Source organism: Pseudomonas sp. PLMAX (assembly GCF_046042685.1).
GTDB lineage: Bacteria > Pseudomonadota > Gammaproteobacteria > Pseudomonadales > Pseudomonadaceae > Aquipseudomonas > Aquipseudomonas putida_AE.
On sequence record NZ_CP064949.1, the window covers coordinates 3,000,130 to 3,230,815 of the forward strand.

The following is a 230,686-nucleotide window of genomic DNA, read 5'->3' on the forward strand; positions in this document are numbered from 1 at the left end:
CGCCCATGCCGCCGAGCGCGGCGCCGCGCAGGCCGAACCCCGAGTCCAGGCCGATGCGACCGCGGGGGACCAGGGTTTCACCGTCGGCAAAGACGATCGGCAGGGTTCGGCCATTGAATTGATAGCGCACGAAGGGCAGGGCGCGCAGTGCCTCGATGGAGGTCGGGGTGCCCCATTCGCCGAGGAACGCCGGGGAGGCGACCAGGGCCATGTCGAGTTGGGCCAGGGTACGGCTTTTCAAGTCGCTGTCGAGGAGGCTGCCGACGCGAAAAATCACGTCGTAGGCTTCGCGAATCACGTCCACATGGTGATCGAGCAAGGTCAGGTCCAGCTCCACATCCGGGTGGTCGCAGAGAAACACCGAGTGGATCCTCGGCAGCAACAGGCGTCCCAGGTCGCTGGGCATGCTCACCCGCAGGTGACCGCGGGCGCCGCCGGTGTGACGCAGCGCATCGGCGCTGTCGTCGATGGCGCGCAACAGCGGCGCGACCCGCTCGAAAAATGCCTGGCCCTCGGGGGTCAGGCCGAGCATGCGCGTGGAGCGGCGAAACAGCTTGGCGTTGAGCTCCGTTTCCAGCCGGGCAATGCTTTTGGAGATGGCCGAGGGCGTGGTGCCGGCATTGCGCGCGGCGGCGCTGAACGAGCCGGCTTCTACCGCGCGGACGAAGGCGATCAGGCTGGCCGACTGGTTCAACAGGTTGGACATCTAGTGACTCCGCAGCACAACAGATGTGCCTGGTGCTGGACTGGTTGGCGGGGATGCGCGCGACATAATACTGCGCTCCTTCAACAAGTGGAGTCAGCAGATGCAACGTCTACAAGGTAAGGTCGCGGTGATCACCGGCGGCAACAGCGGCATTGGTCTGGCCGCCGCGTGTCTGTTCGCCAAAGAGGGGGCGCAGGTGATCATCACGGCGCGCCGCCAGGAGATACTCAATGAGGCGATCCACCAGATCGGCCATGGCGCCATCGGCATCAAGGGCGATGTCGCCAGCCTCGAACACCATGGCGAGGTGGCCGAACAGGTGCGGGCGCGCTTCGGTGCGCTGGATGTCTACGTGGCCAATGCCGGGGTCATCACCCTGACGCCATCGCAGCAGGTCACGCCGCAAGAATACGACGCGCAGTTCAACATCAACACCCGTGGCGTGTTCTTCGGGGTGCAGGCGATCACGCCGTTGCTGCGCGACGGTGGCAGCATCATTCTGACCAGCTCCCTGGCGGCGAGCAAAGTGCTCGACGGGCATGCGGTGTATGCCGGTTCCAAAGCGGCCATCGCGGCATTCGCGCGCAACTGGGCGCTGGAGCTGCGCGCGCGGCGCATCCGCGTCAACGTGTTGAGCCCAGGCCCGGTGGATACGGCGATCATTGGCAAACTGGGCGTCACCGAAGAACATCGCCCGGGGTTTGTGCAAATGATGGCGGACATGATTCCGGCAGGTCGCCTGGGCGAGGCCCATGAGCAGGCACAAGCGGCGCTGTACCTGGCGTCCAGCGACAGTGCATTCGTCAACGGCATCGAATTGCACGTGGACGGCGGCATGTCGCTGGTCTGACACAGGCCTCAGAATGTGCAGGAGGCATCGGAAAATACCACCCGGCCAAACTGTGCATTCGCATCCAGTGGCGTAATGGCCAGCAGGTGGTCCAGGCGAACCTCCTGCTGTCCATCAGCCGTTTCAAGGCGCAGAAACTCTTCCTTGTCGCTGGAGGTTCGCGTGGTCAACGCCGTGGCGACCAGGCGTGAGCCATCGTGCAACTCGATGTCCAGTCGATAACCGCGCAGGCAGGCGATCTCCAGATAGTCATGCAGATCGCAGTTCATGGGCCGGTAGGTGTTCATGTCGTTACTCCTGACAACCTTGCAGTTTGAGGATGAAGTAACCCTGTTTGTCGATTCACGCTCATTGTAGACATCACCTCGAAAATCACCCGATAAGAAAAACCGATACCCGCTTAAGGATTTCCCGGAGGCGGGGCAGGCCCGTGCGGCTTTAGAGTCACGCCCAGGGTTTGGCTGGCGGATGGCTGATGGGCCTGTCGCCGTTACCACGCCAGTCGGAATTTCTATAAAAACAAGAAGGTGATAAGCATGAGTCACGACACGGTCGATATCAAAGCGTGGATCGACAACCGACCGGTTGCCGGGTACCAGTGGCTGATCATGAGCCTGTGTTTCTTCGTTGTGCTGTTCGATGGTTTTGATGTCGCGGTCATGGGTTTCATCGCGCCTTCGCTGATCCAGGACTGGGGGCTTTCCAAGGCGGCCTTTGGCCCGGTGATGAGCGCCGGCATGGTCGGCCTGGCCATTGGCGCCTTGACCGCCGGCCCTTATGCCGACCGCCTGGGACGCAAGAAAGTGCTGTTGATTGCCGTGACGGGTTTCAGCGTGCTGAGCCTGGCCTGTGCCTTTGCGCGCAATCCCTATGAGCTGGCAGCCCTGCGGCTGTTGACCGGCGTGGCCCTGGGCGCCGCAATGCCCAATACCACCACGCTGCTTTCCGAATACCTGCCGGAGCGTAATCGCTCGCTGTTCATCACCCTCATGTTCACCGGTTTCAACATGGGCTCGGGGCTGGGCGGTTTTCTCGCGGCCTGGTTGATCCCGCACCACGGTTGGCAATCGGTGCTGCTGGCTGGCGGCATCCTGCCGCTGGTGCTGCTGCCGTTCCTCTGGCTGCTGTTGCCCGAGTCGCCGCGGTTCCTCGCGGCACGGAATGCCCCGGCCAGTCAGATCGCCAAGGTGTTGAACAAGTTGGGCGGGCGTTTCTCGGCGGCCACGACATTCACCATCAGCGAGCCCCAGGTCCAGCATAAGGCGCCGGTGCGCATGTTGTTCAGCGAGGGTTACCGCTTCGGCACGCTGGCACTGTGGATGACCTACTTCATGGGGCTGCTGGTGATCTACCTGACCATGGGCTGGATGCCGACGCTGTTGCGCGAAGGTGGCCTGTCCATCGAACGCGCAGCGACCATCACCGGCCTGTTCCAGATCGGCGGCACGGTCGGCGCGATTGTAGTCGGCTGGGCGATGGATCGACGTAATCCCAACGCCGTCATTGCGACCTCCTATGCATTGGGCGGCGGGTTCATCTTGCTGCTGGGGGCTTTCAGCCTGGAGTCGAGCCTTTTGGCATTCGGCGTCGTCGCGGCAGGCTTCTGCATGAGTGGTGCGCAGACCGGTCTCAACGCCTTTGCGCCCGGTTACTACCCAACGGATTTCCGCGCCACGGGGGTGAGCTGGATGCTGGGCATCGGTCGTTTCGGCGCTATCTTCGGCTCTCTCATTGGTGGTGCGGTGCTCAGCCTCGGGTTGGGCCTGCCGCTGCTGTTCACCCTGTTGAGCGTGCCGGCCTTCATCGCCGCGCTGGCGATCCTGGCCAATGGTCATGCACGGCGTCGGGTCAGCCAGGCTGTTCTGGCGCAATAATTATCTTCGAACACAGGAACTCGTCATGGCACGCATCATCGGTGGTCTCGCCGTCTCCCACACACCTACCATCGGCTTCGCAGTCGATCACGACAAACAGCATGAAGCGGCCTGGGCGCCGATCTTCGAAGGCTTCGAACCGATCAAGGTATGGTTGAAGGAGCAACGGCCGGACGTGTTGTTCTACATCTTCAACGACCACGTGACGTCGTTTTTCTTCGACCATTACGGCGCGTTCTCCCTGGGCGTCGATGAGCGTTACGAGGTTGCTGACGAAGGTGGCAACCCACGTTCGTTGCCGGCGGTTGGCGGGCATGCGGCGCTGTCGCGGCACATTGGCCAGAGCCTGATGGCCGATGAATTCGACATGAGTTTCTTCCGCGACAAACCGCTGGATCATGGCTTCTTTTCGCCGATGTCGGCGCTATTGCCCTGCGAACCTGAATGGCCGGTGGAAATCGTGCCGCTGCAGGTGGGCGTATTGCAATTCCCGATCCCCAGCGCGTTGCGTTGCTACAAGCTGGGGCAGGCGCTGCGCCGGGCGATCGAAAGCTATCCCGAAGACTTGAAGGTGGCGATTGTCGCCACCGGTGGCGTGTCCCACCAGGTGCATGGCGAGCGTTGTGGTTTCAACAATCCGCAGTGGGACGAGCAGTTCATCGATCTGCTGGTCAACGACCCGGTGCGCCTGACCGAAATGACCCACGCCGAGTACGCCACCCTGGGCGGCATTGAAGGCTCGGAGGTGATCACCTGGCTGATCATGCGCGGCGCCTTGTCGGCCACGGTGAAGAACCTGCATCAGGACTACTACCTGCCGTCGATGACCGGCATCGCCACCCTGTTGCTGGAAAACCAGGACCGGCCTGTGCCCGCCGAGGTCAACGCGCGTCACTTGCAGCACATGCAGCACCAGTTGGCCGGCATCGAAAAGCTCGAGGGCACCTATCCGTTCACCCTGGAGCGCAGCGCCAAGGGCTATCGGCTGAACAAGTTCCTGCACCGCATGATCGAGCCGCAATGGCGCCAGCGTTTTCTCGACACGCCCGAGGCGCTGTTCGAGGAAGGCGGCTTGAGCGAAGAGGAACGCGAGCTGCTGCGCCGCCGTGACTGGCGCGGGTTGATCCAGTACGGGGCGATCTTCTTCGTGCTGGAAAAACTCGCCGCGGTGCTCGGCATTCCCAACCTGCAGGTGTACGCCGCCATGCGCGGCCAGAGCCTGGACGAGTTCATGAAAACCCGCAATCAGCAGGTGCTGTACTCGGTGGCGGGCCAAGCGCCGCGATGATCTGTAGGAGCGAGCGTGCTCCCGTTGGCTGTGAGTCAGGCGACATCTCTATCAACGGGTCGGCCGTCTTCGCGAGCAAGCCCGCTTGTATGTTTAGACTTGTAGGGGTGGTGGGACTAAAAGCCAGCATCTGACTCTAGCCAGTACAGACCGTGGGAGACTTCGCCCCACCCCTTCACCAAAGCGCCGATAAGGAATGCATCGGCCATGACCGACGATAGAAGCAAGCCAGCGCAATGGTGAAGCCCCGACAAGCCTTTAAACCCTAACCCGGAGCTTTCTTTGTGGCAATGAGTGTCTCGCGTTCTGTAGTCGGAGTGGATGTCGCCAAGGCCGAAGTGGTGGTCTATCAGGCCGACACGGATCTGCTGTTGCCCGTGTCAAACGATAAACCGTCTCTTACAAAGTGGCTGAAAACGTTACCTGCAAACAGCGCCATCGCGATTGAAGCCACCAATATCTATCACCTGGATACGGTTGAGCTGGCTCATGCAATGGGACATGTCGTCTATGTCATCGACGGTTTCCGTTTGAGTAACTACCGCAAAGGAGTGGGTGGCCGCGCCAAAACAGATGCCAGCGACGCGCGTTTACTGGCGCGTTACTTGAAGAACGAAGAGGAAGAGCTACGTCCTTGGAGCCCGCCGCCGAAGGTCTATACCAAGCTTCAAAGCCTGCTTCGAAGACGAGCGACATTGGTCCAGGCGCGTGTCAGCCTGACTCAAAGCTGGAACGACGAGCCGCTGCTGAAAGCGGCATTCAAACAACAGATAGCTGCCATGGGTCGATTGGATTTACTCATCCAGAAGAAGCTGTTGGAAGTCGTCAAAGAGGCGGGTCTGTTGGATCAAGTCAAACGCTGCCAGGCCGTAGAGGGGGTCGGTTTTCTTACCGCCACCGCACTGACGATGGCATTTCAACGTGGCGACTTCGCCAGTGGTGACGCCTATATCGCGTTTCTTGAATGGATTTGAGAGTCTCTGATTCGGGGCAGATGAACGGACGTCGAAAGCTGACCAAGAAAGGTGACTCAGAAATACGGCGTCTGCTGCATAACGCCGCGATGGCTGCCAGTCGCTCGAAGACCTGGAAGCCATTTTACGAACGCTATCTGGAGCGAGGATTAAAGACGACTCAAGTGCTGGTCATCCTGGCTCGAAAGCTGGCACGAGTGGCGTTCGCCCTGATGAAGAACCAGAGCGAGTATCAGCCAAATCCAGTCTTGGGGGCTTCCCCCCAAACATAGAATCTCCCACATTTTGATTGGCGCCGAGCACAAGTGCCGGGTGCGCTGGAGATCCCCTGGGGAGCGGGCTTGCTCGCGAAAGCGGTGGGTCAGGCGACATCTCTGTCAACGGGTCGGCCGTCTTCGCGAGCAAGCCCGCTCCCACATTTTGATTGGCGCCGAGCACAAATGCCGGGTGCGCTGGAGACCCCTGTAGGAGCGAGCTTGCTCGCGAAAGCGGTAGGTCAGGCGATATCTCTGTCAACGGGTCGACCGTCTTCGCGAGCAAGCTCACTCCCACATTTTGATCGGTGTCATGCACAAGATCTGTGTGCACTGGAGATCCCTTGTAGGAGCAAGCTTGCTCGCGATGGCTGTGAGTCAGGCGACATCTCCATCAACGGGTCGGCCGTCATCGCGAGCAGGCTCACTCCCACATTTTGATCGGTGTCATGCACAAGATCTGTGTGCACTGGAGATCCTTTGTAGGAGCAAGCTTGCTCGCGATGGCTGTGAGTCAGGCGACATCTCCATCAACGGGTCGGCCGTCATCGCGAGCAGGCTCACTCCCACATTTTGATCGGTGTCATGCACAAGATCTGTGTGCACTGGAGATCCCTTGTAGGAGCAAGCTTGCTCGCGAAAGCGGTGGGTCAGGCGATATCTCTGTCAACGGGTCGGCCGTCTTCGCGAGCAAGCCCGCTCCCACATTTTGATTGGCGCCGAGCACAAGTGCCGGGTGCGCTGGAGATCCCCTGTGGGAGCGGGCTTGCTCGCGAAAGCGGTGGGTCAGGCGACATTTCTGTCAACGGGTCGGCCGTCTTCGCGAGCAAGCCCGCTCCCACATTTTGATTGGCGCCGAGCACAAGTGCCGGGTGCGCTGGAGATCCCCTGTAGGAGCGAGCTTGCTCGCGAAAGCGGTGGGTCAGGCGATATCTCTGTCAACGGGTCGACCGTCATCGCGAGCAGGCTCACTCCCACATTTGATCGGTGTCATGCACAAGATCTGTGTTCGCTGCAGATCCCCTGTGGGAGCCTGCTCGCGAAAGCGGTGTATGGTTCACACGGAAATCGCCGCCTGTTCGCGAATCACCCGGCGAATCATCTCCATCAGGGCTTGAGCCACTGGCGTGTGCAGGCATCCATGGCGATAAGTCAGGCCGATCGCCCGGGTGGTCTGTTTCAATTCCACTGGCAGAATGCACAGCTCGCCGGAGGCGATTTCCTGTTCCAGTTGATGCGCGGATACCGCCGCGAGCATGTCCGAGCGCAGCAATAGGCCGCGGATGATCGCCATGTCGGCGCTTTCCACCACCGGCCGGGGCGGCGCGATGCCGAAACGGGCGAAACACTCGTCGAGCATCTGCCGGGCCGGCGATCCGGCGCGGGGCAGCACCCATCGAGCTCTGCCCAGCTCGTGGTGCAGGGCGGTTTTCGCATAGAGCTGATGATCACGCCGGGCCAGCACCACCATGTCTTCGGTGAGCAACGCCTCGCCGGTCAGGTCGCTGGCATAGGCCTCTGAACGCAAGGCACCGAAAATGAAATCGACATCGCCGGCGCGCAGCTCCGTTGCCAGCAGATCAAACGGGCTTTCATTGGTGATCACCTGGATAGCCGGGTGCTCGGCCACCAGGCGCACGATGGCCTCGGGCAGGATGCGCGTGCGGCCAAGGGGCAGGGCGCCGACCTGCACCACCCCTTGCAGGGTACCGCGCAGGGCGGTGATGTCGGTCTCGATGTGGCGCAACTCGTTCAGTGCCCGGCGGATCGGAAAGAGGATTTCGTGGCTCGCGGGAGTGGGCTGCAAGCCCCGTGGCGTACGCTCGAAGAGCGTCTGGCCGCAGCCACTTTCCATGACCTTGATGGTCGAGCTGATCGCCGGCTGACTCAGGCCGAGCAGGCTGGCGACCGTCTGCATATGGCGCGTTTCACAGAGTTTGATGAACACCTGCAGGCGTCGGGCCTGGAGCAGGTAAAGCGGCTCGACCGCGCGTTTTTCTCCGCCACCCAACAGCCGCGGCACGCTTTCCAGCTCGGCGAGTACGCGTCGTGCACGGGGTAGCAGGCGTTCGCCATCATCGGTCAAACGCATACCGTTGGCGTGGCGTTCGAACAGCGGCACGGCGAGGCGGGTTTCCAGCTCGGCAATCGCCCGGGTCACTACCGATTGCGCCCGATACAGCGCCACAGAGGCCCTGGATACGCTGCCGTGATCGGCCACCCGGACGAAGGCGCGTACGTGCATGAGGCTGGGCAGTTCAGTGGATTCCATGGGGATGATGCTCGGAAGTAGCTGAGTGAAGCGGACTATGCCGCCGCCCTGTACCAGTGGCAATAAAAAAAACGCATACCTGTAACAGCGCAACGCATTATTCCGCTGGCAGCAGCCGATGCGATGCTCTTTCGACACGCAGAAGGAGTATCCGCAATGATCGATTCACCGAAAAACGCACCGAAAAACGCGCTGGTGGTCAGCGCTCACTCTGCCGATTTCGTCTGGCGCGCCGGCGGCGCCATCGCCCTGCACGCGCAACAGGGCTACAACGTGCACATCGTCTGCCTGTCATTCGGCGAGCGCGGCGAGTCCGCCAAGTTGTGGCGCAAGGGCGAGGTGAGCGAAGACAAAGTCAAAAGTGCGCGCCGTGAAGAAGCCCAGGCCGCCGCCGATATCCTCGGCGCCAGCGTCGAGTTCTTCGACATCGGCGACTACCCGATGCGCGCGGACAAGGACACCCTGTTCCGACTCGCCGATGTGTTTCGCCGGGTGCAACCGGAATTCGTCCTCAGTCACTCAAGCAAAGACCCCTACAACTACGATCACTCGCTGGCCATGAACCTGACCCAGGAGGCGCGCATCATCGCTCAGGCCGAAGGCTACAAACCGGGCGAGAAAATCGTCGGCGCGCCACCGGTCTACAGCTTCGAACCGCACCAGCCCGAGCAATGCGAATGGCGCCCCGACGTGTTGCTGGATATCACCCAGGTCTGGGACAAGAAATACGCCGCCATCCAGTGCATGGCCGGCCAGGAACACCTGTGGGAGTACTACACCCGCGTCGCCCTGCAGCGCGGCGTGCAAGCCAAGCGCAACGTCGGGATCACCTCCAGCCGCGACATCATCTATGGCGAAGGCTATCAAAGCATTTTCCCGCGCGTGACGGAGAACCTGGCATGAGCGAGTTGATCGGCAAAACCGGCATTGTCGTGCGCAATATCGACCGGGCCGAGCGCGCGCTGGTCGATGAGCTGCAACGCTACGGCGTCGCGACCATTCATGAAGCGCAGGGGCGCAAAGGCCTGCTGGCGTCTTCGATCAAGCCCATCCAGCGTGGCACCGTGATCAGCGGTTCGGCGGTGACGGTGCTGGTCGCGCCGGGCGATAACTGGATGTTCCATGTGGCGGTGGAGCAGTGCCGGCCAGGGGATATCCTGGTGGTGGCCCCCAGTTCGCCGTGCACCGACGGTTACTTCGGCGACCTGCTGGCGACCTCGCTCAAGGCACACGGCGTGCGTGCCCTGGTGATCGATGCCGGGGTGCGCGACACCCACACCTTGCGCGAGATGGGCTTTGCGGTCTGGTCCCGCGCCATCAATGCCCAGGGCACGATCAAGGAGACCCTCGGCTCGGTCAACCTGCCGCTGGTGTGTGGCGGTCAGCTGGTCAACCCGGGGGATGTGGTGGTGGCCGATGACGATGGCGTGGTCATCGTGCGTCGCGCCGAAGTCTCGCAAGTGGTCGAGGCCAGCCGTGCCCGCGCCGACCTGGAAGAGCACAAGGCCCAGCGCCTGGCCAATGGCGAGCTGGGGCTGGACATCTACAACATGCGCGCACGCCTGGCGGAGAAGGGCCTGCGCTACGTCGACAGCCTCGACGAACTCGGAGACTGAGCATGGGCCAGATACGCATTCCTTGCCTGTTGATGCGCGGGGGGACGTCCAAGGGGGCTTACTTCCTGGCGGGTGACTTGCCCGAGCAGTCGGCGCTACGCGACCGCGTGCTGTTGGCGGCCATGGGTTCGCCGGCTGCGCGGCAGATCGACGGCATCGGTGGCGGCGACTCGCTGACCAGCAAGGTGGCGATCATCCAGCCCTCGGCGCGCGATGATGCCGACGTGGATTACCTGTTCGCCCAGGTGCTGGTCGATGAGCCGCGCGTCGATTACGGGCAGAACTGCGGCAACATCCTCGCCGGAGTCGGGCCGTTCGCCATCGAGCGCGGGCTCGTGGCCGCCCGGGGCGATGTAACCGCGGTGCGCATTTTCATGGAAAACACCGGACAGATCGCGGTGGCCCATGTGCCCACACCCCAAGGTAGCGTCAACTATAGCGGTGAAGCGCGGATCGACGGGGTACCTGGTGGCGGCGCTCCGCTGATCGTCGAATTCGAGAATGTCGCCGGTTCCAGCTGCGGATCGTTATTGCCCACCGGCCAGGTGGTCGATGTGTTCGACGGCATTGAGGTCACCTGCGTCGACAACGGCATGCCGGTGGTGCTGATCCGCGCCGCCGACCTTGGCCTGCGCGGCGATGAAAGCCCCGGGCAACTCGATGCCGACAGCGCGTTGAAGGCCCGGCTCGAATCGATCCGCTTGCAGGTCGGCCCGCGGATGAACCTGGGCGAGGTGGCCCAGCGCAACGTGCCGAAGATGTGCCTGGTTGCGCCGCCACAGGCCGGCGGGGCGCTGAGCACCCGCACCTTTATTCCCCATCGCTGCCACACCAGCATCGGCGTGTTCGGCGCGGTCAGCGTGGCGGTTGCCTGCCTGATCGAGGGCAGTGTGGCGGCGGGTATCGCCCGGGTCGACGAGGGCGAGGTGAAGCGCCTGCAGGTCGAGCATCCCACGGGGGAATTCAGCGTTGAGCTGCGACTGCAGGACGGAGTGTTGGTCGGGTGTGGCTTGATGCGCACGGCTCGCCTGCTGTTTGACGGCGTCGTATGCGTGCCGGAGGCGCTGTCGTGGTCGTGATATAGACTCATCAGGAGGGCTATCTCGACAGGAGTGACAGGCGTGGCAGGATTGCAATGGATTCGATGATCACCGCCGCGGCGCAGGCGCTGGCGGCGGGGGATCCGCTGGGCGCGCTGGACCGGGTGGCGCTGCGCGACGATGCGCCGGCGCTGGCGCTGCGCGGCATCGCCATGGCGCAACTGGGCGATCTGGCGCGGGCCAAGGCGCTGGTACGCCGGGCGGCGCGGGCGTTCGGGCCGCATGAGGCGTTGGCGCGGGCGCGCTGTGTGGTCGCCGAGGCTGAGATCGCACTGGCATCACGGGACCTCGGCTGGCCGGTCAAGGCCCTCGAGGCGGCGCGGCTCACCCTGGAGGCTCACGATGATCGGGTGAACGCGGCCCATGCGCGCTATCTGCAGATCCGCCGCCTGTTGCTGATCGGCCAGCTGGATCAGGCCCAGGAGCAACTTGCGCAGCTTGCCCCGGCCACCTTGCCACCCCCTTTGCGGGCCACCCATGAACTGGTGGCGGCGGGGATCGCCATGCGCCATCTCCAGGCCCAGGCGGCGCGGGCTGCCTTGGCCAGGGCAGAACTGGCCGCACAACAGGCGGGCATTCCCGCGCTGTCGGCGGAAGTCGAAAGCGCGCAGCACCTGCTCGACAGTCCCGCTGCACGCCTGATCAGTCACGGCACGGGGCGACCGGTGTTGCTCGACGAAGTGGAAGCGTTGCTGGCCTCGACCGCACTGGTGGTGGATGCCTGTCGAAACGTGGTGCGTGGGTCGGGCATGTCGGTCGCTTTATCGAAGCGCCCGATCCTCTTCACCCTCGCACGAACACTGGCCGAAGCCTGGCCATCCGATGTGCCCAGGGAAGTCCTCATTGCCAAGGCGTTTCGCCTGAAACTCAGCGATGAATCCCATCGCGCCCGCTTGCGGGTCGAAATCGGCCGCTTGCGTGCCGCGCTCAAACCCCTGGCCGGTATCCATGCGACCCGTCGTGGTTTTATCCTGGTGGCGCAGGTTTCACCCGAGGTGGTGCTGCTCGCCCCACCGGTGGAAGACAAGTACGCCGCGGTGTTCGCCTTGCTCGGCGACGGCGAATCCTGGTCGAGTTCGGCCCTGGCCCTGGCGTTGGGCAGCAGCCAGCGCGCAGTGCAGCGCTCGCTCGAATCGCTGGCAGCCGAGGGCAAGGTGCAGTCGTTCGGACAGGGACGGGCCCGGCGCTGGCTGACCCCGCCGGTGCCCGGTTTCGCGACGACCTTGTTACTCCCGGTTCCGCTGCCCGGTGGCTAGGATGATTCCACCTACCCCTTTGGAGGAACACCGAAATGAAACAGTCAGCCGCCGAAATCCTGCGTGAATATGGCCCCTTTGCCGATGTCGATGCCGTGCACGGCGTTACCTGGGACGGTGAGCAGGTGTGGTTTGCAACCACCGACAAGCTCCACGCCCTGGACCCCGACAGTGGCCACCTGCTGCGCTCGCTCGATGTCGCCGGCCATGCCGGCACGGCATTCGATGGCACGCACCTGTTCCAGATCGCCGAGGACCGCATCCAGAAAGTCGACCCGAGCACTGGCGAAATCCTCTCCACCATTCCGGCCCCCGGCGGTGGCAACGACTCGGGCCTGACCTGGGCCGAAGGCTCGCTGTGGGTGGGCCAGTACCGCGAACGGAAAATTCATCAGATCGACCCCGAAACCGGGAAAGTCCTGCGCACCCTGCAATCCAACCGATTTGTCACGGGTGTGACCTGGGTCGAGGGCGCCCTGTGGCACGGCACCTGGGAAGGCGAAGAGGGCGAACTGCGCCGTGTCGACTCGAACACCGGCGAAGTGCTGGAAAGCCTCAGTCTGCCGGCCGGCATCGGCGTATCGGGGCTGGAGTCCGACGGAGGCGAGCGGTTTTTCTGTGGCGGTGGCAACAGCGGGCGGGTGAGGGTGGTGCGCCGGCCTTGATGATCTTTTGTGCGCGAACAGACCCGCTTGCTCCGGAGCTTCAACTGGCGTAAACAGAGCGCGCATCGATAGCCGTCGCGAGAGACGGTTATCAATGCGGCCATTCACATCTTGTTCAACACGACCAGGCGAGGCGAACGTTGGTAGAGCGACGTCAGTTCAGCGGTGCCATGAAGGGCAAGAACCTTCGTTACCTCAATGACCACGAAGGCCAGTCCGTTCGGGCCAGGGCCGGCTTCCTGCTGCTGGAACATTTTTCGCTGCCGGCCTTCACCCAGGCGCTCGACACCATCGTCACCGCCAACCTGCTGCGGCCCGAGCTGTTTTCGACGAAAACCTTCGGGCTGAGCGAAGGCGAAGTCATCAGCGACCTGGGCCTGGTGATTCGACCCGATGCGCGCCTTGACCCGGTCGAAATTCAATCGCTGGATCTGTTGGTTGTCTGCGGTGGCTACCGCACCGCGCTCAAGGCCGACGACGGGCTGACCGGCCTCTTGCAAGGCGCGGCCGAGCAGGGCGTGACGCTGGCCGGGATCTGGAATGGCGCCTGGTTTCTCGGCCAGGCCGGTTTGCTCGACGGCTATCGCTGCGCCATTCACCCGGAGCATCGTCCGGCGCTGGCGGAAATCGCCAGGCTCAGCCAGGTCACCAGCGAAGCCTACGTGGTGGATCGCGACCGCCTGACGGCGTCCAGCCCGACGGGTTCCTTCTACATGGCCCTGGAATGGATCAAGGGCCTGCATGACAAGGCGCTGACTGACGGTATCGAAGACATCCTGGCGTTTGAAGCGTCGCGATACCGGCGCATCAAGCCCACCTTGAATGTCTCCGTCAGTGGTCCGTTGAGGGAGGTGGTCAACCTGATGGACGCCAACCTGGAAGAGCCGCTGGAGATGGAGGCGCTTTGTCTGTACGCCGGTCGGTCGCGCCGACAGATCGAGCGTCTGTTCAAGGAGCAGTTGGGCACCACGCCCCAGCGCTACTACATGGATTTGCGCATCACTGAAGCGCGGCGATTGCTGCAGCACACCACGCTGACCATCGTGGAAGTCTCGGTGGCCTGTGGTTTCGTTTCACCCAGCCACTTCAGCAAGTGCTACAGCGCCTACTTCGGTTATCGGCCGTCCAGGGAAACCAGGCTGGTCAAATAACCGTTCGATGAAATGCCGCTCATTGCGCGCCAAACATCATCGTCCAGTAGACCCCCTGGTCACTGCGTGCATCCATCGCATAAGCCGCACCGACCTGAGTGAACATCGGGTTCATCAGGTTGGCGCAATGCCCGGGACTTGCCAGCCAACCGGCCATGGCCTTGTTCGGTGAGCCCTGGCCGGCTGCGATGTTTTCGCCGATCTGCCGCCCACGGAAACCGGCGGCTCGCGCGCGGTCGGCAGCGGTGTCGCCATCGGGGTCCCGGTGGGAGAAGTAATTACCGTAGGCCATGGCTTTGCTGTGCCCTTGCGCCGCCGCGCCGAGGCTGGCGTTCCAGGCCAATGGCCGCGCGGCGGCGAAGCGCTGGCGCCCGCACAGGCGCGGTTTGGCCCGGGCGGCATTGACCTGCGCGAGCAAGGTCTTGCCGACACTGCGCGGATCGCTCACCTGACTGTCCAGCACCGGCCGCGCCAGTACCACCTGCCATTCACCGCGACTGCGAGTGACGCCGATGTCGGCGTACTGGTTGTCCAGCAAGGCGGCGCAATGGTCACCCTGCAGCATCTCGAAGGCCTCTTCGGCATCCTGCGCACCCACCACACGGATGGATCGCACCGTCACGGCCTGGTACCCGGAAGCTTTCAAGCGGTCACGCAAACCGCCGCCGTAGCCGATCGGCAAGGCCAGGCTTGACTTCAGGGCCAGCGGCGACAGGCGTTGGGCGGGACGCCGTGCGCAGTCTTCGGGGTGGGCTCGATAATCGTTGATGGCTTCCACCAGCTGACGCTCCGCACCGGCTTGGGCAGGGGTGGTGATCAGGGGCAGCGAGGTCAACAGGCACAGCGAAGTGAAGCGCAAGGCGAGGGCGTATGGGCGCATGGTGCGGACAGCTCTGATGAGATGACGACGATTGGGGGAGGAAAAATGCCCGTTTAAGACTGGTGTCTTGGGACAAGGTTCAAGGGGGAGGGGTTTTAATATGGGGGACAGCCCTGAACATTGCGTGGACTTCCCTCTGTAGGAGCTGCCGAAGGCCGCGATCTTTGATCTTGAAAATCAAAAGATCGCAGCCTTCGGCAGCTCACAGGGGAATGCGTTCGCTTGAGACCGGGGCGTTTGTCAGGCCGTCTTAGTCGGCAGGTCAAGGCAGGCGTATACCACCAGCTCCACCAGCATCTCCTCCCGCGCCAACCCCGCCACGACGATGGCGGCGCGATTGGGGTAGGGCGCCTGGAAATACTCGGCGTAGATCCCGTTCACCGTCGCCAGGTAACTGCGATCCGTGACGTAGATCAGCACCTGCGTAACCGCATCGAGCGTGCTGCCGGCGGCCTGCAGGGTGTGGCGCAGATTGTCCAGGGTCTGCCGGGTTTGCGCCTCGATGCCCCCGCTGACCACCTGGCCCTCGCGGTCGATGGGGATTTGTGCGGTGTACAGCGTGCCGTTGCCGACCACCGCCCATTCCAGTGGTGCGCGCGAGGCGAAAAGGTCGGTCTTGATCGCGTGTTTCATTGATTGATTCCTGATGCGTTGCAAGGTTTTATTGGCCATCGCTGCTTTCGCCGGTACCGCGCCGACGGGATTCCTCGGTGCTTTCAACCAGCACCCGCTCGCCAAGTTTCTTCAGCTGGGCCCAGACCTCGTCGTCGACCATCAGCTCCCCGGCAGGCTGCGTGTGAACGGTAGGCACGGCATCCTCGGCACTCAGTCGCGGCAGCAGCATGAAGTGCCGGGAGATCAGCACATTGATGCTTTGCTCGTCGCTCTGCGCCGGTTGCGGCAGGTCATACACCCGCAAGATCGGGCAGGTTTGCCCGGCACTGAACGTGGCGACCAGCTCCTGGCGCGCATCGCGCCAGTACACGCAAAAATTCAGCGACTCGGCCGCGCAGCGCGACAGGTAACCGAGCAGCAGAATGCGGTTATGGCAATGGCGGATGCGGATCAGCGCACTGCCGCCGCGCAAGGCCTTGCCGACACCCAGTTCGACCGCCTGGGCGGCGCAGCGCAGGACACTCTGGCCGTGGGCATCGAGGGTCAGTTGCGCGGCGTCTTCGTAGCAGGTGTCGATGGGGCGATCGACTTCGTCATGCAGGTACGCCAGGGCCTTTTTCAACGCGCCGATGCCATCGAGGCCTTGCAGTTGCAGGCGGGCGATCATTTCGGCGGCGTCGTCGCAGTCACCGGCGGCGAAGCCGAGGCCCTCGAACGCCTTGCGGCAGATCACCTGGATTTCATTGAGCGAGACGCGCATATCAGTGTTCTCCGGCAACGGTGGCCAGTGTCGGCATCACCGCGAAATTCCAGTCATCGGCGAACGGCTGGCCAATCTCACTGACCAGCGGCGCCCCCTGGAACAAGGTGATGCGCACCCAGCGGCTGGACTTGGGGTCAAACTTGCCAGCGCCGAAGAACGCCAGCTTGCAACGCAGCAGGTGGATCGGCAGCATGTTGCGGTCCATCAGGTTGGCGCGAATTTCCCCGAAGGCGCAGCGGGCCATGCCCTGCAACCGGCACACGGTGCCCTTGAACGACGGCTGCGCGAGCAGGAAATGCGCGGTCAATTGCTGCGGATGCTGTTCGCGGTAAGCCAGCAAGGCGCGGTGACACCGCTGGATGTTGTGGGCGATGCCCAGCTGCATTTCCTTTTCCGCGCCAGGTTCCATGGCGCGTTCCCCCAGGCGCGGTTCTTCCTTTTCCGCCGAGCGATACCAGAAGAAGTGATTGGCCTCGGCCCCTTTCAGGTCATAGTCGAGGGCCCAGCGGTAGCGGGTTTCGATCAGGTTGCACAGGGCGTCCAGCGGCATCTCGGCGTTCAGGCGAAAGCCCTCGTTGACCGACATCTGTTCGGCCAGCGGGTCGACCTGTTCGGGGTACAGCTCCAGCAGCAGGCTGACCAGCAATTCCTGGCAACCCAAGCCGGCGTTCAGCTCGGCCCAATCCTGCAAGCGAGACCACAGGTCGGCGCTGACGGGTTGAGCGGCGAACCATGGGCTCAATTGATCGAGGTCGGCCAGGGTCTGCCGGTCGATGCCACTTTGCCGTTGGTCCTCGGTGCTGGTCTGTTGCAGGTGCTGGCGAGCCCGCTGCAACAGCGCCTGGAAACGCTGCACCCGGGGCAGGTCGGCCGGTTGTGCCAAAACCCGCGCCAGTGCGGTTTCCCGGGCACAGACCCATTTGTCGACCAGTTGCGGGTGATTGATCAGGAAGGGCGCCATGCCCAACCCCGTGGAGTTGCCGACCCCCAGGTAACGTTGCAGTTCGATGTCCAGCCCGACCGCTCGTTGCGGATTTCGCGCCAGGGCCATGTGCTCGATCTGCTCGATGCTGAAATGTCGCAGCAGGTACACGGTGAACATCTGCGCGCTGAACGGTTGGGTGAAGTCGGCATTGCCCTGCAGGCAGCTGAAGTCGGCGATGCCGAACTTGCCGTTACCGTACACGGCGGTGGTGCGATACAGGTAGCCGACTTCGGCCAGTTGCCGCGGATCTGGCTGGCAACCTTCGGCCAGCGCCCCGAGGAAGCGCTCGAAGTTGCGCAGGCTGCGGTTGGCCCGTGACAGCACCAGCACCCGTGCATCGAAACGCCCGGCTTCCTGCAACGGCACGTTGCGCCGCAAGTCGCTCAGCTGCTGATCATCGACATCGCCGGCCAGCAGTACGAAGCTGACGTCCCATTGATCGGCGATGACCCGGTCACTGCGCTTTTCCGGCGGCAGGTACATCGAGAAAATCACGCAGTGATAATGGGCACTGGCAGTGTCGATGCGGTAGATCGCGGTGCCGAAACCCTCGGCGTCGAGATCGAAGCGGGTGCGTTCGATGCGCCACTGCTCGTTCATCATTTTGCGCATGCTGCTGCGCACGAAACTCAGGCGGCTCTGGAAGTGACTGCCCAGCCGTTCCAGGTCCATGACCCGGGCGGCAGGGCGCAAGGCCGAAGAGGTGTCTGTGTCGGTGTGCGACATCATTGCGATTCCTGGACTGTTCATCATCAGACTGCCTGTTCGCGCGCCATCTGCCGGGCGATGCGCAGGGCATCCCAGAGCGACGGCAGGATCAGCAGCGAAACCGGTACGGCGGTAATTACGATAAAGGATTGCAGCGCCGTGACCCCGCCCGAGCCGATGGTGATCAGCACCACGGCGGCCAGGCCCATGCCGATCGCCCAGAAGGCGCGCAGCCATGCCTTGGGCTTGTCGTTTGCGGACATGGCCATCGCCACGGTAAAGGCCATGGCGTCGCCATTGGTCGCCACCGAAATGAAGCTCAGGAACAGGAACAGCGCCGAGATCAACCCACCCCATGGCAGGTTCTGGGTCACGCCCAACAGCAGGTCTTCCGGTTGCGCGCCGTGGGCGGTGACGATGCCCGGGGTTTGCAATTCCATGCCGATGCCGGCACCGCCGACAATGGTGAACCAGAACATGGTCACCAGCGGGGCGATGATCGACAGGGTCATGATCACTTCACGGATGGTCCGGCCCCGGGAAATTTTCGCCACATACAGCGCCACCATCGGCGCGTAACCGATGAACCAGCCCCAGTAGAACACTGTCCACCAGTCCAGCCATTTCGGATCGGCACGGAACAGGGTCATCGGGATGAACTGTTCGATGTGCAGGGCAAAGGCCGTGGGGAATCCGCCGAGGATGAACGCGGTGGGCCCGAGCAGCACCATGAACACGGCCAGGCCGATCATCAGCCAGACGTTGATCCCGCTGACGAAGCGGATGCCCTCGAGCCCGACCAGGCAGGAGATGGTGTACATCACCGTGACCAGCACGATGGTGATCGACTGCACCACCAGATCATTGGGAATGCCCCACACCGAGTGCAACGCGCTGCTGATCTGCAGGCCAAGGAAGCCGATCGGGCCGATGGTGCCGGCGACCACGGCGATGATCGAGGTGGCGTCGGCCAGGGTGCCGATCGGCCCCTTGATCGCGCGTTCGCCGAACAGTGGATAGAGCAGGGTGCGCGGTGCCAGGGGCAAACCCTTGTCGTAGTGCAGGTGCATCAACACGATGGCCAGCAGGCTGCCCAATACCGCCCAGGCCAAAAAGCCCCAGTGCACGAATGATTGCGCGAGCGCAGCGTGCCCGGCGGCCTCGGTGTGCGCTTGCACCCCGGCGAACAGCGGTGGCGGGCTGGCGAAGTGCATCATCGGTTCCGCCGCCGCCCAGAAGGCACCGCCACCGGCGAGCAGGGCGCACATGATCACCGCGATCCAGTTGAAGGTGCTGGTGTCGGGGCGCTGATCAACGCCGCCGAGCCTGACGCGCCCGCACTTGCTGAAGCAGATGAACAGGCTCATGGCAAAGGTCGCCAGCATCAGGACCTGCCAGTACAGGCCGAAGAATTTCGTCGACCAGGCGAACAGCGTGTTGACCAGCAGCGACACACCCTCGATGTCGACCAGCGCGGCGATCAGGAAGGCGCCAAGGAACCCGCCACTGATCAGGAACAGCGGCCAGTCGATGTCTTTTTTCGGCGTCGTGGCTGCCGGCGCCTGGCCGTCAGCTTGCAGTGCGGTTGTGGTTTTCATGATGCCTCCAAAATACGCGCCAAGGGCTGCGCATCGCCGGTCGGGGAGATGAACGGGAGGTTATTGTTGTTATTTTTCATGCTGTCCTCACGGTTTGGATCGGGGTCAGTTTTGCGCGGTGGTCGCGTTTTCCAGCAGGCGCAACCAGTTGAGTCCCATGATGTTGCGTACCTCGTCCTCGGCGAAGCCACGGTCGCGCAGGCCCTGGGCGATGACCGGAAAATCCCGGCTGTCGCGGAACCATTGCAGCGGTGACGGCCAGTGGGCGTTGTCCTTCGAGCCTTCGCCGTAGTCCTTGTCCTTGCTCCAGCGCCCGTTGCGCATCCATTCGAGCACTTGCAGGGGTTGTTGCTGGCACAGGTCGGTACCGATGCCGATGTGCTCCACGCCCATCAGTTCGGCCGTGCTGGCGACCATGTCGCAGAACGATTCCAGGCTGCAGCCCGACGCCCCCTTGAGGTGGAACGGGTAGGTGCTGAAACCGAGCAGGCCGCCGGATTCGGCAATCCCCCGCAGCACGGCGTTGGACTTGTTGCGCTTGGCGGCATGGAAGCTCGACGGGTTGGCGTGGGAGACGATCACCGGCCGGCTCGACAGTTCGATGGCTTCCAGGGTGCTGCGTTCGGCGCTGTGGGACATGTCGATGAGCATGCCGACGCGGTTCATCTCGCGGATGACCTGGCGGCCGAAGCGGCTGATGCCGTTGTCTTCGGTTTCATAACAGCCGCTGGCCAGCAGGCTCTGGTTGTTATAGGTCAGCTGCATGATCAACACGCCGAGCTGACGGAAGACCTCGACCAGGCTGATGTCGTCTTCGATGGGCGAGCAGTTCTGGAAGCCGAAGAAAATCCCGACGCGGCCTTCCTGATGCGCCAGGCGAATGTCCGAGGCCTCGCGCACCGGACGGATCAGCTCGGGCCAGGTTTCGAAACGGCGGTTCCATTCGCCGATGCGCGACAGGGTTTCCCGGGCGTTTTCGTGATAGGCGATGGTGGCGTGGACCGCGCTCAGGCCGCCGGCCTGCATCTGGCGGAAGATCTCTTCGTTCCAGTTGGAGTACTGCAGGCCATCGATCATCAATAAGTCGTGCATGGTGATCTCCCGTTCAAGGTCGCACGTAGGTGGTCTTGACCACGGTGTAGAACTCGCGGGCGTATTGCCCTTGCTCGCGCGGGCCGAAGCTGGAGGCTTTGCGGCCGCCGAACGGTACGTGGTAATCGGTGCCGGCGGTGGGCAGGTTGACCATCACGCACCCGGTACGGGCGCGGCGCTTGAAGTCACTGGCATGACGCAGGGACTGGGTGATGATCCCGGCGGTCAGGCCGTATTCGGTGTCGTTCAACACCGCCAGGGCTTGCTCGAAGTCGCTCACGCGGATCACGCAGGCAATCGGCCCGAACACTTCTTCGCGGTTGATGCGCATCTGGTTGGTGGTATTGATGAACAGCGCGGGGCGCATGTAGTGCCCGGCCGGTTCCAGGGCGAGCAACTCGCCGCCTTCGACCAGGGTCGCGCCGTCTTCCTTGGCCAGGTGCAGGTAATGAAGGTTCTGTTCCAGTTGCCGGGCCTCGGCGACCGGGCCGATCTGCACACCTTTTTCAAGGGCATGGCCGACCTTCAACTGGCGCATGCGCGCGACCAATGCCTCGACAAAAAGGTCATGGATGCCGTCGCAGACGATCAGGCGCGATGAGGCGGTGCATTTTTGCCCGGTACCGAAGAAAGCACCGTTCAGTGCGCATTCCACGGCGATGTCGAGGTCGGCATCGTCGAGCACCACCAGGGCATTCTTGCTGCCCATCTCCAGTTGGCAGCGCACCAGGTTGCCGGCGGTGGCGACCGCGACGCGGCGGCCGGTCTGCAGTGAGCCGGTGAACGTCAGCGCATCGATATCGGCCGACTGGATCAGGCTTTCGCCGACCACGCTGCCGCTGCCCATCACCAGGTTGAAGGTGCCCGGGGGCAGGGGCTGGCGGCTGATGATTTCGGTCAGCGCCCAGGCGCTGGCAGGCACCAGGTTGGCCGGCTTGAACACCACGGCGTTACCGAAGGCCAGGGCCGGGGCGATCTTCCACGCGGCGGTGGCCATGGGGAAGTTCCACGGGGTGATGATGCCGACCACGCCCACTGGTTCGCGATGGACTTCGATGTCGATTCCCGGGCGAACCGAGGCAGCCGTCTCGCCCATCTGGCGCAACACTTCGGCGGCGTAGTAGTGGAAGAATTGCGCGCTGCGATGGACTTCGCCAATGCCTTCGGCCAGTGGCTTGCCTTCTTCGCGTGAGAGCAGTTCGCCGAGTTCTTCCTTGCGCACCATCAGCTCGTTGCCGATGGCCATGAGGATTTGCTGGCGCTGTTCCAGGCCGCTGGCCGCCCATTGCGGCTGGGCGTCACGGGCGGCCGCGATGGCGTCCAGGGTCTGTTCGGCGCTGGCCTGATGGTAGTGCCCGATCAGGTCTTCGACGTCCGAAGGGCTGTGGTTGGCGACGAGATCCGGGCCTTCGCACCAATTGCCGCCAATGTAGTTTTTGCAGGGTTGCAGTGCCATGGGAACCTCCGATTGCGTTGGTCCCATCTTGAGAGTATTACTCTGCAAATAAAAATTAATAATAAATATGAAATGATAAGGAAAACTAACCGTGTTGCCCGAGCTGAAGATCACTCAACTGCGCTATTTCGTGCTGGTCGCCCAGCTGAAAAGCTTCCACGGCGCGGCCCGGCAGGCTTATCGCACGCAACCGGCGTTGTCGTTGGCGGTGCGCGAGCTGGAGCAGAAGCTCGGCCAGCCGCTGTTCGAAAAGGGCGGGAAAACCGAGCTGACGCCGTTTGGCGCCCACTGTTTGCCGCTGTTCCAGGATTTGCTCGCCCATCACGATCGCATCGCCCGGGAAGTCAGCCTGTTGGCGCGGCACGAAATCGGTCAGGTGAGCATCGCCACGGTGCCATCGGTGGCCAGCCGCTTGCTGCCGCACCTGCTCGCACGGTTTGTCAGCGAGCATCCGAAAATGCAGATCAGCATCCAGGACGGCAACGCCGACAGCGTGCAGCAGCTATTGGTCCAGGGGCAGGTGGACTTCGCCATCAGCAGCGTATGGGTGGCGGATGACAACATCGAGTTCGTGCCGATCCTCAGCGACCGCGTCGGGGTGGTCTGCCGGCATGATCATCCGCTGGTGGTCAACGGCGGGGCGCTGCACTGGTCCAGCCTGCAAGCCTATCCGCTGGTACGCAACGGCACCTCGCGCCTGCTGGCGGGCACGGAGGCGGAGGGCTTGCTCGACAGCAGCCTGCTGTTCGTCTCCAACATGATTTCCCTGATCGCGATGCTCGAGCAGGGCATCGGCATCACCACGCTGCCGTCCCTGGCGTTTCCCCAGGGCAACGAGCAGCTTGTATTTTTACCCTTGGCGGAGCCCAGGGTCGAACGCCAGATCGGCATCCTGTGCCGCAAGGGCCACAGCCTGTCGCCGGCTGCGGCCGAGTTGATGGGGTTTCTCAAGGCGCAGATGCAGATGAGCGAGCTGCAAGATCAGTGACCTTCCAGAAGGCGACCTTAAGTACTGCATTGACCGTTCGGGCCCCTTCGCTGGCAAGCCAGCTCCTACAATGGTTTGCGCAGGGCGTTGGTCCGTGGTCGCCGCGGACCTGTAGGAGCCGGCTTGCCGGCGAAGGCGTCCTTGAACATTGCGCTGGCCTTTCGGGACTCTTCGCTGGCAAGCCAGCTCCTACAATGTTTTGCGCAGGGGTTTGGTCCGTGGTCGCCGCGGACCTGTAGGAGCCGGCTTGCCGGCGAAGGCGTCCTTGAATATTGCGCTGGCCTTTCGGGCCTCATCGCTTGCAAGCCAGCGCCTACAAACCATCCTCCAGCGCCTCGAGGTATTCGGGGCTGTTGCTGATCGAATTGTGCCCGGTGCCCGCAATTACCTGCAGCGTTGCCACGCCCGCGGGGAAATGGCTGTAGAGGCGCCGGGTGCTTGCGCCTGGAATCACTTCGTCGTGTTCGGCGGCGATCAGGCGGGTCGGCACTGTGATGTGTTCGGCGTAACGCCAGGATTCGTATTTATCCTTCAATAGCCACTTCACCGGCAGCCAGCGGAACTGGCGCTCGGCCAGTTCCTCCAGGCTGTTGTACGGCGTGATCAGCAGCAGTTTCGCCGCCGGCCGAGAACTGGCCAGGCGCACCGCGACCCCCGAACCCAGGCTGCGTCCGACCACGGCAATCTGCGGGTGGTCGGCATAGACCTTGTCGAACAGGGCCATGGCATCGCGGGCAATCGCCTCTTCCGAAGGTGACCCGGAGCTGCCGCCGTAGCCACGGTAATGCAGCAGATACAGGGCATGGTCGGGGAAGGCCCGGGCGAAGTCCGGCAGGCTGCGCGAGACGTCCTCGGCATTGCCACCGAAGTAGATCAGTGCCTTGGGGCCGTCATGCGCGCGCACCGACACCAGCACCTGCGCCTCGTCCACGGGCAAGGTCAGCAGCGTGTCGGGTGAGTCGACGGCGCGGGGTTGCGGGTAGTAGATGAGCGCGCGCTGAAAGACGAACAGGGCCGCGCAGAGCGCCAGGTACAGCGCAGCGGCGATTACGACGAGGAACACCAGGGTACGGGACATTCGGCTAACGTTAGTGGGCGGCATTGACGGCTCCGGGTTGCTGTCAGAGTGTAGCTGGCGGTAAAGGAGGGCACCGATGCCCATCGCGCTCAAGTGGCTCAACGTAAAGCCTGCGGAAAGAGCGGCCCTGGCCCTGGGCTTCGCTTTCCATTTCTGCGTGCTGGCCAGCTATTACCTGGTACGGCCGTTGCGCGATGCCCTGGGCCTCGAAGGCGGCGTCGACCGGTTGCAGTGGTTGTTCACCGCCACGTTCGTGGTGATGCTGCTGATGGTGCCGGTGTTTGGCGCGCTGGCGTCGCGGCTGCCGGCCACGCGCTTCGTGCCGTTGATCTACCGCACGATTGCCGTGTCGATGCTGGTGTTTGGCCTGTTGATCGGCAACCGCGTCGCGCCGGTGACGGTCGGCCAGGTGTTTTTTGTCTGGATCAGCCTCTACAACCTGTTCATCGTCTCGATTTTCTGGAGCGTGCTGGTCGATCGCTTCTCCAGCGAGCAAGGCCGACGGCTGTTTGGCTGCATCGCGGCCGGCGGCACCCTTGGCACCTTCATCGGGCCCTTGCTGGCGGCGACCATGGCCACTCGTCTGGGCCCGCTGGCGTTGACCGTCGCCGCGGCGCTGCTGCTGGAGCTGGCGGTGCGTTGCTATCGGGGGCTGCTGGCAAGGACGCAAGCGCAGGCGGGTCATCACCTTTTGGACGAACGGCGCCTGGGCGGCAGCATGCTCGCCGGGATCACTCTCATCCTGCGTTCGCCGTATCTGTTGGGGCTGGTGGCCTTCATGCTGCTGCACACCAGCGCTGCGACTTTGTTGTATTTCGAGCAGGGACGGATCGTCACTGGCAGCTACGCTGATGTAGGCAGCAGGACGCAATTCTTCGCCCTGGTCGATTTGCTGGTGTCGGCGCTGACCCTGATCTGCCAGTTGCTGCTGACGGCGCCGTTGATTCGTCTGCTGGGCATCGGCGGCGCGCTGCTGGTCATGCCCCTGGCGACCGTCGTGGCGTTTAGCGTCATGGCCCTGGCGCCGGTGCCGGCCAGCGTGGCCCTGGCCCAGGGGCTGCGCCGCGCGGTGGAGTTCGGCATCGTGAGGCCGGCGCGTGAAGTGCTGTGGACGGTGGTCAGCCGGGAAGAGAAGTACAAGGCCAAGAACGTGATCGAAACCCTGGTCTATCGTGGAGGTGATGCCGCCAGTGGCTGGTTGTCGGCCGGGTTGACAGCCCTGGGCGCAGGCTTCGGCCTGGTCGCGCTGGCGGTCGTGCCGTTCGCGGGCGTATGGGGCGGGTTGTGCCTGTGGCTGGCCAGGCGCCAGGCGCGAATGGCCGACGCAGCACCACCGGGGAGGGAAACATCATGAGCCATGGGCAAGGTTTTACCCGCAGGCAAATACTCACGCTGGCTGCCGCCGCATCGGCGGTCTTCACGCTCGGCCCGAGCGGCGCGTCAACCTCGCCAGCGGCGGGAACAGGAGGCAAGACCATGATGACCCGCGTCATTCCTTCCAGCAAAGAGCCATTGCCCGCCGTCGGCCTGGGCACCTATCGTGGTTTCGACGTGGCGCCTTCGGACCCTGCCTACCGCAGCTTGCCCGCGGTGCTTGACGCGTTGTTCGAAAAGGGCGGCAAGGTCATCGACAGCTCGCCGATGTACGGCCGCGCCGAGCAGACCACCGGCGAACTGTTGTCGATTCACGAGCCACGCTCGCCGGCATTCCTGGCGACCAAGGTGTGGACCCGGGGCCGCGAAGAAGGCATCGCGCAGATGGAGCAATCCTTCAAGCTGCTGCAGACCGATCGTATCGACCTGATGCAGATCCACAACCTGCTGGATTGGCAAACCCATCTGCCGACCCTGCGCGAGTGGAAGGAGGCAGGTCGCATTCGCTACATCGGTATCAGCCATTACACCGCGTCGGCCTATGACGAAGTGGAGGCGCTGCTCAAGGCCGAGCCACTGGATTTTTTGCAGATCAACTATGCGCTGGATGATCGCGCGGTGGAGAAGCGCATCCTGCCGTTGTGCCGCGACCGCGGCGTCGCGGTGATCTGCAACCGGCCGTTCGGCGGCGGTGGCCTGATCGCGCGGTTGCAGGGCAAACCCTTGCCCGGGTGGGCCGCACAAGTCGGGGTCAAGACCTGGCCGCCTTTGGCACTCAAATTCCTCTTGTCACATTCCGCGGTGACCTGCGTCATCCCTGGCACCGGCAACCCGCGCTACATGGCGGAAAACGCCAGCGCCGGTTTCGGCCCGATGCTGACCGATGCACAACGTCATCAACTGATCGCCCTGGTGGGGTAACCATGCACGAAAACGCTCAACAGAAACGCGCCCGCGTACTCGATCCGGTCGACCGGGTCACCGAAGTGATTTTCGGCCTGCTCATGGCCATGACGTTCACTGGAACGATCAGTGTGGCCACCGCCAATCAGGAGGAAGAACGCACGATGATGATCGCCGCGCTGGGCTGCAACCTGGCGTGGGGCCTGGCGGACGCGGTGATGTATCTGCTGCGCACGGTCATCGAGCGCACGCGCAACCGCAACTTGTTCAGCGGTTTGCGCGAGGGTCGCGATGCCAGCGCTGGCCAGGCGCTGATCGCCGATGCGCTGCCGCCACGGATTGCCCTGGCCGCCGGCGCCGAAGGCCTGGAAGCGTTACGCCAGCGCCTGATCCAGGCACCCGCCACGCCGCTGCAGCCGGCGCTGGGCCTGGATGACTTCAAGGGCGCGCTGGGCGTGTTCCTGTTGGTAGTGGTGGCGACCTTCCCGTTGGTGGTGCCTTTCCTGCTCCTCGATCAGACGGCGCTGGCGGTGCGCTTGTCCAACGCCATCGGCATCCTGGTGCTGTTCCTGGCGGGCTGGATCCTCGCCCGCTACGCCGGTGCCAGGCCGTGGCAGGGCGGGGTTGCCCTGGCCGTCCTCGGCGCCGCGCTGATCGCCGCGATCATTGCGCTGGGCGGCTGATCGATCGGCAATCGTCTCCTATACTGAGTCGCGTCAACAGGCAAGGCACCCATTTTCAATGCCGTCGCTAACGCTCACCCGTGCTGCGACAGCGTCCCCTGACCATCACTGCAAGGAGATCGAACATGGCAATCCGCATAGGCGATGAAGCGCCGGATTTCACGGCACAAACCACCGAAGGCACGCTCAACTTCCACCAATGGATCGGTGATGGCTGGGCCATCCTGTTTTCGCATCCCAAGGATTTCACCCCGGTGTGCACCACCGAACTGGGTTACCTGGCCAAACTCAAGCCGGAGTTCGACAAGCGCAACACCAAGATCCTCGGCCTGAGCATCGACCCGGTCAGTGATCACGAGAAATGGGTGGGTGACATCGAAGAAACCCAGGGCAGTGCCGTCAACTACCCGCTGATCGGCGACGAAAACCTGGTCGTGGCCAAGCTCTACGACATGATCCACCCCAATGCCAGCGGCGGCACGCGCACCGCGGTGGACAATGCCACGGTTCGCTCGGTGTTCCTGGTCGGCCCGGACAAGAAGATCAAGGCGATGCTGATCTACCCGATGAGCGCCGGGCGTAATTTCGATGAAGTGCTGCGTTTGCTTGACTCGTTGCAGCTCAACGCCAAGCACACCGTTGCCACGCCGGTGAACTGGCGGCCGGGGGAAGACGTGATCATTCCGACGTCGGTGTCCGACGAGGATGCGAAGAAGAAATACCCGGACGGCTTCAAGACCCTGAAACCGTATCTGCGCACGGTGGCGCAACCGAAATAACCCCGGCCCTTGTGGGAGCTGGCCTGCCGGCGATGGCGTCCGTGAGATCGCCTTCGCCGGCAAGCCGGGCTCCTACAAGGGAGGGTGGCTCCGGCTTACCCCAGGTATTTGCGAAACCACCCCAACGTCCGCTCCCACGCCAGCTTCGCTGCCGCCTCGTCATAGCGCGGCGTGGAGTCGTTGTGAAAACCGTGATTGGCGCCGGGATAGATGTACGCTTCGTAGGTCTTGCCCCCGGCCTTCAACGCCTGTTCATAGGCGGGCCAGCCTTCGTTGATGCGCGTATCCAGCTCACCGTAGTGCAGCATCACCGGCGCCTTGATCCGCGGTACATCCTTGGCGTCCGCTTGCCGACCGTAGAACGACACCGCGGCGCCCAGTTCCGGGTAGGCCACGGCGGCCGCATTGGTGACTCCACCGCCATAACAGAAACCGGTGATGCCGACTTTGCCACTGGCGTCGGGGTGTTTCATCATCCACTCGACGGCGGCAAAGAAGTCATTCATGAGCTTTTGCGGGTCGACCTTCTCCTGCAGCGCACGGCCCTTGTCGTCGTTGCCGGGGTAGCCGCCCACCGAGCTCAGGCCATCCGGGGCGAGGGCGACGAAACCGGCCTTGGCCAGGCGTCGCGCGACGTCTTCGATGTAAGGGTTGAGCCCACGGTTTTCATGCACGACCACCACCGCAGGGGGCTTGCCGGCGGCTTTTGCCGGACGCACCAGATAGCCGCGAACCTGCCCGTGGCCCTTGGGTGAGGGATATTCGACGTACTCGGCAATGATGTCCGGGTCGGTGAATTCGACCTGTTCGGCCAGGGCGTAATCCGGGCTCAGGGACGCCAGCAGTGCACTGGCGGTCAAGCCACCCAGGGTGAACAACGCGGCGCGGTCGAGAAACTCGCGCCGGTTGATCAGGCCATGGGCGTAGTAATCGTAGAGTTCCAACAGCTGTGGGGAAAAGTCTTTTGCAGTGAGACGGGTCATATAGGCGCTTCCTCTTCATCCAATAGAACGCGAACCTTGTAGGAGCGAGCTTGCTCGCGAAAAACCTGAGAGCACCGCGGGCTGTCAGGCTCCCCGCGTCATCGTTGACCTCCATCGCGAGCAAGCTCGCTCCTACAGGGGGGCATGCCAAATTACAAACTCTGCGCCCCGGCCTTCGCCACCTGCGCATCCTGCTCGGCCTTGACCCCGGACACCCCGACCGCACCGACCACCTGGCCGTCGATCGTGATCGGCACCCCGCCTTCCAGTGAGGTCAGCAGCGGGGCCGAGAGAAAGGCCGTGCGCCCGCCATTGACCATCTCTTCATAGCCTTTGGATTCCCGCCGCCCCAGGGCCGAGGTGCGGGCTTTTTCGGTGGCGATGTAGGCACTGATGGGCGAGGCGCCATCGAGGCGTTCGAGGGCCAGGGGATGACCGCCGTCGTCGACCACCACAATGGTCACTGGCCATTGATTGTCCTGGGCTTCGGTGCGGGCGGCGGCGAGTATCCGGCTGACTTCGGCCTGGCTCAGGACGGCTTTGCTGTTCATGGGCATTCTCCACTGGGCGCTATTGGGACAGGGCGGCTTCGACCAGTTCGATCCAGTGCCGGACGGGGGTACGGCCCGCGCCGTCGAGGTGCGACTGACAGCCTATGTTGGCGGTGACGATGACTTCGGGGTAGCCGCTTTCCAGGGCATTCATCTTGTTGTCGCGCAGTTGGCGGGCCAGTTCCGGCTGGGTCAGCGAATAGGTGCCCGCCGAACCGCAGCACAAATGGCCGTCCGGTACTGTGGTGAGGTTGAAGCCCAGACGCATCAGTACCTTTTCGACCGCGCCACCGAGTTTTTGCGCGTGCTGCAAGGTGCACGGGCAATGGAAGGCAACGCGATGGGCGTTGTGGATGCCCAGCTGTTCCAGCGGTTCGGCGCGCAACACCTCCACCAGGTCCTTGGCCAGCGCGCTGACCTTCCTGGCCTTGTCGGCATAGACCGGGTCGCGTTCCAGCAGATGCCCGTAATCCTTGATGAACGCGCCGCAACCGCTGGCCGTTTGCACGATGGCCTCGGCGCCTTGTTCAATGCCCGGCCACCAGGCATCGATGTTGTGCCGGGCGCGATCGAGGCCGGCGGCCTGGGCGTCCAGGTGATAGTCCACGGCGCCGCAACAGCCGGCCTCGCGGGCCGGCATGACGCTGATGCCCAGGCGGTCCAGGACCCTGGCGGCGGCCACGTTGGTATTGGGCGACAGGCCGGGCTGCACGCAACCTTCGAGCATCAGCACCTGGCGGGCATGGCGCACGGCGGGGCGCTGCTTGGTCACCGGCAGGTTGCGCGGCAGTTTGCTTTGCAGCGCGCCGGGCAGTAGCGCGCGAAACACCTGGCCGCTGTTGACCAGGCGCTTGAACAGGTCCGGATGCGGCACCAGCGTGCGCAGCCCTTCGCGCAACAGACGCTGACCGAGCGGACGCGGTACCGCCGCATCGACCACGGCCCGGCCGATGTCCAGCAAGTTGTGGTAATCGACCCCCGAAGGGCAGGTGGTTTCGCAGTTGCGGCATGACAGGCAGCGATCCAGGTGCTGCTGGGTCTTCTGCGTCACCTCGTTGCCTTCCAGCACCTGCTTGATCAGGTAGATGCGCCCGCGCGGGCCATCCAGCTCATCGCCGAGTAACTGATAGGTCGGACAGGTGGCGTTGCAGAAACCGCAATGCACACAGGTGCGCAGGATGCTGTCGGCTTCCTCGGCGCGGGGTAATTGGCGGGCGCGTTCGCTCAAGGTGGTCTGCATGATTCATAACTCCGCGTACAGACGTCCGGGGTTGAAGATGCCCTGGGGGTCGAGTTGCTGCTTGAGGCTCTTGTGGTAGCGCATCAATGCGTCGGGCAGCGGCTGGAAGGGCGTGTCCGTGAGCCCGTGGCTGTAGCAGGTGACGTGCCCGCCAGCCTCTTCGACGACCTGGCGAATGAACTTTGCCTCGGCGTCGGACTTGAGCCAGCGCTGGGCGCCGCCCCAGTCGATCAATTGCCGGCCGGGCAGGGACAGCCGTGGCGTGTTGTTGGGCACGGACAGGCGCCACAGGGGCTGGTCTTCATCGAAGAAGGCCAGGCGTTGTTCGTTGAGATCGGCCCAATACGAAGCGTCGAGCAACTCGCCGCCCAGGCGGTCATGGGCCGCCGCCACCGAACCTTCGCCACCCTCCAACCGCAGATGCAGGCGTTCACCGTCATGACACGCAGCGCTGATCGGCAGCGGTTGCTGGCCCCATTCCGCCAGGCGCAGCAGGGCATGCTCGGCGTTCATTTGCAGGCTGATGCTCAGGGCCTGCCGAGGCTTGGGCAACACCTTGAGCGAGACCTCGGTGATCAGGCCGAGGATGCCGTAACTGCCGGCCATCAGGCGCGACAGGTCGTAACCGGCGACGTTTTTCATGACCTCGCCACCAAAATGCAGGTGCTTGCCCAGGCCTGTGATCACCCGCGTGCCCAGGACGAAATCCCTGACCGACCCCGACCACGGCCGACGCGGCCCCGACAGCCCGCAGGCGATCATGCCGCCGACGGTGGCATCGTCGCCAAAGGAGGGCGGTTCGCAGGGCAACATCTGCTGCGCGGCGTCCAGCACCTTCGCCAGTTCCGCCAGTGGCGTGCCGCAGCGCACAGTGATTACAAGCTCCGTCGGGTCGTAGCTGACAATGCCCCGGTGCGATCGAGTATCGAGTATTTCGCCTGCTGTGACGCGCCCGAGGAACGCCTTGGTATTGGCCCCCTGGATGCGCAGCGGCGTGGCGTTCGCCAACGCCTGGTTGACCTGCTCCTGCAGCGCGCTGCTGTCATCGAGATCGGCCGGTGCCTGCATCAGAAGCGCTCCAGGTCAGGGAAGGGCAGTTGGCCTGCGTGCACATGCATGGCGCCAAACTCGGCGCAGCGGTGCAGGGTCGGTATGTTCTTGCCAGGATTGAGCAGGCCGCCGGGGTCGAACGCCGCCTTGACCGCGTGGAACAGGGTCAGCTCATCGCTGTTGAACTGCGCGCACATCTGGTTGATCTTTTCCCGGCCGACGCCGTGCTCACCGGTAATGCTGCCGCCGACCTTCACGCACAGTTCGAGGATCTTGCCGCCCAGGGCTTCGGCGCGATCCAGTTCGCCAGGCGTATTGGCATCGAACAGGATCAGCGGGTGCATGTTGCCGTCGCCGGCATGGAACACGTTGGCCACCCGCAGGCCGTACTCGGCCGAAAGGCTGGCGATGGCCTTGAGCACACCGGGCAGCTCGCGGCGCGGGATGGTGCCGTCCATGCAGTAGTAATCCGGCGACAATCGGCCCACCGCCGGAAAGGCGTTCTTGCGCCCGGCCCAGAAGCGCACGCGCTCGGCCTCGTCCTTGGCCTGGCGCACTTCGGTGGCGCCGGCCTGTTGCAACACCTGGCGCACGCGGTCGCAATCGTCACGCACGTCGGCTTCGACGCCGTCGAGTTCGCACAAAAGGATGGCTTCGGCCTCCACCGGGTAACCGGCGTGGATGAAGTCCTCGGCGGCGCGGATGGCCAGGTTGTCCATCATCTCCAGGCCACCGGGAATGATGCCGGCGGCAATGATGTCGCCGACGGCGCGGCCGGCTTTTTCCACGGAGTCGAACGCCGCCAGCAGTACCTTGGCCGACTGCGGTTTGGGCAGCAGCTTGACCGTGACCTCGGTGATCACCCCGAGCATGCCTTCGGAGCCGGTGAACAAGGCCAGCAGGTCCAGACCGGGCGAGTCCAGGGCGTCGGAGCCCAGGGTCAGGTGTTCGCCGTCGACGGTGAGGATGTCCACCTTGAGCAGGTTATGCACGGTCAGGCCGTATTTCAGGCAATGCACGCCGCCGGCGTTTTCGGCGACGTTACCGCCGATGGAGCAGGCAATTTGCGAAGAAGGGTCGGGGGCGTAGTACAGGTCGAACGGTGCGGCGGCCTGGGAAATCGCCAGGTTGCGCACCCCAGGTTGAACCCTGGCGGTGCGGGCGGCGGGGTCGATCTGCAGGATCTGGTTGAAGCGGGCCATTACCAGCAGCACGCCTTTTTCCAGGGGCAACGCGCCGCCGGACAGCCCGGTGCCGGCGCCCCGGGCGACGACCGCTACCCGGCGCTCATGACATAAGCGCAACACGCCCTGGACCTGGGCAATGTCCCGCGGCAGCACCACCAGCATCGGTGTAGTGCGGTAGGCGCTGAGCCCGTCGCATTCGTACGGCTTGAGCTCTTCCTGCTGGTGCAGGATCTCCAGATCGGGCAACTGCGTGCGCAAGGCCTGCAACAGCGCGCTCTTGTCGACCTCTGGCAACGCGCCATCAACGCGTTCATCGTAAAGAATGTTCATAGTCGTTTTACGATACTCCGTTCATGAAAGCCCGGGCCAGTGCCCGTATTGCTGCTCACTGTAGGAGCGAGCTTGCTCGCGATGAACTCAAGAGCGCCGCGTTTAGCCCGCAAACACGCGTTATCGTTGACGACCATCGCGAGCAAGCTCGCTCCTACAGTGGACAGCATTAGGGCCAGTGCCCGGGATTTTCAACAGAGTTGCGCGAGCAACCCGGGCCTGTGCCGATCAGTGGCCGCCCACCACCATATGACTGAACGGCGCGACATAGGCCTGCAATGTCACCAGGCCACCGACCAGGATCGCCAGGACGATCGAGTGGAAAAACACATAACGCAGGATTTCCCCTTCATGGCCATACCAGCGGGTTGCGGTGGAGGCGACCACGATCGACTGGGCGTCGACCATCTTGCCCATCACCCCGCCGGAACTGTTGGCGGCGGCCATCAACACCGGGCTGAGCCCCAGTTGCTCGGCGGTCACCTTCTGCAAGCCGCCGAACAGCACGTTGGACGCGGTGTCCGAGCCGGTCAGGGCCACGCCGAGCCAGCCCAGCAGGGTGCCGAACATCGGATAGAAAATCCCGGTCGCGGCAAAGGCCAGGCCCATGGTCGCGTCCAGCCCCGAGTAGCGGGTGAGGAACCCCAGGGCCAGCATCGCGGTAATGGTGATCAACGAGTAGCGCACCACCCACAGTGTTCGCAGGTATTGGTGAATCAGTTGCGGGATGGAGTAGCCCATCAACAGCCCGCCGAGGATCGCCGACAGCAGGATGCCGGTGCCGGTACTGGTGAACCAGGTGAACTTGTAGATCGCTTCTTCGGTTTTCGGCGCAGGCACCACGGGCGGAACCTTTTCGATCTGCTGGTGAATCGTGGTGAAGGTCAGGGTCGGGGCGAAAATCGGGTTGGCCTCGCGCAGCGGTTTACCCTGGGGATCCAGTTTCGCCGTGCTGGTGGCCGGATCGATCGCGGGGCGGGTGTCGAACATGTTCTTGAAGCCCTGGGTGCCCCAGGCGAACACGAAGACGGTGAGGATGATCCACGGCATCCAGGCGCGCATCACCGCGGGCTTGGCGTCGCTGGCAAAGGCTGCGCTGGCGACCGGTTTTTCGTCGTGTTCCTCGGCGATCGCCGAGTTGTCGACGCGCCCGGACAGGGCGGCGGAGGTGTGCACCGTGGCCGGTTTCCACACTTTCAGGAATCCTGTCAGGCAGGCCATGGAAATCAGCGCGGCGATCACGTCCACCAGCATCGGCCCGTGATAGTTGGACACGACGAACTGCGGAACGGCAAAACTGATCCCGGTCACCAGGATCGCCGGCCAGATTTCCAGCATCTTGCGCCAGCCGGCAAAGGCCCAGATCAGCCAGAACGGCACGATCACCGAGAAGAATGGAAGTTGTCGACCTACCATCATCGACAGCTCCATTTCATCCAGCCCTGTGACCTTGGCCAGGGTGATGATAGGCGTGCCCAGGGCACCGAAGGCCACGGGGGCGGTGTTGGCGATCAGCGCCAGGCCCGAGGCGGCCAGCGGTGAGAAGCCCAGGCCAATGAGGATCGCCCCGGTCACCGCCACCGGTGTACCGAACCCCGCCGCGCCCTCGAAAAAGGCACCGAAGCAGAAGGCGATCAGCAGCAATTGCAGACGGCGGTCGTCGGTGATCCGCGCGAGGGAGTCCTGCAGCACTTTGAACGAGCCGTTCTCGGTCGTCAGCCGGTGCAGGAAAATGATGTTCAACACAATCCAGCCGATCGGCAGCAAACCGTTGGCGGCCCCGTACAGCGCGGCCGACCCGGCCATGCCAGCGGGCATGCCGAAGGCGAAAATCGCGATCACCAGGGCCGAGGCCAGGGCCATCAGTGCCGCCAGGTGTGCCTTGACATGGAAGAACGCCAGGGCTGCGAGCATCACCACCACCGGCACGGCGGCCATGAGGGTTGAAAGCACCGGGTTGTTGAACGGATCGTAGAGTTGCTGCCAGACCATGTTCCACCTCTGCTTTTTATTGTTGGACGTGCAGCCCCTTGGGGGGGAGGTGGCCTGTAGTATAGGTGGCATTGCGCCGCTGTCAGGGCGTGTTTACCGGCGCTGTGCAGGCGCCTGAGCTAGCATTGCCGATAGGTCCAAACTGCCACGGGAGGAAAACCGCAATGACTGAGCGCCATCTGGAGCACAAGGAGACGCTTTCGAACGGATGCAGCATCAAGGTCAAGGCCGAGATACTGAAGGACGGCTCCCTGGGCATGTTCATCGGAGTCTACCGACCGGATGGCACGGCCATCGACGAAAACCACGATCCCAAGCCGCATATGCTGGACATGGAAGCGGCGATGGACTGGGGGATCGACATTGCCAAGGGGATTGGCAATAGCCAGAGGACGCTTTAGCGCAAGGCTGGGGATTTGCGGTGATGCCATCGCCAGCAGGCTGGCTCCCACAGGGAAATGCATTCCAAATTGTGGGAGCCAGCCTGCTGGCGATGGTTTTAGTGCTTGAACATCACATGCCGCACAACGGTGTAGTCCTCCAGCCCATACATCGACATGTCCTTGCCATACCCGGACAGCTTCTGCCCGCCATGGGGCATTTCGCTGACCAGCATGAAGTGCGTATTCACCCAGGTGCAGCCGTACTGCAAGCGCGCCGACAGGCGATGCGCACGACCGACGTCGGCGGTCCATACCGATGACGCCAGGCCGTAGTCCGAGTCGTTGGCCCAGCCCAGCACCTGCGCCTCATCGGTGAATCTGGTCACCGACACCACCGGCCCGAACACTTCGCGCCGCACGATTTCGTCGTCCTGCTGAGCATCGGCCAACACCGTCGGTTCGAAGAAGAAACCGTTGCCGTCCACCGCTTTACCGCCGGTGATCAGGCGGATGTGCGGCTGCGCCACGGCGCGCTCGACGAAGCCGGCCACGCGGTCGCGGTGCTGCGCGGTGATCAGCGGGCCGAGCTCGGTCGCCGGATCGTCCTGCAAGCCGTACTTGATACTGCTGACCGCCGCGCCGAGTTTTTCCACGAATTTGTCGTAGATGCCTTCCTGGGCATAGATGCGGCAGGCGGCGGTGCAGTCCTGGCCGGCGTTGTAGAAACCGAAGGTGCGGATGCCTTCCACGGCGGCGTCGATGTCGGCGTCGTCGAAGATGATCACCGGGGCCTTGCCGCCCAGTTCCATGTGCATGCGCTTGACGCTGTCGGCGGTGCTGGAAATGATGTTCGAGCCGGTGGCGATCGAGCCGGTCAGCGACACCATGCGCACTTTCGGGTGGGTGACCAGCGGGCTGCCGACCGTGGGACCACGGCCAAACACCAGGTTGAGCACGCCAGCGGGGAAGATTTCCGACGCCAGTTGCGCCAGGCGCAGGGCGGTCAACGGCGTCTGTTCCGATGGCTTGAGCACCACCGTGTTGCCGGCGGCGAGGGCCGGGGCGATTTTCCAGGCGACCATCATCAGCGGGTAGTTCCACGGCGCGATGGAGGCGATCACCCCCACCGGGTCGCGGCGGATCATCGAGGTGTGGCCAGGCAGGTATTCGCCACCGGCCGAGCCGCTCATGCAGCGGCTGGCGCCGGCAAAAAAGCGGAACACGTCGGCAATCGCCGGGATCTCGTCGTTGAGCGCGGCGCTGTAGGGCTTGCCGCAGTTGTCCGATTCCAGCTTGGCCAGCTCTTCGCCGTGGGCCTCGATGGCGTCGGCGAGTTTGAGCAGCAGCAGCGAACGTTCCTTGGGCGGGGTCTGCGACCAGCCATCGAACGCGGCATCGGCGGCGCGCACGGCGGCATCGACCTGGGCTTCGCTGGCTTCGTTGATTTCCACCAGCACGCGCCCCAGCGCCGGGTTGAACACCGGTTGGGCGGGGCCTTCGCCGTTGATGAGTTGGCCGTTGATCAAGAGTTGGGTTTGCATGGTTCTGTCCTCTTTGAAGCTATTTTATTTTTATCTGTGGAATCCGGTCCAAATGTGGGAGCGGGCTTGCTCGCGAAGGGGCCATCACCTTCAACATTGATGTCGGCTGACACACCGCTTTCGCTGGCAAGCCAGCTCCTACAGGATCCGGTTCCCACAATGGGTATCGGGTTGTCAGATGGCTGGTTTGTTTATCGCAGCACCGGGAAGGTCAGCACCCTTGGCCCGCGGCTTGGAAAACTTCCACGCATCCCCCGCCGGCGCCGTGCCTTTGTCGTAGGGCTTGCCCAGCAGCATGTAGACCAGGCCCGCACCCATCACCACCAGCGTGGTGAGGATCATCGAATAGTTGATGTACCAGGCCGCGTCCGGCGAGCGCGGCCAGACCATGTTGACGATGGCGCACACGCCATAGATCAGTGCCGCCAGGTTCACCCACAAGCCCCAGGCGCCGAGGGTGAATTGACCGTTCGGGCGCCAGCCCTTGGCACGGGCGATCAGCGCGGCGACCACGATCAACTGGAAGGCCACGTAAATGCCGATCGCGGCGAAACCGACGATGGTGGCCACGGCATCGGCCATGAACATCCCCAGGCAGACAATCGCCGCCGGCACCAGGCCGCTGACCAGCAGCGCGAACGACGGCACCTGGTTGGCCGACAGGCGCTTGAACAGTGAGCTGCCGACGATCATCTCGTCCCGGGCATAGGCGAACAGCAGGCGGCTGGCCGCCGCTTGCAGGCTCAGCACGCAGGAGATGAACGAGACCATGACCACCGCCATCACCAGGCGCGAACCGACCGGGCCGAAGGCATTGGCCAGGATCGTGGCGACCGGGTCGGTGTCTTCACCGGCCAGTACCTTGGCCATGTCCGGCACCGAGAGAATCAACGCCAGGCACGCGAACATCGCTGCCGCGCCGCCGATGTAGATGGTCATGCGCATGGCCTTGGGAATGCGCTTGCCCGGGTTCGGGGTTTCTTCCGCGACATCGCCGCAGGCCTCGAACCCGTAGTACTGGAACAGGCCGGCCAGGGAGGCCGCGAGGAAGGCCGGCAGGTACGAGCCATTGACCTCAAGGTTGAAGGTGTCGAACAGCACGCCGATCGGTTGATGACGCTCGAAGATCAGCAGGTAGCCACCGACCAGGATCGCCCCGACCAGTTCGCAGAGGAAGCCGAACATCGCCACCCGTGCCAGCAGCTTGGTACCCACCAGGTTCAGCGCGGTGGACAGCAGGATGATCGCCAGGGCGATGACGATGTTGGCATCCGGGCCGGGATTGAAGCCCAGCATGATCGCCAGGTACGGCCCGGCACCCACAGCGACCCCGGCGATGGTGGCGCATAACGCCCAGGCATAGACCCAGCCGACCATCCACGCCCAGCGCTTGCCCACCAGGCGACGGGCCCAGGGGTAGACGCCACCGGAAATCGGGAACTGCGACACCACTTCGCCAAAAATCAGGCAGACCAGCATTTGCCCGGCGCCGATCAGCAGGTAGGACCAGAACATCGGCGGGCCGCCGGCGGCCAGGCACAGGCCGAACAGGGTATAGACCCCGACCACCGGCGACAGGTAGGTAAAGCCCAGGGAAAAGTTCTCCCACAGGCTCATGCTGCGATTGAAATCCGAGCTGTAGCCGAGGGCGCGCAGTTGTTCGGCGTCCTGATCGGCGCTGCTTGCACGCGTGTTGGATGAGCCACTCATGTTATTTCCTCATTATCAATGGCAGTGGATTGCGGTACTGGCGGGTTGGGCCGCCAATGCTCCTGTGGCGCTTGTTGTTATCAGGTTGCCGCCGACCATGTGGGAGCGGGCTTGCTCGCGAATGCGGTTCGACAGTCAACGTGTCTACCGGCTGACACACCGCTTTCGCGAGCAAGCCCGCTCCCACATGGCCAGTGTTCACATGTCTAAGCCTGTTTTTTCGTTTCGCTGTTACGTGCGTCGTCGTACTGCGACAGCCACTCGACCGCCGCATCGCGGTACCGGCTGAAGCCTTTGTAATCGACCAATTGCTGATTCAGGTCGCGCAGCACCCGGTGCATGCGACGCGCCCATGCCGGGTTGGTGGCGATGTCTTCGAGGCTGAGCAGGTAGGTGCGGATCGGAAAGACAATGGCGTTACTGCGCGGCAGGCGGTGCAGCGGTTGCAGCTCGATGCGCAGGTACACCAGCTTGCCGGCGTTTTCTGCGGTCACGAGGGTCCGGTCCGGCGCCCATTCGGGCAGGCTTTCGGCCGAGACCTCAAGACGCGGGTTGACCGTCAGCGACCAGTTCAGGCGGCGTACCGGGTGGCCGGTGCGCAGGCGCAGGAGGAACTTCAGGGCACGGTCGAGCATGCCGATTTCCTTCACCAGCGGCACCGGGCCGTGGAATTCCTCCCAGCTCATGCCGAGGTTGAAGCGCAGCGAATAGTCGGCGCGCTGGGTGGCGATCCCGGCGCCCCAATACAGCGTACCGTCGCGTTCTTCCTGCAAGACCCAGTCGCCCTGGGCCTGGCGGGTCACGTATTCCATCGGCTCATAGGGCAGGGTCGCCGGGTCGCCGAAGGTGAAGTGATCGTCGATGTCCAGCAGGCGGTTGACCCAGTGCCACTGGCGGCCTTCACGGGACAGGGTGAAGTACTGCGGATAGTCGCGGGCATAGGACTCCATGATCAGTTCGAGCAGGTCCCACTGCGCCTCCATCATGTGCGGCGCCGCGACGTAGTGCATGCCCGGATCTTTCTCCAGGGTGATGGCGCGGTCCCGGCATTCGCTGATGTAGTGCTCGTCGATATCGAACGCGGCCCGGAAGGCGCCGTCGCCGACCGAGACATGGGGCTCGAGGTTCATCGAGTACATGTAGTCGTCATCGGGGAACGGGAAGGGCGCGCGGGCGATGGTCTCCGGGCTGTTGGCGAAGGTGTAGTCGTCGCGGTAGGTTTCGTCTGGGTTGAACTTGATATTCATTGTCTTGATTTCCGTCGATCAGAGGTCGATGACCAGGCGATTGCATTTGGCGCGGGATACGCAGGGCATGATTTTCTTGTGGCTGCTCTTGTCGTCGTCCGACAGCCAGTCATCGCTGTGCAGCAGTTCGCCGTCGAGCTCCAGGACCGCGGTTTCGCAATGGCCACAGGCGCCACCACGGCACAGGTAAGGCATGCTGTAGCCCGCAGCCTCGACCGCTTCGAGCATGGTCTGGTCAGGCGAGACTTCGATGGTTGCGCCACTGCGCCCGAGGGTGAAGCTGAAGGCTTCGCCGCCGCTGCTTTGCTCGAGGAAGCGCTCGAAGTGCACGTGGCTGTCGGTCCAGCCCAGGTCGCGGGCACAGGCCAGGGTGGCGTCGATCATGCTGTCCGGTCCACAGGCATAAACGTGACTGCCCAGCGGACGATCGGCGAGGATCCGGCCGATGTCCATGCGCGTTTCGATGCCTTTGCGATACAGGTGGACCTGTTCGCCGTAGGTGGCCTGCAACTCCTTGCCTAGCTGTGCGTGTTCATCGCCGCGAACCGCGTAATGCAGTTCGAAGGGCACCTTGCTCAGGCGCAATTCCTCCAGCTGGGAGATCACCGGGGTGATACCGACGCCACCGGCAATGAACAGGTGCAGGCGGGCCTGCTTGATCAGAGGAAACAGATTGACTGGTGGCGTGACCTCGATCAGGTCGCCCTCGCGGACACGGTCATGCAGCGCCAGCGAACCACCGCGACCGCTTTCCACCCGGCGCACGGCAATCTGGTAGCTGCTGGTGTCATAGGGCGAACTCAGCAGCGAGTAGGGGTTGCGCAGCGTGTTGTTCGGGTTGGCGATGAGCACCACCACGTGGCTGCCGCCGGAGAACGCCGGCAGGTGCGCACCGGTCGGCGATACCAGGGTGAAGCGCTTGATCTCTGGGGTCACCGCTTCGATGCGGACCACCCGCAGATTCAAAGTCCCGTTGTTCTGGCTCATGTATCGAGCTCCTCGGCTGGGGGCAGTTCGCCCGGTACTTCGGCATCGGCCTTGACCGCCTGGAAGGCCGCCAGGCGCCGGGAATAGTGGTCGCGCACCACCAGCGTCAGGCTGCAACCGGGGCAGTCGTAGACGCGTTGGGTCACGTTCTCGGTGTAGGTATCGCAGTGCACGCACCAGACCCGGCGCACCAGGGTGCCGGAGTGCTCGCGAAGCACTTCGTCGCGATTGAGATCGAAGCGGGTGGCCACTTGCATGGCGCTGCCGAGGAAACTTTCGGAACCGGCGAGGTAGAGGCGGGTACCCATCCTGGCGTCGCCGAGCAGGTCGTCGAGGGCGTCGATCAATGCCTGGTTGCTGGCATACACCCGCAGTTGATGACCCGGGTGCTGCTGCAATTGCGCCAGGAAGTCCTGGCCGGAAAATGACTCCTGGGCGTACAGCAAGGTCACGGGGCGATCCAGCCCGGCCATCTCCTCCAGCAAACGCAACATGGCGCGACCGCCACTGCCTTGCCCGGCAATGATGTGCCGGACACCTCCCGGCAGAGGTTGCAACCGGTCGTAGACCGGCCGACTTTTGATCCCGGTGATCAACATTATTGTTATTCCTCCTGACTATCGGAGCCCAACGATGGTGGGTTGCAGATAGCAGGAGCACAGGGCGTGCCAAGTGTTTAAGTCGTTGTTTTTAAAGGCTTAGATATTTTTACAGAAGAAAAGTGTAAGCAGAAATAACTACGTTGTAGGCGTTTTCGCAGCGTTTTACGGGAGGGCACCGGAAAAAACCTGTAGGAGCTGGCTTGTCGGGTCGCCGCATCGCAGCGAAGGCGGCCTCACAGCCGACCAATCTCCTGCCGATGTACACCGATCAACCTGTAGGAGCCGGCTTGCTGGCGATGGCGGCCTGACAGCCGACCATTCTCTTTCAGGTGTACATGGATCAACAGCCAAGCGAGTACCTGTGGGAGCGAGCCTGCTCGCGAAAAACCTGAGAGCGCCTCGGGGTGCCAGGATCTCCGCGTCATCGTTGACGTCCATCGCTGCGATGCGGCGACCCGACAAGCCAGCTCCTACAGTTAAGAGGCAAACCGTAGATGGCACCGAAAGAATAGGGTCGCCAAGCCCGGTCCCGCAGTCAGTCGCGCTGCAACTTGCGAATCAGCGTCCCTATATCAATCCCCAGATGCTGCGCAGCCTTGCGCTTGCTCCCGCACAGGTGCACGGCGCGAAGGATGACCTGGCGCTCGAAATGCTGAACCTGAAGCTTGAGGTTCTGCTCCGACTCTTGCGGCGCTTGTTCCTGCGCGACCGAGGTGGCCCGGGAGCGCATCGGTTCGAGCAGTTCAGCCGGCAAATGATGCTCCTGCGCCTCATCGTCGGCGAGCACGGCCAGACGTTCGAAAATGTTCACCAGCTCGCGAATGTTGCCCGGGAAGTCATAGCTCATCAAACGCTTGCGAACGCCGGCGGACAGGCTCAGGGACGGTACGCGATCGCCATTGATGCGGCTGAGCAGGATGTCGATGAGAAACGGCAAGTCATCGCGGTGCTGGCGCAGCGGCGGGATCTCCACCGGCAGCACGGCGAGTCGATAATAGAGGTCGGCGCGAAACTCACCCAGGTCCACCAGATGACGCAGGTCCTTGTTGGTGGCGGCGATGACCTGTACCTGCACGGTTTTGCTCAGGGGCGAGCCGACCGACTGGATGGTGCTGTCTTCGAGAAATTTCAGCAGCTTGGCCTGTACGTGCAGAGGGATTTCACCGATCTCGTCGAGGAACAGGGTGCCGCCCGACGCCGCTTCGATATAGCCTTGCTTGCCGCCCTGCAACGCGCCGGTAAAGGCGCCGCGCTCGTAGCCGAACATCTCCGACTCGAACAGGCTTTCCGGGATGCTCCCGCAATTGACGTGGATGAACGGACGGTCGCCCCAGCCGGCCGCTCGATGGATGTGCCGGGCGATGGCGGTCTTGCCGACCCCCGGCTCACCCAGCAGCAACAGCCGTGCGCGCCGGCGGAACGCGCGCACGCCGGTGTCGGCGATGCTCGATAGCTGGGGCGAAAGGTGCAGGGCATTGTCCTGGGGGTCGTGCAGGCCCTGGGGCTCCAGCGGCCGGTTGTTGAGCGATGCCCGGCGCTGCGGCTGGCTGGCGTCGAAGTCTTTCTGGGTGAGCATCCGGAACGGTTTTTCGTAGGCACCGGTGGGGATCGCGTGGGTACTGCTGAGCAGCACCCGGCCTTCCCGTGAGCGGGTCAACGCACTGTTGCCACCGCGGTTCAGCGCGGCCAGCAAGTCGTCGTAGTTCAACGCCGAACGCTGGAAAAAATCACGCTCGGACAGCCCCACGGCCTGCTGTTTCGACAGGCGGTTGACGCGCTCGGCGGCCAGGTTGATGAAGCGCAGCCGGCCCTCACCGTCGCTGATGATCAGCGCTTCGCTGAAGCTGTCGAGCAAGGCATGCAAGGCAGGCGTTTCCAGCAGCGCGCCCAGCACTTCGCTGCTGACATTGACCGAAGAGCGCATGCCCATCTGCAAGGTGGGTGGCAGGTTGGAGTCTTTCATGGGTGCAACTCTTGGGGGGTGCGAACGCTCTGGCTTTCACGAAACACCGCCACGCGCCAAGCCACGCCTTCGCGAATCAGGATGCGCGAGCAATGCACATTGAAGTTCAGGTCGCGCCCGCTCAGGTCCGGCAGGGGCAGGCTGTGCCAGGTGCGTTCGGGCAAGGCATTGTCCAGCAGCAAACGGGCGATACCGGCGCCATGGGTGATGCCGAAGGTGTCCTCGAAGGCTGCGTTGCGCCATTGCGGTTGCAGGTGTTCATCGATTACCAGCACCGCGTCGGGCACGGCATCGAAGACCCGGCGCAAGGCATCGATGCGTTGCTCGGCATCGTGCTGCATGCGCAACTCCTGGCTGACGTCACGAATGCTGCCCCACATGCGCAACAGCTGGCCGTTGACGATGGTGGCCCTGACGTCGTTTTCCACGTAGGCCGGCGAGCCATCGTGGCGGCGATCCACCGAGAGCGCTCCGTCGACATGAAACCCGGCCTCGATCAGGCGCCGCACGAACTCTTCGTTGGCCGGGCTGCGTGGCCAGTACAGGCGCACCGGTTGCTGGTTGAAGTCGACATCCGACGGCATTTCGTACACCTCGGCCATGGCCCGGTTGCACAGGCGCCAGTGGGAGTCGTTTTCGAACACCTGGCGCACGATCTCATCCGGGGCATGGTTGATGTCCACCGCCTCGGCGAATTCGATGCACCAGTAGGCGACCTTGGCGCTTTGCAGCATCTGGTTCATCACTTCATTGGCGTTGTGCATTTCCCGCAGCCGGTGCCCCAGCGTACCAAGGGGAATCTTCAACAGGTGCAGGCGTGCCGGTTGCACATTGCGCCACTCCAGCACACCGCTGGCAATCACATGCAGCAGGCCACCGTTGTGGCGAATCAGGGTCAGCTCCAGGCTGTGGATCAGCTCGTCTGCGGGCGGGTTGGCAAACAGCGCCTGCACCGTGCGCAGCGACTCGACGCTCAATACCCGTTCGATCGGTTGATTGAGCAGCTCTTCGGGTGCATAGCCCAATTGATCACTCAGGCTCAGGGACAGGCCGAGCAGTAGTCCGTCGGCGCCGACGGTACTGGTCAGGGGCTGGGCTTTGTTTACCAGCAAATTCAGGATATCCATTGGTGGATCGGCTCGATTCGGCTAATGGGACCTGGGCACAGAATGCCAGGGCAGTCTGGTAAGGGCATATCGCATGCCAACTCAAAAGCCAGTGAACAGGAGGCCTTAAGCGTGGCCTTGACGACCGAGCGCTGCGTTATTGCAGCGTAACAGGCAGATCCGCAGCGCGTTAACGAGATTTATGGTGGTGCGCAGACCTTGTAATTGGATGGACTCGCCCCAGCCGAGGCGTCAATGCGCCACGGTGGCAGTCTAAACAGCCAACGACAGCGAGGGCGAGTCCATGAAAAAGCATAGTTCGATTGATCAATCCCTGTCTTCTACCGATTTGTCGGCCTGCACAACCTTGGCGGTCGATCTGGCCAAGCAGGTTTTTCAGGTCGCCGGTGAAGATGTTCTCGGCCAGGTGCGCTTCGAGCAACGGATCAAGTCGCGCGAGGCGTTCTATGAGTTTCTCCAAAAGTTGCCGCCTCATGTTGTGGTTTTGATGGAGACCGGTCCGGGTGCTCAAGCCTGGGCCCGGCAACTGCAAGACCAAGGTAATTCGGCGCGAATTCTTCCAGCCGGTTTGGTGGCCAAACATCGCAGCGGGCCAAAAAATGATCGCAACGATGCGTTGGCGATTCTGCGGGCTGGTCGCGATGAAAAAATCTGCGCAGTACCGGTCAAAAGCGTCGCGGCGCTGGCCATGCAGGCGTTGCATCGCGCCCGTCAGGGCTATGTGCGTCGGCGCACGGCCGTCAGTAATCAGATGCGCGGCCTGCTGCTCGAGCACGGTGTCGCCTTGGCGCAAGGCGATGTTGCGATCAGCCAGAAAATTCCGCGGGTGCTGGAAGATGCTACCCAGCCGGTGCCGGCCCTGCTGCGTGAACTGATCGACGAACTGCTGGCCGAGTGGCGCCATTTGGGCGAGCGCATCAGCGTACTGACGGGACGCCTGGAAGTGGCCGCCAACGCCGACATGACGGCGAAGCGACTGATGACTGTGCGCGGCATCGGACCAGTCACCGCCACGGCCCTGGTGGCCAAGGAAACCAAGCCTGAGCGATTTCCCAATGCCCGCAAGTTTGCCGCGTACTTTGGCATGGTGCCTGACCAGCACAGCAGCGGGGAAAAGATCCGGCTGGGGGACATGACCAAGCGAGGTGATGCTTATTTACGCAGCCTGATGATCCAAGGAGCCCACGCGGTGCTGCAACAACTACGACCTGATTCCCAGCAACCCGATGACCGCCGCTTGTTGCACTGGATGAGCCGGTTGGGTCGTAAGGAAGCTGCGATCAGGCTAGCCAACCGCAACCTGCGAATCGTCTGGGTGCTTCTACAGAATGACCAGACTTATCGTCGCCACGCCGGAGATGGCCAGCAGGCAACGATGAGCCACTGAGCGACAGAGTTCTGCCACCGAGGTACCAACTGTCCGACCCTTTGCTGAAAAAAATTGACCCCAGGTAAGACCGGCGTGGATTGATGCCTAAGCTCCTACTGGCCTTCGAGGCCTGAATGTAATCGGCATACCACGAGCTTTTCCAATTTTGGCCAGAAGCCGAAGACGGCTTCCACGAATAGGCCTTATACATAGATGCAACGGGGCGACGGTTTTTTAAAAGCGGGTAGACAGTGGGGGCGAGTCCATACATAGGAGCTGGCTTGTCGGGTCGCCGCATCGCAGCGAAGGCGCCCGTCAGATCACCTCGCCATCAAGCCAGCACCTACAGGACCAAATCGATCTAAAAATTCCAGTCCACGCCCTGAGCGTTTTGCTACTCTGAAGTTGTAGGTGAAAACGCAGACTGATGCGCAAGCGGATAGCGAGGACGCGTGGGGCGCGCTCCGAAGGGTACACGGTTAGAAAGATCTCCGCGCTGAGATCCAGCCCTTATGCCGTGTGAAGCAGGACAGCGCTTATTGCTGTTGCTGTGAGAGTCCTGATAAACCTCGTAAGCCAGAGACCAGCGCTGGCCACCTACTTGGCTCTTAGAAGCCTGCCTTGTGCAGCTGAACATATGCAGCTCGCCAAGATCAAATGCCCCGACTTTCGGGGCATTTGTTTGTCTGCTCGTAGCCAACGATCTCAGGCCTTCACCCAACGCTGGCGACTCCAGCTGCTCAGCGTATCGACGGCAAACACCAACACCAGCATCGCCAGGATCACCGTGCTGGCCTGGGCCTCCTGGAACAGGCTGAGGCTCATGTAAAGCATTTGTCCCAAACCGCCGGCACCGACAAAACCCAGCACGCTGGCCATGCGGATATTGTTCTCCCAGCGGTACAGGATGTAGGCCAGCAGCTGCGGGAACAGATTGGGCAGGGTGCCGTAGCAGAACGCCCCCACGGCATTGCCCCCCTGCAGGCGGATCGCGTCGGCCGGTTCCGGCGGAGTGTTTTCCAGCGCTTCGGCAAACAGCCGGCCGAGCACGCCGGTGGTGTGCAGCGCTAACGCCAGGGTGCCGGCATTGGGGCCGAGCCCGGCGGCCAGGACCATCAGCACCGCCCAAACAAGCTCCGGAATCGCGCGCAGGGCATTGAGCACCAGGCGCGACAAACCCTGCATCGGCCAGCCGAATCGACCGGCCGCCGGCAGCGCGAGCAACAAGCCGAACACCGTCGCCAACAGTGTGCCCACTGCCGACATGGCGATGGTTTCCAGCGCGCCGCGAGCAATGGCCTGCAAATGTCCGGTGCTCAGGTCCGGGCTGAGAAAACGCTGAATGTAGGCGAGCATCTGTTTCAGGTTGCCGCTGCCACCCAGTTCACCTAGGTCGATGCCCAGGTAGCGGAACGAAGCGAATACTGCGGCGCCGATGCACAGCACCAGCAACAGGTTGACCAGGCGACTCATGCCAGCCTCCAGCGCAGCAGGCGGCTCAGTTGATCGGCGAGCAGCACCAGGACGAGGAAGGTCAGCAACAGGCTGGCCACTTCACCGCCGGCGAACATGCGCATCGACAGGTCGATCTGCTGGCCCAGGCCGCCGGCCCCGACGAAGCCCATCACCACCGAGGCGCGAATCGCGCATTCCCAGCGGTACACCGTGTACGACAACAGCTCCGCCGCGACGTTGGGCAGGATCCCGTAGCAGAATGCCGCGAGCCGGCCACTGCCGGCTTGCAGCAACGCGTGGGCGGGGCGCTGGTCGACCGATTCGAAAATTTCCGCGTAGACCTTGCCCAGCATGCCGCTGTAGGTAATGGCGATGGCCAGGACCCCGGCGGTCGGACCGAGGCCAACGGCGCGTACGAACAGCAGGGCCCAGACGATTTCCGGCACGCTGCGCAGGAAGATCAGCACCCCGCGCACCGGCCAGCGCAGCAGTTGCCCCCACTGGCTCGGGCGCCCGGCGCGGGACGCTGCCGACAGGGACAACGCGCGGCTGGCCAGCAGGCTGGCGGGGATCGCCAGGAGCAGCGCCAGGGCCATGCCAGCCGTGGCGATGGCCAAGGTCTGCAAGGTGGCTTGCCACAACAGCTGAAGGAATTCTGCGCCATGGGCGGGCGGCCAAAAGGTCGCGACAAAGCGGCCCATTTCGCTCTGGCTGTCACTGGCCAGCAATACACTCAAGTCCAGTTCGCTGAAGCGGATACCCGGCCACAGCAGGGCGATCGCCAGCAGAGTGAGCAGCAGGCGTGGCCGGGCGGCGGGATCACGGGTGGCACGACTCAGCATCGGGGAATCTGCACGCTCAAGGAGGGAACCGGGGTTGGGGAGGGCTGCAACTGCTCGTTGGCGTAGAGGGCGTCGAGTTGCTCGCGGTCGACGGCGCTGGCCGGCAGGTCGAAGAGGATTTGTCCGTCACGCAAGCCGATGATCCGCGAGAAGTGCGCCAGCGCCAGATCCACCGCGTGCAGGCTGGCGACCAGGGTCACGGCGTGCTCCCGCGCATGCTGGCAGAGGACCTTGAGCGTGTGGCCGGCCAGCACCGGGTCCATGGCCGAAACCGGTTCGTCAGCCAGCAACACCTCGGGCGCCTGATACAGCACCCGGGCAATGCCCACCCGTTGCAGCTGGCCGCCGGACAATTGTTGGCACTGAGCGAAGAGCTTGTCGTGCAGGTCGAGCCGGGTCAATGCCGCGCGAGCCCCGGGAACATCCAGCGGGTGCAGCAGGTTGATCAGGCTCTTGGCCAACCCCCACTGACCGATTTTTCCCGCCAGCACCGCGGTGATCACCCGCTGGCGCGGAGGCAGCGGCGGCGCTTGATGCACCAGGCCGATGCGCGCTCGCAGGCGTTGGCGCTGACGGGCCGACAGGTGCCAGGGCTGTTCCCCCAACACCTGCAATTCGCCGTTGCCGGGGCGCAGGCCGGTGGCAAGTACGTTAAGCAGGCTCGACTTACCCGCGCCGGACGGGCCGATGATGGCGACCTGTTCACCGGCTTCGATGTGCAAGTCCAGGCTGCGCAGCGCCTGTACTCCGTTGGCATGGGTGAGACTGACCCGGGTCAAATGCAAGGTCATTTGAGCAGGTCGGCGGCGCGTGCGGCTTCCTCGATGCCCTTGTAGTTTTCCGGCTTGGTCTCGATGAAGCGGCTGGCGGCCTGCAAGTCGAGGATCGCTTTCTGCTCGGGTTTCGCCGGATCGAGCGCGAGGAAGGCGGCCTTGATCTTCGCCGCAAGGGCCGGGTCGAGGGTGCCGCGCACGGTCCAGTTGTAGTCGTAGTAGGCCGGCGTGGTGGCAAATACCTTGACCTTGTTGGTGTCGACCTTGCCAGCCTTGACCAGTTTTTCCCAAACGCTGGCGTTGAGCACACCGGCATCGACCTTGCCCGCCTGGACCCAGGCCACGGTGGCGTCATGGGCGCCGGAGTAACCGACGCGGCTGAAGAAGGTTTCCGGCTTGATGCCGTCCTGCAACATGAAATAGCGCGGCATCAGGCTGCCGGATGTCGAGGACACCGAGCCGAAGGCGAAGGTCTTGCCCTTGAGGTCGGCGAGGGATTTGACGTTCGGGTCGGCGGTGATGAATTTGCTGGTGAACTGGGCGTCCTGTTCGCGCTGCACCAACGGAATGGCATTGCCGGTTTTCAGCCGCGCCTGGACGAAGGTGAACCCCCCGAGCCAGGCCATGTCGATCCGGTCGGTGGCCAGCGCCTCGACCACGGCCGGATAGTCGCTGACCGGCACGAACTCGACCTTCATGCCCAATTGCTGTTCCAGATAAGTGCCCAGGGGCTGGAACTTGCGCAGCAGTTCGGTGGGGGCTTCATCGGGAATGGCACTGACCTTGAGGACGTCGGCGGCCTGTGCCAGCAGGGTGGAAAAGGACAGGGTCAAGCCGACAGCCAATGCCAGGGTGCGTTTGAGCATGAAAGTTCTCCGGTTCATTAGCGCAAGTATTTCGAAGCGCCTGACCTATATGGGATAACGGTCAGGCGCTTTTTGAGGGTAGACGAAGTGCGGCGATTATAGGGATTGCAGATGGCGTATCAACTAATCGCTGCTCGGCGAGGCGCAGAGGTTACCTGTAGGAGCGAGCCTGCTCGCGAAAAACCTCAGAGCACCGCGGGGTTTCAGGCTCCCCGCGCCATCGTTAACGTCCATCGCGAGCAGACTCGCTCCTACAGGTATCGCAACGTATCCACCGCTCACCCAGCTACGTTGGCATACAAAAACCGGGGTGGCGGGACACGCAGGCGATACACGACGAGCGCGTAATGCAACAGCCGGATAACGGCTTTTACCTTGCGCTCACTGGAGAATCACCATGTCCCGAACCCCCACCCGCTACGCGGCAGGCCTGCTCGGCGTTGCCCTGGTCACTGCGACACTCACCGCCTTCACGGGCCTCGCCCAAGCCCAGGAATCCGGCCAGCCACCGGCAAAAAACTGGCAGGCCGGCCTCAAGCGTACGGACCTGGTGCGCCGCGACCTTGACGTCGCCGGGCGCGAAGTGATCCAGGTGCTCGTTGAATTCGATCCGGGCGTGGCGTCGCCGAAACACTCGCACCCCGGGGTAGAAGTGGCCTACGTCACCGACGGCACCCTGGAATATCAACTCGAAGGGCAACCGACCGTGACGCTCAAGGCTGGTGAATCCCTGTACATTCCGGCCGGCACCGCCCATGTGGCGAAAAACATCGGCCAGGGCAAGGCATCGGAACTGGCGACCTACATCGTCAAGAAAGACACGCCGTTGGTGTCGCTGGAGCAGTAAGCGCCTCTACCGCGGTTCAGCCTGCCTGCGCCATGCGATCAGGCAGGCGACAACGATCAGCCCCAGCGCGACCAGAAAGGTCGTGCGCATGCCGCTGGCAATGGCCTGCGGCTGGGCGGTGCCGATGTCGACCGCCTTTGAGGCCAGGGCAAACACGGCGCCCATCGCCGAGGCCCCGGTGACCAGCCCCAGATTTCGTGACAGGTTGAGCAGGCCGGAGACCACGCCGCGTCGATCGGGCAACACGTCAAGCATCACGGCGGTGTTGTTGGCGGTCTGGAACAGCGCATACCCCAAAGTGATAACGACCATGGGCGCGATGTAGCCGCCGACGCCGAACGTTTCGGGCACCATCGACAACAGGCAGCAGCCGAGCGCCATGCCCAGCAGCCCGGCGAGGGTCATGGCCGGGGCCCCCCAACGGTCGACGATGCGCCCGGCGGGCACTCCGGACAGCGCGGCGACCAGCGGCCCGACCGCCAGCACCAGCCCGATCTCCATCGCCGTCAACCGCAAGGTCTGCGACAGGTAGAACGGCCCGACCAGCAGCGTCGTCATCATCACGGTGGTCACCAGCAGGCTCATGGCAAGGCAGCCACTGAGTCGGCTATCGCGCAACAGCGCCAGTAACAACGTACCCAGCGACCCCGCACGCCCGGTTTGCTTCGCTTGATCTTCGGGCAGGTAGCGTTGCGCGAGCAGCCAGGCCAGCAGACCCAGGGGTACGCTGATGAAGAAAATCCAGCGCCAGCCGAATCCGTCAATGAGCACGCCACCGAGCGCCGGTCCCATCGCCGTACCCATGGCGGACAGGGTCCCCAGCAGCCCCATGGCGCTACCGGTCTTGCCCTTGGCCACCGTGTCGCCGACAAAGGCCAGGGTCAGCGCCATCATGACCGCCGCGCCCAGGCCTTGCAGCGTCCTGGCAGCGATCAGCAGGCCAAGATTGGGCGCCAGGCCGCACAGCGCCGAAGCCAATGTGAACAGGGCAATACCGGACAACAGCAGGCGGCGCCGACCGACAAGGTCGCCGAGGCGGCCGACGCTGACGATCGAGGTGGTAATGGCCAGCAGATAGGCGATGACCACCCACTGCACCTGTTGAAAGGACGCGCTGAATGCCTGTGCCAGGGATGGCAGGCCGACGTTGGCGATGCTGGTGCCGAGGGACGACAACAACATCGCCAACGACAGGCTGGCCAGCGCCCCTTTCACCGAAGGTGTTTGTTGAGCCACTGCCGCGACTGCAGATCCGTCATTCATGGTGTTGCCCTTTTCTGGCCGCTCCCGACTGGAGCTACCAGAAATCTACGCCGGGGCCTAACATGGCGGAAGACGCACGGTTTGCACTGATTACGTGCATGCAGCGCCATACCTTCCGACCTGGGGCCACGCATGTCCACTCCCGATCTCAACCTGCTGATCACTCTCGATGTGCTGCTGGCAGAAGGCAGTGTCGCCCGCGCCGCCAAACGCCTGCGCCTGAGTCCATCGGCGATGAGCAGGGCGCTGGCGCGATTGCGCGAAACCACCGGCGATCCGCTGCTGGTCAGGGCCGGCCGCGGCCTGGTGCCGACGCCGCGCGCTCTGGAATTGCGTGAGCGGGTCGCCCAGCTTGTGCAGGAGGCCCAAGCGGTGCTGCGTCCGGCCGAGCAGCCCGACCTCCTGCAGGTGTCGCGCACCTTTACCTTGCGCACCAGCGAAGGATTTGTCGAAAACTTCGGCGCCGCACTGATCGCCCGCGTCGCCGAACAGGCGCCCGGCATACGCCTGCGCTTCATGCCCAAACCCGACAAGGACAGCACGGCGTTGCGCGACGGCACGGTCGATCTGGAAACGGGTGTGGTGGGCAGGACGGCGAGCCCGGAACTGCGTACCCAGGGGTTGTTCCGCGATCGATTGATCGGCGTGGTGCGCGCGGGGCATCCGCTGTGCAACGGCGAGATGTCGCCCGAGCGTTTTGTCGCCCGCGGTCACATCAGCGTGTCACGACGAGGGCTGGAAAAGGGGCCAATTGATGAAGCCCTGGAGGTGCTTGGTTTGCAGCGGCAGATCGTGACCATGGTCGGCGGTTTCTCGACTGCATTGGCGCTCGCCCAGGCGAGCGACCTGATCGCCACTGTGCCCGAGCGGCATACCGCCAATCTGCGAGCCGGCATGCACAGCTTTGTGCTGCCGGTGTCACTGCCGGAATTTACCTTGGCGATGATCTGGCATCCTCGACTGGATGCTGATCCCGTGCATCGATGGCTGCGTGGTTGCCTGAGGGATGTTTGCGCTTCTGCCTGATAATTAATCCGGGTGTTTCATGTGTCTACGTTGATATTAAAATAATGGCTGTATCATTGTTGTAACTATTCGTGCCTGCTTTTTGTTTTGTTATATAGTCTCACTGTGTTGATATAAAAAAGTTCGAACTCATAAGTTTGTATGCTCTATCGGAGGTCAAAATGGGATCCAGTTTAGTTAAGCTGGTAATTGGTAGGCGCTCTCAATTACTATCAAGTGGCCAAGGGCTATCAATGTTGGCCACCAATTATTAATGATAATTAACAAATTTTATTTTTGTATGATGCTCGTAAATATATGAATTTTAAGAATATTATTTAGTTAAAAAAATTGATTTCTATGGATTTCTCCAATATCAACTCAGCGTCAAGATTTGGCGACGAGTGGTGATGAATTTTTGACGCTGGCCGTGTCAAAAAATAACTTGATAATAATCCACATGTTTCGCAGATGTGTGTTCCTACCTCCAATTAACCCGCACTTGTCTGATTGTAGAGGACGTGCGTCATGCCGACTTCAAATCCTCGGGTTGCGATATTCGGTAATAGAGTTCCGAGCCTGAATCTTCCAGCGCTTGAACACTTTACCGACTTGGGCAGCCTGCTGGCTGCCGATGCATTTGATGTGATGCTGCTGGACATGCCAGGTGCGTATGCCGGCAAAGTCCTTCGCAAACTGCGCTCACTTCCCTCTTACCGCTACACGCTCATCTACTGCTGTCGTGATCAGGATGGCTGGTGCGAAGCCTTGGGCGATGGCGCGTGCCCTGTGGAAACCAGCGAAATCATAAGGCTCTGGGGCGTATGGCAGGATCGCTTCGGACTGTTCAATCATGGATCCGCACCGGAACGTTTCGAAAGCCGCGTGCTTTCCTGGCTGTGGTTGCGCGACGGCGCCCAGGTGCTGGCCCTGCGCGATCCGGAGGTGCCTCAGCACTATCGCTATCCATTGCTGGACGTGCTGGCCGATAGCGAGCAGGTCAACGCGTTTGTCTGGCTCAGCCTGATGGTGCAGCAGGACTGGCTGGAGGAGGGGGTCCTGATCGACCGCGTCCGCCTCTGTTCCGATTGTGGTTCGGGACGGCTCAATTACATCGATGTGTGTACCGAATGCCATAGCCTGGACATCGCACGGCAACCGTCACTGCACTGTTTTACCTGTGGTCATGTCGGGGCGCAGGAGTCATTTCTCAAAGATGGGGTGTTGCTGTGCCCCAACTGCCTGAATCGGCTGCGCCACATTGGCAGTGATTACGACCGCCCGATGGAGAATTATCGCTGTCGCTCGTGCCAGGCGTTTTTTGTCGATGCCGAGGTGCAGGCGCGTTGCCTGGATTGCGGCCTGTCGCACACGCCCGACAAGTTGCGCATACGCGAAGTCAGGGATTTCCGCCTGTCCGAGGCCGGGCGTTTCCGTTGCCGGCAGGAGTTCAGTGAAAGAGCGGTGCAGCACTTCGGTCAGCTCAATCTGTTGGGTGGCAAGAATTTTTATGATCTGCTGACCTGGCAAATGCAGATAGTGCGCCGCCATCCGGTGCCTGAGTTTTCCCTGATCGGCCTGCGCTTCGTCAACCTCGCCGGTACGTTGTCGCACCTGGGTGAACAGCGCGGGCATGCCTTCGTTGATAGCGTGGCCGATCGCTTGAAGGAGTCCGTCAGGGAAACGGACCGCTGTTCTCGCAGTACCGAAGAGTTCTTCTGGATCATGCTTCCCCATACCGACGAGAAAGGCCTGGAAATCGTCAAGCAGCGCCTGGGCCGGGTCGCCGAATTGTTTTCGGCGCCGGAGGTCAGCGACGTTACCTTGCGTGTCATCGGCATCACCGCCCCCCAGGATCTACTGGATCAGGAAGATGGCGAGCTGTTACTGGCGCGCCTGGCCGGTGAGATGGGTGATACCCCATGAGCCCTTTCCTCGAGCAACTGTTGAACGCACTCAGCGCGCTCGCGGGGCCGGATGGCATGAGCCGCCTATTCTACATGCTATTTCCGGCGTTCCTGATGTTCGAGTTGCCGATGATGATCATGGTGATGCTGGGCGTGTTGCGCTGGTTCACCCGTCGGCGCACCAGCGTGCCGAAGATCAGTGTTTATTGCCCGAAGGTCTCTTGCATCATTACCTGCTACAGCGAAGGCATGGACGTCCAGACCACGCTGTTGAGCCTGTGCGAACAAACCTATGGCGGCCACATCGAGATGATTCCGGTGGTGGACGGCGCCACGGTCAACCAGGCGACGCTCAGCGCCGTGCGCAGTTTCAATGTGGACCCGCAGTTGTACCCCAAGCGACATTTACGGCCGATCGCCAAATGGCAGCGGGGCGGAAGGGTGTCGTCCCTCAACGCCGGCCTGTCGCTGGCCGGCGGTGAAATCGTCATGGCGCTCGATGGTGATACATCCTTCGACAACAACATGGTCGCCTCCATCGTACGGCACTTCGAGGACCCCTCGGTACCTGCGGTCGCCGGTAGCCTGCGGGTGCGCAATGTCTGGGGCTCGTGGGTGACGGCGATGCAGGCGCTGGAGTACTTGCTGTCGATCCACATGTCGAAGATCGGCCTGGCGGAATGGAACCTGGTCAACAACGTCTCCGGCGCCTTTGGCGCATTTCGCCGCAGTTTCCTGGTGAAAATCGGTGGCTGGAACACCCACACCGCTGAAGACCTGGACCTGACATTGCGTATCAAGAGCTACTTCAAGCGGCATGACCTGAGGATTCCATTCGAGCCCGAAGCGGTAGGGCACACCGATGCCCCGGCGACGCTCAGCCAGTTCCTGATGCAGCGCCTGCGCTGGGATGGCGACCTGTTTTTCCTCTACATCCGAAAGCACAACCACAACATCAGCCCCACGTTACTGGGCTGGCGCACCTTCCTGATGATCCTGCTCACGGGCTTCTTCTTTCAGTTGGTTCTGCCGTTCATCATCTTCATCTACACCTTGCTGGCCCTGTTCATTCTGCCGGGCAAGACGCTGTTGTTTCTGTTTGCGCTGATCTACCTGCTGTACCTGACAATCACTCTGGTGATGTTCTTGGCCATGTTGGTGATGGTCTCCGACCGGCCTCGACAAGACATGGTGCTGGGCTTGCTGGTGCCTTTCTTCCCGCTGTTCATGCTGCTCCTGCGGTGCTGGAGCGTCGTGGCCATGCTTAACGAGATGTTCCGTCGCGGCCATGAAGAAAGCTCGATGGCACCCTGGTGGGTACTCAAGCGCGCCACGAGGTTCTGACATGCGATCGATACTTCTGGCGGTGACGCTATGGATGCCCTTTGTGATGCTGGCGGTACAGCCCATGACGCTTGAAGCGGCGCCAGCGCAAAAGTGGTCCCAGGCCAGCTATGTGTGGGACAGCGAGGCGTTGCTCGATCCAGGGCAGCGTGCTGCTGAACTGACGGCGCTGCGCAAGGCCGGGATGGAAAAGATCTACCTGGGCCTCAAGGGCGCACAGGTCAAGGACCTGGCTACCACGCGCGAACGCCTGGAGCAATTGCTGCAGGACGCGGCCAGGCAGGGTCTGCAAGTGGGTCTGCTGCTGGGCGATCCTGAATGGTTGAAACCGCAGGAACGCCATCAGCTCACCGATTTACTGGGCAAATTCCAAGGGCTTTCATTCAGCAGCCTGCACCTGGACCTGGAAGTCGAACAGCTGGGCGTACCGGTGCCCGACCAGCGTTTGCAGGACTTGCTCGACACCTTGCATGCGGCGTCCCGAGCGAGCCCCTGGCCGGTCGAGATTTCCAGCCATCATCGCTGGTTCGCCGAGCCCAAACCCGGACAAACCTGTGTGCCCTGCGGGCTACCCGATGCTGGCGTGCGCCAGGTCAGCCTGATGATTTATACCCGCAACCCGAAAAACAGCGCACGCACGGCAGAGCAGATCGCCCAGCGCTGGCCCGATCTGCAATTTCGCCTCGCCCAAAGCACGGAGCCACAACTGGATGCCACGGAGTCCTGGGCCGGCGCGTCGACCGAGCAGTTGCAACACCAGAGCAGTGCCTGGCGTGAACAACTGCAACCCCTAGGGATTGCCGGCATTGACTGGCAAGCCTGGCGAGACTTTCCAAAACGGTGAGCCGTCATGAAGATTCGTTTCGATAGTCGTAAAGAATTGAGTCCCACTCAGGAACAGGGTTTGACCGTGCTCTACGCGCCGGGCAAACGCATGGCCTTTCGCGTGCGCTGGTACCTGATCCTGCTGCTGGTCGCCAGCCCGTTGATCTGGCTGGGGGGCAAGCTGGCCTACGGCATGCTGATGATCGACGCGCCGGCGCAGTTGCGCCTGCCGATTCTCGAGGTGCGCGCGCGCGATACTGGTCGGGTCGAGCAATTGTTCGTCAAGGCCGGTGATCAGGTCCGGACCGACCAGCCTTTGGTCAATCTCGACAATCCGGAATGGCGAGCACGGTTATCGCAACTGGCGGCCATGCCGACCCAGACCAGCCCTGCGCGCAACAACAAATTGGGTGGCAACGAACGGCAGTTGCTCAAGACTCGCATCGGCAGGGCGCAGGAAAGGGTGGGCGTGCTTGAAAGTCTGGTTGCAAGAGGGGCGGTGTCGCCTGGCGAGGTACTGACGGCGAAGTCCGAGCTCGACAGTTTCAGGGCGGATCTGCTGGCGTTCGAGCGCCGTGAGCAACTGGCCAATCAGCCGACGTTGAGCGTTGAGCGCGATGTCGTGCAACAACAGGCTGAACAACAGTGGCTGAAAACCCGCCTGGCTGCGCTGCCGATCAACGCCGCGCAAAGCGGACGCATTGCCGAGGTACTGGTCAATCCTGGCGAAAACGTCGGTGCCGGCACCTTGCTGATGCGCATCGAGCGCCTGGAAGACCCCTTGCTGTGGATCTACCTGGAGCCGTTGAACATCAGCTACGCCGCGATTGGCCAGCCGCTGTGGGTGCGCATGCCGGACGGCGAGTGGTTGAGCGCCCACGTGGTCCAGGCGGTCGACAGCGCCGGCCGTACGCCGACGGTGTTGCGCGGGCCGTTCGCTGCCAGCGAAATGGGCTTGCAGGTCGCCGCCCGGTTCGACCGGCCGCTGCCACCGCGCTGGCGAATCGATCAACTGCCGTTGAACGTCCGTTTCCCCACTGACTGGCCACAACTGCTCAGTGACAGCCGTGAGTTCATCGATCAAATAGGGGAGTTCATCGCCATGGATCGAACTCCCGACACCAAAAACAGCGTATCGGAGGCTCAATAATGATGACTGCTGAGCGAATCCTGGTCACCGGTGGCGCCGGCTTCATCGGCTCGCACCTTGTCGAAGCCCTGCTCGAACATGGTTACAGCGTCCGAGTCCTGGACGATCTTTCCAGCGGTAAATTATCCAACCTGCCGATTGATCGATGCCATCTGACGTTGGTTGTGGGGGACGTCGCCGACGCGCCGACGGTCGCGCGGGCGATGAAAGACTGCACCGCGGTGGTCCATCTGGCGGCGGTGGCCTCGGTGCAGGCCTCGGTCGACGATCCGATCGCCACTCACCAAAGCAACTTCATCGGTACGTTGAATATTTGTGAAGCCATGCGCCAGGCGGGGGTAAGGCGAGTCGTTTATGCCTCCAGTGCGGCGATCTACGGCAACAACGGCGAAGGCACCGCGATCAGCGAAGACACGCCAAAAAATCCCCTGACGCCCTATGCCGCCGACAAGCTCGCCAGCGAACACTTCCTTGATTTCTATCGTCGCCAGCACGGACTGGAACCGGTCATCCTGCGCTTTTTCAATATCTACGGACCGCGCCAAGACCCTTCGTCGCCTTACTCCGGCGTCATCAGTATTTTCAGCGAGCGAGCACAAAAAAAACTCCCCATCACGGTTTACGGTGATGGAGAGCAAACAAGGGATTTTGTCTACGTCGATGACCTGGTCAAGATCCTGGTACAGGCGGTCGCTGAAGCCAAGCCGCGTATGGAACCGGTCAATGTCGGGTTCAACCGCTCCACCAGCGTCAACGATCTGGCGACGATGCTGAGCGAACTGCTGGGATGGCCGCTGGCGCTGACCTACGATGCGCCCCGATCCGGTGACATCCGGCATTCGCGTGCCGAGAACAGCCGTTTGCTGGCACATTTTTCGTTGGAGAAGCCGACCTGTTTTGCAGAGGGCCTGGGTCAGTTGCTCAGAAGTATTGATGCCGGCGGGCGCTAGAGACGGCTTCGGTCTCCAGCAAATGCTCAGCCAGTACATCGTTGAGAAAGCGGAACTGATCGTTGAGCCCGACCACTTCGTTGCTGAAGTGATGACCGGCTGCCGGAATCAGCAGCGCCTCGAATTTTTCGTCGAACATCAGGGTCAATACTTTACGAGACTCGAATTGTTGCGAGTAGTAGTTGGTGCCGAATACAGGGAAGCTCACGGCCAGGGTGACGGTGGTGATCATGACGTGCGCTCCTCGGAGAGTAAGAACCAGCCGAATACGCTCAACGTGAAGGCCGTCAGGGCCAGGCAGGTCAGGAGATGGATCAGCATGGTTCGACCCTCCGCTACAGGGTTTGGTCTTGGGTTGGAATTGATCCTACGCTGACGGTCGGTGGGCGGAAGGCAATCGTGGCGATGGTGAATATCGATGGGAGTGATGGTCGGAACTTGTGGGTGTTCCTGATGGCCCCTTCGCGAGCAAGCCCGCTCCCACAGTGGATCGGGTTGGACACAATTTTTGTGAACACCCATACCCCCTGTGGGAGCGGGCTTGCTCGCGAAGGCGGCCTCAAGAGCACTATCGATTCTGAGCGGACAACCACCGCCACCTATACTCAAACCAGGGGCCTCTGAGCGCCGAACCTCCCGTTCGGCTCACATTTTCAGGAAACCGCGATCTTGAACCTGCGTTCGCTGATCGTCGCCGTGCTGGTGGTGTTGGCGGGATGCGCCACGGCCCCGCCTGCCCCGGTGGAAGTGCCGCAGATCATGGTGTCTCCCAGCACCTGGCAGCAGGTGGACCGGGAGATTGTCGATGCGTCGCAATCGGCCACCGATCAGGCAAAAATCTACGCCCGCGGGGCCATGGATTACTGGCGCACGCGGGTCTATCAACTGACCGAAGAAAACTTCATTCCCTGGTTCAGCAGTTACTGGACCCAGGAATGGCTGTCGATGAAGGTCAGCTGGTACTCCATCAGTAGTTCCAGGGACGAGCAAAATGCCTCGGAAAAACGCCTGGCGGCCTACCTGCTGGAGAAGTACCAGGAAAAAGTGCTGGCCCCGGCGGCGCTCGAGGTCGACCCGGACGCGATCCTCACCCTGGCAGCAGCGTTCTACGTGGACATTCTCAAGGAAGAACTGCAAAAGATTTCCCAGCGCCATGGCGTGCCGATGGCCCAGCTCAATGGTCGCGTGCGGAAAATTCCGGCGATTGCCCTCGGACCGCCATCCGCCAGGGACGCCTCGCTGTTCCAGGTGGTGCACACTGAACAGCTGGCCACGTTGCCGGCGTACGCCGCGCTGGTCGACAAGGTGCACAAGGCCGGTGGCGACAAGGGCGTCGGCTCGACCGACACGGCCATGGCCCCGGTGGCCAAGCGCGCCAGTAAACGCATTGAAGCCGAGATGGCTCCGCGCGGGGCGGCCAGTGCGGTAGCGGCGGCCGCCGGGAAACTCGCCGGTGCGTTGATCTCCGTCGGCGTGGCGGGCGTGCGGGCGATCATCCAGGCCAACGACCGGCCGGACAGCGAAGCGTTGATTCGTAGCAGCCTGGGCAACACCTTCGACAAGGCCTGGACCAAGCTGCTGCAGAACCCGACCACCGGTGTCATGGCGAGCACCCTGTACATGGCCTCACAGATAGAAGGGAACCTGGCGCAGAGCGCCCAACCGTCGGTCGGTCCGGATGGGGGAGCTGTCGATTGGAGTCCGACCCAGTCGACTAACCAGCAGCTCAACCCATGATCCAAGGAGAACGCTCATGTCTTATGTTGATGGCTTTGTCATTGCCGTACCCACCGCCAACCGCGAAAAATTCAGGCAGCACGCCGACATGGCCGCTGCCATTTTCATCGAGAACGGCGCGCTCAGCCTCGCCGAGTGCTGGGGCGACGACGTCCCCGACGGCAAGGTGACCTCTTTTCCCATGGCGGTGAAACTCAAGGAGGATGAAACCGTGGTGTTTTCCTGGATCGTCTGGCCGGACAAGGCCACCCGTGACGCCGGGATGGCGAAACTGATGACCGATCCGCGGGTACAGCCCGACGTCAATCCCATGCCGTTCGATGGCCAAAGGATGATTTTCGGCGGGTTTGAAATGATCGTGAAGGCTTGAACCGGCACCGTCGGGTCACTCCGCCGCGGGGGTGATCCGGCAACTCTTGCGGTTGCGGATTTCGTGATCGCTCGGGCGCTCGCGGATGAACTCGAAACGCGGCTCGCCTTCGCTGTAATGCACCAGCCAGCCCCAATCCAGTTCCATTTCGTCCTGGCCGGGCTCTGGCGGCGCGGCCCACCAAGGTTCCTTGCTGAGGATCTGGCGCATACTTGCCTCCGGTTGATTTCGCTTGCATCAACTATAACTGGCATGCCGGCAGACGCCAGAAACGAGAGACCCCGCATGAATGACGACACCCACGAACCGTTCAAACGGCTGTTTTTCGCCCTGGACTGCGCACCCGCACTGCGCAAGGCCATCGGCCAATGGCGCAGTGCCTTGCAACTGCGCAGCGGGCGCCCGGTGCCGGCGGAGAATTTTCACCTGACCCTGAAGTTTCTCGGGGCGGTGGAGATCGCGCAGATTGCCGACATCTGCAGCGCAGCCGCGTCGGTGCGCACGCCGGGGGAACGCCTGACCGTGGAATTGGATCGCCTGGATGTCTGGCGCAGGGCAGGGGGCCTGGTGCTGGCACCCGAACAGGCATCGCCGGCGTTGTTACGGCTGGTGTATGACCTGGAGCAGGCCTTGTTGCCGTTTGGCCTGGAAGACGCACCCCGGGAATTTCGCCCGCATTTGACCCTGGCACGTGACTACCGGGCGCCGGTGCCGGAGTCCGCCACGCCACCCGAATTTTTCCTGCGTGCCGAGCGCTTCACCTTGTTCGAATCCCACAAGGGCCGCTATCGGCCATTGGCCCAGTGGCCGTTGAGCGGTGCCTGAGCCAAAACAAAAAAGGCGCCCGAGGGCGCCAAACTTCACCTTAACCGAGGAGCCAGGTGAGTGATGCAGCGGTGGTAAGGCGCTGCATGAATGCAAAAAGTAAGAGCGCCACCGATCAAAATGTGGGAGCGGGCTTGCTCGCGAAAGCGGTGTATCAGGCAACAATGATGTCGACTGACACTCCGTCTTCGCGAGCAAGCCCGCTCCCGCATTACCCGGTGGTGGTGCATAAATATCACTTACCCAACTTCACCTTGGTCCAGCCCCGGGTCATGATCCGCTGCACCGCAATCGGCTGGTCAGGAACGGCATACAAGGTCGCCATCACCGCTTCCGGCGGATACGAGCCCGGTTCGTTGCGAATCGCTTCATCCACCAACGGCGTCGCGGCCGAGTTGGCATTGCTGTAGCCGATGTTGTTGGTGATCTCGGCAATGATGTCCGGGCGCATCAGGAAGTTCATGAACTGGTAGGCGTTGTCGACGTTGGCGGCATCGCGCGGGATGGCGACCATGTCGTAGAAACTGCCGGCACCTTCCTTCGGGATGCTGTAGTCGATCGTCACCTTGTTCCCGGCTTCCTCGGCGCGGGCCTTGGCCTGCAGCACGTCGCCGGAATAACCGACGGCCACGCAGATGTTGCCGTTGGCCAGGTCCGAGATGTACTTCGAGGAATGGAAATACGCCACCGACGGGCGGATTTTCATGAACAGCGCTTCGGCTTCGGCGATGTGCGCCTTGTCCTGATCGTTCACCGGGTAGCCCAGGTAGTGCAGGGCGGCCGGGATCATCTCGGTGGGCGAATCGAGGAAACTGATGCCGCAGGCCTTGAGCTTTTCCGCGTTTTCCGGCTTGAACAGCAGGTCCCAGGAGTTGGTCGGGGCGTTGGCGCCGAGCACTTCCTTGACCTTCTGCGGGTTGAAGCCGATACCGATCGAGCCCCACATGTACGGGAACGCGTGGGCGTTATCCGGGTCGCTGGCGGAGGCGTTTTTCAGCAGCACCGGATTGAGGTTCTTCCAGTTCGGCAGCTTCGACTTGTCCAGTTCCTGGTAGACCCCGGCCTTGATCTGCTTGGCCAGGAAGCTGTTGGACGGCACGACCAGGTCGTAGCCGGACTTGCCCGCCAGCAGGCGGGCCTCCAGGGTTTCGTTGCTGTCGAACACATCGTAGGTCACTTGGATCCCGGTCTCGTCTTCGAACTTCCTGACGGTGTCCGGGGCAATGTAATCCGACCAGTTATAGACGCGCAGAACCTTGTCATTGGCCTGGGCGCCCGAGGCGATCGCGCCCAATAAGGACAGTGTCAGCAGAGTCCTGCCAAACATTTTCATCGGTACAACTCCATTCTTTTTATTCAAACGCAAAATCTGTGAAACGCGACGGCCTAGGCCGTCGCTTCTACCATTTGCTTTTTCGGTTGTTGCCAGGATTCGCTCGCCGTCTGGTCCATCGCTTCCTGGATCGCTCGCTTGCGGCTGGCTTCGGCACGGCGGCTGAAGTACCAGACCATGAAGGTCACGATCGACACGGCCAACAGGATCAGGCTGGCCACGGCGTTGATCTCCGGTTTCACGCCCAGCCGCACCGCCGAGAACACTTCCATCGGCAGGGTGGTGGAGCCCGGGCCCGAGACGAAGCTCGCCAGCACCAGGTCATCCAGCGACAGGGCGAACGACATCATGCCGCCGGCCGCCAGTGATGGCGCGATCATCGGGATGGTGATCAGGAAAAACACCTTGAACGGCTTGGCACCCAGGTCCATGGCCGCTTCTTCGATGGACAGGTCCAGCTCGCGAAGGCGGGCGGAGACTACCACCGCAACGTAGGCGGCACAAAACGTGGTGTGGGCGATCCAGATCGTGACGATGCCACGCTCCATCGGCCAGCCAATCATCTGCGCCATGGCCACGAACAGCAGCAACAGCGACAGACCGGTGATCACTTCCGGCATCACCAGCGGCGCGGTGACCAGGCCGCCGAACAGCGTGCGGCCCTTGAAGCGGGTGACGCGCGTCAGCACGAACGCGGCCAGCGTGCCCAGTGCGACGGCGGCAATCGCGGTGTAGCAGGCGATCTCCAGGGAACGCAGCACCGAGCCCATCAGTTGCGAGTTGTCGAGCAGGCCGGCGTACCACTTGAACGACCAGCCACCCCACACCGTCACCAGCTTCGAGGCGTTGAACGAGTAGATCACCAGGATCAGCATCGGCAGGTAGATAAACGACAGGCCGAAAATCAGCATGAACTTTGAAAATCCGAAGCGTTTCATCCCCGTGCCTCCATCTCTTTGGCTTGACTGCGGTTGAACAGCAGGATCGGCACAATCAGGATCAACAGCATCACCACCGCCAGGGCGGACGCCACCGGCCAGTCGCGGTTGTTGAAGAACTCCTGCCACAACACACGGCCGATCATCAGGGTCTCAGGCCCGCCCAACAGCTCCGGAATCACGAACTCACCCACGACCGGAATGAACACCAGCATGCAGCCGGCGATGATGCCGTTCTTGGCCAGCGGCACGGTGATTTTCCAGAAGTTGTTGAAGTTGCTCGAGCCCAGGTCGGACGCGGCTTCCAGCAGGCTGCCATCGTGCTTGACCAGGTTGGCGTACAGCGGCAGCACCATGAACGGCAGATACGCATACACCACGCCGATATAAACAGCGGTGTTGGTGTTGAGGATCTCGATCGGGTGCGAAGTCAGCCCGGTCCACATCAGGAAACCATTGAGCAAGCCGTTGTTGCTGAGGATGCCCATCCACGCGTAAACGCGGATCAGGATTGCGGTCCAGGTCGGCATCATGATCAACAGCAGCAGGACGTTTTGCGCTTCCTTGCTGGTCTTGGTGATGGCGTAGGCCATCGGAAAACCGATCACCAGGCACATCAGCGTGCTGAGCAATGCAACCTTCAACGAACCGAGGTAAGCCGACAGGTACAACTCGTCTTCGCCCAGCAAGGTGTAGTTGCCGATGTTGAGCAACAGGTTGAATTTCTGCTCGGCGTAGGTGTAGATCTCCGAGTAGGGCGGAATGGCCAGGGCCGCTTCCGAGAAGCTGATCTTCATCACCAGGAAGAACGGCAACAGGAAGAACAGGCACAGCCACAGGAACGGAATGCCGATGACCAGTTTTCGTCCGCTGGGCACCAGGCGCAGCAATTGCTGATTGAAGGTTCTCATGCGCGCAGTACCACGCCGCTATCGTCTTCCCACCACACGTAGACCTGATCGTCCCAGGTCGGACGCGCACCACGGCGCTCGGCGTTGGCCATGAACGATTGCACGACCTTGCCGCCCGGCAACTTGACGTAGAACACCGAGTGACCGCCGAGGTAGGCGATGTCATGCACCTTGCCGCTGGACCAGTTGTAGCGGGCGTCCGGCTGGGTGGTGCTGACCAGCAGTTTTTCCGGGCGGATGGCGTAGGTGATCGACTTGTCCTGCACTGACGTACTGACGCCATGGCCGACGTAGATCTTCTGCTCCAGGTCCGCGCTGTGAATGATCGCGTGGCCTTCCAGGTCTTCCACCACGGTGCCTTCGAAGGCGTTCACGTTGCCGATGAATTCGCAGACCATGCGGCTGACCGGCGCTTCATAGATGTCGACCGGGCTGCCGATCTGGGCGATCCAGCCCAGGTGCATGATCGCGATGCGCTGGGCCATGGTCATGGCTTCTTCCTGGTCGTGGGTCACCATGACGCAGGTCACGCCGACGCGCTCGATGATCTCGACCAGCTCCAGCTGCATCTGCGAGCGCAGCTTTTTATCCAGCGCGCCCATGGGTTCGTCGAGCAACAGCAGCTTCGGACGCTTGGCCAGGGAGCGGGCCAACGCCACGCGCTGACGCTGGCCGCCGGACAACTGATGGGGTTTGCGCTTGGCGTACTGGGTCATGTGCACCAGGCGCAGCATTTCTTCCACACGGGCGTCGATTTCAGCGGCGGGCAAACGATCCTGCTTGAGGCCGAAGGCGATGTTCTGCGCCACCGTCATGTGCGGGAACAGGGCGTAGGACTGGAACATCATGTTGATCGGCCGCTCATAGGGCGGCATGTCGGTGATGTCGACGCCGTCGAGCAGGATCCGGCCTTCGGTCGGGCGCTCGAAGCCGGCGAGCATGCGCAGCAGCGTCGATTTGCCGGAACCGGAACCACCGAGCAGGGCAAAGATCTCGCCCTGATGGATTTCCAGGGACACATCGTCCACGGCGGTGGTCTCGTCGAATTTCTTGGTGACGCGGTCGACTTTCACCAACACCTTTTTCGGTGCCTGGTGACCCTCAAGAGCCTTCCTGTAGATGCTGGAGGCGTTTGCCATGTGAAACTCCCAACAGGTTTCAGTCGTCGGGCCAACGCGGCCTGACTTAATAGTTGATTGCAAACCCTTGCAGTAAGGCGCCAATCAGGACGCGGTCTCTGTAGGAGCTGGCTTGCCAGCGAAGGCGGCCTTGCAGTCAACGATGATGTCGGCTGAAAGGGCCTCTTCGCTGGCAAGCCAGCTCCTACAAGGTATTGCGCATGCCTGACGGGCACTCCACTCGGGTTAATTCGGCGCCGCCGTCCTGGCTGCCTGGTAGTGCTTGTTGTTATTGCAGTGTGTTGTTTTCGCGGGCGAGAGGCGCGCAAAAGCCCGCCTACCCGCTCGCGTGGGCAGTAAGTGGTTTGATCGTTTATGGCGTCAGCGCGAGTTACGCAACGCCGCCCGTTGCCGGCACGCGTCGCCAAACGCCTGGAAAATCTTCAGGTAGGGCGGGTTGTCCAGCACCTGCCATTCCGGGTGCCATTGCACACCGAGGGCAAATGCCTTGCTGTTCTCCACCGAGACCGCTTCGATCAAGCCATCCGGCGCGAGTGCTTCGGCGCGCAGGCCGGGAGCGAGTCGGTCGATCCCTTGGCTGTGAATCGAATTGACCTGGAACACCGGCGGCAGATCCAGCGCCTGGAACACACCACCCGGTTGCACATCGACGGCATGGGCCGGTGCGTATTGCACCGCCAGGTCCGGATGGTTGGCCTCGCGATGATCGAGGAAGCCGGGAAGTTCATGGACCTTCTGATGCAGGCTGCCACCGAACGCCACGTTCATCTCCTGGAAGCCGCGGCAGATGCCGAGCACCGGAACGCCAGCGGCAATGGCTGCGCGAATCAGGGGAAGGGTGGTGCGATCCCGCTGGGGATCGTGTTCCGTGCCGGGAGCGCTGTCGGGGCCTTGATAGTGGAAGGGTTCCACATTCGATGGCGAGCCGGTCAGCAACAGACCATCGAGCTGCGGGAGCAGGTCCTCGATTTCGGTCAGTTCGCCCAGGGAAGGAATGACGACAGGCAGCCCCAGTGCCGCAACGCTGACAGCACGCAAGTACTTGTCGCCGCTGACATGGTAGGGGTGCAGGCCAATCTGTTTGACGCATGCAGTAACGCCGATCAATGGCTTGAATGCCATTTTTATCACCTCGAAGTTTCACACTTGAACGAGCTTTTCCGGAGCTTAGCCTTGTTGATTTTAATTAACAACTCTCATGTAAAAAATTCTAAACGCCGCACGTCCGAAGCTGAGGATTTACGCGTGTTCCAGGGATGATCTGGCACTCTCGTGCCTCTGAGAGGCCCGAAAATAAACGTTTAAAGGCAAGGTGTTCGCTATTGACTTCACTTTGCCTTTCGGATTGACTGGCTACGTGAAAGGGCGGTGAACATAATAATTAACAGTAAAAAATAGGTGCATCATGTCGGTCCCTCTGCGTACCGTTCAACTCAACGAAGCAAACGCATTCCTTAAGAAATATCCTGAGGTTTTGTACGTCGACCTTCTGATTGCGGATATGAACGGTGTGGTGCGCGGTAAGCGCATCGAACGCACCAGTCTTCATAAGGTTTACGAGAAAGGCATCAACCTGCCGGCGTCCCTGTTTGCCCTGGACATCAATGGCTCCACGGTGGAAAGCACCGGCCTGGGTCTGGACATCGGCGACTCCGACCGGATCTGCTACCCGATCCCCGGCACCCTGAGCATCGAGCCATGGCAGAAGCGCCCAACCGCGCAACTGCTGATGACCATGCACGAACTCGAAGGCCAGCCATTCTTCGCCGACCCGCGGGAAGTCCTGGCCAACGTGGTGCGCAAGTTCGACGACATGGGCCTGACCATCTGCGCCGCGTTCGAACTGGAGTTCTACCTGATCGACCAGGACAACGTGAACGGTCGTCCGCAATCGCCACGTTCGCCGGTGTCCGGCAAGCGTCCGATGTCGACCCAGGTGTACCTGATCGACGACCTCGACGAGTACGTCGACTGCCTGCAAGACATCCTCGAAGGCGCGAAAGAGCAGGGCATCCCGGCTGACGCCATCGTCAAGGAAAGCGCCCCGGCGCAGTTCGAAGTCAACCTGCACCACGTGGCCGACCCTATAAAGGCTTGCGACTACGCCGTCCTGCTCAAGCGTCTGGTGAAAAACATCGCCTACGACCACGAGATGGACACCACCTTCATGGCCAAGCCGTATCCGGGCCAGGCGGGTAACGGTCTGCACGTGCACATTTCGATTCTCGACAAGGAAGGCAACAACATCTTTGCCAGCGAGGATCCCGAGCAGAACGCCGCGCTGCGTCACGCGATCGGCGGTGTGCTCGAGACCCTGCCGGCGCAGATGGCGTTCCTCTGCCCGAACGTCAACTCCTACCGTCGCTTCGGCGCGCAGTTCTACGTGCCGAACTCGCCGAGCTGGGGCGTCGACAACCGTACCGTGGCGGTCCGCGTGCCAACCGGTTCACCGGATGCCGTGCGCATCGAACACCGCGTGGCCGGTGCCGATGCCAACCCGTACCTGTTGATGGCCTCGGTATTGGCCGGCGTGCACCACGGCCTGACCAACCAGATCGAGCCGGGCGCCCCGGTGGAAGGCAACAGCTACGAGCAGAACGAGCAGAGCCTGCCGAACAACCTGCGCGATGCCCTGCGCGAGCTGGACGACAGCGAAGTCATGGCCAAGTACATCGACCCGATGTACATCGACGTGTTCGTGGCGTGCAAGGAAAGCGAGCTGGCCGAGTTCGAGAACTCCATCTCCGACCTTGAGTACAACTGGTACTTGCATACCGTCTGATTAGTCGGTTCAACACAATCAAATGTGGGAGCGGGCTTGCTCGCGAAAGCGGAGTGTCAGGCGGCATCAATATTGGATGTGCCGGCGCCTTCGCGAGCAAGCCCGCTCCCACAGGGATCGCATTTCAAATTTGAATTGGCGGGCGTCGGCCTGACGATCACTCAATTCCCCTGCGTCGAGTCACAACCATGACAACTACTCGCAGCGACTGGGAGCAACGCTTCCAGTCCCTGACAATCGAAAGCCGTGCCTTCATTGACGGCCAATACTGCGCAGCCGCCAGCGGTGCGACGTTCGAATGCATCAGCCCGGTAGACGGCCGTTTCCTGGCCAACGTCGCCAGCACCGACGAAGCCGACGCCAACCTGGCCGTCGCCGTCGCCCGCCGCACCTTCGAATCCGGCGTCTGGTCCGGGCTGGCCCCTGCTGAGCGCAAGCGCATCCTGATCCGCTTCGCCGACCTGATCCTGGCCAACCAGGAAGAGCTGGCGCTGCTCGAAACCCTCGACATGGGCAAGCCGATCGGCGATTCGCTGGCCATCGACATTCCGGCCACCGCCAATGCGATCCGCTGGACCGCCGAAGCCATCGACAAGATCTACGACGAAGTGGCCGCCACCCCCCACGACCAACTGGGCCTGGTGACGCGCGAAGCGGCCGGCGTAGTCGCGGCCATCGTGCCGTGGAACTTCCCGCTGATCATGGCCAGCTGGAAATTCGCCCCGGCCCTGGCGATGGGCAATTCGTTCATCCTCAAGCCGTCGGAAAAGTCGCCGCTGACGGCCATTCGCATCGCGCAACTGGCGCTGGATGCGGGCATCCCCAAAGGCGTGTTCAACGTGCTGCCGGGTTTCGGCCACACCGTCGGCAAGGCGCTGGCGTTGCACATGGACGTCGACGTGCTGGCCTTCACCGGCTCCACGGCGATCGCCAAGCAACTGATGATCTATGCCGGGCAAAGCAACATGAAACGCGTCTGGGCTGAAGCCGGTGGCAAGAGCGCCAATGTGGTGTTCGCCGATGCGCCGGACCTGCGCGCCGCCGCGCAGGCCGCCGCTGGCGCCATTGCCTTCAACCAGGGCGAAGTCTGCACCGCCGGCTCGCGCCTGCTGGTGGAGCGCTCGATCCGCGAGCAGTTCATCCCGCTGCTGGTGGAGGCCCTGCAAGGCTGGAAACCGGGGCACGCGCTCGATCCGGCGACCACCGTCGGCGCGGTGGTGGACCAGCGTCAACTGGACAACGTGCTGCGCTACATCGACATCGGCAAGGAGCAGGGCGCCCGGTTGATCGCGGGCGGCAGCCGCACCCTCGAAGACACCGGCGGCCTCTACGTCGAGCCGGCGATTTTTGACGGCGTGACCAACGCCATGACCATCGCCCAGGAAGAAATTTTCGGCCCGGTGTTGTCGGTGATCACCTTCGACACCACAGAAGAAGCCCTGGCGATTGCCAACGACAGCATCTACGGCCTGGCCGCCGGCGTTTGGACCAGCAACCTGAGCAAGGCCCACACCTTCGCCCGTGGCCTGCGTGCCGGCAGCATCTGGGTCAACCAGTACGACGGCGGCGACATGACCGCGCCGTTCGGCGGGTTCAAGCAGTCGGGCAATGGCCGGGACAAATCGCTGCATGCGTTCGACAAGTACACCGAACTGAAAGCGACCTGGATCAAGCTCTAATAACAATAAAGCGGCGGTCGCCGGCTCTTTGCGGCGGCCATCGGAGAAACTTATGAAACAAGCACATGTAAACAGCTACTACGCCGCCACCCGCAACTTCACCGGCGATTTCCCGGTGCTGGAAGGCGCGGTGGACTGCGACGTCTGCGTGATCGGCGCCGGTTACACCGGCCTGTCCTCGGCACTGTTCCTCGCTGAAGCGGGCTACAGCGTCACCGTGCTCGAAGCCGCCAAAGTCGGCTTCGGCGCCAGCGGTCGCAACGGTGGCCAACTGGTCAACTCCTACAGCCGTGACGTCGACGTCATCGAAGAGCGCTACGGCGACAAGACCGCCGAAGTCCTCGGCAGCATGATTTTCGAAGGCGCCGACATCATCCGTCAGCGCATACAGCACTACGACATCCAGTGCGACTACCGTCCGGGCGGCATCTTTGCCGCGATGAACAAGAAGCAGCTCAAGGGCCTGGCCGAACAGAAGAAGGGCTGGGAACGCTACGGCAACAAGAACCTGACCATGCTCGGCAAGGATGACATCAAGCGCGAAGTCGGTTCCGACGCCTACGTCGGCGGCCTGCTGGACATGCAGGGCGGGCACATTCACCCGCTGAACCTGGCGCTGGGCGAGGCTTCGGCGATCATCGGCCTGGGCGGCAAGATCTACGAGCAATCGGCGGCGGTGGAAATCACCTACGGCGAGCCGATCACCGTACGCACCGCCAAAGGCGTGGTGAAGGCCAAGTACCTGCTGATCGCCGGTAACGCTTACCTGCCGCAGGGCCTGGACAACCGCGTGACCAGCAAGAGCATGCCGTGCGGTTCGCAGATCGTCGTCACCGAGCCGTTGTCGGAAAAGCAGGCCCGCAGCCTGATCAAGAACAACTACTGTGTCGAAGACTGCAACTACCTGCTCGATTACTACCGCCTGACCGCCGACAACCGCCTGCTCTACGGCGGTGGCGTGGTCTACGGCGCCCGTGAGCCGGACGACATCGAACAACTGATCCGCCCGAAAATCCTCAAGACCTTCCCGCAGTTGAAGGACGTGAAGATCGACTACCGCTGGACCGGCAATTTCCTGCTGACCATGTCGCGCATGCCGCAATTCGGCCGTATCGAGAAAAACGCCTACTACATGCAGGGCTACAGCGGCCACGGCGTCACCTGTTCGCACCTGGCGGGCAAGCTGATTTCGGAAATGATCCGCGGCGACGCCGAACGCTTCGACGCCTTCGCCTCGCTGCCGCACATGCCGATGATCGGCGGGCGCACCTTCTCGGCGCCTTTGACCGCCCTGGGTGCGGTGTACTACTCGCTGCGCGACCGTTTCGGGATCTAAGCTTTACCTCGCCGGTGGTCAACCCCAGGAAGGCCACCGGCTTTTTACCTGAAACACCACGTTCCCGTGTAGGAGCTGCCGAAGGCTGCGATCTTTGATCTTGCTTTTCAAGATCAAGATCAAAAGATCGCAGCCTTCGGCAGCTCCTACAGCAACACCCACAAACGTGATTTAATAGCCGCCTTTCACGTTTCCGGGACAGGAAAACGGCGCGATCCACGCCTGCTCTCCACCCCCATTACCCTTGCGTACCAAGCACATAAGGCTGTCATGGACACGGGCTCACGACTCAAATTAGTACGCGAAAGCTACAAACTGTCCCAGCGCGAGCTGGCCCGGCGTAGCGGCGTCACCAATGCCACCATTTCCCTGATCGAGCAGAATCGCGTCAGTCCTTCCGTCAGCTCGCTGAAAAAGCTGCTCGAAGGCATTCCCATGTCCCTGGCCGACTTCTTCACCTTCGATCAACCGCCGCGCGAGCACCAATACGTCTTCCGCGCCAACGAACAGCCCGACCTCGGCCGCCACGGCCTGCGCCTGCTGCTGATCGGCGCGTCCGTGCCAAGCCGGCAGATGCGTCTGCTGCGCGAACAGTACGCACCGGGTGCCAGTTCCGGGGAAGAGCCGATCGTGCATTCGGAAGGCGAGGAGTGCGGTCTGGTCACCCGTGGCACCGTCGAACTGACGGTGGATGGGCAGATCAGTGTGCTCAATGCCGGGGACGGGTATTACTTTCCGACGACCTTGCCGCACAAGTTTCGCAATATCGGCCAGGATGAGGCGGAAATCATCAGCGCCAACACGCCGGCAAACTTCTGATTACGGCGTGACGTGATCCGGCGGCGCATCATCCATGGCGCTTGATAAAAAACCGATGCCCGCTCAGGCATCGGTTTTTTCTATTTGGTCTTCCAGTGACCACCGCCCGACTCGCAATCAATCTTGGCTTGGGCGATGTGCTCGGCACCGTAGTAATACGTCGTGACCTGGGCATTGTCGGGAATGTTGACCGACTGACTGTTCTTGTCCTTGCTGGTGGAATGAGGGTTGGCCAGGGATTCCTGGGTCAAGGTGGCGATGCAGGTGGCCTGGTAATGATCGTCACAATGTTCGACTTTCTTCTTGGTACTGGTCAGCATCTCCTTGCTCTCGTTGCTGCATGACCAGTCGATGGAATTGACTGGCATGCCTTCGTACTCATAGCAGCTATGACTTTCCACCACGGGAATGGAAGCGCTTTGGGATCGGGTCAGCACGTCGCAACCTTCGGCGTACGCCAGGGCAGGGCACAGGCCAGCGAGCAAAAGCAGCAGTCTAGTGTTCATCGGGATTTCCTCTCCAATGGCGCTTTGTTTGATCCAGGATCAGCGCTGATAAAGTTTCGAAACCCCGATGTGGCCTGTGGTTCCATGCATTTCGCTCAGTCACGAAGCGTTAACGCATTTCCCCGGCCTTATTGTCGGGCCTGTGCTGGATCCGGGTGGTGAGCGATGTGCTTGGGCCCCGCCAGGGCCCACAGGATCAGCCCGATCAGCGGCACAAACACGATCACCACCATCCACACACCTTTGCTGCTCGCTTTGCCTGCGCTTTTGCGCACCCGATTGATGGCCCACAACTCGATCAACAGAAGAACGGCTGCCAATACAATCCACGTCGTTTCGATCTGCATGTAGTCACCTCCTGAATAGTCTTTCCGTTAGGTGGGCAGGTGCACGCAGGGTTCATTTAATTTGCGGTTGCGAAAATGGGAGACGGATAATCAGCGCAGTCAACGTGCTCCCGGGCGCTTAATTTCGGGGAATATTCCACCGCCTTTCCCGGCGGGGATCGGGCGCTGGAACTAAGTCAGGCTGCTCAGCGCTGCGTTGTGAAAAAGTGAACAAGCTCCTGCGCACTTCGACACTGTGGGTGCGATGCAGCTTGACGGATGCTGAAACCGAAGTGCTTGGTCATCTTTTTTGCGAATGCGGTTTTGTTGCCTGGCCCTTGCTTGCCCAGCGCGTTTGATAGTTCTTTCAAACGATCCCATGGCTTGTTGAGTGTCTGCTCAGGTTGCAATTCATTGAAGTCATCAATGCCTAGCCATTTGTTCATTGCGACCGAATCAGCTAGAAACCATCCCTCCAAAGCTTTGACTGCGACGAAAATAATGTTTATCCGTGGATTTGAGATGCGTTCTCGCACCAGATCAACTGACTCTTCGTCTTCGAGATCGGTCAGCACAACGATGACGTCTACCGCCTGCTGATCCAGACGGTTTAGATAAGCATCGATATTTTGCGGCAAGAGGTTACCGCCACCTTTGGCATTGACTACAGGGTTAACCAGCAAAAACTCGTTTTCTTGCAAGAACGCTTGGAAGTCCGCCGATTCGACAACGATTTTTTCGCTATCACCTTCAACGATGAATCCGACTCTCACCATGGCAGACCCCCATCAAAAAGATTGGTAAGCCACGCCGTATCAAGCGGAATGTCTTTTTTATTTACGGACGACTCTGAAGCACGTTTGACTTTGGTCTTGCCATCGTCTTTATTCACCAGCCATAGCTCTTCAAGATCAAGGTTGCGTACCACAGACTCGCTATGAGTGGTGATGAAAACCGGGTGATCAACTGATGCATTTTCACGCATCAACTGTACAAGTTCGCCAATAGCCTTCGGATGAATGCCCCGTTCTGGCTCCTCTATGATTGTTATGCCGGATTTCCCTGCTCGGCTAAGTACAGCAGTCATGATACAGAGAGCATAAATTGTCCCATCTGAAATCAGACGCGCCGGGAAGCGAGCTTTCGTTCCTTCTTCTTTGAAGGTGATGACTGTAGAACCATCCAGTCGCTGTTTCTCGGTGGATACGTTCTCCATCCCGGGAACGATCAATTCGATCCACTCGAGAACCTGTTCTCGAAAGTGCTCGTTCTTCTCCAGAATTGACAGCATGGTGGCCACGTTCCGACCATGACTATCAAGAGTCGTAGCATCTGCTGTCGAACTATCTGGCTCCTTGGCTTCTGTAGGGTTAATTCGAAATACCTGGATGTTGGTAAGCATTCGATATATCGGCGAATGGCCTAGCAACATCAGTGCACTCATGTCCTGTGCATATTTAGGGAAGTGCTGCAGGTTTTCACTGTCAGTCAAGGCGATACGTGTCTGATCGCTGCTCTTGCGGTCAATAACTTGAACACCATTAACCTTTAGGCTTTCAAGTACTCGAGGCTCTCGGTGTATTTCGGATATCGACAGGTTGTAGTCGAATGCCACTTCCTCAAGATTTATTCTGAGGGTGAAGGAAATGGTCGTGCGTTTTTCCTTTCGGTGCTTGAAGCAGTGAATTTGTTGAAATCCACCAAAATCCCGGATTGCCTGAGTGGCGCCGCGCTTTACTACCGCGCCTAAAAAATCGAGCGCATCAGTGATATTGTTCTTGCCAGCACCATTCGAGCCGGCCAGAACCGTAAAGGCTGGTACGTCATTCAGGACAATGTGTGCCGCGCTCTTGAAGCCCGTGATCTCGAGGTATTCAATTTTCATCGCTAATCCTCAGCTTTCCTCTGTCACAGTATTTCCGGCCCAGAAACTCTTGAGGTCAGGTGCCCGAAATCAGTGCTCATGCCGTGTTCTTCTCAATTGCGCCTGATTCTATAGACTATTTGCAGAGTTCGCTCCTTGCCGAATCAGTCAGCCGCTAGTGACAGGCATGTTTCCCGGAAACAAGTAGATTGGATGCCAATTTCCTGCTGCATGTCGTCAACGAATCAAGCCACAATCGCTGTGGGAATCAAGACCACGACAAGAGAAGAACCCGCATTGAAAGCGGGTTCTCGAGCTGAAAATTGATCACTGCACCTTAGGCACCTCAAACCCCCGTTGCTCAATCACCCCAAACACATCCCGCACATCCTGGAGCAGAATCCGGGCGATGTTGGTGACGGTGTTGATGTCGTTTTCGGCGTAGTCGGGCAGGCTGGTGCAGGCCATGAGGTTGATGTACTGGAGGACGGCGTTGAGGCGTTCGCTGACGCAGTTGTGGAGTTCGCGGATTGGGGCCTGGTTGTCGATGAGGAGGACGGGGTAGCTGGTGGCGAATTGCTTCATGGGGATGAAGCGGGGTGGCGGATTATTCATGGTCACAAGTAAATCTTCCTCGTATCTGTAAGAAGAGCTACTCGTATCGATAGGGCTGCGAAACCCTATTGCCCACTTCTGTCAGCGACGGGCCCGAATATAGGCAGTGGTTTTGGTGGCTGCAAATGAGGTGTAGGGCTGGTTTTGGAATTTTAAGGTCAAAAGATCGCAGCCTGCGGCAGCTCCTACAGGTGCGGGGTGGCACGGTTTTTTGTGGTGAAGGGTCCGGTTTTTTTGGTTGGCGCGGCTCTTCAGGTGTGGAGATAGGGTTTGTCCCAGGAAATGAGGGTGTCGGTACTACAGCCACTTCGCAACCCATCGGCGGACAATTCCCTTGTCAGAATGGGAAATGTCCTACAAGTTTTGCAGATCAAAATCTAACGTTCGTCGGATGTCAGCTGGCTATCAGCGCATTTGCCTGCCCATCTCATCACGGCTGCTAAGCTTCGTCGTTGCAGCACCCGAGCCTGTCCTGGGCTCACGTTGCGTGCGCAACCACGGAGTTCCACGTCTATTCCTGTCGGCAATCTGCACGGAGGCAGGCGATGGTGATCAAGCGCATGGTTGATTCGAGCGCGGCGGGGGTTCCCGTGCCGCTCGATCCTGAAGAGATGCAGCGCGTACTGGCGTTGCTGCTGGCCAGCCCGTTGTTCGCCAAATCCCGGCGCATGGGCAGTTTGTTGCGCTTTCTGGTCGAGCACGACCTGCAACCTTCAAATACCCCCCTTACCGAACACGCCATCGGCATCGCGGTGTTCCGTCGCGATCCGGCGGTGTACTGCACCGGCGACGATCCGGTGGTGCGGGTGCAGGTGGGGCGGTTGCGGCGCAAGCTCGCGGCGCATTATGCCAGCAACGGCCAGCAGGACCCGGTGCGGCTGAGCATACCGGCCGGGTGTTATCGCCTGGCTTATCAGCGGTTGCAAACCAAGGGCATCGCCACCCGCCATCCGGTTTTGCAGATCCAGCCGTTCACCTGCATCACCCCGGATGGCGATGACTTCGCCCGGGGCTTGTGCGAAGAGCTGAGCTGTCGCTTGTTCGAGTCGTTCGAGCAAACGCAAAGCGTGGCCAATCATGTGTTGATGAAGGTGCCGCGCAGCAGCGTAAAAGCAGCGGAGGGCGGACGCGGCGGGCGCTACAGCTATTGCCTGGAGGGCAGCGTGCGGGTCGAGCCGGCGCGGGTGCGGGCGTCGTTGCGCCTGGTGGATGTGGCGCAGGGGCGGATTCGCTGGTCGGCGCAGTTCGATCGCAACCAGCCTTATGGCATCGCCACCCAGGAGGACCTGGCGCAATCGATCTGCCTGTCCCTGACGGGCTACTTTGCCAAAGGCGCGATCGACGAATGAAAGGGGCAACCCTGGGGTTGCCCCGGTGCGCAGCAGTTACACGGTTTTCCATTGACCGCCTTCGTAAAGGCGACCGGCGGTGTTTTCGAACGTCAGGTCGATTTCGATCGCCTTGGAGCGTGAGGTACTGAACATGGTGCTGGTCTGTACGTTCTGTTCGAACCATACGAGGATGGTTTCAACGGGGGTCAGTACGGTTTTACCGGTGACGACCGGGTCCACCGCCACGTAGATCGGCGTGCTGACCTGATTGCCATCGATGCCGGTGGACAGCTGGTTGATCCCCGGATGGATCGGCGCGTACTCGTTCACAAAGGTCATGGACACGTCCGGGCCGCCCGTGATCGCCGGGCTCAGCAGGCCGTGTTCATCGAGTGTCGAGGTTTGCCCAAGACCGATATTGACGATGTTGGTCGAGACTTTGACCTGGACGTTTTCCTTGAACACGTTGGAGGCGAACAGCTGATACAACGGCGTCCAGCTGAATTCGTTATTGCTCAGGTACGCGACATAGGACTGCCAGACCACGTTGTAGTCGGCGGTGCCGACCTTCTTGGCAAAGCACAGCTTGTAGCCAGACTTCTTGAGCAGGGTCAGGTCGCCGGCGGCGATTTCGATGGTGACGGTTTTTTGCGCCGCCGCCAGGGCGGACTTCAAGACCCTGCCATAGTCCGACGCCTTCAGTTGCGTTGCACCCATGATCGACTTGACGGCTTCTTGCACATCATCGTGCAGCTGCTGGCGTTGTTGGCTGACAGCGTTTGATTGGCTCATGGTGTCCCTCTTCCTTGGTGGTGTGTTGGGCAATCGATGGGTGGAGGGCAGTCAACCCGGTCCATCCATCGAGGGCTTCACTCTAGGTTCAGGCCGCGCATGGGCTAAGTGTCTTGGCGTTACAGGCGGGTAACGGGGGGGTATCAATCAGGTTGAAGTGGCGGGGCGAACGACGGGCCGCCCCGCCAGGGCCTCAGGCTGCCTTCACATCGGCCCAGACGAAGTTCCAGCTGGTGCGCTTGCCCTTGGCAATCTCGATCAGCTTGTTCTCATACACCGTGTGATTGACCAGGCCGGCGTAGGTCAGGGTGCGAGCAGCGTTGTTGCCGCTGCACTCGCCCGGTACGCCGCCAGACTCGAACATGGCTTTTATCATGTCGGCTTCCGACGGGGCGCTGCTCTGGTTTTTTTCAACTTTGACGAAACTCATGATGTCACCTCTTCCGTGATGGGAAATCGGTGCGGTTGAGGGTCGACAGCGTTCGTGCCTGCCGCAACACACCGAAGGCCATACTGTATTGGCCTGCCGTGCGGCGCAGAAGTGACAAGTGGGGCGGTGAGGTAACAGCACGATCGGGGGGACGTATCAGCGAAGTATCAAGCGCGGGTCGATTCAGGTGGAGTTTGCTCGCGAAAGGCCTGACGATCCATGTCAGGGCTTTGTCGCGAGCAGGCTTGTGGATCTTGATTACAGGCTGGTAGCGAGTTTCCCACTCGACAACCGACGCTTGTAGGCACTGTCGCGATTGGCCAGCCACCAGTACAGCGGCGAGGTAATCACCAGGCCCACCAACCAGGACAGATCCGCGCCGTTGATGTGCTCGGAAATCGGTCCGACGTACAGCGGCGTGTTCATGAACGGAATCTGCACCAGGATGCCGATCGCGTAGGCCAGCAGCGCCTGCGGGTTGTAGCGCCCGTAGATGCCGCCATCGACGTGGAAGATCGAGTCGATGTCGTACTTGCCCTTGTGAATGGCGTAGAAGTCGATCAGGTTGATCGCCGTCCACGGCACCAGCACCACCAGCAACACCAGCACCATGTCGACGAAGTGGCCGATGAAGTCAGCGGAGGCACCGACGGCGGCGAAGCAGCAGGCGCCGAGCACGATCACCGAGAGCACGGCGCGGCTCTTGGCGGTGGGGATCCAGCGGTAGGCGAAGGTCTGCACCAGGGTGATCAGCGACAGTACCGCGCCGTAGAGGTTGAGGGCGTTGTGGCTGATGACGCTGAGCAAAAACAGCACCAGCATCAGCGGGCCGATGGAACCGGTGGCGAGCTTGACCGCGTCCATGGTGTCCATGCCGACGGGCGTGGCCAGTACGGCGACGGCGCCGAAGACGAACGACAGGCTGGAACCGAGCACGGTGCCCAGGTAGGTGGTCCAGAAGGTCGACGCCACGGGCACGTCAGCCGGCAGGTAGCGCGAGTAGTCGGACACGTAGGGGGCGAAGGCGATTTGCCAGAGTGCGGCCAGGGACACCGTCGCCAGCCAGCCGGAGATGTTGAAGCTGCCGCGGGTGAGGAAGTCGTCCGTCTGCACGTGGGTCAGGATGTAGGCGAAACCCAGCACGATGCCAATGCCCAGCACCCAGGTGCCGATACGATTGAGCACGTGGATGAAGCGATAGCCGATGATGCCGATGATGCCCGAACCCAGGGCGCCGATGACGATGCCCACGGGTACCGGGACACTGTCGACCACGCCGTGCAGGGATTTTCCCGCCAGCACGATGTTGGAGGCGAAGAAGCCGATGTACATGACGCCGGCGATCAGCACCACCAGCAGCGCGCCGAGGGAGCCGAACTGCGCGCGGCTCTGGATCATCTGCGGGATGCCCATCTGCGGGCCCTGGGCCGAGTGCAGCGCCATCAGCACGCCGCCGACCAGATGGCCGACGAGGATGGCGACGATGCCCCACACCAGGTTCAGGTGAAACAGCTGCACGCCGAGGGCGCCGGTGACGATGGGCAAGGGCGCGATGTTGCCACCGAACCACAGGGTGAACAGGTCGCGCGTCTTGCCATGACGGTCTTGCGGCGGCACGTAGCCGATCGTGTGTTTCTCGATGAGCGGGGCGCTCGTTGCTGCAGTGGTTACCATGACGAACTCCAAGGCAAAGTGAGTACGTGGACGTACTTCGGTGAGCGTCGCGCGAACGACGCTTTTCTTGTTGGAGCGATCATGTGCAATGGCTCGGGATAGATAAATTAGTAAGTTTGTTGCTTCAAACCTTAAAAAATATATGCCGCGCCGGCGGTCGCCTCCGGTATGTTCAGCCTTGACACAAAACCCTTGCGGGCACTGTCGATCCCTTGATCCTGATGTTCTGTTTTCCGGAGGTTCCCATGGCCGCCTACAACCTGCGCCAGCTCAGGTATTTCGTCACCACGGCCGACTGCGGCAGCGTGGCGGAGGCCTCGCGCAAGCTCTACATCGCGCAGCCATCGGTATCGACGGCGATCAAGCACCTGGAAGAAAGTTTTGGCGTGCAACTGTTCATCCGCCATCACGCCCAGGGGGTGTCGCTGACCCCGAGCGGCTCGCGGTTCTACCGCAAGGCCCAGGAGCTGCTGCGGGTCGCCCATGAGTTCGAGCAGAATGCCCTGGCGGACAACGACGTGGTGGCGGGACAGATCGACATCGGTTGTTTTGAAACCGTGGCACCGCTGTACCTGCCACGCCTGATCGCCGGTTTCAAGGAGCGCTGGCCCGGGGTGGAAATACGCATTCGCGATGGCGAGCAGCAGGAGCTGGTGCAGGCGTTGACCGCCGGCAGCATCGACATGGCCATGGTCTACGAACATGACCTGGACAGCACCATCGAGACCGTGGCACTGATGCCGGCCCAGCAACCCTATGCCTTGCTGCCCGCCGACCATCGCTTCGCCCAGCAGGCGAAAGTCTCGCTGCACGACCTGGTGCTGGAGCCGATGATTTTGCTGGACGTGGTGCCCAGCCGAACCTACTTCGTGAGCATATTCGAAGAGCGCGGGCTGACGCCGAACATCGTGTTCAGCTCGCCGTCGATCGAGATGGTGCGCGGGATGGTCGGGCGGGGTTTCGGCTTTTCGATCCTGGTGACCAAACCGTTTTCCGAATACACCTATGACGGGCAGAAAGTCGTGTGCGTGCCGCTGGCCGAAAACGTCACCGGCTCGGGGCTGTCTGCGGCGTGGTTGCGCCGGGCACAGCTGACCAAACCGGTGCAGCTGTTCGTCGATTACTGTCAGGAAGAACTGGCCCGACTCTATACCTGAGCGTCGGGCCAGGGATCAGTTGCTGATTGCCAACAACATCCGTTGCAGCATGGCATCGCAGCCGTGCAGTTGCTCCAGGCTGACGAACTCATCGGGTTTATGGCCTTGCTCCATGCTGCCCGGGCCGCACACCACCGTCGGGATGCCCGCCGCATCGAACAGACCGCCTTCGGTGCCGAACGCCACCGTGCCGAATTCCCGGGAGCCGGAAAACGCGGCGATCAATTCAGCGGCTTCGCTGCGGGCATCGGTGGCCAGGCCGGGGTACGCCGACAACTCACTGAAGCGGATCTCGCTGTGCTCGCTCACGGCGCGCATGCGCGGCAACAGCTGCTGCTCGGCATAAGCCTGCAGCTCCTCTGCCACCCGGCGCGGGTCGCGGGAGGGCAGGGCGCGAACTTCGAAGTCGAAGCGGCAGTCGGCCGGCACGATGTTCAAGGCCTTGCCGCCGCCAATCACCCCGGTCTGCACGGTGGAGAACGGCGGATCGAAGCGCGGGTCATGCAGCTCCGGAGCCTTGAGCCGTTGGCCGATGCGCCCCAGTTCACCGATCAGCTCGGCTGCGTATTCGATGGCATTGACCCCGAGCGGGGCGTAGGCCGAATGGCAGGCGTGACCGTGGATGTCGCAGCGCATCGCCAGCTTGCCCTTGTGGCCCAGCACCGGTTTGAGCTCGGTGGGTTCGCCAATGATGCACAGCATCGGTTTGACCGGACGTTGCTCGAGGGCCTTGAGCAGGGAGCGCACGCCCAGGCAGCCGACTTCCTCGTCGTAGGACAGGGCGATATGCACCGGCAGGCGCAACGAGGCCTGCACCAGCGCGGGCACCAGGGCGAGCACGCAAGCGATGTAGCCCTTCATGTCCGCCGTGCCGCGACCGTACAGCAGGCCATCGCGCTCGGTGAGCTGGAACGGCGCGACGGTCCACGGCTGGCCGTCGACCGGGACCACGTCGGTGTGCCCCGAGAGCACGATGCCCGGCCGGTCCGCCGGGCCGATCGTGGCGAACAGGTTGGCTTTGCTGCGTTCCTGGTTGTAGACCAGCTGGCACGGCACATCGAAGCCTGCGAGGTAGTCGCGGACAAACTCGATCAGCTGCAGGTTGGATTCGCGGCTGGTGGTGTCGAACTCCACCAGCGTTGCGAGCAGATCGCGGCTGGCGCTCATCGATCGTCTCCAGCGACGCCGTAGCCAGGGGACCGGTCGGGCGCCAGGGCGCGGTCGATGTAGTCCTGGACCTGCGGACGGTAGGCCTGCCAGAGCTTTTGCAGCTGGCCAATCGGATCTTCGTCGGCCCAGTCGACCCGCAGGTTGACGATCGGCCAGGTCAGCTCACCGACCACCATGACCGCCGCCGAATGCACCGGCCCGGCTTCGCCACCGGCCGCCACGCCACCTTGCATCGCCGCGATCAAGCGGTCGGCCAGTTGGCCTTCAGCCTGTTCGAAGGCGCGGACCATGGCCTCGATCACCGCCGGGCTTGCGAGCATGTTGCCGGCCGCCACGCATTGCTCGCCGGACACCGCGTTATGGTTGCCCAGGGTTTGCGCGCCGCTGAAGTGCGCGGTGCGGCCGAGGTGGTCGATGGCGGTGATCTGCCGGTACTGGCTGTAGCCGTTGCGGGTCAGCACCTTGTCCAGGGCCTCGGCGGGTGCCAGGCCTTGCTCCATCAGGGCCAGGGTTTCCGGGCCAAGGGAGGGCAGGGTGATGTTCTGCGTCGAGACGGCGCCCACACCGGGCAATAACCAGGGGCAGCGGGCGCCGACAGCGATACTCGAGGAGCTGATGGCGATGCCGAACTGACCGGTGTCGGGGCAGCGGGCGGCGATGGAAAAGGTCATGGGGCGGGTCCTTGTCTGGATTTTGTAGGAGCGAGCTCGCTCCTACAGAAGATCAATGGCGGGAGCGGGCGGCTGGAGTTTGTCGCGACGCGGTCTGCCCGTTATTCGGGGATCACCGCAATCACATCGATCTCCATCAGCCACTGCGGCTGACCCAATGCCGTCACCACCAGCCCAGTGGAAATCGGGAACACGCCTTTGAGCCACTTGCCCACTTCCTGGTACACCGGCTCGCGGTAGCGCGGATCGATCAGGTAGGTGGTGGTCTTGACGATGTGGCTCAGGTCGCTGCCAGCTTCTTCCAGCAGTTGCTTGACGTTGCGCATGGCCTGCTCGGTCTGTGCCCGCGGATCGCCCAGGCCAACCAGGTTGCCCTCGAAATCGGTGCCGACCTGGCCGCGCACATACACGGTGTTACCGGCGCGGACGGCCTGGCACAGGTCGTTGTCCAGGCTCTGGTTCGGGTAGGTTTCCTTGGTGTTGAACATGCGAATGCGGGTATGGGTTGGCGTGGTCATTTGAAACTCCTGAAATATTGGGGGCCGGCGCGGTTCACGCGCCGTGCGGGAATCAAGCGTTGGCAGTGGTCTTGTGTGCGGCCGGGCAGGCTTGGGCCTCGCGTTGGTCGGCATCGCGGTACTCGAGATAGGTCCGCTGGATGGCAATGTGATCGGCCACGTACTTGGCGTCATGCCACACGCCCCAGATGAAGGACGAACCGCGACGGGACTGCCAGGGCAGGCCGAGGAAATACACGCCAGCCTCGCTGGACACACCGCGCTGATGTTGCGGCTTGCCGTTGTCGTCGAAGGCGTCGACCTGCAGCCAGCTGTAGTCCACGGCAAAACCGGTGGCCCAGATGATCGACGTCACGCCGGCCTTGGCCAGGTCGAGTTCGAGGATCGGGTTGGAGACACAGTCCGGCTCCGGGAAGGTATGGCGCGCTTCGGGTTCTTCCGGCAGGTCCAGGCCATTGCGTTCGATGTAGGCATCGGCGGCGTCGAGCAGGGCCAGGTAGTTTTCATCGCCCCGGGCCAGGTTGTCCGCCAGGTTCGCCTGGAAGGTCGCCACGCTGCCGTTGAACGATTGGGTCAGGCCCACCAGCACCATGCCGGCATGGGCCAGGCCACGAAAATCCACGGTGCGGCCACCCTGGGCGCCGCTGACGGCGATGGTCACGTGTTCACGGCCGGGTTTCATCGCGGCCTGGTCCCACTCGCCCAGCACCCCCAGCCACCAGCAGAAATCACGGTTGCGATAGGCGCGGGGCGGGCGATCGTGGGCGCCCACCGACAGGTAGACCTGCTTGCCGGAGCGCTGCAATTCATCGGCGATCTGCACGCCCGAGGAACCGGCGCCCACCACCAGCACGGCACCCTCGGGCAATTGCCCGGGATTGCGGTAGTCGGCGGAGTGGATCTGCAGCAGTTGCGCATCCTTGGGGGCGATCGGCGGGATCACCGGACGCTGGAACGGGCCGGTGGCCGCCACCACGCGGCTGGCCTCGATCACGCCTTGGGAGGTCTCGATGGTGAAACCCGGGCGACCGACGTTGCGCTCGACCTTCTTCACTTCCACGCCGGTGCGGATCGGCGCCTTGAACTTGCGGGCATAGGCTTCGAAGTAATCGGCCACGCGCTCCTTGGGGGCAAAACCATCGGGGCTGATGTCGTCGAATTCCAGGCCGGGAAAACGGTCGTGCCAAGCCGGACCATTGGCCACCAGCGAATCCCAGCGGCCGGTGCGCCAGCGCTCGGCGATACGATTGCGCTCCAGCACCAGGTGCGGCACGCCGAGCTTGCTCAGGTGTTCACTCATGGCTACGCCGGCCTGGCCGGCGCCGACAATCAAGGTATCTATTATTGTTTTTTCAATGGTCATCTGCTTGCCCTTCGAAGTTGGTTAACGGTCGGTGTCGACCTGCCATTTCCTGGGCTCAAGACTAGGGATCAGCCTGATATCGGTAAAATATTATTAAGCTGGCATTTGAGTATAAATAATTGATGCAGAGGGTTTGCCCGGGCGGATTGGAGGGGGAGTGCGCAGCCCGTCGGAGAAGAAAAAAGTCGACTCGCGCCCAGTAAAAGGACGTTTTCAGTGGTTTCTTGTAGGGCATTTCTGGAAATAAGTAAGAAATTTCCCAAAGTTGCCGGGAGGGGTGGAATGTGCGAGTGGGATAGTTCATTGTCGTTGTAGGAGAACAGTCATAGTTCCCGTGCGTATATTGTTGCACTCATTTTGACATGGAATTCACAGGCTGTAGCAGGGAAACTTTCTATTCTGTTGGCTAGAGTTTCGAGTTCCTGTCTTGCAGGTTTTAGCGATTGCATTGGCTGTCGCAAAATAATCGGGAGGTGTTATGTCTTCAAGCAGTTTTCAAAACGAAGTGCCGAAGGCCCGGGTCAATATCAAGCTCGATCTGCATACCGGTGGTGCGCAGAAAAAAGTCGAATTGCCACTGAAGCTGATGGTGATGGGGGACTACAGCAATGGCAAGGAGCAGCGTCCCTTATCTGCCCGTAGCAAGGTTTCCATCAACAAAAACAACTTCGATAGCGTATTGGCGGAGTTTTCTCCGGTCTTGAAAGTGGCCGTGGAAAACACCCTGGTCGATGACGCTGGCGACACCTCGGTCGAGCTGAATTTCCAGCGCATGAAGGACTTCGAGCCGGAGCAGGTGGCGCGGCAAATCCCGCACCTTCGTGCGCTGCTGGCCATGCGCAATCTGTTGCGCGACCTTAAGTCGAACCTGCTGGACAATGCCACTTTCCGTCATGAGCTGGAACGCATCCTCAAGGATGATGCGCTAAGTGAGGAACTGCGCGCCGAGTTGGCCGCGCTGGCGCCGGAAGAAAATCGTTAATCCACTTCGGTTCGTTTAAAGGGAAGTTACCTGCATGTCCATCGAAAGTTCCAACGTGCATTCGCGCGGCACTACAGTGTTGTCCGAAGAAAATAAAGGCGTCTATGGCGCGCTGTTTGGCAAGATCAATCTGAGTCCGGTCGATACATTAAGTAGTATCGAAGTATTTCAAAATACCGAGGCACTGTCCGAAGTGTCGGCCGATGAGCGAGTGACGGCGGCCGTCAGTGTATTTTTGAAACTGCTCGGGCAGTCTTCGCAGAAAATCGAGCGCCTGGATAAAGTCCTGCTCGATGAACACATTGCTGCCCTGGATGGGCAAATCAGCCGGCAACTCGATGCCGTGATGCACCACCCGGATTTCCAGCGCGTCGAGTCAACCTGGCGCGGGGTCAAATCCCTGGTCGACCAGACCGATTTTCGCCAGAACGTGCGCATCGAATTGCTGGATATCAGCAAGGATCATCTGGTCCAGGACTTCGACGATGCACCGGAAATCGCTCAAAGCGGCCTGTACGTGCATACCTATACCCAGGAATACGACACCCCGGGTGGCGAGCCGATTGCCGCGGCTATTTCCAACTACGAATTCGATCGCAGTCCGCAGGACATCGCCCTGCTGCGCAATATTTCCAAAGTCGCGGCGGCTGCGCACATGCCATTCATCGGCACCGTCGGCCCGGCTTTCTTCGGCAAGCGCTCGATGGAGGAAGTGGCCGCCATCAAGGACATCGGCAACTATTTTGACCGTGCCGAATACCTGAAATGGAAGGCGTTCCGCGACAGCGACGACGCCCGCTACATCGGCTTAGTCATGCCCCGTGTCCTCGGGCGCCTGCCCTATGGCCCGGACACTGTCCCGGTGCGCAGCTTCAACTATATCGAGAGCGTCAAGGGCCCTGACCACGACAAATACCTGTGGACCAGCGCCTCGTTCGCCTTTGCCGCCAACATGGTCAAGAGCTTCATCGCCAACGGCTGGTGCGTGCAGATCCGCGGGCCGCAGTCGGGCGGCGCGGTCACGGAATTGCCTATCCACCTGTACGACCTGGGCACCGGCAACCAGGTGAAGATTCCTTCGGAAGTCATGATCCCGGAAACCCGCGAGTTCGAATTCGCCGACCTCGGTTTCATCCCGCTGTCGTATTACAAGAACCGTGACTACGCCTGTTTCTTCTCAGCCAACTCGACCCAGAAAGCGGCCCTGTACGACACCGCCGATGCGACCGCCAACAGTCGGATCAATTCGCGCCTGCCCTACATTTTCCTGCTGTCGCGCATTGCCCATTACCTCAAGCTGATCCAGCGCGAGAACATCGGCACCACCAAGGACCGGCGCTTGCTGGAACTGGAGCTGAACAAGTGGATTGGCGGGTTGGTGACCGAAATGACCGACCCGGGCGACGACCTGCAGGCCTCGCATCCGCTGCGTGACGCCAAGGTGACCGTGGAAGACATCGAAGACAATCCGGGCTTCTTCCGCGTCAAGCTGTATGCCGTGCCGCACTTCCAGGTCGAAGGCATGGACGTCAATCTTTCGCTGGTGTCGCAGATGCCCAAGCGCAAGCCCGATGCCGTTCGCGGGGAAGCCAGGTCTTGAAAATCGACCGTCCCGTATGGTCTGCGGGGGCACTCCTGTGCCCCCAGCAGTTCCAGCAACAGGCACGCTGGGAAGCCTGGACCAACGAACGCCTGGCTCACTTGTCACTGGTGCATCCCTGGGGTGTAGCGGCGGTGGCGTTTGACCAGGAGACCCTGCGACTGGGCAAGCTCAAGGCCACAAGGTTGTGCCTGCGCATGCCCGACGGCACCTTGATCGATACCGATCAGGTGGATCGTCTGCCCTCGGCCCTGGAATTGACCCAGCTGCTGTCCAGTGACGTGCAGGACGCCACGGTGTTATTGGCCTTGCCGCTGGAACAGGCCAATGGCAACAACTGCCTGCTCGATGACGGCAAGGTCGAGCGACCGACGCGTTATCGCCAGGACTGGCGCAAGGTGCAGGATTTGTACGAAGGCGAGGCGCAGCAGATCGGCGTGCTGGAACACGTGCTGAGCCTGCGTCTTGCCCACGACGACAACGCCGATTACCTGACCTGCCCGATCGTGCGCCTGGTGCGGGACGGGCAGGGCGCATGGGGGCTGGATGACACTTATGTGCCGCCACTGCTCGATTTTGCGGCTCACCCGGGATTGCTGGCGCAGCTGGATAATCTGTTGACCCAATTGGCCGCCAAGCGTCAACGGCTGATGGGCTTGCGTCGTGAAAGTAACCAGCGCATGGCCGATTTTGCCGTGGCCGATGTGTCGCTGTTCTGGCTGCTCAACGCCCTGAACACCTACCAGCCGATCCTGGCAGATCTCAAGGCGCACCCGGCACGGCATCCCGAATCGGTGTACCGGGAATTGGCAAAATTGGCCGGCGGCCTGCTGACCTTTTCCCTGGAACACGATATCGACCAGATCCCGACTTACCGGCATGAGCATCTGGAAAGTGTGTTCCCCCCATTGTTGCGTCTGATTTCCACGTTGCTGGAGGCCAGTCTGCCTTCGCGTGTGATCGCCCTGGCGCTGGAGGAGAACGGCGACAACCGCTGGAAGGTCAGCCTCAATGATCCACGCCTGCGCGAGCGTGAAGGCGCTGATTTTTATCTGTCGGTGCGTTGCCGCTTGCCGGCAGCACAGGTGCAGAGCCAGTTCCCGCGCCTGTGCAAGATTGGCACCCCGGATGAGGTCGATCAACTGATCAATGCCGCGCTCGACGGTGTGCCGTTGCAGTCGCTCAGCCATGTACCGGCAGCCATTCCGCTGCGACTGGAGAACCAGTATTTCGCCCTCGATCTCGACCATGCCAAGGGCCAGGCGGTGCTGGCTGCAGGGGTCTGCGCCTTCTACGTCCCGAGCACGCTGGCCGAGGTAAAACTTGAACTGTTCGCGGTGTTGCGCACATGAACCTGAAAGCCTCAAGAAAACCAGCCGCACTGGCGGTAGATATCGACGCGTTGTTGCAGGACAGCTACCTGCTGGTGGTGGAACTGTGCAAGGGCGCATCGGCGCACGATGGCATGGCGCTGAAGGACCTTTGCGTAAAGCAGGTCGAACATGTCCGCCAGATGCTCGAGCACGCCGGCCTGAGCCCGCGCAGCATTGATCACATCAGCCATGCCCAGTGCGCCTTGCTCGATGAAACCGTACTCCGTGTGGATAAGCAGGCTCGCGATGCCTGGACGAAAGAGCCCTTGCAAGCGAAGTTCTTCAGTCGCCACCAGGCGGGCGAGTTCCTGTATGAAGACATGCGCGAAGTCTTGCGCGAGCCCGCCCCTGATCCATTGGTGCTGACGGCGTTCCATCGGGTGCTGATGCTCGGCTTCCAGGGGCGTTATCGCGACGCCGACGACCCTGAGCGCGAACAGTTGCTCTGCGCGCTCCATGCACAGGTCGTACCCTTGGCACTCAGCCAGACGCTGGCGACAAAGTTGACGTTCGGACAGGGACTGCGTATTTGGCTGTGGCCGCGTTCGCCACTGGCTCATGGTCTGCTTGTGGGCCTGCTGTTTGTCGGTTGCTGGTGGGGGCTTGACCAGCTGTTGGCCAATCTCCTCAGCTCGGTTTTGCCCGGTGAGGCTTGAGGTGGGACCGATGACGCCGACACTGATGCGTGGTCTCTGGTTATGGGCGGGCGTGCTTTCACTGGCGTTGCTGGTTGTCGTTCCCTTGACCTGGAGCCTGCGCACCATCGCCGTCCTGGTCGTGGTGTGCGTCATGGTCCTGGCCTGGAGTCGGATCGGGCGCCGGACATGCGCGTCAGTGACCCTGGCCGAAAATACCTCGCTGCCTCCGGCCGCCTACCGTCAACCAGTGGTCCTGGTTTGTGGCGATGGCCTGACGGGATTGTTCGGCGCGACGCCGTTGGAACACCTGGCTTTGCGCACAACCCGCCACGGTTGTTATGTGCGGGTACCCGAGCTTGAGCAGTTGCCTGCGATCACCGCCAGCCTGATGACGCTGCGTCCCGAGTGGAGTGGGCAGCTCAGCGTCATGTTCATCGTCAACCCGACCGAACACGTCGACAGCGCCGTGTTGGCCGGACAGGCGCGCGCACTGCGCTATCAGGTCGGCATCGTTCGCAAGGGCGGCGTTGCGCTGCCGCTACTGTTGACCAGTTATGTGCAAGCCTCGGCGGCGGAAGGTCCCTGGTTCAGTTGGGAGGACGGTGAAGTCAGCCCCAGGGTGCGCGAGGCCGGAACCTGCACCAGCCTGGGCGACTGGCAACGGCAGCCTTCAGACAGCGCAACGCGCTCAGCCCGGATGCACACCAGCGTGAAGCTGAACAGTGTCGTGGCATGGCTGGATCACGCGGTTCTACCCCACCTGGCTCCCCGTGATGTGCGCGATCCCGACAGCCTGCCGAGTGTCTGTGCCATCACCTTCGTACCGGCGCTCGCGCAATCAGTCGCGGGCAACCTGTGGCAGCAATGGCTGCGCAACAAGGTTGCACTGCATGACGTCAGGCAGGCGCAGCCAGGGCAGGGCACGTCAATGCCTTTCCCCGATCCCTTGCTGGCGCTGCTGCCCTCGCAGAATCAACGCGCCCCATTGCGCCGCGCGAGCGTCATCGCGTTGTGGATGTTCGCCATTGCCGGGACAACGGCCCTGGCCAGCTCGGCCTGGCAGAACACTCTACTGGTCCGCCAGGTCAGTGACGACCTGCGTCGTTACCACGCCATACCCGTGACAGGACAACCCGATCGGCCTGAATTCATCCTGCGCGAGCAGGCACTTGCGGTGCTGCGCGAGGATGCCCTGCGCCTGGACGGCTACTACCGACACGGCGCTCCCCTGTCGCTGGGACTGGGCCTTTACCGGGGCGAGCGATTGCGCATCAGGCTGCAGTCGACGATTGCCGGTCACCGTCATCCGTCGCTGGCCCCAAGGCTTGCGGGTCATCCAAAGCCGGTGCGCCTGGACAGCCTGTCGCTGTTCAGTACCGGCAGTGCCCAGCTCAAGCCCGGATCGACCAAGGTCCTGATCAACGCCCTGGTCGACATCAAGGCCCAGCCTGGCTGGCTCATCGTGATCAGCGGCCATACCGATGGCACCGGCAGCGCCGAGCAAAACCTGCAGTTGTCCCGGGCCCGGGCGGCCGCCGTGCACGACTGGATGCAGCACATGGGCGGTATCCCCGCCAGTTGCTTTGCGGTGCAGGGCTTTGGTGCCAGCCAGCCCATCGCCAGCAATGACAACGAGGCCGGGCGCAGCGCCAATCGTCGAGTCGATATTCGTCTGGTGCCGGAGCCGGGAGCCTGCGTGTTCCCCGCTACGGGGCCGGATTTGCAACCCCCTGTCGCATAACGCGGCATTCATGTTCAGAGAGAAGGAGCTTCACATGGCAATTCCCGTTTACCTGTGGCTGAAAAATGACGGCGGCGCGGACATCAAGGGTTCGGTGGATGTTAAAGGGCGTGAGGGCAGCATCGAAGTGCTGGCCCAGGATCATGGCCTGACCATTCCCACTGACAATAACACCGGCAAGCTGACAGGCACACGGATTCACACTCCGTTCATGTTCACCAAGGAAATCGATGCCGCCAGCGTCTACCTGCTCAAAGGCGCGTCCCATGGGCAGACCTTCAACAGCGCCGAGTTCAAGTGGTATCGCATCAATGACGCAGGCCAGGAGGTCGTCTACTACACCGTTCTGCTCGAGAACGTGAAGGTCGTAAGCGTCGTGACGAAAATGCACGACATCAAGGACCCGACCAAGGAAAAACACAATCACCTGGAAGACGTCCAGCTGCGCTACGAAAAGATCACCTGGAAGTTCATCGAGGGCAACTACAGCCACTCCGATGCCTGGGACGAACGCCAGAGCGCTTAACCCATTGAACCCGTAGGCATGCCTGCCTGCGGGTCCAGTGTCCAGTGTCCCGTGTTGAGCGTCCGTCCGCGGGCGCTCAGCCAGCCCCGTCGAGCCGGGCTCTTTTTGATTACCAGCCTCACATTTAAGACAAGGACGTACCCATGGTACAGAACGCCTCCCGCTTGCTTCGTCGTCTCAATCCCTACTGTGCCCAGGCGCTGAGCGCGGCGGCGACGCTTTGCCAAAGTCGCGCCCATGGCTACATCAGTATCGAGCACTGGCTGCTCAAATTATTCGAACAGGGCGAGGGCGACCTGACGCTCATTGCCCGTCGCTACGAATGGGATCTGGACGCTCTCTGGGGCGGACTGCTTGAACACCTGGACACACTGCCGCGCAGCGTACACGCCAAGCCACAGCTGTGTGGCAAGTTACAGCAACTGATCAGCAACGCCTGGCTGCGTGCATCGCTTGACAGCCAGGATCACCTGCGCTCAGCCCACTTGCTTGGCGCGTTGCTGGAGTCTCCTGACCTGCTGGCTTGCGAAGCGGCCTGGCCTCTGTTCAGTGTAAGCGAAACCCAGTTGCAGCATCTGTTCGCACTGCTTGATCAACACTCCGAAGAGCGTCCCCAGGCGCAGCAAGCGGCTGCCATTGATCAGGCACAAGTATTGACTGGATCCGCTGCCGTCAACCACGAGGCCTTGCAGGCCGTGCTGGACAGGTTCACCCAGGACATCACCGCCAAGGCCCGGGAAGGGCGGATCGACCCGGTGTTCGGCCGTGACGATGAGATCCGCCAGGTCATCGACATCCTCAGCCGCCGGCGCAAGAACAACCCGTTGCTGGTCGGCGAGCCGGGAGTCGGCAAGACCGCACTGGTCGAAGGACTGGCGCTGCGCATTGCCGAGGGCAATGTTCCGGACAGCCTCAAGCCGGTCAGCGTGCGTACCCTCGACCTGGGGTTGCTGCAAGCGGGGGCCGGGGTCAAGGGCGAGTTCGAGCAACGCCTGAAAAACGTCATCGATGCCGTCCAGCAATCGGCATGTCCCGTGCTGTTGTTCATCGATGAAGCCCATACCCTGATCGGCGCCGGCAACCAGGCGGGCGGTGCCGACGCGGCGAACCTGCTCAAGCCCGCGCTCGCCCGTGGCGAACTGCGCACCATCGCCGCCACCACCTGGAGCGAATACAAGCAGTACTTCGAGCGCGATGCCGCCCTGGAACGACGCTTCCAGAAGGTCAAGGTCGACGAGCCGGATGACCACGATGCCTGTCTCATGCTGCGTGGCCTGAAGGCGCGTTACGCCAGCCATCATGGCGTGCACATTCAGGATGCGGCGGTACAGGCGGCGGTCACGCTTTCGCGGCGCTACCTGACCGGTCGCCAGCTGCCGGACAAGGCCGTCGACCTGCTCGACACCGCCAGTGCACGGGTGCGCATGAGCCTTGACTGCGAACCCCAGGCACTGGTCAGACTCAAGGCCGGGCAGGCGGCCCTGGGACTTGAACGACAAGCCCTGGAAGAAGATGCACAACTCGGTGGCAGTAGCCTTGACGAGCGCCTTGCCTCGATCGATGCGCAACTTGTCGACTTGCAAGACCAACACAGTGAGCTGGTGCGGCAATACCGCAACGAACTCGACCTGACCCGCCAACTGCTTGATGCACGTCAGGCTCACCCCCTGCAGATCACCCTTTGTATGTGGCTGCAACAGCAGCTCGCCGAAGTGCAGGGCGCCCAACCGTTGCTCTCTCTGGACGTCAACCCGCGCAGCGTAGCTGAAGTGATTGCCGACTGGACCGGCGTGCCGCTGGGCAGTCTGCTCAAGGACGAACAGGCCAGCCTGTTGGCGCTGGAGCAGCAGTTGAGTGAGCGTGTCGTCGGCCAGGATCATGCCCTCGCTGCATTGGCCCAGCGTCTGCGCGCGGCCAAAACCGGCCTGACCGAGGAACAGGCACCGTTGGGCGTGTTCCTGCTGGTCGGCACCAGCGGCGTCGGCAAGACGGAAACCGCCCTGGCGCTGGCCGACTGCCTGTTCGGTGGCGGGCAGTCGCTGATTACCCTCAACCTCTCCGAGTACCAGGAAGCCCATACCGTCAGCCAACTCAAAGGCTCGCCACCGGGCTATGTCGGTTACGGCCAGGGTGGTGTGCTCACCGAAGCGGTGCGCCGGCGCCCCTACAGCGTCGTATTGCTCGACGAAGTGGAAAAGGCTCACCGCGACGTACTCAATCTGTTCTACCAGGTCTTCGATCGCGGCTTCATGCGCGATGGCGAGGGACGCGAAATCGATTTTCGCAACACCGTCATTCTCATGACCTCGAACCTGGGCAGCGATGAACTGCAAACCTGCCTGCAACAACACCCTGACGTAACGGACAACACCTTGCAGGAGCTGCTGCGGCCACTGTTGCGCGAACACTTCCAGCCGGCCTTGCTCGCGCGCTTCCAGACCCTGATCTACCGCCCGCTGCAAGTCGACGCACTGCAGCGCATCGTCGCGCAAAAACTCGCCCGGGTCGCCTCGCGCCTGCAACGCCACTACGGCCTGACCTGCCAGATCGACAACGCACTCAACCAGGCCCTGGTTGCCGCCTGCCTGCTGCCCGATACCGGCGCGCGCAACATCGACAGCCTGCTCAACCAACAGATCCTGCCGGTGCTCAGCCAGCAACTTCTGCAGCGCCAGGCGACCCGTCAACAAACCCAGGGGGTGACCCTGGGTTACAGCGACGATGAAGGCATCACGCTGCAGTTCATCGACACACAGGAAGCGATGCCAAGCGTCGTCAAGGAGGCCTGACCATGAGCAACCAACAGCGTATTTTTTTCGACCACACTCGCCATAAATTCGCCATCCGCTGGTTCGACGCCGTCTTCGACGTCCTGGCCTTCGAAGGCCAGGAGCACCTCAGCCAGCCCTTCAGCTATCGCATCGAATTCACCTGCACCAATCAGGACCTCAGCGCCGAGCAGATGCTCAACAAGGACGCCCGTTTCAGCCTGTACCCCGCGCCGCCAAAGCCACCTTACCCAGGCTTTCCAGCGCCGGAGTACAAGCCGTTGCGCAGCCTGTACGGCATGGTCAACAACTTCCAGCGCCTGTCCAGCTCCCGCGACGAAGCCCGCTATGAAATCACCCTGCAACCGCGCCTGGCGCTGCTCGCACACGGCCGCCAGTACCGCCTGTACCAGCAGCAGTCGGTCCCGGAGATCGTCGAGCACATCCTGCGCAGTCGCCACGACTTTCTTGGCCAGCATTTCCTGTTCCAACTGGTGCGCGAATACCCCCGCCGCGAGCAGGTCATGCAGTACGGCGAAAGCGACCTGGCGTTCATCGAACGGCTGCTGGCCGAGGTCGGCATCTGGTACCGCTTCAGCCACGACGACCGCCTGCAGATCGACGTCGTCGAATTCCACGACGACCAGCGTCACTACCAGTTCGGCGTAAAGCTGCCGTTGCGTGCGCCTGCCGGTTTCGCCAGCGGCGAGGACGGCGTGTGGGGCCTGCAAACCCGTCACCAGGTGGTGGAGAAATCCATCAACTTCCGCGCCTATCACCACCGCGATGCCCGGGCCCGGCTCGATGGCGAAGTCGACCAGACCCGCGGCACCACGACCACCACCTACGGCGAGGCCTACCACTACGCCGAACCCTACCGCGTGCTCGGCGATCGCCTCGATCAGGACGAAGACCTGCAAAGCGAAAGCGGTTTTTTCTACGCACGCCTGCGCCACGAACGCTACCTCAACGGCCAGACCCACCTCAGCGGCGCCAGCAGCAGCGCCACCCTGGCGCCGGGCCAGGTGCTGAAAATCGCCGACGCGCCCCAGGCCTTTACCCCCGGCGCGGTGATCACCGGCCTGCACACCCGCGCCGCCCGCGACCGCAGCATCGAAGTAAATTTCGAGGCCATCCCCTACGCGGAAATGGTCTGCTTCCGCCCGCCGGTCCCGCCCAAACCGATCATCGCCGGCACCCTACCGGCCCGCGTCACCAGCGGCAAAGCCAACGATCCCTACGCCGAAATCGACCTCGAAGGCCGCTACAAGGTCAACTTCCTCTTCGATCGCGACCCCTGGAAGCTCGGCCAGGAAAGCATGTGGCTCCGCCAGGCACGCCCCTACGCCGGCGACACCCATGGCCTGCACCTGCCGCTGATCTGCGGCACCGAAGTGGCCATAGCCTTCGAACAGGGCGACCCCGACCGCCCCTACATCGCCCACGCCCTGCACGACAGCGACCACCCGGACCACGTGACCCTGCGCAAACGCGACTACACCCGCAACGTGCTGCGCACCCCGGCGAACAACAAGCTGCGCATGGAGGACAACCGCGGGGAAGAGCACGTCAAGCTCAGCACCGAGCACAGCGGCAAGAGCCAGTTGAACCTGGGGCATCTGGTGGATGCGCAGAAGAAAAAACGCGGGGAAGGGTTTGAACTGAGGACGGATGGGCATGGCGCCATTCGTGGCGGCAAGGGGTTGTTCATCAGTGCGGATGTGCAGGCCAAGGCTCAAGGTCAGGTGCTTGAGATGAGTGCCGCATTGGCGCAGCTCAACAGTGCCTTGCAACTGGTGAATGCCTTGGCTCAAAGCGCCGCCGTATCGGGCGCCCTGCCAGCAGACGTGCAGTCGCAACAAGGGCTGCAAGAGGCATTGGCGCATCTCAAGCAAGCTGGACTGATTGCGTCGGCACCTGCGGGTATTGCTCTCACGACACCGGCAAATATTCAGATCTCAGCGGGAAAAACCCTTACCGCGACGGCAGGGGAGACCGTTGATGTCAGCGTATTCAAGCGCTTTAGCGTGACCGCCGGCGAAGCAATCAGCCTGTTCGCGCAGAAACTTGGGCTCAAGCTGTTTGCCGCCCGGGGGCCGGTGGAGATCCAGGCGCAAAGCGATGCGATGACACTGCAAGCGGACAAGGCGCTGACGCTTAACAGTATCAACGGCGAAATCATGCTCAACGCCGAACAAGGCATCACCCTGGTCAGTCGAGGCGCCTACATCAAGATCAAGGATGGCTCCATCGAAATCGGTGCGCCAGGTGAATTGCGCATCAAGAACGACCTTATCGCCTGGGGCGGTGGTGCCTCCCTCGAACAGGCGTTGTCAGCCATGGTCCTGCAAGACCCCCTCTACAAAAATCCAACGCAGGGTGGATTCCAGGTCAAGGACAAAGAGACAGGCGCGCCAAAATCCGATGTGCGCTATCGCATCGAAACCGCTGACGGCAGCGTGGTGCGAGGAGTGACAGACGGCAACGGCTTCACCCAGCGCCATCATGGCCTTGATCCGCAAGGCATCAAGCTGTTCTTTGAATAATCGTGGAGTCTGAACGCATGACCCAAGCCAATGCCCCTGTCGCTGAAAACCGCACCAGCAAGCAAGACTCCATTGTGGTTGCGTATCACCAGTCGACCCAGTGCTACTTTCGCCCCGAGACGCAAGAGCTGGTCTTTATAGCGGACGCCGAGGCGGGAGAGTTCGAAAACCACTGGCAAGAAATGGCCCACCGGGTGAATGAGTTTCACCTGGCCAAGGAACGTTACTCCCGGGTGTTGGAAAATTATGCCACAAGGGCTTCAACTTCCTCCCTCTCTCCCCTGGAAGCCGAAGCGCATGCCAAGGAAGTGACTGCGGCGGAACATCGACTGGAAGCGGAAGGGGAGGCGCTGCGCGAAAAGCTCGGCAGATTCTCCCTGGAAAAAATGAGCTATGACGATGTCGTCGAATTGATTCCGATCGCGGGGACGGGGAAGAAAGGCAAGCACGGTAGCAAACCCACCCGTTATGCCTATGTCAAGAAAGGTTATTTCAGCAAGAGCCAGGAGGGCCGCAAGCTGCACAATGTCTCCCTGAAAGGCGACAAAAAAAAGGGCGCTGAGAAAAGTATTTACGGCAAGGACAAGCAGGGTAACCACCGCATCGATACGCAGAAGCTCAAGGAACAGCTGACCACTCTGGAGTGGCCGAAAATAAAGCTGGAGTTGAAAGACGTCGTCAAATGGACTGGACTGGATTTTGACCCTGAAGCCTTGAATCAGGACGTTACCTTGTTCGACTGGGCTGAAAGCTGGAACGAAAGCTTGTCGGGAAAGACCGAGTTGGGCAAGAACGTCGACGTGTCGGGGGCTGCGCAGTTCATGCGCTTTGTGTCCAATGTCGGGGCCAGCGCTGAGTTCGACCCGAAAAAGGGCAATGTCGCGGTCAAGGGCGAAGCCAAGGCCAGCCTGACTGTAGCCTCCGGCATGGTTAACCTCACCGCCTATGTGCCGGACCGCATGGGCTGGTCGTTGTCCTACACCAATGCCAAAGGCAATGACTTCGACATGGGCATGTTGCGCCTGTACCTGACGCCTGAGTTATGCGGTTTCATCGGTGCCTCGGTAACGCTCGAAGGGCAATTGCAGATTGTGACCAAAGGTGATCAGCAATTGCTCGCTGGTCAGCCCAACAGCCGGTTACCGCGCTTCAAGGAACGAAGAACCAAGGGTGCGGTTTTCTACAAACAAATGGGCGCTGAAGATGAAGGCCTGCAACTGACTGGCGAAGCCTTTGCCGGCGCCCGAGTCGAGGGCAGCCTCAAGGGTGGCTTGCAATGGCTCAAACCTACACCGCCCGCGGACGTCAATCCCGCACTCGCCGGCTTATTGAAGTCCAGCGGCGAATTCACCGACTTCTGCAGTATTAGCGGCAGCATTGCCGGTTTGGCCGGGGCTGGGGCCGGTGGCAAATTTCACTGCACCTTTATAAATGGGAAGTTCTGTTTTCATGTGGCCGCCAGTTTGTGTTGGGGATTGGGGGCTAAGGGCGGGCTTATTTGTGAGGTGGGTACGAGTACGATTGTAGAGTTTGGAGCATGGTTGGTCTATCAGTTATATCGGTTGAATTATAGTTATTTTGATTTGATCGATAGGGATGCATTTAGAACGTACAGTAGGTACTGCGTCATGCAAATGGATGATATGCAAAGCGACATTTATGCAGGATTTATGACGCTAGGGGAAAGTATCAAGTCTGTTGAGTATGAATTCAAAGATCGCATAAACTCTATTGTAGATGAAAGCAAAACGAATACAGATGCCTCGAAGCGACGCAATCAACTTGCTGCTAGTATTAATACCAATGCCACAAAGTTATTGAGCTACACCCCGGAGGCAAAAGGGATTTTGCTTTACCTTCTCACTCGTCATGGTATTTGGGACCATCTCGATCCGTACAATTATGGTAAGGGGTTGATACCCGATATCTACCAAGATCGTAAGGAAGCGGTGATCTGGTTACTCAGAAGCATCCAGACCCACGACGAGTGGCGCAAAGTATTTTGTCGCATGACGCCTCATGGCTCTAGCTTGGCAGGAGCCGAAGATGAACTCCTGATAACCCAGCAACAGGAACAGAAATTAGTGGATTTTCTGCGGGAGGGGCTCAATCGTGATCAGGATTTGCATAAGGCGAAACGTGAACTGTCCATTATTTATGAACGGATAAGGCCCGGTGCTGTTTGGGGGTATGCGCTGGCCATGAACGACACGCCCTATTATCAAAATAATTCTCTCGATCATCACCGTTTTCCCGAAGGTTGTACTTTTGGTCCGTGTGAAGCAGAGACGGGTCGATGGGCTTGATACAAGGAGTTTTTATGATAAGGCTGCAAATTACAATAATATTTCTTGTTTTTATAATGCTGGGTTGTGAGCAGGATGCCTTGTCCTTGAGTACGACAGAGAACAATGTATCTTCGCGTGAGCTGCAAAGTTTCATTAAAAAGATTAAAAGCAATCTCGTATTTGTTGAGGGCGGGGAATTCCTGATGGGCGATTATGGCGTGGAGTACGGTCCTGAAAGGCTACCCTACGACTCGGATAAGGATAGTAAACCGCTGCATAAAGTTGAGCTGAGTAATTTTTCAATCAATAAATTCAAAATTACCAATCAGGAATATCAGCTTTACCTAAGTTTCAACGGTCTGCTGCTCCGCCAGGATGCCGGAGATAAGTTTGCCGTTGTCAGTGGCGCCCCAAACACCCCGGCGCACTTGGATTGGTTTGAAGCGGAGAAATATTGCACTTGGCTGGCAAATATCAGCGAACAACCGTTCGGATTGCCAACCGAAGCCCAGTGGGAATATGCAGCACGAAGTCGTGGGCGATTTTTAATGGTGGCTACTGATGATGGTACTTATAAGGTGACTGATGACGTTATAACTGAAGAGTGGGGGAGTGGACCCAAAGGCATTAATATTTCAACCTCATGGGACCGTGAAATATTCGCCAAAGAGATGGGGTGGGAGACTAGTACTCTGACATCATTGCCCGTGGATAAATTTCCACCCAATCCACTGGGTATTTATTCGATGTCCGATAATGGATTTGAGTGGGTTAAGGACTGGTATGACCCAACCTATTACCAAAACTCTCCACTCAAGGACCCTCAAGGTCCGAGCGCCCCCGTGTATAAGGATCCTCCTTCAAATTACAAATATGCCAAGGTGCTCCGAGGCAAGGATTATGCAAATCCGCAGTGGGGAGGTGCAGTAAACGTACACAGAAGCTATAGAAGTCCAGATGCGACTATGGCTGCCCTGTCTAATAGGGGAGAGCGCTTGGTGCTTGGTGATAAAACAGCTCGCTGCATAGTCAATCATCCACATCCTATTAAATGACGACTTGAAAAAAACCAAATCAGGGCAGTGATTTAATGAGCAAGCTAAAATCAGTTGTATGCGTTTTTCTTTTGTTTGCAGTTGCGGGTTGCGAGCGAAGTCCTGAGTTGTCGAATACTTCCTTTGAAGAAAGATCTTCGCAGGATTTTCAGGCTTTTATTAAGGGAATAAAAAGCAACCTCGTATTCGTAGAGGGTAGTGAGTTCTTGATGGGGGATTACGGCGTGCAATACGGCCCGGAAAAGCTTTCGTATGACTCGGATAAAGACAGCAAGCCATTGCATAAAGTTGAGCTAAGTAGCTATTTGATCAATAAGTACAAGATTACCAATGAGGAGTTTCAATTTTATCTGAAGAGCAATGGTTTAGTGCTTCGTCAGGATGCTGGTAATGATTTTAAAATCATTAGTGCAGCGCCCACCACCCCTGCACATATGGACTGGTTTGAAGCTGAGCAATATTGCAGTTGGCTGGCAGATATCAGTGGATTGCCTTTTGGATTGCCGACTGAAGCCCAATGGGAGTATGCGGCGAGAAGCCGTGGGCAATTTTTAATGGTTGCAACTGATGACGGAACTTATAAGGCGACTGATGATGCAGTAACCGAAGATTGGAAAGATGGTCCCAAGGGAATCAATATTTCAAGTTCATGGGATCGCAAGATTTTCGCCAAAGAAATGGGTTGGAAGACCGGTACTTTCACACCACTCCCTGTCGATAAATTCCCTCCCAATCCGCTTGGTCTCTATGCAATGTCCGATAATGGATATGAATGGGTCAAGGATTGGTATGATCCAAATTATTATCAGTATTCACTGCTTAAAGACCCCCAAGGTCCGATAGGGCCGGTTTATAAAGACGATCGGTCGAATAATAAGTACGCCAAAGTACTGCGTGGTCAGGATTTCGCCGATCCGCAATGGGGGGAGGCGTAAACGTACACAGGAATTATAAAAATCCAGATGGTGCTGAGCCTGGTTTTTCAAATTTGGGGGATCTATTGATTTTTGTGAATAAAACCGCCCGCTGCGTAGTCAATCATCCGCAACCCATTAAGTGAGCGTGCAGGTATTTTATTCAACGGTGACATTGCTCCGTTGGCTACATATGGAGTGACACTATGCGTCACTGCATCGTAGGTGCTCGCTGGTAATTAGTTCAAGGAAAAAATATGAAAGTCTTGTCCATCATCAAATACACGTTCTCAATCGTGGGGATTGCCCTGCTTTTAGGTGCGGGGACGTCTTACAGCAATACATAGCTGGATATAAGATCAAGGTGCTGTTGGGGCGCGGTAATCCAAGCAATTATCATGGCGATATTTCATTCCTTCCCAAGTTCAATAACTAATTCGCTAGCTGTCTAGATGAACTGGAGGTTCTATGCAAGTTGTTATTCGCCTCGGCGACAAGTTGTCTTCTGATGGGGAGGTGATTTCCGTCGCTGAGGGCATGAGTTTTATGGGACGGGGCATTGCCTGTGTGGGCGACAAGGTTCGCTGCCCGTTGCCCGGGCACGGGGAGAACGCAATTGCCGAAGGGGATGCCGGGTCCACCTGGCAGGGGCGACCCATGGTTTTGCATGGACATCGTTGTGATTGTGGTTGCACCTTGATCACGTCGTTGCCCCAGGCAGGGAGGCTGTAACGTGCCTGTCGATCTTCGAGCCTTGCCCGAAAAGCGCGTGCTGCCGACACGGCCTCGCCTATGGCGGTGGTGCCTGGTGGTGCTGCTTTGTGCCTTACTGGGCGCCAGCCTGGTGATTTTGCTGTGGCCGCAAGACCTGTGGCAGATGCCCTTGTGGTACTGGTGTTGCGTCCTGGTTTTTCCCGCGATCACCGGATTGTTGCTGTTTGCGTTGCGACGTTTGATTTATGAGCGTCAGCATGACTTTGCGCAGAGCTGGAACCTGAGTCGTAGCGAGCTGGAGCGGGCGCTGATTCAACAAGGACAGCGTTCGATAGCCGTGTTGGCAACGTCCTACTGCACGGCGGCGGGTTGCAACCAATTGGCTCGCGCGCTGCGCGGCGGTAGCAAGCCGCTGCAGCCCACTTATCTGACACAACCCGCGACCACGATGCGCTTGAGCCAGTTGGCGCCCGAGCCGAGATTTTATACGGAACAAGAGTACACGGAGCGTTTAACGGCTTATGTTCATCAGGTCATGCGCGGCCTTGATGAGGACTTGCAGCGTTTTGCGGGTACTACACCAGTTTGCGTTCGTATAAGGCATAACCAGGAAGTTAGCGACGAAAGGATCTTGTCGCTTTGGCGTGAATGCCTAGGTGAGGTGCTGGTTGTGGAACATGTGTGGTTGGCGAACCAGGACGACGGTTTGCTTTGGCTGGATACCTGGCTCGACGACCCCTCGCCGTGTCCGTTGATGCTGTCGCTTGAGCTCAATTTTTTTCAACAGCCTACCGCCGAACAGGCCGAGTCTGTTTCTGTCCTGTTGCTTGCACAACCTGAATGGTGCGCCAGGGAAAACCTTGCGCCGGCATCTTGGGTACACCGACCGGTTTCCATGACCGGGCAGGCCGAGTCCTTACAGGACGTACTCCTTTGGGGTCGCGTTCAGGAAGACAACTCGCCGCTGTTTGCCTGGCAGACACAAGTGCCTTCCGATCATTTGTGCCAGGTGAGCATTGCAATGAGCGCTGCCGGGCACCTGCTAAATGTTGAAAGGAGCCAGTCACTGGACCATTCGCTTGGATTGCCGGGGTGTGCAGTGGGCAATTTGGCACTGGTCGTCGCCAGCGAAAACGCGCGCACCGAGCGCCAACCTCAACTTGTAATGATGCAGGACACTTCGCCGCAATGGTGCGTTGTGCGGCCCGCTGGATGATCGGGGATAAGGATTAATCATGAAACAAGTCAGTGTCTGGATTGTAGTGCTTTGTTTGGGAATTATCGGTGGGCTGCTGATCTGGGTGGAGAACCCGATCCTTTCTGTAAATAATGGGCTCGAAAGGGTGACTTTCTCCGCTTGGCTGCTCGCCGGATGTCTGGTGATCTTGTTTCTCGAAAGTCTGGGAGCGCTGGCTACCAGAAAGCTGGGGACACTGGAGTTCATAGCGTGGGCACGGGAAAAATTCGGTGCAGGAGCCCCTCGATCGAGCTGCGATAACGTTGAACGGGACGGGCTCGATTATTACCTGCGCGAACATCACGGCCATTTCTGGCGCCACAAAGTCCGCCTGCTACTGGTCGCCGGCGAACCCGATCAGATCAACGCCATCGCCCCCCATCTGAAAGATAAAAAATGGCTCGCAGGCCACGACACCATCCTGCTCTGGGGTGGCAGCACCCAAACCAAATTCGATGATGGCCGCGTCACCCCGTGGCAAGGCCTGAGCCGCTGGCGTGCCCTTGACGGCGTGATCTGGGCCCTGAACGCACAACAAAGCACCGACACTGAGGCGATGGACAACGGTGTGCGTCACCTGCAAGACCTGGCCCGCCAGCTGCGCTGGCAGTTGCCGCTGCACCTGTGGCAGGTCTGCGACAGTGGATGGGATCAGGACAAACGCCCCACCCAGGCGGTCGGTTGTCTGCTGCCGTCCGATGTGACGCCGCAGGCGCTGGAGAGCGGGTTGGAGAGCTTGGTGTTACCCCTGCGCGACAACGGTTGGGCGCAAATCCAGGGCACCATGCGTCATGACTTCCTGCTGCGTCTGTCCCGTGATTTGCAGGTCGAGGGCATAGCGCGTTGGCGGCAGGCGCTGGCGCCGTTGTTCCGGGTGTTCGCCCGGAGTCTGCCGCTGCGCGGGTTGTGGTTCAGCCTGCCGCTGCCGGGCAGTAAAGACACTGAAGTAAAAAAAGATCACCTTTGGTACGCCATGCCGCCTTGGGACGGCGTGCTCGGTGACAAGACCGTGCTCCATCGCCGCCTCGGCTGGGGCGTCACGCGAGTGGGTTATTCACTGGCGCTGGGGCTGGCGCTGATTTGGAGCGCCGGCATGCTACTGTCCTTCGCCACCAACCGCGTGCACATCGCCCAGGTGCAAACTTCGCTGGCGACCTTGCAGCAATCATCAACCCCTGACGAACAATTCCTCGCCCTGAATGACCTGACCCGCGAACTAGGTCGCCTGGAATACCGCGTCACCCACGGCACGCCCTTGTACCAACGCTTCGGCCTGAACAAAAATCCGGAACTGCTGCAAATGCTCTGGCCCACCTACGTCGAGGCCAACCAGCGCCTGCTGCGTGACCCTGCCGTGGCCAGCCTGCAGCAACAACTCACTGCCCTGATCAAGCTGCCCGCCGACAGCCCCGAACGCCTCAAGCGCGCGCCGCAGGCCTACGAACAACTCAAGGCCTACCTGATGCTGGCGCGCCCGCAAAAAGCCGACGCGGCCTTTCTGGTCAAGGTCCTGGGCCCGCTCGAGCCGAGCGGCGCCGGGGTCTCGCCAGGGCTGTGGCACGGCCTGTCGCCGACGCTCTGGCAGTTCTACGGCGAGCAACTGGCGGCGCACCCGGACTGGCGCATCGCGGCCGACCCCAAGCTGGTGGCCCAGGTTCGTCAGCTGCTGCTCGGCCAGTTGGGCCAGCGCAATGCCGAAGCCAGCCTGTATAAAACCGTCCTCGATGAGGCCGTCAACCATTACCCGGCGTTGAACCTGCAACAGATGGTCGGCGACACCGAGGGACGGGCGCTGTTCGTCAGCACGGCCAACGTGCCGGGGGTGTTCACCCGTCAGGCCTGGGAGGGCCAGGTGCGCCCGGCCATCGACGCCATCGCCGAGGCGCGGCGCGAGGAGATCGACTGGGTGCTCAGCGACCAGCCCGGCGACATCGCCGCCGAGCTGACCCCGGACATGCTGCGCGAACGCCTGACCCGGCGCTACTTCCAGGACTACGCCAGTGCTTGGCTGAAGTTCCTCAACCGCGTGCGCTGGCAGCCGGCCAACAGCCTGGGCGAGGTGATCGACCAGTTGACCTCGATGAGCGACGTGCGCCAGTCGCCGCTGATCGCCCTGATGAACACTCTGGCTTATCAGGGGCAAGCCGGCACTCGGACCCAGGCGTTGGCCGACTCGCTGATCAGTTCGGCGCAAAAGCTGATCGCCCAGGCCCCAGGGCCGTTGATCGAGCAGCAATTGCAGGGACCGAAAGGCCCCCTGGATGCCACCTTTGGTCCGCTGCTGGCCCTGCTCGGCAAAACCCCCGAAGGCCAGGACGAGCGCGAACGCCTGAGCCTGCAAGCCTTCCTCAACCAGGTCACGCGCACTCGCCTGACCCTGCAGCAGGTCAACCATGCCGCCGACCCGCAGGACATGACCCAGACCCTGGCGCAGACCGTGTTCCAGGGAAAAAGCATTGACCTCACCGACACCCGCGCCTACGGCAGCCAGCTCGCCGCCAGCCTCGGCGCGGAGTGGGGCGGCATCGGCCAGACCCTGTTCGTGCAGCCGCTGGAGCAGGCCTGGCAGCGCGTCCTGCAACCTTCGGCCAGCAGCCTCAACCGTCAGTGGCAACGGGCGATCGTCAGTGAATGGGACGCAGCCTTTACCGGCCGCTATCCGTTCGCGGCCACCGCCAGCGACGCCTCGTTGCCGATGCTCGGGCAGATCATCCGCGCCGACTCCGGGCGTCTCGAGCAATTTCTGCAGCGCGAGTTGGGCGGCTTGCTGCGCAAGGAAGGCAGCCGCTGGGTGGCCGACGCACAACACAGCCAGGGCCTGCGCTTCAACCCGCAGTTCATCCAGGCGATCAACCAGCTCAGTCACCTGGCCGACGTGCTGTTTACCGACGGCGGCATGGGCCTGAGTTTCGAACTGCAAGGCAAACCGGTGCGCGACGTGGTGCAGACCACTTTCACCCTCAACGGCGAACAGCACGAGTACTTCAACCAGAAGGAAAGCTGGCAGCGCTTCAACTGGCCGGGTCGCAGCCAATACCCCGGCGCGAGCCTGACCTGGACCAGCGTGCGGGCCAACGAACGCCTGTTCGGCGACTACCCGGGCACCTGGGGCCTGATCCGCCTGCTGGAGCAAGCCCAAGTCACGCCACTGGATGACGGCGACAGCCGTTTTCGGATGGTGCTCAAGGCGCCCGATGGCATTGGCCTGACCTGGTATCTGCGCACCGAACTGGGGGCAGGGCCGATGGCGTTGCTCAAGCTGCGTGGCTTCAAGTTGCCAGCGCAGATCTTTCTCGGCAAGGACGAAAAAGCCGTGCCCTATGCACTGAATGGAAGGTTTGAATGAGCCTGGACAGATTGATCGAACGTTGCCTCGGGGAGCGGGATGCCGTGGGCCTTGCCCGGGCGCAGGCAGGGCACTGGCAATCCTGGTTGCAGCCGATCAGCGCGGACTTGCCCGCCGGGGAAGATCCGGCCTGCGATGATGATTTCCAGCGCATGCGTGAGGAGGTCAACAAGCTGTCCGGGGCCGACGTCGAACAGGTCATCCAACTGGCGCAGACGCTGCTGGCCGGATCGTGCAAGGATCTGCGGGTGGTCACTTATTACATCTGGGCACGCTTGCACAGGGATGGCGAAGCGGGTTTGGCCGACGGCCTGAACCTGTTGGCCGCAATGCTGGAACGCTACGCCGTCCAGGTGCTGCCTGCGCGTCCCAACAGCCGCAAGATGGCGCTGGAGTGGCTGGCGAGCAGCAAGGTGCTCGACACCCTGTCGCGCTACCCCGAAGTGGTCAAGAACGAGGCCGAGCGTACGATGGCGGCGCTGGCCTGGCTGGAGCACGGGCTGGCGGCCTGGCCTCAGGATCAGCGTCCCGCCTTCGGTGTGCTGTATGCCGCGTTGTCTGCGCGATTGGCGCAATCCGGCGGGGTCGACGCGCTGGTCCCGCAGAACAGCGCCAGCCACGAGAAAAACACCCGAACGGCCGCCCCAGACCCCACGGCCATCAAGTCCGGGCGTGACCTGCTGGACAGCGGCCGGGCGCTGGCCGGCTACCTGCGCGAGCAGCCCCAGGGTTGGCTGGCGGCGCATCGCCTGATGAAAAGCCTGCGCTGGGACACCGTGCATGAAGCACCGCTTCAGGATGCCAGCGGCAAGACTCGCCTGACTCCACCCCGTGGCGAATACCGGGCACAACTCAAGCGCCTGCATCTGCAACAGAGCTTCAGTGAACTGTTGGATCTGGTGGAACGGATCTACGCCGAGGGCGTGAACCATTTCTGGCTGGATCTGCAGTGGTACCTCTACCAGGCACTGAGCAAGCAGCCTGCGCCACAGGACAGCTGGGCCGACATTGCCAAGCGCGACCTGGGCATGTTCCTCGAGCGCCTGCCAGGGCTGGAGGCATTGTGCTGGAGCGACGGATCGCCCTTGGCGGACGAGACCACCCGCGAATGGATCAGCCAGCACGTCTGTGGCAATCGCCCCCAGCAATGGCTGCCGGCAACACCCGTAGCAGCTACCTGCGCAGACCCCGAGATCCTGTCACTCGAAGGCGAAGCCCTGGCCCAGGCCGACAACGATGGCGTCGAGCACTCACTGGCCTGGCTGGCCGCGCGCCCGGGCATCCATACCGGTCGCCAACGCTGGCTGTTGCGCCTGCTGATGGCTCGGGTGGCCGAGCAATACGGCAAGAGCGAGCTGGCCATTCACCTGCTGGGCGAACTGGATGCCAATGGGCAACGGCATGGGCTGGCGGAATGGGAGTCCGAGCTGAGTTTCGAGGTCAAGGCGCGCCTGCTCAAGCTGTTGCGCTTGAAGGCTCAACGCAATGACACAGACAAACCCACCCTGACCCGGCGGATGGAGGCGCTGCTGGCAGCGCTGGTGGCTGTCGACCCGGTACGCGCCGCAGTGCTCTGTGGCTAAACCTTCTTTATCAGGATTCTTTCCATGAGCATCGACAATCTGACACTGCAATATTTCGACGCCGAGATGCGCTACCTGCGCGAGGCCGGCAAGGAGTTCGCCGAGGCCTTTCCGGACCGGGCGGCCCAATTGAACCTGGACAAGTCGGGCGCGCGCGACCCTTACGTGGAGCGCCTGTTTGAAGGTTTTGCCTTCTTGATGGGGCGGCTGCGGGAAAAGCTCGACGATGACCTGCCGGAGCTGACCGAAGGCCTGGTCAGCCTGCTCTGGCCCCATTACCTGCGCACCATTCCATCGCTCTCGATTGTCGAGTTGATACCCGAGCTCACAGAGATGAAGCGCAGCCAGCGGATCGCCAGCGGCTTCGAAGTGCTGTCGCAACCCATCGGGCCCCTGCGTACCCGTTGCCGCTACACCACGACCCAAGACCTGACATTACAGCCGCTGGCGCTGGAAAGCGTGCAGGTGGCTTATGAACCGGACGGTCGCTCGCTGTTGCGATTGCGCTTTGCCTGCGGGGCAATGGCCGACGGCAGCGAGATCGACCTGAGCCGCCTGCCGTTGTACCTCAATGCCGATGCCGCGCTGGCCAGTGCGCTGCATCAGGCGCTGACCCTGAACGCTCAAGCCTTATATGTACGCCTGCCTGACCAGACGGGCCGCTCTTCGCTCGAGGGTTATTTTTCGCCAAAGGGGTTCGGCGACGAGGATCGCCTGTGGCCCAAGGGCGACAGTGCCTTCAGCGGCTATCAGTTGCTGCTGGAATATTTCACCTTTCGCGAGAAATTCATGTTCGTCACCCTCTGCGGACTCGAGCAGTTGAAGCTGGCACCAAATACCCCCTGGTTCGAACTCGAGGTGGTGTTGAGCGAGCCGTTGCCCCAGGCGTTCACGCCGAACGCCGAGCACATTCGCCTGCATTGCGTGCCGGTGATCAACCTGTTCACGCTGGAGTCCGACCCCATGACCCTGGCGCCTTTGCAGACCGATTACCTGCTTCGCCCCATGCGTTTGCAGGACGGCCATACGGAGATTTATTCGGTGGACCGGGTCACCGCGTCGAAGAGTGCCGTGCGCCACGAATACGTGCCCTTCACCAGTTTTCGTCACAAGGGCGGCATGTTGCGTGACGAAGCCCCCGAGCGCTATTTCCATACACGACTCAAGCGCGGCCCCAATGGCCTGCATGACACCTGGCTGATCCTGGGCGGCGAAGGTTTCGATCAGGATCGGCTCGACACCAACGAAAGCCTGTCGCTGCGCCTGACCGGTACCCACGGCCAGCTGCCGCGCAAGGCTTTGCAAGGCACCATGCTCGATACACCGGTGCAATCCATCGAGGTCGGCTTGCGCGTGCGCAACCTGTGTGCGCCGACCTTGCCGTGCTATCCGCCCAACCGCGACCGCTTCCACTGGCGGGTGCTGAGCCATCTCGGCTCGAACTTCCTGCCGATGCTCGACAACGCCGAAGTGCTGCGCGGCACGCTGGCGTTGTACGACTGGACGGGCAGCGAGCTGAATCGACGTCGCCTGGCGGCGATTGTCGAGGTCGAACACCATCTGATACAGCGCTTCGAAAAGGGCTTTCTGCTGCGCGGGGTCGACATCGAAGTCACCCTGGACGCCAACGGCTTCAGCGGTGAGGGCGACATCAACCTGTTCGGCGAAATGCTCAATCGCTTCTTCGGCCTGTACGCCGACATCCACCTCTTCAACCAGCTCACGCTGATCCTGCAACCTACTGGAACGTGCCTGCAATGGAACGAGAACCACAGTCAGCGTATTCCCGGCTGAAAGCCGGCGGTTTACTGGAGGCACTGAAGGGGCGGGTGGCCGAGGCGCAACTGTATCGCTTCTGCCAGTTGCTCGAACGGGCGTTGCCCGACCACCCGCCACTGGGCAGCACCACGTCGCCGGCGGATGATCCGGTACGCTTTCGGCCAGACCCCGGCATGAGTTTTCCCGCCGGTGAATTGAAGGCGATTGAAACCGACGATAAACACCCTGGGCGACCGGCCACTGTGCGCACGCGTCTGTTGGGTCTGTACGGCGTGGACTCGCCATTGCCGACGGCTTTTCTGGACGATATCGCCCAGCGACGGGAGGGGCACGAGGCACTTGAAGCCTTCCTCGACATTTTCAACCACCGGATCTTCACCCAGTTCTATCGGATATGGCGCAAGTACTCCTATCCGGCGACCTTCGAAGCCGGTGGCACGGATGCGACTTCGCAATGCCTGTTGGGGCTGATTGGCCTGGGCATTCCCGGAACGGCCGGGCGGGTCGGCACGCCGATATCGCGCTTCCTCGCCTTACTTAGCGTGATGCGCCTGCCCACCCGAAACGCCGAAGGCATCACTGCGCTGGTCAAGCTGCTGGCCCCCGAAACCCGGGCACAGGTGACTCCCCACTGGCCGCAGAAAGTGCTATTGGCGCAGCCGGCTAGCCTGTCCCCGATGCATCCGGTGCGACTGTCCCAAGGCACACCCCTGGGCTGTGTCGGCTACGACGCAAACAGCCAGTTGCATCTGGCGCTGTTCACCGAAGACCGGGACGAGGCTCGTGGCTGGCTGCCCGGTGGCCCGTTGTACAACGATCTGCTGGCACTGCTGCGGGTGTACCTGGGTTGGCGTTGCACGGCAAGGCTGCAGTTGGCGTTGCCCCTGCACAGCCTGCCGCCACCGTTGTTGGGAGGCGCGCAGGTGTTGTTGGGCATGACTGCGGTGCTGGGCCTGGACAGCGATGCCTGGCAGGCCGGCGAAAGCACCACCATCACGATCAATCTGGGTCGCTATCAAGGCCTGCGGGACAAACCCCGGGATAGGGAGATAAAGCATGGCGCGTACCGTTTATAAATCATTGGTGATCGCCTCGTTCGCAGTGCTCGGCGGTTGCGGGGTGAGCCAGAGCGTAACCGACGCGACGACCTCGACCACACAGGCAATCTTCTACAAGCAGGTTAAAACCCTGCGCCTGGACCTCAGCGGGCGCGCGGCACTGAACACCGCCGGGATCGACATGAATGCGTTATCCGTGCCGACCCTGGTGCGGGTTTATCAACTGCGTGACCGCAAGGCGCTGGAAAGGGCGAACTACGACAGCCTGCTCAGCCACGACGAGCGCGTGCTGAGTGCCGACCTGCTGGACAAACGAACCCTGGTAATCAAGCCCGACGAGGGCGCGCAGCTGAACATCCCCCTGGACAAGCAGGCCCGCTATGTTGCCGTGGTTGCCTTGTTTCGTGAGTTCGATAGCCGGACCGATAGCTGGCGCCTGACCCTGGCCCGCGATGACCTCGATCCGGACCGGGTGCGGGTGATCGAGTTGGGGGACAACCGCCTGACCCTGCGCCCACTGGCCAAGGAGTGACGGATGAGCGATCTCAACCCCTCGCTGTACGAGACACTCCTGCAGAACTTCGACGGCGAACTGGACCTGCATCAGGTCGCCGAAGAGGATCAGTGCACGCTCTCGGTGCTGGACAACCTGCGCCGCATCCTCAACAGCCGGGCCGGCGCGCTCGACCATCTCCCCGATTATGGCCTGCCGGACATGGGCCAGATCCTCCAGGGGCTGCCCGGATCGGCGCATGGACTGATGAGTGCCATGGGCGACACCCTGGCCAAGTACGAGCCGCGGGTGGCCACGATTGCCATCGAGCTGTTGCCCCAGACCCGACCGGGTCATCTGGAGTACAGCCTCGAGGTGCAACTAAAAGGGGGCCAGCGAGTGACCTTCGGCACCACCCTGACGCCAGGGGGCAATGTCCTGGTGCGTCACTTGAAGCGGCAGCACTACCTGTCGACGTCGGGAACTGTTTAACCAAAGGAATGCGCGATGACAGCGTTGTTTGAAATGCGAATCAGGCTCGGTGGCGATCCGGGTGCCTTCAGTGAGTTCAAGGCGCTGCGTGAAGAGTTGGCCAGACTGAGTCATCCGGCCTGCCCGGATGTGGATTGGGCCAAGGTGGAGCAGTTGTGCCTGGCGTTGTTCCAGCGCAACGGTGCGGAGTTGCAAACGGCCGCGGCTTTCGTACTGGCCCGTAGTCACCGCCACGGCCTGGAGGGCATGGCTCAGGGGATCGCGCTGATCGAGGCGCTGGTCAGCGAATGGCCGACCCTGTGGCCCGCGATGGAGCCGGCGCGCCTGGAAATCCTGGCCTGGCTGTTCGCCTGCCTGCAGCCCCTGCTGCGAAGCCTGGAGCTACGACACTGGAGTCTGCCGGCGATCGTTCAATTGGGCGCTGGGCTGGAGCGCCTGCATGCAGGTCTGGATCGACAGGCGCAGCCCGCGCCGGGTTCATTGCACGCCCTGCGCCAGCAAGTCGACAGCCTGTTGCAGCGACTGGCGCAGAGCCACGCCCAGAGCCATGGGCAGACACACGGGTTGTTCGACGCGGTGGCCTTGTCGACGCGACTGCCGCCACCGCCCCAGGTGATGCCGGTGGTGATCCTGCCGACGCCGCCAATGCCTGTCGTGTTGTCGGGCGCCAAGCAGAAAAAGATGCATCGGATTGGCCCTTGGCTGTTCGCGGTCGCCACGACGGTCACCTTGGCTGCGGGTGTCCCTTGGATGGCCTGGCTGGTGAACCCGGACAAGGAGGGCGTGAATCGCCTCACCAGTGTGTTCCAGGCGCCACCCGTTGTTTCCGAGCCGGTGCGTCTGGACAGCCTGTCGCTGTTCGCCCCCGGCAGCGCCGAACTCAAGCCAGGCTCCACCAAGGTCTTGATCAGCGCCCTGGTCGACATCAAGGCTCAACCTGACTGGTTGATCGTCATCGCCGGGCACAGCGATGCCAAGGGCAATGCCGAGCAGAATCTGCAGTTGTCCCACGCTCGCGCTTCAGCCGTGCGCAGCTGGATGCAGCGCATGGGGGATATCCCCGACAGTTGTTTCGCGGTCCAGGGGTTTGCCGACAGCCAGCCAATCGCCAGCAACGACAGCGAGGCCGGCCGCGCGGCCAACCGTCGTGTCGATATCCAACTGGTGCCTCAGGTCGGCGCCTGCGGGAAACCGGGCGAGCAGTTGCCGTCATAGCATCCATTCATTTGCTCGATACCCATCATTAAGGAATGCAAGTTCAGTTTTTCCACCAAGGGAGGAAGATAGCGTGATACCGATCTCGCCATTGAAGGAATAAGCGCGATGAGAATCTCGACCCTGCTGGCTTTTGTCGCCGTATTCAGCGGTGGCATCGCTGCTACCGCACCGGCTATTGCTGCCGATCCGTCCTGCCGTTTCCTGCCGATCGCCGACAGCACCGCTCGTTTGCAACACACGCAAACAGTGGCGGTGCTCTACAGCGAAAACACCCTCAATACCCAGCAATACCTTGAGAGCTACCACGATGTGGCGGTGAAGGGGGCGCAGAATCCTGGGCTGGATTCGCGGATCAGCCAGGCGTTCGTCGACAGTTCCGATCCGCAGCGGGCGATCGGCTGGTTGCTGGGATCATTGCAGAAGGAGTTCGCGGCGGTGACGGTCTACGACAGCCTCGATGCGGCGGTGCAGGCGCATCCGGATGTGGTGGTGATGCTCGACACCTACAGTCGCCTGGTGTCGAAACGCAACAATCAGGTTGAAGCGCGGTTTGTGGCGAAGTTCTACGATGCGAACCTGCAATACATCGGCCAGGCTGCGGGTTCACGTGCCGAGCAGATGCCCTCAGTGTGGGTGCACGGCAAAGCCGCGCCGCAGATTGCCGCGCAGATCAATCAGCAAACGGTGTTGCAGGTGAATGCGTTGAAACAGTTCGATGCGTCGCTGAAGACACTGGTGACGGGCGCAAACCCCAACCATGTCGCCAGCAACTAATGATGAATCAGGTGTGCACCAAGGCGATGGTGAACGAAACCACGATCATACAGGCAAAGGCGAAATTGATATTCATGACGTTTGTTTCCGATACAGGGGTGATGGCGCTCATCTTGAACAGGTCGGACGCAAATAAAAAATTCGGCTTGGTGATTTGAAAGATCGAAAGAATTGATACTTGGCTCGTGTGTTTGTGTTTGCTGCGTTGTTTAGCTAATCTCGAAAACACGCAGCTTCGCGCACAAACAGGCAATAACATGCACGACCAGCATTCCGCAGCCGAACTCCCGCAACTGCGCCGGCAGAAAATCCTCTTGATCCTGGAACGTGACGGCAAGGTCATGGCGGCCGAATTGAGCCAGCATTTCGCGGTTTCCGAGGACACCATTCGCCGGGACCTTGCAGAGCTGGACAGCGCCGGGCTGGTGCAGCGCGTACATGGCGGGGCCTTGCCACGTCCCAAGGACACGGGCAAGGACTACTTCACCCGGATCAGCGAGACCGACGAAGTCAAAACCCGGTTGGCGCAACTGGCGGCGAGTCGGGTCGAGAATGGCCAGATCGTGATGTTCGACTCAGGCACCACTACGCTGCAGATCGCGCGGTTGCTGCCATCGGACATCTGCATCACGGCGGTCACCGCGTCGCCGATGACGGCCATTACCTTGTCCGAATTCAAAGGCATCAAGGTGATACTGGCGGGGGGACAACTCAATCCTGCGATCATGTCGGCCAGCGGCCATGAAACCCTGCGCTTGCTCGAGGGCATCAAGGCGGATCTGTTGTTTACCGGAGTCTGTGCGATTCATCCGCAAGTCGGTATCAGCTCCCTGCATTTCGATGAAGTGCCGGTGAAGCAGGCGATGCTCGACAGCGCGACCCAGGTCATTGCCGTCACCACGGCGGACAAGCTGGGCGCGGTGGAGCCCTTCGTGGTGGCGCCTTGTGAGCGTCTGCACACGCTGATCACCGAGCGTCATGTGGCGACGGGCAACGTTGAGGATTACCGCAAGTTGGGGATCGAGGTGGTGCAGGCGCAGGCTTGAGCGCTATGTCTCAATGAAACAAAAACTGTAGGAGCGAGCTTGCTCGCGATGGCGATGTGTCAGGCGACTTCAATGTTGACTGACACACCGCTATCGCGAGCAAGCTCCTCCACAGTGGATTGGGGTGTTGCCTCAACTTCGCAGATGACTCAACGCAGTCGCTCCAGCATTTGTAGTAGCCACATGCCCGCCGCCAGCATCGGGTTGCCGAGCAGGTCGCCCATGGGCACGCGGATGTGTTGGCAGGCGGCGAAGGTGTCGAAGTGTTCCAGTTGCCCGGTGATCGCCCGGCCCATGATTTCGCCCATGATGTGGGTGGTGGCGATGCCGTGCCCGGAGTAGCCCTGGCAGTACCAGACGTTGTCCGAGAGTTTGCCCAGTTGCGGGATGCGGTTGATCACGATGCCCATCGCGCAGCTCCACTGGTAATCGATGGCCGCGCCTTTGAGTGCCGGGAACGTCTGCTCGATGCACGGGCGCAACTCGGCGGCGATGTCGCGCGAATCCTTGCCGCTGTAGTTGGCGCCGCCGCCGAACAGCAGGCGGCCGTCGGCGGTCAGGCGGTAGTAGTCGAGGACGAAGCGACAGTCGTAGACCGCGAGGTCCTCTGGGTTGATCTGTTTGGCCAGGTCTCCCAGCGGTGCGGTGGTGACGATGCCGCCCATGGCCGGGAAGATCTTGCCCTTGAGCTTGCCCGGTTCCAGTTTGTGGTAGACGTCGCCGGCCAGCAGCACCTGGTTGGCGTCGATGCGGCCGTGGGCGGTGCGTATGCCTGGCTTGTCACCGTGAATGATCTCCAGCACTTCGCTGTTTTCGAAGATCAATGCGCCGAGACTTTCCGCTGCCCGCGCTTCGCCGATGCACAGGTTGAGCGGGTGCAGGTGCATGTTGCGCGTGTTCTTGATCGCGCCGTGGTAGAGGTCGCTTTGCAGCAGGTCGCGCACCTGGCTGCGGTCGAGCAGGCTGACGTCATCGGCCATGCCACGGCGCAGCGCTTCGTCATGGTCTTTGCGCAAACCGTCCATGTGGCCGGGCTTGTAGGCGGCGTGCAAGTGGCCGTGCTTGAGGTCGCAGGCGATGGCGTATTTCTCCACCCGTTGCTCGATGATCTGGTGACCGCGCCAGCGCAGGTGCCAGATGAAGTCATCGACTTCTTCGCCGAGGGTGCGGCGCATCTGTTTGCGCATCGCTTCGTCGCCCGAGAGGCTGCCGGTGACCTGGCCGCCGTTGCGCCCGGTGGCGCCCCAGCCGATCTTGTGGCTTTCGACGATGGCGACTTTCAGGCCCTTTTCAGCCAGTTCGACCGCCGTGGCGACGCCGGTAAAACCGCCACCGATGATGACGACGTCGACGCGGTGCTGGCCTTGCAGGGTGGGGTAGTCGGTTTCGTGGTTGAGGGTGGCGCTGTAGTAGGAATTGCAGCGTTGCTGAGTCATGTCAGTGTCCATGCAAAAGAGGTAGAGAGCTTGGCGCAAACCCTGTGGGAGCGGGCTTGCTCGCGAAGGGGTCGTATCAGTCACCATCAATGGTGAATGACACACCGCCTTCGCGAGCAAGCTCGCTCCTACAGTGGGATTGCGTATGGCCGACCTGCAGGCTCACGCCTCAGTCAGATACCACCGCCAATCCTGCTCACCCACTTCGGCCATGAACTGCCGATACTCTGCACGCTTGACCGCCAGGTAAACCCCCAGGAATTCCTGGCCCAACGCATCCCGCGCCCACACCGAATTTTCCAGCGCCGTCAGTGACGTCAGCCAGTCGGTCGGCAGCAACTGTGTGGCCTGCGCATAGCCGTTGCCTTGCACCGGTTCGCCCGGATCGAGGTTCTCGCTGATGCCTCGATGGATGCCGGCCAGGATCGCCGCCGCTGCCAGGTAGGGGTTGGCGTCGGCGCCGCAGATGCGGTGTTCGATGTGCCGGCTGTTGGCCGGGCCACCGGGCACGCGAAGGCTGACGGTGCGGTTGTCGACGCCCCAGGTCGGGGCCAACGGCGCATAGCTGTTGGCCTGGAAGCGCCGGTAGGAGTTGGCGTTAGGGCAGAACAGCAACAGCGAATCGAGCAGGCTGGCGAGCATGCCGCCGATGGCCGTGCGCAGCAGCGGGGTACCGGCCGGGTCCTCGGAAGCGAACAGGTTGCGGCCTTCGGCGTCGGCGATGCTGACGTGCATGTGCATGCCGGTGCCTGCCAGATGATCGAAGGGTTTGGCCATGAACGTCGCCTGCATGCCGTGCTTGTGGGCCACGGCTTTCACCAGGCGTTTGTAACGCACGGCCTGATCCATCGCCTGCAAGGCATCGCCGTGTTCCAGGGTGATTTCCACTTGCCCCGGGGCGTATTCGGAAATCGCCGTGCGCGCCGGAATGCCGTGCAGTTTACACGCGGCATAGAGGTCGGCGAGGAAGGGTTCGATCTGCTCCAGCTCGCGCAGGCCGTAGACCTGCGTGTGTCGCGGTCGCCCACCGTCAGCGTCCAGCGCCGGTTGCGGGCGGCCGTTATGGTCGCGCTTGGCGTCCAGCAGATAGAACTCCAGTTCGCACGCCATCACCGGGTGGTAACCCTCGGCCTTCAGGCGGTCGATGACCTTGATCAGCAGATGACGTGGGTCGGCGATGCTCGCCGGCATGCCTTCTTGCGGGTGCATGCTGACCTGCACCGCCGCCGTCGGAATCTGCCGCCACGGCAAGCGCACCAGGCTACCTTCGAGTGGATAGGCGCGGCAGTCGATATCGCCCACGTCCCAGACCAGCCCGGAGTTCTCGACGTCATCGCCTTGCAAGGTCAGGCCGAGAATGGTGCTGGGCAGCGGGCGACCGCTTTCATACACCGCCAGCAGTTCCTCACGGTGCAACAGCTTGCCGCGCGGTACGCCATTGGCGTCGAGAATGAACAGCTCGATCATGTCGATATCGGGGTTGTTCGCCAGAAAGGATTGAGCGTCTTCAAGGGCTGCAAATTTCATTGTTCGTCACTCACGTGGGCGTCCCGCGGACGCACGGATTCAGGCCAGGGCTCGACGACGGATAAAGATCCGCCGCAGGCTGGCAGCGATAGCAAAAAGGAGAGGGGCTCGACGAATCGTGGACGCGATCAGGCGAGCAGGTTGCTATCCGGCGGGCGTGCGGAGTGACGCAGTTTGGAGCGGCGCAGGGCCATGGGCAGGTTGACGATGCGTTTCATGGGGCAATGTCACCCACGACCAACACAGGGGTGGTCAGGATCGAGACATCCAGCAAGTGGTGCTCTGACGGTGAGGTGCTCATGACTCAGGTTTCCAGCAGGGGAAATCGTCGGTGGCGGATAACGAGCTATCCGCAGTGACTGGATACTAGGGGTGAAAGCGAAACCTGTAAACGTCTGTTTTCAGCGAAGCAGGTGCACGCCCAGTCCGACCAGCCCACAACCAGCCAACACTTCGATCACCCCGCGCTTGAACCGCAGCAAGGCAATCGCCGCCGCGATCGCGATCAACAACGAAGGCCAATCCAGCCGACCGCCGAAGCCGTCAGGCCACAGCACATGGTAGCCAAAGAAACACGCCAGATTGACAATCACCCCGACCACAGCGGCCGTGATCGCTGTCAGTGGCGCGGTGAATTTGAGTTCGTTGTGCGTCGATTCCACCAAGGGGCCACCGGCGAGAATGAACAGGAACGAAGGCAGGAAGGTGAACCAGGTCACCAGCATGGCGGCAACGGCACCGGCGACAAAGGCCTGATCGGGACCGAACACCTGATGCACGTAGCCGCCGATAAAACCGACGAAGGCCACGACCATGATCAGTGGCCCGGGTGTGGTTTCGCCGAGCGCCAGACCATCGATCATCTGCGTCGGCGTCAGCCAGCCATAATGCCCCACCGCGCCCTGGTACACATACGGCAGCACCGCGTAGGCTCCGCCGAAGGTCAGCAGCGCCGCTTTGGTGAAGAACCAGCTCATCTGCGTCAGCGTGCCGTCCCAACCGAACAGGGCGGTGAGGGTGGCCATCGGCAGTGTCCACAACACCGCGCCAATGAGGGCCAGGTGCAGCCATTTCCAGCGACTGAAACGGGCGTGTTCGGGTGTCGGTGTGTCGTCGTCGATCAATGCCGCGCCAAAGGATTTTTGCGCAGCGCCGTGGCCTCCGGTGCGGAACTTTTCCGGTGCCAGGCGCCCGCCGAAATAGCCGATGATTGCCGCGCCCAACACGATCAAGGGAAAGGGCACGTTGAGCGCGAAGATGGCCACGAATGACGCAGCGGCGATGCCCCACATCCAGCCGTTTTTCAATGTCCGGGAGCCGATCCGGTGTGCCGCCTGCAGCACAATGGCGGTCACCGCAGGCTTGATCCCGTAGAACAACCCGGCCACCGCCGGCACCTCACCGAAGGCGATGTACACCCAGGACAGGGCAATCAGGATGAACAGCGACGGCAGCACGAACAGCGTGCCTGCGATCACGCCGCCCCAGGTCCGGTGCATCAGCCAGCCGATGTAGGTCGCCAGTTGCTGGGCCTCTGGGCCGGGCAGCAACATGCAATAGTTGAGGGCATGCAGAAAGCGTCGCTCGGAGATCCAGCGTCGGCGCTCGACCAACTCCTGGTGCATGATCGAAATCTGCCCCGCCGGACCGCCGAAACTGATGAAGCCGAGCTTGAGCCAGAAGCGGAACGCTTCGCGCAGGCTGATTGCAGCAGGCTTAGTTTGGTCTGGTTGACTGTTCTGGGAAGGCGTGGGGCTCAAGCGGATGTTCCTTGCAAAGGCGCTTTTAGCCCGTGACTTTAGCAAAGAACCTCGAAGTGAATATCAGTTCTTTGCGGGAAATAACTGCTGCGCTTGTGCGAAACACTTCTCGGCAATCGCCGAGCGCGGCTCGGTCTTGCGCATGACCAAACCCAGGGGCGCCAGCACGCTGGCATCGGGCAAGTTGATGAAGGACAGGTGTTCGATCGGCGCTTCCAGGCCACTATCGAGGGGCATGATCGCGCAGCAAAAACCCTCGTGGATCGCCTGGAGCAACTGGTAGGTGGAATCGCTTTCCAGGATCGGCTGCGGGTCGAGCCCGCGGCTGCGGAAATTCAGGTCGATGGATTTACGATAGTGCATGCCGTTGCTGAGCATGCCCAGCGGCAGCTCGGCGGCATCTTCCCAGCTCATTTGCGTGCCGTCGAAACGGAAGTGACGGGTGTCGTAGAGCAGGCCGACGCGGGTTTCGCCGATCTCGAAAAACTCGAAATAGTTCGGGTTGACGTGGTCGAGGTAACACACGCCCAGGTCGAGTTGGTTATTGCCCAGCCCCTCGATGATCTGGTCTGAACTGAGTGACGACAGGCTGAACTTGAGTTCGGGAAAGCTGCGCGAAAGCCCCTGGATATAGCTGACCGGATTGAAACTGCTGAGCGGCACCAGGCCCAGGCGCAGGTTACCGACCAATTGGCCACGACACGCGGCCGCTTCGGCGAACAGGCCATCGTGGGCAGCCAGCAGGGTCCGGGCCCACGCCAGTACCCTTTCACCGGCCTCGGTAAAGCCTTCGAAGCGCTGGCCGCGGGTAACCAGTACCAGGTCCAGTTCATCCTCGAGGTTACGCAGGCGCATCGACAGGGTCGGCTGGGTGATGTGGCAGCGCGCGGCAGCCTGGCCGAAGTGGCGGGTCTGCTCCAGGGCGATCAGGAACTTGAGTTGTTTGATGTCCATGACGGCACCTGCTGGCGGGGGAAGGGTGTAGGACTGGTAGGCTTGATTTTGAGCGTAGACGATCTCACTGTTGGTTCTGTGCGTCCAATCAGCTGTATTTAAAGGGCAATAGATTCGCTCGATAATGCGGTTGGTGAGAGTGATTAGACAGTGCTTGTTCCAGCGCTTTAGTCTCCGCAAGTTAGTTAATTCCTGTCTGCCGGAGAATCTTGATGAGCGTCAAACCGGATGCATTGTTTGTCCCCTTGAACATTGCCGTACTGACCGTCAGCGACGCACCCCAAATCGGTGCAAGCCTGCGGGACACGGGGGTGAGCAGCGTGAACCTGTGGGAGCGAGCCTGCTCGCGATGAGGCCGGAACATTCAACATCGATGTTGACATAGGCCGCCTTCGCGAGCAGGCACGCTCCCACAGGTTTTGGGTGTTTCTTGAGTGTCAGCTCAACACAAAATCCACCGGTTCAAGCGCCGGTGGCAACTCCGTCACGCCCAGCGCAGCCAGGACATCGCGCTCGATATTGCGCACGATGGCGTCGGTGGGCAGGTCGTTTTCGTCGCGGCCGAAGGGGTCTTCCAGTTCGTCGGCAATCGCATCCAGGCCGAAGAAGGTGTAGCTGACGATCGCGGTGAAGATCGGTGTCAGCCAGCCCAGGGGTTCGGCCATGGCGAACGGCAACAGGATGCAGAACAGGTAGATGGTGCGGTGCAGCAACAAAGTGTAGGGGAATGGCAGCGGGGTGTTCTTGATCCGCTCACAGACTGCCTGGGCATGGGTCAGACTGGTTAAATGGTTGGCCATGAGCGTGTAGCGCCAATCGTTGATCGCCCCGGATTCGTTGAGTGAAGAGCACTGCTGACCCACCTGCAGCAGTATCTGTCCGCTGATATCCGTGGTGTTGCCCTTGGGCATCGGTTGCAGCCAGTCGCCACTGGCGGCCAGTTCGTTTTCCCTGCGTAGTCGCGCGTTGAGCGCATGGGCGAAGCCACACAGGTTGCCGAGGATCGTGTGTCGTTCAGGCGCGTCCTTGATGATCTGGGTTTCGCGAATCATCGAGCGGATGTCCACGATGATCTCGCCCCACGCCTTGCGCGCTTCGTACCAGCGGTCATAGCAGGCGTTGTTGCGAAAGCTCATGAAGATCGACAGTGACAGGCCGAGCAGGGTGAACGGCGTTGCACTGACCTTCGAGAAGTAGCTCGGGTGCAGGGTTTCGATCAGGACGATGGCCGAGGCAAGCAAGGTCACCAACAGGCTGCGCAGGGCAATGCGTTTGGCGATCGAGCCCTTGAGCGAAGTCAGCACGCCGATCAGGTTGGGTTTGGGTCTGACGATCATGGTCTTTCAGCCGCCCGTCATGTTCATGAAGCGAACGACCTGGACATCGTCGTTCACTTCGAAATTGTGCCGATAAGGCTTGAGTTTCATCGCCTCGATGATGGCTTTCTCCAGGCGTTCCGGCTGTCCGGGGTGACTGCGCAACACGGCCTTGAGATCGACGGAGTGCTCGTTGCCCAGGCACAGCAGCAGGCGACCCTCGACGGTCAGCCGCACCCGATTGCAAGTGCCGCAGAAGTTGTGGCTGTGGGGCGAAATGAACCCCAGGCGAATCTGCGGCGCCTCGGCCAGGCGCCAGTAGCGCGAAGGGCCCTGGGTCGACTCGGCGCAATCAATCAAAGTGTAGCGCTCGGCAATCCGCTCACGGACCTGGGCGCTGGAATAAAACGACTCGGCACGGCTGTGCTCGCTGATGGTGCCCAAGGGCATTTCTTCGATAAAGGAGATATCCAGATTACGGTCGATGGCGAAGCTCACCAGATCGTTGATCTCGTGATCGTTGCGGCCCTTCATCACCACGCAGTTGAGCTTGGTGTTGCGAAATCCGGCCTTGTTGGCGGCGTCGATGCCCTTGATCACCTGCGCCAGATCACCGGTACGAGTCAATTCGCGAAAGCGTTGCGGGTCGAGGCAATCGAGGCTGATATTGAGGCGCTTGACCCCGGCCTCAAACAAGGGCTCGGCCAGTTTGGCCAGCTGCGAGCCATTGGTGGTCATGCACAGTTCGCGCAGGCCGGGCAGGGCGGCGATCTTCTCGCACAGCTGGACCACGCCCGGGCGGATCAGCGGCTCGCCCCCGGTCAGGCGGATCTTGCGCGTACCCAGTGCGACGAAGCTCTCGGCCACCTGATAGATCTCTTCCAGGGTCAGCACCCGTTGGCGCGGCAGGAACTGCATGTCCTCGGCCATGCAATACACGCAGCGGAAATCGCAACGGTCGGTGACCGACATGCGCAGATAATCCACGCGGCGGGAGAACCCATCGATCAAGACTCGTTTCGACATGACATCCTCGCCTGGCGCTGGGCGCATCAAATGAATTGTGGGAGCGAGCCTGCTCGCGATGGTCGTTAACGATGACGCGTGCTTACTGGCTGAACGCGGTGCGCTTGAGTCCATCGCGAGCAGGCTCCTCCCACAAATTAAACGCAGGCTAAGTGCAACTTGCGAGGGCGTCCAATCACTATTAATAACCGGTTGATCGACGGGCTCTATGATGAAATATCTTCCCTCTGAAAAGTTCATTATGGCTGATTAAGTAATTGAAAATAATAGTAAAAATGTCTTGATAGATATCTTCGACTGCCCCGGTTGCGCCTGGGGCGAATCGCCGGAAAACGGCATGGTCAAGTTCTGCGAAAACGGCGCCAAGGCGGTCAACTGGGAAGCGACGGGCCGTTTGGTCGACCCGGCTTTCTTCAACAAATACAGCGTCTCGACACTGTCCGAACAAAGCGATTACTGGCTGGAGTATCAGGGCCGCCTGACCCATCCGATGCGATACGACGCCAGCACCGATCGTTATGTGCAAACCTCCTGGGACGAAGCGTTCGCGCTGATCGCCCGGCATCTCAATGCGCTGGAATCGCCGAACCAGGCCGAGTTCTACACCTCCGGCCGCGCCAGCAACGAGGCCGCATTTCTCTATCAGCTGTTTGTCCGCGCCTATGGCACCAACAACTTCCCCGACTGCTCGAACATGTGCCACGAGGCCAGCGCCGTCAGCATGATCGAGAGCCTGGGTGTGGGCAAAGGCACCGTGGTGTTCGATGACCTGGAGCATGCCGACGCGATCTTCGTCATCGGCCAGAACCCCGGCACCAACCATCCACGGATGCTCGAACCGCTGCGTGAAGCGGTCAAACGCGGGGCGCAGGTGATTTGCATCAACCCGCTCAAGGAGCGCGGACTGGAACGTTTCCAGCATCCGCAACACCCGATCGAAATGTTGATGAACGGATCCGAGCCGACCAACACCGCCTACTTCCGTCCGGCCCTCGGCGGCGACATGGCGGTCATGCGCGGCATCGCCAGGTTCCTCTTGCAGTGGGAACGGGAAGCTCAAGCCACGGGTGGTGAGCCGGTGTTCGACCGTGAGTTCATCGCCGAACACACCTCGGGAATGGATGCCTACCTGGCCGAAGTCGATGCCACCGCTTGGGAGCACATCGAGCAGCAATCGGGCATGAGCCTGGCCGACATCGAACTGGCCGCGCGCATGTACGCCCGCGCCAAGCGCGTGATCATGTGCTGGGCGATGGGCTTGACCCAGCACACCCATTCGGTGCCGACGTTGCAGGAAGTGATCAACGTGATGTTGCTGCGCGGCAATGTCGGGCGCCCCGGTGCCGGCCTGTCACCGGTTCGCGGTCACAGTAACGTGCAGGGCGACCGGACCATGGGCATCAACGAACTGGCGCCCACCGAATTGCTCGATGCCCTGGAAAAACGATTCTCCTTCAAGCCGCCTCGGGCGCATGGCCACAACACCGTGATGGCGATTTCGGCGATGGAGCAGGGCCGTTCGAAAGTGTTCATCGCCCTGGGTGGCAACTTCGCCCAGGCCACCCCCGATACACCGCGCACCCACGCCGCGTTGCGCAAGTGTGAGCTGACGGTGCACATCGCCACCAAACTCAACCGCAGCCACCTGGTCACCGGCCGTGAAGCGCTGATCCTGCCGTGCCTGGGCCGCACCGACATCGACATGCAGGCCGAAGGGCCGCAGGGCGTCACCGTGGAAGACACCTTCAGCATGATCCACATCTCCCATGGCCAGCTGAAACCCAAGTCCAAACACCTGCTGTCGGAGCCGGCGATCATTGCCGGGATCGCCGCCGCGACCCTGGGCAAGCAGCCGATCGACTGGAACCGGGCCGTCGGCGACTACGGCCGCATCCGCAACATGATTGCCGACACCATCCCGGGCTTCGAGGATTTCAATCGGCGCTTGCTTCATCCGGGCGGCTTCCACATGCCGAACAGCGCCGCGCAGCGCATCTGGAAAACCGCGAGCGGCAAGGCGCAATTCACCCCCAGCGTGTTGCCCGAACACCTGATCAGCGAAGGCGTGCGCAACCTGGCGGTGAAGCCTCATTTGATCCTGCAGACCATGCGCTCCCACGATCAGTACAACACCACGTTGTACGGTCTGGACGATCGTTATCGCGGGGTCTACGGCATGCGCGATGTGGTGTTCGCCAACGAGCAGGACATCCTCCGGCTGGGTTTCGAGCCGGGGCAGAAAGTCGACCTGGTGGCGCTGTGGGACGACGACCGTGAACGTCGGGTCAGCGGTTTCACCCTGATCGCCTACGACATTCCGGCCGGCCAGGCGGCCGCGTATTACCCGGAGACCAACCCGTTGGTGCCACTGGAAAGCTACGGTGACCGCACGTTCACCCCGACCTCCAAGTTCGTCGCCATCCGGTTGGAGCAGGCAAAAGCGAGCAGCCTCATTTCCACTTCCGCCGCATAAACCTGTAGGAGCCGGCTTGCCGGCGAAGGCGCCCGAAAGAACGATGCATTGTTCAAGGACGCCTTCGCTGGCAAGCCAGCTCCTACAGTTTCCTGGCGGTGCTCGAAAGCCTTTGGCTGAAAACCCACAACGACACCTACCGCGATCTCTACCATTTCTGGTCGAAGATCTTCGCCGTCAACTTCGGCATGGGCGTGGTCTCGGGGCTGGTCATGGCCTACGAGTTCGGCACCAACTGGAGCCGTTTTTCCGACTTCGCCGGCAGCATCACCGGGCCGTTGCTGACCTATGAAGTGCTCACCGCGTTCTTCCTCGAAGCGGGCTTCCTCGGGGTCATGCTGTTTGGCTGGAACCGGGTCGGGCGCGGCTTGCACTTGATCTATTTCTCGGGTGGCCAAGGGGCCCAAGCCCCATCACGAGTATGGGCCTGCGGGTCATTCCGATCATGTTCCTCGGCTACCTCGGCCTGGCCTTCAGTCTCTGGCCGAACATCGTGCCGCCGTCAGGATTGGCGATGGCTACCATTGATAAACATCAAGCGGCATCTACTCGGTGTTACTAGCGCATTGGGTGGCTGGTGTTGAGCGGGCCTGTAGGAGCGAGCTTGCTCGCGAAAAAGCTCAGGGCACCGCGGGGTGACAGGCGCCCCGCGTCATCGTTGACCTCCATCGCGAGCAGGCTCGCTCCCACAGTAGATCGGGTACGGCCGTGGGATGGGGCGATTCATTGCGCCCCAAACATCACCGTCCAGTAAATCCCCGCATCGCTCTTCGGATCAACCGCATACGCCGCGCCCAGGTCGCGGAACTGCGGGTTCATCAGGTTGGCACAATGACCGGGGCTGGTCAGCCAGCCGTCGACCACCTTGCGCACGCTGTCCTGGCCGGCGGCGATGTTTTCGCCTATCTGCTGGAAGTCGTAGCCCGCCAGTTCCGCGCGGTCGCCCGGGGTGCGGCCGTCGCGGTCCTTGTGATCGAAGTAGTTGTTGTTGGCCATGCTGCGCGACTGGGTTTCGGCGGCGGTCGCCAGGGTGGCGTTCCAGGTCAGCGGCGTGGTGGCGTTGAAGGATTGCGCGCCGCACTGGCGGGGCTGGCTGCGTGCGACGTTGAGTTCGGCCAGCATTTTTTGCCCTTCGGCCTGCCAATCGCCCAGGCGTGCGCTCAACAATGGGCGGGCCAGGACGATGCGCCACTCGCGGTCCTGGCGGCTTACGCCGACGTCGACGAACTGCGGGTCGAGCACGATCTGGCAAAAACTTTCCTGGATCGCTTTCATTGCCGAGGGCGCATCCCGCGGCCCGTTCAGGCTGATCGCCTGCACGTTCTTCATCGGATAACCGGCGCTGGCCATGGCCTGCTGCAGGTTGCCGACGCTGGCGGCGGACAGCACCAGCCGTGGGTCGGCCGACAGCGGCGGCAGTTCCGAGGACACCTGGCCGGCGCAACGCTGCAACTGGCCGCGGTAGAGGTTGATCGATTCGATCAGTTGCGACTCTTCGCTCGCCAGCGCGGTGGCGGCAAACACAAGCCCTAGTGAAAACCCGGCAAGGCGCAGAGTGGATGACAGGAAATGCATGGAAATCCTCCTTGAGCTGACTGCGCCCATGATGCGCGAAGTGCCCCCCTTGAACGCAATGTCTTTTTCGCGATGTCGCCTCCTTTGCGCCATCATTTCACTACTACACTGAAGCGAAACTGCCCACAGAGTAGTGCCCGACCATGCGCCACGACTGGATAGCCGCCTGCCTCGCCCTCACCCTGATCGCTGTTCCGGCACTCGCCACCGACCAGCAGCAAAAACAGAAAGTCGCCGAAGACAAGGCCGAGGTGCTGGAGCACAAGGCCGCCGAAAACAGCAGCCCTGCGTCGGCGTCCAGGTCTCAAGCCATTACCCAGCCCGAGGTCCAGGCCGTGGACCCGGCGGGCAAAGCGCCACTGGATGACGCCATCACCTGCCTCGCCCGATCGATCTACTGGGAAGCCAAGGGCAAGAACGCGGCGGACATGGAAGCGGTGGCCAATGTGGTGATGAACCGCCTCGGCCACGACGGTTTTCCCGATACCGTGTGCGGCGTGGTCAAGCAGGGCTCGCAGAGCAAGAGCTGCCAGTTCTCCTGGTGGTGCGACGGCCGTGCCGACTCGGTGCAGGAAGAGGTGCCTTACGCGATGGCCAAGGAAATCGCGCGCAAGGCACTGAACAAGCAATTGCCGGATCGCACCAAGGGCGCGCTGTATTTCCATGACCGGACGGTGAAACCGGATTGGGCCAGGGAGTACACCAATACAGCCAACATCGGCTTGTTCAGATTTTACAAACCCAAGGCCGGGGATGCGAAGTAGTCGCAAATTCACCCAGGCGATCATGAACCAGGCCGCGACCTTAAGCCACGCTAAAGAGCATTCGCTCCATGCTGGTGCCTTTACTGGCTTGAGGATAGAGATGCCTGGTCGGTCTCCATTGGCATCGGCCGTTTTAAATCAACTAGATACAGCTGTGCTAATGCGCACACTCGAACGTGGCACGGACATTGCTCAACCCCTCGAGCACCTTTTCTGGTGCGACTGATCCGGGACGACCCGGAGGCCTCGCGGCTCTGCGATATCTGGACGACCAGGTGACATTTTGACTAATCATCAGGAGGTTACTTATGGCGCCCACGCCTCGTATTACCCCTCATTTCGCGTTCCAGACCCTGCCTCTGGTCGACATTCAGGGACTGTTTTCCGACTGTGCAGCCGCTCGTATCGAAACCGCCGCTGCCCTGGGGCGAGCAGCCTCGCAGGCAGGCTTTCTGTACGTGACCGGGCACGGTATCGATCCGCAGATCATCAACCGCCTCAAACAACGGACGGTGGAATATTTCGCCCAGCCGCTTGAACAGAAGATGAACGATTACATCGGCCTGTCGAGCAACCACAGCGGATATGTACCGGAGGGCGAAGAGCAATTCGTCGAGGGCAGCATCGATCACAAGGAGGCCTTCGATGTCGGTTTCGATTACCGGCTGCCGCACGGGACGCGACCGATGCTGGGTGCCAATCGCTGGCCGGCGTTGCCGGGATTCAAAGAGGACATCAAGGCCTACTACGACGCCGTGTTCAGTCTCAACCTCACGCTTTTTCGAGGTTTCGCACTGGCACTGGGGCTTGCGGAAAATGCCTTCACGCAACGGGTCAACAACCCGCCCAGTCAACTGCGGCTGATCCACTATCCGTTCGCGCCGGATGCGCCGGTGGATCGTCCCGGTATCGGTGCGCACACCGACTACGAGTGCTTCACCATTTTGCTCCCGACCGCGCCGGGACTCGAAGTGTTGAACGGTGCAGGGCAGTGGATCGATGTGCCCTTGGTGGAGGGCGCGTTTGTCATCAACATTGGCGACATGATGGAAGTGCTGAGCAACGGCACCTACGTCGCCACCGCGCATCGGGTACGCAAAGTCGCCCAGGAGCGCTACTCGTTCCCGATGTTTTGCGCCTGTGATTACGACACGGTCATCGAGCCCGTCGCGCAACTGCTCGATCCGGCAACGCCGAGCCGCTACGGTCCGGTTGTGTGTGGTGAGCATTTGTACGCGCAAACCCTGCAGACCTTTCGCTACCTCAAGCAGCGCCTGGCCTGCGGTGAACTGAGCTTGCCGGAAGGGGCAAAGGGCTTGTCCTCATTCGGCCGTACCGCCCGCGCCGGGGAGGTTTGATATGCACCTCAATGAACTTGTCGCTCGTTACCCGCAGCAACCGACCCAAGGCGTTCCGGACTGGATGCTGGGTTTCTACAAACGCCGGGCAATCAGCTTTGCCGATGGCCTGACCGATACCCAGACCCACGTGTGCTGGTTCCAGAGCCGTAACTTCACCATTGATTTGCGCTTGCCGCTGGAAGAACACCAGGTGCAAGCCAAACCGTTGCTGGCGTACAGCGCGGAAGAACTGCAGCGACTGGCCAACTACGAAGGCTGGGAAGCCTTGTGTTCATGGGAAGGCGAGATTCTCAGTTGGCACACCGACACGTCCTTGCAGTTGCACAATCGCTGGCCCGAGCCAGGGCTGCTCAAGCGTATCGGCAACTGCATGATCGAGTTCTCGCCCAGCGGGGCCTATGTCGAAGACTGGCGTCTGCAATTGTCGGCGCCCGGCGCATTGATAGGCCTGCGGCTGCTGGAGGAAAAGGAGTTGGAGAGCGGCATCGTGCGTCATCGAGGGGGGGGATTGATCGTTTGTGGTGAATATGCGGCGCTGGTGCTGGGGCGTTCACATCCGCTCGAGGGAGGTGTGCCCCTGCGTGAGTTGGTCGCTCAATACGCGGATGACCCGCAATGGCTGCGCCGTGCGTTCAACTTCGAAACCTCGGTGGCCCAAGGCTCGCTCGACGAGGGCTACAACGTAACGCTCTCGACCTGTGCCGCGCGCGTGGGGCAGACCCTGATCCCACTGGACGGCTTCGAACTGCAGGCTGACGGCGTTCACGTCATCCAGCGATTGCTGGTTGATGGGCTGGCCTGCGAACGCCTGTTCATCATCGACACGCTGGAACCGCACGTCGGCTACGCGCAAACCACCGGATTCACCCGCAGCGCCGCGCAGTGGCATGAGCGCGAATCCCCGACATTGAGCCGCTATACCCAGCCGCTCGTTTGAAGTCATTGCTCCAACTCATTCATAACCCGTGAGGTTCCCATGAAGGTATTCTCGTGTGTGTTCTACCGTTTTGCCGCCGTGTTGCTGGCGTGTTCCTGTCTCGCTTTCGGTGCTACTGCCGCCGAGAAAAAGCACGAGTTCAAGGTCGCGTGGTCGATCTATTCCGGCTGGATGCCGTGGGGCTACGCCAGCGAACACGGGATCATCGACAAATGGGCAAGCAAGTACGGCATCAAGATCGAACTGGTACAACTCAATGACTACATCGAGTCGATCAACCAATATGCCGCCGGCGCATTCGATGCCTGCGGCATGACCAACATGGATGCCTTGACCATTCCAGGCGCCAACGGCGTGGACACCACGGGGCTGATCCTCGGCGATTACTCCAATGGCAACGACGCGATTGTCCTGAAAAATGGCAAGACCTTTGCCGACATCAAGGGCCAGCAAGTCAATCTGGTGGAGCTGTCGGTTTCTGATTATCTGATGTCCCGTGCCCTGGACATCCACGGCCTGAGCCAGCGCGATATCAAGATCATGAACACCTCCGACGCCGATGCAGTGGCCTCTTTCACCACGCCCGGCGTAACCGCGGCGGCGCTGTGGAACCCGCAGTTGAGCATGGTGTTGAAGCAATCGCCGACGGCGGTCCAGGTCTTCACGTCCAGGGAAATTCCGGGGGAGATCATCGACATGATGGCGGTGAATACAGAGACATTGGCGGCCAACCCGGAACTGGGCAAGGCGTTGGTGGGCGCGTGGTTCGAAACCCTGCAATTGATGTCCGGTGACAACGCACAGGCAATCGCTGCACGCTCCTCGATGGCCGAGCGTTCGGGCACCGATCTGAAAGGGTACGAAGATCAACTGACCCAGACCATGCTGTTCTACACGCCGGCCACGGCCTACGAATTCGCCAGCTCCGAGGCTATCCGCCACACCATGGACAAGGTCCGCACCTTTTCCTTCGCCAAGGGTTTGCTGGGTCAAGCGGCCACCAGTGCTGACGCGGTGGGCATGCAGTTCGCCGATGGCTCGACCCTGGGCGACAAAAACAACATCAAGCTGCGCTTCGATACCCGGTTCGTGAACATGGCGATGACCAACCAGCTCTGATCCGGCAGCGTTTTACAGATGAGCGCGGCGCCAGAAGCATCGCGCCAGCAAGGCATCGAGGCTGAATTTGCCAGGGCCGGACAGCAGCAGCGGCACAAGGGCGGCGAGGTAGATCAGCGGCAGTTTGAAATTGCCGAAACCCTTGTTGCTGATGGAGTAACCCTGGGCCAGTTCGCTCAAGGTCGACCAGTCGGCCGGCCAGTGCACCGCGGCGGTCGCAACGATGGTCACCACGATCAGGCTGATCGCCGAGAACCGTGTGGCCAGGCCCACCAGCAGGGCGAGGGCGCAGATCAGCTCCACCCACATCGACAACTCCCAGTTCAACGTGGCCGGCAGGTGGTTGAACGGAAACAGGAAGCGGTCCTGGATGTCGGCGAACCAGTTCTCGCCATTGAATTTCTCCAGGCCTGACTCGAAGAACTCCCAGGCGAGGAACACCCGTAGGGTCAGTGGCGCTATCCAGCTGCCGGCACGGTCAAGGTTCAGGTGCAGGCCTTTGACGGCCGATGAAATAGTGGCGCTCATGGTTGATTTCCTTCGAGGCAGGGAAGTCGGGCGGTGGGGTGCCCGTTGAGATGTATTTCATCAACCGGGTGTATCTGCGGTGTGTCGTTTGTGCGGGGAAATGAAGGCGTGGTGTGTCTGGGGTGGGGCTGTACACACTTTGATACGTAACCAGGTGCAACACTGGGCAGCTGTCTTGGGCGATGGGGGCGGCGGATGACGCTCGGGGACTTTTGCTATACATTTTCCGCCCGCCCTTTGCATGGTGATACCGCTTCATGTCTCTTGCGCTCGAACGTCTAGTCGCTGGCACGCCAATCCCTTTCGCCGGTAACCGTGTCACTGTGGTCAGCCCCGAACTGGCGGCACGCTTCCAGCCCGGTGACCACCTGTTGGTGGAGCAGGTCAGCGGCGAGCTGTTGTTGATCCCGGTGGCGGACCAGCAAGCCGCAGCGGTGGCGATCGAGCGTGCACAAGCGGCGTTCAAGGTGATGTCGACGGTGTCGGACGAGGCCATCAGCGCCTTCTTCGATCTGTTCGCGCAACGCCTGGAGACGCCCGAGTGCTGGGCCCTGATCGAGGCCGCGAACCTGGCCGACATCGAGCGGGCCAAGGCCCGTGGCCGCTCGACCACGCGCCTGCTGGCCGATGAGCGCATGCGCCGCGACATGATCGCAGGCCTGCGCGCCTGGCGCGATGCGCCGGCCACCCGCGGCAAAGTGATCAGTTGCGTCGAGCACGACGGCTGGAAAGTCGAACAAGTGGTCTCGCCGTTGGGCATCGTCGCGTTCGTCTTCGAAGGTCGGCCGAACGTTTTCGCCGATGCTGCCGGGGTGTTGCGCACGGGGAACACCGCGGTGCTGCGCATCGGCAGCGATGCGTTGGGCACGGCCCAGGCCATCGTCACCCACGCACTGAACCCGGCGCTGAACGACGCCGGGCTGCCGACCGGTGCGGTTTCACTGGTGGAAAGCGTCAATCACGCCGCCGGTTGGGCGATGTTTGCCGACCGCCGCCTGTCACTGGCCGTGGCCCGTGGTTCGGGACGTGCCGTCAGTCAACTGGGCAGCATCGCGCAACAGGCCGGCACTGCCGTCAGCCTTCACGGAACTGGCGGCGCCTGGTTGATCGCCGACACCGACGCCGATGCCAAGCGCTTCGCCTCCGTGGTGCGCAACTCCCTCGACCGCAAGGTCTGCAATACCCTGAACGTGTGCCTGATCCAGCGCGATCGCGCCGCGGAACTGGTACCGCTGTTTCTCGACGCGCTGCAACAGGCCGGCAAGGCGCGCGGCCAGGGCTGCAAGTTGCACATCGTCGAAGGTAGCGAAGCGTTCCTGCCGGCGGATTGGCAGACCGCGAGCGTCGACGTCTACCGCGCCGAAGGCTATCGCACGGAAGCTCAGGCCGAATCCTTGCCGGAAGATCAACTGGGTCGCGAGTGGGAATGGGAAGAGACGCCGGAAGTCAGCCTGAAGATCGTCGACGACCTGGACAGCGCCATCGCCTTGTTCAACCGCTACAGCCCGCAATTCACCGTGTCGCTGCTCAGTGAAGATGCCGCGACCCAGGAACGCTTCTACAACGCGGTCAACGCACCCTTTGTCGGCAACGGGATCACCCGTTGGGTCGATGGTCAGTACGCACTCAACAAGCCGGAACTGGGCCTGTCGAACTGGGAGAGCGGCCGCCTGTTTGCGCGCAGCGCGATTCTCTCGGGCGATGGTGTGTTCACCATTCGCAGTCGCATGACCCAGGTCGATCTGTCGGTCAAACGCTAAAAAGATTGCCGCAGCGGCTGCCTGGGCGGTCGCTGGGGTCAAGCTCAGGCGGCTTCGACGGCCTTACACCAGATGGACCCTGAATTTTCTTGATCACCACAAATCTCCTTGTGGGAGCGGGCTTGCTCGCGAATGCGGTCTATCAGCTGACATTGACGTTGGCTGACCCGACGCATTCGCGAGCAAGCCCGCACACACTGGATCTGTGGTGGTTAGGAATATCAGGCATTAAAAAAGGCCTGCTCTTTTTGGGAGCAGGCCCTTTTTTTAATAAGTTAAATTCTAATCAGTAGAACCGATCAATCACCCGAACTTCGTTCTGGTTCTGCAGCGAGTCCCAGGCCTGTTTCAGCGTTTGCAGAACATTACCGATGAAGTCCTTGTCGGCTGCGGCTTTCTTGCCGACATAGCCCTGGCCGCGACGGTACATCTTCAGTCGGGCGAGCAGGTTCTCGTTGTTCTGGTCAAACTCCGCTTCATGGGCATGTGGAGACAGGCAGTCGATTTGAACTTCGCCCGACTTGCTGATCCACAGGATATGGCTGTCATGGCTGTCTTTTTGCGCAGCGAACATACGAGCCAGTTCTTCGATAGTTGGTTGATTGTTCAGATTCATCATAAAAACCCCTTGACCATTTGGTGATCTTTCAAAGTTGATTCGCTAATACAGGTAGCCCATCGGTTAGTTGATCCCTGGCACCGAAACCAGGACGTCAGCAGTCGTCCGTCGAAATCGACGGGGTCCCGCGTCTGTTGCATGTAGTCGTGTTGAATAACTGCTACGCAATAGCGTCACAACGAAGAGAAGCGGCGATAACCTTTGGCCCCTGCCGACCTTTTCAGGGTCGGCCACAAGCATCATGAGGATGTATCGCCAGCGCTTCTCGCCCTTGTACTGGACGTTCAGGCCAGGTCAGCTTCTTCAATCTGCCTTGTGGGCAGCGTGTATCCGGAAAAACAGCTCGGCGGTCAGACGAGCTTGCTCAAGCGTGTTGCCAGTACTCCCGATCGGGGAGACGTCTGCATCATGCAAGGGCAAATCGAAGGCGTCAACGGTTTTGTAGTGAATATTTTTGTTCACTACATATTGTCCGACAAAGCTGATTTGGAATTAGAAAGGGAGGGGGCTTGCCGGCGAAGCTCGCGGCGTTACCCGATCTATTGTGGGAGCTGGCCTGCCGGCGATGGCGTCCTTGAGCCTTGTGTTGATCTTTCAAACGCCTTCGCCGGCAAGCCGGCTCCTACAGGTTTTACGGCGTTTCGAAACAATAAACGCTGCACGGCAACCCCTGGATCGACAGCTGATGCAGGCTGAACCTGTTTTGCGTGAGCTCGGGCATCACGGCAGCCCAGAACAGCCGTGCCGGCCGGTTCGCCTCGACATGGAAAATTTGCCATCGACCAGGGAGCCGGTTCAACAGGGTGGACACGACAAATCTGGCGACACCCTGGCCACGAAAGCGCCGACTGACGAACAGGTAACCGATGTTGTGGCGGGCGTCGGGTACATGGGCTTCATCATCCACGGTCACGAATCCGGCCAACTCTCCGTCGACCTTGATCAGAAAAGGCTGGGTCGCGGGTTTTCGCCAGTAGTCCGAGAGGGGCTGTAGACTGAAAAAACCAAGCTCACCCAAGGGCAGCGGCACCCACTCGCTGAAGTCATAGGTGTAGAACTGCATCATGTTTTCAAGGGTCTGCAGCTCATCGCGCCGGGCCGCGTGCAGTTCAATCGAGATCATCTGACAGGTACCCGCCGAGTGCCGTGCAATACAGAGTCATTATGGCCGAATCCTTTCGGCAGCGGCCGCTTCCTGTTCCAGCCACTCGAGGAACTCGCAAAAGCCACTTGAGCGCTTCACCCGCTTGGGATAGACCAGCGTGTAGCGTCCACCGGTGATGATGCTGCCCGAATGCACGCGCACCAGTTGCTGGTTGAGCAGTTCATCGCGGGCGAGAACAGCGTCGACGAGGGCGATGCCCTGGCCACATTTCACTGCGACGATCGCCGACTCCAGCGTATCGAACGTCAGATGCGCGTTATCGACACCGGTTGACCCCGGGTAATACTCATCCCAGCGCCGCCAGTCCAGGCGATCCATGCTCGAATCCACCAGCCGCGCGGTCTTGAGCAGTTCCTGCGGGGTGGTTGCGACGAGCAAGGCCGGCGAACACAGCGGAATCAGTTCCTCTTCCCACAACTCCAGCGCTTCGAAGTCGGGCCAGGTGGCTGTGCCGTACGCGATCATCGCGTCGATCGACTCAAAGGCAAAGTCGGGAAAACGGTGATACACCGTGTCGACACTGACGGTCACTTGCGGATGCAAACGATAGAACGCCGTGAGCCTGGGTATCAGCCAGCGCGCCGCCATGGTCGGATGCGCGCGCAGGCTGACACTCCTGCCCACGGTTGCAAGCATGTGCGAGGCATCCGACAGCAGGCCGATGACCTGCTCGGCGACCGGTACCAGCGATCGGCCCTCGGCGGTGAGCACGATCTTGCGCGTGTGTCGCTCGAACAGGCGGCTATCCAGGCGCGCCTCCAGTTGCGCGACCTGCCGACTCACCGCGCTCTGGCTCAGGTGCAGCAGCTCACCTGCCTGGCCAAAGTTGCCCGTCTTCGCAACCATGAGGAATGCCTGCAAAAGCTCGATCGATGGCAGTTGGCGGCTCATGTTTCTATGCGCTCCTCGCATGGGATTAATGCAGATACATCACTGTAAATTCGCTGGATCGGGGCACATTCTTAGCCGAAACCACGACGCTGCGCCATGCGTCATTCTCAACCCGAGGGTGCCCCCCCATGAACATTGCACAAGCAGCATTGGCTAGCGTGTCGACGCCCGGGGACGAGCGCCTGCCCCGTGAAGCCGACGTGGTAATCATAGGCGGCGGGCTGATGGGGTGTGCGTGCGCTTACTACCTGAGCAAAGCGGGCTCCAAGGTTCTGGTCCTGGAAAAAAGCACCCTGGCGGGGCAGCAATCGTCCCGGGCCTGGGGCTTTGTTCGCCAGCAATCGCGTGACGAAGCCGAAGTGCCGCTGATGCAAGCCAGCATTGAAATCTGGCGCTCGCTGGAGCGCGAACTGCAGGCCGACCTGGGATGGCGCAACGACGGCTGCCTGTTCGTCGCGGGCAATGAGGCCGAACGTGACGGCTACGCATCGTGGCTGACGGTCGCGCGCAGTTTTTCGCTCGACACCGTGATGCTGTCGCCCCGTGAGGTGGCAAAAAAACTGCCGGGATATGCCGTCCCGCAAATGGGTGGCTTGTTTACCGCCAGCGACGGCCAGGCGGAACCCACGCTGGTGGCTCGCGCCTTCGCGATGCGTGCCCGTGAACTGGGCGCACGGATCGTCGAACATTGCGGTGCCAAAGGCATCGATGTTGCCGCGGGGCAAGTGGTGGGGGTCGACACCGAGCGGGGCTACGTGAAGGCGAAAACCCTGGTATGCGCCGCTGGTGTGACGTCTTTTCGCCTGTTGAAGATGCTCGGCATCGACTTGCCGCAGCAGCTGGTCAGGGGCACGGTGGCGCGAACCACGTGCGGGCCGACGCTCAGCGGAATCTCCACGATCGCCAACGGCGTGGGCTTTCGGCAACGGCTGGACGGCAGTTTCAATATCGCCGACGACGCCCATGTCGACGTCGACATGACGCTGGGTCATCTGCGCGCCCTGCATTGGTATGCGCCTTCGCTGTGGGCCCAGCGAAAATCGTTTCGCTTCCATCTGAACGGTGCCTGCCTCAGCGATCTGCACCAGCGCCTGCCGTGGTCGGAGTCGTCAAGGCTAGGCGCGGGAATCCACCTGCGCAATCCACTGGTCAAACCGAATGAAAAAGGCCTGGGCACGGCCATCTGCGCGCTCAAGGCGGCGTTCCCCGGGCAACTCGATACGCAGATCGCCGACCGCTGGGCGGGCGCTATCGACGTCTTGCCGGACGGCATTCCCGTCATCGATGCACAAACCTCGCCGCGCGGCCTTGCCGTCGCCACCGGGTTCTGTGGCCACGGCTTTGCCATGGGCCCGATCGTGGGCAAGACCCTGGCCAACTGGATCGACGCCGGTGATCCGGGGATGGATATGCGCCAGCTGCGTCTGTCGCGATTCGCCGAGGGCGACGTCAAGCCGCCGTCGTCGCTGTTCTAGTCGATACCCACGCGCCTACTTTTTGGGGACAACACCGTGAAACGACCTCTCACGCCAGACATTTACCATGATCCCTCCTCGGTGGCAGGCAAGGCGCCGCCGATCAGCGACGAGACCGATATTCTCATCGTCGGCGCCGGCCCGGCGGGGCTCGCGGCCGCCTTGACGGCCGCCGGGCATGGCCTGCGCGTCACGCTGGTGGACGAAAATCCGGTCCCTTTGGAAACCATGGGGGAGGAGGTGCCGCTGCATTTCGGTGGCCGGATGGGCGCTGCGGTTGCCAACCGCAACAGCGTGCTGCAGAGCCTGCTCGATGCGCGGCCGCAGATCGCCGAGGCGCTCGAAGCCGGGGTTGATGTGCGCCTTGGCGTGGCGGTCTGGGGACTGTTCCCCCAGCAACGCACCACGGCGTGGATCGAGGGCAGCGTCGCGGGCCTGGCCGATGATGAAAACGCATACCTGATGCGTTTCAAGCAGGTGATCGTCGCCGCTGGCAGGCGGGACATGGGCCTGGCCTTTGATGGTTGGCATCACCCCGGTGTCATGGGCGCCAGCGCGGCCTATCGACTGGCGACCCTTTACCAGGCGCTGGACTGTAAGCGCGCTGTGCTGGTCGGCAGCGACACCCAGGCCCTGGCGACGGCCCATGGGCTGATCGGCACAGGTGTGCAGATTGTGGCGATCATTGAACAGGCTGCACAGGTGAGCGGTGATCCAACGCTGCTCCGCTTGCTGGTCGAGCAGGGCGCCCAGGTATTGACCGGGCATGTCGTTCGCGAGGCAAGCGCAGACGTGTTCGGCGTCAAGCGGATGACCGCCGTCGCGGTCAATGCCCAGGGTTTTCCAATCGGCGGGTCTTCGATAGAGATCAAATGCGACACAGTGCTGCTTGGCGTGGCTGCCATTCCCGCGATCGAACTCCTCGAGGCCGCCGGGTGCAGCGTGTCCTTCCAGGGCGACCGTGGCGGCCATGTCCCCGACACCGACCTTTCGCTGCGCACCTCGTTGCCCTTTGTCCTGGTGGCCGGCGATTGCGCCGGTGTCTGGGCCTCGAAAAGCCGTGACGAGGGGATTTCCCGGCGCGAAGGCCGCATCGCCGCGCGCACCGCGCTGGCCGTACTGGGTGTCGATATCGGGCAGTTCGACACCGCGCCGATAGCCGGTGAACCTGTTGGCGACATCGCTACCAATCGCGCGGCGTGGGTACGGGCGTCCACCGTCCATGCCCGGAACGAACCCTTCGTATGCCTGTGCGAAGAGGTGACGGCCGGCGAAATCCTTGGGCAACAGCCACCGCGATATCTCGGCTGGACAGCCGCCGATGCGGGGTTGAAAAACGTCATGCAAAACGACGCGCCCAATCCCGACGTGACCAAGCGCCTGACCCGGGCCTGCATGGGACCCTGTCAGGGACGGCGTTGCCGCGAACAGGTGGCGACCTTGCTCGGCATCGGCGCCGGCCTCGGTGTCGAGACCATTGCCCTGGCTTCGTATCGTCCGCCGGTGCGTCCGTTGTCACTGCATCAGGCAGGGCAGGTCGAGGAAACACCACAGATGCACAGCCAATGGGACGCCTGGTTTGACATGCCGTCGCAGTGGACACCGTTCTGGCTGTGCAGCGGGCAGCAGACTGTCGCCAGGCGAGCGCAAGACATCGCCCGTCCCACCATCGCGCCGCGCAACGAGGACTGACACCATGCAGACAGTCAGTAAATCATCCAACCATGCGTCCGTTGTCATCGTGGGTGGCGGCGTGACGGGATTGAGCGCCGCCTGGTGGCTGGCTCGCGAAGGCGTCGATGCGCTGGTCCTCGAAGCGGGCCTGATCGGCTGGGGCGCCTCGGGTCGTAACGGTGGCGGGTGCTCGCACCACCACAGCCCGCTGTTTGTCGAAGAACAACGGCTGTGGCCGATGATGGATGAGTTGCTCGGTTACCCGACCGAGTATCGCCCGGACCGCATTAGTATCGACCTCACTGAAAAGCAGATTGCACTCGATCAGAAAGTCGCGGATGAAGCCGCCTGGTACGGCTTGCGCGTCGACCGCCTGGATCCTGGGCAGGTTCGTGAACTGGTGCCCTTTGCTGGCGATAACGTGCTGGCGGGCTTCTACTACCATTTTGGCGGGCATGCCAATCCGCACCGCACCCTGCAGGCGTACGCGTGGGCGCTGAAAAATCTCGGTGGTCGCATTCTCGAACACACGCCCGTCGTCGGCATCGAACGCCAGGGCGACCGCGTGACGGGCGTGCGCACAGCTCAAGGCCTGATCAGCTGCGACCACCTGGTGATTGCCGCGGGCCCGCATACCGGTGAACTGGCGGCCCAACTCGGCGTAGACATTCCGCTGGTCACCGCGCGCGCCGAAATGATCGTCACTGAGCCGCTGCCGTTGCTGGAAGTCGGCGGTGTGGATGGCAACGGTCTGTATGGCCGGCAAACCCTGCGTGGCAACCTGGCGTATGGCGGCGGCCCGCACGAATGGGTCGAACTCGCCGACCTGCGCGGCACGCGTGCGCAATCGACGCCGCTGCAATGCAACATCGCCAGGCGACTCGCCGAACTGTTCCCCAAGGTCGCACACAAACGGGTGATTCGCAGCTGGGCGGGGTTCATCGAAAACACCCCGGACGGCCGTCCCGTCATCGATCGCCCCGGCGCGCTGGACAACCTCACGGTCGCGACAATGTCCGGTGTCGGTTTCGGGCTGTCGCCGGCGAGCGGCCATGCCATTCGCGACCTTGTCGTTGACGGCACGTGCAGTTTCGCCGACCTGTCGATCTTCTCGCTGTCACGCTTCACGAGCCTGGAAGCTGACTGGCAAACCCTCCAGGGCTGGCTTCCGCTGCCCGCATCCGCAGGGTAAAAAAGCAGCTTGAATCGCGGTACGCCATTGAACCGTTCTCTGTGCAATCATCCTCCTCCATGAAGGGATCGACCATGAAACGCATGTTCTGCAAACTGGCTTTACTGGCCTCCATCGGCATGTCCCTGTGCTCCTTTACCGCGTCCGCCAACGCCGAGAAAGACACGCTGCGCTTTGGTGTGGCGGCCGAGCCTTATCCGCCGTTCCTGGTCAAGACACCCACCGGGCACTTCACCGGTTTCGAGCCGGACCTGATTCGCGCGCTGTGCGAGCAGATGCAAGCCGATTGCGAGATCAAGGAGGTGGCCTGGGACGGCATCATCCCGGCACTCCTGGCCAACAAGTTCGACGTGCTGTTCAACTCGATGGGGATCAGTCCGGAACGCCAGAAAGTGATCGCCTTCTCGCGTCCGTACTATGAGACGACAGGGGTTTTCGTCGCCGCCAAGGACACCAGCCTGACCCTGACCCCGCAAGGCCTGGCCGGTAAATCCATCGGCGTGCAGGGCTCGACCACCAACGCCGATTTCATCCTGTCCGCCTACGGCAAGACATCGAACATCCGTATCTACAACACGCAGGACGACTGCAATGCCGACCTGCTGTCCGGCCGTATCGACGTCATGTTCCTCGACAAGCTCGGTGACATCGCTTTCCTGGCGTCCGAAGACGGCGCGGCGTACGAGGAGAAAGGCACCGGCAGCGTCAGGATGGACCCCTTGCAATACGGTCTGGGGGTAGGGGCGGGCATGCGCAAGAGTGACACCGCACTCAAGGCCCGAATTGACCAGGCGCTCACGCAACTGCATGATTCGGGCAAGTACACGCAGATATCGCAAAAGTACTTTCCGGTGGATCTCTGGCCACAATAAACGGGTGCGGGTCAGCGCCGCGGCAACATCCGGGTCAAGGTGTTGTCGCGCATGTAGTAATGATGGAACAGCCCCACCGCCGCATGCAGGCCGATCAACCAGTAACCGGCGCTACCGAGCAACTCGTGCCAATACTTCAATTGTTTGGCCAGGTCAGGATCGACCGCCACCGGCGCCGGCAGGAAAAAGCCGAAGTAGGGCACCGGTTTGCCCCCCGCCGCCAGCATCAGCCAGGCCAGTAGCGGGGTGACAATCATCAGCACATACAGGGCCAGATGCATCAGGTGGGACAAACCTGTCTGCCAGGCGGGCAATGCCGGTGTAATGGACGGGCGCGGCGTCAGGCGTGCGAGTAAGCGGATCCAGACCAGCGCAAAAATGCTCAGGCCGAACAGTCCGTGCAAGCCGAGAAACAGGCTCTTGAAGGCATTGCCGCGGGGCAACAGTCCTTTGATTTCGATGCAGCTGTACACGCCAACAAACAGTGCCAGCATCAGCCAGTGCAAGGTGATCGACAGTTTTCCGTAGCGCGGCGCTGTTTTGTCGCGGGTCATATCAGGCCTCGTGAACGTCATTGGCCGCCGATTCATTCGAGCAGCCGGGTCCGGTTGTCATCGAACCGGCGGTCGCCACACTGGCCGTAAACCCTTAAGGAAGTCTGAAGAGCGTTGAGTTGATTTTTTTCTCACCTTCAGACTTCGTTAAGAAACGCTTTGGATACTCCTCCCCAATAGATCCGGGGGAGGTATTTTCCAATGTCCGATTTCAACTGGAATGTTCAGTTGCCGCTGCAGTTTGGCCAGGCCGAAACGCCGCGGTTGCACCTCGCCAGGGCCTTGCCCGACGACCCGCAACGGTGCGCCTTCGAAACCTTTATCCAGCAACGTTTTCGCAAGGCCCACGGCGCCGACATTCGCCATTTCATGCCGGAACTGTTCGGCATGATCGATGCGTCCAATGCGCTCTGTGCCGTGGTCGGTGTACGCCTGGCGAGCACCGGACCGCTGTTTCTGGAGTGTTACCTGGATGAGGCGATCGCTCCGCTGATCAGCGCCACGGCAGACCAGACCGTAGAGCGCTCGGCCATCGTCGAGGTGGGCAATCTGGCCGCCAGCGACACCGCAAACGCGCGCATGAGCATCATCGCGATGACCTACCTGCTGGCCATGGGAGGCCTGGAATGGGTGGCCTTTACCGGCAACCTGGGCTTGGTCAACAGCTTTCATCGCCTGGGTTTGAAGCCCGTGACCCTGTGCGCCGCCGACCCTGCGCGGCTCGGCGATGACCGCCACGCCTGGGGCAGTTACTACGAAAGCAAACCCTGGGTTCACGTTGGCAACATCCGCGCCGGCTTCATTCATTTGCGTAATATCGGGTTGTTCAGTCGCCTGGGTTTGCCGACGTCCAGTGAGGCTTGCTGCCATGTCGCCTGAGCTGGAACTGTTCAAACAGACCCTGCGCAGCCATGCCGAGGATCAGGCAAAGGCCACGGCGTTGTGGGGCGATCAGCTGAAACTGGACTACGCCACGCTGTATGCCCAAGTGATGGAGCGCCAGCAGCGGCTGCGCGATGAGCAGATCGAGGTCGTGGCCCTGGCGCTGGAGAACGGTGTCGAGGCCATGCTCTGGGACCTGGCTGCATTGTTCGCCGGCCTGGCCTGTGTCGCCTTGCCGGGCTTTTTCAGCCCGGCGCAACGCAAACATTGCCTGGAGCAGAGCCGCGCCGAACGGGTCATCGCCGAACCGCACCTGCACGACGAACTGCAAGCGGCTGGCTATCAAAAGGACGGCGACTTCTGGCGCCGTAGTTTCAGCGGCCCGAGTGTGATGCCTGAAGGCACGGCCAAGTTGACCTTCACTTCGGGCACCACCGGTACGCCCAAGGGAGTGTGCCTGAGTGCCGACAGCATCCTGCGGGTCAGCCGCGAGCTGGATCAGGCCAGCAAACCCACCCACCCGCAACACCATCTGGCGCTGCTGCCACTGGCCATCCTGCTGGAGAACATCGGTTGTTATGCCGCGTTGTACGCCGGCGCGACCTTGAGCCTGCCCGGCGCGAAAACCTTAGGGATTGAAGGCGCCAGCGGGGTGAACGTGCCGCAACTGCTGGGGTGCCTGGCCAACCGGGCGCCGCAGAGCCTGATCCTGGTGCCGCAGTTGCTGCTGATGCTGGTCAGTGCTGCCGAACAGCACGCCTTCGACCCACGGCACCTGCGTTTTGCCGCCGTGGGCGGTGCCCGGGTTTCCGAGGATCTGCTGCGTCGTGCACAGCGGGTGGGCGTGCCGGTCTACGAAGGGTACGGACTGTCGGAGTGTGCATCGGTGGTGTGCCTCAACCGCCCACAGGCGCACCGTCCCGGCAGCGTCGGACAGCCCTTGCCCCATGTAGAGATCCGCCTGGCGAACGACGGCGAAGTGCTGATCAAGGGTTGCACCTTGCTCGGCTACCTGGGCGAGGCGCCGCATACCGCGCCATGGTGGCCCAGCGGCGATCTCGGCGAGTTCGACGCCGAGGGTTTTCTCTACCTCAAGGGCCGCAAGAAACATCAGTTCGTCACCAGTTTCGGGCGCAACGTGAACCCGGAGTGGGTGGAGGCCGAATTGACCCAGCGCGGGCTGATCGCCCAGGCCTTCGTGCATGGCGAGGCGATGGCGCACAACCATGCGCTGCTCTGGCCCCATCGCCCCGATTGCAGCGACGAGCAACTGGCTACCGCCGTCAGCCAGGCCAATCAGGCGTTACCCGACTACGCCCGGGTCCATCGCTGGACCCGTCTCGATCAACCCTTCACGGCCGCCAACGGTTTGCTCACCGCCAATGGCCGGCCCCGGCGGGGCGCCATCGTCGAGCGCTACCGGGAGCAACTCAGTGAATCCGCATTTTCCGAGGAATCCGCACCATGAGTTTTTTTGACAGGCTGCAAGAAGCCACACAGCAACAACGCACTGAGCTGTTCAACGTGCCGATCATCCGTGATGCCCTGGAGGGCAACGTCAGCCTGGACAGTTACCAGGCCTTCCTGGCGCAAGCCTATTACCACGTGCGCCATACCGTCCCCTTGATGATGGCCTGCGGTGCGCGCCTGCCGTCGCGACTGGAATGGCTGCGTGAGGCGGTCTGTGAATACATCGAGGATGAATACGGCCACGAAAAGTGGGTGCTCGATGACATCGAAGCCTGCGGCGGTGACAGGGATACTGTGCGCACCGGGCGTCCGTCCATGGCGATCGAATTGATGGTCAGCTTCCTCTACGACCTGATTGCCCGGGGCAACCCGGTGGGGCTGTTCGGCATGGTCAACGTGCTCGAAGGCACCAGCATCGCCCTGGCCACCCAGGCCGCCGACAGCATCCGCGAACGCCTGGATCTGCCGCAAAGTGCCTTTAGCTACTTGAGTTCCCACGGCTCACTGGATATCGAGCACATGCAGACCTACCGCCGACTCATGAACAGGCTGGAAGATCCGGACGACCAAGCCGCCGTCATTCACGCCTCCAACGTGGTCTACCGGCTGTACACCGATATGTTCCGCGGCCTGCCGCATGACGGGGAGAGCCGGCATGCGCCTGTCTGAAGCCCGCGTGGTGTTGACCGGCGCCAGCGGCGGCATCGGCCTGGCCATTGCCACGGCCCTGTGCGCCAGTGGCGCCCGGGTATTGGCCGTGGCACGCAATCGGCAACCGCTGGCGGCGCTGCTCGAGCAGTACCCGCGCAACCTGTTCTGGATCGGCGCTGACCTGACGCTGCTCGCCGAGCGCCGAGAAGTGCTGGCGGAGGCCGAAAGCATCGGCGGTATCAACCTGCTGATCAATGCCGCCGGGGTCAATCATTTCGCCATGCTCGAACAGCTGGACGACAGTGAGATCAACGCGATGCTGGCGGTGAACATCAGCGCGCCGATCTGCCTGACCAAACTGCTGCTGCCACTGCTCAAGCAGGCCGACAGTGCCATGGTGGTCAACGTCGGTTCAACCTATGGCTCCATCGGATACCCCGGCTACGCCAGCTATTGCGCGACCAAATTCGCCCTGCGCGGATTCTCCGAAGCCCTGCGCCGGGAGCTGGCGGACACCCGGGTCAGCGTACTCTACGTCGCCCCCCGCGCCACCCGTACCAGCATGAACAGCCCGGCGGCCCAGGCGCTCAACGATGCGCTCAAGGCCAATGTCGACGATCCGCGGGCGGTGGCAGCTTCCGTGATTCACGCCATCGCCGGTGACCGTCGTGACCTTTACCTGGGCTGGCCGGAGCGCTTTTTCGTGCGCCTCAACAGTCTGCTGCCGCACCTGGTAGACCGCGGCCTGCGCAAGCAATTGCCGCTGATCCGCCACCTGAGCCAGAAACCCGACGAGGAGAAACTCAAGCCATGAAAAAGATCATCACCTGCCTGCTGTGCGGCGTCTTGAGCCAGAGTGTCTGGGCGCTGGATGCCGCCGACCAGCAACGCCTCAACGGCATCCAGCAAAGCTGGGCGCACATCCAGTACGAGTTGCCAGAGGATCAACGCACCGCGGCCTTCGAAAAACTCGCCGCGCAAGCTGCAAGCTTTACCCAGGAACGCCAGGCAGTCGCAGAGGCCTGGATCTGGTCCGGTATCGTCACCAGCAGTTGGGCCGGTGCCCAAGGCGGGCTCGGGGCGCTGGGCAAGGTCAAGGCGGCCAGGGCCGACCTGGAAAAAGCCCTGACCCTGGACCCCAAGGCCCTGCAAGGTTCTGCCTACACCAGCCTTGGTGCGCTGTACGACCGGGTGCCGGGTTGGCCCATTGGTTTTGGCGACTCGGACAAGGCCGAACAATTGCTCAAGGTGGCCTTGCAAATGAACCCCAACGGCATCGACAGCCTGTACTTTTGGGGCGATCACCTCTACCGTCAAAAGCGTTACGTCGAGGCCAGGGCCGCCCTGCAAAAAGCCTTGCTGGCCGCGCCGCGTCCCGGCCGCGAAAGCGCCGACGCCGGGCGGCGCAAAGAGATTGAAACGCTGTTGGTGGACGTGAACAAGAAACTCGGCTGACAGGAGTCCGTGTGCGCTTATTACTGATAGAGGATGACGTGGCACTCGGCGAGGGCATTCACCAGGCCCTCAGTCGAGAAGGCTACACCGTCGACTGGTTGCAGGACGGCAGCAGCGCCTTGCACTCGCTGCTCAGTGAAATCTTTGACCTGGCGGTACTCGACCTTGGCCTGCCGCGCATGGACGGCCTCCAGGTGCTCAGGCAGCTGCGCGACAGTGGCTCCAACCTGCCGGTGCTGATCCTGACGGCACGGGATGCCACCGAAGACCGCATCGCCGGGCTGGATGCCGGCGCCGACGATTACCTGATCAAGCCGTTCGACCTGGCCGAACTGAAAGCGCGCATACGGGCGCTGCTGCGACGCAGCGCCGGCCGTGCACAAGCGCTGATCGAACACGCCGGCATCAGCCTGAATCCAGGCACCCAGCAAGTCAGCTACAAGGGTGAGCCCGTCGCCCTGACACCCAAGGAATACCAGTTGCTCCACGAATTGCTGTCGCCCCCTGGCCGGGTGATGACGCGCGATCATCTGATGCAGTTGCTCTATGGCTGGAACGAGGAGGCCGAAAGCAACACCCTGGAAGTGCACATCCATCACCTGCGCAAGAAATTCTCCACCGAGCTGATCCGCACCATCCGCGGGATCGGCTACCTGGTGGAGGAGCGCCGATGACCTCGATCAGGCGTCGCACCCTGACCTTGATCATTGGCCTGATGCTCGCGGGCCTGACGGTGATCAGCGTGCTCAACCTGCACGACAGCAACCACGAAATCGCCGAAGTCTACGATGCCCAACTGGCCCAGAACGCGCGCCTTCTGCAAGGCGTCATGCGCATGCCCCTGGCGAGCCAGGAGCATGCCGATCTGTACCGGGCCTTCAATCAGGCGCTGAGCGAGGCGGCGCCCAGGGTCGACGGGCATCCCTATGAATCGAAGATTGCCTTTCAGGTCTGGAACTTCAAGGGCGAGTTGCTGGTGCACACGGCGAGCTCACCGTCCTTCAGTGCGCCACCGGTTACCCCGGGCTTCAGCGATGTAGTCGACCTGAAAAACCGGCATTGGCGCGCCTTCCTGCTCGAAGACAAACAAAACAACCTGCGCATCTGGGTGGGCGAACGCGACGACGTCCGTTCGGACCTGGTCGATCGGATCGTGAGTCACACGCTGTGGCCCAATGTCCTGGCAAGCCTGATGCTGGCCGCCATGATCTGGCTGGCCATCGGCTGGGGATTGAAGCCTCTGGTCGATATGGCGGCCAAATTGCGGGCCAGGCAGCCCGGCTCACTCGAGCCCCTGCAATTGACGCCGCTGCCCACCGAGCTTGAACCGATGCAGGCCGCCCTCAACCGCATGCTCGCGCAAATCCAGGAAGTCATGGGGCGCGAGCGGCGCTTCATCGCCGACGCCGCCCACGAAATGCGCACGCCCCTGGCGGTGCTGCGGGTGCATGCGCAAAACCTGATGGAGGCGGGCAGTGACGCGGAGCGGCGCGTATCCCTTGAACACCTGATTGCCGGTGTCGACCGTACCAGTCGACTGGTCAACCAGTTGCTCACCATGGCGCGTATCGAGCCCAATCCCGGCACGCAACCGCCTGCCCCCATCGACCTGGCCGCCACCGTTCGCGACAGCCTGATCCAGCTGACGCCCTGGTTATTGAGCAAGGACCTGGAACTGGTGTTCGACGTCAGTGACGACATCGGCCTGGTGCGGGTAGACCCCGCCGCGATTGATATCGCCCTGAACAACCTGGTCACCAATGCGGCGAACTTCTCACCGCTGCATGGACTCATCAGGGTCACGCTGGCCGCCAGGCAAAACGTCCTTGAGTTGTCCGTCGAAGATGAGGGGCCGGGCATCAACGAGGACGATCGCGCTCGGCTGTTCGAGCGTTTCTACAGCCGCGGCAATGACCAGGGAGCAGGGCTGGGGCTGACCATCGTCCAGGCCATTGCCGATCGCCTGGGTGGGCAAATCAAACTGGAGAATCGCAGCCCCACAGGCTTGCGCGCCACGCTGGAAATTGGCCGCGCATAAACCCGGCATTGCCTTCAGAGGGAACGCTGGTTGACCCGGGCCATGAGCTGCTCGGCGGTCTCCTTGCGTTCAGAGTAACGATCCACCAGGAACGCCTGGCGATCACGCAGCAGCAGGGTGAATTTCACCAGTTCTTCCATCACGTCGACGACCCGGTCGTAGTACGGGGATGGCTTCATCCGGCCCGCCTCATCGAATTCCATATAGGCCTTGGGCACCGAGGACTGGTTGGGGATGGTGAACATGCGCATCCAGCGCCCCAGCACACGCAGCTGATTGACCACGTTGAACGACTGCGAGCCGCCACACACCTGCATCACCGCCAGCGTCTTGCCCTGGGTCGGGCGAACGGCGCCGAGCTCCAGGGGCACCCAGTCGATCTGCGCCTTGAACACGGCCGACATCGCGCCATGGCGTTCCGGCGAACACCAGACCTGGCCTTCCGACCACTGCATCAGCTCACGCAGTTCCTGGACCTTGGGGTGGGCGACGGGCGCATCGTCGGGCAGCGGCAAACCGGACGGATTGAAGATGCGCGTCTCGGCGCCGAAGTGCTCCAGCAGGCGCGCGGCTTCTTCGACCAGCAGGCGGCTGAACGAGCGCTCCCGGGTCGAGCCGTACAGCAGCAGGATGCGTGGCTTGTGCGCACTGGGCTGGTTCGGCATCTGCGGGCCGTCGAACAGCGTGAGATCGAGGTTGGGAAGGTGGTCTGACATTTTTCCTCCTGCTCAGAGCGAGCCGATTCGATCCAGCTCGCGTTTCAGTTCATCGCGGCTGATAGTGTTGAAGGGCAGGGCGAGGAAGGCCTTGCAGCGTTGTTCGATGCGCGCCAGGGTGGCGCGGAAGGCGGCGTCGACCAGCGCTTCATCACCCACCACATCGGATGGATCTTCCAGGCCCCAATGGGCTTTCACAGCCTGGCCGAAGTACACCGGGCAGGATTCACCCGCCGCCTTGTCGCACACGGTGATGACGATGTCTGGCAGGTTGCCCTCGAAGGCGTCATTGCCCTTGCTGCTCAAGCCGTCGATAGCAATGCCGGCCTGTTGCAGGGTGACAAGACTGCGCGGCAGCACCTGGCCCTTGGGAAAACTCCCCGAACTCACCGCTTCGAAACCGTGCGGCGCCAGGTGATTGAACATGGCCTCGGAAAGGATGCTGCGGCAGCTGTTGGCCGTGCACATGAACAGGACTCGCATGGATTTGCTCCTGCCGCTCACGGCGGCGTCAAAGACTCAGGCTCAGGCGCAGCGCCAGGGCCGAAAGGGTGATCAACAGAACCGGAAGGGTCAGCACGATGCCGATCTTGAAGTAGTAGCCCCAGGTGATGCGCACGCCCTTGCGCTCGAGCACATGCAGCCAGAGGAGGGTGGCGAGACTGCCGATGGGGGTGATCTTCGGGCCGAGGTCGCAGCCGATGATGTTGGCGTAGATCATCGCCTCGCGCACCACGCCGTCGGCGCCGCTGCCCTGGATCGACAATGCGCCGATCAAAACGCTGGGCATGTTGTTCATCACCGACGACAGCAGCGCGGACAGCAGGCCGGTGCCGATGGCGGCGCCCCACAGACCGTAGTCGGCCAGGCGGTCGAGCACATCGGTGAGCGAATCCGTCAGCCCTGCGTTCTTCAGGCCATACACCACCAGGTACATGCCCAGCGAGAACACCACCACCTGCCAGGGTGCCTCGCGCAACACGCGCCGGGTGGAGATCCGGTGACCCTTGGCCGCCACCGCGAACAGAATCGCCGCACAGGCCGCCGCGACCGCGCTGATGGGAACGCCCAGCGGCTCCAGGACAAACAGGCCGACCAGCAAGCCCAGCAACGTCCACCAGCCGACGACAAAGGTGGCGCGGTCGTGAATCGCCGTTTCCGGCGCCGGCAGCGCATCCACGTCATAGCGCGGTGGCAAGTCCCGACGGAAGTACAGGAACAGCACCAGCAGGGTGGCGGCGACGCTGACCAGGTTCACCGGCACCATCACCGACGCATACTCGGCAAAACCCAGCCCGAAGTAGTCGGCGGACACGATGTTCACCAGGTTGGACACCACCAGCGGCAGGCTGGCGGTGTCGGCGATGAACCCGGCAGCCATGACGAACGCCAGGGTCGCGGCGGGCGAGAAACGCAGCGCCAGCAGCATGGACATGACGATGGGCGTCAGGATCAGCGCCGCGCCGTCATTGGCGAACAGCGCAGACACCGCCGCGCCCAGCAGCACGCAAAACGCGAACAAGCGATAGCCACTGCCCTGCGCCCAGCGCGCCACATGCAGCGCGGCCCATTTGAAGAAGCCGGCTTCATCCAGCAACAGGCTGATAATGATGATGGCGATAAAGGTCGCGGTCGCGTTCCAGACGATGGCCCACACCGTGGGAATATCCTGCAGCGACACCGCACCCACCGCCAACGCGATGATCGCACCGGCCGCGGCGCTCCAGCCCACACCAAGCCCCTTGGGTTGCCAGATGACCAGAACCAGGGTGAAGACAAAAACAGCAAAGGCAATCAGCATCGAAAACTCACTCGATCAGGGATTCAGCAGCAGGCAGCATCGCGCACAGGGCGCCCGTCCATGTTCTGCAGGCGGGACGCGTTGTTTTGCAGCCAATCGGCGTTGCCCTGCAACGTCACCTGCAGGATCTCGTGCACCCAGGCAGGCAGGTCCGGATTCAGCCGGTAATAAACCCATTGCCCCTGACGGCGATCCAGCAACAACCCGCTGCTGCGCAGTTGCGCCAGATGACGGCTGATCTTCGGCTGGCTGTCGTCCAGCGCGCACATCAGCTCGCAGACACACAGCTCGCCCTGGTGGGCGATCAGCAAGGTGGCGCGGGCGCGGGTCTCGTCGGCCAGGCTTTTGAATACCTCGGGAGGGGTGAGCATTGGGGTCGACCTAAAACATATGGATAATCAAATATACGAATATCCATATGTTCTGCGCAAGTAAAGAATCGAACCTTTGCTCCTGATCATTGGCCAATAAGACAGGCCTGGCATCAAAGGCAGGGCACAAACGAGGAACCCCCATGCACCACTACACCGTGCAATACCTGTTCAACGGCAAGCCCCGCAGCCACCTGTTCGAGCTCGAGCCACCTCGGTTGCCCATCCATGAGGCGGCGATGCACCTGCTGCAACTGCATTTTGGCGATGGCGAGAACAGCCTGATCATGCCCAATGCGGATGCGACGCCAGAGGAGGTGCTATGGCAGGCTGAACTGGTGGGGCTGACACAGATCAGGGTCGTCGATGAAGTCGATTGACGGAAGTTGCGGCACCCTCGATGTCGTAATTCATGCAAAAACTGCATTTTTATGGAATTACGTTATGCGTAATGAGTATTTTACGAAGGGTAGTCAGGGCCTCATCGTATAAAGCAGGCCGCATTCAGATGTGATCGCGAAAAAGCTTCGGCATGCCTATCGAGCCCTTATCGGCTCGTCCCATCCTACAAATAGTACCGAGACCGCGCGCGCGGATCGACCTGAATTGCCTGAGAAGGCATCTGGAGACGAACGTGCGTTACCTGACGAAACTGGCGGCCGGGATGGCCGCTACATTGCTGTGCCTTGCCGCGAACGCGCAAACGCTGGTGGTGGGAGACCAAAGTTACAACGCCCAGGCCGTGATGGCGGCGGCGGGGGTACTTGAGGATTTGCCTTATACCCTTGAGTGGAAGCAGTTCACTGCCGGGTCACCTGTCGCCGAGGCGCTCAACGTCGGCAGTCTTGATATCGGATTGCTCGGTGATGCGCCTGCGCTGTTCCTGGGCGCACTGGGCGCACCCATCAAGGTCATTGCGGTTAGCCGGCAAAGTCTTGAGGGTGTGGCCATTCTTGTGAGCAAGGATTCGTCGATCCACAGCCTTGAGGATCTGAAGGGCAAGCGCGCGGCCATTTGGAAAGGCTCCTGGAGCCAGCAGCTGCTGCTGACCGCGCTGGATAAAGCCGGTGTGCCACGCGACTCGCTGGATTTGCGATATCTCAGTGCGCTGGATGCCTCCCATGCGCTGGACGGGGGATCGGTTGACGTCATCGCTACCTGGGAGCCCTACGTCACGCAACAGGAACGCCAAGGTGCGCGGATTCTGGCCACGGCTGATGGATTGATCCCGGCCCAGAGCTTCATCGCCGCCAACGCCAAGTCAGTCGAGGCAAAGCGCGCACAAATCAGTGATTTCCTCCAGCGCCTGAGGAAAGCGCGTGATTGGACGCTGCAAAATCCAGCCAATACCAACGCTTATGCCGATGCCTGGGCCAAACGCACCCGGGCTGACGCTGAAATCGCGCGTGCCTGGTTTGCCCGAGCGCGAACCACCGTCGAGCCACTGAACCCTCAGGCATCTATGGAGGCGCAGAAGACCGTGGACTTTTTCGCAAGCCTGGGACTGGTCAAGTCCTACCCGGCAGCCAACCTGTTCGACAATTCATTCGCTGCCTCCTTGCAGCCAGCCTTGGCCAAATAAGGATATCTTTGACATGCCAAAAAGACAGCTCAAACTGGGCGCGCTGACGATGGGGTGTGGTGGGCCAGGCCGCCACAACCTGTGGCTGGACCCTCAATTGCCCGCCGATGCCAGCGTCAATGTCGACTGGTACATCGACATTGCGCGTCAGGCCGAGGCGGCACTGTTCGACTTGATGTTCATCGTCGACAGCCAGTTCATCACACCGGGCTCGCCATCCCACTACCTGAATCGGCTGGAGCCGCTGACACTGCTGTCAGCGATTGCCGTGAGCACTCGACATATCGGTCTGGTCGGTACGCTGACGACTTCCTACAACTCGCCCTATAACGTCGCGCGGCGCCTGGCATCACTGGACCTGATCAGCAAAGGCCGTGCGGGCTGGAACGTCGTCACCAGCGGCGATGCCGGCACCGCTGGCAACTACAGTCGCGACGAACATTATGATTACGATACCCGCTACGGCCGGGCGGCCGAACACGTCCAGGTGGTCCAGGGCCTGTGGCACTCGTATGAGGAGGATGCGTTCGTGCGCGACAGGGCGACGGGCCAGTTTCTCGACCCAGGCAAACTGCACCGTCTGAATCACCAGGGCGAACACTTCTCTGTGGTCGGCCCGCTGAACATCCAACGCTCACAGCAAGGCCAGCCGGTGATCTTCCAGGCCGGCGATTCGCAGCAGGGCCGCGATCTGGGCGCCGCCACTGCGGATGTGGTCTTCACCCATGCCGCCAGCGTCGAGCAGGGCCAGGCTTTCTACCAGGATATCAAGGGCAGGGCGCAGCGACTTGGCCGCGATCCCGAGCAGTTACTGGTCATGCCCGGTGCCGAGATCCATGTGGGTGACAACGACAAACATGCGCGTGAAATCGAGCAGTTCTACCATCAGGCCGACCACAGCTTTGAGCTAGCGCTGAAGGAATTTGGTCGCAACTTCGGTTGGCATGACTTCAGCCAATACGACCTCGATGCTCCGTTCCCTCAGGAGAGTCTGGAGTCTGCGCGCAGCAGTTTTTTTACCGCGGCCAAACGTATTGCCGATCAGGCACGGGAGAAAGGTTTCACGCTGCGCCAGGCCGTAGAGTTCGGTCGACAGCTGCGCCCGGGTGCCTTCGTCGGCTCGGCGGACACGGTTGCGCAGAAGATGGCTGACTGGTTCGAAGCCCGGGCGGTGGATGGTTTCAACATCTACATTGGCCACCCTGAGCAGTTCAAGCGCTTTACCAACGAGGTGATTCCGCTGTTGCAAGAGCGTGGCGTCTACCGCAGGGCGTATGAAGGTACGACCTTGCGTGAAAGCCTGGGTCTGGAGATTCCTCGATTCGGCGGCAAACGCTAGTCACGCTATCGAGTATCAAATGGCCGGCTCGGTGTTGCGCACCGAACCGGCCATTTGCGTCACCGCAGCTACTTGCAGTTTCCTGCCTTGCGATATCCCGCGGATTGGGCTGCAGATTCAGAGTCAAAAGTTATCTGGTTTTTCGTCGACACCTGAGCATACCCAGGACACCCCATTGAGAGGTGATAGATGTGGCTATTGCGGTTGCCAATGATCGAACCTGCTGCGCTCGTACTCGCCAGGGTCGGCAGGGCTGCTGCCCGCGGCGGGTTAACAGGCATCGCGCTGACGACACCCTCACCGACCGCCTTGTACCCTTGCGACCATCGACGCTCGCCCGTCACGAATGGATTGGAGTGCCCCATGATGGCTGCAATACGTCGATCCCGCTCTTTTTCCCAGGACGAAACCGGGTACTGCTTGTCCCAGGCCATCAGTAGCTGTTGCTGCTGACGGGACATGCTCAGCTTGTACCTGTCGAACATGTAGAAGGTTGTTCTTGCGACCAGCCCCTTGACCTCGTCACGGGGTTCCGCAGCACGTTGATCGAAATCAACCCGCGTCTTGCACTGCCCATACTGCGGCGCTACGCCGGTAGCCATGCCGTAGTTGAAATTGCTTCGGTCGCCGTTCACCTCGCCAACGGACGGGTAGAGGTTGAACAGGTCCGCTTCCATGGCGCGAAACACAGGATCATCGTCCACGCAGTGTTCTCGACCACCGTTCTTCCAGCATTGGCGTTGGTTGCCGAATGTCCAGGCGGGCACGATATGTTCCCACTCAGTGCGCTCTGCCCGATTCTCTTGCTTCCTGGCCTTGAGGCCACAGGACTCGGCATCGATACGTCCGCCTGATTTCCCCACCCACGTCCATTTGCAGCCGCAATACAACTCGCCCATGGAGCTGTTCGCCTGGTCCAGATAGATTTTCTGCTTGGCGATGACCTTGGCTTCGGAAAAGGTCGAGGGAGGGCTTGCGAAGGCGCAGGTGATTACCGATAGGGTCAGCGCTACTACAGACAGCAGTTTTTTCATTGGAAAACATTAGCTTATGAAGGGGCGCGCATTGTACGCACGACGTCCACGGCCGCTGCAGTATTTTCTCGGGTAAACGCAACCTCGATAAATGTTTGCAGCGGCCCGGCTGTCAAGCTGCTCTGAAACCGGTTTCATTTTGTCTCGGTCGTCGATATATTCCCCGCTTTTTCCCAGCCAGTGCGTCCAAAAACCAACAAGATTGATGCGCCGCCTACCCGAATTGCTGATGAGGATTTGTGATGTCTGAGCAAGATCAAGACAACCCGCGCCGGGACTTTCTGCGCAAGACGCTGACCCTGATTCCCGTAGTGACGGTGGCCAGTACCGGTTTCGGCATGAACGCACTGGCGGCAACCGATATCGCCCCGACCGCCAAAGCGCCGATCGCACCCCCCGCGAGCGATTACCAGCCCAGCTTTTTCACCAAGGAAGAGTGGGCTTTCGTCCAGGCGGTGGTATCGCGCCTTATTCCTGCCGATGAACTTGGCCCTGGCGCGCTTGAGGCGGGCGCAGCGGAATTTATCGATCGGCAGATGAACACGCCCTACGCAACAGGTGCGCTCTGGTACATGCAGGGCCCATTTGTGACTGATGCTCCCCCTGAACTGGGTTACCAACTGCAATTGGCGCCGCAGCAACTCTACCGTTTGGGCATCGCGGCAACGGACGCGTGGTGCAAAAGCACTTACGGCAAAGTTTTTGCTGCGCAAGACAGCGCTACCCGAGACAGTATTCTCCACAAAATGGAGTCCGGAGAGGTGGTTTTCGATGATTTTCCGGTTAAAGCATTCTTCAGTCTGATGGTGCAGAACACGCGGGAAGGATTCTTCTGCGACCCCATTCATGGCGGTAACAAAGGGATGGTCGGCTGGACCCAGATTGGTTTCCCTGGCGCTCGCGCCGATTTCATGGATTGGGTCGAGCGCAACGAGCCGTACCCCTTCCCGGCAGTGTCGATTCGTGGCGAGAGGGCTTGAAGATGGCGACGGTATTGAAAAAGGTTGATGCGGTCATCGTCGGTTTCGGCTGGACCGGGGCCATCATGGCCAAGGAGCTGACCGAGGCGGGACTGCAGGTGGTGGCGTTGGAGCGCGGCCCCATGCAGGACACCTATCCGGACGGAAACTATCCGCAAGTGATCGATGAGCTGACCTACAGCGTGCGCAAAAAGCTGTTCCAGGACATCTCCAAGGAAACGGTCACTATCCGTCATAGCGTCAATGACGTCGCGTTGCCAAACCGGCAGCTTGGCGCGTTCCTGCCCGGCAAAGGCGTCGGTGGTGCGGGCCTGCATTGGTCGGGCGTGCATTTTCGCGTCGACCCCATCGAGTTGAGGATGCGCAGTCACTACGAGGAGCGTTACGGCAAGCACTTCATTCCCAAGGACATGACCATCCAGGACTTTGGCGTCACCTACGAAGAGCTGGAGCCGTTTTTCGATTTCGCCGAAAAGGTCTTCGGCACATCGGGCCAGGCCTGGACAGTGAAAGGCCAGTTGGTCGGTGCAGGGAAGGGCGGTAATCCCTACGCGCCGGATCGTTCCAGTGATTTTCCTCTGGAATCGCAGAAGAACACCTACTCGGCGCAGTTGTTCCAGAAGGCCGCACTCAGTGTTGGCTATAAACCCTACAACCTGCCTTCTGCCAATACGTCGGGACCCTACACCAATCCTTATGGCGCACAGATGGGGCCTTGTAATTTCTGCGGCTTCTGCAGCGGTTACGTGTGCTACATGTACTCGAAGGCCTCTCCCAACGTAAATATCCTGCCAGCCCTGCGCCAGGTGCCGAACTTTGAGTTACGCACTAACGCGCATGTGCTGCGCGTCAATCTCGATAACAGCAAGCGCAAGGCCACTGGCGTCTCCTACATCGATGCGCAAGGCCGAGAGGTCGAGCAACCGGCGGACCTGGTGATCCTCGGGGCGTTTCAATTCAACAATGTGCGCCTGATGTTGTTATCCGGCATTGGCAAACCCTATGACCCGAAGACCGGCGAAGGGGTAGTGGGCAAGAACTTTGCTTATCAGAACATGGCCACCATCAAGGCCTTCTTCGACAAGGACACCCACACCAACAACTTTATCGGTGCGGGTGGCAACGGCGTTGCGGTGGATGACTTCAACGCCGACAACTTCGATCACGGCCCCCACGGTTTTGTCGGCGGATCGCCGATGTGGGTCAACCAGGCGGGGAGTCGGCCCATCGCCGGTACATCGAACCCACCAGGCACCCCGGCCTGGGGCAGCAGCTGGAAGAAAGCGACCGCCGATTACTACACCCATCAGGTGTCGATGGACGCGCATGGCGCGCATCAATCTTATCGCGGCAACTACCTTGACCTGGATCCGGTTTACCGCGATGCCTATGGGCTTCCACTGTTGCGCATGACGTTCGACTGGCAGGAAAACGATATAAAAATGAATCGTTTCATGGTCGAAAAAATGAGCAAGATTGCCCAGGCCATGAACCCTAAAACCATTGCCGTGCTTGGCAAGAAAGTTGGCGATCATTTCAATACGGCGTCCTATCAGACGACGCACCTCAACGGCGGCGCAATCATGGGAACTGACCCCAAGACCAGTGCCATCAACCGTTATCTTCAGTGCTGGGACGTGCACAACGTTTTTGTCCCTGGCGCTTCAGCGTTTCCTCAAGGTCTTGGTTACAACCCTACCGGCCTTGTCGCAGCCCTGACGTACTGGTCGGCACGGGCGATTCGCGAACAGTACCTGAAGAACCCCGGCCCGCTGGTCCAGGCATAAGGAGCGACACGTGATGAAAAAAGTATTTGTCGCGGCGTTGATGCTCTGCGCGAACCTCCCGGCATGGGCTGCAGAGTCCACCGATGCCCAAATCAAACAGGGAGAATACCTGGCGCGTGCCGGTGACTGCGTCGCCTGTCATACCGCCAAGGGTGGCAAACCCTTCGCCGGCGGACTTGGCATGGAGACGCCAATCGGCACGGTGTATTCGACCAACATCACCCCTGACGCCAGCGGAATTGGCGGCTACAGCTTTGATGACTTTGACAAGGCTGTGCGCCATGGGATTGGCAAGAGTGGCAGCAGCTTGTATCCCGCCATGCCATTTCCTTCCTACGCACGTGTCAGCCCGGCCGACATGCAAGCGCTCTACGCGTACTTCATGAAGGGGGTGGAGCCTGTTGAGCAGCCAAACAAAGAGACCGATATTCCATGGCCCCTGAGTATGCGTTGGCCTCTTTCGATCTGGCGGGAACTGTTCGCCCCAAAAGTTGAAACCTATCAGGCTCCAGTGGGTGCAGATCCGGTGGTCAGTCGTGGCGCTTATCTCGTTGAAGGCCTGGGCCATTGCGGTGCCTGCCATACACCGCGTGCAATCACGATGCAGGAAAAGGCCCTGAGTGCCAGCGAAAGCCCGTTATTCCTGTCCGGCAGCGCGCCATTGGAAGGCTGGATCGCCAAGAACCTTCGTGGTGATCACAAGGATGGATTGGGGAGCTGGAGCGAAGATGACCTGGTGCTGTTTCTCAAAACCGGTCGTAGCGACAGAGGTGCTGTCTTTGGTGGCATGAGTGATGTGGTCGAGCACAGCATGCAATACATGACGGAGGCTGATTTGCGCGCGATCGCCCGTTATCTGAAAAGCCTGCCGCCCAACAATCCAGACGACAAGCCGCATCAATATGACAAACAGGTGGCGGATGCTCTATGGCGAGGAGACGACAGCAAACCCGGCGCTTCGGTGTACATCGACAATTGCGCGGCCTGTCACAGAACCGATGGCCAGGGATACGCTCGTGTGTTTCCTGCGTTGGCCGGCAACCCGGTGCTGCAGACTGTGGACGCTACTTCCCTGATCAACATTGTGCTGAAGGGTGGGTCATTGCCAGCGACGCATGCGGCACCCTCAACCTTCACCATGCCTGATTTTGCGTGGCGATTATCAGATCAGCAAATTGCGGCGGTGGTGACTTTCATCAGGACGAGCTGGGGTAACCAGGGTGCGGCGGTAACGGCGAGCGATGTGAAGAGTCTGCGTGTTGACGGTTTGAGACAGACCACTGGAAATGACTTGGGGTTGTCGAGTAGCAAGTAAGGCACGTCTTGGTTTGAGTACGAAGGGCCCCGAGAGGGGCAATGCTGTTCACTTTAGGTTGGAGGGCTTCAGGTGGATATTTGGATTAGGTGTATATCCATTCCTGCGGTAACGGCCACCTATGGTTTCGCTCTTACCTGTAGGAGCGAGCTTGCTCGCGATGGAGGTCAACGATGACGCGGGGAGCCTGACACCCCGCGGTGCTCTCAGGTTTTTCGCGAGCAATCGAGCGTCGACCGGCTGCTCCTACAGGGGAACGTGCTCACTTGAAACCAGGTCGGCTGTCAGGCCGCCTCGCTTTGCTTTTGATCGTGGCGCCCCGTTAAACCACGATGGCCGAACGCAGGCATTGCGTAGTGGGTAAACCGGCAGGACGCCGGTTTAGCCGCGCTGGGCCAGGGACGGCCCATCGCGGCGACCCACGGAGCAATGCCGGAGAGAGGGCATGCCGAGCCTAGGCGAGGCACCGAGTGGTGGGGCAAGAGCCTTTTGGTTCCTTTTTGGCGTTTGTGTACAGACCGGACACATGGTGGCCGTTACCGCAGCAATGGATATCCCCCCAATCCAGTTTTTAACAACCCCATGCTTAAGTGAACAGCATTACCCGAGAGGGGCCCTTTTTGTTGGGCATCTGAATTTTACGTCCCCGCGTGCGCCTGTATATCGACCCACACCGCGCCACCCGGATACTGATAACGCTCCAGTGTCTCAGCGCTCATTTCAATGCTGTACCCCGGCCGTTGCGGCGGCATGTAGCGCCCGCGGCGGATCACCACCGGGTCAAGGAAGTGTTCGTGCAGGTGGTCGACGTATTCCAGGACCCGGTTATGCAGCGAGGCCGAGACGGCGATGTAGTCGAACAGCGCGATGTTCTGCACGTACTCGCACAAACCGACGCCACCGCCATGGGGGCAGACCGGGATGTCGAACTTGGCGGCCATCAGCAATACGATCAACACTTCATTGAGCCCACCCAGGCGGGCGGCGTCCAACTGGCAGAAGTCCAGGGCGCCGGCCTGGAACATCTGCTTGAACATCACCCGGTTGTGGCAGTGCTCACCGGTGGCCACGCCGATCGGTGCGATGCGCTGGCGGATGCTGGCGTGGCCGAGGATGTCGTCGGGGCTGGTCGGCTCTTCGATCCACAGCGGATCGAATGCGGCCAGGCGGCGCATGTTGGCGACTGACTCGTCGACGCCCCAGACCTGGTTGGCGTCCATCATCAGGCTGCGTTCCCAGCCGATTTCTTCACGCAGGATGGTGGCGCGGCGAATGTCGTCTTCCAGGTTGGCGCCGATTTTCTGCTTGATGTGGGTCCAGCCATCCTCGACCGCCGCCCGCGCCAGGTGGCGCATTTTTTCTTCGCTGTAGCCCAGCCAGCCCGGCGCGGTGGTGTAGCCGGGGTAGCCTTCACGGAGCATTTGCGCCTCACGCTGGGCTTTACCAGGCACCTGGCGGCGCAGCAGGGCGATGGCTTCTTCGGGGGTGAGCACGTCGGTGACGTAGCTGAAATCCAGGCAGCGCACCAGTTGTTCCGGCGTCATGTCGGCCAGCAACTTCCACACGGGTTTGCCTTCGTGTTTGGCCCACAGGTCCCAGATCCCGTTGACGATGGCCGCGGTGGCCAGGTGGATCACGCCTTTTTCCGGGCCCAGCCAGCGCAGTTGGCTGTCGCCCACGGTGAAGTTGTGCCAGAAGGCGCCCATGTCGGCGACGATGTCTTCGAGGGTCAGGCCGACCACCATAGGTGCCAGGGATTGCACGGCCGCGACACAGATTTCGTTGCCACGGCCGATGGTGAAGGTCAGGCCATGGCCTTCCAGGCCGCCAGGGGCGTCGGTGTGCAGCACGACATAGGCGGCAGAGTAGTCCGGCGCGCTGTTCATCGCATCGGAGCCGTCCAGGGACAGGGAGGTGGGGAAACGGATGTCGCGCACGCTCAGGTGAGTGATTCGAATGCTCATGGCGGATTCTTGTTCTGGGTGACCATAGGGAGACCCGACTGTAGATCGCCAGGCGATACAGGCATAATCGCGAATTCCTAAGTATCGATACCGGATTTGATATGCCTGTCGAGCCAGAAACCACGGCGCCCGAGCTGCGCAATTTTGCTGCGCTGAAAATTTCCAGCCGGCAGATCACCTTGCTCAATGCCCTGGGCGAGTTCGGCAACCTGCGCCGGGCGGCCACGGCGATGCACACCTCGCAACCGGCCGCCAGCCTGCTGCTGCAGCAACTGGAGGAGCGCCTGGGCGTGCGCCTGTTCGACCGCTTGCCGCGCGGCATGCAGCCGACCCTTTATGGCGAGGTGATGATCCACTACGCCCAGGGTGCGCTGCGTGAGTTCGAGCATGCCCAGAAGCAGATCGCCGAACTGGCGCGCGGGGCCACGGGGCTGGTGCGGGTCGGCAGTGTGATGGGGCCGGTGCCGACGCTTTTGACCAAGGCGGTACTGGCGTACAAGCGCGATCACCCCAAGGTGCGCATTTCCATCGAGGTCGGGACCAGCGATACCTTGCTGCCGGCCTTGCTGCGCGGCGATTTCGATGTGGTGCTGGGGCGAGTGCCCGATCAGAGCGATAGCCACGGCCTGGACATCGAACTGTTCGACCACGGCGAACAGATGCGGGTGATTGCCCGTGCCGGCCACCCGTTGGCCGGTTCTGCGCCCTTGCAGTTGGCCGATCTGATCGCACAGACCTGGATCCTGCACCCCATGGGCAGCCCCATGCGTCGCCGGGTGGAAAGTGCCCTGCAGGCCGGCGGCATGGTGCAGGCGCTGGATATCGTGGAAACCGCCTCGATCCTGGCCACCACGGCGATGCTCGAAGCCTCGGACATGATCGCAGTGGTGCCCAACGACGTGGCCGAGCATTATGCGCGCTATGGCATGGTCACTGTCCTGCCGGTCGAATTGCCGATCTCCATGGCCAACATTGGCCTGCTGACCTTGGGGTCGCGACCCAAGTCAGTGGTGCTCACTAGATTGCTCGACTACTTCAGGGCGCAATAGGTCGAAGTGATAACGTTTGGTTATCAGTTGATCGGATCATCTCATTGGGAATCCCGGGATTGGCTCCTTACAGTTGGCGCAGATTCACCCTCCACAGAAAGGGTGACGCCATAACAAGAAGTCGGCCGCTATACCCTGAGAGGTCCCATGCAACTGATAGCCAGTACACGGACCGGCGACCCTGCCGTGATTCGCCTCAACCCCTTGGACAACGTAGTGATCGCCCGGCAGGTCCTGCCTGAAGGCCTGAACCTGGAAGCCGAAGCCGTCACCGTGCGCCAGCCGATTCCCTCCGGGCACAAAGTCGCTACCCAGCGCGTGGAGCAGGGCCAGCCCCTGCGTCGTTACGGGCAGATCATCGGTTTTGCGTCACAGCCCATCGAAGCCGGCGACCACGTGCACGTACACAATGTGGAGATGGGCGACTTTGCGCGTGACTATGCCTTTGGCGTGGATGCCCATGTAACGCCCGCCACCGATGCGGTGTTCCAGGGCATCGTGCGGGCCGATGGCCGCGTGGCGACGCGCAACTATGTCGGCATTCTCACGTCGGTGAACTGCTCGGCGACCGTCGCCCGGGCCGTGGCCGATCACTTTCGTCGCGACATCCACCCCGAAGCACTGGCCGCCTTCCCGAACATCGATGGTGTGGTGGCGCTGACCCACGGTGCCGGTTGCGCAGTGGACCCCAGCGGCGAAGCCTTGGGCCTGTTGCGCCGCACGCTCGGTGGCTACGCCGTTCACCCCAACTTTGCCGCGGTGCTGATCATCGGCCTGGGCTGTGAAACCAACCAGATCGAAAGCCTGCTGGAAACCCAGGGGCTTGCGGCCAGCGACCAGTTGCGCGCCTTCACCATCCAGGGCATCGGCGGCACTTCGAAAACCATCGCCAGTGGCATCGAGCAGGTCAAGGCCTTGCTGCCCAAGGCCAACCAGGTTCAACGCGAACCGGTCAGCGCACGCCACCTGATCGTCGGCCTGCAGTGCGGTGGCTCGGACGGTTATTCCGGCATCACCGCCAACCCGGCGCTGGGCAATGCGGTCGATCGCCTGGTGGCGGTCGGTGGCACTGCGATCCTGTCCGAGACCCCGGAGATCTATGGCGCCGAACATTTGCTCACGCGCCGCGCCGTGAGCCGCGAAGTGGGGGAAAAACTCATCGCGCGCATCCACTGGTGGGAAGACTACTGCCGGCGCATGAACGCCGAACTGAACAACAACCCTTCGGCCGGTAACAAGGCCGGGGGCCTGACCACCATTCTCGAAAAATCCCTGGGGGCGGTGGCCAAGGCCGGCTCCAGCAACCTGGTGGATGTCTACCAGTACGCCGAAGCGGTCCGGGCCAAGGGCCTGGTGTTCATGGACACCCCGGGCTACGACCCGGTCTCGGCCACCGGGCAAGTCGCCGGTGGCGCCAACCTGATCGCCTTCACCACCGGCCGGGGCTCGGCCTACGGCTGCGCGCCCGCACCTTCGATCAAGCTGGCCACCAACAACCGGGTGTTCGAGCACCAGGAAGAAGACATGGACGTGAACTGCGGCGGCATTGCCGACGGTTCCACCAGCATCGAAGAGCGCGGCGCCTACATCTTCGCGCAGATGCTGCGAATCGCTTCCGGCGAACGCAGCAAGAGCGAACAACACGGCTATGGGCAGAACGAATTCGTGCCCTGGCAGATCGGCGCCGTGACCTGACCGACAGCCCCGCAACTTTCACAAGGCGAACACCATGCAATTTTCCGGATACAACTTCATTGCCGGCCAGCGCAGTGCCCTGGGCGACACCCTGGTCCACAGCATCGACGCCCACACCGGCAAACGCCTGCCAGGCGCTTTCCATCAGGCCACCCTGGCGGAAGTCGATGCCGCGGTGGCGGCGGCGAGCGCGGCGTTTGCCTCGTTTCGCACGCTGCCGGCGGTACGCCGCGCGGAATTCCTGGAAGCCATCGCCGATGAGCTCGATGCACTGGGCGAAGATTTCATCGCCCTGACCTGTCAGGAGACGGCGCTGCCGAGCGCCCGTATCCAGGGTGAGCGCGGGCGTACCAGTGGCCAGATGCGCCTGTTTGCCCAGGTGCTGCGCCGGGGTGATTTTTACGGCGCACGCATCGACCAGGCGCTGCCGGCACGCACCCCCTTGCCACGCCCGGATCTGCGTCAGTACCGCATCGGCGTCGGCCCGGTGGCGGTGTTCGGCGCCAGCAACTTCCCGCTGGCGTTTTCCACCGCGGGTGGTGATACCGCCGCCGCCCTGGCCGCCGGTTGCCCGGTCGTCTTCAAGGCCCATAGCGGCCACATGGCCACCGCCGAGCGGGTGGCAGAGGCGCTGATTCGTGCGGCCGAGCGCACGGGCATGCCGGCCGGCGTGTTCAACATGATCTTCGGTGCCGGCGTGGGCGAGGCCTTGGTCAAGCACCCGGGCATCCAGGCGGTGGGCTTTACCGGCTCGCTGAAAGGCGGCCGTGCCCTGTGTGACATGGCGGCAGCCAGGCCGCAACCGATCCCGGTGTTTGCCGAGATGTCGAGCATCAACCCGGTGCTGGTCCTGCCCCAGGCCCTGGCCAACCGCAGCGCGGCAATGGCCCGGGAGCTGACCGCCTCGGTGGTGCAGGGCTGTGGCCAGTTCTGCACCAACCCCGGGCTGGTGCTGGGTATTCGCTCGCCAGCGTTCAGCGCCTTCATCGAGCAACTGACCGGGCACATGGCCGAACAGGCGCCGCAAACCATGCTCAATCCAGGCACCCTGAACAGTTACGGCAAAGGCTTGCAGGCGTTGCGGGCGCACTCGGGCATAAAGCATTTGAGCGGCCTGTCGCAAGCGGGCAACCAGGCGCAGCCGCAACTGTTCGAGGCCGACATCAGCCTGTTGCTGGAACAGGATGAATTGCTTCAGGAGGAGGTGTTCGGCCCTTGCACGGTGGTGGTCCAAGCGGCGGACAAGGCTGAACTGTTGCGCGCCGTCGCTGCCTTGCGCGGCCAGCTCACGGCCACGCTGCTGGCCGACGACGATGACCTCACTGTCTTTGGTGAGCTGTTCGGCGCGCTGGAAGTGAAGGTCGGCCGGGTGCTGCTCAACGGTTACCCGACCGGTGTCGAGGTCTGCGATGCCATGGTCCATGGCGGCCCTTACCCGGCCACCTCCGATGCCCGCGGCACCTCGGTCGGCACCCTGGCGATCGATCGTTTCCTGCGCCCGGTGTGCTACCAGAACGTGCCCGATGCGTTGCTGCCCGATGCCTTGAAGAATGCCAACCCGCTGGGCCTGCAGCGCCTGGTCGATGGCAAGCACACCACCGCGGCGTTGAATTGATCCGGGAGCAGCATCTATGAATGAAGCCAAACGCTACGCCGCGCCAACGCTGACCGCGTTTGTCGAGCAACTGTTTGAAAAAGCCGGAGCCGATGCCGAGGTCGCCCAGGTGGTGACGCGGGTGTTGCTCGAAGGTGAACTGCTGGGCCATCGCACCCACGGCCTCAACCTGGTCAGCCGCTACATCGACGGCATGCTCAGCGGACAGGTCAAGGCCAGGGCCGAGAACCTCGAACAGGTGTCCGACAGCGGTATTTCCAGCCTGTTCGATGGCCACTACGTGCTCGGTCCTTATTGTGTCAGCCGTGCCCTGGACAGCGCGGCCAAGGGCGCCACAGCGCAGGGCATCGGTATCGCCGTGGTGCGCCGTGCCGCGCACATCGGTTGCCTGGCCGCTTACTTGAAACCCTTCACCGACCGTGGCCTGATCGCCATGGTCTACTCCTCGGACCCGTCCGTCGGGGTGGTGTGCGCCCATGGCGGCATCGACCCGATCTACACCCCGAACCCGATCGCCGCCGGCATCCCGACCCGGGGCGCACCGATCCTGCTGGATGTCAGCATGTCCACCGTGACCCTGGCCCTGGTCGGTCAATGCCGCGACGCCGGTAGCAACCTGCCGCACCCGGTGCTGATGAGCAACGAAGGCCAGGTGAGCGACGCCCCGGCCGATTTTTTCAGCACCCCGCCGGGCAGCATCCTGCCCCTGGGCGGCCAGGCCTTCGGGCACAAGGGTTTTGCCCTGGCGATCCTGGTCGAGGCCCTGACCTCGGGCCTCGCCGGTCACGGGCGCAAGGACGGCCCGCAGCAGTGGGGCGCCTCGGCCACGACCGTGGTGATCGACCCGCGCTTCTTCGGCGGGCTGGAAGCCTTCACCGACGAAACCTCGTTCCTCAGTAAGCTGATACTGGGCAGTCGTGCGGTCGACCCCCAGCGCCCGGTGCGCCTGCCGGGCCAGGCCGGCCTGAAGTTGCGTGAACAGGCCTTGGACGAAGGCGTGAGCCTGTCGCAGAAGGTGTTCGACGACCTCAACCAGACGGCCGCGCAGTTGCAACTGCCAGCCCTTACCTGATTCCCTTGTAGGAGCGAGCTTGCTCGCGAAGAACTTGAGAACGACGCGTTTATTCAGAAAACACGCGTCATCGTTAACGACCATCGCGAGCAAGCTCGCTCCTACAAAAAAACACAAGAGCGCATCACCGGTGAATGGATCGCCCCGGCATTGCAACCGCTTCAATAACAATAATAAAGGCCATCAGATGACCCCACTGAAGAAGTACCAAAGCATCACCGTTGTCTTCCTGCTATTGATCGGCATCGTCAACTACCTGGACCGTAGTGCGCTGTCGATCGCCAACACCTCGATCCAGAAGGACATGATGATCAGCCCCTCGCAAATGGGCATCCTGTTGTCGGCGTTCTCCATCGCTTATGCGTTTGCGCAATTGCCGATGGGCCTGATCATCGACCGGCTGGGCAGCAAGATCGCCCTGGGCGCGTCCTTGCTGGCCTGGTCGGTGGCGCAGTCGACCTTCGGCATGGTCAACAGCTTTGCCGGCTTCATGGGCCTGCGGGTGTTGCTGGGGATTGGCGAGGCACCGATGTTCCCCTCGGCGGCCAAGGCCCTGTCCGAATGGTTCGATGCCAATGAGCGCGGGACCCCGACCGGCATCGTCTGGTCGTCGACCTGCCTGGGCCCATGCCTGGCACCGCCGTTGCTGACGCTGTTCATGGTCAACTTCGGCTGGCGCGGCATGTTCATCATCACCGGTGCGATCGGTATCGTTCTGGCCCTGTGCTGGTTGACCTTCTACAAGAGCAAGGCGCAGTACCTGGCCGAGCTGGCGGCTGAAGGCAAGCCGTTGCCTACCGAGAAACAGCCGCGTGTGCAGGCCGCCGATGCCCAGGCGCCGAAGGTGTCCTACTTCGCCGGCTGGCTCGACCTGTTCAAGCACCGCAGCACCTGGGGCGCAGTCCTGGGCTTCATGGGCGTGATCTACATGCTGTGGCTGCACCTGACCTGGCTGCCCGGTTACTTCGAGCGCGAGCATGGCATGAACCTCTACAAGACCGCGTGGCTGGTGTCGCTGGCCTATGGTTTTGGCGCGGTCGGCACCATCGTGGCCGGGCGTTTCTGCGACATGCTGGTGCGCCGAGGCATGAGCATCCTGGCCAGCCGCAAGTTCGGTGTGATCACCGGCCTGGTGCTCGCCGCGCTGTTCACCTTGCCGCTGTCGTATGTCACCGGCCTCACCGGTTGCATCATCCTGCTGTGCCTGGCGCTGTTCAGCATCAATATGGCAAGCGCCACGGCCTGGATGATCGTCAACACCATCGTCGACAGCCGCCGTGTAGCTTCTTTCGGTTCGATCCAGAACTTCGGCGGCTACATCGCCGGTTCCGTCGCGCCGATCGTCACCGGCTTCAGCATCCAGTACTCGGGATCGTTCAACACGGCGTTCATGATCAGTGCGGTGGTGGCGCTGTGTTCGGCGCTGGCGTACTTCCTGCTGCTCAACGCGCCGATCGGCAGTGCCGAGCCGGCTGCGGAGCACCTGGCAGCGGTGACTGAATAAGAGGGGGCAGGGGCACGGGCGATGAAGCCATCATCGCCCGGGTCATCCACCACTGACTTTCCAGTGTTTGACGTCATCGGCGAACATCATCTGCTTCATCTCATGGGCAATGCCATAGGCCAGGGATTCGTGCGCGGCGATGACTTTTTCTTCCGCTGAAAGGCAATGGAAAATATCCAGCTTGGTCTCGGCGTCAGCCGTTTCGATGTTGTAGATCTGCACGTAGCGCGCCAGGTCGTTGTCCAGGCTCGACAGGTATTCACGCAGGCGCTGGTGGTCCACCGATTTCTGGCTGAAGTACCAGTTCATCGGGTGGATCAGGAAGCGTGAGTGGGGCGAGGTGATGCGGCGCCCGGCCGCCAGGAACATGATGATGCCCATGGACTCGATGTTGCCCGCGTTGATCGCGCAGAGCGGTACCGGCAATGACTTGAGGAAGGTGTAAAGGGTGAAGCCAAAGTTGGTGCTGCCCCCGCTCGTGGACAGATTGAGCAGAAGCGAGGTGGCACCCTGGTCGATGGCTTCCAGGCAACAGTCGCGGAAGCGCTCGGTGGTTCCCTGATCGATCTGGCAGTGAAAATGCACGATGTGTTCAGTCATCGATTGACTACCTGGGTGTGAGGCATGAAGGACACCTCAAGTCTAGTAAACATCGAGCGAGTGATCCGGAAACCTTCGCAAATCGCCTCCCCATCAGGTTCCCGCCGTCCATCGTCTGCGTGCATTTTTAATGGAACCAAACGCCCGAATCCACTCGTCGCGAGCAACGTAATTCGGTTCAAACTTTCTGTTTTACTCATCCTCCGACGTATACGAGCCCACGCTCGTACTAACGATGCAGAGGTGAATAGAAATGGCCAATACAGGAAATAAAAATCCCGGCAATCTTTCCACTGATCGCGACAAGGCGGCTGATGCCGGCAAAAAAGGCGGTCAGGCTTCCGGCGGACAACCATCGCGTGACAGTGATCGCATGGCCGGAGGCGGGCAGGGAACCAACCGCGGAGGCGAATGGGCCGACGACAAGGAAAACATGAACAAACCAGGCCAAAAAGGTGGCCAGGCTTCAGGCGGACAACAAGCCAACAAGGCTGATCAATCGTCCACCGGCGGGCAAGGCAGCGGACGCGGCAGCACTACTGCCGATGACCGTGACAAGTCCACTGGAATGGGACGCAAGGATGATGATATGAGTGGAGGCGGGGGACGTAAGTCCTGATACCGTCTGACCATCAAGCCCCGGATCTTCGGGGCTTGATTCGTTATGCTTTTAAAACCATGCACTCAACAACCCTGCGCCCAATGCCACCAACGCGGTATTAAGACAGACCAGCGCGAAACCAAACCTTACCAGTTCGCCTTCTTCCCGGGCCTGGGTTTTAGCCAGTCCCAGAATCAGCATGACGATCGACAGCGAGCCCAGCGCCGCATGCCCGGCCGCGCTGTTTTGTACCGCGGCCAGCAACAGGCGGGAAGACTCGGGCAGCATCGCAATGGCCGGCATGAAGATCGCGTTGCCGCCGACATTCGAGCCGGTCATGTAGCCTGACAGCGCCCCGAGCATGGCAACCAAAGAGGTCGCGGCGGTGGGCGACAGGCCCGCCAACAGTTGCATCAGCCCCGCCAGGAAACCGGCCTTCACCATCATCTGCGACATCGCCAGAAAGAAAAAGATGGTCAGCAATGGCCGCTTCACCCGCGCGACCAACGCAGCAGGCAGCCCCGTCTGGCGTTGTGCACTGCGCGTGTGAAATCCCAGCCCGATCAGCACCAGAATCAGTGCCACACCCGGTGAGGCGAGGGGTTTCCAGGTGACCTGGCTGCCCTGGACGATCCAGCTATCCTGCCAGGCGGTTAGGCTCCAGAGCAGTTTCAAGCCGACGATGTAGGCAATCAACAGCAGGTACGGCCAGGCCTGACGCGGCCATTGCACCGAGCCACGTTCGCCATCGCTGCGGCGCAGGCGCCACAGCCCGCAAGCGAGTACGGCAACTGCCGTCACCAGCCCCGCGGCAACGCCCGCCACCTCCGGCCCGAACCAGCGACTGGCACTGTAGAGCACCGCCACGAACAGCAGCCAGAAAACGCCCAGTGTCCGCCATTCACGCGGCTCGCGAACGCCTGCCAGATACAGGGCCAGCGCACTGAGGCCGAAAAACACCGGCGCGCTGGTCAAGGCCGAGGTCGCAGCCAGCGCGGATGCGTCCAAATGTGCCAGGGACGCGCCAATGACCGAGGCCAGGCCCAGGGTTCCCCACGGCATGATCGCCATGCCGGTCAGCGCTATTCGCAGCGCGACTCGGCGCTCAAAAAGGCTGAGTAGCAGGGGGACCGTGGCGATCAATGACACGCCAAAACCGGTCATTGCCTCCAGTAGCGGCGCCAGCCCGAGGACGATGAACACGACCTGGTCGCCGCGTCCCAGCCCCAGTGAACGCACCCATTGGCTCAGCGCCAGGTTGACCCCCAGGCGCTCGATGAAAATCACGAAGGCCAGACCCGGCACGATCACGAACGCGGTACTGGCAAACAGCACGGCGGTGTCTCGTGCGGCAGCCAGCACGCTGTCCGGGCGCCACGCGTCGGCAGCACCGGCCAGCCAGAGCACCATCACCAGCAGGGTGCCTGCCATTGCGGCGTGAACGGGCGGCCGGCGCAGCACCACGAGCATGGCGGTCACCAACAGCACAGGGGAAAGATGAAACAGTGCGAGCATGCCAGACGATCCTTGTGTGAGTCTCCAACCAGGCTGCCTATGCGGCCTGCCAGCGAGATAATATTTCTCGCTGCTAGATAAAGGGGCGCTGTTTTCTGCTAGTTTTCGAGAAATTTTCTCGCGGACTGACCATGGCAAAACTCGACGTTGCATCTGAATCCCTGGACAAATTTGACCGTGCCATCCTCGACCTGGTCCAGCGCGACAACACCACACCGCTGCGCCTGATGGCCGAGCAGGTCAATCTTTCCACGGCCGCTGTTCAGCGCCGTATCAAGCGGATGGAGGAGAGGGGCGTGATTACGGGCAACGTCGCCATCGTCGATCCCACCGCGGTAGGAAGGCCGATCACCATCATCGTGGAAGTGATGACCGAGCGCACCAGTATCGAGGCGCTGGAGGCGATGAAAGCGCACTTCGCGGTGCCCGAAGTCCAGCAGTGCTACTACGTCACCGGCGAAGTGGATTTCGTCCTGGTGCTGACCGTAACCAGCATGCAGGAGTACCAGGCCCTGGCGCGGCGATTGTTTGCCGAAAATCCCAACGTGACCTGGTTCAAGACCATTGTGGCCCTGGATCGGGTGAAGGTCGGGATGGCGGTGCCGAGCGTGCCTGGGTAACAGCTGGTCAAGCGTTATGTGATCTGCACAATGACCGGACCTTCCGTCACGATCGGCGGCTGCGCGTGAATATCCGGTGCATTTTTCTGAATCCATTCCCGCGCGACTTTCAAGCTTGCATCGCTGCCGGCCTTGTCCGTGCAAACAGTCACCGCCGTACCGCCATCACCGGTATTGAGCAGTGTGTAGCTGACCAGGCCAGGCACTGTCCGCAGGGCAGCTTCGACGTCGGTTTGGCGCTCTTCCAATCGCTCGAAAAGCTGCTTTGCTCCAGCACCCAGGTAGGTTCTTATAACCGCATACATGGTCGTCTCCTTCGGGGAGCACCGTCTTGATGGCTATCCAGATCCGCTGATGGGTGCGCTCACCCAAGTGTCAATTCACCCCGATTCATTAAGCTTAGCCACACGCCTGCGACAAGCGAAATGCAACGACCACCGGGTGCTTTTTGCAGATTGGTGCGGTGCCCGTCGTGAACGGCACCAATCGACCCGTAATGTACTTCAGGATGATAGAGAACGATCAGGGGGCAACCAGGCTCGCGCCGCGTACGCCCGCTTCTGGCCGATAGACTGAATCAGGTGTCGCCTAGCAGCATGATATGAGTAGCATGGACATCCTCTGTTCGCATGAAACCGCAGTGCAGGTAAAACGCGTCTCCTTCGGACGTATCGGTGGAAAGACGCACGCTCTGAAAGCGAAGAGTGGCATGTGCAACCAGCGCTTTTACTAGCGTTTGACCCACGTGTTGCCCCCTTGAAGAAGCTGCGACGTAAACCCGTCGCAGCCTTGCCGTATTAGTCTCGCCATATGGATCAACTGAGAGGCCTCCGATGCCTATCAGTTGCTGGTTGAAATACGCCGCCATAAGGCATTCTCCGGGTGCATCGTAGCGATTCGCTCCGCAGTGCCAGTCGGCAATCAGCCGAGTGAGAAACCTGAAACCCTCTCCAACTGCCTCTTTTTCCAAGACTGGAATCTGTGGCGGCAGGTGCGTGATCTGATGAATCTTGACTTGTTTCATGCATCCGCCTTGATTCGGTGTGAAACCGTTTTGGCTGGTCGAGGATCTTCGTGTGCACTCTATGAGAGATGCAAGTGGCAGTTATCGACCCGTAATGGACATGCGGGTAATAGAAAACTCGTGAATCAGCTTCTGATCCAGAGCATCGTCTGCACCGTAATATGCAGATGACTTTCTAACGGCTCCCATTCATCCATGAAAGCAAAACCCTGCTTGAGATAGAAGTTCGAGGCTCTGGCATTGTCGGGTGATACATCGAGAAAAACGCGATCAAATACTTCCGCGGTAGCGTGAGCTTTTACGACTTCTACCAGCTGAGTTGCCACGCCAGAGCCCCGTGCAGCAGGTTCAACCCACATCCCGATCAAGTTAAAGCGATGTGTGCTACTGGACTGTGGCACCAATCATTCCGACAGGCCTGTCTTTCTCGAATGCCAGCCAAAATACTGTTCCGGTTGATGAGGCTCTTACTTTCCACTGCTCGTCAGGGTAAGCGGCGGCAGTTTGATAACTGGCACCGAATGCCGTTGGCGTGTCCAAAAGCGCGGCGAGTCGGACTTTCTTCAATAACATCCAGTCTTCTGTTTCGGATCTGAGGGGCGAACAAGGCCTCCTCTGCGGCCTTTTCATTCAAAGCGCTCGCTCAGATCACTTTAACGGCCCGTCCAATGAACTGAATCGGTCCTGTGGGTTTGCCAGTCGGCGATCCATTGGGGTTTTCCAGAGTCAACTCAAAGAGTTGATTGGGCTCCAGCGGCGGCAATCTATCCAGGGGGACAGAAAGCGTTTGCCCAGGTTTGACCAGTCCAAGGGATACCGGACCTTGCCAGCCGTCCGCTTTGGTCCAGAATTCAAGTGCCTTGTCGGTTGGGATTTGCGCGACCCCCAAGGGTATCAGTTGGATTTCTCTTGGGTTGCTCGCCTGTATCACCCAGCCGGGCGCCTGGTTCTGCGGCGCCACCAGAACGACCAGGTAGGTGGTCGGATTCACCGGAGCTGTTTGTGTCAGTAGCATTGTTGCGAGCAACAACGTTGCAACAAGACCTGTACCCGCCAGCCCACGCCATAGCGGAAGAAGGTTCCACCATGAGATTGGCTGCGCGGTGGCCATCAATCGTGGTGCTCGCCGGTCAATGCTGTTCAAGCTGCGCTCGATACGCCCCCAGAGTGATGCCGTAGGTGTTTGCGGTTCAGCTAGTTCGGTCAACGCTAGCAAACGTTGTTCCCATGCATCCACGACCGCCCGCAAATCGGCGTCCTGAGCAAGACGCTTTTGGACTTCGATGCGATGCTCTGCCGACAATGTGCCTAACACATACTCACTCGCCAGCTCTTCAATGTTGTCGGGGATGTCATCCTGTGGGCTTATGGTCATCCCATGCACTCCCGCAATGCCACCAGACTGCGTTTGATCCAGGCTTTGACAGTCCCCAGCGGTGCGCCCAGTTTCTGTGAAATTTCTGAATGCGAATAGCCGTCGACGTACGCATGAAGGATGCAGTTGCGGCGCGCCGGCTCCAGTTGCTCGAGGCACACATAAATACGCCCTGAACGGGCTCGATAATCGAAGGCGTCCACACTCTCTGGCGATGCCTCCATGGACGCTGAAGCTTGCAGTGCAGTTTCCCGTTGCTCGCTGACTTGTACCTCCCTGGCGCTATCACGCATGAAGTTGAGCGCCAGATGCCTTGTCACGCTGAAAATCCAGCCCCGCGCAGAGCCTCTCGCTGGATCAAAACTGGCGGCACGGGTCCAAATCTTGATAAAGACATCGTGCACAATGTCTTCGGCCAGGGCGTTATCACGAGCGATGCGCTTGGCAACACCCAAAAGACGAGCACTTTCCTGCTCATACAAGTCCCGCAGTGCCTGCTGCTCGCCTCGGGCGCAAGCAGCCACGCACGCTTCATAGTCAAAACAGGGCTCAGGCAAGGACAAGGTTTTCAGCCATCAGCAGGTGGAAAATACTCCAGCCATAGGGCTGGAGTTCCATCGAAGCAGCGTAGACGACTTGTGCGCAAACAACCTGCTCTGGATCGTTGGCTTAATTGGCTGCCCAAAAAATATAGTCAGCCTGATATTTCACGATCTCCCGTTTGCCTTTGTTTGCGGCGGAGCATTCGGTCATAGGCGCTACACCGCCCTTAACGGCCACCCGCTGGATGTAACTGACACCGTTCATCGCGCCGTTACCTTCAGCAAGGTTGGCCTTGACCAACTGATAGGGGAGGTCGCCGGTGCCTGAGGGGGCAACTGCCAGTTGTGTCCCGGTGATTTTAGAGCCGTCTTTAGCTTGCCAGGTAGCAGGCGGTCCGAAGTAAGTGCCGACCTGGTTGCCGTTGCGATCATTAAGTACCGCTTTGGGGCCGACGAAAGTCCATTCAGTCTGGCCAACGGAGTTAGCCTTGTCGCGACACTCATACGTGATTTCGCCCGTCCCCACGGTCTCCAGCGCGATCTTATGACCGTCCGGGACCTTGATGCTGTCGGGCAGATCTGTTTGCGCATAGGCAGCTGGCACTGTGACCAGCAAGCAGGTAGTTGTAAGCGTACTACTGACAATGCACAGGAATCGTTTAGCGTTCATGCAAGTATCTCCAGAAAGTGATCAGTTCAGCAGCTATGGCTACTACCTGTACTACCCGCCGAAGGATTATCTGGATGCAGCTGATTGAAAAAATATCTGTGGAGAGAGGGTTGTAGCCTTACTGCTTGTTCGCTTGACTGTGTGAGTGTCTGCTTTTGCCGACTGTTGCCGGCCGCGAAGCGCTTCGACCCAAAGCAGCCCTCAGATAGCGACCTATTCAAACACAAACTTTCGACAGGGTATCCGTGATTATTCCTGAAAAAATCATCTCCACCGGTCCGGTGAGAAAGACCGGTCCCACGCCATCCCATTGAACCGTCACGGCTCCGCCGTCACAGCCGGTAAAATCACTGAAAACGTGCGGTAAGGGTTTGACTAATCAGAGGATAAGAGCTTTTTAACTTCAGCAATGATCAAGTCGATGTCGAATGGCTTTGCCAACACAGCATCGAACAGATCCGATCTCTGCATTCCGATGTGTGCCTGAGCGCCGCTCATCAAGATGATCGGCAATTGATTAGCTGAAGGGAGAGCTCGAACGGCTGTGGCGAATTCAAGGCCGTCCATGACTGGCATCATAAAGTCGGTAATGATCAAGGCAGGCCGTTCTCTATCGAGAACCTCGAGCCCTTTTCGACCATTGCTGGCCGTCACCACCATGAACCCCTCATCCTCCAGCGCGAAGCTGAGAATGTCAGCGATCAAATACTCGTCGTCGACGACCAGAATGGTGGACATTTTAATTCAACCCACTCAAAAGCTTAAGAAATTGAACCGGGCGATAACTCAGCGGGCACTGATGGTTCATGTCTTGAAGCCTTTTTCAGGAAAACATCTTGATCACGGATCACGACCTCAAATCGCGAAGGATCGTAGGAGCTGTCTCGTACTTTAAGAATGGAAAGCGTTCTGCTTAGTTCAGAATGATTCTCAGAGAATCGCATCAGCATCAGGTTGTCGACGATGCTGGATAAGTCAGAGTTTGGTGCGCTGACCTCGGAGCCAAATAGATCGCGCATTTCCCAAGAAGCAAATACCGTGACGCCCCTGGATCGCAGCTCGTTCATCAGAGCACTGAAAAAGTCAGTAATCCGCGCTGGATTTGTCGAGACTCGCGTCATACCACTGAGGCTATCGATGAACAGCCGCTTGATGCCCTTTTCTTCAACAAGACTCAGCAGTCGTGCGCCTAACCCATCCAGCAAACCCTCAGTAGTAGGCTGCCAAGCAATGCTCAGGGCGCCGCTGTCCTCCATACCTTTGATATCGATACCCAGTGATTGGCCTTTGAGTCGCAACCGTTGTGGGCTTTCGTAGAAACCAAAATGCAGACCCGGAGCTTCCACAGTCGACTCAGCCAGAAATTTGAGGCCAAGTGTTGTTTTACCAATCCCAGAGGGGCCTATTACCAGAGACACACTGGAACTGTGCAGGCCTCCGCCTAGAATGTCGTCCAGTGAAGCAATGCCACTGGCGATACGCGTCATGTCGGCGCTGTCGGGAGAAGATGGGTGGCTGTAGAGGCTTTCGAGTCGCGGGTAAACCACCAAGCCATTGTCGGTAATTTCACACTCGTGGAGACCAGTCATTGCTGAGCTGCCGCGAGTTTTACGAAGCTGAATTCGGCGCACTGAGCGAGTGCCATATAGCTCCTCGCCCATCTCAATTACGCCGTCAACCATGGTGTGCTCAGGACTGCCATCGTCGAGACGGGAACTGGTAAGAAACAGTACCGTGCAACCGGCAAAAGCGGCGTGCCCCTGTAGTTCAGAGATGAATTTCTTGGTGTCGATGTGCGAATCGGCTTTTGAGCGCGCATTGAGCAAGCCGTCTACCACCATCACTGTGGCTTTTTGACGGCTTATCTCGCGCCTTAGCAGTTTCACTACCTCATCCAGCCCTTCGTTTTCCAGAGTATCAAAAGCGCTGACGAACTGGATTTCAGCCCCGACTTTGGATGCGTCGAAAAAGCTCAGCGTCGAAAGAAACTGAAAGAGCCGATCATGCGATTCAGCCAGCAGTGTGGCGACCAGGACCCGCCCCCCGTTTTTCGCATGATGAAACCCAAGCTGGTTGGCGAGGATCGTTTTTCCAGACCCCGGGCGTCCTTGGATTATGTATGAAGCCCCCTCGACAAGCCCGCCCTTGAGCAGAGCATCGAGCCCTTCTATTCCGCTTTGAAGGCGTTTTAGCTTTTCCACAATGCGACCCTGATCCGAAAAACAATCTATTTATACCAATTTAATGGAATGCTACCGCCAATTCTGCTTCGGAGCCATTCAGGTCGAGTGGAAAGATGGGGCGATTTCGCACTTTGGATGTCGTAAGGACTTCTCACGAGCGGATTTTTCTGGCCGATTGCTGTCTATCCCGAAGAAATGCAATCGACCCATTGTTGCCGGTGGCGACATCCATGGCAACACAGCGTGAGGAAGCCAGGGCGTAAAGCCCTGGCAGATAGCAGATGTCACTTTTTCTTTTTCGCCGACTTTTCTGCCTTATCTGATTTCTTGGCCTTTTCTGGCTTGCTATCAGCTTTTTTGGCAGTTTTTTTCGGTTCGATATCTTTTTTCTTGTCTTTCTTTCCGGCAGCTTTCGAAAGAGCCGACGCCGCCGTTGATTTCTTTGCCGTCGATGACTTTTTGTCTTTCAAATCCTTACTGGCTTTCGAAGACTCAGCTTTGCTTTTTTTCTCGTCCTTAGCCACGTTCACCACCTCTCGGAGTATGCCGGTATTGGCACATTGCCTATGGGATTTTCCACAAGCTGATCATTAGGCGAGCGCGTTCAATAGCGGTTCAAACTTTTTGATGGGTTGAGAGAGGTCTCAGGGAAAGCGATCGTTGCGATAGCGTTCGGTCAAGGACTGCACGAGGTTGACGTAGGATTGCGTCTCGGCGTAAGGAGGCACCCCGTTGTACTCGACCACGGACGCTTCGCCAGCGTTGTAACCGGCCAACGCCAGCTTCTGATTGCCGTTGAAGCGCTTGAGCAGCCAGGCCAGGTAGCGCACGCCGCCACGAATGTTCTGTCGAGCGTCGAACGGATCGTCCACGGCGAAGCGCTCGGCGGTGGCGGGCATCAACTGCATCAGCCCCTGGGCGCCGGCTTCGGAAATGGCGTTGGGGCGAAACGCCGATTCGGCATGTATCACGGCGCGGACCAGCGCCCTGTCGACACCATAATGACCCGAAGCGGCTTCGATCTCCCGCCGATAGGAATGGGTGTCCAGGCGCAGTGAGGCGACCTTGAAATCCTTCGGCGCCATGCACAGATAGCAGCCCTTGATGTAATAGAGCTCAAGGACATCGACCCGTGCGGAGATCCCGACGGGGCGCCTGCTAACATACTGACGAACACCCTTGTGAACGAAGGTGAACACCCGAATCCGCACCGCGCCTGGGCTGTCGTCCCGCACAAGCCGTGGCAGGGCCTTTGCCTTCGCGTCGACGCCCGCCATGTCATCCAGGCGAGTGCAGCGGGCGCTGGCGATGGCTTGGGTGGTGTAGCTGATGGCGCCGTCCCTGGCTTGGCACTTGAACATGGCGCTGGCGCACAGTGGCGCGACCAGCAAGGCCAGCTCGATGCAGCCAAGAAGGCTCTTGCGAGCCCATCGCCATGCTCTGGAACTCATCACATCGCTCCGCGCCGCAGGGGCCGATCAGGTCCGGAGCGCCTGACCCGGGCGCTGCGTTTTGAGGACCTGTTCTGAGTGACCCGCCTGTTGTCCTGATAGTTATACCCCTTGTGACCGGCCTTGGAGCTTGCGTTGACGTACGGGCTGTCGGCGTTCCCAGGCGATGCCAGCTGATACTGTTTTTTATGTTGGATCTGAGCCTTTTTTTGGTGAGTCAGTGCTCTATAGAGTGCGCGTCCGACGCACTAGTGGACAGTGATCGGCCGCCCACTATTTCGGGCTCTCTGAAGACCGGACGACCTCGAGAGTCTTCAGGAACCACCATGAATACTCGTCCAAGCTTTCACCGCAATACACTCCCCGAATCACAACGTGACATTCTCGGCATGATCGCGACCGACCATCATCTGGGCGACATACTCTGCGCCATCTGTCAGATGCACGACGCACAGGCCCCCGAAACCTTCTGCTCTATCCTGCTTACTGATGCCGAGGGCAAGCACTTGCTGAGCGGCGCGGCGCCCAGCCTGCCGGTCGAATACAGTGACGCGATTCATGGAATGGCCATTGGTCCACAGGAAGGAACCTGCGGCACCGCAGCGTTCCGGCGCGAGCTGGTGGTCACCGAAGACATCGCCCGGGACCCGAACTGGGAGCGTTTCCGCAGCCTGGCGCTGGGGCATAACCTGCGTTCCTGCTGGTCGCTGCCTTTGCTCTCCCACCAAGGAAGCGTGTTGGGTACGTTTGCCCTTTACCAGAACCGCGTCCATGCGCCGGACGAGGCGCAGATTCGACGACTGGCCTTTGCAGCCCAACTGGCAGTCATTGCGATCCGCCATGAGCGCGACGGCCAACGTCTGGAGGAAAGCGAACAACGGTTTCGTTCATTGTTCACCTATAACCCCAACCCGGTGTTCGCCCTCGATCTGGGCGGCAACATCCAGAGTGTGAATCCGGCGGGCCTGAAGCTGAAACCGCACACTGCGAGCGATTTCATTGGTCATCATTTTTCCCATCTGGTACTCGAAGAAGACCTGGAACGGGTCAGTCAGCATTTTTCCGCAGCCCGCGCCGGAGAACCTCAGCGTTTCGAGGCGCGGGTTCTCGACGAGAGTCAAAATCTGCTGACCATGGACATCTCTAACCTGCCGATCATGGTCAACGGAGAAATCGTCGGGGTATTTGGCATTGCCCGGGACATCAGCGAGCAAAAGCATTTCGAGCGCCAATTGAGTTTCAACGCCAGCCATGACCGCCTGACCGGTTTGCTTAACCGTGTTTCGCTTGAAGACCGGCTTATGCTGGATTGTCACATCAGTCGTCGGCGCAAGCGTCGTCTGGCGGTGATGTGCATTGACCTGGATGGATTCAAATCCATCAACGATTCGATCGGGCATTACTTCGGCGATCAGGTGCTGATTGAGGTGGCGCAGCGTATGACCCGGCAGGTTCGTCCCGGTGACACCATCGTGCGCATGGGCGGTGACGAATTTATCGTGCTGCTGCCGAACCTGCTTCGTGATGAGGACGTTGTACCGGTGGTCGAGCGCTTGATGGCCAGCATTGCCAGACCCTACTGCATCCAAGGCATTGACCTGCACGTGAGTGCAAGTATTGGCATCACCCTGAGCGATGGTCACATCGAGCAGCCGATGCAGCTGATCCAGCAGGCTGACATGGCCATGTACAAAGCCAAGCAGCAAGGGCGCAACAACTTTCAGTGGTACACCAGCGATCTCAATCAGCGCGTTTGCGAGCACGCGAGCCTGCGCAATGACCTGCAAAAGGCTATCGAAACTCAATCGTTCAAGCTGCATTATCAACCGCAGATAGAGGCGCGCACGGGGCGGGTGGTCGGGATCGAAGCGTTGCTGCGCTGGGAGCATCCTGAAAAAGGATTTATCTCACCCGCTGTGTTTGTGCGGGTGGCAGAGGACAGTGGTCAGATCATCCCGCTGAGCCTTTGGGTACTCGATACGGCCTGCGCGCACTTGCGCCAGTTAGGCGAGCAGGGCATCACCGGCATCTCGATGGCGGTGAATATTTCGCCGATGCATTTTCAGCGTGGCCATTTCGTCCAGTATGTACAAGCCACCCTGGAGAAACACGGACTCTGTGGTGAGCAACTGGAGTTGGAGATCACCGAGTCGCTTCTGTTGCATAACGCTGAACAGGCGATCGACACGTTGCACCGGCTCAAGGCGTTGGGGGTTTGCATTGCGCTCGATGATTTCGGCACCGGTTTTTCCAGCCTCAGCTACCTCAAGCGTTTGCCCATCGACAAGATCAAGATTGACCGCTCGTTCATCCAGGAAATCGCCACCGACCCTCACGATGCTGCGATCACCCAAGGCATAATTTCCATGGCCCATCACCTCAGCCTGACGGTGGTCGCCGAAGGTGTGGAAACGGCGTCTCAGGTGGATTTCCTGAAGGGCAGTCGCTGCGATGTTTTTCAGGGGTATTACTTTGCCAAACCAATGCCCTATGCAGACATCGAAGCTTTCCTGAGCCATCCCGCGTCCCATCCCTGACCGCCAATTCTGTCTGGACCCAGACCTGAAAATCAGACGCTAAGGCAAATTTTCAGACCCCAGCGCAGAACTCCCTCTCCCCAGGCAAGGCGCTCCCTGCGCCTTTCTCACACACTCGGCTCTAACGCTATCGCGCTGCACAACAACAAGAGCCGCGAAAAAAATGACTAGTTTCCAGCCTGCTACCGAAAGCCAGACCGGCCACATCGGCGCCCGTCAGACCCGTGTCGAGGACGCCGCATTGTTGCGCGGCCTCGGCTGTTATGCCGATGACGCTGCGATCCCTCCGGGAACGCTACACGCGGCGATCATCCGTTCACCCCACGCTCATGCGCGGATCACCTCGGTGGACTTTTCCAGTGCGCTGCTGATGAAAGGCGTGCACGGCGTGCTGGTCGGCGAAGACGTCAAACGCTGGGCGCTGCCGTTCCCGGTGGGTGTGCGGCAGCCGATGGAGCACTGGTGCGTCGCCGTCGACAAGGTACGTTACGTCGGAGAGCCGGTGGCCGTAGTGATCGCTGAGAGCCGCTATCTGGCCGAGGACGCCATCGAAGGTGTGCGCGTTGAATACGAGCCGCTGCCACCGATCATCGATCCCGAACGGGCCACCGCCGAACAGGCGCCGATCCTGCACGAAGCGGTCGGCAGCAACGTGGTCAACGAACGGCGCTTTCGTTATGGCGAGCCGGAGCAGGCCTTCGAGCAGGCGCCGCACAAGGTCTCGCTCAAAGTGAAGTTTCCGCGCAGTTCCTGCACGCCCATCGAATGCTATGTGGTGCTGGCTCAGTACGAGCGCGCCACCGGCATTTATGACGTGCTGGCCAATTTTCAGGGTCCCTATGCGTTGCACACGGTCATGGCCCGGGCACTGAATGTACCCGGCAACCGCCTCCGTTTGCGTACACCGAAAGATTCCGGCGGCAGCTTTGGCATCAAGCAAGGGGTTTTCCCTTACGTGGTGATGATGGGGCTGGCGTCACGCAAGGTCGGTGCACCGGTGAAGTGGGTCGAGGACCGTCTGGAACATCTTCAGGGCGCTTCTTCGGCGACCAACCGGGTGACCGATATTGAAGCGGCGGTAGAAGCAGACGGGCGTATCACCGCTTTGCGTTATGACCAGATCGACGATTGTGGTGCCTACCTTAGAGCGCCTGAACCGGCGACTTTCTACCGCATGCACGGCAACCTGACGGGTGCCTACGCGATCCGCAATTTGCAAGTGCGCAATCGAGTGGTGCTGACCAACAAAACTCCTTCCGGCCTGAACCGTGGTTTCGGTGGCCCGCAGGTGTATTTCGCCCTTGAACGGCTGCTGCAACACATCGCCGTGCAGTTGAAGCTTGATCCGTTGGACGTGATCCGCCGCAACCTGGTGCCGGCCGATGCCTTCCCTTATCGCGCGGCCGCCGGTGCGTTGCTCGATTCCGGCAATTACCAGGCAGGCATTGCCTTGGCGGCGGCTGACGGTGGACTCGACGAGTTGCTCGAACGTCGTGATCAGGCGCGTGCCGAAGGCCGGATCTACGGCATCGGTTATGCCGCCGTCATCGAGCCTTCGATTTCCAACATGGGATACATCACCACCGCGATGACACCCGAAGAGCGGCGCAAGGCCGGTCCGAAAAACGGCGCTGTCGCCACCGCCACCATCAACGTCGGCCCATTGGGTGACGTCAGTGTGCACGTGTCCTCGGCACCCCAAGGGCAGGGCCATCAAACCACCGTCGCTCAGGTCGTCGCCGAAGTGCTTGGGGTTGCGCTGGAATCCATCGTGGTCAACGTCGAGCTGGATACCCAGAAGGACGCTTGGTCGATTGCCTCGGGCAACTATTCCAGCCGCTTCGCCGGCGCTGTGGCCGGTGCCGTCTACAAGGCGGCGCTGAAGATCCGCGATCGCCTCGCCGCGATTGCCGCCGAGCAATTGCAGGCCAGTCCCGAAGATATTCGTTTCGCCGGCGGCAAGATTTTTGTCGTCAATGGCGGGGCGGTGGCGCCATTCCATCGGATAGCCGGTGCGACCCACTGGTCGCCGGGCCTGCTGCCGGAAGGTGAAAGTGGCGGTCTGCGCGAAACCGCGTTCTGGAGCCCGCCGCAATTGGTGGCCCCGGACGACCAGGATCAGGTCAACAGCTCGCTGTGCTACGGCTTTGTCTTCGACATCTGTGGTCTGGAAATCGACCGCATGACCGGCGAGATCCACATCGATCGCTACGTCACCTGCCATGACGCCGGCCGCCTGCTCAATCCGGCGCTGGTCGATGGCCAGATTCGTGGTGGCTTCACCCAAGGACTCGGCGCGGCGCTGATGGAAGAGTTTGCCTATGGCGAGGACGGCAGCTTTCTTTCCGGGACCTTCGCCGATTATCTGGTGCCCACCGCACCGGAAGCGATCGAACCGGTGATCCTGCACATGGAAACGCCATCGCCATTCACCCCGCTGGGCGCCAAGGGTGTGGGCGAGGGCAACAATATGAGCACGCCGGTGTGCATCGCCAACGCGGTGGCCGACGCCCTCGGTCGCTCGGACATCCGTCTGCCGCTGACACCATCGAAAGTACGCACGCTAATCGGGATTGACGAGCCGCCACGGCCCGCCGGTATGGAGCCCGATGAAAACCTGGACGCAGCACCTGCCGGTGGACCGGCACTGCGGGCCAACGACTCGGTGGTGATTCCTGCTTCGCCACAACAGGTCTTCGATACCTTGCTCGACCCGCAGACGCTGGCGGCGATCATTCCCGGTTGTCACGACCTCGTGCTTGAAGGCGAAAACCGTTACCGCGCAGACGTCACCGTCGGCGTCGGCATGATCCGTGCGCGCTTCGAGGCCAAGGTTGCCCTGAGTGATCTGGACCCGCCGCATTCATTGCGTCTGTCCGGTTCCGGCAGCAGCTCGATGGGTTCGGCCCAGGGCCAGGCCAAGGTGCGTTTCGTCGAACTGGAAAATGGCCACACACGCCTGGAATACCAATACCAGGTGGCGGTCAGCGGCAAAGTCGCCGCGGTCGGCGGCCGTATGTTGCAAGGGGCCTCGAAAGTGATCATCGGACAAATCTTTACTCGCCTGTCGCAACGGGTCAGTGGCCAGGCCATCTCCACCGGCTGGTGGGCGCGACTGCGTGCCTCGCTCGGCGCGCTGTTTGGCAAAGGAGGTGCGCAATGAAACCGGCTGCTTTCGATTACGTTCGGGCTGACACCCGTCGTCAGGTGGTTGAGTTGCTCGCCGAGTTCGGCCAGGAAGCTCGCATCATCGCCGGTGGCCAATCGCTGATGGCGGTGCTGAACATGCGCCTGGCTCAACCCAAGTTACTGATCGATATCAATCATGTGGCTGAACTGGCCTATATCGAACTGCGCAAGGATTGCCTGGCGGTAGGTGCCGGGGTACGACAGGCGCAGTTACTGGCGCGTTCGACCCTGATGGACGAGGTGCCTTTATTGGCACTGGCGATGCCCTGGATCGGTCACTTCCAGACGCGTAATCGCGGCACAGTCTGCGGTTCGGTGGCTCATGCCGACCCGAGCGCCGAGTTGCCGCTGTGCCTGGTGACGCTGGGCGGCGAGATCGTTCTGGAGTCGAAAAAGGGCAAGCGCATCGTCAAGGCTGTCGACTTCTTCCAGGGCATTCTCACCACCGACAAGCGTGCGGATGAACTGGTCGTCGAGGTGCGTTTTCCGCTTAAGCGCGAAGGCATCACCTATCGCTTCCGCGAAATCGCCATGCGCCACGGCGACTTTGCGATTGTCTCCCTGGCCGCAGCCATCGGCGCGGATCAGGTCGAGCTTGGCATCGGCGGGGTCGCTGACCGTCCGCAACGTCGCAGTCTGCCTCGTGGTGCGGGGCTGCCGGACGCGCTCAATCAAACTGCCTGGTCGCTCGACGCACAAGACGATGTGCAGGCCAGCGCTGCCTATCGCCGCCAACTGATTCGCGAGCTGGGTCATCAGCTGATCGAAGGAGTCTGAACATGCGTGTAACTGCCGACCAAACCTTTCCGATTCGCCTGGAACTCAATGGCCGCTCCCGCGAAGCCCTGGCTGAACCGCGAACCCAACTCTGCGACTTCCTTCGCCACGACCTCGGTGCCACCGGTGTCCATGTCGGATGCGAACACGGTGTCTGCGGTGCCTGCACGGTGCTGGTGGACGGAGTCGCCATGCGCTCCTGCCTGATGCTCGCGGTACAGGGGCACGAGCGGCGTATCGAGACCGTCGAGTCCTTGGCCGACGACGACACACTGAGCGACCTGCAACAAGCCTTTCGCCGTCATCACGCCTTGCAGTGCGGCTTTTGCACTGCGGGCATTCTCATGTCCTGCGTGGATTTCCTGGAACGGGTACCCAACCCGGACGAGACCCAGGTACGCGACATGCTTTCGGGGCATCTATGTCGCTGCACGGGCTACACCGGCATCGTCCAGGCCGTGCTCGAAGTCGCTGCCCAGCGCCAAACGAACGAAGGGGTATAACAACAATGTTCGATCTCGGACGCAGTTTCCTCGCTGCCGTTGAACGCCGGCCGCACGCCGTGGCGGTCAGTGACGGTGCGTTGAAGAAAACCTATGAAGACTGGTTCGTCGATATCCAGAGTGCCGCTTGGGGCTTGCAATGCCTTGGGCTGCAACGCGGTGATCGACTGCTGGTAGTGATGCAGAACCGCTGGCAGATGGCGACCCTGCATTGGGCCTGTCAGTTTGCGGGCATCGTCATGACCCCGTTGAACTGGCGTTCGACCGCCGATGAACTGGGCTACTGCATCGAAGATGCGCAAATCCGTGCAGTGGCTTACGACGATGCTACCGTGACCGCCGTGGCCGGTTGCAGTGCCGCCACAAGGCTGCCACGGATCGCCACAGGTCTGCGTGCTGCCAACACCGACCTGAGTTTCCAGGAACTGTGTTCGCAGACCCCCTCCGGCATCATTTTGCAGGCCGACGCCGAAGACTTTTCACTGCTGCTGTACACCTCCGGAACCACCAGCAAGCCCAAGGGCGTGCCCCGTCGGCACCGTTGCGAACGTGCCGCGGCGGTGGCCCACGTCGCGCAAAACCTTTACCGCCAGGGCGAGTGCACGCTGGGTGTCATGCCGCTTTACCACACCATGGGCGTGCGTTCGTTGCTGTCCATGGCGCTGATCGACGGACATTTCGTCTGTGTGCCGAAGTTCGACGTGGAAGCGACGTTGCAGGCCATCGAGCGGGAAAAGGTCAGCAACCTGTACCTGGTGCCGACGCTCTACCACATGCTCATCGAACACCCGGCCTTTACCCGCGAGCGAGTCGCCAGTGTCGAAAAAATCGGCTTTGCCGGTGCGCCGATGAGCGACGGTTTGATGCGTCGCGTCGAGCAGGCGTTCCAGCCGCAATTGTTCGTCAATCATTACGGCAGCTCGGAGATCTACACCTTCACCATCGACCAGCAAGCCAGCCGCAAACCCGGTTCGTCAGGGCGCAGTGCAATGAACCAGCGCGTGCGCGTGGTGCCGATCGATGCTGAAACGGCAGACGTGCAGGTCAACCCATTGGAGGAGGGCCAGATCATCGCCGACCTGGCGAGTGACGAGGCGTTCGAAGGCTACCTGAACCGCCCCGAAGCGACCGCCAAGGCATTACGTGACGGATGGTATTTCACCGGTGACATCGGCTACTTCGATCGGGAGGGCGATCTGTTCGTCACGGGGCGTGTCGATGACTTGATCATCACCGGCGGCGAAAACGTCAGCCCGGCAGAAATCGAAAACATGCTTTCTCTGCACCCGGCAGTGGAAGAAGTGGTGGTGGTCGGTCTGCCCGACGAGCAGTGGGGCAAAATCATTGCAGCTTTTATCAAGCTGCGCGCCGAGGTCTCGGAAAGCGAGCTCGATGCCCATTGCATCGCTTCGGGCCTGGCCAAATTCAAGCGGCCACGGCGTTACCAGTTCATCGATCAGATTCCCAAATCTCCAGTGGGCAAGGTGCTGCGGCGCGTGCTGCTGGCCGAATTTCAGGAACAGGCCTTGAAGGCCATCAGCTAATCATCCAGAGGACACTCTCATGCAACAACAAGCGATCCAGCAATTTCTCGACACTCAGTTCGATGGCTTCCAGGTTGAAGTCGATGTGTCCCGCGAGCGCGCTGATATCATCCTCAACCGGGCACCGTTGAATGTCATTTCCATGGGGCAGCGCGATCAACTGCGCCTGGTCTTCGAAGCCCTCGATGCACACAAAGATGTGCGTGTCATCGTGCTGCGTTCGGTGGGTGAACATTTCTCCAGCGGCGGCGACATCAAGGGTTTCCTCGAAGCATCGCCAGAGCACGTTTCGAAGCTGGCCTGGAATGTCGCGGCACCGGCACGTTGCGAAAAACCGGTGATCGTTGCCAACCGTGGCTACACCTTCGGCGTCGGTTTCGAACTGTCCCTGGCCTGCGATTTCCGCATTGCTTCGCAAACCACTCGCTACGCCTTGCCTGAGCAGAACCTCGGTCAGATCCCGGGCTCGGGTGGCTCCGCGCGTCTGCAGAAAATCATCGGCATCACCCGCACCAAGCACATGGTGATGCGCGCCAAACGCATCACCGGCGACCAGGCCTACGCCTGGGGTATCGCGACCGAGGTCGTGCCGGATACCGAACTGGAAAGCACCGTCGACGCGTTGGTCGATGAACTGCGGCGCTTCTCGCCGTTGGCTCAGCGCACGGCGAAAAAACTGATCAACGACAACGAAGATGCGCCGCTGACCGTCGCGATCGAAATGGAAGGTCACTGCTATAGCCGTCTGCGTAGCTCCAAGGACTTCAAGGAAGGCGTTGAAGCGTTTCACAGCAAGCGTACGGCCGTGTTTATCGGCGAGTAAATCGTACTGGCGAGCGGGCCCGGGAGTATGTTGGTAACAGCGTACGCCTTACGGAGCAGGGCCTGCCGCCCCTTCAATGCAACTGAAAGGGCACATCAAGGTTTCACCGCTGACCTGCTGATTACTCGCAACCCGTGCACCGGGATGCAGAACGTTCGATCACCGTTTGTGTGAGGCAACCATGACTACGACAACAACAATAACTGCATCACCCTCCAGCGCCGCTTGCGATACACCACAGATTCCACCGGGCAAGGCCTTGCTCGCGGCATTTGCCTCGACATTCGGCTGGGCGCTGGATTTGTTCGACCTGTTCATTCTGCTCTACGTGGCGCCCATCATCGGCCGCCTGTTCTTCCCCTCGGACACCCCGACCCTGTCGCTGGCCGCGGTATATGCCTCGTTCGCCGTGGCCTTGCTGGTGCGTCCGCTGGGCTCGGCGATCTTCGGCGCGTATGCCGATAAACACGGCCGCAAGCGTGCGTTGATGGTGTCGATGGTCGGCGTCGGTATTTCCACGGCACTGTTTGGCGCGTTGCCGACCATTCATCAGGTCGGCATATTGGCCCCGATACTGTTTTTGGTCTTGCGGGTGATACAGGGCATTTTCGTGGGTGGCATCGTTGCCTCCACTCACACCATCGGCACCGAATCCATCTCGCCGCGCTATCGCGGCTTGATGTCCGGGTTGATCGGTGGTGCCGGCGCCGGTATGGGCGCGCTGTTGGCGTCATTCACTTATCTGGTGTTGTCGGAGATCTTTCCCGGGGAAGAATTTGACGTCTGGGGCTGGCGCTTCATGTTCTTCTGCGGCCTGCTAAGCACGTTTTTCGGTCTGGTGATGTTCCGTTACCTGGAAGAGACCCCGGTCTGGCAGCAACTGCAACAAGCGCGCAAAACCAAGGGGCCGGCGGTAGTTGTCGTGTCGCCGCTCAAGCGTCTGTTCGGTCGCGAGTACCGCGGCGTGATGCTGGTCAACCTGCTGATTACGTTCGGAGGCGGTGCCACGTATTACCTGGCCTGCGGTTATCTGCCGACGTTGCTCAACGTGGTCGCCAAAGTGCCTCATGCGCAGACTTCGCAGATGCTCATGTACGGGTCGGTGGCAACCATTGTCGGAGCACTGGCCTTCGGTTACCTGAGCGACCTGATCGGTCGCAAGAAGACCTTCATGCTGCTGGGTGTGATCAACCTGGTGAGCCTGCCGATGATGTTTCTGGGTGTCGCCGAATCGGGTTCGCTGACCCGTACTGCGCTGTATTGCGTGGGTATAGGCTTCATAGGTGGGGCGATCATCGCGCCGATTCTGATCTTCCTCAACGAACGCTTTGCCACCGAGCTGCGAGCCAGCGGCACCGGATTGTCCTGGAACATCGGTTTCGCCCTCGGCGGAACCATGCCGACCTTTGTGTCCCTGGTCAGCGGCAGCCCGGCGCAGATCCCCATGGTGTTGGCGATGTTCGCCGTCGGTCTGTCGGTGATCTACCTGATCGGCAGCGTGGTGATTCCAGAAACCCAAGGCAATTTCAAGTAAAGGCGGGGAGGCGCTTCAGGAATTCGCAGATCAGCTGCAAGGTCTGCTCGGTCGCTTCAGTCTGGGGAAAGTGCCGACAGTTATCCAGCAACACACAGCGGCACGGTCCAGCGACCTGTCGCTGGATGACCACCAGTTGCTCGGGCGTGGCGTAGTGGTCTTCGCGACCCTGAATGACCAGCAACGGCTTTTCGATATAAGCCAACTGCGCTTCGAGATCATCCAAGGAAAAGTCCGGGTGCAACCAACTGTCGCTCCAACCGTGAAAAGCGCCATCGACATTTGTCCCATGGTGGCGTGCCAGGCGCTCGCGCAGTTCGCCCAGATGCCAAGCCTCGGTGGTGTGGCGAATGCCATCGAGGCTCTCGGCCTCGACAATCACGTGAGGGGCCAGTGCGATGCTGCCCAACACGCGTGGATCGTTGGTGGCGGCATAGGCAAGGACGATGGATGCGCCGTCACTGTGACCGAGCAAGACCACTTGCGGCAGTTGCAAGGCATCGAGCAATTGCCGCAGTTCCCGAGGGCCGTCGCTGCTCAGGTAGTTCAGCGGACGCGGCAGGGTTACCGGGCTCGATTGCCCATAACCCTGACGGCTGTAAGTGACCACACCGTAACCGCTGGCCTGGGCCAGGCGCAGGGGGAAGTCTTTCCATTGGTCGGCGCTGCCGAGGCCTTCGTGCAACAGCACCAGTGTCGGTCGCGATGGGTCAGCCGGAGGCAGTTGGCGATGTTCCAGGCGCAGCGCCCCGAGTTGCAAAAACTGTTGTGGCGACATGTTGAATCAACGATTGAACAGGATTGCTCGCAGGTTACCGTAAACGTAACCCTGCATGCAGCACCACGCTTTGCTTGAGGTACAGAAAATATGCGTCATCTCGATGTTCAGGTGATCGACCAGGCACTGCAATGGGCTCGCGCCGGGCAGGCCCAGTGGCTATGTACGGTGCTCTCCACCTATGGCTCGGCACCGCGTGCGCCGGGTGCGATGCTGGTGACCAATGGCACAGGCGAACACGTCGGCTCGCTGTCGGGTGGCTGCGTCGAAGAGGAGTTTCTCGAAAGCCTGACGCGCGGTGAGTTACGCGAACCGGCGCAGATCGTCAGTTATGGCGACAGCGTCGAGCAACGCCACCGCCTGCGATTGCCCTGTGGCGGCGTGCTGATCGTGCTGGTCGAGCACCGCGCTGCCAGTCTCGAATGGATCGCCCACCTGGAGAGTCTGCAAGCAGCGTTGCTGGGTCAGCGTCGTCTGCTGCGTCACGTCGAACTGAGCAGTGGTGCCTTGCGCCTGGACCCGGACACCGGACACGGCAGCGAGCGGGTGCAAGTCGTCGACGAAAGCGTGCGCATCAGCGTCGGCCCGGCGTTACGACTGATTCTGGCGGGGCTCTCGCCGGTCGCCGAATTCTGCGCCAGTTTTGCCCGCGCCATCGGCTGCGAAGTCATCGCCTGCGATCCCCGGGAAGAGATGCTGCAAGTACAACTCGAAGGTGTGGAGATGCAACGCGTGCTGCCCTCGATGTTCATTGCCGCCGGAGGTTGCCACGCGGCGACCGCGGTGGTGGCGCTGACTCACGATCCGCGAATCGATGACCTGGCGCTGATGGAAGCGGTGCACACTCCGGCGTTTTACATCGGCGCCATGGGATCTCAGGCAACGTCGGCCAAGCGCGCCGAGCGGCTGAAACGCATCGGTGGTCTGACGGATGAACAGATCGCCCGTTTACACATGCCCATCGGCCTCGATCTGGGCAGCAAGGCCCCGGCGGAAATCGCTCTGGCGGTGGTGGCCGATATCCTGCGCGTTTATCACGGCAAAGAACGCCATGCCTTGTAAGGCGGTTTTTCCGACGAACGTGGGGGCTGCGAAAGTCGAGGTAGACGCTCGGTCATTCGCGCGCGATAGTGGCCAGCCAAGTGTTGCTGAACCATGGACCGATCGACGGGCTTGTGAAATAGATAAGCGCCCCGATGATATGCATTGAGGCCGATAACGATATCGCTTCAAGCGAGCGGAGGAATCTGATGTCGATTGCCCAACGGGTTTTCCACGGCAGGTTTGGCCGGGTCGCCTTGCTGAATATGGATCATTCGCTGGTCACCCATACCCATTCCGAATGCCATGTGCTGGTCAAAGTGTCCGGCGAGGACACTTACTTCAACGTTAACGGTCGGCGGGTTCCGCTCAGTGATCGCACGGCGGTGCTGGTCAACGCCTGGGAGCCGCATTTCTATGATCCGCAGCCGGGTGCCGGTGCCACCCTTATCCTGGCGCTTTACATCGAGCCCGCCTGGCTGGCCACTGCCCAGCAGTCGCTGGCGCTCAGCGGTCGGCCGGACTTTTTCGCCCAGTCATGCATCGAGCTGTCGAGTCGAAATCGCACCCTGGCCGACATCCTGGTCGCCGAAGCGCATGGTTGTGGGATCGTGCCGAAAGAGCGCTTGGAGTTCATGCTGTTCGACTTCCTGATCGAACTGATCGAGGCCTTTTCCAGCTGGCGGCATTTGTCTCTACTGGGTGCGCCCAACACAGGTGAGTTCCGGGATGCGCGCGTGCGCCGTGGCACGGCCTGGTTGCTTGAACACCTCGATGATCCGAACCCGATCGACAACGCCGCGCGGGCCTGTGGTCTGTCTCGGGCACACTTCTTTGCGCTGTTCAAGAAAGACACCGGCATGACGCCGACCCTGTTGCTTAACGACGCGCGCATGCGCCGCGCTTTTGCCTGGCTTGAGCGTGAGCGCAGTGGAACGCTGGGTCTTTTGTCGGAGAACCTCGGGTTCTCCGAGCAAGGTCATTTCACACGGTTTTTCCGTCAGCACATCGGAGCTTCACCCAGCCAGTATCGGCGTGTAGTGGATAGTTACGCGGCGGTTTGAACCGAGAGGAGGGCGGGAGGTGTTTGGGCAGCCTTCCCGCCGATGAAGTTAGTCTTTCATCTTGAAACTGGTGGCTAGTAAAGGCTGCGGAAATTGTAGGGGGTGTTAATCACCCAGAAAGTCATAAATCTCTTTCATGCGTTCTTCACGCAGCTCAAGTTCTTCCTTAGTGCCGGCTACCCACTGCAGAACAAAGTCCCAGCAATCGCAGTCGTGAGCGTCTGCTTCTGCTTCAAACGCTTCTTGAATAAATTTCAGGCGATAATCTTGCGGCGACAGCCCACAGTTTTCAGCGAGGCTGTAGTTCAGTTGGCTAAGTTCAAGTTGGATCCATAAGTTGGCGTCGAGAAATTTCTTCAGGGCGAGTTGGGCTCTGAGTTCTTTTGCGATCATGAACACTCTCTTGTGGATGCGATAAGTTGCGGGTTGTTCGAGGTCAGCCCGGCGCTAAACCGGACGATGTCAATTCCCTGCCATCATCCATCCTCGAACGCCATGGCTTTCATTCAACTCTTTCACGATTCGAGCCGCGTCTTGTTTTTGTTTATACGGGCCGATGACGACAAAGTTGTTTTCTTTACGCGCTACCGGCAACTTCAGTTGCTGAATGGCTTTGAGTGCGCGATGGCGGCTGGGTGTGTTCAATGCAATTTCGACCACCCATTTGCCGGATGAAGGCGTGGTGGAAGCTTCTTTTTTTGCGTGAAAAATGTAGCCGCCACGCGTCAAACACGGACGTTTCAGCTTGACTAGCGTGCCTGGGAAGGTGTGAAAGGCATGCCATTTTAGATCAATGGTTTTTTTGCGGGCGAAGAATGCCAGGAGCAGGCCGGTAAAAGTAATCAGAGCGCTGAGAGTAATCGTCAATTTGTGTGAATGCGTGGGCAATGAAGGCAGCTTAAGTACAGATGTTTCGTCTGGCTTTTCAATCAAAGACTGTACGGTGTCAGCGTCCGTTGAGTCGGGTTTGCGCGATTCATTTTTCGCAAGGTCGGCGAGCCCGTAGGAATATTTTGTACTGAGCGCTGTCGCAACGTTATTAGCGGTGTCATCAAGTAGTTGTTCGAATTTTGTCACTCTTTGGTGGGGGTATGAGTCGTCGACGTTATTTTGACAAATAGCGTCTGTGGACGTGTAGGTCCATAGCAGTGCTGATAGTTGCCCCAAAACGCCAGTCACCAGAAAGCCCAAGCCAATCTTTCGCACTGCACCATCTCCAAATCAGGTGAATAGTTATTTGTCCCAATTCTTTCTGATAAAACAGGGTCTATTGTTGATTCTGGGGTGGTCTGAATTCTTGAGCGCGCCAGTGTGCCCAAGAGCCAAAACCAGTTGGCTACTTTATTGTTGTTTGAAAGTGCATCGGGCTTGCACTTTATAGAGTGTGGGTTGACGAAAAAGGCTCAGGTGGTCGAAAACAAACCGTATCAGATGAATTGCAGCGTGATCCATTAATACGCTTGTATTCAATGTGGATATCGTGGCCAAAGTGCCTTATCGAAGGATTGTTGGCCGTTCCACGGCGCGGACAGGAGAAGCTACTGAGTTTTTTGTCATCCCTTCAAACGATTCAGGTCTCCTGCACTACACTTCAGATGGCATTCCTACCCTGGAGAGTTCCTGGTGAACGCTCCAGACGTCGTGCTTGGTCCTGAAGAATTTGCAGAACTGAGCGCTCAGCTTGAAAGCTCTGCTCAACACGCCTGGCCGTGGAAGCATTACCGGTCCTGATGTGGGATGAGGGTCAATGCTATGGCCGTTGAAGGCAATGCAGGACAATTATTGGGCGTCGTCATTTTGCTTGCCACCGCCGTGCTGGTAGTGCCGCTGTTCAAACGCATCGGGCTCGGCTCAGTGGTCGGTTACCTGGCGGCGGGCCTGATCATTGGCCCCTTCGGACTGCAACTTTTCAATGACCCCCACACCATCCTTGAGGTGGCCGAGTTGGGCGTGGTCATGTTTCTTTTTGTGATTGGCCTGGAGATGAAACCCTCTCACCTATGGGACCTGCGTAGGCAGATCTTTGGGTTGGGCAGCCTGCAGGTGGTGGTCAGTGCATGTCTGCTCACTTTTGTCGGCATGGCTTTCGGATTCTCTTGGCAGGTGTCATTTGTCTGCGCAGCGGGTTTTGTACTCACCTCCACGGCTCTGGTTATGCAAGTTCTCTCGGAACGCGGTGACATTACCGAGCCAAGAGGGCAGCACGTCGTGTCCATTTTGCTGTTTGAAGACCTGTTGATAGCCCCTTTGCTGGCGGTGGTGGCATTTCTGGCGCCCACGGAGTTGGCGAATGGACCCACGTCTCCACTTTGGCAACGCATAGGTATCGCAGCGCTGTCCTTGGGTTCATTGGTGGCCATCGGATTGTGGCTGCTCAATCCCCTGTTTCGGGTCTTGGCCCAAGTCAAGGCGCGCGAGGTAATGACTGCCGCTGCGCTGCTGGTTGTGTTGGGCGCAGCGTTGCTGATGGAACTCGGCGGTCTTTCAATGGCGATGGGGGCTTTCGCGGCCGGTGTGCTGCTGTCCGAATCCACTTTCCGCCACCAGTTGGAGGCCGACATCGAGCCGTTTCGCGGCCTGCTGCTGGGGCTGTTTTTCCTCGGCGTCGGCATGTCGCTGGATCTGCAATTGGTGGCCGAGGCCTGGAAGCTCATCATCTCCGGCGTGCTGGCGCTGATGGTGGTCAAGGCGCTGTGTATTTATGCGGTCGCGCGCCTCGCGAAAAGCGGTCATGACGACGCGCTGGATCGCGCCTTGCTGATGGCGCAGGGTGGCGAATTTGCTTTTGTGCTATTTGCCGAAGCGCTCAAACTCAGGGCCATCAGTCCTGAAGTCAACGCCAATATGACGGCTATTGTGGTGCTCTCCATGGTCATAACGCCGGTGACTTTATTGCTGTACAAACGGTTTGCTCGCGCGCGGACCGTTTCCCTGGACGGTGTGGAAGCCGCACAGAATCTGCGCTGCAATGTACTCATCATCGGTTTTGGCCGTGTGGGGCAGATTGCCTGCCAGGCGCCGCTCGCTCAGGGAGCGAAAATTTCCATCATCGATATAAATCCAGAGGTCATCCGCGCCGTGACACCCTATGGTTTCAAGGTCTATTACGGCGATGGCGCCCGCCATGAAATATTGCACGCCGCTGGCGCCCATCACGCTCGCGCCATCATTGTTTGTGTGGACGATAAAAAAGCCGCGACTCGCATTGTCGAAAGTACGCGGCACTTCTGCCCGCAGGTGAAATTGGTGGTACGCGCTTTTGACCGCGAACATGCGCTGGAATTGGTCAAACACGACGCCGACTACATAGTGCGGGAAACCTTTGAGGCCGCCCTGCTGCTCGGCCGTCAGGCCGTGGTGACTCTGGGGGCGTCGGAGCACGAAGCCGACGCGGTGATCGACGAAGTGCGCAAACGCGATGCCGAACGTTTTGCCTTGGAAACATCGGGCGGGCTGTTTGCCGGGCGAGCGTTGGTGCTGGGAAATATTGAGCGCATCGAGCCGCCGAACCCTGAGGCGCGGGAGGCGCGGGAGGCTCGGTGAGCATCAGTCACAGTGTCGGCTCAACTGCGCTCCAGAGCAGAAAACTGGCCCCTCAACCACGTATAAAGCTGCGAAACCGCAGGGCTGATCTGCTTGCGATGCGGGCACACCAGGCTCAACGGCGACGCTTCGCCAGGGTAATCCGGCAGCAGCACAAGCAGACGCTCTGCGGCGATATCTGCACTGACATCCAGCCAGGATTTGTAGGCGATACCTTCACCCTCCAATGACCAGCGTCGCACGACATCGGCGTCATCGCTGAACAACGGCCCCGAAACCTGCACGGTTTGCCCGCCCACGGTCCACTTGTCGTAGACCCGGCCATTTTGCAGATAGAGCAGGCACGGATGCTTGCTCAAGTCATCCGGCGTTTGGGGAGCACCGCAGCGCTGCACATATTCGGGCGAGGCAACCAACACCCGCTGGTTCCACGGTGCAAGCGGCAGTGCCACGTAATTGGCGTCTTCATTCGGGCCGTAACGAATCGCCACGTCCACCGGGTCGCGAAACAGATTGGCCATCTGGTCCGACAGGAAAAAACGCAACGTCAATTCCGGATGCTGACGGCGAAACAGCGTCAACCACGGCAGCAGTATGTTGCGCCCCAGATCGGACGGCGCTGTCACTTGCAAGACGCCCCGCAGCGTGGCGTTCTCACCCCGCAGGTTTTCCTTGCCTTGCTTCAGGGTCTCGATCACTGAATGCGCGGTGGGCAGATATTGCTCGCCCTCGGCCGTCAATCGCAGGCTGCGAGTGGTACGGGCGAACAAGCGCACATCCAGTTCGCGTTCCAGACGTTTGATGGCGGCCGCGACCTGACCAGGCAGCAGGTCAGCCTCCAGCGCCGCGGCGGTGAAACTGCCCAGCGCGGCGCTGCGGATGAATAAACCTAGATCATCGATGCGGATCATTTTCACTCCTGCAGTGAAAGTGTTGGCGCATTCTGCTTGTTTTTCTTTGTACATGGGAAGTCGAAGATGGCTGCAAGTGAATGCACCAACCCTTCAGACAGCGAGTGTCCATGAAAGCAATCACCTTTACCGAACACGCTTTGCCCATCGACAATCCAGACGCATTGATCGACATCAGCCTCCCGGTGCCCACGCCTGGTCCACGGGATCTGCTGGTCGAAGTTCGCGCGGTGTCAGTGAATCCCGTCGATACCAAGGTGCGCGCCGGAACTTTCACCAAAGAACCGAAAATCCTCGGCTGGGATGCCACAGGCGTTGTCCGCGAGATCGGCTCTGAAGTGACGCTGTTTCAGCCGGGCGATGAAGTGTTCTATGCCGGCTCGATTGCCCGCACCGGCAGCTACAGCGAATTCCATCTGGTCGATGAGCGGATCGTCGGGCACAAGCCTCGGTCATTGAGTGCCGCCGATTCGGCAGCGTTGCCGTTGACCTCGATCACTGCCTGGGAATTGTTGTTTGACCGGCTCGGGGTCGCAGAGGGTTCGGGGGAGGGCAAGTACCTGTTGATCACCGGAGCGGCTGGGGGTGTCGGTTCGATGCTGGTGCAACTGGCCCGACAGTTGACCCGCCTTACCGTCATCGGAACTGCCTCACGCCAGGAAACCGCTGATTGGGTGCGGCAGTTGGGCGCGCATCACGTGATCGATCATAGCCAGCCACTGCTCGCACAGTTGCAAGCCCTCGGCGTGCCGGAGATCGACTATGTCGCCAGCCTGACTCACACCGAACAGCACTTTGCACAACTGATCGATGTACTCAAGCCGCAAGGGCGTCTGGCTGTGATTGACGATCCCGAAACCCTCGACGTGATGCCGCTCAAGCGCAAGTCGCTGTCGTTGCATTGGGAGCTGATGTTCACCCGCTCGCTGTATCAAACCCCGGACATGATCAACCAGCATCACCTGCTCAATCGGGTCAGCGCCCTGATTGACCAAGGCGTTCTGAAAACCACCGTGGGCGAGCACTTCGGCGCGATCAATGCGGCAAACATGCGTCGTGCCCATGCGCTGGTCGAGAGCGGCAAGGCCCGGGGCAAGATCGTTCTCGAAGGTTTCTGATTTCACTTCAGGCGGGTCGCTTGCGGGCCCGCTGAACCGCCTGCGGCATCACTTGCCATTTTTTTAATGTTGGAGCGTTGACGATGAATTCGTCCAGTAACGTGTTGGTATCGATTGCCGTGCTCAAGGCCAAGGCAGGCAAAGAACTGGCATTGAAACAAGAACTGCTGGCGCTGGTAGAGCCGACCCGAGCAGAGCCGGGCAATCTCGATTATGTGTTGTTCAAGCTGCGCGACGAGCAGGACACGTTCTACATGCGCGAGGCTTTCAGGGATCAGACGGCGCTGGATGCGCATTTTTCGATGCCTTACTTTCAGCGCTTTGCCGCCACGGCAGATGACCTGCTCGAAGAGCCGTTGCAACTGATATTCCTTGAGCAGGTATCGGCCTGATGATTCAACCAGTTGAACCGCACCACCTCGGCCGGCGTGGAGGCGGCCGGCGGATCAATTCGCTTCAGGACGCGGCTGTACTCCGAATTGCGGAACGATGTGAGTCCCCAGCTCCTCAATGACTTGCGCAGCAGGGCGCTTTCCGTATTTGAGATTCAGGATAACGTGGTCCACTCCGATTTCCTCAAGCGACTCCAGCAAAAAACGGAGATGGTAGTGTCCAAGTTTGAACCCCAAATGAATGCGAGTGGGCGGCGTGGACGGGTTCTCATCGAGGTCGATGTAAAGCGACTGAGTGAAGGGCTTATAGACGGAACCACATTGCTTCATGACCTCCAGCCGCCAATCTTCCACGATCAGTCGCTGCATGTTCGGTGGGCGTGGATAGTTGATCCATCCGACGCTTTCGCGCGCGATCCAATCCAGTGACTGGCGGCTATTGCCGGTCACGAACATTGGAATGACTTGGGTTGTGGGTTTCGGAATGAGGTCTGCACCCTGCATCTCACCACCGCTCCAGCGAATGGGCTCAAAGCTGGTGCTGTGGGCTTGGCGAATCACCTCGTAGTGCTCTCGAAAGATGTCTCCGCGCCTTTCGGGATCGACGCCAAAAGCCGAAAACTCCACTGGGCGATCGCCGGAAGCTACACCCAGAATCAAGCGACCTGCGCTCAACTGATCGACGCTGGCTGATGCCTTGGCCGTGTGCAGAGGATGGTGTAACGGGATGGCAATGGATGCGGTACCAAGCGCTATCTCCGACGTATGAGCGGCCATATAGCCCAGGTAAACCCAGGGGTCGAAGACTTGGCCGACATCACCGAAATTAGGGTCCCGAAGAGGCACATCGCGAAACCAGAGCGCGCAGAAGCCCAGCGCCTCTGCTCGTTTGGCCAATGCGACCTGGTTGAGCATGTTCGGCGTGTCCCCATCGAAGGCCTCCAAAGGAAAGAACAATCCCAGGCTCAAATGACCCGGAGTGAAGGTTCGGCTGAACCCTCGATGCTCCTGATAAGGAATCGTGCTCGGCCGATACATACTCATCTTCCTCAATGGGAGAACGTGAACAGCGCCCCTGTTTCCAGAGGCGCTGCGGCATCGGTCGCTTGGGAACGACAGGTGGGGTAGTGGGTGCAATCTTTGCCCGTAGCGCCGTACATGCTGGTCGGGTCGACCGGAGTGAGGGGCCAGTTGCAGGCAGTACTCGCGGGCAGTTCCGGATTGGCGATGAGCGGACGGTCAAAATAAATCAGGTCTCTTCAGCCCGATACATCGCCTGAGCAAAAGCAGGGGATCATCCAACAAGCGTAGGCGGCTTTGCGCGGAACCGCCATGTCCGTCGTCCGTCTCGGTACCAGTCGCAGATGGTTACACCGCAGTTTGGGCCTTGGGCGTCGTGATCGGCGCGCCTCGGGTTGCTATTTTTGCTGCATGCTGGAGCGATGGTCACATCGAGCAGCCGTTGCAACTGATCCAGCAGGCTGAGTGGCTATGTACAAAGCCAAGCAGCAAGGGCGCAACATCTTTTCAGTGTGCGCTGGGAGCATCCGGATAAAGGATTATCTCACCCGGTATTTGTACCCGCGGCAGAGGACAGTCGTCAGGTCAGCCCGCTGAGCCTTTGGGTACTCGACCGGCAATTGTGTCCGGCCCCAGTCCTGAAATTCAGACGATAAGATAAATTTTCAGACCCCAACGCAGAACTCCATCTCCCCAGGCAAGGCACTCTCTGCGCCTTTCTCACACACTCGGCACTAATGCTATCGCGCTGCATAACAACAAGAGCCGCGAAAAAATGAGTAGCGCTGAGACTCCGCTTCGAGGCATGACTTCAATGCAATAACTAACCGCTCAGGCCGCTAGCTTATTTATCTAAATATACCTGAACACTATCTACCGTTCCTTCGTGTGCATTGCGTTGGCCTGGAAGATTTTGCGTTGCTTCTATTACTTCAAAATAACAAATGGAGCGCCATATAAATGAGTGGAAAAACAATAACTGCAAGTTCGGTGTTTCTTAGTATCACCCTGAGTGTCCAGGCGCATGCTGACTTCCTGAGTGATAGCAAAGCCACCTTGGGAATGAGAAACTTCTACTTCAATAACGACAACCGCGATGGCGTTGCCGCCCCTACCAAAACCGAAGAATGGGCGCAGGGTTTCATGCTGGACTTCAAATCGGGCTATACCGACGGCATGGTTGGCTTTGGTGTCGATGGCCTGGGGTTGCTGGGGGTTAACCTGGACAGCGGCAAAGGACGGCATGTCGGCAGCAGCATGATGCCTTCTGACAGTGACAACCGTGCGGTCGACGAGTGGAGCAGGCTGGGGCTGACCGGAAAAGTCAAAATGTCGAAAACTGAACTTCGCTACGGCACCTTGATTCCGAAACTCCCAATTCTGGTCGCCAACGATGGGCGCGTGCTTCCGCAAACCTTCGAGGGCGTTCAAATCACCTCAAGCGAGCTCAATCGCCTGACCTTGACTGGAGGTCGGATTGAACATGCAACAGGACGTGGTTCGAGCGATCAGACGGGGCTGGCCGTTACTGGTGGTACGCGTGAAAGCAATCAGTTTGACTTCGCCGGGGGCGATTGGAAAGTCACCAAGGATCTGACAGCTCAGTACTACTACGCCGGCCTCGATAACTACTATACGCAGCATTTTTTGGGATTGATTCACACCCTTGCCATCTCGGACAATCAGTCCCTCAAAACCGACCTGCGCTACTTCAAAACTGACTCGTCAGGTGCAAATAGCTCCGGTACGTCAGGCTACAGAATGAGTGGCTACACCAAAAACGGTGATGGAGAAATCGATAACCGTACCTGGAGTGCCGCGTTGATTTACACACTGGGTGGCCACGCGATTACTGCGGGGTACCAAAGTGTGTCGGATGGCAGCAACTTCACTCAACTCAGTCAGGGTAGCCTGCCAGACAAGGGCGCCGGTGGAGCAAGCCTGTATCTGTATACAGACCGCTTTATCCAAACTTTCACCCGCGCAGGCGAGCGAACAGCTTTCGGCCAGTATGCTTACGACTTCGCCGCTCTGGGCGTCCCTGGCCTAAAAGGCTCGGTCATGTACCTCTCTGGCGATAACATTAAAACGACGTCAGGCGCCAACCAAAAGGAATGGGAAAGAGACATTAGCCTGGACTACGTCCTTCAGTCGGGAGCGCTAAAAGGCGTCGGGTTCGGCTGGCGTAACGGCAAGTCCAACAGCGAAGCATCTCGTAACGTCGATCAGAATCGTATTTTTGTCACCTATAGCATTCCGCTTCTCTAGATAGCGGTGCGGGAAGTTTAGGGATATCGGATGCTCATGATCGGCGCAGACCCGCAGTGCGACACGCCAGTCATGGTCAAGCTGGTCGTCGATGCCGAGGTTAGAGAGGTCCTTTTCTATCGGTCGTGTGCCGTGCACCTCGGGCTGCATTTGATAGTGTCCGTTCGAAGGCATACGATCGAGATTGAAGGTGTCTACATGCAAGTTACAGCGCCGCCACGGTGACACTACGCCGGATGCGCTCAGCAGACCGGGAGGTGTTACTTGAAGTGCACAACTGATATGCCCGCTAGCGTCATCACAAAACTCACCTACCTGGTCAAGCACGATGCGAAGCCCTATGTGCATACCGAGGCTCTGACCGGTAACAGTGAACCACACTACTTTGCTGAGCAGGAGGAGCGCGAGGTCACAATACACAACGGTCGTCCGTTGGCAGACAGCCTTTCTCTGGACAAGCAGGGGTTTGAACTCCATCGGCGGGATACGGTGGTCGACGATCTCTACGACGATACCTCAGTGGAAAGCGTCTACTATGACGAGGTCAAGGCCTTGATCAAGGAGTTGACGGGCGCGAGCCGGGTCGTCATCTTCGACCACACCAGGCGCAGCGACGCCGAGCGGCGGGATATTCGCGGGCCAGCCAGCCGTGTGCATAATGACTACACCGACCGCTCGGGGCCTGAACGTATTCGCGACGTGCTGGGCCAGGATCAGGCCGCCGCACGGGTCTCGGTGGCCCAGATTAACCTCTGGCGCCCGATGAGCGGCCCCGTCAAGCGCTCACCGCTGGCGGTGCTGGACGCCTCGACGCTCGACCCCAATGACCTGCTGGCCACCGATTTGGTCTATCCGGATCGTATCGGTGAGATCTACCACCTGGCCTACAATCCGCAACAGCGCTGGTACTATTTTCCGGACATGCGCCGTGACGAAGTCTTGCTGATCAAGGGGTATGACTCACGTCACGACGGCCGTGCCCGCTTCACGCCCCATACCGCCTTCAAGGACCCCAATACGCCGCCGGGAGCCCCGCCGCGCGAGAGTATCGAAGTTCGCACCCTGGCCTTCTTTGATTAGGTTTTTGCCGCTTGGCGCGGGCCTCCCGCAGCGCTGTGTTTGCCCCCGTGCTTTCCAGGCGAACACCCGCTTTGGTTGGTAGGGATGTATGGATGTGCGCGGATAGCTGATCCACCCGTGATATGGCCCAACTTTAAAGATTCAACGATACCTGAAGTTTAGTAAAACATAACAGATCATGGTTGCTGTCAGGCCGACCAATATGTACTCGACGCGGGGTAGGAATATAACCAAACCACCTAGAGAAAACACGATCAAGGTGTTTTGTAGTATGTATTTCCTTATTTTAGGTACCGCTATGAAGTAGCCATATTGCTTGCCTAAGAAAAATAAGGCCATGCCGATGATTGACGTAATCTGGAAATCGCGCATCGCAATGTCATTCAGGATCGCATGCCTGATCAAATTTGCGAGAAGTGCTAGCCCCATAAATAGAAAAAGGTGCGAGTAGATTAAGGAGTGTCCACTCATACTACTTTCATTTTTGCTCAACAAGTAAAAGCTATCAAAATATATCCACCAGATACTGCAAATCATGATAAATCCGGTGATTGCCGCCATCACATTATAACGATCCCATTGAATGTCAGATAACCCTCCAGAAAGGCTAATTACCGACTCGCCCAATAAGATGAGGGTGAGTAAACCTAGTCGTTCAACCAAGTGTTCTGTATGCGCGGGCAATGGCTTTAGCTTACCCCAAGAAAATAAAGGGAGCAGAATATCAAGAAAAATCCCAATGTAAGCGACAAGGTAACGCATAGGTGGGTCAAAAAGAATGGATGAAAGACTAACAGCTGCGCTAACTAACAGGGCGAAGCCAAGCCTGGAGGAGAATTCACTACGATGATCGAATTTATTTATGGACGAAATGTACATAATACTGATGATGGCACGTATACCAAAATAGCAGGTAATAACAAGCGCATAGTTTACTTCCAATTCTTCCCCAATCCGTGCAGACAGCACAATGAGCAGCAACATTAAAAATAAAGTTGCCAAGCGGTGAAGGTTACTGTCTGTATCAAACCTATTTGAGTAAATCGTGTGGCTGGACCAGATCCACCATAATGGAACAAAAAGCAGTAAAAATGTCCATAATTGCTCCTGTTCAAAATGGCCGTGATGAAGATGTCCGAGAGTATGCGTAACCTTGCCAATTGCAACAACAAAAATCAGGTCAAAAAACAACTCTAACCATGTGGCGTGTCGATTCTTTTCATAATACTTCAAAGATTTCATTCGCTGCTGGCTCCGTGTGCACCTCTTTAATCCACCACCACGTCTGTTAGTACGGTCAATACAGAATCCAGCGTGCCATCGGGCCGATAGCAACATTGCGCACGGGCGGACCTTAGCGGGCAACTGGGCTGCTGTTCCGCCAACCATTCATTCAGCGCCTCGACCAGGACACGGGCCTCGACTATGGAATCTTCCGAACTGTCAAAAATTAACATCGCCATTTTTTATGTCCTCGGTTCGCTGGGCTGATATTTTCGTGCCGCTGCTTTATGAGCGATGCTTGTCGCTGGCAGCACCGTGGATTCTTCAATCTCCCGTATTGAAATATCATCGAATGCAAACCTGGTGCGCTGCGCAATGGGGCACGTTCGCCCTCGGCTACGGTGTGGGTGATGCCAAGCGATTTCACTATCTAGCGATTTCGTCAACTCATTAACGAAAGCTCAATCATCTGACTCATCTCGGTGAACTCTGGAGCCCCGTCATAGCGAATCCCGTCAATGTAAAACGCTGGGGTGCCATTCACGCCGCTCCGTACGCCGCCATTAAAATCGGATTTTATTTTGGGTACGTAGGTACCGTCTTGCATGGCAAGATAGAGTTCTTCGTCGGAGAGGCCATGTTTTAGAGCGATGGCCCGAAACAGCGGCAGGCCCAATCGATCCTGATTTTCATACAATTCGTCGTGAGCCTCCCAGAAGAATCCTCGACTCCCGGCAAACTCAGCGGTGACAGCTGCAGCCATCGCATGCGGGTGAGCAGTGGTCAGTGGAAAATTACGGAACACGAACAGCAAATCATCGCGAAAATGCTGTTGCAGATTCTTGACTATCCAATACGCTTCAGCGCAATAGGGACATTGATAGTCGCCAAATTCCACCAGTGTGACCTTGGCATGCGCACTTCCCTGGCGATGGTCGCTGGCACTTACCGGGACTTTGAGAGTGGCCATGGGATCACCTGTTAATTTTAGGTTGGCGTGCTTTGTGATGAATTCGCCAGAGCATCCAGCGCATCCAGAATGCCGTCCGCCCCCGGATTGATTGCCATCGGGGAGACGTAGCTCCAGGCGACCACCCCCTCCTTGTCAATCACGAACAGCGCCCGCTTACAAACCCCCAGGTGGGACTCGTAGGCTCCATACTGCCGCGCCACAGCCCCTTTGGGCTCGAAATCGGCCAGCAGGCTGAAGTGAAAATTTCGATCTTTGGCAAAGGCCTGATGACACCAGGCGCTGTCAACTGAGATACCCAGTAGCGTCGCACCGTATTCTCTGAATGTGGGTAGCAACTGGTTGTACAAAGTCAGTTGGTCGCCACAAACCGAAGTCCAGTCTGCGGGATAAAACGCCAGTATCACGGGATTTCCCTTTAGCTCGCGTAGCGACAACTGCTGATCAGGGGTTGCGTACAGAGTGAAGTCGGGCGCAACAGTGCCGGCCGGCAGCGGCCCCTGAACCAGGTCGCCATTCGTTTCTTTCGCATCATCCAATTCTGAAGTGTGCATGGCTTGAGCCCTTATAGATGGGCGGTTGGGGTCTGCTCAGCGGGATACGACTTGCCCGGGGGGATAACTCCATCCACCGCCAAGTGATTTACAAATGGCGACGATGCCTCGATACACCTCGTTTGAGGCCTGAGCCTGAGTGTCTTCGGTTGCGAGACGTTCACTATCCGCATCAAGAAGCACGAGGAGATCCGCCGTGCCTTCGCGGTATTGGATTGAGGCCAGGTTGGCAGCGGAAAGGCTGGATTCGCTCTGACGCACCATTGACTATAGTCGTTGTTGGCGCTTGCCGTAATCGCTGAACGCGTTCTACGTTTCCTCCAATGTTGGCAAGACCTCGCGCGCTCGTTCTTTTGCTGTCATTTTCGGCGGCTTTTTATCCGATGGTTTTGGTGCGAACCGCAATCATGTCCTTGCTGATCGATTCGCCCCTGCGAATTCCGACATCGAAGCGTTGCTCGATCACGCTGGTGATTCCATAGCCTCATTTGCTGATGAGTAGGTGGTTTACGACTGGCGGTATTTTTTTGCACAAATTTATCAGACGTCGTTCGTCGGTATCCTGGGTCGCCCATAGCGTGTTTTGATGAGATCCGACTATCGTTATTGGATGGCGTCGTCAGCCGAGACTGCCATTCCCTCCAACGTAATCGTCTTCCTGAGCAATCTCAGCGTATTGCGGATCTCATGCCCCTGTTGCTTGAGCATCGTTTACGGGGCCGTAGATCCATCTGAATGAGTCCGTGTTATCCATCTTTGGAGACAACTCATCATGGCTACTCTCTGTGAAATATGTAATGCGAGACCCGCTGTAGCGCGAGTGACCGTATCGCAAAATGGCCAAGCCAGGACAATGTCCATTTGCGACCACGATTACCGTCAACTCTTACGCCATCAAAGCATGTTGAATCCATTCGACTCTCTGCTGGGCGGGGGTGTGTCCCGCTTTTTCGACAGCATGGGCGGAGCAAAGGATCAAGCGGGTGATGACTTTAGGCTCTCTGCACAAGTGCCTCGAGAATCTGTCGATGCAACCGATGCATTCAGTTCCCAGACGCTGGAAATCCTGCAACGCGCGGGTGAGAAAGCCCATGAGCTCAACCGTAGCGAGCTCGATACTGAGCATTTGTTGTATGTGCTTGCGGATACCGATGTGGGTACGGCGTTGCTTAAGGAGCTGAAGCTTTCTCCGGACGAGATCAAAGGCTACATCGATCAACATGCTCAGAGGGGCACAGCGGAGGCCCAGGCCCCGGTGGACCAGATGAGCATTTCGCCACGGTTAAAGAAAGTTTTCAATTTTGCGTTCCAGGCATCTCGTGATTTAGGACATTCGTACGTTGGCCCAGAGCATTTGTTGATAGGGCTTGCCTCCGTACCAGAAAGTATCGCCGGGACATTGCTCAAAAAATACGGCGTAACGCCTGAAGCCTTGCGGCAGAAGGTGGTAAAGGTGGTGGGTAAGGGGGCTGAGGATGGGCGAGTCGACACCCCGACAGGAACACCGACACTCGACAAGTTCGGTCGCGACCTGACGTCACTGGCTCGTGAGGGCAAACTGGATCCCGTACTGGGGCGCGCGCAGGAAATCGAAAATACCATCGAGGTGCTGGCGCGGCGCAGAAAGAACAATCCGGTTCTTATCGGCGAACCTGGCGTCGGTAAAACAGCCATCGTTGAAGGGCTTGCACAACGAATAGTAAAGGGCGATGTCCCTGAGATTCTGCGTGGCAGGCGGCTTGTTGAAATCAATCTGAACTCAATGGTTGCGGGCTCTAAATATCGTGGTGAATTCGAGGAGCGAGCCAAGCAACTACTTGATGAAGTCGCCGCAAAAAGCTCGGAGCTTATTCTGTTCATTGACGAGTTGCACACGATCGTTGGCGCGGGGCAGGGTGGTGAGGAGGGCGGCCTGGATATTGCCAACGTACTGAAACCCGCATTGGCACGCGGGGAGCTTAGTTTGATCGGTGCGACGACACTCAATGAGTATCAAAAGCACATCGAAAAAGACGCAGCGCTTGAACGACGTTTTCAGCCTGTGCTGATATCCGAGCCCACCGTCGAACAGACCATCATTATCTTGCGTGGGCTGCGCGATAAGCTTGAGGCTCATCACCAGGTCACATTCGCCGATGAAGCATTTGTGGCGGCAGCTGAGCTGTCGGATCGTTACATCACCTCGCGCTATCTACCGGATAAAGCCATTGACCTGATCGATCAGGCCGCGGCCCGTGTTCGAATCAGTTCCTCCTCAAGGCCGGCTGGCATCCAGGAGCTGGAAGCCGAAATCACGCAACTTAAACGTGAACAGGACTATGCATCTTCCCGTAAACGTTTTGATGAATCCAAAGGCTTCGAAGAACGCATTGGTCAAAAACAAGCGCAACTGGGAGAGGAAACAGAAGCCTGGCAGCGCAAGACAGGTTCCGAAACCCTTGAGGTGACCCTGGAATCAATTGCCGAGGTGCTGTCCCGTCTCACCGGTATTCCTGTGACCGAGCTTACGCAGGAAGAGCGTCAAAAACTGTTGAATATGGAAGACACGTTGCGTGAGCGGCTGGTTGGACAGGAAGACGCTGTACTCGCGGTCAGCGATGCCGTTCGTTTGTCTCGAGCCGGCCTTGGTCAGGCGAACAGACCTATTGCCACGTTTCTCTTTCTTGGCCCTACGGGCGTTGGCAAAACTGAACTTGCCAAAGCGATGGCGGAAACGGTGTTTGGTGACGAGCAATCGATCATTCGTATTGATATGTCGGAGTACATGGAGCGGCATGCGGTTGCTCGTTTGATCGGCGCGCCACCCGGTTATGTGGGATATGACGAAGGCGGTCAGTTGACAGAGCGTGTCCGCCGCAAGCCCTACAGTGTGATTCTGCTCGACGAGATCGAGAAAGCGCATCCCGATGTGAGCAACGTATTACTGCAGGTATTCGACGATGGGCGTCTAACGGACGGTAAGGGACGTGTCGTGGACTTCAGCAATACGATCATCATTGCCACCAGCAACTTGGGCTCTCCCATTATCATGGAGAATCTTGAGCGCCCCGAAGATGAACGCCTTACGGATAAAGCGTTACGCGATGAACTAATGGGCGTCCTGAAAGGGCATTTTCGTCCCGAATTCCTGAACCGTATTGATGACATCATCGTGTTCCATGCCCTTACCCGTGACAACATCCGATCGATTGTGAGCATTCAGCTTGATCGGGTCATTCGAACCGCAGCTGCACAGAACATCACAGTGAAAATTGATGGCTCACTCATCGATCATCTGGCGGATGTTGGTTATCAGCCTGAGTTTGGCGCGCGCGAGTTGAAACGTCAGATTCGCCAGGCCGTCGAAACGCGGCTTGCGAAGGAAATGCTCGCTGGCAAGCTGCAAGCCGGCGACAGTGTTGAGTTGGGTTACGACACGGAACGTAGGGAAGTGGTCTTCAATAAGGTGGAGGTGGATGCGCCAAAGACCTCCGGAAAGAGTAGTCCGCCAGACCAGCCAGATGATCTAGCACCTACTGCGGAGACTGGGACTTAGCCCCAGCACACTCACGTAACCTGGGAGCAGGCCTGTTGATCACGACGTGCAGTGGTGTACTGGATCCTCAAATGCCTGGACGAGCCCGGCGGACTGAAGACGCAAGTGTGGAGGGTTATCGTGTCAAAGCCTGATTCTGAAAGGCGTGAGCGCAACTCGACGCTGAAAAATTTCAGGCTTCAGTGGGCGCTGATGAATGCTTACGAACGTTTCGAACAATTGGTTGTTATTGCGCTCAGTCTCATCATCGCGTCTGTGATTTTGATGGCTCTACTGCAGCTCTGTCGCAGGGTTGTACCGTTGGTGATCGGTGGTGCGATTGACCCTCTAGATCACGATGTTTTCCAGGCCCTCTTTGGCTCAATCTTCACCGTGCTGATAGCCCTGGAGTTTAAGCATTCGATTGTGCGCCCGGCCCTACGACGCAACAGCATCGTTCAGGTTCGCACAGTGCTGTTGATCGCCTTGCTGGCGCTCAGCCGGAAGTTCGTCATTCTCGATTCTGCCGCTACTCCTGCGCTCACCATTGCCGCACTAGGATTTGCCACCCTGGTGCTCGGCATCGTCTGCTGGCTCTTGCGAGAGCGTGATAAGGATGACTTACGAGAGTGTGATAAGGATGAATAGCTACAAGGGCTTCGCAATGCCAACAATTTTCCAGCGAGAGAAGCCAAGTTTCAAGCCATGCCGAGGCGCTCGGTCCAAATGAAAGGATTGTTAGAGCGGCGACCGGCGTATCAATTCGCTCCAGGTCGCGCCTTTACTCCGAATTGCGCAACGATGTGAGTGCCCAGCTCCTCAATGACGTCCGCAGCAGGCCGTTTTCCGTATTTGAGATTGAGGATAACGTGGTCGACGCCGATTTCCTCAAGCGTCTCCAGCAAAGCCCGCAGGTGGTCGCGGCCAAGCCTGAACCCCAAATGAATGTGATTGGGCGGCGTGGACGGGTTCTCATCGAGGTCGATGTAAAGCGATTGAGTGAAGGGCTTGTAGACGGAGCCACATTGCTTCATTACCTCCAGCCGCCAATCTTCAACGATCAGCCGCTGCATTTTCGGTGCGCGTGGATAGTTGATCCATCCGCTGCTTTCGCGCGCGATCCAATCCAGTGACTGGCGGCTATTGCCGGTCACGAGCATTGGAAGTACCTGGGTTGTGGGTTTCGGAATGAGGTCTGCGCCCCGCAGTTCACCACCGCTCCAGCGGATGGGTTCGAAGCTGGTGCTATGGGCTCGGCGAATCACCTCGTAGTGCTCTCGAAAGATTTCTCCGCGCCTTTCGGGATCGACGTAAAAGGCCGGAAACTCGACTGGGCGATCGCCGGAGGCTACCCCCAGAATCAAGCGACCTGCGCTCAACTGATCGACGCTGGCTGAGGCCTTGGCCGTGTGCAGAGGATGGTGTAAAGAAATGGCAATGGATGCGGTGCCAAGCGCTATCTCTGATGTATGAGCGGCCATGTAGCCCAGGTAAACCCAGGGGTCGAAGACTTGGCCGACATCACCGAAATCAGGGTCCCGAAGAGGCACGTCGCGAAACCAGAGCGTGGAGAAGCCCAGCGCCTCTGCTCGTTTGGCCAATACGACCTGGTTGAGCATGGTCGGAGTGTCCCGATCGAAGGCCTCCAGAGGAAAGAACAATCCCAGGCTCAAATGACCCGGAGTGAAGGTCCGCCTGAAACCTCGATGTTCCTGATAAGGCACCGTGCTTGGTCGATACATACTTATCTTCCTCAATGGGAGATAGTGAGCTTCGCGGCTGTTTCCAGAGCCGCGGCATCGTTCGCGTAGGGACGATAGGTGGGGTAGTCCGTGTAGCCTTTAGCCATTGCGCCGTAGATGCTGGTCGGGTCGACCGGATTGAGGGGCTAGTTGTTGGCGATACGCGCGGGCAGGTCCGGATTGGCGATGAACGGAGGGTCAAAGGCAATCAGATCGCTCCAGTCCGATACTATTACCGAAGCTACAGCCTGGGGACTCATGCAAGAAGCGTAGGCGGTTTTGCAGTGAACCGCCATGTCGGATCAGTGCCTTTAGCCTTCGTCTCTGTCTTCCCGATCTGACGGCCCTGCAAGTGTCCTGCCTGCGATGTAACCAAACGTCATGCCCGGCCCGAGGGTGATGCCACCGCTGGGGTAAAAACCGTTCATGATGCTGTTCATGTCATTTCCCACGGCGAATAACCCTGGAATCGGCGCGTCATTTTTATCCAATACCCGGGCACAGGCATCCGTGTGCAGCCCGGCGAAGGTGCCGAGGCTGCCTGGCACCAGCTTCACGGCATAGAAAGGTCCCTGGCGCAGGCTGCCAAGGGAGGGGTTGGGACCATGGAGGATTTCCCCCTGGTTCTGGTTGTACAGCGACTCACCGCGCCGAAACTGCGGATCGCAGCCTTTCTCGGCAAACTGGTTGAACGAGTTGACCGTGGCTTCCAGTTGCTGCGCATCAATCCCGCATTGGCGTGCCAGTCCCGCCAGGGTCGGGTCCTTGATCAAGTAGCCCATGCGAACATGGGACGCTGTCGGGAATGGAAAGGGTCTCGACCAGCCCAGGCCATAGCGCCTCTGGGCACGGTGGTCGCAGATCAGCCAGGACACCGGGGGTTCTTCCGGTCCGCAGGCATCGAACAGTGCACACATATAGTCATGGTAGGAGTCTGCCTCGTTGACGAAGCGTCGACCATCCTGACGCACCGCGAGAAAACCCGGTTTCGCCCGCTCCATCAAATGGGGAAAGCCACTGAAACCCCCGTCCTCGCGCGGCACGCGAGAGACAGGTGCCCAGGCAGCGGCATGGGGCAAGTCGGATGCCACGCGAGCGCCGACGCTTTCACCCAGGCGCAAACCGTCGCCAGTATTGCCCTTGGGGGCAGCGCTCAGGTGTCCGGCGTCATCCGGGGCATGGGCGAACTGCCGGGCAATCCGCTGTCGGTCGTGGGGAAAACCGCCGCAGGCCATCACCACACCACGTCGTGCGCGGATGTCGAACGGGCGTGCGCTGCGCTCGATACGTGCACCGACCACACGCTGGTCCTCCTGCAGCAGTTGCTGTACCAGCGTATCGGTCAGCAGGCGGACGTTTCGGTCCAGTGCGCTTTTCAGCAGCCGGGCGACCAATGCATTGCCGTTCACCAGGTGCATGCTGCGGCCGTGGCACAGCAGGTCACGGGCATGGCGCAACAGGCGTTTGCCGGCATACAGCATTGAGCGTGCAGATCGGCTCGCGTTGAGAAAATGGTTGAGATCAGCGCCACCGGCAATACCCATCCCGGCAAGGCTGATGAGGTCCAGCGGACGCCGAAGCTTGTTGATCCAGGGACCCAGCCGACGACCATCGTACGGCAGGGCGCAGAGCGAGCGACCGCCCCTGGCATGACCTTCGCTGGCATGAAAGTCAGGCATCTTGCTGCCGGAGAAAAATTGCACTTCGGTATGGCGCTGGAAAAAATCGACCATCTTCGGGCCTTGTTCAAGGAACATCTCCATGCGTTGGTCGAGCACCTCGCAGTGCAGTTCATTGCGCAGGTAAGTCCGCACTTGTTCGAACTCTTCCACTGTCCCCTCGGCGACTGCCAACGGGTTGCGGGGGATCCACAGCCAGCCGCCCGACCAGGCACTGGTGCCACCGAGCACCGGTTCTTTTTCCACCACGATGACGTCGAGACCAAGCTCGGCACAGGTGACGGCACAGGCCAGGCCCGAGGCGCCGGAACCGATGACCAGGACATCACAGACAAGATTGTCGACGTCAGTCGACGGCAAGACGCCCATGGCGGCCTCCATTGTTGTTTATCGCAGGAGCTGGCCGCTCCCCAGTGGAAGCGACCCGGCAGGACGACGGTTACTGCAAAGGTGAAAAGTCGGTCGGGCGCAGCAGGCGCGACTCCAGCGTCACCACAGCGTCGAGTTCCTTGTTCTGTCGGGCAAAGTCCTGCCAGCGCGGGTCGGCTGCCATGGCGTTGCGCCGGGCCATGCGATCGTCGAGGCTGGCATAGGCCCAGATGTGCACCACCTGGTTGACCTCACCGATTTCGGTGGTGAAGAAACCGACCAGGTTGCCCAGGTGCTCCTGCTGCACGGCTAATGCTGCGTTCTTGTACAGGGCCAGCCAGTCACCCAGGCGGGTCGGTTTAATCGTGTAGGTGCGCAGTTCGTAGTACATGCTGTTCTCCAGTGTGGGGTTGTTGGGTTGTGCTGCGGTCCAGACGGGCCGCGATATCACTCGCGGCGAGGTAACCGAAGGTGATACCGGGCCCAAGGGTGATGCCGGGACCGGGGTAGGTGCCGTCCATGATCGAATTCATTTCGTTGCCGGCGGCGTACAGGCCGGGGATCGGTGCGCCGCTGCGGTCGAGCACGTTGGCCTGGCCGTTGGTGACCAGTCCGCGGGCCGAGCCGAGGTCTCCGGTGAACAGGCGAATCGCGTAATACGGCGCCTTGTGCAGCGGTTTCAGGCACGGGTTGGGTTTGTGAAGCGGGTCGCCCATGTAGCGGTTATAGGCGCTGCTGCCTTTACCGAACTGACGATCGACGCCAAGGGCTGCATCGGCGTTGAACTGCGCCAGGGTCTGCTCCAGTGCCGTGGCATCGATGCCAGCGATGAGGGCCAGTTCGGCGAGGTTGTCTGCGCGCAGCAGATAACCGGCGTCTATCAACGCGCTGTTATCGACCGGTCGCGGACGGGCCAGGCCCATGCCGTATCGGTTCAAGGCTTCGCTGTCACAGATCAGCCAGCAGGGCGCATTGGCGCCGCCGTTGGCGAACATGCCTTCGACGAAGCAGTGGTAGGAGTCCGACTCATTGACGAAGCGTCGACCGGCGCGGTTGACTGCGATCACGCCGGGTTTGGCCCGATCGGTCACCAGGTGCGGAAAGCGCTCTTGGCTGCCGTCGGCCTTGCGCAGCACCGACACCGGCGCCCAGAAGAAATTCGCCGCAAGGTTGTCGCCAATGGCCGCGTTGACCGAAGCGGCCAGTCGTTGTCCGTCACCCACGTTGGCCGTTGGCGACATGCTCCAGTGTTCCGAGTCAGTCACTGGCCGCTGTTGGGCGGCTTGGGCACCGGCCGCAAATCCACCCATGGCCAATACCACGCCGCCCTTGGCAAATACCTTGCGGGTTTGCCCGCGCGAGGTGATCTGCACACCCTTTACGGTGCCCTGTTCGACAAGCAGCGCTTCGGGGGCCGCCTGCAACCACAAATCGACGCCATTGGCGAAGGCGGTGGTTGCCAGCCGTGCGATCAAGGCATTGCCCACGGTCAGGCGTGTGCCCCGTGGATGGTTGAGGCGATCCAGGGCATATTGGCCCATCAGTTTCAGGCAGTGCCAGAGCGATCGCGGCGAGCGCTTGAAGCTGAGGAAATGCTGGATGTCGACGCGATTGACCATCATGCCGCCGAACAGCAGCATGCCGTCCGGGGGCCGCTTGAGGTCCTTGAAGTGCTCACCCAGCTTGCGCCCGTCGTACTCGTCGATTTCCAGGGCGCGACCGGTTTGCGTGCCGCCGGGCAAATCCGGGTAATAGTCGGGCGACAGTGGCCGCAGGCTGTATTTGAGCTCGCTGTGGGTCTCCAGGAAACGTAAGGCTTCGCGGCCATTGTCGATGAAGGAATCGATCAACTCAGGGTTGTAGCCGGCACCGATCACTTGCTTGAGATAGCAGCGCATCTGTTCGGCGCTCAGGTGATGCCCGGCGGCCCGGGCCTGATCGGTATCGTGCAGCCAGATCGCGCCACCGGAGATCGCCGAGGTGCCGCCAAAGGCTTCGGTCTTTTCCACCAGCAGGACTTTGAGGCCGCGGCAAGAGGCGGTCACTGCCGCCGCGAAACTGGCGGCACCGCTGCCCAGGACGATCACGTCGTAGGCCAGGTCGGCACCGGCAGGGAAGTGGGTAGTCATGTTCATTGTCTATCGCCTGTCGAGGACACGGCCGCAGATCAGATCTGCAGCGGTGTGACGCCCATGAAGTGGCCGAGGTTGCCCAGTTGCGCCAAGGCCATTTCCGGGCCGGTCTGGATCGGGCAACCACGCCTTTGGGCGAAGGCGAGAAACGGCGTCACGGCCGGCGAAGTCACGACATCGGCCACCAGCGTCGACGTTTGCAAGGTTTGCATCAGGTTGTGCGGCAACGGCAGCGGGCCTTCATCGCTGGTGGCGCCCATGCCGACCGGCGAGGCGTTCACCACCAGATCGAAGTGCTCGAGCGAGGCAGGGTTGGCGCTGATCACGATCTCGGGGAAAGCATCGCGCAACAGTTCGCCGAGCATCTCGACGCGCTGCGCGCTCAAGTCGCTGATGACCAGATGACTGATCCCGGCCTGACACAGTGAGTAAGCAATCGCACTGCCGACTCCGCCGGTGCCGATCACCAACGCCTGCTTGTCTTGCGGATTGAAACCCTGCTGGCGCGCAGCACCGAGAAAACCTTCGCCGTCGACGATATCGCCCACCAGTCGGCCATCGGCCTCGCGTCGGATCACGTTGACCGAGCCGAGCGCCGCCGAGCGCTCACTGACGCTGTCCAGGCGGCCGGCCAGCAGCTGTTTGTAGGGGACGGTGACCACGCAACCGCGCAGGTTTTGCCAGCCACGCAAGGTTTCGATGAAGTTCTGCAGGGCGGTCGGCGCTAGGTCGATGGCCAGCATGGCAACGTTTTGCTGGTGCTCGCCAAACCAGCGGTTGAAGTTTTCCGGCGATTTCACCTGTGTCACCGGTGAGCCGACGATGGCGACCAGTTCAGTCGAACCCTGGATCATTTGATGCTCCCGCTTCTTGGCTGTGTTGTGGGGCCGATAGTGCAAGCGAGGAGGGAGGTGAACAATCAAGGTACAAGGTGTTTAAGTTGATAATCGCATCATCAGTGCGATAATCGCATTATTTGCCTGATTAAGAGCCGAATCGATGAAGCAACCCACCATCCATCAACGGGATTTGATCGTCGGCCTGCAAAAGGGGCTGGCGCTGTTGCAATTGTTTTCTCAGGAGCATCCGCGCCTGAGTGTGCCCGAGGTGGCGCGCATGGCCGACATGACCCAGAGCGCCGCCCGGCGTTTTTTGCTGACGCTGGTGCATGACGATTTCGCGCAGACCGATGGGCGCTTCTACTGGCTGACCGCCAAGACCCTGCGCATCGGCCAGGCCTATGTCGATTCGGCCGTGTTGCCGCGCATGCTGCGGCCGATCGTCGAACAGGTGGCGCGAACCACCCAGGAGCATGTGTCGGTGGGCATTCGCGACGGGGATGACATCGTGCACGTTGTGCGCAGCCGCTACAGCCACATCACCTCGATGTCGATTCGGCCTGGCTCGCGGGTGCCGATGTATTGCACCGGCAGTGGCCGGCTCTGGCTGGCGAGCCTGTCAGGGCAGGCGCTCGACGGCTATTTCGAACGCAACCCGCCACAGGCGATTACGCCTTACACCCTCACCGACGAAACCCGGATCCGCGCCGAAATCACCTTGGCGGCGCAGCGTGGCTACGTGCTGGTGGATCAGGAATATGAGGTGGGCATGCGGGTGCTGAGCGTGCCGTTGATTGATCGGGAAGGGCAGTTGCAGGCCGCCTTGACGCTCACTACCCATGCGTCGCGAATGACCGTCGAGCAGATGCGCGAACGTTATCTGTCGGCATTGTATGAAGGTCAGGCGCTGCTGCGGCCGATCATGACGCTGTAGGCAGAGGAGACGAACTCTCATCCAGGCCACCTCGCTAAGGTGCGTAGAGTTTCTAGCGCTCACTGACGCGCACTCGATCCAATCCGGGTATCCAGGGCCGTCAATACTTCATGGGCGGCTTTCACCTTCGCAGGGAGGGGATAGTTCTTGTTCGCCAGCGTCACGATACCCATGCCCTTGGCTGGAACAAAGGCCATGTAAGCGCCGAAACCGTCCGTCATGCCTGGCTTGTTAATGAGCACGTTAGCCTGCGGTGGCAGCGGGGGGTTGAGCCGGGTAATTTCATGGGTTTCAAGGATCATTGGGTACGAGTTGCCCGCGAGCAAGCGGTCGAGCTCAATTGGATAGGGGTAAAACTCCCATCCCAAGCCCTGCGTCATATCTGCGACCTTGTAGCCTGTATGCGTTGGCATTTCCAACAGCATCATGCTGGCGGAAATCACGGCGAACCGGGTGCTGGATCAGATTGAAAGCACGATTGCCCACGGACTTGTGGGAGCGAGCCTGCTCGCGAAGAACGTCCAGGCAGCGCGATCATCCAGACAGCCCGCGTTATCGTTGACGACCATCGCGAGCAAGCTTGCTCCTACAGGAGCAGGCTCGCACACAGTTTTTTGTGTGCACCGCATGAGCCGGCAGGATCATCGGTCGAATCGATTCAGTGCCTGCTCCGGCCCTTCGCGACATTCAGCGACCATGCCTGTGGGTTGGTTGTCACTTGACAACTAGTGGGCACCTTCCATACAGGCGATGAACTGATGGGGCGTACCAGGAACCCGACCAACCATGCTTTGCAGCTTTGTCGAGTCGTTGATAACTGCGCTCGGCAACGAGAAAAACTCCAAGCTGACAAAGAGCAACCCCATTAAGCCAGTCCAGTAGTCCCGAAAGTCCAGTAAGCCCAGCCGGGTCCCTTGCAAAAACAAGTCGAGGGAGCCCAGCAAGAGACGGAGTAAAAGAGATGGAATTTACCTTTACTCTCAAGTACCAGCTGCCAACCAACGACACCGACACTGATGCACTCATTGAGAAATTGGCAGAGGAAGGTTGTGACGATGCATTGGTGGGCGTAGGCCAGCCTGGACGCCTCGGTCTCGAATTTGTACGCGAATCTGCTACCGCGAGAGAAGCAGTGGAAAGCGCTCTGGCAGATGTACGTCGTGCGGTGCCCGAAGCCAGGTTAATTGAAGCGACCCCGATCTTGTAGGCCTTACCGATGTGGCTGAAGTGATGGGCGTTACTCGACAAAACATGCGCAAGCTGGTGATCAGCTATCCAGGCTTCCCGGCTCCAGTGCATGAAGGTAGCTCCGCCATTTGGCATCTGGCCGAGGTGCTTGACTGGATGGAGGGTAGAGGAACCTACCAGGTTCCGCGCGTTACCCTGGATGTGGCTCGGGTAGCTATGCATGTGAACATCAAGAAAGAAAATGATCGCGTGGGGAATGATCCTTCCATCCATGCCATGGCTTACTGAGTCGTTTGCCGAGCGATTTTTGCCAATCCATTGAGTGAGCTCAGGAGTGGGCGAAGTTCCGCCCTGGGGTCAGGGAAAAGCAACTGCCCCAGAGAAACGTTGGTGCCGCCAAATGTCCAACACGTGTCACAGATCTGTGGCTCGTGCAAAAGAACGTCCAGGCAACGCGATCATCCAGGCAGCCCGTATTATCGTTAACGTCCATCGCGAGCAAGCTTGCTCCCACAGTTTTTTGTGTGCACCGCATGACTCGGCACGGTTATCGGTCGAATCGATTCAGTGCCTGCTCCAGCCCTTCGCGACATTCATCGACCATGCGTGTCACCAGTTCGGCGCAGGTCGGGATGTCGTCGACCAGGCCGATGACCTGGCTGGCACAGACGAGACCTGACGTGATGTCACCCGACTCCAGGCCTGCAAGGCCGCGTTCGCCCGACAACAGGTGCTTCAAGTCGTCATAGGTGGCGCCACCCGGGCGCTGCTCAAGGGCGACAATTGCTTGCGAGACGTCATTGGTAAAGAACCGCGCAGTTCGCTTGAGGGTTCTCTTGATCAAGGTGGTATCGCGCTCCGTCGCTGCCAGCAAGGCCGCCTTGATATCGTCGTGGATGGCGGATTCCCGGGTCAGCATGAAGCGCGTGCCCATGTTCACGCCGTCGGCACCCAAGGCCAGCGCGGCGGCCATGCTGCGCCCGTTGGCGATGCCACCGGAGGCGATGAAGGGAATCTTCAGGACCTTGCCCAACGCCGGGATCATGATCAGGGCCGCGACATCGTCCTCACCACAATGCCCACCGGCTTCGAAGCCGTCGATCGAAATGACATCGGCGCCGTAACGCTCCGCCGACAGGGCATGGCGTACCGACGTGCACTTGTGAATGACCTTGATGCCGTGCGCCTTCAACCGGGCAATGACCGGCTGGGGGTTGTTGCCGGCCGTTTCGACGATACGCACATCGCCCTGGATGATCGCGTCGATCCAGCCGTCATAGTTCACGTCATTGGCGGTCAGTGACAGCGTGAGGTTCACGCCGAAGGGTTTGCAGGTCAGTTCACGGGTGCGTTCGATTTCACGGCGCAGGTCGTCCGGTGTGGGCTGTGTGCGCGCCGTCACCATGCCCAGGGCGCCGGCGCTCGATACGGCGGCGGCCAGTTGCGCGCGCCCGACCCACTGCATGCCGCCTTCAACGATCGGATACTGGATGCCCAGCAGTTCGGTAATACGGGTTTTCATGATGGTCATCGAGAAAGGAATGCCCGTGCTGGACTTGTCGGTGTTGAAAAAGTAGGAACAGAAATGTTCGATAGAGGAGGGTGACCGCCCACTACATCAAAGCATTTCTGCTCCTACGAAGCTTGTAAAACGAGAGTCAGGCTTGATGATGGACAATCAGCATGACCGATAACACCCCCTGTAACGGGTAGGCCAGGCATCCATCAGCTTCGCCCCGGAAAGTTGGGCGCACGCTTTTCGAAAAAGGCTGCCACCCCTTCTTCCAGCGTTGGCAGATCGAGCAACGGGTGTTGGCATTGGCCTAATGCGCAGGATGATCCGGCCCACCCCACGCGGGTGGGTCGGTGACGGGTGGCCATGGCTTAACCTGCAAACCTGATTCGAAGCCTCGTGCGCAGTGTGCGGGGTAGTCAGGAGCAAGGGGTTGAGCGTCGTGAGTCGTACCATTTCCACTCTGGCAGGAACCTGCCGCAAACTCGACGGCGGCGTTCTGTTCGGTCATACACCGCGGCAGAAATGGTCGCAATGGATGGCGCCGGACCTGGACAACCGGGTCGACATTGCATCCCGGGCATTGCTGGTGCAGCAGGATGGAAAAAACATCCTCGTGCTGGCCGGCGCCGATGCGTTGCTGGCGCCGATACCCCGTGCCTGCCGCTGCCAGCCATCTGTTTCAGGGTTGCTGGAAAGCCTGGCGCAGCACGGTTTGGGCGAAGACGATATCGATGCGGTGGTGCTGACCCATCTGCATGCACCGCTGTCCGAGGAGCTGCTTGAGCGGGTCAGGGAAGGGGAGATGCCACGACTGCTGTTTCGCAAGGCGCATTACCTGGTGGGCGAACGCCACTGGGTGCGAGCACGCCACCCCCATCCACGTGATCGGGAGCTGTTCATCTCGCCGCTCTTGCATCGCCTGGAAAACAGCGGCCGCCTGATCCTGATCGATGGCCATGGCTGCGACCGCCTCGGAAGCGGGTGGCATTTTCATTTCAGCGACGGCTACACACCGGGGCAACTGTTGCCGGAAATCCTGCTGCCCGGCGGGCCTGTGGTGTTTGTCGGCGACCTGATCCCGGGAACGCACTGGCTGAGCCTGAACGTCAACAGCGCCTATGATCGCAATCCCGAATGCGTGGCCGGGGACAAGGAGCGCCTGCTCGATCATCTGGTGGCGATGCGCGGGCGCCTGTTCTTTTCCGTGGACCCGGACGTCGCCATAGTCAAGGTCATGCGCGACCGGCAATCACGCTATGTTCCCTTTGATCCGTACACGTCGCTCCATCGCTTCGACAATTGAGCTTTCGGCTGTCGATTGAGAACCCGGACAGGTTACTCCTCGCAATCCGTCGCCATCGGTGACCTGGTCAGCCTCTGATTTTTTCCAAGGCCGAAACAATGCGCTCAGCCGCATCCCGGTCACCGCGGTGTTTGAGTTCGCTAGCCACTTGGTTCAACTGCTGCGCCGTGAGGCCAACATTCATGCTGATCTTCAGGTGCGACTCCAACTGCGGCGCCAACCCTGGCATCGCGGCAAGTGCCCCAACAGTGGCCAGTTCACGAGCAGCCCAATCGAGGTTGTCTCGGGCGAAGATATCGCCGAACAGGTGAACCTTCAGAAACTGGTCAATGGCAGGGGCGAACTCAAACAGCGGCCCTGAGACCGGCGCTCCCACCAGACGGGTTTGATTGTCGGTGCCCAGTTCGAGCAAGGCATGGCCCGACGGCACAGGGCCTGGTTCGCGCCCCGGTTCGTCGTGAACGCCGCGTGCTTCGCGCTCTTGCAACAAGCTCATCAGTTGCGAAAGTGCATTGAGGCTGCGCGGGAAACCGGCATACGCATAGAGCTGAACCAGGATTTCCTTGCACTCACTAATCGTTAGGCCGGCATCGAGACCGCGATTGAGCGCATCGCGCAAACGGGGCATATCGCCGGTCGCCATGCTGGCGCCGATAGAGGCGACAGCCAGTTGTTTTGCAGTCAGGGTTTGTTCAGTCACCATCTTTGTCTCCGAATTGTGTGTGGTACTGGCGAAGCTGTAAGACGAGTTGAAGGTTGACGGGCCGGCGCTATCTGTCGCAGCCGATAGGGCACATGGCATCCAGGCCGCCAGCCAGAGGCCCTTCCATGCAAGGGAATGATTGCTGAACATGGCCTTGCTCCTTGGATAGGTGGGTTCACCGGGTGTGCGACACCGGCGAACGTGAAGTTAGAAAAGTCAGCAGGGCGGCGAGCATCAGCAGCGCGGCGCTGGCGATAAATGTGCTCTGGTAGCCGAGCGCGTCAAACAGTACGCCGCCGACGGTCGAGCCCACTGCGATAGCCAATTGAACAATCGCCACCATCAGGCCGCCACCCGCTTCGGCGTGATCCGGCAAGGCGTGCGCAATCCAGCTCCACCAGCCCACTGGCGCTGCCGTCGCAATAAAGCCCCAGAGTCCGAGCAATACCGCTACAGCGATAACCCCGGTGCCAGCAGGAATCAGCGCCAGCGCAATAACCGCCATCAGCAGCGAGATGGTGCTCAAGGTGCCGTAGAGGCTGAGCTTGAGGACTACACCGATCAGCGTTGTGCCGCAAAAGCCAGCGACGCCTATCACCAATAGCAGCAGAGAAAGAGTCGGCACCTTGACCTGGGTGACCGTTTCCAGAAACGGGCGCAGGTAGGTGAACAGCGCAAATTGGCCCATGAAAAACAAGCCAGCGGCGGCCATGCCTAGCGCCACCGTGCGATTTTTCAGGAGTTTGAAAACATTGCCGGCACCCGGCGAACGCTTCTGTGTTGGCATGTTCGGCAAGCTTAGCCACTGCCAAACCAGCGCAATCAACGCCACCGGAACCAGGCACAGGAACGCGCCACGCCAACCCACCACCGAGCCCAGATAACTGCCCAGTGGCGCTGCCACCACCGTCGCCAGGGCGTTGCCGCTGTTGAAAACAGCCAGCGCCCTGGGCACCTGCGCAGCAGGTACCAGGCGCATCGCAGTGGCTGCCGACATCGACCAGAATCCGCCAATCACTACGCCGATCAGGGCTCGCCCAGCCATGTAGATCAGGTAGTTTGGAGCAAGTGCCACAACGGTGCCCGATACGGCCATCAAACCGGTCAGGGCCAGCAGCAGGGTCTTTCTGTCCAGGGTGCCGGCGATCCAGCTGATCGACAGGCTGGCCAACACCGCAAACGCGCCCGATATGGCAAGGCCCTGGCCCGCCAGGCCTTGGCTGACCTGCAGGTCGTTTGCCAAGGGTGTCAGCAGGCTGACGGGCATGAACTCCGAGGCGATCAGTGCGAATACGCATAGCGTCATCGCATAAACACCTCCCCAATGACCGGTACGCGTAGCTGTTTCGCTCAAGGCGGGGGCGTGCAGTTGGACGTCAGCGGTCATTGCAGGTGTTCCTGAAAGAACCGGGTCAGCTTGGCGAAAGGAATGAGGTCGACGCGGTCGTACAGATCGACATGGCCTGCGTTGGGCACGATGACCAGCTCTTTAGGTTCGCCTGCCAGGCGAAACGCCTCTTCGCTGAACTCGCGGGAGTGGGCGTTTTCACCTGCAATAAACAACATCGGGCGAGGCGAAATGCTCTCGATATCGACGAATGGGTAGAAATTCATGAACTTGGTATTACTGCTCAGCGTCGGGCGGGTGGTCTGTTGCGGCGTGGAACCGGCCGGGGTGAATTCGCCACGCGGGGTGCGGTAGAAGTCAAAGAACTCGCGTTGAACAGGGTGAGTGTCGGCATTGAGCTCCTGCACCGTGCCGCCGGTGTATTCGATCTTGCCACCCATAAATTCCGTATAACGCTGCTCGGCCGCCGCCGCGATGAGCAGCTTGCGCGCCTCAAGGGTTTGCGAATGCTTGAGCCCGTTGCGGTTGGCAGCGCCCATGTCATACATGCTGACAGTGGCGATGGCTTTCATGCGCGGGTCGATCTTGGCGGCACTGATGACAAAGCTGCCGCTGCCACAAATTCCCAGCGCGCCAATGCGCTGGCGGTCGATAAACGGCCGCGTGCCGAGGTAATCCACGGCGGCACTGAAGTCCTCGGCGTACATGTCTGGCAGTACCGCGTTACGTGGTCGTCCTTCGCTTTCGCCCCAGAACGACAAATCCAGCGCCAGGGTAACGAAGCCTTGTTCCGCCAATTTTTGCGCATAGAGGTTGGAGCTTTGCTCCTTGACCGCGCCCATGGGGTGGCCAACGATAATGGCCGGGCTGCGGGTGGCGCTGTCCAGCCCTTTTGGCATGAACAGATTGCCCACGACGTTGAGCTGGTACTGATTTTTGAAGCTGACCTTTTGCACGGTCACCTTGTCACTTTCAAAGAAATTATCTGCACCGTTGGACATGTCGGCTCCTAAGGCGGTGAATGAACTGATTAGCAACCCGAGCATTACGAGAAGTCTTTTCATGGGGCATCCTTCTTGAGAGAAAGCTGAAGGCGACGTAGCGCGAGGCTCGCCCCTCTTCATGGCGAGAAGCTGGGATGCGGGGTAGTGTTACGCAATAACCAGATTTTGATTAGCTAATGAATGCTTAATGCGGCTATAACCGTGTCTAATCAATCAATCGAGCGTGTCCGCGATGGCCAAACCCAATTTCAATGATTTGCTGGCTTTCGTGACGGTGGCGCGGGTGGGCAGCTTTACCCGCGCGGCGGTACAGCTTGGGGTGACGCAATCGGCAGTGAGTCAGGTGGTTTCCGCATTGGAAGCTCGTTTGAAAATTCGCTTGCTGACCCGCACTACGCGCAGCGTATCGCTGACGGCGGCGGGCGAGCGATTGCTGGAAGCGGTGGGCCGTCGCTTCGATGAAATCGAGGCCGAAGTGCAAGCGTTGACCGAGCTGCGCGATAAACCGGCCGGGACGGTACGCATTACCTGCGGCGACAATGTCATCAAGACAACGCTGTTGCCCAAGTTGACGCCGTTGCTGCAGATGTACCCGGATATCAAGCTGGAATTCGATATCAACTATGGCTTTCGCGATATCGTCGCCGACCGCTTCGATGCCGGCGTGCGCTTCAGCGATACGGTGGCCCAGGACATGATCGCCGTGCCCATCGGCCCGCCTATACGAATGGCCGTCGTTGCTGCGCCAGGCTATTTCGCGAAAAATCCCGCCCCCGAACACCCTCGCGACCTGGCGGCACACCGCTGTATCGATATCCGCTTTCCCACCTATGACGGCGTGGATGCATGGGAATTCGAACGCCTGGGCAAGAAGGTTAAAGTACGTGTAGACGGCCAGTTGGTATTCAACTCCACCACCCATATCGCCGATGCGGCGGTGGGTGGGCTGGGCATCGCTTATCTGCCCGAAGACGAGTTTGCCCAAGAACTCACCGACGGGCGGCTTATCCGGGTGCTGGAGGACTGGTGTGAACCCTTCGGCGGCTTTCATCTGTATTACCCCAGCCGCCGACAACCCTCCCAGGCGTTTTCGCTGGTAGTCGATGCGTTACGGGTTGATCGTTTGCCGCCGACCGGTTGAATCCACTGCCTCTAAAAGTTGATTTTGAAGCCCAGCATCGCGTCATACCCATGACTGTCCCCGTCGAACCCCTGGCGATAACCCGCCGAAGCGGTAAACGTGGTGCGTCGATTGGCCTGGTAGTCGACGCCCAGATTGACTTCGCCCCAGGTGCCCTGAATGTCTGACTCGAACGGAACGTAACCCGACTCAGAGGAAAACTCGGTCTTCGGTTGCCCTTTGAACTCATGCCAGACACTGGGACGAACCCATGCGTTGGTACGCCGTTCGCTCTTGTCGACGCCTTCGGTTTCCCAGTCCTTGGCGATGCGCACACCGAGCCGTCCGATCAGTGAGTCCACATCCTTGAACCGAACGTTGGCGCCGACGTCGTCGCTGCTGTCCAGGTCGACGTAGCTGTAGATGGCCTGCAACTGCGGTTCGACGTACCAGTCCTTGTCAACCTCGTAGGGGTAGCCGTTTTCCAGCGAGGCGGTGTAGCCCCAACCGCGGGTTTTCAGTTTGGCCAGGTCGTTGGGCTTGGCCTCGATGTCGAAGCGGTTGACCTGCAACACACCGTCCAGATACCAGCCGGACGGGCCGAAGTGCGTCCAGTACGCGCCCACGCCGTAAGCGCGCAGGGTGTCTTCACCGGCGGGACGGCGGGTGTAGTGGCTGACGCCTGCGTCGATGGTGCCGGCCGATAGCGATATACCGGCCTGTTCATGACTGCCATCGGTCCTGACCTTGCGGTAGAGGTCGGTGCCGACCTGGAAGGCGGTCAGGTCGTAGTTGTACTCGGGCGTATTGCCCAAGGCGTTCTTGCGATCACCGTCCTGTTTGCCACTGCGATAGATGACCCTTCCCCAGCCCATGGACGGGGCCAAAGTGGACTCATCTTCCTTGGGCAATGGATCGCCGGCATTGAGGCGTTCTTCGCCGACCCGCTCGTGCAAGGTATCGACCATTGTCCTGCCGTAGACCAGCGCCAGCGCCGGAACCGCGCCGTACAGCGAAACCTCCGGCCGAAAATTCGGGACGGGCGCGGGAGCTGGATCGGGATCCGGGGTCGGATCAGGCGTTGGATCAGGCGTTGGATCTGGATCAGGATCCGGAGTCGGATCGGGGTTCGGGTCTGGAGGAACAGGGGGAGCAGGGGGCGTGGGAGCATCCGAACGCAGGAACCAGGTGTCCCTGGCGGTGCCATCCTCGGCACCTCGTTGCAGGCGATACTCATACGGCCCTGCGACGGCCCTGCTGGCCAGGCGAAACGCGGTGGGGTCACTGGCGCCGTCGGTTTTGTTCAGCAACTCGACGACAGCGATGCCGTTGCCCTGGGTCAACTCGCCCTGTCCGCCGACATTACTCACGGTAACCCCGGTGGCACCGCCGCTGCCGGTGCTGGTCGAGTCCACCACCAGCATGTCGGAGCGACTGTTGGTGCCGCCAGCGTTCAAGGTGGTGTTGAGCAGAAGTCTGCCGCCATTGGACACGAAGGTCCCGCCGCCATCGGTACCGGCGGTGGTCGCGCCACTGATCAACAGCACATTGCCCACGGTGTTGCTGCCGGCCGCAAGGTCGAGGGTGCCGCTGTGGGTGAAGCTGTTCACGCCGAGTAATTGGCCTTGCACCGCGCCACCCGGCGTCGGTGTATTAGCCGCTTGGCCCAAGGGCAGATAGGCACCGCTGGCATTGAAATTGACGATGCCTGTAGCGGGTTGCGCTGCCAGGCGAATGACGCCGCTGTTGTCGATACTGTTGTTGCCCGCCGAACCCAGGTTGCTGGTCGCAATACCCCAGGTATCACGCGTGCCGCTGCCAGCGCTATCGGCAAAATTGCGCAAGATCCAGGTGCCGCTGTTGTTCACCGTACTGGCGGCACTGACGGCATTGACCGAGCCGGTCATCTGACCGATGTTGTTGAGTATAAAATTCGTCCCGGGCGTGGTTGCATCGGCACGCACCGCTGAATCGCTGAGCGCACCGATCACACCGGTGTTCGTCAACGTCTGGGCTGCACCGCCCAGCGTGACGCCGCTGCTGTCTGCCCATCCACCTTGAAGGGTCGCGCTGTTGCTGACGCTGACCGCGCCGCCCTCGGTCAATGCATCAATCGCCGACGACCCCGTGCCCTTGGTGGTAATCGCCCCGGTGTTGCTGACCGAGAGCGTGGCCGCGCCGGATGCTTGCGCGAGAATCCCCTGGCTGTCGCTGGCACCCAGAGTCTGAATCGGCCCGGTGTTGACGACGGTTTGCTGGCCACTGACGGACAACGTTCTGATGCCACGCTGCTGATTGCCGCGAGCGATCAGTTCCCCACTGTTACTCACATTCAGGGTGCCCAGGCCGGTGCCCGAGTTGAACGCGTTGCCCGCCAGAATCGCCGCGCCCTGGCCATTGACGTCAATCAGCGGCCCGGTGAACGTGACACTGGTATTTCCGCCCAGCGTCAGTGCCTGTATGCCAAAGGAGCCAATGCCACTGCCATCGCCCGACCCGGCATCGGAGTGCGTGATGATCGTGCCACCGGAATTGACGTCCACGGTGCCTGTAGGTGATTGGGTCGACGCATAAATCCCGTTGGCGTTGCTGTTGATCGTTTCGATACGGTTGCCGGAGTAGTCGACCCGGACATTGCCGCCCGTCGAGTCGACCCGGATGCCACCCGCGCCAAAGCCACTGGCGAAGATGTTGCCGGAATAGTCGATAAGGACATTGTTGTTTTCGGCGCTGACGATGATGCCGTAGGCACGCGTGGTGTTCAGCCCGCCGAGCACGGTGAGATTGCCGCTGCCGGTGATGGTCGCGTCACCAGTACCGCGCTTGATCACGTAGATCGCTCGCGAGCCGGCAGTATTGGCCGTGTTGCCGACGTTGATAGCGGCGTTGTTTGCAATGCTGATCGAGCCGGTAGCGCCAGCGTTATCGTTGGCATAGATACCATGTCCGCCGCCCCCGGTGGTGGTGATCGCACCGGTGTTGGTGATGTCGATGCTGCCAACGGTAGAGAAGGAGCGAATGCCGAAACCATTGACGCCATTGGCGCTGAGTGTCCCGCTGTTGCTCAACCGGGTATTGCCGGCGCCGCCTTCGGTGAAGAGGCCGAAGGCGTTCATGCCGATGGCCTGGACAGTCGCTGCGTTCACCAGGGTGGTGTTGCCATTGATCGCACGGGTGTGGACACCGGCGTGGTTGCCAATGCCAGCGGTAGGCAAGGTATCGTCGGTAATGGGATCGCCGGCGGACAGCGCATCGTCGTTGTTCACCAGGATACTGACCCCGGCACCGACACTGACGCTGGTGTCGCCGCTGCCGGTGGCTTTGGTCCAGATGCCGTTGCCTCCGAGGAGGGTGATCTGGCCACTGCCATCGTGGGTCACGTTGATCCCGCCGCCGCCACTACCATTCACATCGATCCCGTCGTGTTCGTTGCCGACCACGGTGTTGAGGATGTTCAGGGTGGTGCCCGAAGTGACGGAAAACGTCGACAGCCCACTGCTGGCATTGGTGATGGCCAGCGCATCGAGTCCGCTGCCACCCACGTTGACCGTGTTGGTGCCGCCATTGACGCTCAGGGACGCATTGCCGGTGGATCCGATTACGTTCGAGAACACCGCGTTTGCAGCCGTCGGAGGCGTGCTATTGATCGTGGTGCCGCTGAGGGCAACGGTTGAGTTGGCGTTGTTGCCTCGACCAAGCACCGAGGAGCCGGCAGTGGTGGTGATGGCCGTACCCGCTTGAGTACTGATCGAGGCATCGACGCCGGCGGCAGGCGTACAGGTTTGCGAAACGTTGTAGGTTCCGACGGCAAGCGGCCCACAGGCGGCCTGGGCATCCGCCAGCGTCAGGACATTGGCCATGGCGACCAGCAAGGCGCTACGTTTGAAATGCGGGGCAAACCCGACACGGAAATGGTCGCGAGCGCTTTTCATTGAAACCTCCCTGTTCAACTCTCACCGATGCCTGCCAGCCAGGTGGCTATGGCATGGCGGTTACAACTATAGACCTTGGTGGGTAATTCGCCGGTCGGGGAAGATGGAAGGTGGCGACCACCGCAGCTATTTCCTGCCATCCCAAGGTGCCGTTAAAAAACATCACCTATCCTCTAACCACTTGGAAAAACCCGTTGGAGGAAAGGATGAAGGCGAGTCTTGTGAAGGCTGTCTTGCTGGTGCTCTGGGGACTGACAGCGATCGCTCCCCCCATTGCCGCCCAAGACCTCAGCGCGGAGCAGTTGACCCGCCGAACGGTTGAGCGGCGTGCAGTCGAGGCGGCGATCTGGGGCATGCCCATGGTCAGTGTCGATGTCATGCGCGAAGCGTTCTTTCGTGATGCGAAGGCCAACTACAACGACATCCTTTACTGGTCAAAGGCCTCCGACTGGAAGTTCCAGTTCACCACCCCTAACGCCTCGACGCATTACGTTTATTTCAATTTCAATCTCAAGGACGGGCCCATCGTACTGGACGTTCCGCCCACGGTTGGCGCCGGGCTGTTCGGTTCGCTGGTTGACGCATGGGAAGTCCCGGTCTCCGACGTCGGCCCGGCTGGCGATGACCAAGGCAAGGGGGGAAAGTACCTGCTGCTCCCTCCTGGCTATAAGCAACCTGTTCCTGCGGGTTATTTTCCTCTGCAATTCGAGACGGTGAATGGTTATGCATTGCTGCGTGCCATTCCAGCCAGTGCTTCGCA

General features: G+C 60.5%; 199 protein-coding genes and 12 pseudogenes (2 of these 211 running past the window's edge). 109 read left to right on the forward strand and 102 right to left on the reverse strand.

The genetic code is table 11. The features are described 5' to 3' along the window. On the reverse strand, window positions 1–706 hold the 5' portion of the coding sequence (locus tag DKB71_RS13945; protein ID WP_408600759.1) for a LysR family transcriptional regulator. Its footprint begins 191 nt before the window's first position; only the first 706 of its 897 coding nucleotides appear in the window; it begins with the start codon at window positions 704–706; its stop codon lies off the left edge, out of view. A gap of 100 nt (window positions 707–806) precedes the next feature. On the opposite strand from DKB71_RS13945, the gene DKB71_RS13950 reads away from it, so the two are divergent. Further along, window positions 807–1,556 carry an SDR family NAD(P)-dependent oxidoreductase gene (locus DKB71_RS13950; protein ID WP_408600760.1) on the forward strand — a complete coding sequence of 250 codons (750 nt, stop codon included), beginning with the start codon at window positions 807–809 and terminating at the stop codon, window positions 1,554–1,556. Between the two features lie 8 nt (window positions 1,557–1,564). On the opposite strand, the gene DKB71_RS13955 is transcribed toward DKB71_RS13950, so the two are convergent. After that, window positions 1,565–1,843 (reverse strand): Rho-binding antiterminator, encoded by a 279-nt coding sequence (locus tag DKB71_RS13955; RefSeq protein ID WP_274078064.1) that lies wholly within the window; start codon window positions 1,841–1,843, stop codon window positions 1,565–1,567. A 249-nt stretch (window positions 1,844–2,092) separates the two neighbouring features. On the opposite strand from DKB71_RS13955, the gene DKB71_RS13960 reads away from it, so the two are divergent. From DKB71_RS13960 to DKB71_RS13970, 3 genes and pseudogenes are all read left to right on the forward strand, one after another. Continuing rightward, entirely contained in the window at window positions 2,093–3,430 is a 1,338-nt protein-coding gene (locus DKB71_RS13960; RefSeq protein ID WP_408600761.1) for an MFS transporter, read from the forward strand. 25 nt (window positions 3,431–3,455) lie between these two features. Next, window positions 3,456–4,718: a gallate dioxygenase gene (locus tag DKB71_RS13965; RefSeq protein WP_408600762.1), complete on the forward strand. Its 1,263-nt coding sequence runs from the start codon at window positions 3,456–3,458 to the stop codon at window positions 4,716–4,718. 284 nt (window positions 4,719–5,002) lie between these two features. Then, a pseudogene (locus DKB71_RS13970) lies at window positions 5,003–5,964 on the forward strand (IS110 family transposase). A 1,039-nt stretch (window positions 5,965–7,003) separates the two neighbouring features. On the opposite strand, the gene DKB71_RS13975 reads toward DKB71_RS13970, so the two are convergent. Further along, window positions 7,004–8,218, reverse strand: a complete 1,215-nt coding sequence (locus DKB71_RS13975) for a LysR family transcriptional regulator (protein ID WP_408600763.1) — start codon at window positions 8,216–8,218, stop codon at window positions 7,004–7,006. 156 nt (window positions 8,219–8,374) lie between these two features. On the opposite strand from DKB71_RS13975, the gene galB reads away from it, so the two are divergent. From galB to DKB71_RS14005, 6 genes are all read left to right on the forward strand, one after another. Next, window positions 8,375–9,121, forward strand: coding sequence for a 4-oxalmesaconate hydratase (galB, locus tag DKB71_RS13980; RefSeq protein WP_408600764.1), 747 nt, complete (start codon window positions 8,375–8,377; stop codon window positions 9,119–9,121). After that, a complete protein-coding gene (locus DKB71_RS13985; RefSeq protein ID WP_408600765.1) occupies window positions 9,118–9,834 on the forward strand; it encodes a 4-carboxy-4-hydroxy-2-oxoadipate aldolase/oxaloacetate decarboxylase in 717 nt (238 codons plus the stop codon). The genes galB and DKB71_RS13985 overlap by 4 nt, the downstream gene beginning before the upstream one ends. 2 nt (window positions 9,835–9,836) lie before the next feature. Then, a complete protein-coding gene (locus DKB71_RS13990; RefSeq protein WP_408600766.1) occupies window positions 9,837–10,913 on the forward strand; it encodes a 4-oxalomesaconate tautomerase in 1,077 nt (358 codons plus the stop codon). Window positions 10,914–10,969: 56 nt separating this feature from the next. Next, on the forward strand, window positions 10,970–12,190 hold the full coding sequence (locus DKB71_RS13995; protein WP_408600767.1) for a helix-turn-helix domain-containing protein: 1,221 nt from the start codon (window positions 10,970–10,972) through the stop codon (window positions 12,188–12,190). A 35-nt stretch (window positions 12,191–12,225) separates the two neighbouring features. Next, a complete protein-coding gene (locus DKB71_RS14000; RefSeq protein WP_408600768.1) occupies window positions 12,226–12,855 on the forward strand; it encodes a glutamine cyclotransferase in 630 nt (209 codons plus the stop codon). Between the two features lie 140 nt (window positions 12,856–12,995). Continuing rightward, the gene (locus tag DKB71_RS14005) at window positions 12,996–14,006 is read left to right on the forward strand and encodes a GlxA family transcriptional regulator (protein ID WP_274077940.1); all 1,011 of its coding nucleotides are present in this window, start codon (window positions 12,996–12,998) and stop codon (window positions 14,004–14,006) included. Between the two features lie 19 nt (window positions 14,007–14,025). Here the strand turns inward: DKB71_RS14005 and DKB71_RS14010 are convergent, their stop codons facing one another. From DKB71_RS14010 to DKB71_RS14040, 7 genes are all read right to left on the reverse strand, one after another. After that, window positions 14,026–14,886 (reverse strand): CAP domain-containing protein, encoded by an 861-nt coding sequence (locus tag DKB71_RS14010; RefSeq protein ID WP_408600769.1) that lies wholly within the window; start codon window positions 14,884–14,886, stop codon window positions 14,026–14,028. Between the two features lie 240 nt (window positions 14,887–15,126). After that, on the reverse strand, window positions 15,127–15,519 hold the full coding sequence (locus DKB71_RS14015; protein WP_408600770.1) for a RidA family protein: 393 nt from the start codon (window positions 15,517–15,519) through the stop codon (window positions 15,127–15,129). A gap of 28 nt (window positions 15,520–15,547) precedes the next feature. Then, window positions 15,548–16,261 (reverse strand): DUF3726 domain-containing protein, encoded by a 714-nt coding sequence (locus DKB71_RS14020; protein WP_408600771.1) that lies wholly within the window; start codon window positions 16,259–16,261, stop codon window positions 15,548–15,550. Window position 16,262: 1 nt separating this feature from the next. Beyond that, a complete protein-coding gene (locus DKB71_RS14025) occupies window positions 16,263–17,978 on the reverse strand; it encodes a hypothetical protein (protein ID WP_408600772.1) in 1,716 nt (571 codons plus the stop codon). 23 nt (window positions 17,979–18,001) lie between these two features. Beyond that, window positions 18,002–19,555 (reverse strand): BCCT family transporter, encoded by a 1,554-nt coding sequence (locus DKB71_RS14030; RefSeq protein ID WP_274077944.1) that lies wholly within the window; start codon window positions 19,553–19,555, stop codon window positions 18,002–18,004. 105 nt (window positions 19,556–19,660) lie between these two features. Further along, window positions 19,661–20,647 (reverse strand): dipeptidase, encoded by a 987-nt coding sequence (locus DKB71_RS14035; protein WP_274077945.1) that lies wholly within the window; start codon window positions 20,645–20,647, stop codon window positions 19,661–19,663. Between the two features lie 13 nt (window positions 20,648–20,660). Next, window positions 20,661–22,103 (reverse strand): aldehyde dehydrogenase family protein, encoded by a 1,443-nt coding sequence (locus DKB71_RS14040; RefSeq protein WP_408600773.1) that lies wholly within the window; start codon window positions 22,101–22,103, stop codon window positions 20,661–20,663. A gap of 91 nt (window positions 22,104–22,194) precedes the next feature. Between DKB71_RS14040 and DKB71_RS14045 the strand changes: the two genes are divergently transcribed. After that, window positions 22,195–23,091, forward strand: coding sequence for a LysR family transcriptional regulator (locus tag DKB71_RS14045; protein WP_408600774.1), 897 nt, complete (start codon window positions 22,195–22,197; stop codon window positions 23,089–23,091). Between the two features lie 313 nt (window positions 23,092–23,404). Here DKB71_RS14045 and DKB71_RS14050 read toward each other — a convergent pair whose 3' ends face one another. After that, window positions 23,405–24,193 carry an alpha/beta hydrolase gene (locus DKB71_RS14050; protein ID WP_408600775.1) on the reverse strand — a complete coding sequence of 263 codons (789 nt, stop codon included), beginning with the start codon at window positions 24,191–24,193 and terminating at the stop codon, window positions 23,405–23,407. A 52-nt stretch (window positions 24,194–24,245) separates the two neighbouring features. Here DKB71_RS14050 and DKB71_RS14055 point away from each other — a divergent pair, with 52 nt between their 5' ends. From DKB71_RS14055 to DKB71_RS14070, 4 genes are all read left to right on the forward strand, one after another. Further along, window positions 24,246–25,523 carry an NTP/NDP exchange transporter gene (locus DKB71_RS14055; protein ID WP_408600776.1) on the forward strand — a complete coding sequence of 426 codons (1,278 nt, stop codon included), beginning with the start codon at window positions 24,246–24,248 and terminating at the stop codon, window positions 25,521–25,523. Then, complete coding sequence (locus DKB71_RS14060; protein ID WP_408600777.1) at window positions 25,520–26,464, forward strand: aldo/keto reductase; 945 nt, start codon at window positions 25,520–25,522, stop codon at window positions 26,462–26,464. Before DKB71_RS14055 ends, DKB71_RS14060 begins: the two co-directional genes overlap by 4 nt. Before the next feature lie 2 nt (window positions 26,465–26,466). After that, the gene (locus DKB71_RS14065; RefSeq protein WP_274077951.1) at window positions 26,467–27,129 is read left to right on the forward strand and encodes a hypothetical protein; all 663 of its coding nucleotides are present in this window, start codon (window positions 26,467–26,469) and stop codon (window positions 27,127–27,129) included. 125 nt (window positions 27,130–27,254) lie between these two features. After that, a complete protein-coding gene (locus DKB71_RS14070) occupies window positions 27,255–27,908 on the forward strand; it encodes a peroxiredoxin (RefSeq protein ID WP_274077952.1) in 654 nt (217 codons plus the stop codon). Window positions 27,909–28,003: 95 nt separating this feature from the next. On the opposite strand, the gene yghX is transcribed toward DKB71_RS14070, so the two are convergent. From yghX to DKB71_RS14105, 7 genes and pseudogenes are all read right to left on the reverse strand, one after another. Then, window positions 28,004–28,891 (reverse strand): YghX family hydrolase, encoded by an 888-nt coding sequence (gene yghX, locus DKB71_RS14075; RefSeq protein WP_408600778.1) that lies wholly within the window; start codon window positions 28,889–28,891, stop codon window positions 28,004–28,006. 31 nt (window positions 28,892–28,922) lie between these two features. Further along, window positions 28,923–29,006: pseudogene (locus tag DKB71_RS14080) on the reverse strand (outer membrane lipoprotein carrier protein LolA); the annotation flags it as partial. A 37-nt stretch (window positions 29,007–29,043) separates the two neighbouring features. After that, window positions 29,044–29,442: a heme-binding protein gene (locus tag DKB71_RS14085; protein WP_408600779.1), complete on the reverse strand. Its 399-nt coding sequence runs from the start codon at window positions 29,440–29,442 to the stop codon at window positions 29,044–29,046. A gap of 19 nt (window positions 29,443–29,461) precedes the next feature. Next, complete coding sequence (glcF, locus tag DKB71_RS14090; RefSeq protein WP_274077955.1) at window positions 29,462–30,682, reverse strand: glycolate oxidase subunit GlcF; 1,221 nt, start codon at window positions 30,680–30,682, stop codon at window positions 29,462–29,464. A 3-nt stretch (window positions 30,683–30,685) separates the two neighbouring features. Continuing rightward, window positions 30,686–31,750 (reverse strand): glycolate oxidase subunit GlcE, encoded by a 1,065-nt coding sequence (glcE, locus tag DKB71_RS14095; protein WP_408600780.1) that lies wholly within the window; start codon window positions 31,748–31,750, stop codon window positions 30,686–30,688. Continuing rightward, complete coding sequence (gene glcD, locus DKB71_RS14100) at window positions 31,750–33,249, reverse strand: glycolate oxidase subunit GlcD (protein WP_406592953.1); 1,500 nt, start codon at window positions 33,247–33,249, stop codon at window positions 31,750–31,752. The genes glcE and glcD overlap by 1 nt, the downstream gene beginning before the upstream one ends. Window positions 33,250–33,477: 228 nt before the next feature. Beyond that, window positions 33,478–35,241, reverse strand: coding sequence for an L-lactate permease (locus tag DKB71_RS14105; RefSeq protein WP_323608552.1), 1,764 nt, complete (start codon window positions 35,239–35,241; stop codon window positions 33,478–33,480). 164 nt (window positions 35,242–35,405) lie between these two features. On the opposite strand from DKB71_RS14105, the gene DKB71_RS14110 reads away from it, so the two are divergent. Then, a complete protein-coding gene (locus tag DKB71_RS14110; protein WP_046818795.1) occupies window positions 35,406–35,642 on the forward strand; it encodes a hypothetical protein in 237 nt (78 codons plus the stop codon). Window positions 35,643–35,740: 98 nt separating this feature from the next. Here the strand turns inward: DKB71_RS14110 and DKB71_RS14115 are convergent, their stop codons facing one another. The 7 genes from DKB71_RS14115 to DKB71_RS14145 form a co-directional block, all read right to left on the reverse strand. Then, entirely contained in the window at window positions 35,741–37,165 is a 1,425-nt protein-coding gene (locus DKB71_RS14115; RefSeq protein ID WP_408600781.1) for a gamma-aminobutyraldehyde dehydrogenase, read from the reverse strand. 174 nt (window positions 37,166–37,339) lie between these two features. After that, window positions 37,340–38,875 (reverse strand): APC family permease, encoded by a 1,536-nt coding sequence (locus DKB71_RS14120; protein ID WP_274077554.1) that lies wholly within the window; start codon window positions 38,873–38,875, stop codon window positions 37,340–37,342. Window positions 38,876–39,081: 206 nt separating this feature from the next. After that, the gene (locus tag DKB71_RS14125; RefSeq protein ID WP_406590825.1) at window positions 39,082–40,122 is read right to left on the reverse strand and encodes a heme-dependent oxidative N-demethylase family protein; all 1,041 of its coding nucleotides are present in this window, start codon (window positions 40,120–40,122) and stop codon (window positions 39,082–39,084) included. An 18-nt stretch (window positions 40,123–40,140) separates the two neighbouring features. Next, window positions 40,141–41,109 carry a PDR/VanB family oxidoreductase gene (locus DKB71_RS14130; RefSeq protein ID WP_408600782.1) on the reverse strand — a complete coding sequence of 323 codons (969 nt, stop codon included), beginning with the start codon at window positions 41,107–41,109 and terminating at the stop codon, window positions 40,141–40,143. Next, window positions 41,106–41,708 carry a dimethylamine monooxygenase subunit DmmA family protein gene (locus DKB71_RS14135; protein WP_274077557.1) on the reverse strand — a complete coding sequence of 201 codons (603 nt, stop codon included), beginning with the start codon at window positions 41,706–41,708 and terminating at the stop codon, window positions 41,106–41,108. The genes DKB71_RS14130 and DKB71_RS14135 overlap by 4 nt, the downstream gene beginning before the upstream one ends. A gap of 538 nt (window positions 41,709–42,246) precedes the next feature. Then, complete coding sequence (locus DKB71_RS14140; protein WP_408600783.1) at window positions 42,247–43,674, reverse strand: sigma-54 interaction domain-containing protein; 1,428 nt, start codon at window positions 43,672–43,674, stop codon at window positions 42,247–42,249. Next, window positions 43,671–44,801 (reverse strand): PAS domain-containing protein, encoded by a 1,131-nt coding sequence (locus DKB71_RS14145; protein ID WP_408600784.1) that lies wholly within the window; start codon window positions 44,799–44,801, stop codon window positions 43,671–43,673. Before DKB71_RS14145 ends, DKB71_RS14140 begins: the two co-directional genes overlap by 4 nt. Before the next feature lie 328 nt (window positions 44,802–45,129). Between DKB71_RS14145 and DKB71_RS14150 the strand changes: the two genes are divergently transcribed. Further along, the gene (locus DKB71_RS14150) at window positions 45,130–46,188 is read left to right on the forward strand and encodes an IS110 family transposase (RefSeq protein ID WP_274078160.1); all 1,059 of its coding nucleotides are present in this window, start codon (window positions 45,130–45,132) and stop codon (window positions 46,186–46,188) included. A gap of 687 nt (window positions 46,189–46,875) precedes the next feature. On the opposite strand, the gene phnE is transcribed toward DKB71_RS14150, so the two are convergent. Genes phnE through DKB71_RS14170 form a run of 4 tightly spaced genes read right to left on the reverse strand, consistent with a single transcriptional unit; the run spans window position 46,876 to window position 50,106 of the window. After that, entirely contained in the window at window positions 46,876–47,643 is a 768-nt protein-coding gene (gene phnE / locus DKB71_RS14155; protein WP_408600785.1) for a phosphonate ABC transporter, permease protein PhnE, read from the reverse strand. Continuing rightward, window positions 47,640–48,467, reverse strand: coding sequence for a PhnE/PtxC family ABC transporter permease (locus tag DKB71_RS14160; RefSeq protein WP_406590829.1), 828 nt, complete (start codon window positions 48,465–48,467; stop codon window positions 47,640–47,642). The genes phnE and DKB71_RS14160 overlap by 4 nt, the downstream gene beginning before the upstream one ends. After that, on the reverse strand, window positions 48,461–49,258 hold the full coding sequence (locus DKB71_RS14165; RefSeq protein ID WP_274077562.1) for a phosphonate ABC transporter ATP-binding protein: 798 nt from the start codon (window positions 49,256–49,258) through the stop codon (window positions 48,461–48,463). The genes DKB71_RS14160 and DKB71_RS14165 overlap by 7 nt, the downstream gene beginning before the upstream one ends. Next, complete coding sequence (locus tag DKB71_RS14170) at window positions 49,255–50,106, reverse strand: putative selenate ABC transporter substrate-binding protein (RefSeq protein ID WP_323628315.1); 852 nt, start codon at window positions 50,104–50,106, stop codon at window positions 49,255–49,257. The genes DKB71_RS14165 and DKB71_RS14170 overlap by 4 nt, the downstream gene beginning before the upstream one ends. A gap of 397 nt (window positions 50,107–50,503) precedes the next feature. On the opposite strand from DKB71_RS14170, the gene DKB71_RS14175 reads away from it, so the two are divergent. Then, window positions 50,504–50,953 carry a cupin domain-containing protein gene (locus DKB71_RS14175; RefSeq protein WP_274077564.1) on the forward strand — a complete coding sequence of 150 codons (450 nt, stop codon included), beginning with the start codon at window positions 50,504–50,506 and terminating at the stop codon, window positions 50,951–50,953. 6 nt (window positions 50,954–50,959) lie between these two features. Here DKB71_RS14175 and DKB71_RS14180 read toward each other — a convergent pair whose 3' ends face one another. Then, window positions 50,960–52,216 (reverse strand): MFS transporter, encoded by a 1,257-nt coding sequence (locus tag DKB71_RS14180; RefSeq protein WP_408600786.1) that lies wholly within the window; start codon window positions 52,214–52,216, stop codon window positions 50,960–50,962. 132 nt (window positions 52,217–52,348) lie between these two features. On the opposite strand from DKB71_RS14180, the gene DKB71_RS14185 reads away from it, so the two are divergent. From DKB71_RS14185 to DKB71_RS14210, 6 genes are all read left to right on the forward strand, one after another. After that, entirely contained in the window at window positions 52,349–53,242 is an 894-nt protein-coding gene (locus DKB71_RS14185; RefSeq protein WP_408600787.1) for a LysR family transcriptional regulator, read from the forward strand. Window positions 53,243–53,749: 507 nt separating this feature from the next. Continuing rightward, complete coding sequence (locus tag DKB71_RS14190; protein ID WP_323608562.1) at window positions 53,750–55,147, forward strand: diguanylate cyclase domain-containing protein; 1,398 nt, start codon at window positions 53,750–53,752, stop codon at window positions 55,145–55,147. Beyond that, complete coding sequence (locus tag DKB71_RS14195; RefSeq protein WP_323628318.1) at window positions 55,144–56,472, forward strand: glycosyltransferase; 1,329 nt, start codon at window positions 55,144–55,146, stop codon at window positions 56,470–56,472. Before DKB71_RS14190 ends, DKB71_RS14195 begins: the two co-directional genes overlap by 4 nt. 1 nt (window position 56,473) lies before the next feature. Further along, entirely contained in the window at window positions 56,474–57,316 is an 843-nt protein-coding gene (locus tag DKB71_RS14200) for a hypothetical protein (RefSeq protein ID WP_408600789.1), read from the forward strand. A gap of 6 nt (window positions 57,317–57,322) precedes the next feature. Further along, window positions 57,323–58,447 (forward strand): HlyD family secretion protein, encoded by a 1,125-nt coding sequence (locus DKB71_RS14205; RefSeq protein WP_408600790.1) that lies wholly within the window; start codon window positions 57,323–57,325, stop codon window positions 58,445–58,447. A gap of 2 nt (window positions 58,448–58,449) precedes the next feature. Beyond that, a complete protein-coding gene (locus tag DKB71_RS14210; protein WP_323608564.1) occupies window positions 58,450–59,397 on the forward strand; it encodes an NAD-dependent epimerase/dehydratase family protein in 948 nt (315 codons plus the stop codon). On the opposite strand, the gene DKB71_RS14215 is transcribed toward DKB71_RS14210, so the two are convergent. Further along, window positions 59,369–59,629 carry a hypothetical protein gene (locus DKB71_RS14215; RefSeq protein ID WP_323628320.1) on the reverse strand — a complete coding sequence of 87 codons (261 nt, stop codon included), beginning with the start codon at window positions 59,627–59,629 and terminating at the stop codon, window positions 59,369–59,371. The genes DKB71_RS14210 and DKB71_RS14215 overlap by 29 nt on opposite strands. Before the next feature lie 437 nt (window positions 59,630–60,066). Here DKB71_RS14215 and DKB71_RS14220 point away from each other — a divergent pair, with 437 nt between their 5' ends. Together DKB71_RS14220 and DKB71_RS14225 are read left to right on the forward strand one after the other, a co-directional pair. Beyond that, window positions 60,067–61,134 carry a hypothetical protein gene (locus DKB71_RS14220; RefSeq protein WP_408600791.1) on the forward strand — a complete coding sequence of 356 codons (1,068 nt, stop codon included), beginning with the start codon at window positions 60,067–60,069 and terminating at the stop codon, window positions 61,132–61,134. Window positions 61,135–61,150: 16 nt separating this feature from the next. Continuing rightward, on the forward strand, window positions 61,151–61,504 hold the full coding sequence (locus DKB71_RS14225; RefSeq protein ID WP_323608568.1) for a DUF1428 domain-containing protein: 354 nt from the start codon (window positions 61,151–61,153) through the stop codon (window positions 61,502–61,504). A 15-nt stretch (window positions 61,505–61,519) separates the two neighbouring features. Here the strand turns inward: DKB71_RS14225 and DKB71_RS14230 are convergent, their stop codons facing one another. Continuing rightward, window positions 61,520–61,714, reverse strand: a complete 195-nt coding sequence (locus tag DKB71_RS14230; protein ID WP_274077574.1) for a hypothetical protein — start codon at window positions 61,712–61,714, stop codon at window positions 61,520–61,522. 75 nt (window positions 61,715–61,789) lie between these two features. Here DKB71_RS14230 and thpR point away from each other — a divergent pair, with 75 nt between their 5' ends. Beyond that, window positions 61,790–62,329: an RNA 2',3'-cyclic phosphodiesterase gene (gene thpR / locus DKB71_RS14235; protein ID WP_408600792.1), complete on the forward strand. Its 540-nt coding sequence runs from the start codon at window positions 61,790–61,792 to the stop codon at window positions 62,327–62,329. Between the two features lie 235 nt (window positions 62,330–62,564). On the opposite strand, the gene DKB71_RS14240 is transcribed toward thpR, so the two are convergent. The 5 genes from DKB71_RS14240 to DKB71_RS14260 form a co-directional block, all read right to left on the reverse strand. Beyond that, window positions 62,565–63,662, reverse strand: a complete 1,098-nt coding sequence (locus DKB71_RS14240) for a polyamine ABC transporter substrate-binding protein (protein ID WP_408600793.1) — start codon at window positions 63,660–63,662, stop codon at window positions 62,565–62,567. Window positions 63,663–63,715: 53 nt separating this feature from the next. Next, window positions 63,716–64,600, reverse strand: coding sequence for an ABC transporter permease subunit (locus DKB71_RS14245; RefSeq protein WP_274077577.1), 885 nt, complete (start codon window positions 64,598–64,600; stop codon window positions 63,716–63,718). Then, window positions 64,597–65,478, reverse strand: coding sequence for an ABC transporter permease subunit (locus DKB71_RS14250; protein ID WP_274077601.1), 882 nt, complete (start codon window positions 65,476–65,478; stop codon window positions 64,597–64,599). The genes DKB71_RS14245 and DKB71_RS14250 overlap by 4 nt, the downstream gene beginning before the upstream one ends. A 29-nt stretch (window positions 65,479–65,507) precedes the next feature. Next, window positions 65,508–66,650, reverse strand: a complete 1,143-nt coding sequence (potA, locus tag DKB71_RS14255) for a polyamine ABC transporter ATP-binding protein (protein ID WP_274077578.1) — start codon at window positions 66,648–66,650, stop codon at window positions 65,508–65,510. Between the two features lie 360 nt (window positions 66,651–67,010). Further along, a complete protein-coding gene (locus DKB71_RS14260; RefSeq protein ID WP_274077579.1) occupies window positions 67,011–67,772 on the reverse strand; it encodes a gamma-glutamyl-gamma-aminobutyrate hydrolase family protein in 762 nt (253 codons plus the stop codon). A gap of 283 nt (window positions 67,773–68,055) precedes the next feature. Between DKB71_RS14260 and DKB71_RS14265 the strand changes: the two genes are divergently transcribed. From DKB71_RS14265 to DKB71_RS14280, 4 genes are all read left to right on the forward strand, one after another. Beyond that, window positions 68,056–69,432 carry a glutamine synthetase family protein gene (locus tag DKB71_RS14265; RefSeq protein WP_008063763.1) on the forward strand — a complete coding sequence of 459 codons (1,377 nt, stop codon included), beginning with the start codon at window positions 68,056–68,058 and terminating at the stop codon, window positions 69,430–69,432. A 188-nt stretch (window positions 69,433–69,620) separates the two neighbouring features. Continuing rightward, complete coding sequence (locus DKB71_RS14270; protein ID WP_408600794.1) at window positions 69,621–71,111, forward strand: aldehyde dehydrogenase; 1,491 nt, start codon at window positions 69,621–69,623, stop codon at window positions 71,109–71,111. Between the two features lie 52 nt (window positions 71,112–71,163). Next, window positions 71,164–72,447 carry an FAD-binding oxidoreductase gene (locus tag DKB71_RS14275; protein WP_274077582.1) on the forward strand — a complete coding sequence of 428 codons (1,284 nt, stop codon included), beginning with the start codon at window positions 71,164–71,166 and terminating at the stop codon, window positions 72,445–72,447. Between the two features lie 270 nt (window positions 72,448–72,717). Next, window positions 72,718–73,266, forward strand: a complete 549-nt coding sequence (locus tag DKB71_RS14280) for a cupin domain-containing protein (protein ID WP_007946335.1) — start codon at window positions 72,718–72,720, stop codon at window positions 73,264–73,266. 80 nt (window positions 73,267–73,346) lie between these two features. On the opposite strand, the gene DKB71_RS14285 is transcribed toward DKB71_RS14280, so the two are convergent. The 5 genes from DKB71_RS14285 to DKB71_RS14305 all read right to left on the reverse strand — a co-directional run bounded on the left by DKB71_RS14285 (window position 73,347) and on the right by DKB71_RS14305 (window position 76,583). After that, on the reverse strand, window positions 73,347–73,772 hold the full coding sequence (locus DKB71_RS14285; protein ID WP_274077583.1) for a hypothetical protein: 426 nt from the start codon (window positions 73,770–73,772) through the stop codon (window positions 73,347–73,349). Window positions 73,773–73,900: 128 nt separating this feature from the next. Next, on the reverse strand, window positions 73,901–74,119 hold the full coding sequence (locus DKB71_RS14290) for a PLD nuclease N-terminal domain-containing protein (RefSeq protein WP_274077584.1): 219 nt from the start codon (window positions 74,117–74,119) through the stop codon (window positions 73,901–73,903). A gap of 185 nt (window positions 74,120–74,304) precedes the next feature. Next, on the reverse strand, window positions 74,305–74,874 hold the full coding sequence (locus DKB71_RS14295) for a DUF4276 family protein (RefSeq protein ID WP_323628324.1): 570 nt from the start codon (window positions 74,872–74,874) through the stop codon (window positions 74,305–74,307). Beyond that, the gene (locus DKB71_RS14300; protein WP_408600795.1) at window positions 74,868–75,983 is read right to left on the reverse strand and encodes an AAA family ATPase; all 1,116 of its coding nucleotides are present in this window, start codon (window positions 75,981–75,983) and stop codon (window positions 74,868–74,870) included. Before DKB71_RS14300 ends, DKB71_RS14295 begins: the two co-directional genes overlap by 7 nt. 306 nt (window positions 75,984–76,289) lie before the next feature. Beyond that, window positions 76,290–76,583, reverse strand: a complete 294-nt coding sequence (locus tag DKB71_RS14305; protein ID WP_408600796.1) for a fructose-bisphosphate aldolase — start codon at window positions 76,581–76,583, stop codon at window positions 76,290–76,292. A 539-nt stretch (window positions 76,584–77,122) separates the two neighbouring features. Here DKB71_RS14305 and DKB71_RS14310 point away from each other — a divergent pair. Further along, entirely contained in the window at window positions 77,123–77,926 is an 804-nt protein-coding gene (locus DKB71_RS14310) for a hypothetical protein (protein WP_408600797.1), read from the forward strand. A gap of 36 nt (window positions 77,927–77,962) precedes the next feature. Here DKB71_RS14310 and DKB71_RS14315 read toward each other — a convergent pair whose 3' ends face one another. The 3 genes from DKB71_RS14315 to DKB71_RS14325 all read right to left on the reverse strand — a co-directional run bounded on the left by DKB71_RS14315 (window position 77,963) and on the right by DKB71_RS14325 (window position 80,804). Then, the gene (locus tag DKB71_RS14315; RefSeq protein ID WP_274077586.1) at window positions 77,963–78,700 is read right to left on the reverse strand and encodes a hypothetical protein; all 738 of its coding nucleotides are present in this window, start codon (window positions 78,698–78,700) and stop codon (window positions 77,963–77,965) included. Between the two features lie 193 nt (window positions 78,701–78,893). Continuing rightward, the gene (locus DKB71_RS14320) at window positions 78,894–79,130 is read right to left on the reverse strand and encodes a hypothetical protein (RefSeq protein WP_274077587.1); all 237 of its coding nucleotides are present in this window, start codon (window positions 79,128–79,130) and stop codon (window positions 78,894–78,896) included. Window positions 79,131–79,388: 258 nt separating this feature from the next. Then, on the reverse strand, window positions 79,389–80,804 hold the full coding sequence (locus tag DKB71_RS14325) for a cytosine permease (RefSeq protein WP_323608578.1): 1,416 nt from the start codon (window positions 80,802–80,804) through the stop codon (window positions 79,389–79,391). A gap of 245 nt (window positions 80,805–81,049) precedes the next feature. Between DKB71_RS14325 and DKB71_RS14330 the strand changes: the two genes are divergently transcribed. Beyond that, entirely contained in the window at window positions 81,050–81,961 is a 912-nt protein-coding gene (locus tag DKB71_RS14330) for a LysR family transcriptional regulator (RefSeq protein ID WP_274077589.1), read from the forward strand. Between the two features lie 15 nt (window positions 81,962–81,976). On the opposite strand, the gene argE is transcribed toward DKB71_RS14330, so the two are convergent. The 4 genes from argE to DKB71_RS14350 all read right to left on the reverse strand — a co-directional run bounded on the left by argE (window position 81,977) and on the right by DKB71_RS14350 (window position 85,683). Beyond that, entirely contained in the window at window positions 81,977–83,128 is a 1,152-nt protein-coding gene (gene argE / locus DKB71_RS14335; protein WP_408600798.1) for an acetylornithine deacetylase, read from the reverse strand. Further along, window positions 83,125–83,802 carry a DUF1028 domain-containing protein gene (locus tag DKB71_RS14340; protein WP_406590843.1) on the reverse strand — a complete coding sequence of 226 codons (678 nt, stop codon included), beginning with the start codon at window positions 83,800–83,802 and terminating at the stop codon, window positions 83,125–83,127. The genes argE and DKB71_RS14340 overlap by 4 nt, the downstream gene beginning before the upstream one ends. Before the next feature lie 101 nt (window positions 83,803–83,903). Then, entirely contained in the window at window positions 83,904–84,320 is a 417-nt protein-coding gene (locus DKB71_RS14345; protein ID WP_008058648.1) for a RidA family protein, read from the reverse strand. A 52-nt stretch (window positions 84,321–84,372) separates the two neighbouring features. After that, a complete protein-coding gene (locus tag DKB71_RS14350; protein WP_408600799.1) occupies window positions 84,373–85,683 on the reverse strand; it encodes a flavin-containing monooxygenase in 1,311 nt (436 codons plus the stop codon). Between the two features lie 478 nt (window positions 85,684–86,161). Between DKB71_RS14350 and tssB the strand changes: the two genes are divergently transcribed. The 22 genes from tssB (at window position 86,162) to DKB71_RS14460 (ending at window position 115,854) form a co-directional block, all read left to right on the forward strand. Continuing rightward, window positions 86,162–86,665, forward strand: coding sequence for a type VI secretion system contractile sheath small subunit (gene tssB, locus DKB71_RS14355; protein WP_408600800.1), 504 nt, complete (start codon window positions 86,162–86,164; stop codon window positions 86,663–86,665). Between the two features lie 34 nt (window positions 86,666–86,699). After that, window positions 86,700–88,265 (forward strand): type VI secretion system contractile sheath large subunit, encoded by a 1,566-nt coding sequence (gene tssC, locus DKB71_RS14360; RefSeq protein WP_408600801.1) that lies wholly within the window; start codon window positions 86,700–86,702, stop codon window positions 88,263–88,265. Then, window positions 88,262–89,617 (forward strand): type VI secretion system baseplate subunit TssK, encoded by a 1,356-nt coding sequence (gene tssK, locus DKB71_RS14365; protein ID WP_408600802.1) that lies wholly within the window; start codon window positions 88,262–88,264, stop codon window positions 89,615–89,617. Before tssC ends, tssK begins: the two co-directional genes overlap by 4 nt. Then, window positions 89,614–90,294, forward strand: coding sequence for a type VI secretion system protein TssL, short form (tssL, locus tag DKB71_RS14370; RefSeq protein WP_408600803.1), 681 nt, complete (start codon window positions 89,614–89,616; stop codon window positions 90,292–90,294). The genes tssK and tssL overlap by 4 nt, the downstream gene beginning before the upstream one ends. 10 nt (window positions 90,295–90,304) lie before the next feature. Then, a complete protein-coding gene (locus tag DKB71_RS14375) occupies window positions 90,305–92,017 on the forward strand; it encodes an OmpA family protein (protein ID WP_408600804.1) in 1,713 nt (570 codons plus the stop codon). A gap of 34 nt (window positions 92,018–92,051) precedes the next feature. Beyond that, the gene (locus DKB71_RS14380) at window positions 92,052–92,543 is read left to right on the forward strand and encodes an Hcp family type VI secretion system effector (RefSeq protein ID WP_408600805.1); all 492 of its coding nucleotides are present in this window, start codon (window positions 92,052–92,054) and stop codon (window positions 92,541–92,543) included. 143 nt (window positions 92,544–92,686) lie between these two features. Beyond that, window positions 92,687–95,332 (forward strand): type VI secretion system ATPase TssH, encoded by a 2,646-nt coding sequence (gene tssH, locus DKB71_RS14385; RefSeq protein ID WP_408600806.1) that lies wholly within the window; start codon window positions 92,687–92,689, stop codon window positions 95,330–95,332. A gap of 2 nt (window positions 95,333–95,334) precedes the next feature. After that, a complete protein-coding gene (locus tag DKB71_RS14390; protein WP_408600807.1) occupies window positions 95,335–97,857 on the forward strand; it encodes a type VI secretion system Vgr family protein in 2,523 nt (840 codons plus the stop codon). Window positions 97,858–97,874: 17 nt separating this feature from the next. After that, a complete protein-coding gene (locus DKB71_RS14395; protein ID WP_408600808.1) occupies window positions 97,875–100,163 on the forward strand; it encodes a hypothetical protein in 2,289 nt (762 codons plus the stop codon). A 14-nt stretch (window positions 100,164–100,177) separates the two neighbouring features. After that, complete coding sequence (locus DKB71_RS14400) at window positions 100,178–101,200, forward strand: formylglycine-generating enzyme family protein (protein ID WP_408600809.1); 1,023 nt, start codon at window positions 100,178–100,180, stop codon at window positions 101,198–101,200. A gap of 35 nt (window positions 101,201–101,235) precedes the next feature. Next, window positions 101,236–102,135, forward strand: coding sequence for a formylglycine-generating enzyme family protein (locus tag DKB71_RS14405; RefSeq protein WP_408600810.1), 900 nt, complete (start codon window positions 101,236–101,238; stop codon window positions 102,133–102,135). A gap of 447 nt (window positions 102,136–102,582) precedes the next feature. Further along, entirely contained in the window at window positions 102,583–102,846 is a 264-nt protein-coding gene (locus DKB71_RS14410) for a PAAR domain-containing protein (protein WP_166622766.1), read from the forward strand. 1 nt (window position 102,847) lies between these two features. Continuing rightward, the gene (locus DKB71_RS14415) at window positions 102,848–104,044 is read left to right on the forward strand and encodes a hypothetical protein (protein ID WP_408600811.1); all 1,197 of its coding nucleotides are present in this window, start codon (window positions 102,848–102,850) and stop codon (window positions 104,042–104,044) included. Between the two features lie 19 nt (window positions 104,045–104,063). Continuing rightward, a complete protein-coding gene (locus DKB71_RS14420; protein WP_408600812.1) occupies window positions 104,064–107,411 on the forward strand; it encodes an ImcF-related family protein in 3,348 nt (1,115 codons plus the stop codon). Beyond that, entirely contained in the window at window positions 107,408–108,994 is a 1,587-nt protein-coding gene (gene tssA / locus DKB71_RS14425) for a type VI secretion system protein TssA (protein ID WP_408600813.1), read from the forward strand. Before DKB71_RS14420 ends, tssA begins: the two co-directional genes overlap by 4 nt. Window positions 108,995–109,018: 24 nt before the next feature. Further along, window positions 109,019–110,788, forward strand: coding sequence for a type VI secretion system baseplate subunit TssF (tssF, locus tag DKB71_RS14430; RefSeq protein WP_408600814.1), 1,770 nt, complete (start codon window positions 109,019–109,021; stop codon window positions 110,786–110,788). Continuing rightward, on the forward strand, window positions 110,752–111,849 hold the full coding sequence (tssG, locus tag DKB71_RS14435; RefSeq protein ID WP_408600815.1) for a type VI secretion system baseplate subunit TssG: 1,098 nt from the start codon (window positions 110,752–110,754) through the stop codon (window positions 111,847–111,849). Before tssF ends, tssG begins: the two co-directional genes overlap by 37 nt. Then, window positions 111,830–112,363, forward strand: a complete 534-nt coding sequence (tssJ, locus tag DKB71_RS14440; protein WP_408600816.1) for a type VI secretion system lipoprotein TssJ — start codon at window positions 111,830–111,832, stop codon at window positions 112,361–112,363. The genes tssG and tssJ overlap by 20 nt, the downstream gene beginning before the upstream one ends. 3 nt (window positions 112,364–112,366) lie before the next feature. Beyond that, window positions 112,367–112,816, forward strand: coding sequence for a type VI secretion system baseplate subunit TssE (gene tssE, locus DKB71_RS14445; RefSeq protein ID WP_408600817.1), 450 nt, complete (start codon window positions 112,367–112,369; stop codon window positions 112,814–112,816). A gap of 15 nt (window positions 112,817–112,831) precedes the next feature. Next, window positions 112,832–114,031, forward strand: coding sequence for an OmpA family protein (locus DKB71_RS14450; RefSeq protein WP_408600818.1), 1,200 nt, complete (start codon window positions 112,832–112,834; stop codon window positions 114,029–114,031). Window positions 114,032–114,139: 108 nt separating this feature from the next. Beyond that, on the forward strand, window positions 114,140–114,808 hold the full coding sequence (locus DKB71_RS14455) for an ATPase (protein WP_408600819.1): 669 nt from the start codon (window positions 114,140–114,142) through the stop codon (window positions 114,806–114,808). A gap of 257 nt (window positions 114,809–115,065) precedes the next feature. Continuing rightward, window positions 115,066–115,854, forward strand: a complete 789-nt coding sequence (locus DKB71_RS14460; protein ID WP_408600820.1) for a DeoR/GlpR family DNA-binding transcription regulator — start codon at window positions 115,066–115,068, stop codon at window positions 115,852–115,854. Window positions 115,855–116,003: 149 nt separating this feature from the next. On the opposite strand, the gene DKB71_RS14465 is transcribed toward DKB71_RS14460, so the two are convergent. The 4 genes from DKB71_RS14465 to DKB71_RS14480 all read right to left on the reverse strand — a co-directional run bounded on the left by DKB71_RS14465 (window position 116,004) and on the right by DKB71_RS14480 (window position 121,531). Continuing rightward, on the reverse strand, window positions 116,004–117,302 hold the full coding sequence (locus DKB71_RS14465) for an NAD(P)/FAD-dependent oxidoreductase (protein WP_408600821.1): 1,299 nt from the start codon (window positions 117,300–117,302) through the stop codon (window positions 116,004–116,006). Between the two features lie 150 nt (window positions 117,303–117,452). After that, window positions 117,453–118,817, reverse strand: coding sequence for a glutamine synthetase family protein (locus DKB71_RS14470; protein ID WP_408600822.1), 1,365 nt, complete (start codon window positions 118,815–118,817; stop codon window positions 117,453–117,455). Between the two features lie 401 nt (window positions 118,818–119,218). Then, window positions 119,219–120,577, reverse strand: a complete 1,359-nt coding sequence (gene chrA / locus DKB71_RS14475) for a chromate efflux transporter (protein WP_408600823.1) — start codon at window positions 120,575–120,577, stop codon at window positions 119,219–119,221. A 63-nt stretch (window positions 120,578–120,640) separates the two neighbouring features. Further along, window positions 120,641–121,531 carry a LysR family transcriptional regulator gene (locus DKB71_RS14480; RefSeq protein WP_408600824.1) on the reverse strand — a complete coding sequence of 297 codons (891 nt, stop codon included), beginning with the start codon at window positions 121,529–121,531 and terminating at the stop codon, window positions 120,641–120,643. A gap of 212 nt (window positions 121,532–121,743) precedes the next feature. On the opposite strand from DKB71_RS14480, the pseudogene DKB71_RS14485 reads away from it, so the two are divergent. After that, window positions 121,744–121,806 (forward strand): annotated as a pseudogene (locus DKB71_RS14485) (molybdenum cofactor biosynthesis protein); the annotation flags it as partial. Between the two features lie 162 nt (window positions 121,807–121,968). On the opposite strand, the gene DKB71_RS14490 reads toward DKB71_RS14485, so the two are convergent. After that, entirely contained in the window at window positions 121,969–122,868 is a 900-nt protein-coding gene (locus tag DKB71_RS14490; protein WP_274076699.1) for a bestrophin family protein, read from the reverse strand. Between the two features lie 6 nt (window positions 122,869–122,874). Continuing rightward, complete coding sequence (moaA, locus tag DKB71_RS14495) at window positions 122,875–123,873, reverse strand: GTP 3',8-cyclase MoaA (RefSeq protein ID WP_408600825.1); 999 nt, start codon at window positions 123,871–123,873, stop codon at window positions 122,875–122,877. A 292-nt stretch (window positions 123,874–124,165) separates the two neighbouring features. Between moaA and DKB71_RS14500 the strand changes: the two are divergent. Both DKB71_RS14500 and DKB71_RS14505 read left to right on the forward strand, forming a co-directional pair. Further along, window positions 124,166–126,346, forward strand: a pseudogene (locus DKB71_RS14500) (FdhF/YdeP family oxidoreductase); the annotation flags it as partial. A gap of 86 nt (window positions 126,347–126,432) precedes the next feature. Then, window positions 126,433–126,720: pseudogene (locus DKB71_RS14505) on the forward strand (cytochrome ubiquinol oxidase subunit I); the annotation flags it as partial. A gap of 349 nt (window positions 126,721–127,069) precedes the next feature. Here DKB71_RS14505 and DKB71_RS14510 read toward each other — a convergent pair. Continuing rightward, the gene (locus DKB71_RS14510) at window positions 127,070–127,921 is read right to left on the reverse strand and encodes a CAP domain-containing protein (protein WP_274076702.1); all 852 of its coding nucleotides are present in this window, start codon (window positions 127,919–127,921) and stop codon (window positions 127,070–127,072) included. A gap of 143 nt (window positions 127,922–128,064) precedes the next feature. On the opposite strand from DKB71_RS14510, the gene DKB71_RS14515 reads away from it, so the two are divergent. The 4 genes from DKB71_RS14515 (at window position 128,065) to DKB71_RS14530 (ending at window position 132,102) form a co-directional block, all read left to right on the forward strand. Then, window positions 128,065–128,685: a cell wall hydrolase gene (locus DKB71_RS14515; protein ID WP_408600827.1), complete on the forward strand. Its 621-nt coding sequence runs from the start codon at window positions 128,065–128,067 to the stop codon at window positions 128,683–128,685. A gap of 308 nt (window positions 128,686–128,993) precedes the next feature. Continuing rightward, on the forward strand, window positions 128,994–130,043 hold the full coding sequence (locus DKB71_RS14520; RefSeq protein ID WP_408600828.1) for an isopenicillin N synthase family dioxygenase: 1,050 nt from the start codon (window positions 128,994–128,996) through the stop codon (window positions 130,041–130,043). A gap of 1 nt (window position 130,044) precedes the next feature. Continuing rightward, window positions 130,045–130,983, forward strand: a complete 939-nt coding sequence (locus DKB71_RS14525) for a hypothetical protein (protein ID WP_408600829.1) — start codon at window positions 130,045–130,047, stop codon at window positions 130,981–130,983. Window positions 130,984–131,022: 39 nt separating this feature from the next. Next, entirely contained in the window at window positions 131,023–132,102 is a 1,080-nt protein-coding gene (locus DKB71_RS14530; protein ID WP_408600830.1) for a putative urea ABC transporter substrate-binding protein, read from the forward strand. A gap of 12 nt (window positions 132,103–132,114) precedes the next feature. Here the strand turns inward: DKB71_RS14530 and DKB71_RS14535 are convergent, their stop codons facing one another. Next, entirely contained in the window at window positions 132,115–132,630 is a 516-nt protein-coding gene (locus tag DKB71_RS14535; RefSeq protein WP_408600831.1) for a DoxX family protein, read from the reverse strand. A 257-nt stretch (window positions 132,631–132,887) separates the two neighbouring features. Here DKB71_RS14535 and DKB71_RS14540 point away from each other — a divergent pair, with 257 nt between their 5' ends. Next, window positions 132,888–134,390 carry an aldehyde dehydrogenase family protein gene (locus tag DKB71_RS14540; protein WP_408600832.1) on the forward strand — a complete coding sequence of 501 codons (1,503 nt, stop codon included), beginning with the start codon at window positions 132,888–132,890 and terminating at the stop codon, window positions 134,388–134,390. 286 nt (window positions 134,391–134,676) lie between these two features. On the opposite strand, the gene DKB71_RS14545 is transcribed toward DKB71_RS14540, so the two are convergent. From DKB71_RS14545 to DKB71_RS14555, 3 genes are all read right to left on the reverse strand, one after another. Then, the gene (locus DKB71_RS14545) at window positions 134,677–135,006 is read right to left on the reverse strand and encodes a hypothetical protein (RefSeq protein WP_274076709.1); all 330 of its coding nucleotides are present in this window, start codon (window positions 135,004–135,006) and stop codon (window positions 134,677–134,679) included. A 634-nt stretch (window positions 135,007–135,640) separates the two neighbouring features. Next, on the reverse strand, window positions 135,641–136,132 hold the full coding sequence (locus DKB71_RS14550; protein ID WP_408600833.1) for a GNAT family N-acetyltransferase: 492 nt from the start codon (window positions 136,130–136,132) through the stop codon (window positions 135,641–135,643). A gap of 39 nt (window positions 136,133–136,171) precedes the next feature. Beyond that, window positions 136,172–137,065, reverse strand: a complete 894-nt coding sequence (locus tag DKB71_RS14555) for a LysR substrate-binding domain-containing protein (protein WP_408600834.1) — start codon at window positions 137,063–137,065, stop codon at window positions 136,172–136,174. Between the two features lie 128 nt (window positions 137,066–137,193). On the opposite strand from DKB71_RS14555, the gene DKB71_RS14560 reads away from it, so the two are divergent. The 4 genes from DKB71_RS14560 to DKB71_RS14575 all read left to right on the forward strand — a co-directional run bounded on the left by DKB71_RS14560 (window position 137,194) and on the right by DKB71_RS14575 (window position 142,278). After that, window positions 137,194–138,540: an NAD(P)/FAD-dependent oxidoreductase gene (locus tag DKB71_RS14560; protein ID WP_408600835.1), complete on the forward strand. Its 1,347-nt coding sequence runs from the start codon at window positions 137,194–137,196 to the stop codon at window positions 138,538–138,540. A gap of 36 nt (window positions 138,541–138,576) precedes the next feature. After that, complete coding sequence (locus DKB71_RS14565; RefSeq protein WP_408600836.1) at window positions 138,577–140,232, forward strand: NAD(P)/FAD-dependent oxidoreductase; 1,656 nt, start codon at window positions 138,577–138,579, stop codon at window positions 140,230–140,232. Between the two features lie 4 nt (window positions 140,233–140,236). Next, a complete protein-coding gene (locus tag DKB71_RS14570) occupies window positions 140,237–141,406 on the forward strand; it encodes an NAD(P)/FAD-dependent oxidoreductase (protein WP_408600837.1) in 1,170 nt (389 codons plus the stop codon). 74 nt (window positions 141,407–141,480) lie between these two features. Continuing rightward, window positions 141,481–142,278 carry a transporter substrate-binding domain-containing protein gene (locus DKB71_RS14575; RefSeq protein WP_408600838.1) on the forward strand — a complete coding sequence of 266 codons (798 nt, stop codon included), beginning with the start codon at window positions 141,481–141,483 and terminating at the stop codon, window positions 142,276–142,278. An 11-nt stretch (window positions 142,279–142,289) separates the two neighbouring features. Here the strand turns inward: DKB71_RS14575 and DKB71_RS14580 are convergent, their stop codons facing one another. Continuing rightward, entirely contained in the window at window positions 142,290–142,832 is a 543-nt protein-coding gene (locus DKB71_RS14580; protein WP_408600839.1) for a cytochrome b, read from the reverse strand. Window positions 142,833–143,033: 201 nt separating this feature from the next. Between DKB71_RS14580 and DKB71_RS14585 the strand changes: the two genes are divergently transcribed. Genes DKB71_RS14585 through DKB71_RS14615 form a run of 7 tightly spaced genes read left to right on the forward strand, consistent with a single transcriptional unit; the run spans window position 143,034 to window position 149,328 of the window. Further along, the gene (locus tag DKB71_RS14585; RefSeq protein ID WP_408600840.1) at window positions 143,034–143,711 is read left to right on the forward strand and encodes a thermostable hemolysin; all 678 of its coding nucleotides are present in this window, start codon (window positions 143,034–143,036) and stop codon (window positions 143,709–143,711) included. Beyond that, window positions 143,701–145,182, forward strand: coding sequence for an AMP-binding protein (locus DKB71_RS14590; RefSeq protein ID WP_408600841.1), 1,482 nt, complete (start codon window positions 143,701–143,703; stop codon window positions 145,180–145,182). The genes DKB71_RS14585 and DKB71_RS14590 overlap by 11 nt, the downstream gene beginning before the upstream one ends. Continuing rightward, on the forward strand, window positions 145,179–145,853 hold the full coding sequence (locus tag DKB71_RS14595) for a TenA family transcriptional regulator (RefSeq protein WP_408600842.1): 675 nt from the start codon (window positions 145,179–145,181) through the stop codon (window positions 145,851–145,853). Before DKB71_RS14590 ends, DKB71_RS14595 begins: the two co-directional genes overlap by 4 nt. Continuing rightward, on the forward strand, window positions 145,840–146,649 hold the full coding sequence (locus DKB71_RS14600) for an SDR family oxidoreductase (protein WP_274076714.1): 810 nt from the start codon (window positions 145,840–145,842) through the stop codon (window positions 146,647–146,649). Before DKB71_RS14595 ends, DKB71_RS14600 begins: the two co-directional genes overlap by 14 nt. Further along, a complete protein-coding gene (locus DKB71_RS14605) occupies window positions 146,646–147,290 on the forward strand; it encodes a tetratricopeptide repeat protein (protein ID WP_408600843.1) in 645 nt (214 codons plus the stop codon). The genes DKB71_RS14600 and DKB71_RS14605 overlap by 4 nt, the downstream gene beginning before the upstream one ends. Window positions 147,291–147,301: 11 nt before the next feature. Then, window positions 147,302–147,964 carry a response regulator gene (locus DKB71_RS14610; RefSeq protein WP_408600844.1) on the forward strand — a complete coding sequence of 221 codons (663 nt, stop codon included), beginning with the start codon at window positions 147,302–147,304 and terminating at the stop codon, window positions 147,962–147,964. Then, complete coding sequence (locus DKB71_RS14615; protein WP_408600845.1) at window positions 147,961–149,328, forward strand: ATP-binding protein; 1,368 nt, start codon at window positions 147,961–147,963, stop codon at window positions 149,326–149,328. The genes DKB71_RS14610 and DKB71_RS14615 overlap by 4 nt, the downstream gene beginning before the upstream one ends. Window positions 149,329–149,342: 14 nt before the next feature. Here DKB71_RS14615 and arsH read toward each other — a convergent pair whose 3' ends face one another. The 4 genes from arsH to DKB71_RS14635 are packed head-to-tail and all read right to left on the reverse strand — an operon-like array spanning window position 149,343 to window position 152,216. Further along, window positions 149,343–150,044 (reverse strand): arsenical resistance protein ArsH, encoded by a 702-nt coding sequence (gene arsH / locus DKB71_RS14620; RefSeq protein ID WP_323608272.1) that lies wholly within the window; start codon window positions 150,042–150,044, stop codon window positions 149,343–149,345. A 12-nt stretch (window positions 150,045–150,056) separates the two neighbouring features. Next, on the reverse strand, window positions 150,057–150,527 hold the full coding sequence (locus DKB71_RS14625; RefSeq protein WP_408600846.1) for an arsenate reductase ArsC: 471 nt from the start codon (window positions 150,525–150,527) through the stop codon (window positions 150,057–150,059). A gap of 28 nt (window positions 150,528–150,555) precedes the next feature. Further along, complete coding sequence (locus tag DKB71_RS14630) at window positions 150,556–151,845, reverse strand: arsenic transporter (protein ID WP_408600847.1); 1,290 nt, start codon at window positions 151,843–151,845, stop codon at window positions 150,556–150,558. A gap of 23 nt (window positions 151,846–151,868) precedes the next feature. Beyond that, window positions 151,869–152,216, reverse strand: a complete 348-nt coding sequence (locus DKB71_RS14635) for a metalloregulator ArsR/SmtB family transcription factor (protein WP_408600848.1) — start codon at window positions 152,214–152,216, stop codon at window positions 151,869–151,871. A 143-nt stretch (window positions 152,217–152,359) separates the two neighbouring features. Here DKB71_RS14635 and DKB71_RS14640 point away from each other — a divergent pair, with 143 nt between their 5' ends. The 3 genes from DKB71_RS14640 to DKB71_RS14650 all read left to right on the forward strand — a co-directional run bounded on the left by DKB71_RS14640 (window position 152,360) and on the right by DKB71_RS14650 (window position 155,137). After that, entirely contained in the window at window positions 152,360–152,596 is a 237-nt protein-coding gene (locus DKB71_RS14640; protein WP_323608274.1) for a hypothetical protein, read from the forward strand. Window positions 152,597–152,850: 254 nt separating this feature from the next. Continuing rightward, window positions 152,851–153,798 carry an ABC transporter substrate-binding protein gene (locus tag DKB71_RS14645; RefSeq protein ID WP_408600849.1) on the forward strand — a complete coding sequence of 316 codons (948 nt, stop codon included), beginning with the start codon at window positions 152,851–152,853 and terminating at the stop codon, window positions 153,796–153,798. 13 nt (window positions 153,799–153,811) lie between these two features. Continuing rightward, window positions 153,812–155,137, forward strand: coding sequence for an LLM class flavin-dependent oxidoreductase (locus DKB71_RS14650; protein WP_408600850.1), 1,326 nt, complete (start codon window positions 153,812–153,814; stop codon window positions 155,135–155,137). Between the two features lie 68 nt (window positions 155,138–155,205). Here DKB71_RS14650 and DKB71_RS14655 read toward each other — a convergent pair whose 3' ends face one another. Beyond that, complete coding sequence (locus DKB71_RS14655) at window positions 155,206–156,171, reverse strand: endonuclease (RefSeq protein WP_408600851.1); 966 nt, start codon at window positions 156,169–156,171, stop codon at window positions 155,206–155,208. Between the two features lie 242 nt (window positions 156,172–156,413). Here DKB71_RS14655 and DKB71_RS14660 point away from each other — a divergent pair, with 242 nt between their 5' ends. From DKB71_RS14660 to DKB71_RS14670, 3 genes are read left to right on the forward strand one after another with little or no spacing between them, the layout of a single operon-like run. After that, window positions 156,414–157,151: a gluconate 2-dehydrogenase subunit 3 family protein gene (locus tag DKB71_RS14660; protein ID WP_408600852.1), complete on the forward strand. Its 738-nt coding sequence runs from the start codon at window positions 156,414–156,416 to the stop codon at window positions 157,149–157,151. A gap of 2 nt (window positions 157,152–157,153) precedes the next feature. Then, window positions 157,154–158,938, forward strand: a complete 1,785-nt coding sequence (locus DKB71_RS14665) for a GMC family oxidoreductase (protein WP_408600853.1) — start codon at window positions 157,154–157,156, stop codon at window positions 158,936–158,938. Between the two features lie 40 nt (window positions 158,939–158,978). After that, window positions 158,979–160,253, forward strand: a complete 1,275-nt coding sequence (locus DKB71_RS14670; protein ID WP_408601098.1) for a c-type cytochrome — start codon at window positions 158,979–158,981, stop codon at window positions 160,251–160,253. 638 nt (window positions 160,254–160,891) lie between these two features. On the opposite strand, the gene DKB71_RS14675 is transcribed toward DKB71_RS14670, so the two are convergent. After that, on the reverse strand, window positions 160,892–162,217 hold the full coding sequence (locus DKB71_RS14675; RefSeq protein ID WP_408600854.1) for an L-fuconate dehydratase: 1,326 nt from the start codon (window positions 162,215–162,217) through the stop codon (window positions 160,892–160,894). Window positions 162,218–162,318: 101 nt separating this feature from the next. Here DKB71_RS14675 and DKB71_RS14680 point away from each other — a divergent pair, with 101 nt between their 5' ends. From DKB71_RS14680 to DKB71_RS14700, 5 genes are all read left to right on the forward strand, one after another. Next, window positions 162,319–163,266, forward strand: coding sequence for a LysR family transcriptional regulator (locus tag DKB71_RS14680; protein ID WP_408600855.1), 948 nt, complete (start codon window positions 162,319–162,321; stop codon window positions 163,264–163,266). 147 nt (window positions 163,267–163,413) lie between these two features. Further along, on the forward strand, window positions 163,414–164,961 hold the full coding sequence (locus tag DKB71_RS14685; RefSeq protein WP_408600856.1) for a UxaA family hydrolase: 1,548 nt from the start codon (window positions 163,414–163,416) through the stop codon (window positions 164,959–164,961). A gap of 34 nt (window positions 164,962–164,995) precedes the next feature. Beyond that, window positions 164,996–166,576: an aldehyde dehydrogenase (NADP(+)) gene (locus DKB71_RS14690; RefSeq protein ID WP_408600857.1), complete on the forward strand. Its 1,581-nt coding sequence runs from the start codon at window positions 164,996–164,998 to the stop codon at window positions 166,574–166,576. A 16-nt stretch (window positions 166,577–166,592) separates the two neighbouring features. Then, window positions 166,593–167,648 (forward strand): Ldh family oxidoreductase, encoded by a 1,056-nt coding sequence (locus DKB71_RS14695; RefSeq protein ID WP_408600858.1) that lies wholly within the window; start codon window positions 166,593–166,595, stop codon window positions 167,646–167,648. Between the two features lie 187 nt (window positions 167,649–167,835). Then, the gene (locus tag DKB71_RS14700) at window positions 167,836–169,152 is read left to right on the forward strand and encodes an MFS transporter (protein WP_274076734.1); all 1,317 of its coding nucleotides are present in this window, start codon (window positions 167,836–167,838) and stop codon (window positions 169,150–169,152) included. A gap of 42 nt (window positions 169,153–169,194) precedes the next feature. Here DKB71_RS14700 and DKB71_RS14705 read toward each other — a convergent pair whose 3' ends face one another. Beyond that, window positions 169,195–169,752 (reverse strand): ATP-dependent Clp protease proteolytic subunit, encoded by a 558-nt coding sequence (locus DKB71_RS14705; RefSeq protein WP_274076735.1) that lies wholly within the window; start codon window positions 169,750–169,752, stop codon window positions 169,195–169,197. A gap of 253 nt (window positions 169,753–170,005) precedes the next feature. Between DKB71_RS14705 and DKB71_RS14710 the strand changes: the two genes are divergently transcribed. Further along, a complete protein-coding gene (locus tag DKB71_RS14710; protein ID WP_408600859.1) occupies window positions 170,006–170,371 on the forward strand; it encodes a KGG domain-containing protein in 366 nt (121 codons plus the stop codon). 51 nt (window positions 170,372–170,422) lie between these two features. Here DKB71_RS14710 and DKB71_RS14715 read toward each other — a convergent pair whose 3' ends face one another. Then, window positions 170,423–171,868 carry an L-lactate permease gene (locus DKB71_RS14715; RefSeq protein WP_406591581.1) on the reverse strand — a complete coding sequence of 482 codons (1,446 nt, stop codon included), beginning with the start codon at window positions 171,866–171,868 and terminating at the stop codon, window positions 170,423–170,425. A 131-nt stretch (window positions 171,869–171,999) separates the two neighbouring features. On the opposite strand from DKB71_RS14715, the gene DKB71_RS14720 reads away from it, so the two are divergent. Next, the gene (locus tag DKB71_RS14720) at window positions 172,000–172,488 is read left to right on the forward strand and encodes an Lrp/AsnC family transcriptional regulator (protein ID WP_323608286.1); all 489 of its coding nucleotides are present in this window, start codon (window positions 172,000–172,002) and stop codon (window positions 172,486–172,488) included. A 14-nt stretch (window positions 172,489–172,502) separates the two neighbouring features. On the opposite strand, the gene DKB71_RS14725 is transcribed toward DKB71_RS14720, so the two are convergent. The 11 genes and pseudogenes from DKB71_RS14725 to DKB71_RS14775 form a co-directional block, all read right to left on the reverse strand. After that, a complete protein-coding gene (locus tag DKB71_RS14725; RefSeq protein ID WP_408600861.1) occupies window positions 172,503–172,793 on the reverse strand; it encodes a hypothetical protein in 291 nt (96 codons plus the stop codon). Window positions 172,794–173,065: 272 nt separating this feature from the next. Then, window positions 173,066–173,512: a GNAT family N-acetyltransferase gene (locus tag DKB71_RS14730; RefSeq protein ID WP_408600862.1), complete on the reverse strand. Its 447-nt coding sequence runs from the start codon at window positions 173,510–173,512 to the stop codon at window positions 173,066–173,068. Window positions 173,513–173,637: 125 nt separating this feature from the next. After that, a pseudogene (locus DKB71_RS14735) lies at window positions 173,638–174,142 on the reverse strand (GNAT family N-acetyltransferase). A 13-nt stretch (window positions 174,143–174,155) separates the two neighbouring features. After that, window positions 174,156–174,887, reverse strand: coding sequence for an anti-sigma factor domain-containing protein (locus DKB71_RS14740; RefSeq protein ID WP_408600863.1), 732 nt, complete (start codon window positions 174,885–174,887; stop codon window positions 174,156–174,158). Next, window positions 174,884–175,450, reverse strand: coding sequence for a sigma-70 family RNA polymerase sigma factor (locus tag DKB71_RS14745; RefSeq protein WP_408600864.1), 567 nt, complete (start codon window positions 175,448–175,450; stop codon window positions 174,884–174,886). Before DKB71_RS14745 ends, DKB71_RS14740 begins: the two co-directional genes overlap by 4 nt. Before the next feature lie 106 nt (window positions 175,451–175,556). Beyond that, complete coding sequence (locus DKB71_RS14750) at window positions 175,557–176,099, reverse strand: DUF3455 domain-containing protein (RefSeq protein WP_408600865.1); 543 nt, start codon at window positions 176,097–176,099, stop codon at window positions 175,557–175,559. Window positions 176,100–176,316: 217 nt separating this feature from the next. Further along, window positions 176,317–176,436: pseudogene (locus DKB71_RS14755) on the reverse strand (diaminopimelate epimerase); the annotation flags it as partial. A gap of 38 nt (window positions 176,437–176,474) precedes the next feature. Further along, entirely contained in the window at window positions 176,475–176,837 is a 363-nt protein-coding gene (locus DKB71_RS14760) for a response regulator (protein WP_408600866.1), read from the reverse strand. A 23-nt stretch (window positions 176,838–176,860) separates the two neighbouring features. Next, a complete protein-coding gene (locus DKB71_RS14765) occupies window positions 176,861–178,303 on the reverse strand; it encodes an ATPase domain-containing protein (protein ID WP_408601099.1) in 1,443 nt (480 codons plus the stop codon). A gap of 263 nt (window positions 178,304–178,566) precedes the next feature. After that, window positions 178,567–178,815: a hypothetical protein gene (locus DKB71_RS14770; protein WP_274076749.1), complete on the reverse strand. Its 249-nt coding sequence runs from the start codon at window positions 178,813–178,815 to the stop codon at window positions 178,567–178,569. A 111-nt stretch (window positions 178,816–178,926) separates the two neighbouring features. Continuing rightward, window positions 178,927–179,733: a lytic transglycosylase domain-containing protein gene (locus tag DKB71_RS14775; protein WP_274076750.1), complete on the reverse strand. Its 807-nt coding sequence runs from the start codon at window positions 179,731–179,733 to the stop codon at window positions 178,927–178,929. 326 nt (window positions 179,734–180,059) lie between these two features. On the opposite strand from DKB71_RS14775, the gene DKB71_RS14780 reads away from it, so the two are divergent. The 7 genes from DKB71_RS14780 to DKB71_RS14810 all read left to right on the forward strand — a co-directional run bounded on the left by DKB71_RS14780 (window position 180,060) and on the right by DKB71_RS14810 (window position 190,640). Continuing rightward, the gene (locus tag DKB71_RS14780; RefSeq protein WP_408600867.1) at window positions 180,060–182,270 is read left to right on the forward strand and encodes a putative bifunctional diguanylate cyclase/phosphodiesterase; all 2,211 of its coding nucleotides are present in this window, start codon (window positions 180,060–180,062) and stop codon (window positions 182,268–182,270) included. Window positions 182,271–182,433: 163 nt separating this feature from the next. Further along, entirely contained in the window at window positions 182,434–185,433 is a 3,000-nt protein-coding gene (locus tag DKB71_RS14785; protein WP_408600868.1) for a xanthine dehydrogenase family protein molybdopterin-binding subunit, read from the forward strand. Then, window positions 185,430–186,236 (forward strand): FAD binding domain-containing protein, encoded by an 807-nt coding sequence (locus DKB71_RS14790; protein WP_408600869.1) that lies wholly within the window; start codon window positions 185,430–185,432, stop codon window positions 186,234–186,236. The genes DKB71_RS14785 and DKB71_RS14790 overlap by 4 nt, the downstream gene beginning before the upstream one ends. 2 nt (window positions 186,237–186,238) lie before the next feature. Continuing rightward, the gene (locus tag DKB71_RS14795) at window positions 186,239–186,739 is read left to right on the forward strand and encodes a (2Fe-2S)-binding protein (RefSeq protein ID WP_064596717.1); all 501 of its coding nucleotides are present in this window, start codon (window positions 186,239–186,241) and stop codon (window positions 186,737–186,739) included. 5 nt (window positions 186,740–186,744) lie between these two features. After that, window positions 186,745–188,283 carry an AMP-binding protein gene (locus DKB71_RS14800; protein ID WP_253428018.1) on the forward strand — a complete coding sequence of 513 codons (1,539 nt, stop codon included), beginning with the start codon at window positions 186,745–186,747 and terminating at the stop codon, window positions 188,281–188,283. Between the two features lie 19 nt (window positions 188,284–188,302). Continuing rightward, complete coding sequence (locus DKB71_RS14805) at window positions 188,303–189,106, forward strand: enoyl-CoA hydratase/isomerase family protein (protein ID WP_102615846.1); 804 nt, start codon at window positions 188,303–188,305, stop codon at window positions 189,104–189,106. A 181-nt stretch (window positions 189,107–189,287) separates the two neighbouring features. Continuing rightward, window positions 189,288–190,640 carry an MFS transporter gene (locus DKB71_RS14810; RefSeq protein WP_102615845.1) on the forward strand — a complete coding sequence of 451 codons (1,353 nt, stop codon included), beginning with the start codon at window positions 189,288–189,290 and terminating at the stop codon, window positions 190,638–190,640. Here the strand turns inward: DKB71_RS14810 and DKB71_RS14815 are convergent. Next, window positions 190,633–191,418, reverse strand: a complete 786-nt coding sequence (locus DKB71_RS14815; RefSeq protein ID WP_116642249.1) for an alpha/beta fold hydrolase — start codon at window positions 191,416–191,418, stop codon at window positions 190,633–190,635. The genes DKB71_RS14810 and DKB71_RS14815 overlap by 8 nt on opposite strands. Window positions 191,419–191,508: 90 nt before the next feature. Between DKB71_RS14815 and DKB71_RS14820 the strand changes: the two genes are divergently transcribed. Both DKB71_RS14820 and DKB71_RS14825 read left to right on the forward strand, forming a co-directional pair. Beyond that, the gene (locus tag DKB71_RS14820) at window positions 191,509–192,480 is read left to right on the forward strand and encodes an XdhC family protein (RefSeq protein WP_274075205.1); all 972 of its coding nucleotides are present in this window, start codon (window positions 191,509–191,511) and stop codon (window positions 192,478–192,480) included. A 188-nt stretch (window positions 192,481–192,668) separates the two neighbouring features. Continuing rightward, complete coding sequence (locus DKB71_RS14825) at window positions 192,669–193,523, forward strand: AraC family transcriptional regulator (RefSeq protein ID WP_408600870.1); 855 nt, start codon at window positions 192,669–192,671, stop codon at window positions 193,521–193,523. 105 nt (window positions 193,524–193,628) lie between these two features. On the opposite strand, the gene DKB71_RS14830 is transcribed toward DKB71_RS14825, so the two are convergent. Both DKB71_RS14830 and DKB71_RS14835 read right to left on the reverse strand, forming a co-directional pair. Further along, window positions 193,629–193,916, reverse strand: a complete 288-nt coding sequence (locus DKB71_RS14830; RefSeq protein ID WP_408600871.1) for a DUF6388 family protein — start codon at window positions 193,914–193,916, stop codon at window positions 193,629–193,631. Between the two features lie 69 nt (window positions 193,917–193,985). Continuing rightward, complete coding sequence (locus tag DKB71_RS14835; protein WP_408600872.1) at window positions 193,986–194,729, reverse strand: SPOR domain-containing protein; 744 nt, start codon at window positions 194,727–194,729, stop codon at window positions 193,986–193,988. A gap of 546 nt (window positions 194,730–195,275) precedes the next feature. Between DKB71_RS14835 and DKB71_RS14840 the strand changes: the two genes are divergently transcribed. Further along, window positions 195,276–197,066: a monovalent cation:proton antiporter-2 (CPA2) family protein gene (locus tag DKB71_RS14840; protein ID WP_408600873.1), complete on the forward strand. Its 1,791-nt coding sequence runs from the start codon at window positions 195,276–195,278 to the stop codon at window positions 197,064–197,066. 20 nt (window positions 197,067–197,086) lie between these two features. On the opposite strand, the gene DKB71_RS14845 is transcribed toward DKB71_RS14840, so the two are convergent. Further along, window positions 197,087–197,977: a LysR family transcriptional regulator gene (locus DKB71_RS14845; RefSeq protein ID WP_408600874.1), complete on the reverse strand. Its 891-nt coding sequence runs from the start codon at window positions 197,975–197,977 to the stop codon at window positions 197,087–197,089. Between the two features lie 110 nt (window positions 197,978–198,087). Here DKB71_RS14845 and DKB71_RS14850 point away from each other — a divergent pair, with 110 nt between their 5' ends. Both DKB71_RS14850 and DKB71_RS14855 read left to right on the forward strand, forming a co-directional pair. After that, entirely contained in the window at window positions 198,088–199,095 is a 1,008-nt protein-coding gene (locus tag DKB71_RS14850; protein WP_408600875.1) for a zinc-binding alcohol dehydrogenase family protein, read from the forward strand. Window positions 199,096–199,178: 83 nt separating this feature from the next. Next, window positions 199,179–199,487, forward strand: coding sequence for a putative quinol monooxygenase (locus DKB71_RS14855; protein ID WP_008155402.1), 309 nt, complete (start codon window positions 199,179–199,181; stop codon window positions 199,485–199,487). A gap of 54 nt (window positions 199,488–199,541) precedes the next feature. On the opposite strand, the gene DKB71_RS14860 is transcribed toward DKB71_RS14855, so the two are convergent. Then, window positions 199,542–200,525, reverse strand: a complete 984-nt coding sequence (locus DKB71_RS14860) for an LLM class oxidoreductase (protein WP_408600876.1) — start codon at window positions 200,523–200,525, stop codon at window positions 199,542–199,544. A 400-nt stretch (window positions 200,526–200,925) separates the two neighbouring features. Here DKB71_RS14860 and DKB71_RS14865 point away from each other — a divergent pair. From DKB71_RS14865 to DKB71_RS14875, 3 genes and pseudogenes are all read left to right on the forward strand, one after another. Then, window positions 200,926–201,121 (forward strand): annotated as a pseudogene (locus tag DKB71_RS14865) (hypothetical protein); the annotation flags it as partial. Between the two features lie 346 nt (window positions 201,122–201,467). After that, window positions 201,468–202,775 (forward strand): OprD family porin, encoded by a 1,308-nt coding sequence (locus DKB71_RS14870; protein ID WP_253428005.1) that lies wholly within the window; start codon window positions 201,468–201,470, stop codon window positions 202,773–202,775. Between the two features lie 264 nt (window positions 202,776–203,039). Beyond that, window positions 203,040–203,855 carry a CmcJ/NvfI family oxidoreductase gene (locus DKB71_RS14875; RefSeq protein ID WP_408600877.1) on the forward strand — a complete coding sequence of 272 codons (816 nt, stop codon included), beginning with the start codon at window positions 203,040–203,042 and terminating at the stop codon, window positions 203,853–203,855. Window positions 203,856–203,996: 141 nt separating this feature from the next. Here DKB71_RS14875 and DKB71_RS14880 read toward each other — a convergent pair whose 3' ends face one another. From DKB71_RS14880 to DKB71_RS14900, 5 genes and pseudogenes are all read right to left on the reverse strand, one after another. Beyond that, window positions 203,997–205,097 (reverse strand): low temperature requirement protein A, encoded by a 1,101-nt coding sequence (locus DKB71_RS14880; RefSeq protein ID WP_253428001.1) that lies wholly within the window; start codon window positions 205,095–205,097, stop codon window positions 203,997–203,999. A gap of 26 nt (window positions 205,098–205,123) precedes the next feature. Beyond that, window positions 205,124–205,318 (reverse strand): hypothetical protein, encoded by a 195-nt coding sequence (locus DKB71_RS14885; protein ID WP_010459439.1) that lies wholly within the window; start codon window positions 205,316–205,318, stop codon window positions 205,124–205,126. Between the two features lie 203 nt (window positions 205,319–205,521). After that, a complete protein-coding gene (locus tag DKB71_RS14890) occupies window positions 205,522–206,049 on the reverse strand; it encodes a DsbA family protein (RefSeq protein ID WP_408600878.1) in 528 nt (175 codons plus the stop codon). 17 nt (window positions 206,050–206,066) lie between these two features. After that, window positions 206,067–206,603: a redoxin domain-containing protein gene (locus DKB71_RS14895; RefSeq protein ID WP_253427995.1), complete on the reverse strand. Its 537-nt coding sequence runs from the start codon at window positions 206,601–206,603 to the stop codon at window positions 206,067–206,069. A gap of 36 nt (window positions 206,604–206,639) precedes the next feature. Beyond that, window positions 206,640–206,912: pseudogene (locus tag DKB71_RS14900) on the reverse strand (TolC family protein); the annotation flags it as partial. A gap of 460 nt (window positions 206,913–207,372) precedes the next feature. Between DKB71_RS14900 and DKB71_RS14905 the strand changes: the two are divergent. Together DKB71_RS14905 and DKB71_RS14910 are read left to right on the forward strand one after the other, a co-directional pair. Continuing rightward, on the forward strand, window positions 207,373–210,138 hold the full coding sequence (locus DKB71_RS14905) for an AAA family ATPase (RefSeq protein ID WP_408601100.1): 2,766 nt from the start codon (window positions 207,373–207,375) through the stop codon (window positions 210,136–210,138). Window positions 210,139–210,330: 192 nt separating this feature from the next. Continuing rightward, window positions 210,331–210,765 (forward strand): phosphate-starvation-inducible PsiE family protein, encoded by a 435-nt coding sequence (locus DKB71_RS14910; RefSeq protein ID WP_210624629.1) that lies wholly within the window; start codon window positions 210,331–210,333, stop codon window positions 210,763–210,765. A 110-nt stretch (window positions 210,766–210,875) separates the two neighbouring features. Here the strand turns inward: DKB71_RS14910 and DKB71_RS14915 are convergent, their stop codons facing one another. From DKB71_RS14915 to DKB71_RS14940, 6 genes and pseudogenes are all read right to left on the reverse strand, one after another. Further along, window positions 210,876–211,859, reverse strand: coding sequence for an LLM class oxidoreductase (locus DKB71_RS14915; RefSeq protein ID WP_408600879.1), 984 nt, complete (start codon window positions 211,857–211,859; stop codon window positions 210,876–210,878). Window positions 211,860–211,870: 11 nt separating this feature from the next. Beyond that, window positions 211,871–212,095, reverse strand: a pseudogene (locus DKB71_RS14920) (hypothetical protein); the annotation flags it as partial. Window positions 212,096–212,170: 75 nt separating this feature from the next. After that, complete coding sequence (locus tag DKB71_RS14925; protein ID WP_408600880.1) at window positions 212,171–213,907, reverse strand: FAD-dependent oxidoreductase; 1,737 nt, start codon at window positions 213,905–213,907, stop codon at window positions 212,171–212,173. 70 nt (window positions 213,908–213,977) lie between these two features. Beyond that, window positions 213,978–214,298, reverse strand: coding sequence for an NIPSNAP family protein (locus tag DKB71_RS14930; protein WP_274076752.1), 321 nt, complete (start codon window positions 214,296–214,298; stop codon window positions 213,978–213,980). Further along, a complete protein-coding gene (locus DKB71_RS14935) occupies window positions 214,267–216,042 on the reverse strand; it encodes an FAD-dependent oxidoreductase (protein WP_408600881.1) in 1,776 nt (591 codons plus the stop codon). Before DKB71_RS14935 ends, DKB71_RS14930 begins: the two co-directional genes overlap by 32 nt. Window positions 216,043–216,074: 32 nt before the next feature. Then, window positions 216,075–216,893: a shikimate dehydrogenase family protein gene (locus tag DKB71_RS14940; protein ID WP_408600882.1), complete on the reverse strand. Its 819-nt coding sequence runs from the start codon at window positions 216,891–216,893 to the stop codon at window positions 216,075–216,077. Window positions 216,894–217,038: 145 nt separating this feature from the next. On the opposite strand from DKB71_RS14940, the gene DKB71_RS14945 reads away from it, so the two are divergent. Continuing rightward, complete coding sequence (locus tag DKB71_RS14945; RefSeq protein ID WP_274076755.1) at window positions 217,039–217,812, forward strand: IclR family transcriptional regulator C-terminal domain-containing protein; 774 nt, start codon at window positions 217,039–217,041, stop codon at window positions 217,810–217,812. 59 nt (window positions 217,813–217,871) lie between these two features. Here DKB71_RS14945 and DKB71_RS14950 read toward each other — a convergent pair. Then, window positions 217,872–218,219: pseudogene (locus DKB71_RS14950) on the reverse strand (serine hydrolase); the annotation flags it as partial. A 554-nt stretch (window positions 218,220–218,773) separates the two neighbouring features. Between DKB71_RS14950 and DKB71_RS14955 the strand changes: the two are divergent. Then, window positions 218,774–219,288, forward strand: a pseudogene (locus DKB71_RS14955) (helix-turn-helix transcriptional regulator). A 259-nt stretch (window positions 219,289–219,547) separates the two neighbouring features. On the opposite strand, the gene DKB71_RS14960 reads toward DKB71_RS14955, so the two are convergent. Beyond that, window positions 219,548–220,531 carry an NAD(P)H-dependent flavin oxidoreductase gene (locus DKB71_RS14960; protein ID WP_408600883.1) on the reverse strand — a complete coding sequence of 328 codons (984 nt, stop codon included), beginning with the start codon at window positions 220,529–220,531 and terminating at the stop codon, window positions 219,548–219,550. A gap of 424 nt (window positions 220,532–220,955) precedes the next feature. On the opposite strand from DKB71_RS14960, the gene DKB71_RS14965 reads away from it, so the two are divergent. Then, window positions 220,956–221,819, forward strand: a complete 864-nt coding sequence (locus DKB71_RS14965) for an MBL fold metallo-hydrolase (RefSeq protein ID WP_408600884.1) — start codon at window positions 220,956–220,958, stop codon at window positions 221,817–221,819. 67 nt (window positions 221,820–221,886) lie between these two features. On the opposite strand, the gene DKB71_RS14970 is transcribed toward DKB71_RS14965, so the two are convergent. From DKB71_RS14970 to DKB71_RS14980, 3 genes are read right to left on the reverse strand one after another with little or no spacing between them, the layout of a single operon-like run. Continuing rightward, on the reverse strand, window positions 221,887–222,672 hold the full coding sequence (locus DKB71_RS14970) for a carboxymuconolactone decarboxylase family protein (protein ID WP_408600885.1): 786 nt from the start codon (window positions 222,670–222,672) through the stop codon (window positions 221,887–221,889). 25 nt (window positions 222,673–222,697) lie between these two features. Then, window positions 222,698–223,909: an MFS transporter gene (locus DKB71_RS14975; RefSeq protein ID WP_408600886.1), complete on the reverse strand. Its 1,212-nt coding sequence runs from the start codon at window positions 223,907–223,909 to the stop codon at window positions 222,698–222,700. Next, entirely contained in the window at window positions 223,906–224,934 is a 1,029-nt protein-coding gene (locus DKB71_RS14980) for an alpha/beta hydrolase (RefSeq protein ID WP_408600887.1), read from the reverse strand. The genes DKB71_RS14975 and DKB71_RS14980 overlap by 4 nt, the downstream gene beginning before the upstream one ends. 172 nt (window positions 224,935–225,106) lie before the next feature. Here DKB71_RS14980 and DKB71_RS14985 point away from each other — a divergent pair, with 172 nt between their 5' ends. Continuing rightward, complete coding sequence (locus DKB71_RS14985) at window positions 225,107–226,015, forward strand: LysR family transcriptional regulator (RefSeq protein ID WP_274076761.1); 909 nt, start codon at window positions 225,107–225,109, stop codon at window positions 226,013–226,015. Window positions 226,016–226,026: 11 nt separating this feature from the next. Here DKB71_RS14985 and DKB71_RS14990 read toward each other — a convergent pair whose 3' ends face one another. Further along, window positions 226,027–229,926 (reverse strand): autotransporter outer membrane beta-barrel domain-containing protein, encoded by a 3,900-nt coding sequence (locus tag DKB71_RS14990; protein ID WP_408600888.1) that lies wholly within the window; start codon window positions 229,924–229,926, stop codon window positions 226,027–226,029. 110 nt (window positions 229,927–230,036) lie between these two features. Between DKB71_RS14990 and DKB71_RS14995 the strand changes: the two genes are divergently transcribed. Continuing rightward, window positions 230,037–230,686: the beginning of a DUF1254 domain-containing protein gene (locus DKB71_RS14995; RefSeq protein ID WP_408600889.1), read on the forward strand. The gene runs 856 nt beyond the window's last position; 650 of the gene's 1,506 nt are visible here — the first part of the coding sequence; it begins with the start codon at window positions 230,037–230,039; its stop codon lies off the right edge, out of view.

Coding starts and splice junctions, on each gene's coding strand:
- DKB71_RS13950 (WP_408600760.1), top strand. CDS start 807: ATGCAACGTCTACAAGGTAAGGTCGCGGTGATCACCGGCGGCAACAGC.
- DKB71_RS13955 (WP_274078064.1), bottom strand. CDS start 1,843: ATGAACACCTACCGGCCCATGAACTGCGATCTGCATGACTATCTGGAG.
- DKB71_RS13960 (WP_408600761.1), top strand. CDS start 2,093: ATGAGTCACGACACGGTCGATATCAAAGCGTGGATCGACAACCGACCG.
- DKB71_RS13965 (WP_408600762.1), top strand. CDS start 3,456: ATGGCACGCATCATCGGTGGTCTCGCCGTCTCCCACACACCTACCATC.
- DKB71_RS13975 (WP_408600763.1), bottom strand. CDS start 8,218: ATGGAATCCACTGAACTGCCCAGCCTCATGCACGTACGCGCCTTCGTC.
- galB (WP_408600764.1), top strand. CDS start 8,375: ATGATCGATTCACCGAAAAACGCACCGAAAAACGCGCTGGTGGTCAGC.
- DKB71_RS13985 (WP_408600765.1), top strand. CDS start 9,118: ATGAGCGAGTTGATCGGCAAAACCGGCATTGTCGTGCGCAATATCGAC.
- DKB71_RS13990 (WP_408600766.1), top strand. CDS start 9,837: ATGGGCCAGATACGCATTCCTTGCCTGTTGATGCGCGGGGGGACGTCC.
- DKB71_RS13995 (WP_408600767.1), top strand. CDS start 10,970: ATGGATTCGATGATCACCGCCGCGGCGCAGGCGCTGGCGGCGGGGGAT.
- DKB71_RS14000 (WP_408600768.1), top strand. CDS start 12,226: ATGAAACAGTCAGCCGCCGAAATCCTGCGTGAATATGGCCCCTTTGCC.
- DKB71_RS14010 (WP_408600769.1), bottom strand. CDS start 14,886: ATGCGCCCATACGCCCTCGCCTTGCGCTTCACTTCGCTGTGCCTGTTG.
- DKB71_RS14015 (WP_408600770.1), bottom strand. CDS start 15,519: ATGAAACACGCGATCAAGACCGACCTTTTCGCCTCGCGCGCACCACTG.
- DKB71_RS14020 (WP_408600771.1), bottom strand. CDS start 16,261: ATGCGCGTCTCGCTCAATGAAATCCAGGTGATCTGCCGCAAGGCGTTC.
- DKB71_RS14025 (WP_408600772.1), bottom strand. CDS start 17,978: ATGATGTCGCACACCGACACAGACACCTCTTCGGCCTTGCGCCCTGCC.
- DKB71_RS14030 (WP_274077944.1), bottom strand. CDS start 19,555: ATGAAAACCACAACCGCACTGCAAGCTGACGGCCAGGCGCCGGCAGCC.
- DKB71_RS14035 (WP_274077945.1), bottom strand. CDS start 20,647: ATGCACGACTTATTGATGATCGATGGCCTGCAGTACTCCAACTGGAAC.
- DKB71_RS14040 (WP_408600773.1), bottom strand. CDS start 22,103: ATGGCACTGCAACCCTGCAAAAACTACATTGGCGGCAATTGGTGCGAA.
- DKB71_RS14050 (WP_408600775.1), bottom strand. CDS start 24,193: ATGCCGCCCACTAACGTTAGCCGAATGTCCCGTACCCTGGTGTTCCTC.
- DKB71_RS14055 (WP_408600776.1), top strand. CDS start 24,246: ATGCCCATCGCGCTCAAGTGGCTCAACGTAAAGCCTGCGGAAAGAGCG.
- DKB71_RS14060 (WP_408600777.1), top strand. CDS start 25,520: ATGAGCCATGGGCAAGGTTTTACCCGCAGGCAAATACTCACGCTGGCT.
- DKB71_RS14065 (WP_274077951.1), top strand. CDS start 26,467: ATGCACGAAAACGCTCAACAGAAACGCGCCCGCGTACTCGATCCGGTC.
- DKB71_RS14070 (WP_274077952.1), top strand. CDS start 27,255: ATGGCAATCCGCATAGGCGATGAAGCGCCGGATTTCACGGCACAAACC.
- yghX (WP_408600778.1), bottom strand. CDS start 28,891: ATGACCCGTCTCACTGCAAAAGACTTTTCCCCACAGCTGTTGGAACTC.
- DKB71_RS14085 (WP_408600779.1), bottom strand. CDS start 29,442: ATGAACAGCAAAGCCGTCCTGAGCCAGGCCGAAGTCAGCCGGATACTC.
- glcF (WP_274077955.1), bottom strand. CDS start 30,682: ATGCAGACCACCTTGAGCGAACGCGCCCGCCAATTACCCCGCGCCGAG.
- glcE (WP_408600780.1), bottom strand. CDS start 31,750: ATGCAGGCACCGGCCGATCTCGATGACAGCAGCGCGCTGCAGGAGCAG.
- glcD (WP_406592953.1), bottom strand. CDS start 33,249: ATGAACATTCTTTACGATGAACGCGTTGATGGCGCGTTGCCAGAGGTC.
- DKB71_RS14105 (WP_323608552.1), bottom strand. CDS start 35,241: ATGGTCTGGCAGCAACTCTACGATCCGTTCAACAACCCGGTGCTTTCA.
- DKB71_RS14110 (WP_046818795.1), top strand. CDS start 35,406: ATGACTGAGCGCCATCTGGAGCACAAGGAGACGCTTTCGAACGGATGC.
- DKB71_RS14115 (WP_408600781.1), bottom strand. CDS start 37,165: ATGCAAACCCAACTCTTGATCAACGGCCAACTCATCAACGGCGAAGGC.
- DKB71_RS14120 (WP_274077554.1), bottom strand. CDS start 38,875: ATGAGTGGCTCATCCAACACGCGTGCAAGCAGCGCCGATCAGGACGCC.
- DKB71_RS14125 (WP_406590825.1), bottom strand. CDS start 40,122: ATGAATATCAAGTTCAACCCAGACGAAACCTACCGCGACGACTACACC.
- DKB71_RS14130 (WP_408600782.1), bottom strand. CDS start 41,109: ATGAGCCAGAACAACGGGACTTTGAATCTGCGGGTGGTCCGCATCGAA.
- DKB71_RS14135 (WP_274077557.1), bottom strand. CDS start 41,708: ATGTTGATCACCGGGATCAAAAGTCGGCCGGTCTACGACCGGTTGCAA.
- DKB71_RS14140 (WP_408600783.1), bottom strand. CDS start 43,674: ATGAAAGACTCCAACCTGCCACCCACCTTGCAGATGGGCATGCGCTCT.
- DKB71_RS14145 (WP_408600784.1), bottom strand. CDS start 44,801: ATGGATATCCTGAATTTGCTGGTAAACAAAGCCCAGCCCCTGACCAGT.
- phnE (WP_408600785.1), bottom strand. CDS start 47,643: ATGAGTCGCCTGGTCAACCTGTTGCTGGTGCTGTGCATCGGCGCCGCA.
- DKB71_RS14160 (WP_406590829.1), bottom strand. CDS start 48,467: ATGCTGAGTCGTGCCACCCGTGATCCCGCCGCCCGGCCACGCCTGCTG.
- DKB71_RS14165 (WP_274077562.1), bottom strand. CDS start 49,258: ATGACCTTGCATTTGACCCGGGTCAGTCTCACCCATGCCAACGGAGTA.
- DKB71_RS14170 (WP_323628315.1), bottom strand. CDS start 50,106: ATGCTCAAACGCACCCTGGCATTGGCTGTCGGCTTGACCCTGTCCTTT.
- DKB71_RS14175 (WP_274077564.1), top strand. CDS start 50,504: ATGTCCCGAACCCCCACCCGCTACGCGGCAGGCCTGCTCGGCGTTGCC.
- DKB71_RS14180 (WP_408600786.1), bottom strand. CDS start 52,216: ATGAATGACGGATCTGCAGTCGCGGCAGTGGCTCAACAAACACCTTCG.
- DKB71_RS14185 (WP_408600787.1), top strand. CDS start 52,349: ATGTCCACTCCCGATCTCAACCTGCTGATCACTCTCGATGTGCTGCTG.
- DKB71_RS14190 (WP_323608562.1), top strand. CDS start 53,750: ATGCCGACTTCAAATCCTCGGGTTGCGATATTCGGTAATAGAGTTCCG.
- DKB71_RS14195 (WP_323628318.1), top strand. CDS start 55,144: ATGAGCCCTTTCCTCGAGCAACTGTTGAACGCACTCAGCGCGCTCGCG.
- DKB71_RS14200 (WP_408600789.1), top strand. CDS start 56,474: ATGCGATCGATACTTCTGGCGGTGACGCTATGGATGCCCTTTGTGATG.
- DKB71_RS14205 (WP_408600790.1), top strand. CDS start 57,323: ATGAAGATTCGTTTCGATAGTCGTAAAGAATTGAGTCCCACTCAGGAA.
- DKB71_RS14210 (WP_323608564.1), top strand. CDS start 58,450: ATGACTGCTGAGCGAATCCTGGTCACCGGTGGCGCCGGCTTCATCGGC.
- DKB71_RS14215 (WP_323628320.1), bottom strand. CDS start 59,629: ATGATCACCACCGTCACCCTGGCCGTGAGCTTCCCTGTATTCGGCACC.
- DKB71_RS14225 (WP_323608568.1), top strand. CDS start 61,151: ATGTCTTATGTTGATGGCTTTGTCATTGCCGTACCCACCGCCAACCGC.
- DKB71_RS14230 (WP_274077574.1), bottom strand. CDS start 61,714: ATGCGCCAGATCCTCAGCAAGGAACCTTGGTGGGCCGCGCCGCCAGAG.
- thpR (WP_408600792.1), top strand. CDS start 61,790: ATGAATGACGACACCCACGAACCGTTCAAACGGCTGTTTTTCGCCCTG.
- DKB71_RS14240 (WP_408600793.1), bottom strand. CDS start 63,662: ATGAAAATGTTTGGCAGGACTCTGCTGACACTGTCCTTATTGGGCGCG.
- DKB71_RS14245 (WP_274077577.1), bottom strand. CDS start 64,600: ATGAAACGCTTCGGATTTTCAAAGTTCATGCTGATTTTCGGCCTGTCG.
- potA (WP_274077578.1), bottom strand. CDS start 66,650: ATGGCAAACGCCTCCAGCATCTACAGGAAGGCTCTTGAGGGTCACCAG.
- DKB71_RS14260 (WP_274077579.1), bottom strand. CDS start 67,772: ATGGCATTCAAGCCATTGATCGGCGTTACTGCATGCGTCAAACAGATT.
- DKB71_RS14265 (WP_008063763.1), top strand. CDS start 68,056: ATGTCGGTCCCTCTGCGTACCGTTCAACTCAACGAAGCAAACGCATTC.
- DKB71_RS14270 (WP_408600794.1), top strand. CDS start 69,621: ATGACAACTACTCGCAGCGACTGGGAGCAACGCTTCCAGTCCCTGACA.
- DKB71_RS14275 (WP_274077582.1), top strand. CDS start 71,164: ATGAAACAAGCACATGTAAACAGCTACTACGCCGCCACCCGCAACTTC.
- DKB71_RS14280 (WP_007946335.1), top strand. CDS start 72,718: ATGGACACGGGCTCACGACTCAAATTAGTACGCGAAAGCTACAAACTG.
- DKB71_RS14285 (WP_274077583.1), bottom strand. CDS start 73,772: ATGAACACTAGACTGCTGCTTTTGCTCGCTGGCCTGTGCCCTGCCCTG.
- DKB71_RS14290 (WP_274077584.1), bottom strand. CDS start 74,119: ATGCAGATCGAAACGACGTGGATTGTATTGGCAGCCGTTCTTCTGTTG.
- DKB71_RS14295 (WP_323628324.1), bottom strand. CDS start 74,874: ATGGTGAGAGTCGGATTCATCGTTGAAGGTGATAGCGAAAAAATCGTT.
- DKB71_RS14300 (WP_408600795.1), bottom strand. CDS start 75,983: ATGAAAATTGAATACCTCGAGATCACGGGCTTCAAGAGCGCGGCACAC.
- DKB71_RS14310 (WP_408600797.1), top strand. CDS start 77,123: ATGGTGATCAAGCGCATGGTTGATTCGAGCGCGGCGGGGGTTCCCGTG.
- DKB71_RS14315 (WP_274077586.1), bottom strand. CDS start 78,700: ATGAGCCAATCAAACGCTGTCAGCCAACAACGCCAGCAGCTGCACGAT.
- DKB71_RS14320 (WP_274077587.1), bottom strand. CDS start 79,130: ATGAGTTTCGTCAAAGTTGAAAAAAACCAGAGCAGCGCCCCGTCGGAA.
- DKB71_RS14325 (WP_323608578.1), bottom strand. CDS start 80,804: ATGGTAACCACTGCAGCAACGAGCGCCCCGCTCATCGAGAAACACACG.
- DKB71_RS14330 (WP_274077589.1), top strand. CDS start 81,050: ATGGCCGCCTACAACCTGCGCCAGCTCAGGTATTTCGTCACCACGGCC.
- argE (WP_408600798.1), bottom strand. CDS start 83,128: ATGAGCGCCAGCCGCGATCTGCTCGCAACGCTGGTGGAGTTCGACACC.
- DKB71_RS14340 (WP_406590843.1), bottom strand. CDS start 83,802: ATGACCTTTTCCATCGCCGCCCGCTGCCCCGACACCGGTCAGTTCGGC.
- DKB71_RS14345 (WP_008058648.1), bottom strand. CDS start 84,320: ATGACCACGCCAACCCATACCCGCATTCGCATGTTCAACACCAAGGAA.
- DKB71_RS14350 (WP_408600799.1), bottom strand. CDS start 85,683: ATGACCATTGAAAAAACAATAATAGATACCTTGATTGTCGGCGCCGGC.
- tssB (WP_408600800.1), top strand. CDS start 86,162: ATGTCTTCAAGCAGTTTTCAAAACGAAGTGCCGAAGGCCCGGGTCAAT.
- tssC (WP_408600801.1), top strand. CDS start 86,700: ATGTCCATCGAAAGTTCCAACGTGCATTCGCGCGGCACTACAGTGTTG.
- tssL (WP_408600803.1), top strand. CDS start 89,614: ATGAACCTGAAAGCCTCAAGAAAACCAGCCGCACTGGCGGTAGATATC.
- DKB71_RS14375 (WP_408600804.1), top strand. CDS start 90,305: ATGACGCCGACACTGATGCGTGGTCTCTGGTTATGGGCGGGCGTGCTT.
- DKB71_RS14380 (WP_408600805.1), top strand. CDS start 92,052: ATGGCAATTCCCGTTTACCTGTGGCTGAAAAATGACGGCGGCGCGGAC.
- tssH (WP_408600806.1), top strand. CDS start 92,687: ATGGTACAGAACGCCTCCCGCTTGCTTCGTCGTCTCAATCCCTACTGT.
- DKB71_RS14390 (WP_408600807.1), top strand. CDS start 95,335: ATGAGCAACCAACAGCGTATTTTTTTCGACCACACTCGCCATAAATTC.
- DKB71_RS14395 (WP_408600808.1), top strand. CDS start 97,875: ATGACCCAAGCCAATGCCCCTGTCGCTGAAAACCGCACCAGCAAGCAA.
- DKB71_RS14400 (WP_408600809.1), top strand. CDS start 100,178: ATGATAAGGCTGCAAATTACAATAATATTTCTTGTTTTTATAATGCTG.
- DKB71_RS14405 (WP_408600810.1), top strand. CDS start 101,236: ATGAGCAAGCTAAAATCAGTTGTATGCGTTTTTCTTTTGTTTGCAGTT.
- DKB71_RS14410 (WP_166622766.1), top strand. CDS start 102,583: ATGCAAGTTGTTATTCGCCTCGGCGACAAGTTGTCTTCTGATGGGGAG.
- DKB71_RS14420 (WP_408600812.1), top strand. CDS start 104,064: ATGAAACAAGTCAGTGTCTGGATTGTAGTGCTTTGTTTGGGAATTATC.
- tssA (WP_408600813.1), top strand. CDS start 107,408: ATGAGCCTGGACAGATTGATCGAACGTTGCCTCGGGGAGCGGGATGCC.
- tssF (WP_408600814.1), top strand. CDS start 109,019: ATGAGCATCGACAATCTGACACTGCAATATTTCGACGCCGAGATGCGC.
- tssG (WP_408600815.1), top strand. CDS start 110,752: ATGGAACGAGAACCACAGTCAGCGTATTCCCGGCTGAAAGCCGGCGGT.
- tssJ (WP_408600816.1), top strand. CDS start 111,830: ATGGCGCGTACCGTTTATAAATCATTGGTGATCGCCTCGTTCGCAGTG.
- tssE (WP_408600817.1), top strand. CDS start 112,367: ATGAGCGATCTCAACCCCTCGCTGTACGAGACACTCCTGCAGAACTTC.
- DKB71_RS14450 (WP_408600818.1), top strand. CDS start 112,832: ATGACAGCGTTGTTTGAAATGCGAATCAGGCTCGGTGGCGATCCGGGT.
- DKB71_RS14455 (WP_408600819.1), top strand. CDS start 114,140: ATGAGAATCTCGACCCTGCTGGCTTTTGTCGCCGTATTCAGCGGTGGC.
- DKB71_RS14460 (WP_408600820.1), top strand. CDS start 115,066: ATGCACGACCAGCATTCCGCAGCCGAACTCCCGCAACTGCGCCGGCAG.
- DKB71_RS14465 (WP_408600821.1), bottom strand. CDS start 117,302: ATGGACACTGACATGACTCAGCAACGCTGCAATTCCTACTACAGCGCC.
- DKB71_RS14470 (WP_408600822.1), bottom strand. CDS start 118,817: ATGAAATTTGCAGCCCTTGAAGACGCTCAATCCTTTCTGGCGAACAAC.
- DKB71_RS14480 (WP_408600824.1), bottom strand. CDS start 121,531: ATGGACATCAAACAACTCAAGTTCCTGATCGCCCTGGAGCAGACCCGC.
- DKB71_RS14490 (WP_274076699.1), bottom strand. CDS start 122,868: ATGATCGTCAGACCCAAACCCAACCTGATCGGCGTGCTGACTTCGCTC.
- moaA (WP_408600825.1), bottom strand. CDS start 123,873: ATGTCGAAACGAGTCTTGATCGATGGGTTCTCCCGCCGCGTGGATTAT.
- DKB71_RS14510 (WP_274076702.1), bottom strand. CDS start 127,921: ATGCATTTCCTGTCATCCACTCTGCGCCTTGCCGGGTTTTCACTAGGG.
- DKB71_RS14515 (WP_408600827.1), top strand. CDS start 128,065: ATGCGCCACGACTGGATAGCCGCCTGCCTCGCCCTCACCCTGATCGCT.
- DKB71_RS14520 (WP_408600828.1), top strand. CDS start 128,994: ATGGCGCCCACGCCTCGTATTACCCCTCATTTCGCGTTCCAGACCCTG.
- DKB71_RS14525 (WP_408600829.1), top strand. CDS start 130,045: ATGCACCTCAATGAACTTGTCGCTCGTTACCCGCAGCAACCGACCCAA.
- DKB71_RS14530 (WP_408600830.1), top strand. CDS start 131,023: ATGAAGGTATTCTCGTGTGTGTTCTACCGTTTTGCCGCCGTGTTGCTG.
- DKB71_RS14535 (WP_408600831.1), bottom strand. CDS start 132,630: ATGAGCGCCACTATTTCATCGGCCGTCAAAGGCCTGCACCTGAACCTT.
- DKB71_RS14540 (WP_408600832.1), top strand. CDS start 132,888: ATGTCTCTTGCGCTCGAACGTCTAGTCGCTGGCACGCCAATCCCTTTC.
- DKB71_RS14545 (WP_274076709.1), bottom strand. CDS start 135,006: ATGAATCTGAACAATCAACCAACTATCGAAGAACTGGCTCGTATGTTC.
- DKB71_RS14550 (WP_408600833.1), bottom strand. CDS start 136,132: ATGATCTCGATTGAACTGCACGCGGCCCGGCGCGATGAGCTGCAGACC.
- DKB71_RS14555 (WP_408600834.1), bottom strand. CDS start 137,065: ATGAGCCGCCAACTGCCATCGATCGAGCTTTTGCAGGCATTCCTCATG.
- DKB71_RS14560 (WP_408600835.1), top strand. CDS start 137,194: ATGAACATTGCACAAGCAGCATTGGCTAGCGTGTCGACGCCCGGGGAC.
- DKB71_RS14570 (WP_408600837.1), top strand. CDS start 140,237: ATGCAGACAGTCAGTAAATCATCCAACCATGCGTCCGTTGTCATCGTG.
- DKB71_RS14575 (WP_408600838.1), top strand. CDS start 141,481: ATGAAACGCATGTTCTGCAAACTGGCTTTACTGGCCTCCATCGGCATG.
- DKB71_RS14580 (WP_408600839.1), bottom strand. CDS start 142,832: ATGACCCGCGACAAAACAGCGCCGCGCTACGGAAAACTGTCGATCACC.
- DKB71_RS14585 (WP_408600840.1), top strand. CDS start 143,034: ATGTCCGATTTCAACTGGAATGTTCAGTTGCCGCTGCAGTTTGGCCAG.
- DKB71_RS14590 (WP_408600841.1), top strand. CDS start 143,701: ATGTCGCCTGAGCTGGAACTGTTCAAACAGACCCTGCGCAGCCATGCC.
- DKB71_RS14595 (WP_408600842.1), top strand. CDS start 145,179: ATGAGTTTTTTTGACAGGCTGCAAGAAGCCACACAGCAACAACGCACT.
- DKB71_RS14600 (WP_274076714.1), top strand. CDS start 145,840: ATGCGCCTGTCTGAAGCCCGCGTGGTGTTGACCGGCGCCAGCGGCGGC.
- DKB71_RS14605 (WP_408600843.1), top strand. CDS start 146,646: ATGAAAAAGATCATCACCTGCCTGCTGTGCGGCGTCTTGAGCCAGAGT.
- DKB71_RS14615 (WP_408600845.1), top strand. CDS start 147,961: ATGACCTCGATCAGGCGTCGCACCCTGACCTTGATCATTGGCCTGATG.
- arsH (WP_323608272.1), bottom strand. CDS start 150,044: ATGTCAGACCACCTTCCCAACCTCGATCTCACGCTGTTCGACGGCCCG.
- DKB71_RS14625 (WP_408600846.1), bottom strand. CDS start 150,527: ATGCGAGTCCTGTTCATGTGCACGGCCAACAGCTGCCGCAGCATCCTT.
- DKB71_RS14630 (WP_408600847.1), bottom strand. CDS start 151,845: ATGCTGATTGCCTTTGCTGTTTTTGTCTTCACCCTGGTTCTGGTCATC.
- DKB71_RS14635 (WP_408600848.1), bottom strand. CDS start 152,216: ATGCTCACCCCTCCCGAGGTATTCAAAAGCCTGGCCGACGAGACCCGC.
- DKB71_RS14640 (WP_323608274.1), top strand. CDS start 152,360: ATGCACCACTACACCGTGCAATACCTGTTCAACGGCAAGCCCCGCAGC.
- DKB71_RS14650 (WP_408600850.1), top strand. CDS start 153,812: ATGCCAAAAAGACAGCTCAAACTGGGCGCGCTGACGATGGGGTGTGGT.
- DKB71_RS14655 (WP_408600851.1), bottom strand. CDS start 156,171: ATGAAAAAACTGCTGTCTGTAGTAGCGCTGACCCTATCGGTAATCACC.
- DKB71_RS14660 (WP_408600852.1), top strand. CDS start 156,414: ATGTCTGAGCAAGATCAAGACAACCCGCGCCGGGACTTTCTGCGCAAG.
- DKB71_RS14665 (WP_408600853.1), top strand. CDS start 157,154: ATGGCGACGGTATTGAAAAAGGTTGATGCGGTCATCGTCGGTTTCGGC.
- DKB71_RS14670 (WP_408601098.1), top strand. CDS start 158,979: ATGCTCTGCGCGAACCTCCCGGCATGGGCTGCAGAGTCCACCGATGCC.
- DKB71_RS14675 (WP_408600854.1), bottom strand. CDS start 162,217: ATGAGCATTCGAATCACTCACCTGAGCGTGCGCGACATCCGTTTCCCC.
- DKB71_RS14680 (WP_408600855.1), top strand. CDS start 162,319: ATGCCTGTCGAGCCAGAAACCACGGCGCCCGAGCTGCGCAATTTTGCT.
- DKB71_RS14685 (WP_408600856.1), top strand. CDS start 163,414: ATGCAACTGATAGCCAGTACACGGACCGGCGACCCTGCCGTGATTCGC.
- DKB71_RS14690 (WP_408600857.1), top strand. CDS start 164,996: ATGCAATTTTCCGGATACAACTTCATTGCCGGCCAGCGCAGTGCCCTG.
- DKB71_RS14695 (WP_408600858.1), top strand. CDS start 166,593: ATGAATGAAGCCAAACGCTACGCCGCGCCAACGCTGACCGCGTTTGTC.
- DKB71_RS14700 (WP_274076734.1), top strand. CDS start 167,836: ATGACCCCACTGAAGAAGTACCAAAGCATCACCGTTGTCTTCCTGCTA.
- DKB71_RS14705 (WP_274076735.1), bottom strand. CDS start 169,752: ATGACTGAACACATCGTGCATTTTCACTGCCAGATCGATCAGGGAACC.
- DKB71_RS14710 (WP_408600859.1), top strand. CDS start 170,006: ATGGCCAATACAGGAAATAAAAATCCCGGCAATCTTTCCACTGATCGC.
- DKB71_RS14715 (WP_406591581.1), bottom strand. CDS start 171,868: ATGCTCGCACTGTTTCATCTTTCCCCTGTGCTGTTGGTGACCGCCATG.
- DKB71_RS14720 (WP_323608286.1), top strand. CDS start 172,000: ATGGCAAAACTCGACGTTGCATCTGAATCCCTGGACAAATTTGACCGT.
- DKB71_RS14725 (WP_408600861.1), bottom strand. CDS start 172,793: ATGTATGCGGTTATAAGAACCTACCTGGGTGCTGGAGCAAAGCAGCTT.
- DKB71_RS14730 (WP_408600862.1), bottom strand. CDS start 173,512: ATGAAACAAGTCAAGATTCATCAGATCACGCACCTGCCGCCACAGATT.
- DKB71_RS14740 (WP_408600863.1), bottom strand. CDS start 174,887: ATGACCATAAGCCCACAGGATGACATCCCCGACAACATTGAAGAGCTG.
- DKB71_RS14750 (WP_408600865.1), bottom strand. CDS start 176,099: ATGAACGCTAAACGATTCCTGTGCATTGTCAGTAGTACGCTTACAACT.
- DKB71_RS14760 (WP_408600866.1), bottom strand. CDS start 176,837: ATGTCCACCATTCTGGTCGTCGACGACGAGTATTTGATCGCTGACATT.
- DKB71_RS14775 (WP_274076750.1), bottom strand. CDS start 179,733: ATGAGTTCCAGAGCATGGCGATGGGCTCGCAAGAGCCTTCTTGGCTGC.
- DKB71_RS14780 (WP_408600867.1), top strand. CDS start 180,060: ATGAATACTCGTCCAAGCTTTCACCGCAATACACTCCCCGAATCACAA.
- DKB71_RS14785 (WP_408600868.1), top strand. CDS start 182,434: ATGACTAGTTTCCAGCCTGCTACCGAAAGCCAGACCGGCCACATCGGC.
- DKB71_RS14790 (WP_408600869.1), top strand. CDS start 185,430: ATGAAACCGGCTGCTTTCGATTACGTTCGGGCTGACACCCGTCGTCAG.
- DKB71_RS14795 (WP_064596717.1), top strand. CDS start 186,239: ATGCGTGTAACTGCCGACCAAACCTTTCCGATTCGCCTGGAACTCAAT.
- DKB71_RS14800 (WP_253428018.1), top strand. CDS start 186,745: ATGTTCGATCTCGGACGCAGTTTCCTCGCTGCCGTTGAACGCCGGCCG.
- DKB71_RS14805 (WP_102615846.1), top strand. CDS start 188,303: ATGCAACAACAAGCGATCCAGCAATTTCTCGACACTCAGTTCGATGGC.
- DKB71_RS14810 (WP_102615845.1), top strand. CDS start 189,288: ATGACTACGACAACAACAATAACTGCATCACCCTCCAGCGCCGCTTGC.
- DKB71_RS14815 (WP_116642249.1), bottom strand. CDS start 191,418: ATGTCGCCACAACAGTTTTTGCAACTCGGGGCGCTGCGCCTGGAACAT.
- DKB71_RS14820 (WP_274075205.1), top strand. CDS start 191,509: ATGCGTCATCTCGATGTTCAGGTGATCGACCAGGCACTGCAATGGGCT.
- DKB71_RS14825 (WP_408600870.1), top strand. CDS start 192,669: ATGTCGATTGCCCAACGGGTTTTCCACGGCAGGTTTGGCCGGGTCGCC.
- DKB71_RS14830 (WP_408600871.1), bottom strand. CDS start 193,916: ATGATCGCAAAAGAACTCAGAGCCCAACTCGCCCTGAAGAAATTTCTC.
- DKB71_RS14840 (WP_408600873.1), top strand. CDS start 195,276: ATGGCCGTTGAAGGCAATGCAGGACAATTATTGGGCGTCGTCATTTTG.
- DKB71_RS14845 (WP_408600874.1), bottom strand. CDS start 197,977: ATGATCCGCATCGATGATCTAGGTTTATTCATCCGCAGCGCCGCGCTG.
- DKB71_RS14850 (WP_408600875.1), top strand. CDS start 198,088: ATGAAAGCAATCACCTTTACCGAACACGCTTTGCCCATCGACAATCCA.
- DKB71_RS14855 (WP_008155402.1), top strand. CDS start 199,179: ATGAATTCGTCCAGTAACGTGTTGGTATCGATTGCCGTGCTCAAGGCC.
- DKB71_RS14860 (WP_408600876.1), bottom strand. CDS start 200,525: ATGTATCGGCCGAGCACGATTCCTTATCAGGAGCATCGAGGGTTCAGC.
- DKB71_RS14870 (WP_253428005.1), top strand. CDS start 201,468: ATGAGTGGAAAAACAATAACTGCAAGTTCGGTGTTTCTTAGTATCACC.
- DKB71_RS14880 (WP_253428001.1), bottom strand. CDS start 205,097: ATGAAATCTTTGAAGTATTATGAAAAGAATCGACACGCCACATGGTTA.
- DKB71_RS14885 (WP_010459439.1), bottom strand. CDS start 205,318: ATGGCGATGTTAATTTTTGACAGTTCGGAAGATTCCATAGTCGAGGCC.
- DKB71_RS14890 (WP_408600878.1), bottom strand. CDS start 206,049: ATGGCCACTCTCAAAGTCCCGGTAAGTGCCAGCGACCATCGCCAGGGA.
- DKB71_RS14895 (WP_253427995.1), bottom strand. CDS start 206,603: ATGCACACTTCAGAATTGGATGATGCGAAAGAAACGAATGGCGACCTG.
- DKB71_RS14910 (WP_210624629.1), top strand. CDS start 210,331: ATGAATGCTTACGAACGTTTCGAACAATTGGTTGTTATTGCGCTCAGT.
- DKB71_RS14915 (WP_408600879.1), bottom strand. CDS start 211,859: ATGTATCGACCAAGCACGGTGCCTTATCAGGAACATCGAGGTTTCAGG.
- DKB71_RS14925 (WP_408600880.1), bottom strand. CDS start 213,907: ATGGGCGTCTTGCCGTCGACTGACGTCGACAATCTTGTCTGTGATGTC.
- DKB71_RS14930 (WP_274076752.1), bottom strand. CDS start 214,298: ATGTACTACGAACTGCGCACCTACACGATTAAACCGACCCGCCTGGGT.
- DKB71_RS14935 (WP_408600881.1), bottom strand. CDS start 216,042: ATGAACATGACTACCCACTTCCCTGCCGGTGCCGACCTGGCCTACGAC.
- DKB71_RS14940 (WP_408600882.1), bottom strand. CDS start 216,893: ATGATCCAGGGTTCGACTGAACTGGTCGCCATCGTCGGCTCACCGGTG.
- DKB71_RS14945 (WP_274076755.1), top strand. CDS start 217,039: ATGAAGCAACCCACCATCCATCAACGGGATTTGATCGTCGGCCTGCAA.
- DKB71_RS14960 (WP_408600883.1), bottom strand. CDS start 220,531: ATGACCATCATGAAAACCCGTATTACCGAACTGCTGGGCATCCAGTAT.
- DKB71_RS14970 (WP_408600885.1), bottom strand. CDS start 222,672: ATGTTCAGCAATCATTCCCTTGCATGGAAGGGCCTCTGGCTGGCGGCC.
- DKB71_RS14975 (WP_408600886.1), bottom strand. CDS start 223,909: ATGACCGCTGACGTCCAACTGCACGCCCCCGCCTTGAGCGAAACAGCT.
- DKB71_RS14980 (WP_408600887.1), bottom strand. CDS start 224,934: ATGAAAAGACTTCTCGTAATGCTCGGGTTGCTAATCAGTTCATTCACC.
- DKB71_RS14985 (WP_274076761.1), top strand. CDS start 225,107: ATGGCCAAACCCAATTTCAATGATTTGCTGGCTTTCGTGACGGTGGCG.
- DKB71_RS14990 (WP_408600888.1), bottom strand. CDS start 229,926: ATGAAAAGCGCTCGCGACCATTTCCGTGTCGGGTTTGCCCCGCATTTC.